Below are 229635 nucleotides of genomic sequence, written 5' to 3'. Positions count from 1 at the left end.
ATTATCCGGACCTTTCCAAACCGAGAAGCCAGTACCTGCCCCTGCTGGAACTCTCCGCCAAAGAAAATCCAGAGGACGACCGGGTCATTTTCTGGCTCGGGCGCGAGTATCTGTATTACAAAAGATATGATGAAAGCATTGCGACTCTGCGGCGCTACTTAGACATGCCAAGCGCTGTCTGGACGGAGGAACGCTGCGCTGCCATGCGCTTTATTTCGCAGTGCCTCGCCGAACAGAAAAAGCCGGATGAAGCGAAAGAGTGGCTCTACCGCGCAATCGGCGAGTGCCCTTCCGTAAGGGAGCCTTATTATTACATGGCGAATCTTGCTTATCTGCAAGGCGACTGGTTCCTTCTGTTTGACATGTGCGAGCAGGCGCTCACCATCAAGAACCGTTCGGGCAGCTATTTGCTGGAACCCCGCTGCTGGGGATCGTTTTTTTATGATTACGGCTCCATTGCGTGCTATCGCCTCGGCCTTTACCAGAAATCACTGGAATACGCTCGGAGCGCCGCAGAGCTTTCGCCGGACGATCCGAGGATTCGGCGGAATCTTGAACTGATCCGTGCAATGGCTGATTCGGATGCCGGGAAGGAGCGTGCAGACCATGAGTCGCTATAAAATCTGCGTCTACGCCATCTGTAAAAACGAGGAGCAGTTTGTCGACCGCTGGATGGACTCCATGAGTGAGGCGGACCTGGTGGTTGTCACCGATACCGGCTCCACGGACAAAACCGCGGAAAAGCTGATTTCGCGAGGGGCGGCCGTCTATTCCGAAGAGATTGATCCCTGGAGGTTCGACGAGGCAAGGAACCGCTCGCTTGACCACGTTCCGGAGGACGTCGATATCTGCGTCTGCACCGATCTTGACGAAATTTTTGAAAAAGGCTGGCGCCGCTGTATTGAAAAGGCGTGGCAAAAAGGTACAACCATGGGCAAATACCTGTATAACTGGAGCCTGAAGCCGGACGGAACCCCCGCGGTGCAGTTCCGTTACTTTAAATGCCATGCAAGGCACGGCTACCGCTGGCTCCACCCCGTCCACGAATGCCTTGGCTACGTCGGGACTGAGCCGCAGCGAGTGGTCTTTATTCCCGGAATGGTTCTGAATCATCACCCCGACCCGAACAAATCGAGAAGCTCCTATCTGCCGCTTTTGGAAATGGCCGTAAAGGAAGAGCCGAGCGACGACCGAATGACGTATTACCTCGGCCGGGAATATATGTACCGGGGCCGCTGGCAGGACTGTATCAATACCATGCTGCGTTATCTCTCCCTGCCCACCGCCGTCTGGCGGGAGGAGCGCTGTGCTTCCATGCGCTGGACCGCCGCTTCCTTTTTCAGCCTGTCGCAGGTTTCAGAAGCATACCGCTGGTATTACCGCGCAATCGGCGAAGCCCCCTGGATGCGCGACGCTTATGTGGAATTTGCCAGGATGGCTTACCGGCTCGGCGACTGGCCGACCGTATTCTGCATGACGGAAGAAGCGCTCAAAATCCGCGAGCGCTCCCCCGTTTATGTCAACGCGGCTTACTCATGGGATTATACGCCCGACGATCTCTGCTCCATTGCCTGCTTTCAGCTGGGGATGTATGAGCGTTCCCTGGAGCACGCAAAGGCCGCGCTGGCATTCAGCCCGGAGGACCAGAGACTGAAAAACAATCTCAGTCTGATCGAGAAAAAGCTGAAAGATACTTCGCCAGAACATGAGAAATCCCCCGGATGATAACAAAATTCATCCGGGAGAACCGCATAGGACTGTTCGGTTGATTTTACTTGACGGCTTTGAGGTAATCGCAGGCAAACCGGGCATAAAGCGCGGAGCCGCGCTGCAGGGCCGCCTCATCCACCTTGAATTTGTCGCTGTGGTTGGAATAAACCGCGCCGATGTTCGGGTTGCCCGCTCCGAGAAATGCGAAATAGCCGGGCGCTTTTTCCATGTAATAGCAGAAATCCTCTGAACCCGTCAGTTTCTCGACCGGAATGATTCCATCCTCTCCGTACAGACCGACGGCGGCGTCATGCGCAACACGGTTCAGAAGAGCATCGTCGTTACTGACCGGATCCGTGAATTTTGCGTATTCCAATTCCGCGGTCGCGCCGAATACCGAGGCGGTCTGCTGTGCGATTTTCCTCAGCACGTCTTGTGCATCGTCGGCCGTTTTCCTCGAAAACGTGCGCAGGGTTCCTTCCATCTCCACACGCTGTGGAATAATGTTGAACCGGTCGCCGCCGTGAATGGTGCCGACCGTTACCACCAGCGGGCTCAGCGGGTCGTTCATCCGGCTGACATAGCTTTGCAAATTCATGACGATGGAGGAGGCCGCTGCAATCGCGTCCGTTCCGAGGTGAGGGGTGGAACCGTGAGCGGCCGCGCCCTTCACAATGATTTTAAAGGACGCCGCGGCAGCCATGCGGCTGCCCTCCTGAACATTGATTTTCGGGCCGCGCATCACCGCGAAAATATGCATTCCCATCACGGCGTCGACGCCGTCCATCACGCCTTCTTTCACCATGTATTCCGCGCCGTTGCCGGCTTCTTCGGCAGGCTGAAAAATCAGCTTCACGTCGCCTTCCAGCTCGTCCCTGATCTCCGTCAGGATTTTTGCCGCGCCGAGCAGCATGGAAATATGGCAGTCATGCCCGCAGGCGTGCATTTTACCGGGATTCAGCGAGCGGAACGGAACCTCCGCGTTTTCCTGGATCGGAAGGGCGTCGATATCCGCCCGAAGCGCAACTGTTTTTCCGGGTTTTCCGCCATGGATCATACCTGTTACCCCTGTTTTGGAATAGCGCTTTGTTTCAATGCCCATGTCCTTGAGTTCGGCTTCAATGGTATTGGTGGTATTCTCCTCTTCCCAGCTCAGTTCCGGGTGCTGGTGAAAGTATCTTCTTTTTTCAATGACGTAGCTTTCATATTTTTCCGCAAGTTCTTTGATCGGCATCCTGTATCCCTTCCTTTTCTTATTACAGATTTTTCACAAAATCGGAGATCCGCTTTACGCCTTCCAAAAGATTTTTCTGAGAAGTGACATACGAAATCCGAACATACTCCGTTCCGCCCGGCCCAAACGCGGTTCCGGGTACCACAGCCACCCTTGCTTCGCGCAGAAGCCGCATTGCGAAATCCTCTGAAGTGAGTCCCGTTCCCGAAATATTTACATAAAGGTAAAACGCCCCGTTCGGCTTTACGCATTTTAAACCTTCAATTTTTTCAATTCCCTCGACCAGCAAGTCTCTTCGAACGCGAAATTCGTCGATCATTTGCCCAACGGAATCCTGCGGGCCGCTCAGCGCTTCCACTGCGGCGTACTGCGCCATCGTGTTGACGCAGGAAATCACGTCGTCCTGCATGCTGATCATCAGGCGGATCATTTCCGGAGAAGACACCGCATAGCCGACGCGCCACCCCGTCATCGCATAAGTCTTGGAAAAGCTGTCGATGATAACCGTCCGCTCCTGCATGCCGGGAAAAGACGCGATGCTCACTACGGGTACTCCCCCGTAATTGTAATCCTGATATACCTCGTCGGAGATGACATAAAGATCATGTTTCACGGCAATTTCCGCTATTTTCCCAAGCGTCTCCGGGCTGATGATACTCCCGATCGGATTGGAAGGAGAGTTCAGCAAAATTGCTTTCGTTTTCGGTGTAACCGCTTTTTCCAGATCTTCACAGTCCATGATGAAGCCGTTTTCCTCACGCAGGGTGACAAATTTCGGCACGGCGCCGATGGAAATCGCCTGGCCGAGATAATTGGAAAACAACGGAACCCCAATGATGATTTCGTCCCCCGGATTCAGCAGCGCTTTCATGGAAAGGTACAGTGCTCCGGTCGCCCCGTTTGTTACAATCACCTGCTGTTCCGGGTCTGCGTGAATTCCTTTCCTTTTCCCTACGCTTTCGGCGATCAAGGCTCTCAGCTGAGGAATGCCCGCGCTGACGGTGTATCCGGTTTTTCCCTCGTGAAGCGCCCTGCAGGCTGCTTCCACAATATGCTCCGGCGTCGGGAAATCCGGCTCGCCGACCATCAGCTTGACGCAGTCGTCCATTTTTACGGCAAGATTGAAAATCTTGCGGATTCCGGAAGTCGGCGCGGCCAGCGCGTTGACGGATAAACTTTTCATCGTATCTCTCCTAACTTGATTTCAGACAATGCCGATTACCGGAGCGCCGCTGGTTTTACCTCCGGCGGAATCGGGCAAAGATAGCTCTCTCCATGCAGGGTTTCCTTCCACTCTTCCCGCGCCCGGCTCACGATTTCAGGGTGCTCAAAAAGCTCCGCCGCGGTCAGCGCGATGGTTTTCGCCGCCAGCAGCATTCCCTTGTGGCAAATTCCGGACTTTCCCTGCGAAACCACCTGCCAGGAGTGCCCGGGGGTACCGAAGGCCTGCGTCACGGCGGAGCACTGTGCGGTGGGCACAATCCAGCTGACGTCGCCGACGTCCGTTGACCCGGGCATCGGCGTATCCGATTTTTGATACGGACTGACAAAACCGGCAATTCCGGTTTCCCGGATGACGCCGAGCTCTTCCCGGTCGCGAACCCGGGCGTTCGCGGTGGCTTTCTGGGTCGCAGTCAGCGTTTCTCCGATTTCTTTCGCGAACCCGATCTCCTCGCCGTCAGCCTGCCACGGGCCCAGCTCTTTCATCTTTTCGCTCATCAGGCGACTCAGAGTATCGTTCGGAATATAATCGGTGTAGCCGCTGTCAATGACGGTTTCAAAGGCGGTGCCGGTCATCAGTGCCGCACCGTTTGCGATTTTAACCACGCGGTCAAAAATTTCTTTCGCCTGCCGGAATTTCGGGGCACGAACCACGTACAGGACTTCCGCGTTTGCCTGCACCACATTCGGGGAAAGCCCGCCCGCGTTCGTGATCGCGTAATGGATTCTTGCCTCCGGAATCACGTGCTCGCGCAGATAGTTGGCGCCGACGTTCATCAGTTCCACGGCATCCAGCGCGCTGCGGCCAAGCTGCGGAGCCGCGGCCGCGTGAGAGCTGATTCCGCTGAATTTGAAATACGCCTGTGTCACGGCAAGGCTGCTGCATCCCCAGACTTCGTTCATATCGCCCGGATGCCAGGAGAGAGCCGCGTCCAAATCGTCAAAGACTCCCTCGCGCGCCATAAACGCCTTTCCGCTCCCTACTTCTTCCGCGGGGCACCCGTAGTACCGGACCGTCCCCGAAAGTTGATGCTCCTTTCTATAATCCTTGACCGCAACGGCGGCCGCCAGGGCACCGACGCCAAGGGCGTTATGGCCGCAGCCGTGCCCGCTGCCGCCCGGAACCAGCGGCTTTTTTTCCGTAATTCCGGCTACCTGGCTCAAGTCAAACAGAGCGTCGAATTCACCCAGGATCCCAATCACGGGTTCCCCGCTGCCGAAACTGCCGACGAAAGCCGTCTGCATTCCGGCAAGCCCTGTTGTAACCTCAAACCCCTCTTCCCTAAGAATTTTACAGAGCAATTCCGCAGACCGATATTCTTCAAACCGTGTTTCCGCATAATCCCAGATGGAATCGCTTGCCCGCTCGTAAAGCTCCTTTTTCCCGTCAATCAGCATGGATATTTTTTCTTTGCACGCCATATTTCAGTCCTCCTTTCATCCGTCAGCGCGAGGCATGCGGCTGAAAGCCTTCCGGTATCAGGCAGTCGTATGGTTCTCCGTTCAGCCTTTCTTTCAGTTCCTCTTTCGCCTGTTCGCAGAGTTCCGGCTTTTGAAACAGCCTGAGCCCCGTCAGGGCCATTACTTTGCCGGCATACAGCATCCCCGTGTGGCTGATCCCGGATTTTCCCTGTGAAACGATCTGCCAGGAATGCCCCGGCGTGCCGAGCGCCTGCGTGGCGGCGGTCAGCTGAACCGTCGGTACCTTCCAGCTCACGTCGCCCACGTCGGTGGAAAACGGCGTCGCCTTTTCCGTCGGATGGTAGGGCATCACAAATTCGGCCAGGGCGCAGCTTTTCAGCCGCTCCGCAGTTTTTTGGTCAAACCGTCCCAAACAGGCCGCTTTCTGCTCCGGAGTCAGGGTCTTTTCAATTTCCCTCGCAAACGCCTGGTCTTCCTCACTGAAAACCGGTCCTCCCAGTTCTTCCATCACTTCCTGCATCACCTTGCCAAGCGTGTCGTTTGGAACCAGGTCGGCGGTCCCCCCGTCCGGAATCATTTCCACCTGCGTTTCCGTCATCAGCGCCGCGCCCTTTGCGATGTCGCAGACACGGTCATAAATTTCCCGGACCTGAGGAATCGTCGGCGCGCGCAAAAGAGAAAGGACTTCCGCTTTCGCCTGAACCACATTCGGGGAAACTCCGCCCGAATCGGTGACGGCATAGTGCATTCTGGCGTCCTGCATCACATGCTCCCGCAGAAAATTCACCCCCACGTCCATCAGCTCCGCCGCGTCGAGGGCGCTGCGGCCCAGGTGCGGGTCGCTGGCCGCGTGGGAGCTGGTCCCGCTGAAAACAAAATAGGTTTCAATATTGGCGAGCGTTCCGGAAGCCATGACGCGGTTCAGGTCGCCCGGGTGCCAGGTGATTGCCGTATCCAGTCCGTCAAAGAGATGGTCGCGGGCCATAAAAACCTTGCCGCCCCCGCCCTCTTCCGCCGGGCAGCCGTAATATTTTACGGTGCCGAGCCTCCGGTCTCCTTCAGATAATCTTTCAGCGCAATCGCTGCCGCAAGCGACGCCACGCCCAGCGCGTTATGTCCGCATCCGTGCCCGTTCGCGCCTTGGACCAGCGGCTTTTTCTCCGCGACGCAGGGCTCCTGGCTCAGGCTGGAAAGCGCGTCGTACTCGCCGAGCAGGGCGATTACCGGCTTGCCGCCGCCATAAGCCGCGATGAATGCGGTGTCCATACCCGCAACTCCGGTTTCGACCTGAAAGCCCTCCCGTTTCAGGATTTCACAAAGCAGCGCGGCCGATTTGGTTTCCTGAAAGCGGGTTTCCGCGAATTCCCAGATCCGGTCCGCCGCATCAAGATACCGTACGGATTTCTCGTCGATGGAAGCCAGTATCGATTCCGTTTCCGTCATAAGGCAATCCTTCTTTCAAAACGCAGCCCGCCGTCGCGGCGGGCCACAGTCGTAATTTCATGATCAGGACATGCTTTTGGGGTCGATCGCATCCCGAAGACCGTCGCCGACAAAATTGACCGCCAGAACGCTGAGCATGATCATCACTCCGGGCGGGACCCACAGCCATGGCTGAGAGGTCAAAATCGTCAGGGACTGCGCGTCGGTCAGCATGTTGCCCCAGCTTGCGGTCGGCGGCTGTACGCCGAGCCCTAGGAAGCTCAGCCCGGCTTCCATCAGGATGTTGCCGGCGATGCCGAACGTCGCGTTGACCAGAATCGGCGCAAGAGTATTGGGCAGAATGTGCTTGAACAGCTTGCGCGGAACGTGATATCCCAGCGCGGTGCAGGCTTTCATATAATCGGACTGCTTTACGCTCAGCACATTGCCGCGCACCAGCCGCGTCACCTGCGGCCAGCCCAAAAGCCCGAGGACCAGGGTAATGTTCCTTGTGTTCGGCCCGACAATGCTGACAACCACGAGGATCAGCATCAGTTGGGGGAACGACATGAAAATATCGCAGATTCTCATGATCAGCATGTCGATCGCCTTGCCGAAATAGCCGCTGATCAGGCCCAGGACCGTGCCGATGACAACGGAGATGGCGACCGTCAGGAACCCGACGGTCAGGGAGACGCGCGTACCGAAGATCAGACGGCTCAGCACGTCTCTGCCGACACGGTCCGTGCCGAGCGGATATTCTGCGGACGGCGCCGCGTTAAAGGTATTCGTAATCGCGTTCGGGTCATGCGGGGCAATCGCCGGGGCAAACAGCGCGCATACAATTAAAAGAAGAACGACCAAGACCCCTGCCACCGCAAGCTTATGTTTCAGAAAGCGGCGTATCACCATGTGCAAATAGGTTTCCTGCACGGCTCCGAATTCCAGCGTATCCGGCGTATCGGGTTCAGGCGCGCCGGGATTTACTGCGTTCGGTACTTTCAGTTCTGCAACTGCCATGTCTTCCGCTCCTTTTAATTGTATTTGACGCGCGGGTCCACCACGGAATACATAATATCCGTCAGCAGATTCGCGGCCAGCACCATGACCGCGGCGATCAGGTTGATCGCCATTAAGGTCGGGTAATCGCGGCCTGAAATCGAGTCGATGGTCAGCTGGCCGATTCCGGGCCAGGCAAAGATCTGTTCCGTAATTACCGCGCCGCCAAACAGAAGCGGAATCTGCATGCCGATGACCGTGATGATTGTAATCAGCGCGTTGCGCAGGGCGTGCCGGTTTATAACGACGGATTCCTTCAATCCTTTCGCGCGCGCGGTTCTCAGGTAATCCTGTCCCAGGATTTCCAGCATGCCGGAACGGACGTAACGAATATCCTGCCCGGCGATCTGCACCGCGAGCACAATCACAGGAAGAACCAGATGCGCGGCCGTGTCGGCAATGCCGTTGTTGCCGCCCAGTGTGAACATGCCCGAGGACGGGAGAACTTTCAGCCTGACCGCGAAGATATAAATCAGGCCGAGGCCAAGGAAAAAATTCGGGATGGAGACGCCGAAAAACGCTCCGCCGGTCGCGACGTAATCCAGCGTGGAATTCTGATGCGTCGCGCTGACAATGCCGAGCGGCACCGCGATCAGCAGCCCGACAATCAGCGAAAGACCCATCAGCAGCATGGTCGGACCGATCCGCTGCGCCAGCATATCACCGACCGGCTGATACGTCGTCATGGAATAGCCGAAATTCAGCTGCAGAATGTTCACCAGCCAGTGCCAGTACTGCACATACAGCGGCTGATTCAGGCCGAGAGCCGCCTTCTTTAATTCCAGCGCGGCGCCCGTCACATTCGGGCTGACCATCATGTCGACCGGATTTCCGGGGGCCATATTGACAATCAGAAAATCTATAATTGTAATCCCGAGCAGAATCGGAATTGCAATCAGAATCCGTCGGATAATATAGTTAAACAATCCAGTTCACCGGCCTTTCCTCACAAATCGACTTTCAGGCAGGCGACTTTGTGAGCCCTGCCCTTTAATACGGGGGTCTGCCTGCTGCACTCTTCGGTCGCCATCGGGCAACGGGTATGGAATCGGCAGCCGGAAGGTGGATTCGCGGGGCTGGGAACATCCCCTTCCAAAACGATTCGTTCCTTGCCCCGCAGGTGCGGATTCGGAATCGGATACGCTTCCATCAGCACCTTGGTGTAGGGGTGCAGCGGGCGGGAAAAAATCTCATCCCTTGACGCGATTTCAACGATTTTGCCCAGATACATCACCGCGACGCGGCTGCTGACGTAGCGGACGGAGCCGAGGCCGTGCGCGATAAACAGATAGGTCAGATTCATTTCCTGCTGCAGGTCGCGAAGCAGATTCAAAATCTGTGCCTGAATCGAAACATCCAGAGCGGACACGGGCTCGTCGCAGACAATCAGCTTCGGGTGCACCGTCAGGGCCCGCGCGATTCCGACTCTCTGCCGCTGTCCGCCGGAAAACTCATGCGGATACCTCTGTTTGCATCCTTTGGGGAGCCCGACCAGATCCAGCAAACGGTCGACCTCCGCGCTGATTTTATCTTTGGGAACAATGTGATGAACGATCAGCGGTTCCTCCAGAATATCCACAATGCGTTTGCGCGGATTCAAAGAAGAGTAAGGATCCTGGAAAATCATCTGCAGCTTGGTTCGAATGCCGTAGAGGCTCTTCTGGTCCATCGCTTCAATATTCTTGCCTTCGAACACAATCTCTCCGTCCGTCGGCGTTTCCAGCCGGCAAAGAGTTCTGCCAAGAGTCGATTTGCCGCAGCCGGATTCCCCCACCAGACCGAGCGTTTCCCCGGGGAGAATGCTGAGGTCCACGCCGTCGACCGCCTTTACATAGCCTACCGTTTTTGAAATAATGCCCCGGCGGATGGGGTAGTAGAGCTTGACCTGTTTGGTTGTGAGTATGGGAGCCTGCGCTTGATTCATCTCAGCCATCCGTCAGGCCTCCTTCTTCTGTGGCAGATTTCCGGCGAAAAAGCACCGCGCAAGGTGGCCCTCGCCCTGCTGTGTCAGCGGAGGCGCCTCGTTCCGGCAGCGTTCCGTCACGTATTTGCAGCGGTTGCAGAAACGGCACCCCCTGATTTTCTGGTACATGGAAGGCACGGTGCCGGTTATGGATTCCAGCCGTTTGGAATCGTCCAGGTCTACGGTCGGAATCGAATTCATCAGGCCGATGGTATACGGATGCGCCGGATGATCAAACAGAGTGTAGACATCCGCGGATTCAATCACCTGGCCGGCATACATCACGATGATGCGGTCCGCCATCTCCGCAACGACGCCGAGGTCATGCGTAATCAGCATAATGGAGGTTCCGGATTCCTTGCGCAGCTTCTTCATCAGCTCCAGAATCTGCGCCTGAATGGTTACATCAAGAGCTGTTGTCGGTTCGTCCGCAATCAACAGCTTCGGTTTGCAGGAAAGTGCCATTGCGATCATCACACGCTGACGCATCCCGCCGGACAGCTCATGAGGGTAGTTGTCTATCACGGATTCCGCACGCGGGATTCCGACCTTTTTCAGCATTTCAATCGCATAGGCGCGCGATTCCTTCTTTCCCATCTGAAGATGAAGGCAAATTGTTTCCTGCATCTGATAGCCGATGGTGAAAACCGGGTTCAGGGACGTCATCGGTTCCTGAAAGATCATGGAAATCCGGCCGCCGCGAATTTTTCTCATTTCTTTTTCGTTCATCTTGGCAAGGTCCTGATTCTCAAATTGAATCTCGCCCTTGCTGATGCGTCCGCTTTTTCCCAGAAGCCGGATGATCGACAGGGATGTTACGCTTTTGCCGCATCCCGATTCCCCTACGATTCCCAGGGTTTCTCCGGGGTTCAGGTCAAAGCTGACATCCTCAACGGAAACGATTTCTCCCGCGTCGGTATGGAACGCCGTTTGCAAATTCCTCACGGACAGCATGTATCCCATTCCTTACAACCTCATTTCTTCCTATCATGGCTTTGCCGCGGCTGCGGCCGTGATCAATAAGAATGATGCCAAACGGAAGCGCCGCGCTTCCGTTTGGCAGGCAGGCTACGCTGATTTGTGCTTACTTGATATCCCAGTCCTGAACATTGACGGTCATACCGTAGATTTTCGGCTTCCCGGTAACGATTCTCTTGTTGACCGCCATCAGCTCATAAGAAGCGTACAATGCGGGAGTCGGCATTTCGTCGGCAAGTATTTCCTGCAGCTTCATGTAATCTTCCTTGATTTGGTTTTCATCCGTCTCAACATAGGCGGATTCGATCAGGCTGTCGACATCCGGGTTGCTGTACTCGTTATGATCCATGCCTGTTTCATACAGGAACTGCAGCCAGCTGGTGGGGTTGGTCGGGGTCGTGGAGTTGCCGACAATCGTCAGGTCGTAATCCAGGCTGCGCAGCTTGCTCATGATGGTCGGGAAATCGTATTTCTGAATCTGGACGTTCAGGCCGAGCGCAGTCAGGTTGCTCTGCACAACGTTTGCGACGGATTCACGGGTCGTATTGCCGGTCGGGACGTTAAAACGAATAGTCTTGCCGGTATCGAATCCGGATTCGGCAAGCAGCTGTTTCGCCTTCGCGAGATCGAACACCGGAGTTGAAACATCCTGATTCAGGAATTTGTAATCGCTGGCAAACGGAAGCTGAATCAGCTCGCCTTCGCCTTTGCACAGATTGTCGTTGATGGACTTGCGGTCGATTGCCATGGAAATCGCCTGACGGACTTTTTTGTCGGTGAAAGTTTTGTTGTTGATAAACAGATACTGAATGGTCCACGGAACGCCGGGGATAATGGTGAGGTTGTCCATTGCCTTGACCTTGTCGTAATCCTCCACCGGAACGTTGCCGATGCCGGGCCAGTTCATATCGATTTCGCCGCTCTGAAGTTCCGCGGTGATATTGCTGCCCTGCATGATTTTGAAATTGAGCTCGTCAACTTTCGGCGTTCCCCGGAAATAGTCCTTGTTGGCGGCAAGCTGTACATACTGGCTCTTCTGGAAGGATACCAGCTGAAACGCGCCGTCCGTCACGGCCGCATCCTGAACCTGTTTGCTCGTGAGGACAGTGGCGGGGTCAACGTCCTTAAAAACGTGCTGCGGAACCGTTTTGATGTTTTTACAGACAGAATCTTTAAAAACATCCATCCCGGCCTTGCTCTTCAGTGTGAACTGAACGGTATGGTCATCGATCCTTTTCACGCCGGAGACTGTGTCGCCGGTGGATTTACCGGTTTTATCCGTCCCGTCAATCAGGTTAATATAAGAGCTCAGATTGGAGTTCGTTTTCGGGTTGCAGACCAGATTGGTTGTAAAAACGACGTCGTCCGCGGTAACCGGCTGACCGTCGGTCCATTTGGCGTCTTCATTCAGGTGAACCGTATAAACCTTGTTGTCCGTCGTATCCACCGAATCGGCAAGCTGGGGCTTATAGGTTCCGTCTTCGTCAAGGTCCATCAGCGGCAGATAAAGAATCTGTGTAATCCATGTGGTCGCGTTGTCGACAAAGTCCAGAGGATCCAGATTCGCGGGCGTATTGGTCAGTCCTACATTAATGGTCTTTTTAGAAGCCGCCGATGAGGTCCCCCCCGCCGATGGGCTTGCAGTTGCTGTACTTCCGCCGCATGCCGCCAGCGAGGACAGGATGGTCGCGGCAGCCAGCAGAAGCGCAATTTTTTTCATAAACTTCATTACTTTCACTCCATTCTCAAAATTCGCAATTCATAAAGCAAACGGCTTATTATAATCATTCCGGTGATCCCGGAAGCATTACCCGCGTAATTTCCTTCGGTAAAAAACGAGGGGCCCTAATCCGATTCTTTTCGGATCAGGGCCCCTTTGCCGCATGTGTATAATAATTCCGTTGAAAACAAATAAAAATGAAGCCCCATATCGTTCGATACAAGGCTCCATTGCCGGTAGACTAAGAGAAATTCAGCTTTACAGGTAATTATCTGTCAATTAAATTATTAATAGCATAGCGTGTCTGCGGTCATCTGTCAAGAGAAAGCGGTATATTTCATTGCAAAAATATACACAATATTTATTTCCAATAGCGAGTAATGTATGTCATCCTTTGTTTCATAAGCTTATTTTTTATAAGATACCTACAACCATTTTTCCTGATTTTAAAAAAACATGATCAACTTAAATATTGACCATTTCCTTTGGCGGACGTATAATTAGGAATCCAAATAAATAGGTACTCTAACTAATTTTCGAAAGGTTGTTGTCAAATGCCCGATGAAGACCGTACAGAAGAAGCAGGAAAAATGCTGCTGACTGCCCTGGTCCAGTTCGAACGCCTTCGGGGAAAAAATTATGCGGAAAAGAAGCGGGAAAACAAACCGTGCAGGCACAGCGATATATTGATTCTGTTCGCATTGAAACAAATGGAATCCAGCTGCCCGGACGGAGTCAGCATCTCGGAGCTCAGCCGGGAGCTCCATGTGAAATCGCCCACGGTAACACCCACCGTTTATCATTTGGAAACCCTGAAGCTCGTGGCAAGGGACACGGACCGAAAGGACCGGCGGATTATCCGCGTACGGTTGACCGAAGAGGGAAACCGCCTTCTTTCAGACCATCAGAAGCACTTTGCCGCTCACGTTGAGGGAATGGTTCACTATCTCGGTGTGGAGAAAAGCATTGAATTTGCAAATTTGCTCAACGAAGTATACGTCTACGAAAGTTCCAAAAGCCATGAAAACAGTAAACATCACAACCCATAAGCTCAGGAGGTTTCTGAATGCTGAAAATTTATCGGAACCTGAAGCCATATACCGTCTCTATCATTATGATTCTGGTATTTTTGTTTCTTCAGGTGATGTCCGACCTCTATCTGCCGACTCTGATGTCGGACATTGTCAACAACGGGATCATGACCAAAAATATCGGTTATATCTGGAAAACAGGGGAATACATGCTTCTGATCGCGGCGGGAGGCGTAATCTGCGCCGTCGTGGCGGGCTTTCTCGGCGCCAGGGTGTCCGTCGGCCTGGGCAGGATTCTGAGAAACCGGATTTTCCGCCGTGTGGAAAATTTTTCGCTGCATGAGTTCGACCGATTCGGTTCTTCCACTCTGATTACCAGAACAACCAACGACATTATCCAAATTCAGACCGTTACAATCATGATCATCAATATGATGATCCGCGCTCCTCTGACCTGCGTCGGAGGTATTTTTCAAGCGTATCATCAGGACAGGACCCTGACACTGATTCTTGCCATCGCGCTGCCCGTCCTGATTTTAATCATCTATCTGGTCACATCCAAAGTAGTTCCGATTTTCCGTCAGGTTCAGCGAAAACTGGACCGCATCAATCTGATTCTGCGCGAAAACCTGACCGGTATCCGTGTCATCCGGGCATTTAATAAAATCGACCACGAAAAAGCGCGGTTTGAAACCGCCAACAAGGATCTGACGGATACTTATATTCATGTAAACCGCATCATGGCGGTCCTGATGCCGATGATGATGTTGATCATGAACCTGGTCACCGTGTGCGTGCTCTGGTTCGGAAGCAAAAGAATCGACACCGGGGAGATGAACCTCGGCGCACTGATGGCTTTTGTCCAGTACGCGATGCAGATCATGTTTTCGCTTCTGATGTTTGTCATGATGTTCGTCATGATTCCGCGCGCCCAGGCAGCCGCAGACCGTATTAACGAGGTTTTGAGCACCGAGCCTGAAATTATCGATCCCCAGCTGCCGGAACCCGCCGCAGCAGAAAAGGGCTATGTGGAATTCCGGAACGTAACCTTCCGGTATCACGGCGCGGAGCAGTCCGCGATTCAAAATGTTTCATTTTCCGTAAAACCGGGCGAAACCACGGCGATTATCGGCGGCACCGGCAGCGGCAAAAGCACGCTGATCAATCTGATTCCGCGTTTTTACGACGCGGATGAGGGTCAGGTTCTTGTCGACGGCATCGACGTAAAGGCGATGCCGCAGGAAGAGCTTCGAAACAAAATCGGTTTCGTCCCGCAGAAAGCAAGGCTTTTTACAGGCACGGTCGACGAAAACCTGCGGTACGGAAAAGAAGACGCGTCGGAAGATGAAATCCGCCATGCGGCGGACGTCGCGCAGGCGTCTGAATTTATCTCCCAGATGTCGGACGGATACGATTCCATGCTGTCTGAGGGCGGTCAGAACCTCTCCGGCGGACAAAAGCAGCGACTTTCCATCGCGCGGGCCCTGGTCCGCCGTCCGGAAATTTATGTGTTTGACGACAGCTTTTCCGCGCTCGACTTTAAAACGGACGCGAAGCTTCGCGCCGCATTGAAAAAAGACACCCAGAAAGCCACCGTCATAATTGTCGCGCAGCGCGTCGGAACCGTTATGGACGCCGACCGGATCATAGTTCTTGACGAAGGTTCGGTCGCGGGAATCGGCACTCACAGCGAGCTGCTGAAAAGCTGCGGCGTTTATCGAGAAATCGTGGCTTCGCAGCTTTCCGAGGAGGAATTGGCATGAGCGAAAATCGGAATAACACCAGCCCGGCGGAAAGGCCGGGCGCCATGGGGCACAGAGGCGGGCCCGGCGGCTCCATCGGAAGGCCCGTGGAAAAAGCCAAAGACTTTATGGGAACGCTCAAGCGCCTGGTCAAATACCTGAAGCCGCACACCTTTAGACTCGCCGCCGTCGTTCTGTTTGCGCTTTTATCAACCGCTTTCACCGTTCTGGCCCCGAGAATCAGCGGAGACGCGATCAATCAGCTGACCGATGGCTTCATCGCAAAGCACATGATTTCGGAAGTCACCAAAGCACAGGAGTCCATGAGTAAGCCTCTGAAAGCCCGGCTGGATCAAATCGACTCCGCGCGCAGCCAGGCTGAAAATCAGGCTAAAGCGGCGGCGCGCGCGGCGCTGGAGCAGGAGGGAGCTTCTCAGGACCAGATTGCGGCGGCCGAACAGCGGGCCGCCGCAGCCGCGGACAAAGCGTTCGACGATAGAATTTCACAGTCCGTTACGCCGCAGGCGCTGAGCGCCATGCGTGAAATGGTAAGCCTTCCCCGCATCAGCGACATTGCCGGCGCGGATGAAAAGGCGGACACCGTCAGCCGGTTCGCCTCACTTGCTAAAAAGCTTCCCCAGTCGGACAGCTCCGTCCAATCGTTCCAGCTCAGCGACGAAGACCTGCAGAAATATCTGGGTGATATCCGCGAGACCAACGGCGTCATTCCGTTTGACGCCATCGCCAAAACCCTTCTGTTCCTTTTATTTGTCTATCTTCTCAGCTCGCTTTTCACCTTCCTGATGCGGTATATCATGGCAAGCGTTTCGCAGGTAACGGTGTACAGCCTTCGAAAGGATCTAAACGACAAGCTCGCACGCCTGCCGCTGAAATACTATGACGGACACACCAGCGGCGATATCCTCAGCCGCATGACCAACGATATCGACACGGTTTCAAGCACTCTTCAGCAAAGCATGACCCAGCTGATTCAGTCCGTCTGCCAGATTCTGGGCTATATCATCATGATGCTTCTTTACAGTCCGATTCTGACGCTGATCGTACTGTGTACCCTGCCGCTCTATATCGGCGTGACCATGTTTATCGCCTCCCATTCGCAAAAGTATTACAAGGCGCAGCAAAAACATCTCGGCACGCTCAGCGGACACACCGAGGAAATGTTTACGGGACATATCATTGTAAAAGCGTTCGGGCGTGAAAGGGAGTCCATCGAAACCTTTGAAAAAGTCAACGACGACCTTTACAACGTAGGCTGGAAAGCCCAGTTCATGAGCGGCATTATGTATCCGCTGATGAATTTCGTGAGCAATATCGGCTATGTTCTCGTCTCGGTGGTCGGCGGCATTTTCGTCACGAAAAGCTTTCTGAACATCGGCGACATCACCGCTTTTATCCAGTATTCAAGATCCTTTTCCATGCCGATCATCCAGACGGCGAACATTGCGAATATTATTCAGTCCACCATCGCCTGCGCGGAACGCGTCTTTGAGATTCTTGACGAAGAAGAAGAAATTCCGGACACCGAAGACGCGGTCAAGATCGAACATCCGAAAGGCGATATCCGTTTTGACCATGTAAAATTCCGCTATACCGAATCCGTCCCTCTGATGGAAGACATGAACCTTGATTTCAAACAGGGAGAAACAGTTGCGATCGTCGGCCCGACCGGCGCAGGGAAAACAACGCTCGTGAATCTGCTGATGCGCTTTTACGAAGTCAACGGAGGCGCAATCACGTTTGACGGCGTCGACATCCGGGACATCGCGCGCGGAAGCCTGCGGACCATGTTCGGGATGGTTCTCCAGGATACCTGGCTCTTCAACGGTACCATTGAGGAAAACATCGCCTATGGCCGCGAAAACGCGACCCACGAACAGGTTGTCTCGGCGGCGAAGGCCGCTCACGCGGACCACTTTATCCGTTCTCTTCCGGAGGGCTACCGGACGGTTCTGAACGAGGAAGCCTCCAATATCTCCCAAGGACAGAAACAGCTTCTCACCATCGCGCGGGCGATTCTCGCGGACCCGTCCGTACTGATTCTGGACGAAGCCACCAGCAGTGTCGATACCCGCACGGAGGTTTTGATTCAGAAAGCCATGGGAGTGCTGATGCGCGGCAGGACCAACTTCGTCATCGCGCACCGGCTTTCCACCATTCGCGACGCCCATCTGATTCTCGTCATGAATCACGGAACCATCATCGAAACCGGCAGCCATGACGAGCTCATGAAGAAAAACGGATTTTACGCCGACCTTTACAACAGCCAGTTCGTCGGGGCAAATCTGGAATAAGAACAGACGGGTGGGCTGCTGTATCATAGCCACCTAAAAAATATGTGCAAGAAATGCGTCTTAATCGGGCTTAACAGCCTTTTTAAGGCGCATTTCTTGCTTTTCCGCCGCAGGTTTAACCCATGCACCGTCAAAATCAGCAATTTTCTACGGGCGGAACAACCGGCATGACGGAGTCTGCCGTGAATTGCGGCAATCTGCAAATTGCTTTTTCAGCGTTATTCCACTTAATAGCAGCAAAGCAGAAAAAGACAATTCATAAGAGAATTTGTCGAGGGAGGCCCCGCATGCTGATCTTTTTCCTGTCTATGCTGGAAACAGACGAGGACAAAAACAAATTCACCCTTTTATATGAGAAATATCGAAAACTTCTGTTTTATGTAGCCAATCAAATTTTAAAGGACGATTATCTCTCTGAAGACGCCGTCCACCAGACATTTCTTAAAATAATTGACAATCTTGAAAAAATCTCTGAGGTTGATTGTCACAAAACCAAGAGCTATCTTCATCATATATTACTTTCATCAGCCACAAATATCTATTACAATTTGTAATCATACAAATTGCGACATCAGCAACCTAAAAATAGCTTATCACCATAATGAAAAAGGCCTAGAAATTCCGACAATACAAAAAGGATCTAAGTATCGAGTGGGAATTACCCCAAATGAAGAATTTATTGAAAATTCCATGTGGATTTATTGTTTTGATAAAGAGGGTAATAAGCACGAGAAAACAGTTGTTGAATATTTTGAGAAAGGATACCGCGTTAACGCCAATGTCATTATAGAATCGATTAATAATGATGGAATTATCACTTTTAAAAGTCAATAAGTAATTCATCCTCCGGCAAGGGGTGCTGCAAAGAAAGAACCGCCCTCCACAGCGAAGGGCGGTTCCACTATTGATGAAAGTGCACGGAAAAGTTGCATTTGTCCCCCCGCGTGTAAGAACGCGAGTATTCGATCACGCGATCGTTCTCATCATAGCTGACACAGGTAAACAGCAGCACGGCGAGCCCCGGGTCGATGTTCAGCATCCGCGCGTCGCTCGCCTCCGGCTCCGCGATATCCAGCGTCTGCCAGGCGCGCTTCAAATGAATCCCGTAAAAATCGTACACCTCGTACAGGCTGAAAACCGAGAGATCAATCCCCTCGAGCTTCGGCACCACATCGTGAGGCACCAAAATTTCCTCCAGGGAGATCGGCTCCCCTTCGGCAAGCCCAAGGCGTCTGATGTAGTACAGCATATCCTCGGGCTCGATCCCGAAGATATGGGCGTATTTGATCCCCGCGCGTCTTTGGGTCTTCACCAGTATCTTTGTTCCCGGCCTCGCATGCTTTTCGCGCATCGTCTGACGGAATCCGCCGAGGGTTTCCAGGTCACGCTCGATCTTGCTGCCGACCACATAAACGCCCTTCCCCTGAACGCGCTTCAGCATTCCTTCGCCGACCAGCGCGTCGATGGCATTGCGAACCGTCAGGCGGTTGATCCCGTAGAAATCCGCCAGCTCGTTTTCAGAGGGGATCGCCATTCCGGGCAGATATTCGCCCTCTTCAATTTTAGAGCGCACCACTTCTCTCAGCTGTAAATAGATCGGCGCGTGGTAATCAATCACATGATCATTGGACAAAGCGAATCAACTCCCGATTTTCCTCCCGGAGAAAATCACCATGCGCCATGATATTCCAGCGTGACGCTGCTGTTCGCGGCGCCCATGCGCATGCATTCCCCGATCGGTTTTTTTTGTAAAATACCGCGCAGGAACCCGGCGATATAGCTGTCGCCGGCGCCCATGGTGTCGACCACTCTGCATGGAACGATTCCGCCAACGGTAAAGTCCCTGCCGTCAAAAGCGACGCTGCCGTCTTCCCCAAGGGTGACCACAACGACTTTCGGGCCCCTCGCGTGCATTTTTTTCATCTGTTCGCGCAACTCGGACGTATCCCCGTCGTCGGAAGCATAGAATAGATAATCGACACTGGCGATGGCGGCGTCCACAGCCGGATCCTCCGGTCTTGTGGCACAGTCAAACGCAACGGGAACCCCGCGCGTCTTGATCTTCCAGAGGTCATGTTCCACCATGCCCCAAAGACCGGTCACAACCAGGTCGTGTCCGCACAAAAAGTCGATGTCCTCCTCCGTCAGCCGAAACTGAGAAAGGACGCCTTCCTCATACTCCCCAAACACGCGCTCTCCATCGACCAGCTCAACATGCGTAATCGCCGTGCCGCCTTCCAGCACCATAACGTGGGAGGTATCCACTCCTTTGCCGCGGATGGAATCCACCATCAGTTTTCCATAAGAATCCGTCCCGACCGCCCCGGTGTAAGAGGCCTGACCGCCCAGACGGACAAAATAAACGGCGACGTTGACCGGGTTCCCCCCGGGGTACGCTTTGCCGAGATTTTCATAAACATCCATACAATTGTCGCCGACTGCAGCTAATCTCATTAAAAACTCAATCTCCTTCCGTAAGAAGACAGAGCGATCGTATCATCTCAACAGAACGCTTGCAAAGCGAATATACTCGGAACGGGCAATCGATTTAAAATACTCCACCGGCACATTGTTCTCATCCGAAACCACGCCTGTCTGGTACAGGACGGGCACGCCCTCCGGGATTCCCAGAAAAGCGGCTTCTTCCTCGTCCGTATAGGTCACGTTCAGCTTCTCTTCCCCGTGGATGATCTTAATATTGAAATGCTCCTGCAGCACGCTGTACAGCGACAGCTTTGAAAAATCGTAATTCTCAATGCCCTGCAGCCGCCGGGCGTCCAAATACGCCGTCTCCATCAAAACCGGTTCATCCTCCAGAAGCCGCACACGGATCAGTTCGAACATCCTGTGTCCCAGAGGCAGCTTCATCTTCTGCGAAATTTGTTTGCTTGCTTCGCGGAATCCGGCGCGAATAAGCCGCGTTCCGGGCGTCCGCCCGGCCGCCCGCGCGGCGCTGCCAAAGCCCTCGGCATCCTGAAGGTTGCGCACCAGCTTCTGCGGTGCCACAAACGTCCCGGAACCCACGCGGTTGTAAAGCACGCCCTCCGCCACAAGGCGGCGGATCGCACTGCGAAGCGTCGTGCGGTTAAACCCCCACATGGCGCACATGTCCCGCTCCGACGGCAGCTTTTGGTTCGCTTCAAATCTGTTTTCAATTATATAACACTCTATCTTTTCCGCCGCCTCATCACGCGGGCGGCTGCGGTATTCGCTCGTCATCGCAGATCCCCCATGGCAGATTTTCAGCCTTTTCTTAATAAGACAGTATAGCATATCATTCCATTTTACACAAGTACGGCAGGAACGACAGCAATCCGCCAGGGGGGCGCTGCACGACGGTGCGTCCTGGTAAAAATCCTTTCGCCCGCAGGACGGTCTACTTAACGTCAGTATCCGTGCCCGCCACGTTTTTCCGGTTCCGCTTGTCCCAAAAATGGTAAACCGGAAGCCCGGTGCCTACGGCGATCGCCGCGCAGACAAGACCTGCGACCGGCGCCCAGACAAAGGTGGAAACAATCAGCGTTCCCGTCATGAACATGGCGATTCCGGCCATCAGGTACCCCGCAGGCATCCTCCACAGAGGTTTATAGTGCTCTTTTCTGCGAAGCACAAAAATGGTGCCGAAGGTCAGGAAGTTTTTCAGCAAAGCCACCAGCGTAAAGTAACCGAGCAGGTCGGAGAGCGAGGACGCGAAAATCAGGACGATGGCGACCGCGCACTGCACCAGAATGGAAAAATAGGGCGTTTCGTATTTCGGGTGTACTTTCGCAAAGGATTTAAAAAACAGGCCGTCCTTCGCCATCGCATATTCAATGCGGGGCTGGAACATAATACAGCTGGACAGCGACCCTATAATGACAACGATTGCCATCACGGCTGTGACCGTGCCGGCTGCGCTGCCGATTTCAGGCAGCTTGGAGGCCAGAAGGGCGATCGGCGCGTCGGAAGACGCCAGCTCCTGTACCGACAGCATTCCGGAGGAGACAAACGTCAGCCCTACGTAAATGACCACAACGACAACAGCCGTAAGAATCAGGCCCATGGGTATGTTTTTCTTCGGGTTTTTGATCTCTCCGGACATGTAACAGGGAGCCGCCATTCCGTCAAAGGACCATGTGGTCGCCGAAACGCCGGCCAGAAGGGCCGCAATCCCGACGGGCGCGCCTGCCATCGGCGCGGCGGACATCAGCATGTCGCCCCGCAGGAAGAACAGGCCGATCCCGATGATCAGGGCGAACGGAAGAATCTTCAGCGCGGTGATAAAGGTCTGGAACGCGCCGCCGCCTTCCACGCTGCGCAGGTGAATCAACATGAAAACAAGGACGAGAGCCACGGCGATGAACTTGAGGGCCAGACCTCCGACCGGAACAAAATACGCGAGATAATTCGCGATCGCAATCGCCATGATCGAGATGGACGGCGGATCCGTGGCCCAGAAGCTGATCCATCCGCACAGAAACGCCAGCGGGCGCGAACCCGCCTCCCGAAAATAAACATACTGGCCGCCGTCTTCCGGGAACGCCGTGGCAAGCTCCGCATAGCAGAGGTTTGCCGGGATCTGGACCAGGCCGCCGATGAGAAACGCCAGCACCAGGAACAGGGAGCTGCCCGCTGCGCCCGCCACTTCATTCAGGGATGAAAAAATGCCGGAGCCGACCGTTGTGCCCACGCCGAGCGCGATGACCGCGCTGAGTCCGAGTTTTCGCTTCAGATCTCCGCCCGCAGTGGTGGTTCCCGCCTTTTCGGAATCAGACATAATAGATTCTCCTTTCCAATTTAAAAAACATGGTATTGCCGTCAGACAGGCTTTCCGACCGCTCGAAAAGCCCTTGCATCTTTAGTACATAACATATTGTTTATTCCATACCACTTCGTCTATAATAGTATCACAGTTAACAAATCAAATCAATAATAATTAAAAAAATAAAACATTTATACTAAAATATGTATGTTTACACGAAATATTCTCTAAAATATCGTCGATTTACCGAATCAATCCTTTTATATACATATATTTTACTAGTTTTATAAGTCCAATATGACCAATTTTTTGTTTTTTGATACAAAAATAACAGGATATCCGGCAAATTGGTAGTATTAACCGGATATCCTGTTGTCAAAATCGCCTTATCCGACAATCTGGACCCGTATGGTCCGCTGAGAAGGCCCGTCAAACTCGCAAAAATAAATATCTTGTGCGCCTCCGCGTACCATTTTCCCGTTTTCAATGAAAAAATGGCAGTGATTTCCCGTTATATGGGATTTCAGGTGTCCCGTCGGATTCCCGGCCGTGGAGCCATAGTCCTTCAGCATGCGCGCATGGGCGTACGGCCGGTCCTCCGGGACAAGCCTCGCCAGAAACTGTTCAAGGTCGCTTTCAAGGCATTCCAGCGATTCGTTCACGGCAATTCCCGTCGTTGTGTGCATGGAAAGCACCGTGACCATGCCGTCTTTCACGCCGCTCTCGGCAACCGCCCGTTCCACACGGTCCGTAATCAGGACAAATTGGTTGTAGCGCTCAGTGAGCACCTGGAACGACATCGTCTTGACCGTCATTCTTTGATCCCCTTTCCTTCATACGCTTCCGCCGAGAAATTCAACCGCGTTGCCGCCCCGGATCAGGTCCAGCGTGCTGTCGCGCAGGCCAAGGCGCCCGATCGCCTCCGCCATGCGAATCTGCTCGAATCTGGGATTGTTGCTTCCGAACATCACCTGATGCCTCAGGCTGCGGTCCAGCCAGGTCAGGGGAATTTCTTCGGTAAACAGCCTCTTGTAAAACTCCCGAGCGCTGTCAAAGTACAGTGCGCCCGTGTCTGCGTAAAGATTCGGGTACTTGACCAGCAGCATCGCGGTCTCCCGCACCCAAGGCCAGCCGAAATGCGCCAGACAGAGGCGCAGCTTCGGCCTTTTGTAAGCCAGCTCTTCAAATTCGATCGGGCGGGAATATTTCGAGAGCGTGTCCGGCTCCCAGGAAAGGCCGCTGTGAAAAACGATGGGCCGTCCGTATCTTTCGCAGATATCGTAAACCGGCGCCAGGCGGGGGTCGGAGGGATAAAAATGCTGACGGGACGGATGCAGCTTCAGGCCGCGCAGCCCAAGGTCGGCAAACGCATGCTCCAGCCGCTGCGCCGCCCCGTCGAGGAACGGATCCACGCTCGCAAACCCGATAAACCTTCCGCTCGCGAGATCAACCAGCTTTTTGATCTCCTCATTGGTCACGACGGCGGTCCCCGTTTGGGTTGTGTAATCCTGCGGAAGCAGGCAGAGCCTGTCCAGCCCGGCACAATCCATCTGATGAAAGACGTGTTCCAGCGGAGCCGTTCCGTTCCGGTGGATGTTCAGTACGTTATGGCGCATTTCCTCACGCACCGGGTCTTCGTTGATCGGCTCAAAAAAAGCCGGATGCACGTGCATGTCGATAAACAAAGCGCACACTTCCTTTCGCATTGATCCCGTTAAAGCCGCCCGGCCTGTCACCAGCCGGCCTGCTCCATCATCGCGCGGACATTCCGGACGGCCCGGCGCGCGTACAGGCGGGGCTCGTTGATATAACCGAGGACCAGCTCCAGCGTCGCGGTTCCCTCATAACCGAAATCCTTCAGCTCCTGAAACAGCTCCGGCATGGGGATGGAACCTTCGCCCGGCATGATGTGGCTGTCCGTCCCCTGCTCGCCGTCGATGATGTGCATATGGTACATTTTTCCCCCGAGCTTTTCCAGATACGCCATGATGCTTTCATGCTGAACAAACGGCGGCACGACGTCGCACATTCCGACAAGAAAAGGGGAATCGATGCGCCGGAACAGCTCCAGCAGGTCATTTGCGCTTTTAAACGCATTGGATTCATACGGGGTCAGCGGCTCCACCACGAGGCGGACTCCGACTTTTTCCGCATATTCGGTCAGTTCCCTCAAGGTGCGGGTCATACGGTCCCAGATCTCCTCGTAGGTGGCGAGGTACCCCGCGTGCGCGGGAGAAACCAGCATGTAGTCCGCCCCCATTTTCTTCGCCATATCAAGGCTCAGCTTCAGGTAATTCACCGCGTCCTCGCGCTGCGCTTCGCTTCCGATCATAAAATTGTAAGGGTACGCGTTATGTTCCGGCGTATAACCGAGCACGGGCATCTCATATTTTTCAATCAGCCGGTTCAGCCCGCGGATGTCCCCGGACGCAAGGTCTGGGGCGAAGGCGTGCGGGCGGCCGCCCCAAAGCTCGATATAATCATAGCCGAATCGCTTGGCGTCAAGAAAACAGTCCTCCAAAGGGTTGCGCTGATAGCCGGAGGTAAACAGTCCCAGCTTCATAAGTTATCTCTCCTCGTATAATTGTTTTTGCGGGAAAAATCAAAGGCGTTCCTGCTTGGTCGCCGGTCTGAAATGACAGTGGGCAGGTTTTCCGATACCCGTGATATAATTGTCGTGAATCGGCAGGGTCAAGTTCTTTCGCTCCTTTTTTATCTCTTTTCAAAATTTACGCAGAGGTCCGTCCAGGGTTCAAAGACTCCTACAACTTCCGAGGCGACGCGCGCGCCGGTTTCCAGACATTCCGGGACAAAGCGCCCGCGCAGAGCACCGGACAAAAAGCCCGCGATAAAGCTGTCGCCCGCGCCCACCGTGTTGACGACTTTCGCGGGAAAAACGGGACCGTCGTAAAAATTCCTTCCATCCCACGCAAGGCTTCCCTTTTCGCCGAACGTAGCCACCGCGATCCTCATCCCGCGGTTCACCTTGTCCTTCAAGAAAGCCTCGATGAACGGATCCCGCGCCTTGTGGTACGAATAAAATCCGTAGTCCACGTAAGGCAGCGTCGTTTCCACCAGCGGATGGTCCAGCCGGTCCGCGTAGTCGAAACTGACCGGAACGCCGCGCGAATGAATCGCGGGAAGCGCTGCTTCGGCCTTTCCCCAGAGCGCCGTATGCACCAAGTCGTGCTCCGACGCGAACGCGATGTCGTCCTCGTCAAATGTGATCGTCTCCAAAACACCCTCCGCATACTCCCCGTGCACGCGGTCCGTTCCGTCCATCTCCATGTAAGTGACAGCCGTCGGTCCGTCGGCGGTCTTTAAATGGCTGGTATCAATCCCTTCCTTCCTCAGCGTCTCAAGCATCCATCGTCCGTTGTCGTCGTTTCCCGTCGTACTGATGATGGAAACCGGGATGCCGAGCTTTCGCAGGTTCACCCCTGTATCCACCGCGTTCCCCGTCGGGTATTTTTTTCCCAGGCGTTCGTACAGGTCAATACAGTTATCACCCATTGCAGCTACTTTCATCTTAAAAACCTCCCATCGTTTGAAGCAGTATGGAAACGGTTTCCGATGAAACAAATGCTTCGTTAGTTTTTATATATGTGTTCTATATAAACATACCATTTATGCCATGATCATAGCACTATTTTTACAAGATTGTCAATATTACGGTTATAATAATATAATTTTTATCGATTACAACAAAATACCTTGCTTATATTTAGGAAAAATCTCCTATATCCATTCTTATATGTTTTAAATATAAATACAGTTAAACCAATTTTTGACGATCTTTCTCTAAAAATTTAATATGTTGTCTAAATATTCTCGTTTCAGTTGTAAAACTTGCTGAAATTCACCCTCATAGCGTATTTTACATTGCGCCGTCAGATGATCTGTGCTATATTTGATTGGTATGTAATATATCACATCTTATACATAACACCCATCCGCTTCTTTGCGCCGGGGAAAAACCGCGCCTCCCGCAGATGCCACCGTTTCCAGTTTTTTGTGAGGAGTGTTATACTATGTTGAAAGCTTCTGATCTTCTGCTCCGTTCCAACGCCGTCTTTACCGGCAGCGGCGAAAGACCCCGTCCGGGCTTCGTCGCCGTTGCCGGCAACCGGATTGCCGCCGTCGGCGGGGGGGACGGCTCCGATTTTGCCGGCCCGTCCACATGGATCTACGAACTGGGGGACAGGCTGATCTGTCCCGGCTTCTGCGATACGCACTGCTTTTTCACCGGCTATCTGCTGACGCAGTCGGGGGCTCTGCTCTCCGACGCGCGGACGGCGGACGAAGTGATCCGCATGGCGAAATCGAGCCCGGACGCGCTTGCCTGCGGGGGAGCCCTGATCCTCGGCCGCGGCGTGCGCCCGGAAATCGGCCCGCCGAAAAAAGAGGTGATGGACGAGACGTTCGGCGAAACTCCCGCCGTCCTGTTTGTAAGCGGCGGCGACTCCTGCTGGATGAACTCCGCGGCGGAAACTACCTACGGCTTCCCGCCGGACGCCTGCTGGTCCGAAAACTGCTGGCGGCTGCTGCGCGCGCTGTTAAAGGACCGGGAACGCTCCGTCCCCGCTTTCCGGAATTATCTTACCATGCTCAACGCCAGGGGCGTGACCTCCGTCAAGGAAATGGGATTCGACGATTTTTACGGCTTTCCGGACGCGCTCGGACAGTTGGAGCAGGAGGACGCGCTTTCCATGCGCGTGCATTTTATGAGCCAGCCCGTCGGCGCGCCGATGAACCTGGAATACGGCAAGGCCATGCGCAGCCGTTTTTCGGGCGGCTTCGTCCGCTTTTCCGGCTACAATCAAATGACGGACGGCTCCATCAGCCAGCTGGAAGCGGAAATGAAGGAGCCTTATCTCTGCGCGGACACATGCTGCGCGAAGAAAATCGACTGGGCGGGGCTTGAGGCAGACACGCTGGCGGCCGACGCCGAAGGCTTTCGGTATTCGCTCCACGCTCAGGGCGACGCGGCCATCTGCAAAACGCTGGATATCTTTGAAAAATGCCGTCGCGGACCGGACGGCAAAGTCCTGAACCGCCACGCGATGACGGATCTGGAATGCAGCGATCCGGCCGATCTGGAGCGCATGGGGCGTCTGGGCGTCACGGCGGAGGTTTACCCGCAGATCATGTCGATCGCGGACCGCGCGGGCAAGCTTGCCATGATCCGGGAAAAGATCGGCACGGAACGCGGGCGCAACTACTGGAACCGCCGGAAAATGCAGGACAGCGGCGTCGTCCTCTCGTGCGCCACGGACCTGCCCCTCCTGGTCGACAACATACCCGAGTCGGTCTACCACTCGGTGTACGGGCTGTTCCCGGAGGGCGGCGAGCCGTTCAATCGGCAAAACACGCTGACGGTGGGCGAGCTGCTGACCGCGTGGACGCGCGGCGGGCAATACAACCTCGGCCGCGAAACGGAGCTTGGCACGCTGGAGGCCGGAAAGCTGGCCGATATTGCCGTTCTGGATACCAATCTGTTCCAAGCCCCGCCCGATGAGGCGCGCGCCGCGCAGGTATGCCTCACCCTTGTGGACGGACAGGTCGTATGGGATTCTCTGCGCTGAGCCCCTTGGGCGGAAAAGCAATACAGGGAGGAAAACAAATTTGCAACCGTACTACGCGGGGTGGCTTTCCCTGCTGCCGCCGATCCTCGCAATCACTCTGGCTCTCTTCACAAAAGAAGTGATCACTTCTCTGATGGTGGGCATTTTATCCGGCACGTTTCTCTATGCTCTGGGGACGGGCCTCAATCCGCTGGCCGGAACCGTTGAAACCGCATTTGCGGTCATGGTGGACAAGGCCGATTTGTACATTATCATATTCTGCTGCCTGCTGGGGTCGCTGGTCTCCGTTGCGTCGCTCGCCGGCGGAAGCGGCGCTTACGGACGGTGGGCAACTTCCAAAATCCGTTCGAAGCGGGCCGCGCTTCTGTCGACAAGCCTGCTGGGCATTCTGATTTTCATCGACGATTACTTTAACTGCCTGACGGTCGGCACAGTGATGAAGCCCGTCACGGACAAATACCGTGTGTCACGGGCGAAACTGGCGTACATCATCGACTCGACGGCGGCGCCGGTCTGCATCATCGCACCCGTTTCGTCCTGGGCCGCCGCAGTTGGGAGCAACCTTCGTTCCACCGGGCGCTTCGACAGCGATTTTTCCGCATTTCTGGCCGCGATTCCATTTAACCTGTACGCGATCCTGTCGCTTGTGATGGTGGGGACGATGTGCCTGAAAGACCTGGACTTCGGGCCGATGGCCGAGCGGGAAGCCATGGCGCGCGCTGGCGAGCTGGGCGCGGTGGAATCCCCGGAAGAAGCCGGGGCCAGCGCATCCGGCCGGGGAACCGTCGCCGACATGCTGCTGCCGGTCGGCGCCTTGATTATTTTTTCCGTCGCCGGTATGCTCTACAACGGCGGCTACTGGGGCGCCGACCCGGCCTATCGCCACAGCATTGGCGCCGCATTCGGCAATTGCACGGCCGCATCCGCGCTGACATGGGGATGCTTTGGCGCGCTGGCCGTTTCAGCCGCCCTGTTTCTTCCGCGCCGTTTGATGACGTTTCAGGATTTCATGCGGGGCGTCACGGACGGCATTAAAACGATGGTGCCCGCCTGCACCATCCTTCTGCTGGCCTGGACGATCAGCGGCGTGTGCCGCGACCTGCTGCAAACCGCGGAATTTGTCAAAAACGCGTTCGGCGGCTCTATTCCGGGCGAACTGCTTCCGGCGCTGATCTTCGTGACCGCCGCATTCCTCAGCTTTTCCACGGGCACGGCCTGGGGAACCTTCGGGATTCTGATCCCCATCGTCGTCCCAATCGCGGAAGCCGTCGCGCCGGCCCTTCTGGTCGTATCGCTCTCCGCGACTCTGGCGGGAAGCGTATTCGGGGACCACTGCTCCCCGATTTCGGACACGACGATTCTCTCTTCCACAGGGGCGGGCTGCCCGCACATGGATCACGTCTCCACTCAGATGCCCTACGCCGTTCTGGTGGCGTCCTGCTGCATTGCCGGCTACCTTGTGGCCGGGTTTACAAACGCCAACGTATGGCTGACCCTCGGCACAGGCCTTTTTCTGCTTTTGGCAGCCATCGCGTTCCTTCACCGCAGGGCGTCGGGGTTAAAGACCGGACGCGGGCGGACGGGCTGAACCTGTCTGATGAAGAGCCGGGCAACGAAAGTTTTTACCATTCCGGATTAAAAATGCGCCCAGAATCGAAACGACCGATTCGAGGCGCATTTTGTTTGACTCAGGCTTTCTCCTTCCCCGTTCGAGCTTCGTTTCTAAGAGGAGCGGAGAGCTGGGATCAGTAATCCAGTCTGCGGTAATAGCGGCGAATCTCCATCGGGTGCCGGTTGATCAGCTCAAGATACGCGTCGATTCGCTGCGTGACTGCGTGCATAACAAGGTGGGAGATATACCCGCGGAACTCCGGGCTGATCCCTGTCAACTGAAATTTTTTGGTATCAATCACAGTGTAATTGCCGCAGATGCGAGGCAAAAAGTTTGCAACGCGCTCCGCAAGCGGGCGCTCCGCGTCCTCGCCCACGAACACGGTTACCGGAGTGTCGCGGTCTACAATTTCCAGCATCCCGTGGAAAAATTCCGCCGCGTGGATCGACTTGGTGCGGATCCAGTGCTGCTCCTCCCAATAACACATGGCATAGGAATAGGTTGCGCCGTACTGTGCGCCCGCGCCTACAAAATAATGAATGGCGTCGTCCTTATGCGCTTCGGCGAAATTCCGGCCAAATTCATCGGACTCCTTCTCCACATCCGCCAGGGCCTGCGGCAGATACCGCTCCATCTCGGCATAATACCTGTCGTAGTCGGAAAAGTCTCCGTTATTTTTCATAAAACGGTCCGCGACCATGAAAAACTTCAGCTGTTCGTTGGCGGGATACGCAACTTCATAGTCAACCATCTTCGCAAGCTCGGCTGTTTTCACATCGACAAAACCGATGACGCACGCGCCGTGCTCTTTGGCTTTTTTCACAGCCTCTACCATTTCCTCCGTGCAGCCCGTCACCGAGGAAATTACCACAACGGACTTTTCTCCGATGCGGCGGTTCCCCGTGGTTGTGTACACGGCGGCGTTTTCCACAAAAGCCGGTACGGAGCTCATGCTTTTGATATGATTCACGGCCTGCAGGGCGGAAGCGTAGGTTCCGCCGATGCCGATATAATAAACATCGTCGTACCCTTTTTCGCAAATGGAATCCACGATTTTTTCAATTTTGCCGCGCAGGGCCAGCGCCCCCGCCACACTTTCAATCTGTTTCTGCTCGTCAAATTTTAGCACAAAATCAATCCTTTCTAAAAGTGAAAGCTAAAATGGTATAAATAAGTCGACAGGTTGTTGCTTGCACCTTTATTATAAAGAAGAACGCCGACAAAATCAATGTACAAGTTATACTAAAAACTAGTCCAAAATTTATCTACGGCTATTCCCGAGCGGTTTTTCGGGAATCCTCGGCTGATTTGGCCCCTATTACACAGACTTGTTTTTGACATGATTGGAGATATAAACAGAAAACGTATGCTGAAAACAGTGCTGTTGGTTGTTTCCTCCGTTCCGGCGTCTTTCACCACTTGTTCCTATCTTACCGCTTTACAGCAAAAAAGCCCAGCTTTCGCTGGACTTTTTCAACAGTCTGGAGCGATGCGAAATGAAACCTCGCACTGCTTTTCGCCGGTTTAGGGAATTATCACCACGCGGCGACCTGACCGTCCGCGCGTGATTCGCTTCCGCCCGTCAAGACTCCGTCCTGATCTCTCCAGATAATCTGCCCCCTGCCGAATTCGGTCGGTTCCGCCGCAATGCTGACCTCATGTCCGCGCTCCGAAAGTTCCCGGACCAGATGATCGGGAAAGTCGCGCTCCACCTCAACTTTTTTTCCGCCGAGCCACCGCCAGCGCGGAGCGTCCAGGCTCTGCTGTGCGTTCAGCCCGAAATCCACCGTGTTCGTCACAACCTGCAGATGCCCCTGCGGCTGCATAAACCCGCCCATCACCCCGAACGGCCCGACCGGAACTCCGTTCTTTGCAAGAAACGCGGGAATAATCGTATGGTAGGAGCGCTTCTCCGGGCCGATGAAGTTTCCCGATTCCGGATTCATGGAGAAATTCATGCCGCGGTTTTGAAGCGAGATCCCCGTTCCCGGCACCACCAGGCCGGAGCCGAAGGCGCAGTAACTGCTTTGAATGTAGGAAACCATATTCCCTTCGCCGTCCGCCGTGCAAAGGTACACCGTGCCTCCCTTTTCAGGCTGTCCCGCCTTGGGAAGAATCGCCCGGTCGCCGATCAGCCCGCGCCGCTCTTCCGCATACAATTCACTCAGTAAAGCCTCGGGGGATACTTTCATTGTCGCCGGGTCGCTCACAAATTCTCTGCCGTCTTCGTAGGCCAGCTTCAACGATTCGATCATGCGATGAATGCAAAGCGCACTGTCCCTGCTCTCCATCGGAAATCCTTTCAAAAGATTGAGCGCCATCAGCGCGACAATCCCGTGCCCGTTCGGTGGAATCTCCGAGACCTCATACCCGCGGTAACGAACGCTGATGGGGTCCACCCAGTCCGACGAATGCTGCTCCAGATCGCTTTTTCGCAGCAGTCCGCCTGTTTCCTGTGAAAAGCGGTCGATTTTCTCCGCCAGCCGACCGTGGTAAAAGCTGCCGCATCCGGTTTCGGCCAGTTCCCGCAAAGTCGCCGCCAGTTCGGGCAAACGGAACCGTTCCCCCGCCCGCGGCGCCCTTCCTTCCGGGAAAAAAGCCAGATGAAGCGGGGCATATTCCGTCCTTTTTAATGCTTCGAGGGATCCCCGCTCGAACCGTTTCCAGTTGAACGCGGTCACAGGCGCGACCGGAAAACCTTCTTCGGCATAACAGGCTGCGGGTTCCAGCGTCTGCGCCAGAGGAAGCTTCCCAAAGGTGCCGGAAAGCTTTGCCCAGGCGGCCGGAACGCCCGGAACGGTCACAGGCAGCCACCCAAAGCGCGGAACCTCTTCACAGCCTCTCTCCCGGACGGCCTCGGCATTCAGCAAAGCCGGCGACCGGCCGCTGGAGTTCAGGCCGTGCAGCCGGCCTTTCGTCCAGACCAGCGCAAACGCGTCGCCGCCGATCCCGTTGGACATCGGTTCCGTAACGGTAAGAACCGCGGCGGCCGCGACTGCCGCGTCAACGGCGTTCCCCCCTTTTTTAAGGATATCCAGCCCGGCCTGCGCGGCTAGAGGCTGAGAAGTCGCGACCATCCCTTTCGTCCCGAAGACCACTTTGCGGGTCGAAGAATACCGGTATAATTCGTTTCGATCCAACCTTATTTCCCCCCGATTTTTAAGTTATTCCTGCGAAAGTCCCGTGCGGTACAGCGGAATCACATTGATCACCGGCACCTCGTAGGGATGCGCCGCTTTCACGGCGCGGATGGTTTCGTCCACTTTTTCCTGTTTGCAGATGACTTCCACCTTGTACTCTTTGCCGGTGCAAAGCCGGCCAACTTCTCCGCTGTAAGGGCGGCTTCCTTCCAGAGGTCGCCAGCAACCGGTTACTTCGCCGTAGGAAAGGCAGCTGTCATAATTTCCGATATGACCCGCGTCTGCTCTTTGCAGCGCCTGCCGGATTTCTTCCAGATGAGTGACCGGAACAAAAATTTCCATTTTGCAGAATTCAAATTCCAACGCCGTCCCTCCTTTCTTTGTTTTATTATAATCTTCAAACTTCAACCTGTAAATCAATATAATAACGATATTTATTATTATTTTATAAAAATCAGTCGTTTTTTCCTTAAAATTTCAGTGTTTCACCGGTGGATTTTACCATAAATTCAGGGTATGATGATAGCAGAGAAAAGATCAAAAGAAATGAGGTGCTCCCTATGACCGATACCTTTTTAAAAGTTCTGGAAAACCGCCGATCCGTTTATTCCATCGGCAGAGGACCCAGTGTTTCGGAGGAAGAGATTCTCTCCATCGTTCGCCGCGCGGTCACCGCGTCTCCAAGCGCATTCAACTCGCAAAGTTCCCGGGCAATCGTTCTGTTCGGAAAGGAGCATGACAAGCTGTGGGATGACACCAAAGCCATTCTGAAAGGGATCGTCCCCGCAGAAAACTTTTCTAAGACGGAAGAAAAGATCGACTCCTTCCGCGGCGGAACCGGAACCGTCCTCTATTTTGAAGATCAGGACGTTGTCACCGGCCTGCAGGAACACTTTCCTTTATATAAGGATAATTTCCCGGTCTGGTCCCTTCAGTCCTCCGGGATGCTGCAACTGGCCGTCTGGAGCGCGCTGGAAGAAGCCGGGCTCGGCGCGAGCCTGCAGCACTACAACCCGCTGATTGATGAAAAAGTGAGGCAGCACTGGAGCGCTCCGAAGAACTGGAAGCTGCTGGGTCAAATGCCGTTCGGCAGTGTGACGGGAAACCCTGGTCCAAAGGAAAATCTGCCCGTAGACGAACGAGTCAAAGTATTTCGGTAGAAACGGAGGCCCGCAGATGAAACTGGTCTTGGTTCGGCACGGAGAAAGCGAATGGAACAAAAAGAATCTGTTCACCGGCTGGACGGATGTTGACCTGACCGACACCGGCAGGCAGGAAGCCGCAAATGCGGGCGAACTGCTCCGCCGGGAGGGTTTTGACTTCGACCTCTGCTATACTTCGTATTTAAAAAGAGCCATCCACACCCTGAACCTCGCTTTAGAGCAGCTCGACCGGGAATGGCTGACGGTCATGAAAAGCTGGAAGCTGAACGAGCGGCATTACGGTGCGCTTCAGGGGCTGAACAAAGCGGAAACCTCGCAGAAATACGGCGAAGAGCAGGTGCGGGTGTGGCGGCGCTCCTTCGACGTCCGGCCGCCCCTCCTCAACGAGGACGACGACCGGAATCCCCGCCGTCTGGAGCAATACCGTGCCGCCCCGCCGCAGGAGCTGCCGCTCGGAGAAAGTCTGGAAGACACCATTGCCCGCGTCGTTCCGTATTTTGAAAAAACGATTCGCAAAGAAATGCAGAACGGAAAGCGCGTCCTGATTGCTGCCCACGGGAACTCCCTTCGCGCTCTGGTCTATCATTTCGAAAAGCTGTCAAAAGAGGAAATTACCAAAGTGAACATCCCAACCGGCGTTCCCTTAATCTATACCTTTGACGAAAACTGGAATGTAACGGAGAAGAAATACCTTGGCGACCCGAATTTGATCCGGGCAAAAATCGAGAGCGTTGCAAACCAGGGAAAGAAACAGTAAACTCTGATAGAAACCTCCCCGCAGCACATACTAAGCGGGGAGGTGATTTTTATCTCAAAAGCAAGCGTTTATTTCAGCTTGAAGCATCCGGAAGATCAGAGAAATTGTGAAGAAATCAAGCGCAATCTCGATTCGATTCCCGGAGTGATCTCCGTAAGCATCAGCAGAGACCGCGACAGGGTCGCCGTCGATTACGATACGACCGGCACCGGACCGGACCGCCTTCGCAACAAGCTGGGCGAATGCGGATGCTCCATTGAAGCAGAGCACTGGCAGGAACACAAAATGTAAAAAAGCCGCGCGGATAAATTGCAGCCGCGCGGCTTTTCTTGATTTTTACAGCTCTATTTTTTTCCTGCGGTTCTGCGGCCCCGGTAGGGCGCTCCCCCTTTGCCTTGCCCTCGCCAGCTCTTTTTTGGGGTTCCCTGCCGGCGCTCCTGCTGCCCGGTCTTTCCGGAAACGGTAAAATGAACCGTGCGCTGGCGGAACTTCCACGCGGACATTTTTCGGGCAACCAAAGCGGCGTCTTTCTCGGAAAGCTCAATCGTGGCATATTCCCGGTAAATATTGATTTTTCCGATCGCGCCGACCGGGAGCCCCGTGGCGGCGGCGATTTCCGCAATCAGAATTTCGGGCCTGATTTTGTCGTTGGTTCCGATGTCCGCATGAACCCGCATCGTCCCGGTTTTCTCCGGTTCCGGCTGCACCCGGCGGATATTGCGGACAGAATCAAGCCTGCGGTTTTTTCCGGCGGTCAGCGTGCACAGCGCGGCAGCCACCCGCAGCGGAGAATATCCCTGCTCTTCCAGCGATTTCAAGTAGGGAATCCACGTTTCGCCGCTGTTTTCATCCGCAAGCTCCTTTAAATTCCCCAGGAATTTCTTCAGACGCCGCTCATGGATCTCTTCAAGATCCGGAACCGCGGCCTCGCTGATTTTTGCATTCATAAACCGTTCCAGCGACCGCATCCGCTCCATCTGGCTCCTGTTCGCCGCGAGCGTGTGGGATGAACCCGTCCGGCCCGCACGCCCGGTCCGACCGATCCGGTGGATATAATACTCGTTTTCCTGCGGAATATCAAAATTGAAAACCGCGTCGATATCCTCAACGTCGATGCCGCGCGCTGCAACGTCGGTCGCAATCAGCAGGCTGCTGCGGCCGTGTTTAAAATCGTTCATAACCTGCGTGCGCTGGCTTTGCTTCATGTCGCCGTGCAGGGCTGCCGCCTGAAATCCGCTGTCGTTCAGGTCGGTGCAAAGCTCCTCTACCATTTTTTTCGTGTTGCAGAAAATCAGCGCGCGCTTCGGGCGGTGATATTCCAGAAGAAGCTTGAGCGCATTCACTTTGTCTTTCTGCGGCACGCGGTAATAAAACTGCGAAATGCCGTCAACGGTCTTCTGGCCTCCGTCCACCGCTACCATGGCGGGGTCGGTCTGGAAATCCTTTGTGATCGCCATAATCGCCGGCGGAATCGTCGCGCTGAACAGCACGGTCTGCCTTTTTTCCGGCGCCTGCTTCAGGATGGTCTGAATATCCTCCAAAAAGCCCATGTTCAGCATTTCGTCCGCTTCGTCGAGGACTACCGTCCGCAAATTATCGAGCGTCAGCGTTCTGCGGCGCAAATGATCCATGACGCGCCCCGGCGTGCCGATGACGATCTGCGCGGTTTTAAGCTGGTGGATCTGCCCCGGCATCGACTGCCCGCCGCATACCGTGGAGATTCCAATCCGGCTGAGATATTTTGAATATTTGTGTATTTCGTCGCTGATCTGCATGGCAAGTTCCCGCGTCGGGCTCAGAATCAGCGCCTGCCCTCTGGAGCCGTCGCCGAGCGCCGTCATCTGGACGACCGGAATGCCGAACGCGGCGGTTTTTCCCGTTCCCGTGCTGGAACGCCCGATAAGGTCCCTGCCCTCCAGAATCAGGGGAATCGATCCCGACTGAATGTCTGTTGCGGAGGTATATCCCATTTCTTCCACCGCGCGTAAAATTTCTGGTAATAAATTCAATTCTTTAAACTGCATGTTGCTTCCTTAATCTCAATATTATTTTTTATTTCCCTTTATTATAGCATAGATCGGAAAGGAATCCTATATGCACAGAGTCGGTCCGTTTTCGGTTTTCTTCACAGATTTTGTCACAAAAGCCTTCGTATCCTCAAAATTCCAACTTGAAAACAGGGCCGGAAAACGGTAAAATAATTTTACACAAGCTGGAAGGAAGCAGAAAACAAATGAACCGAAAACGACTGAAAAAAGTCATTGATCAGATGCAAAAAGAAGGATTGAGCCAGATTCTGGTAACGGCCGCCCCGTCCGTTTATTACCTGACCGGAATCTGGGTGGAGCCGTTTGAGCGCATGTTCGCGCTGTACCTGCGCGACGACGGCACCGCAAAGCTGTTCGGAAACGAATTGTTCTGCCTGCGGCCCCAGGAAGGGCTGGAACTGATTCTGCACAAGGACGGCGAAAATCCGGTGGCCGGCCTGTCCGCCGCATTGCGGCCCGGTAAAATCGGAATCGACAAAACATGGAAAGCCGGATTTCTGATCGGCCTTCTGCAAAGCAGAAGCGATCTGACGCCCGTCGAAGGCTCCGCGCCGGTCGACCTTGCCCGCATGCGAAAGGACGAGGAAGAAATCGAGGCGATGCGTCACGCATCCCGGATCAACGACCGTGTCATGGCCGCGGCGGTCGGCATGGTGCGCGAAGGCGCCCGGGAAAACGAAATTGCGCTCGCCGTTCAGAATCTGTACGCCCAAAACGGCGGCGACCACTCCCCCGAAATTGAAATCGCCTCGTTCGGCGCAAACGCGGCCGATCCGCATCACGAACCGTCCGACACCGTCTTAAAAGACGGCGACTGCGTTGTTCTCGACCTGTTCAACCCGATTCGCCGCTACTGGTGCGACATGACGCGAACCGTCTTTTTCCGCAGCGCGGGAGCGCGGCAGCGGGAAGTTTACGACGCGGTGAAACGCGCAAACCTGGCGGCGGAAACTTTCATCCGCCCCGGCGTGCCGATGAGCGAAATCGACCGCGCGGCGCGGAGTGTGCTGGAACAGGCGGGTTACGGGAAATACTTCACGCACCGACTTGGCCACGGCTGCGGGCTCGACTGCCACGAGTCGCCGGACAACGGCCCCTCCTGCGGGGTGATCGCCCGGCCTGGCATGGTGTTTTCCGTCGAACCGGGCGCTTATCTGCCGGGCGAATTCGGCGTGCGAATCGAAGACCTTGTGCTTGTGACGGACTCCGGCTGCGAGGTTTTGAACCGTTACACGAAGGATCTGACCGTGATTTCATAAACAATCAGTAATAACCAAGTATCAATATACAGGAAGTTTGAGCAGAAAGCAAACTTCCTGTTTTTTTTGCTAGAAATCGCGCGTGAAAATATCGCTGTGCTCCAAAAGGCTCTCCACCGTGTCGAATCCAAGCCGGTGCAGCAGTTCGATGACAAAGGGATTGTCGATCGGCGTCGGGTACGACGCCTCGTCCCCATAGCGGTAGACGTTCCTGCGTCCCTCCTCCGCCGGAATCAGTGCCTTCGGCCCGCCGACGCATCCGCCGACGCACCCCATGCCCTCGATGAAATTCGCCGTGATTTTTCCTTCCAGAACGTCGCCGAGCATTTTTTTGCAGCCCGGCACTCCGTCCGCCTGCGCGGCGCGCACCGTGATTTTCCGGTCGGGGTTCAGCCGCTTCACGGTCTTCTGAACCGCCTCGCTCACGCCGCCCGTGCTCGCGTAAATCCTACCCGCCCGGGAAGAGTGGTCGCGCTCGTCCTCCGGCATTTCCGCGGGGTCGATTCCGGCAAAATCGAAGATGTCCCGCATCTCCTGAAAAGTGAGAACATGGTCGGTCGAATCCGCCACATCCTTTTCGCGCGCCTCGGCCTTTTTGGCGAGGCACGGGCCGATAAAGACGGTCAGCGCCTGCGGATACAGCGCTTTGATCGACCGGCCGCAGGCGACCATGGGGGAAACGGACCCCGGAACATGCGGAATCAGCTCGTGATAGACCCGGCGGATCATCGCGATCCACATGGGGCAGCAGCAGCTGGTCAGCTGATAATCCTCTTCTTTCAGAATATTGCGGTCGAATTCGAGCGCCTCCTTGAGCGTCAGGATATCCGCAAACAGCGCGACCTCCACCATCCCGGCGAAACCGATGCGCTTAAAGGCCGTGCGAAGCTTGCCCGGCGTGACCCTGCCGCTGAACTGGTTGATAAACGCCGGGGCAATCATCGCGTAGACCGGCGCGCCGGAGTGATGAATTGCTTCCAGAGCGGGCAGAATATCGCGGCTTTCCGTCAGCTTATGCGCCTTGCAGGCTTCCACGCAATCCTCGCATCCAACGCAAAGCTCTTTGTTTACCGTCAGGTTCCCCTTCTCGTCCCGGTACAGCGCATCGAACAGGCATTTTCCCGCACAGGCCGCGCGGTCGTTTTCCGAGCAGGCGCAGTCCCCGATGCGGATCACCGGCGGATGACGCTCCGGGTTCAACAGGCAGTCCAGCTGGTGCGGATCGTATTTTTCCCGCCGAACCTGCTCCAGCTCCTCCGGCAGCCTGTCCTGAACGGAGGCCCTGACCAGCCTTTTGTACAACTCGTCAAATGTCATCGGAATCGCCCTCTTTCCTTGCTTCCCTGATATAATTCCCTTTTTGTTCGCTTTTAGCAGATATGCCGAAAATTCCTGCTTTGGTTCAGACCGATCCGGCCGGAAAAAGATTGTTACAACTTTGTTTATTGAAAAATATAAAGAATTAGAATACAATGAGAATTGTTATATTTTGGGAGAAATGCGGACTCGGTCCGAAGGGGGAATTCTATGGACATGATCAGCATCCGCGACATCCGGAAGGTGTATCATATCGGCACGGAAAAAGTCGTCGCGCTGGGCCGAATCAGTTTAAGCGTCGCGCAGGGGGAAATCTGCTGTATTCTGGGGACCTCCGGTTCCGGAAAATCCACGCTGCTGAACGTCATGGCCGGTCTGGAACGGCCGTCGCGCGGCAGCGTGATCATCGGCGGCACGGACGTTACCAAGTACTCTGAAAAGCAGTGGGCTCTGTTCCGCCAGAAAAACATCGGCTTTATTTTTCAGTCCTACAATCTGCTGCCGACCATGACCGCCGTTGAAAACGTCGCGCTGCCCCTCGCGTTCCGAGGGGTCGCAAAAGAGCTCAGAACCGGGAAGGCGGTCAAAATGCTTCGCGCGGTGCGGCTCGGGGACCGGCTGCTTCACCGGCCGACCCAGATGAGCGGCGGCCAACAGCAGCGCGTGGGCATCGCGCGCGCCTTTGTCGCAAGACCGAAGCTGATTTTCGCCGACGAGCCGACCGGGAATCTGGACAGCAAAACCGGGCAGGAGGTCATGGACCTGATGGTCGCGATGGCACGGAAATACGGCGAAACCCTGATCATCGTGACGCACGACCCGGAAATTGCAAAATACGCCGAGCGCATCATCACCATCCACGACGGATGCAAGGTCTCGGACGAAAGCAATCCCGCAGCAGCGGGGAAAAAGGAGGAACCTGAATCATGAGAAAGAAAAAAGGAAGGGCGGCGGCGCTGCTGCTGTCTGCGGCGCTGTCGCTTTCGGCTGTGCTAGTGACACCGGCGCCGACAGCCGCAGTCACAACGGCGGATAAAGTACCGGACCCGCGTGTTTCTTCCGCGACGGTGACGCCGGCTGCGCCGGGAGTCGGCAGCCCGTTTGGGGTTGACTTAACATTCTCGCAAAACGTAGAAAATTTTGATTATGATACTAATTCCGACGAATTTGACTGTATAAAAATAGATGTGTCGGAAGCAAGTAATTCTATTTCGGTCAGTCATAAAACATATTTTGCGGAAAATCTCTCAACAGACCCTGGAGAAAGCAATAATATTGTACTATCATATGATTTACATATGCAACAAAAAGATTTAAAGCGAATCGGAAGCGGTTATGGCGTTTTGAAATTTACCATTACGTATTATAGTAAATACGAAGAAGATAACAAAGTGATTGCCCAGTCAAAAGACTACCACGACTTAAAATTCACCGCCGAATACCTGGTATTCAGTAAGCTGGACTCCAGTTCGGAAACGGAAAACGACGGGCGCCTGACGGTCAGCTCCTACAAGCTGGACCACACGCCGGTGAAGGAGGGCGAAAAATTCAGCCTCACCCTGACCGTGAAAAACTCGAGCAGCCTGGCCTGCACCCATGCGGTTTCCGTTCTGGACCTCTCCGGCGCGGAGGGCGTCAGCATCAGCGGCGAAACCGACACCAAAACGCTCGGGAACCTGAACGCCGGTGCGACGACGACCGTCACCTATCCGCTCAAGTGCCTTTCCAAAATGACGACCGGGAGCTACCCCGTGGCCGTCTCGCTTTCCGCAGACGACGTGACCGCGGCCTCCTCCAAAATCTATCTCCCGATCACGGGCACCAAGGCCGGGAAGGACGACACCGGCGAGGTCGGCGACAGCAAGCCGCAGCTGATCATCGAAAGCTACGATTTCGGCGGGCAAGCCGTGACCGGCGGGCAGGAATTCAGCCTGGTCATGAACGTGCGGAACACCGGCTCCGTCCCCATCGACAACTGCAAGATGACCGTCGGCTCCGACACGGGGGATTCGGATTCCGATAAAGCGACGACCGTCGGGAGCGTCTTTACGCCGTCGCAGTCGTCAAATACGTTCTTTATTCCCTCCCTCGGCTCGAACGCCAGCGTAAAAAAAGAAATCGCGCTGCTGCCGAAAGCCGACGCCGCCCCGAATTCCTACGGGGTGATCGTCAATTTCAGCTACGACGCGGTGGTCGACGGGAAACGGCAAACCCTGACCTCCGAGGAGACCATTACCATTCCGCTCGCGCAGCCCATCCGCTTTGAAGTCGGCGACCCCGTTCTGAGCAATCCGTTTTATATGGGCGAAGCCGGGCAGATCAGCATCGATTACGTCAACAAGGGGAAAAGCAAGGTCTACAACGTATCCGTCGAATTGAAAGGGAATTTCGACACGGAAGAAAGCAGCCAGTACATCGGCAATCTGGATTCCGGCGCAAGCGATTCCTTTCAGGCGAACCTGACGCCGCAGAAGGAAGGCTCTTTATCCGGAACGGCCACGTTCAGTTATGAGGACGCCTCCGGAAAGGTTCTGACGGTTGCCAAGGATTTTTCCTGCGACGTTCAGGCCGCGGAGGCGCCGACGATGGGCGGGGCGGACGGCCTCAACCCGGACGGCACGCCGGGGGCGAATCCGGAAAAAACCGGACCGGGCTGGAAACTGTGGGCCGGCATTGCGGCCGGCGCGGCGGTCGTCGCCGCGGGCATCGTATTTTTCCTGAAAAAGCGGAAAGCCAAAAAAATGCGTCTGCTGGAAGAAGCGGAAGATTACGACGACACGCCCGGCGGGGGAATATGACATGAAGTTCCGCGACATGATTGCAATGTCCCTTTCCAACCTGTTTCACCGCCGCGTCCGCACGGTGCTGACCGTCATGGGCGTCGTCATCGGCACCTGCGCCATCATCGTCATGCTTTCGCTCGGATTCGGGATGCGGCAGAGCATGGAGGACATGATGAAAAGCATGGGCGACCTGACCGTCGTCACCGTTTACGGCGGCGGAGGTTCCAGGGGGTCCGGCAATCTGGACGACAAAGCGCTGAAAAACATGCAGAAGCTTCCGAATGTGACCGCGATCACGCCGGTCTATTATCTGGACCCGTCCTGCGTAACCGTCAGCTGCCGGAAATATCAGTTCAGCGCGATGGTCTACGGCGTTGCGATGGACACGCTGAAAACGTTCGGTTTTCAGGCGGAAAGCGGAAATCTGCCCGGCTCCGACTTTAAAAAGACGGACATTCTGTTCGGCAGCGAATCCGGATACGATTTTATGGACCCCAAACGGCAAAATGACGGCATGATGGACCGCACGCCGGACAAAAACGGAAACATGCCGAAACCGTTCGTGGATTTGGAAAAGGATAAATTCACGCTCAGCGTCAATCTTCCGGAGGATTCCACGGCGAGAAAAAAAGACGTCAAACTCAATGTGCTCGGCGTTCTGGCACAGGATTACAGCAAAAACCCGAACCCGAGCGACTGCATCTTTATGGATATTGACTACGCCAAGGAGCTCAAGGCAAAATACAACAAACTGAACAACGTGAAAAGCAGCGAGTCCCAGGATTCCTACAGCCAGATCGTCATCAAAATGGACTCCATCGAAGCCGTGCCGGACGCCGTGCAGCAGATTACGGACCTGGGGTACCAGTCCTACAGCATGGAAAGCCAGCGCGACGCAATGGAAAAACAGCTGCGCACCATTCAGATGATACTGGGCGGACTGGGAGCCATTTCCCTCTTGGTCGCGGCGCTCGGCATCACCAATACCATGGTCATGTCGATTTACGAACGCACGCGTGAAATCGGAATTATGAAAGTTCTGGGCTGCATCGTGTGGAATATCCGCGCCATGTTTCTGGTGGAAGCGGGAACCATCGGTTTTCTCGGCGGCGCGGCGGGAATCGGAATCAGCTATGGTATTTCGGCGCTTTTAAACTCTTTGGCGGCAAAAGCGGCAACGTCCGGGCAGGAGGGAGGTATTTTCGGCATGGGCGGCAATATTTCGATCATACCGCTCTGGCTGGTGTTCGCTTCCCTTGTTTTTTCCACAATGGTCGGCCTCATTTCGGGCATTCTGCCCGCGAACCGCGCAATGAAAATCAGCGCGCTGACCGCGATCAAGCAGGAATAAACGCAAAATAACCGAAAAAGCAGGAGCCCGCGCAAACTGCGCGGACTCCTGCCTTTTTCACGCGTGAGGCAAGTTCAGGTGACGGACGCCCGATAGATCGCGCGGACGGATTCGGAGAGCGTCTGGTCGAATTCTTTGTCCGACTGCCCCGCCGAAAGCCCCTGCGCGAGCGCGCGCGAAAAGCTTGCGATCAGGCCGTGGTTGCGCGCCAGTTTTTCATCCGCTTCTTCCTGCGAATAACCGCCGGACAGCGCGACCACGCGAACCACATGCGGATCTTCCATCAAATCAAGGTAAAAGTCGTCCTTCGTCGGGATGGACAGCTTCAGCATCACGCGGGTATCCGGCGAAAGCCGGAAAAGCTGTTTCTTAATTTCATCCTTCAAAAGCTTCTCCGCTTCTTCTTTTTCCCCGCTGTGAATATCGACCTCCGGTTCGACAATCGGAACCAGGCCCGCCGCCGCGATCCGCCGCGCAAGGGTAAACTGCTGCTCCACCACGGCGCGGATTCCTTCTTTGTCCGCAAGCCAGATCACCGAGCGCATTTTTGTGCCGAATATGTTCTTTTGAACGGCTTTTTGCAGCAGCTGGTCCAGGCCGGGCATCGGCTTCATCAGTTGAACGCCGTTTTCCTTCTGCGCAAGTCCCTTGTCCACCTTCAAAAACGGTACGATCCCCTTGCTGTTCCAGAGGTAGTCAGCGGTATAGGAACCGTCGATTTTACGTTCCATCGTATTTTCAAACAGAATGGCTCCCAGAATATAGTCCGAACAAAACGCGGGGCTTTTAACGATTCGGGTCCTCATTTCATGCACCAGACGAAACATTTCCTCATCGTTCGAATACGCGTCCGCCCCGATGCCGTAAGCCAGAAGCGCCTTCGGCGTGCTTCCGCCGCTCTGGTCCAGCGCGGCGATAAAACCCTTTCCGTGTTCCATGCGTTCCATTTGTTCCTGATTCATAAAAATGCCTCCATTCCTTGGTTCGGTCAGGGGCTCAATATCAAATTGGCCCGCCGGTAAAAAACGGTAGTCGGATGATTGAAACATTTTCCAGCATCATTATATTCTTTTTCCATTCCAATTTCAATAACTTTTCCTGTTTTTGCCGCAAAGGAGCCGCATTTTACGCGCCTTTTTCCTTTTTGGAGTTTTTCCTGCCTTTTGGCGCCGCCTTATCCTTGTTCTGGTCCAGGCTGGCTTTCAGCGCCTCCATCAGATCGATGACATTGCCGCCCTCCTTTTCCTCTTTGGCGGCGACGATCTCCTGCCCGCCGATCTTTTTTTCGATCAGCTCCTTCAGCTTGACCTGATATTCGTCGTGATACTCCGACGGCTGAAAGGGCGTGTCCATGGTATCGATCAGGGCCTGCGCCATTTTCAGCTCCTGCTCCGCCACCTGAGGGCGATTGTAGCTTTTCGACAGCGCTTTGACCTCATCCTCATAAAACATGGTTGAAATCAGCATCCCGTCCTCCCGCGGGATCATTGCCATCAGCGTGTCCCGCGTGCCGAAAACGGCTTTTCCAATCGCGATTTTCTGCTCGTCCATCAGCGCCCGGCGAAGCAGCTCGAACGCCTTTTCGCCGCCCGGCTGCGGGATAATCTGATAGGTTTTATCGTAATAAACGGGAGAAATCTGGTTCAGCTGTGCAAAGTGAAGAATCTGAATCGACTTTTCCTTTTCCGTCTTGATTTTTTCGATCTCCTCGTCCGTCACGACCACATAGTGGTCCTTGTCGTACTCGTAGCCCTTGACAATGTCCCCCGGCCCGATCTCCTTTCCGCAGTGCGCACAGGTTTTTTTGTATCGGATGCGGGAATTGTCCTCCTTATGCAGCTGGTTAAAATGAATATCGTTGTCCTGCGTCGCCGTATACATGGCAATCGGGATGGCAACAAGGCCGAAGGAAATCACGGATTTATGAGCAACCGCCATAAAAATATCGCCTCTGTTCGAGTTTTTCTTTAGTATGGCTCAAACAGAGGCTGATTATTTCATTTTTTGCTTGCCGTCGGGTCCCCCCGATTACTGTGCCATCGCGGAGCATTCGTTCGCGCAGCTTTTGCACTCGTCGGCGCATTTGACGCAGTGGTCGTCTTTAAACATGGCGCAATCCGCCGAGCATTTGTTGCAGACCGTCGCGCAAAGATTGCAGAAAGCCTTCGCGTACTGCGCGTCGAAAGACATAAAGCAGGCGGCGTCCCTGCAGTACCTGGCACATTCAATCAGCGTCGCGATGCAGTTTTTCCTCGCCTGCACGTCCGGTTCGTTCAGGCACAGCTTGAGACACTCTTCGCAGGCCTGCGCGCACCGGTTGCACTGGTCGATACATTTCTGATACTTGTCGGTCGCAGTCGATACGATTCCCATAAAAACACCTCTTTTCCGTTATGATATATTTGATCAATGCCCCGGCGGAAACCCTAATCTTTTTCCATCAGCTGGAGCATTTCATCCATGTTGGCGGGCTGAGCGGAAAAATCCCCGCGCAGCATTTTAACCGCGAATTTTTCATTGCTGATTTCTTCCGGCGTTCTGATTCCAAACCGCCTGATGACGGGCAGCGGAGGGCACCATCCCATAAGCGCGTGCATGAGAAGGAAAAAGCCCGCGCAACCTGTCAATGCGAAACAGGCGCAGTTCTTCTTCTGATAACCGCCGATCGACGCCATCAGCACAATGGAGGCCGCATGAGCCTCCAGAAACCGCTCGGTGTTCCACTCTTCCTCCAGTTTGCGGATTCTGGCGGTAAAGGCGGGCTCGCCGCACCCCTGAATCGCGTTCAGACCGTCGACGGTCTGCGCCCGGATCTCCTGATTGACCTGACTTGCAGTATGGTAAGCCACTCTTTTCGCGGTCGGCGGGAAAATACATTTTTTCATATTCCCAAATTCCTTTCTAAACGATTTTCGGGGAATCGTCGCTCTCATTCTCTCTGAAGACGGATAAATTCCCCTGGCTGTCCAGCTCTGCCAGCAATACATCCTTTTCCTCCGGGAAACCCGCGGAGGCAAGCTGGTCCATGAGCCAGCCGCGGTCCAGCTTTGCATAGACGAGATTTTCCTGAATCACCTTTCCATCGACGAGCAGGGGCAGCGAAAGTCCTTCATAGGGAGTTGAAATCCGGATGTCCTTCGGTTTGACGGGCCTTTCCTGCGATTTTGGAATGACAGACAGATTTCCGTTCGGCTCAATGATGGCAAACTCCACATCGGACAGTTTGGAGTATCCCTTCAGCCTCAACAGCGAAAGCAGAAACGGAACATTCATCTGATTCTTCTTCAGCTCGCTTTTGATCAGGGAGCCATTTGCGACCACAATGCTCGGTTTGGAATCCACATTGTAGAATTTATCTTTGAGGGATAATTTTCCGATCAGCAGTGTCGCGACGGCCAGCGTCACGACCCCGATTGCGGCATTTGAGGCGATTTTATAAACCAAAGGCTCCGCCGCCACCGTCGACAGCAAAAGAATGCCAGAAAGCTCGTACCCGGTCATCTGCGCGATGGACTTTTTCCCGATGATCCGAATGCCGAGCCAGGTAACCAAAAGCTGAAGGACGCAGCGAATCACATAAACCAAAGTACTCATGGGCGCTCCTTATGGCAGGGGGACAGGTTTCGTACAGTTGTCAAGCAGGGACTTAATGTTTCTTGAATAGAGGTCTGTCTCATAGGCTTTTCTGCTGAGAACGGCGGCCTTCAAATTTTCAACATCGCGATTCAGGGTTGAAAAACTCTGATCCGCGTTGTTAAACTGAACATAGTATTCCGCCCCGTTCCAGAAGTTCTCAAAACGGTTCAAGGCGTCGGCGGCGGACTGCCAGTCCTCCCCCTGCGCGGATTTGGAAACGGTGTCTAAAACTTCGGCGTACCGGCTGCCTGTGAAGCGCAGATTTAAAATCGTGAAATACAAGAGGAAGATGGTAAGGACTCCCCAAAAGAGAATCCGGGTAATGGCTTTGTTGCTCATGAAAATCCCCCCTACTCAATTCCATGCTGCCCCGGCTGTTCTTTCCCTTTCATACCTTTCGAAACATACAGACTTCCGGAAGAATCCAGAGCGGCGAAAAATACTTCTCCCAAATTGCTGATTCCCTGTTTTTTCAATTCCTCGTACAGCCATTCCTTCGTAAGATTGGTTGCTTCGAGATTTTCACTCAGCAGGACTCCGTCGATCACGATGTCTCTGGTCAGCCCCTTTTCGGGCGGATGCAGCTGCAGTTGTGACGGGGTCACCGGCTTTTTTCCGCTCTTTAACTGAACCGACAGCTTCCCGTCATTCTCCAGCACGGCGTTATTTACGTCCGCGATATTGAACGCATTCTTTTCCCTGAGCAGAGAGGTAAGATCATTCAGCGTGATTCTTGACTTTTTCAGATTCGGCTCAACAATTTGGCCGTTCTCAATCAGCACCAGCGGTTCGGAATTAACCGCTTTCCTGAATTTCATGCTTTTTAAATGCAGATAGCCTGTCAGAATCGTCAGCCCTGCGAGGGTAAACAGCATAACAATTGCCGTGCCCATGGAATCGTTTCCGGTCAGGCCGATTTCAGTTGTTACGGAGCCCAGCGTAATTCCAACGCAGAAATCAAAAAAGGTCATCTGTGAAATAGCTTTTTTCCCCATCAGCCTTGTGACCAACATCAAAAGCAAAAAAGCCGCGACTGAGCGGAGAAACGCTTCAAGAATTCCGATCACGTTGAAACATCCTTTAAATGATTTGGCGGTCCACTTTTCTATTTTCCTGCTTTGAACGGAATTTATACATCGTCATGCCGGCTTCGAATGATTTTCAGACATTGAAAAAGGGGCGTCTTCCCCGAAAAGAAGACGCCCCTTTTGTTCTTTAGATTTCTTTTATCTCCGTTTCGAAATACTCCTGTAAAAGAGATCGAACCTCTGTCGCGTTCCGGCAACGGTCCGATTTTTCGGCGAGCTCACGGCAGCTTCCGGTATCCAGCCTGCTCAGAATATATTTTGTCTGCGCCAGCGAACCGGCGGCCATGCTGAGTTCGGAAAGCCCAAGCCCGACGAGGAGAGGAACGGCAAGCGGATCCCCCGCCATTGCCCCGCACATTCCCATTGGAATTCCTGCAGAGGACGCTGCGTCGGCAGTCAAGCGGATCAGCCGTATGACGGCCGGGTCGAAATAATCGTAGAGATATGAAACCTTTTCGTTGCCGCGGTCGACGGCGAGGGTATACTGAACCAGGTCGTTCGTCCCGACGCTGAAAAAATCAGCCTCTTTGGCAAGCGCTGAGGCCATCAGAGCGGCGGACGGTATTTCCACCATCATTCCGATCCGGATGGATTCATCGAACGGCTCGCCCTTCCCCCGAAGCTGCTCCTTTGCTTCTTCCACCATGGTTTTGGCTGCGGCCAGCTCCTGCATGCCGGAAATCATCGGGAACATGACTGCCAGTCTGCCGAAGGCGGAAGCCCGTAAAATCGCCCTGAGCTGAGTCAGAAAGATTTCTTTCCGATCCAGACAATAGCGGATCGCACGATACCCCAGAAACGGATTGGTTTCTTTTTCGATCCCCAGATATTTGATCTCCTTATCTCCGCCGACATCCAGGGTTCGGACGATCACTTCCTTGGAGCCGAAGCATTCCGCCACTTTTCTGTATACTTCAAACTGTGCGTTTTCATCCGGAAGCGATTTTGTGGAAAGGTACACCTGCTCCGTGCGAAAGAGCCCGACGGCTTCCGCTCCCTTTTTCAGCGAATCCTCCGCGTCGGCCGCAGAGCCTATATTGGCGGCGGCGATGATTCTCGCTCCGTCTTTCGTCTGCGCGTTCCGAGACGCGAATCTGCCAAACAGCTCCGCTTTCCGGTGTTCTTCTTCCATTTTCGCAAGATACACTTTCCTGGTCTCAGGCTCAGGGGAAGCAACGCATACGCCCCGATTTCCGTCGAGAATAAGAGTTTCGCCGTCCGCCACTTCCTCCATGATTTCCGGCACGCCCACAACCGCCGGAATACCCAATGATCTTGCGAACACCGATGTATGAGAGGTTTTCCCTCCTTGCCGCGTGGCAAAAGCGAGGATCATTTCCCGGTTGAGCTGAACCGTATCGGATGGAGACAAGTCGTCCGCAATCAGAATCACGGGATGATCGATTTTAGACAGGCCGGAAGATTGCACTCCTGAAAGATAATTCAGAAGCCGTGTGCCGGCGTCTCGGACATCCGTGGCGCGCTCCTGCATATAGCGGTTGTTCATTCCCTCAAAAACGGCGGCATACCGGTCCGTGACCTCGCGAACCGCCTTTTCCGCCGAATACTGCCTGCCGAGGATCAGCTTTTTCATTTCCGGGCAATACGCGGGGTCCGCCAGAAACGTTTTCTGGCCCTTGATGACCGCGGCGTCTCCGCTGTCAAGCGTCTCGGAAGCGCGCGCGATCAGGCGATCGATTTCCTGTCCGGCCTGTTCGACGGCATGATCCAGGCGTTTGGCTTCCGCCTCCGTTTGCTCCTTTGATACGGTCCTGTTCGTGTCGGGTTCCGGTTCGCGCCGGTAAATAAAAGCGATTCCGCTGCGGATTCCGTCGGAGACACCGATTCCCTGATAAATTTTCTCAGCCATTTCATCACTCTCCGGTTAGCTTTATTCCCCGAAATTCGTGCGGAACAGTTCTTCCACAACCTCCATCGCTTCAAGCTCGTCGTTTCCGTTTATATCAATCCGGACAGTCTGACCGTCGTTCAGGCCAAGGCTCATCAGCCCCAAAAGGCTTTTGGCGTCCGCTTCCGTCCCGTCCTCTTTCTTCATCTTGACCTCGCTCTCAAACGGGGTCATCTTTTCCACCATCACCTGCGCGGGTCTGAGGTGAAATCCATACTGACTGTTAATCGTGAACTCTTTGCTCAGCATTGTATCCTCAATCCTTCCATATGGCGTTTTTCGGGTTTCATTGATACGGAAATCGGGAACATGAATCTTTCCCTGTGATCTGTCTGTATCTTTCCGCTATTCCCAGTACAAGTTTACCGCTTTTCTCCAGTCCCGTAAACCGTTGAACGGTATTTTCTATTCCGTTTTCCCTGATGCTTTTCTGAATTTCAACCGCCTTGGGGTCGTCTGCAAAATCGTAGGCAAAGCCGGACGCGATGGCGTAAAGAATCCCGCCGCATTCGACTCCGTGCTTTTCACACATCAGCAGCGGAGAAACCAGCCTGTCGTTGTTTGAAAGCTTCCGGACCGGGTCCCGGCCGACCCGGGTCAGTTCGTCCTTCAGATACGGGTTTTGGAACCTCGCGATCAGCTTTTCCGAATACTGCTTCAGATCGCTTTCTCCCATGCTGTATTCCAGGTGAAGAGCCCGCGCGGCCTCCGAGTGAAATTCCCGCGCGGCCGTCAGGATCTCGGGGTCCCGGATCGCCTCGTGTACAAACCGATACTGTTTTCGGTAGCCCGCGTAGGAAATCAGCGCATGGGCCCCGTTGAGCAGGAATATCTTGCGCTTTAAATACGGAGCAAGGTTTTCCACATAATTGACGCCCCGGATCTGGCTGTTGACCTTTACTTTTGCGCTTTCAACATCCCATTCGTAAAAATCTTCGACGGAGACGTCGATTGGAGATTCCTTTTGAACCGACGCGTTTGGAACGATCCTGTCGACCGCACAGTTCGGAAAGCCGACCTTTTTCCTCAGATAGTTCTGAAAGTCCTCCGCCGCGCCCTCCTCAACGGATTCCCTGAGAAGATCCGTGGCAAACAAGGCGTTTTCGCAGGCGATCACGTCCAGGGGCTGCTCCGGGTTCCGGCTCCGGCGTTCCTGGAGAGCGTCCCGAAGGACCTTGCCGGTGTCTTTCAAATGGTTCGCGCCGATCGACAGCGTAATCAGGTCGGCGTCTTCCACGGCTTTTTTCAGTCCGGAGTCATCCTGCAGGACAACCGCCCGGATTCCGCCGACGGTTTCCTCCCTTTTTTCGCCTCCGAGCGAAACGACCTTGTATGTGCCCAGACGGTTGAGATTGCCGACCAGTTCCGCAGAAATATCGACAAAGGTGAGGTCATACCCCGATTTGGAAAGAAGATAACCGATAAAACCCCTGCCGATATTGCCCGCGCCGAAGTGGACCGCTTTCATCACATGACACCTTCTTCTATGATGGAAAGAATCTCCCGCGCCGTTTCGGCAAACCGAAGCCGCTCCACGTTCCCCTTATCCTGAACGGTCAGCGCAATTTTGGTCAGGATCTCAAGATGTTCGTCGCCTTTGCCCGCGATTCCAATGACGATATAGGCCGTGTTTCCTTTGCCGAAATCCACGCCGTCCGGATACTGTACGATCACAAGACCCGTTTCCATAATCTCGTTTTTATATTCGTTGACTCCGTGTGGAATCGCAATTCCGTTGCCGATGTAGGTGGTAAACTTTTCTTCCCGTTCTTTCATTCCGTCAAGATACTTCGGGGTGACATAGCCGCTGTTAACCAGCATGCCGCCCACCCGTTCGATGGCTTCCCATTTAGTCTCCGGTTTTTGTTTTAAGATAATGTTCTGCGTGGTCAGAATCTCTTTTGCCATGCGTTTATCCCCTTTCTTCCTTTGTTTCCAGAAGCAAATTTTCAAATATCTTACGCAATTCTCCCAGACTGCTTTTTCGCAGCCTTTCGGGAAAATCCTTATTTTCAATCAGAGAAATGCTGATGTCGCCCATCTTTTCCAGCACGACGGAGCTTTCGCTGCTCCGTGCCAGCATCAGCAGATAAGTATCAACCGGTTCCTGAACAAACCCGACCCCATCCATCATGATTTCACCCTGCAGTCTGTAAACGCCGACAAACGGGGAAAAGACCGAGTCGGACCGAATATGCAGAAGGGAAACGCGGGTGCCGGGAATCACGACGCTGCCGATCTTTTCCCGCTTCAAAATCAAAGCGCTGATTTCATGCCAATCCGCGACGGTTCCCCGTTCGGCCAGTTCGGCGGTAATCCTTCCGACGACCGCTTCAAACGGTTCCGCCGGAACGGTTTGAACGCATAAGCCCTCAATCATGCGGTGAATCATCGCAAGATCATCCGCTTTGGCCGGGATCGTCCGGACAGCAGGCGCCCGTTTTCTGATCCCGCCGGAAGCACGCTTGCGTATCATCGCCACGCGGCTGTTTATCCTTGCGATATCGTCGTCGCTCAGGAACGGCGAGACAACAAGCATGTTTTCGCGTCCGGTTTTCGCGTCCAGCTCCACCGTGGAAAGAATCAGATCATATTGCTCGCAGTTGCTTTCCGACCAGTCTTTTAATGAGGCGAGATCGATGCGTTCGATATTCCTGACGACGCTTTGCACCTTGTTGAGCAGAATACGGGAAGCAAACAGGCCGTTCGGGCAAATGATCAGCACGGAAACACTTTTGTTCCGGTCTTCCTTGGCTTCCAGCGCAGCGCCGATATTCATCGTAATAAATCCGATCTCATCCTGTGACAGGCGGATATTGTATTTGGAAAAAACCAGCTTACAGGCAATTTCAACCGTCTGAAACAGAGTGCCGTAATGTTCCCGCACCTGGTCGAGCAGGGAATTTTTCACCTGAATCCCCATATTGATCCGGTAAATCGCCAGATTAAAATAGTGCGACAGGCCGGCGATCACCTGGCTGTCTTCGGCGAGGTCGATTCCCAGTCCTTTCCGGACCTCATACAGGACTTCCTCCGCAAGTTTACTGACGGTCACGTCCAGGTCCCTGAATTTCTGATCCGTGTCATACAGACAGCCTGACGGAAGATGGATGGAAATATACGCAATCTCGCTTTCCACCGCCGGAATCTCCCGCTCTAGCAAAAGCTGTTTCAGCTTTTCGTCGAAATGGAAGCTGTTCGCGGAAACCGCTTCCCGGATGAATTCATCCGGCAGGGAAATCGGGTGCCCGGCAACGATCTTCTGAATGGAAATCATCGTGTGAAACAGAAGGGTCAGATAGGGCACGTCGTCGTTTGATTCTTCCGGAATCAGGGCCATGACTTCCTTTGATATTTTCAGAATCCGGTCCCCGAACAAAAGCCTGAAAAACGAATGGAGAACCGGGTCTTTCTTTGTTTCGTAAATATAAGGCAAAAGCTCTTCGACCGGCTTGTATTCATAAATTAGTGTTACCAGCGCATTGCGTCTGTTCCATTCGGAACCTTCTATCCGGATTCCATATCTTCTTTTCCTGCTCAAGGTAAGATTTTTCCCCTTAAGCCACTGTTCAATACTGTCCATATAAAGGCTGACGGTCGCCTCGGCAACATTCAGCTGAAAGCTGAAAAACGTGGATTTATACGGTTCATCCGCCAGCAGCAGCTGCGCCGTGATAAACAGGATTCTCTGTTTCGGCGTCAGCAAAAGGCGCTTGGGAACATTCCCGAGCATTTGCCTGAGCGTCTCTTTCTGTTCTTCCCCGCCGGCAGCGAGAACCAGCGCGGCGTTTTTTACAGAAATTTTGATTTGCTTATCTTTCAGCGCACGGTTTATGGAAGAAATTTCCCGAAACACCGTCCGCTGGCTAACCTCCATCTGTTTCGCAAGCGCTTCAACCTCCAGCCTGTCTGACTCCAGCAGCAGGCCGAGAATAAACTTTTGTCTGGTTGAAAGTTCTTCCGTATTTCATCACTTCCCTGTTTTATCGTAACGGCCGGATCTGCGGCCCGAAAGAAAAGAAAGGGGGCTCCGACACGGGTGCTTTGTGCCGGGCCCCGATTGTTTGCAGTTAAGATTTCGACTGGCTCCGTCCCTTCAAAGCGGAAATGTACTGGTCATAAGCCGCGCTGTCCAGGAAATTGTTCACCGTGATAATCTGCGCGTTCGGAACGACTCCTCTTGCCCGTTCGGCAAGGCTTTCCTGCGTAAACACGACTTTGGCATCCGCCGGAATTTCGCTCACGGGCGCGTGATGCACCGCAATATCCAGGCCTGCGTCTTTCAGTTTCTTTTTCAGGATTGTTTCTCCCATGGCGGAAGAGCCCATCCCCGCGTCGCAGGCAAAAATGATCAGGCTCGGAATTTCACCGGAAACGATCTGCCCCGCGGGCCGGGCGGCGGCGCTTTGCTTGCTTTCCGCTTTCATGTTCCCGACTGCCGCCTGCGCCTGCGCAAAGGAACCGTCGTCCTTTTCGCCGGCGCCGGAGCGTTTGACAATCGCCGCTGACACCAGGAACGACACCACCGCCCCGGTTGTAATACCCGCAAGAACCGGCAGAAGGCCGCCTTTCGGGCACATGGCGATTTCCGCGATGATGCTGCCGGGGGAAGGAGAAGCGACTAGGCCCGCCCCGGTAATCACGAACACAAAGTCCGCGGACATACCGCCCAGAATAACGGAAATCAAAAGAAGAGGATTCATCAGAATATAGGGAAAATAAATCTCATGAATTCCGCCGAAGAAGTGAATGATCATGGCGCCCGGCGCGGAGCTTTTCGCATTGCCCTTGCCGAACATCCAGTAGGCGAGAAGCACGCCGAGTCCCGGTCCGGGATCGGTCTCAAGCAGGAAGAAGATGGATTTTCCGAACTCCTTCACCTGAGAAATACCAACCGGGTCAAAAATGCCATGGTTAATCGCGTTGTTCAGGAACAGAATCTTACCGGGTTCAACCAGTACCGCAATCAGCGGCAAAAGCTTTACCGATGTAATCCACTGGGCGGCGTTTCCGAGTGCCGTTGTCATGCCGCCGACGGCCGGACCGATTGCGAGGAAACCAAGAACGGAAATCAAAGCGCCAAGGATGCCGGCTGAAAAAGTACTGACCAGCATCTCAAATCCCGCCTTTACCTTGCCTTCTACCACCCCGTCAAATTTTTTGATTAAGTATGCGCCAAGCGGGCCCATAATCATGGCGCCCAGGAACATGGTCACCGAAGAACCGATAATCACGCCCATGGTGGCGATTGCGCCGACGACCGCGCCGCGCTTGCCGTAAACCATGTTGCCGCCCGTATAACCGATCAAAAGCGGCAGCAGATACGTAATCATCGGGCTGACCAGCTTGTTCAGCGATTCGTTCGGAATCCAGCCCGTAGGAATAAACAGAGCCGTTAAAAGCCCCCATGCGATGAATGCGCCGATATTCGGCATAACCATGCCGGCAAGGAATCCGCCGAACTTCTGAATTCCCGCCTTTGTCCCCATTTTCTTATCGGAGACCTCTGCGTTTTTTGCATCAACCACTAAAACTCCTCCTTCACTCCATCATATTTTGTAAATAATAACAGTCTGTAGTTTTAATATAACATCGCATATATTTTTATACAAGAACATTTACTTTAAACCTGTCGGCACAATTCTATGACAAAATTGACAATAACCAACTTAGTATGGCTGCAAATTAAATCATTATGCCGAAGGAACCGGCAATCAAAGGACTTTATGCAAAAGTTTCCGCGGCAGCGAGGATTTTTTCAGGAACAATTTCACTTGAAAATGTTAATCTGGTATTGTATGATATGTTTTGGCTTTCAAAAGAAAACACAGCGCCAGAACTCGTATTGCGCGAGTTGACGAGGACAAGGAGAATCGAAAATTCGGCGGATGCCTTGCGGTACGGTACTACCGGAAATGTTGAAAAAAACAAAAAGCGATTTTTGAACAAATTCAACAGGGTACCTTGAAAGCCTGAATTCATTTATGAAAGGCAGGCAAAAAACATGTGCGGAATTGTTGGTTACATCGGCGATCAGGAAGCGCAGCCCGTTTTACTGAACGGTCTGTGCAGACTGGAATACCGCGGGTATGACTCCGCAGGAATCGCGGTGCTGAATCACAAAGGGGAAATGGGGCTTGCGAAAAGCAAGGGGCGGCTTGCAAACCTTGAGGAAAAGCTGAAGGCCGCCGCTCTGTCCGGCACCACCGGCATCGGCCACACACGCTGGGCGACACACGGGGAGCCTTCGGAGACGAACTGCCACCCCCACACAAACGCAAAAAAGACCATCAGCGTGATTCACAACGGAATCATTGAAAATTATCTGCACCTGAGAGAATTTCTGATTTCAAAGGGGTATCGCTTTTATTCCGAAACGGATACGGAAGTGATCCCGAACCTGATCGACTACTATTACAAAAACGATCTGCTGGAGGCTGTTACAAAAGCGGTTTCCAAGCTGGAGGGCAGTTACGCGCTGGGCATCATGTCCGTTTACGAGCCGGATAAGCTGATCGCGGTCCGCAAGGACAGCCCGCTTGTCATCGGCATCGGCAAGAATGAAAACTTTATCGCTTCGGACGTTCCCGCCGTTCTGAATTACACCAGGGACTTTATTTATCTGGAGGATAAGGAGTTCGCCGTGATCCGGAAGGATGCGGTCGAGGTTTACACGCTGGAAGGCGAAAGAACGGAAAAGCCGGTCAAACACGTTACCTGGAACGCCGACGCGGCGGAAAAAGGCGGCTACGAACATTTCATGCTGAAAGAAATCTGCGAACAGCCGGGTGCCATCAAGGCAACCATGACCTCCCGGATTCTGCCCGGCCAGCCCGTCAAGCTGGACGATATCGCGTTCACGGAAAAGGAAATCAAAGAGATTGAGAAGATTTATATCGTAGCCTGCGGCACCGCCTATCACGCGGGGGTCGTCGGGAAATACGTCATTGAAAAAATGGCGAGGATTCCGGTGGAAGTCGACATCGCATCCGAATTCCGCTACCGTGACCCGCTTTTGAACGACAAGACTCTTTTGATCGCAGTCAGCCAGTCCGGCGAAACGGCGGATACCCTTGCGGCCATGCGCGAAGCGAAAAGCAAGGGGGTCAAGGTTATGGCCATCACCAACGTGGTCGGCAGTTCCATCGCACGAGAGGCCGACAACGTTCTTTACACCTGGGCGGGACCTGAAATCGCCGTCGCCTCAACCAAGGCCTACACGACCCAGCTGATTACCATGTATATTCTGGGGCTGTATTTTGCTCAGCACAGAGGAACCATGACGAACGAAGAGATCGAGGCTGTGAAAAACGACATGCTGACTCTGCCCGAGAAAGCGGAGAAAACACTGGGTCACAGGGAGACGCTTCAGAAGTTCGCGTCCAATAATTACATGCATAAAAACATGTTCTTCCTCGGCAGGGGCATCGATTACGCCGTCGCCATGGAAGGGGCTCTGAAGGTCAAGGAAATTTCCTATATCCACTCGGAAGCCTATGCCGGAGGAGAATTGAAGCACGGCACCATCGCGCTGATCGAAGAAGGAACGGTCGTTATTGCGCTCGCCACACAGAGCAGGCTGTATGACAAAATGATCAGCAATATCCGCGAGGTTACCACCAGAGGCGCAAAGGTTCTCGGTCTGGCGGTTGAGGGAAACAACAGCATCGAAAAGGTGGCGGAAGCCGCTTTGTATGTCCCCCCTGTTCAGGACATCCTGATTCCTGTGCTCGCGGTGATTCCCCTGCAGCTTTTGGCCTATTACACCGCCGTTCAAAAGGGCTGCGACGTGGATAAACCGCGGAATCTGGCAAAATCCGTTACCGTCGAGTAATTTTAAGCTTTTTCATATGTGCTATCAGCGTACAAAAAGGCGCTTTCAATCATTTGAAAGCGCCTTTCCTTTTGGGGGGAATTGGTCCTGAAAAAAATTCCGGACCCCCAAAAAATATTCTTGCAGCCGAATTAATTGATATATAGAGCATTTTTGGGGGATAATTTCATGATGTACAGCGTTGTCCTAAGAATAAAAATTCAGGAAGACCGTTGGATCCGGATCGGAAGCAGCCACGATATCCTATGGGACGTGCGCGATCTGATTGAAGCCTCCAGCGGATGGACTGTTTTAAATCAGGATGACATCGGGCCCGCAAATTCCTTTCTATCATTGCTGGAAAGAGGAATTTGGGAACTGTCGAAATCGACGGATGCCTATCGGGATTATGAGGTCATGTACGGACTTGGAACCATCAAAGACACTTTAGCCTTTTACCGCGGTCTGCTCGAGGACTGCAAAGAACATCCCTACGCCGAACTGTACGGAAAAATCATCGCCTGAGCAAAACGGCAAATGCATCGTCACGGCCCGGAGCCGGCATTGCGATTAAAACGCTTTGCCGCCGCCCGGGCTCTTTTTTTCGTAAAATATCTTTCGTAATCAAGGGGCGCATAAATTAAATCGGAAAGCAGAAATTATACAGACAGGTTCTCCGAAAATAAACAACATCAGGTAATATGAAAAACATAAAATTGATTTTCAACCCAAGCTCAGGAAAGAATAAAAAATCCCCCGTGCAGTTAACGGATATTCTGACCCAGCTTCAGTCATCCGGCTTCACGGCGGAACCTTTTTTGATTGAACCCGACAGCGATCTTTCCCATATCGTCAGGGAATCTCTCTTGAAGGGAATCGACCTGTTTCTGGTGTGCGGCGGCGACGGAACCGTGTCCTCCGCGGTCAGAGCGCTGTATGGCACCAATTCCACCATCGGTATCATCCCGGCCGGAACCCAGAATAACATCGCATTCAGTCTTGGAATCCCCCTGGACATTCCGTCTGCCGTTTCCGTGCTTTCCGCCGGCCTGCGAACCAGGGCGGATGTGGGAATGGTCACCTGCGGCGGAATCCGCACTCCGTTTTTGGAGGTCTGCTCAATCGGTCTGCTGTCAAGCCTCTTCTCATCGGCGGATCAAATTCAGCACGGCAATCTGGTCCCGGTCACTGATTTTCTGCTTCAGTTTGTCAAAAACAAACCGTGCGAATTTGAGATTCGGCTGGATGACAGATTCCAGATTACCGGCGACGGTTACGCCCTTGTCGCGGCAAACATGCCCTATATTTTCCACCGCTACAGGGTTGGGGAGGAGCGCTCCTATCAGGATGGATTTTTAAATCTTTATCTTGTCGCGGAGATGTCCAAGCTGGACCTTGTGGGATGCGCGGTCAAAAGCAATCCCACGGAGGACCCCAGAATCCACAGGTTCCGCGCCAAAAGAATTGAAATCAAAACCCGCCCTGAGATGCCGGTCATGGCGGACGGTATCGACCTGGGAAAAGGCCCCGCCCTCGTTGAAATGAAAAATGCGTCCGTTCATATTTTAACAGCCCTGCCCGACGACCCGAAACGAAGGCCCGTCCTATGAAGCATACGCTTTCTTCCAAGCCGGACGGCGCCGCGGTCAATCGGCGCAAGCGGACCGACCCGGCCGTATGGCTTTTTCTGATTCTGATCACTTTTACCGCCGCCGCGGCCATCTGCCCGGTTTCCGTATGGTCTCTGCTCTGGCAGGCGGTCAAAGCAAGGCTTTTCCTTTCGGGGATGCTGCTCCTGTTTTGCCTGACCGCGCTCTCTCTGATCTGGAAAAAATTTCAGCGCATCGATGAAAGGATTTTCGAACTATTTAATTTTCAAGGGCAGCGGCCGCGGTGGCTTGACCGTCTCATGCTTGCGTTTACCCAGCTTGGCAACGGACTCTTTGCGGCCGCAGCGGCCCTTTTGTTTTATCTTCTGGGGCGCAGGCTGCTGGGTTATGAACTGATTCTTGGAAATTTGGCCCTGTGGCTTGTGGTGGAACTGATCAAAATGGCCGTCGACAGATCGAGGCCCTATCAAACAATCCAAAAGATCCGGATCGTCGGGGTCAGAGAAAAAGGGGCGTCTTTTCCCAGCGGGCACACCAGTCAGGCATTCTTTATGGCGGCCCTCCTTTCCCACTATTTTAATCTGGGGACCGGACAGGTACGCCTGCTGTATCTGGTCGCGCTGTGCGTCGGCATGACCCGAATGTATGTCGGCATGCATTATCCGCGTGATGTTATCGGCGGAGCGATTCTCGGCACCTGCTGGGGATTGCTGGGAATCACCGTCAACCAATATATTCTCAGTCAGCCGTTCTCGGCTTTATGGAAAATTTTTGGTCAAGGCTTATAAATGAGGCCGGACTCAAAATAATAAAATCAGCAGCGAAGCAGAGAAAGGAGAAAAACATGAAGGCAAAGCCGGACGACCGCAGCGACAACGTGGAACGCATCCAGGAAAATATCAATCATACGATCGAGAACATGCGCAAGGCGGACGAGATGATGGAAGAAACCCCGGACAAGGGAACGAGAGAAACTCTTCGTGAGAAAAACGACCGCCGTGCAAAAGCCCTGGAGGGGCTGCGCAGCGAAATCCGCGACGAAGCAAAAGCGCGCGGAAAAGGATAACGCATACGGAAAGGGTTTGCTTCCCGCGCAGAGCGCGGGAAGCAAACCCTCCGTTTTTTCCGGGCGGGCAACCTTTTTGAGGTCAGCGAACAGGGCGCCATATTGCTTCCCTGACGGTAACATGATATAGTTAGTCATGTTCGTTATCATTTCAGGCTTTGGTGAAGTATCATGAAAAAATTGGTCATTGGAATACTAGCCCATGTTGACGCCGGAAAAACCACTTTGACGGAAGCAATGCTCTATCGCGGCGGGGCCCTGAAAAAACTGGGCCGCGTGGATCATCAGGATTCGTTTCTGGATTCGGACGTTTTGGAGCGGGAACGGGGAATCACCATTTTTTCCAAACAGGCGGTTCTGCCGCTGGAACATGCGGAGATCACGCTGCTGGACACCCCCGGCCATGTGGATTTTTCCAGTGAAACGGAGCGAACGCTGCAAGTGCTTGATTACGCGGTTCTGGTCGTCAGCGGGACCGACGGCGTCCAGGGCCACACCCTGACGCTTTGGAAGCTCCTGAAGCGGCATCGGATTCCGGTTTTTTTGTTTATCAACAAGATGGATCTGCCCGGAACCGACCGAAACACCCTGACCGAGGACCTGAAGCGAAAACTGGACGACCGCTGTGTGGACTTCTGCGAAACGGCGGAGTCTGTTTATGAAAATGCGGCTCTGTGCGACGAAAGCCTTCTGACCCGTTACCTGGAACAGGGAACCGTGCCGGACGAAGAGATTGCCGCTCTGGCGGCGCGGCGGAAAATCTTCCCCTGTTTTTTCGGATCCGCGCTGAAGCTGGGCGGTGTAGACGGCTTTTTAGACGGCCTGGAACGATATACCGCAGCTCACGAGTACCCTGCCGAATTCGGCGCGAAGGTCTATAAGATTTCACGCGATGCGCAGGGCGCAAGGCTGACCTTTCTCAAGGTCACCGGCGGAAGCCTGAAAGTAAAAACATTGCTGACAAACCGGCGCGGCGGCGTTCCGGACGAGAAAGCATGGGAAGAAAAGGTCGACCAGATCCGCATCTATTCCGGCGAAAAGTATCGTACGCCGGGCGAGATTCCGGCCGGCACCGTATGTGCCGTGACCGGGCTGAGCCGCACCCGCCCCGGGCAGGGGCTGGGGTTTGAGTCAGCCTCCGAAGCGCCTGTGCTGGGGCCTGTGCTCACCTATCAGGTCCTTCTGCCGGAGGGAACCGACCCGCACGGCGCACTGCTGAAGCTGAGTCAGCTTGCGGAGGAAGACCCCCAGCTGCACATTGTCTGGAACGAGCATCTTCGCGAAATTCATCTTCAGCTGATGGGCGAAGTGCAGTTGGAAATTTTAAAGCGGCTGATTCTGAAGCGATTCGGCATGAAAGTGGAGTTCGGGCAGGGCAGCATTGTTTACCGGGAGACCATCGCGGCGCCTGTAGAGGGCGTGGGCCACTTCGAACCGCTGCGTCATTACGCGGAGGTTCATCTGCTGATGGAGCCCGGGGAAAGAGGCAGCGGACTTCAATTCGGCGCCGCCTGCAGCGAAGAGGTTCTAAGCCGAAACTGGCAGCGGCTGATTCTGACTCATCTGGAGGAACGGACGCATCCCGGCGTGCTGACCGGCTCCCCCATCACAGATATGAAAATCACTTTGGTAGCGGGACGGGCGCACCTCAAGCATACCGAAGGCGGCGATTTCAGGCAGGCGACCTACCGGGCGGTCCGTCAGGGACTGATGACCGCCGAATCCATCCTGCTGGAACCATGGTACGAGTTCCGCCTGGAAATTCCGGCGGAATTCGTCGGGCGGGCCATGTCGGATCTTCAGCGCAGATCCGGCGCTGTGTCCCAGCCGGAGCATTTTGGGGAAAATGCCGTTTTGACCGGCACCGCGCCGGTTCAGACAATGAGGGACTACGCCCTGGAGATTACCTCCTACACCAGGGGCCGGGGCAGGCTCGTTTGCTCGCTGAAAGGCTATGAACCCTGCCATAACCAGGACGAAGCGGTTGCCGCCATCGGTTACGACAGCGAACGGGACACGGAAAATCCGGCGGATTCGGTTTTCTGTTCCCACGGAGCGGGCTACGTGGTCAAATGGGATCAGGTTCGCAGGCATATGGATGTAAACAGCGGAATCATCCCGGCGGCGCGGGACGGGGATACGGTAACCGAGCCGCACGCCGCCCGCCCGTCCGCTGCCGCCGTCTCTCTGGAACAGGACGAAGCGCTGAAATCCATTTTTGAGCGGACCTACGGCCCGGTGGGACGCAGAAAATTCACACGCCCGAAGAAGCCGGACCCGCCGGCGAAGGAGTCCCCGGTCCAGCCCCGTTACCCCGGGCCGGAGTACCTGCTGGTGGACGGCTATAACATCATCTTCGCCTGGGACGAGCTGAAAAAGGCGGCGCGGGAAGATCTGGACACGGCGCGAAAACTCCTGTCGGACATTCTCAGCAACTATCAGGGGTTTAAAAAATGCGCCGTCATTCTGGTTTTCGACGCATACAAGGTTCCCCACGGCGCCGGAGAAATATTCCGCTACCATAATATCAGCGTGGTTTTTACCAAAGAGGCCGAAACAGCGGACGCATACATTGAAAAAGTAACCAATGAAATCGGGAAAACCCACCGGGTCACGGTCGCCACTTCCGACGCGGCCGAGCAGCTGATCATTTTGGGTCACGGGGCCCTGCGCCTTTCCGCCGACAGCTTCCGGGCGGAAGTGGAACGGGCCGAAGGCGAGATCGCGTCTATTCTTTCGAAAAGCCGCATGAAAAACAGATGTTCACCCTTTCACCGCGCCGTTGTGAAAGAACCGGAAAGTTCTTTTGATGCGGTGGAAAAGGATTCGGCTGTCCCCGGTTCCGAAGGCATGACCAGCCGATAAACACATCGCAAAAGCCCCCGAAATTGTTCCGAATCAACGGAACCAATTTCGGGGGCTTTTCTGTTTTATATGATCATTCCGTATTGATTCCTCCAACAAGTCGGACATATCAGTCCCGCAGGTCCACTAAGAATTATACGGGTCCTGGGGCTCCGGGATTTTTCCCTTTCCCCCGCTGATAAACGAACGGGTCCACGAGGGCTGAGCCGGCGCCTTGCTTTCTTTCAGCATCTTCTGCCATTGCTCGTCGGTCAACCTGCTGCCCGACTCAAATTCGTAATAGCTGAACACCGCGCCTCTGGTTAAATAGAGCTTGCCGCCGATCGGAACCACCGCATAGATTTCATGCGCGGGCCCCACGCCCGCTTCCAAATAACCGCCCTGATCGAATTGATTCGGCGCGATCGTGTGAAAATCGGCGACAAGGGCCATGTTTTTATCGGTCTCGGATTCAATTTCAAACCACCTCAGCCCGTCGGTCGCGAAAGAAGCCGTCATTTCCTCCATGTTTTCCCCGTAGTCGTAAAGCCGGGCATACTCGTCGTTGGTCAGTTGTTCCCCTTTCAGCTCCTTAACGGAACAGTCCCGCAAAAATTGCAAAAGATCCTCCAGATATTTTACCGGGCCTTCCATATTGTTTTTGCCCTCTTCGTTTTCCCCGGTAAGCAAACCTCTCGCGGAGAGATTCGCTTCGGAATACTCCGTCAGCCACAGCAGCTTGTCGTACACCTCGACGGCGGGCTCCACATATCCGAGGACCTTCGGCTCCTCTCCGCCGCCTTTTTCAGCCCCGCTCTGCTTTCCGTACAGAATGGTGTCGTGGCGCAATTCGGACCAGCTGCCAAGCGCGGTGTTCAGCGATTTGTCCGTCCACGCCCGATTCGTCATGAAGGAGGGGTATCCGTTCCCGTAAGGCTGCGTCAGCCCTTTCAGAACCCACAGCCAGCCGTAATACAGATTCGACCGCCACGTCTCTTCGGGAAGCTTTGAAAACTGCGCCCTTACACTTGTGAACTTCGCGGGGTAGTCTTTCCATTTATTTTCCTGTTTGGCAAGCTGGATCTGATACGCCCGGTCCGAGCCCAGAACCCCCATGACGTCAAGCCCGCTGGGGATCGGCCGCTCAATCGGTTCCACAAGCTCCTGAATCATTTCGGAATCGGCCAGATATCTCTGACCCATCAGCCGCAGCTGCTTGCCCACGGGGGTGTTTACCTGCGTATATTGAGCCGCAATTCTCGGTTCCGGGAGCGTCTTTGCCTCCTGATAGAGCGCGTCCAGCCGTTCGCCGTCGCTCAAAGTCTCAAGGTTCGGCTGATCCCCGTAAACTTTCCGCAGCAAATTCCTGTAATCATAAATCGTGAGATCGTCGGACGCCCCCACGTAAAACGATGTGGGTTCATAGATTTTCTCCCAGTTCGTGATGTCCTGCGTGCCGTCCTTTTCCATAAAAAGCGCGTAGGTGACAAGAAGCGCCTGAAGCGTCTGTTCCACATCCCTCACCTTCTGGTCTTTATCCTTGTAGAGCGGGAAAGGCGCCTGACCGTACCACATCATGGCGGTAAAATACCGTTTGAAATCGTCGCTTCTGGTATAATGCCCTCTCGGCTCAAACTGGCTGTAATCCAGTTCAAACGGAAAAATTGCGGACTGAGAGTAGCCGGATTTTGCCTGAATCAGGGAATATTCCTTTTCCGCCAGATTCTTCGCTTCATCCGGCGTATTCTGCGGCAGAGCATTCCCCATGCTCAGCTCCGCCGCGGCAAAATAAGCGATATTCTTGAGCGCGGCGGCTTTTACTTCCGGGTTCTGAACACCCTTGCAAATTTGAATGGATTTTTTTAGCATGCTGCCCGTTAAGTCGTCAACCGCTTTGAACAGACTGTTCTTCTCCAGGTTTCGCAGGGAAAAATCGTAAAAGATGTGATAAAGCTGCAATACCGAATCCGCCGTGACAAAGCTCGGTATTTCAAGGTAACTGTTTTTTTCGTAAAGATAGAAGAGCTGCTCCTCGGCTGTCGGAGACACGACAAAAGCGTTCTGAGACAACAGCTTTTTCTCCCCGTCCGAAAAGCTTCCGAACTGCTTCAGGTTTTCTATGTTGGACAAATCGGAATTTACTTTATAAGGCTTCACTTTAGCCTTAAATCCGGATGGACTGTACGGCACGGCGACGTTTTTGTTCACCGCAGATTCCAGTGACACCAGTCGGTAAGCGGTGCTCTTTGCCGTTTTACTTTCCGTTCCGTCGACGGAATCCGCGGGTTCTGAGGTACCCGTGCCCTTCGCGCCGCATCCCGTCGCCGCCAGCAGAAAAGCGCAGCACAGTACCGACGCTATGGTTCGCCTGAATAACATAGGATCATCCCTCCGTTTCAATTTTACCCATGCTGTAACGAAATGCCGCCGGTGTTCCCGTATTTCTGTTCCCGCAGACGGCGGAAACCGCTTTCCCGTCCGATTTGAGTGCGGTCATTTGATCGAACGCGTCCGAAACACCGATAGATTCAAAGCCAAACCCCGTCCATTTGTATGCGTTCAATTCCTTTTTTCCGTCCCTTGTGGATTCCACGGAAATCAGCTCATCCAAGCCGTCTCCATCCAAATCGCAGAATACATAATCGTCAAAAGGCCTCGAAAGTCTTGAACCGAGCCATTTCGGGTAGAGCTTGTTATTGTGAAAATAATAAAGGAACGGCCTTTTTGCGTAGACAGGATGATATTTTGCCACGGTATACACCCCAAGCGAAACCTCGTTCTTTCCGTCGCCGTCCACATCGCAGACCTGGACCTTCCACGGGTTGAGCTTTTGAAACGACGCGTCATAAGTCTTTTCCGTTTTTACACCATTAAAATTTAAGATCATCAGCCGGTCCCCATACACGGCCCCCCTCTTTTTCAGCAGAAGGAAAACGTCATCGTTTCCGTCCCCGTCATAATCCGTGACAAAGCTGCTGATCGGCGCCGTTGAACCGTCAATTTTATATTCGGTTACTTCCATGCCGCCGTCGAATATTTTAATTCCTGTTCCAAAGACCAGAACCGCATAACTTTTTTCGTCCGCCGTCAGTTTCCCCATTTTAAAATAATCGTCATTTCCGGAATCAGCCCAATGAAATATGGGAGTTCCCCACACGTTCCCGTGAAAAAGCAGATGGAATCCCGAAAGGCCGACCAGTTGATACTCATCGCCGGAGGTAACCCCTAACCTTTCCGTTTTAACCATGGTATGCGCAAGAAAGGCCGCGCACAGTAAAAACGCAGCCAGCAAAGCCGCCGCAATCAGGAGTCTCTGCTTTCCAGAAATGAGCATGGTTCCGTCCGGTTCGGTCAAAATTCGCTTTTCGACGGTTTTTCTGAACCGGGTTTCCTCGTGCCCGCCTCTGCTCTCCATATGATTCTCTTCTTCCATTTTTCCGGAATAGTGGGAAAAAATGTATTTTGATTATTATAGCATAGAACCCATAAAAATCAAAGTCAGGAGGAATTTCAGATGTTTGTAAAAGGCATAAAATCAAGGCTGTATTCCGGGATCGGGTTTGCAGCCTTGACATGAATTGAGCGCTTGACTCTATTCGGTTGCGTGTATATACTGAAAAAAAACTAAGTAAAACAAATTACGCTTGCTCACAGATCCGGATAACAGGGATGACGAGGATTTTTTTAACACAAAAACCAAAACCCTAAGTTCGCTCTGGTCATGTGCGGGCAAATCCTAAAGATGTAAAGAAGACCGTAAATCAATAAAGAGTAAGGAAATGAGCATGAAAAATAAAATTTTGCTTGTAGAGGACGATTCAAGTCTGATAGATGGTTTGCAGTATTCATTGACGAAAAATGGATTTGCGCTTGAAATCGCACGCACGGTCAGTGAAGCCATGACATTACTCGAAAAGAAACAGTATGACTTATTGCTGCTTGACGTCACTCTGCCTGATGGAACAGGTTTTTCAGTATGCGAACAGGTCAGGAAGAACGGAAATCAAGTCCCGATCATTTTTTTGACGGCGCTTGATGAGGAAGTCAATGTAATCCGCGGCTTAGATAGCGGCGGGGACGACTATATTACCAAACCTTTTCAGTTGGGAGAACTCTGTTCCCGCATCAGGGCATTGCTGCGGAGGGCGGGGATTTCTAAACCAGCTTCTTCATCCGCCATTGAGTGCGGAGATATATTCATTGACACGCTTCATGGTCGTGTCCTGCTAAATGGAAAGACTATGGAATTAACGAATACTGAATATCGGCTTCTTTGCTTATTAATTCGCAATGCCGGCCAGATCGTCACACGAAATGTAGTTCTGGATGAAATGTGGGACGGGAGCGGAACTTTCGTAGACGATAACACACTTTCCGTTTATGTCCGCCGTCTGCGCGAAAAAGTTGAAATAGATCCATCGCATCCTGAACATCTTATTACAGTGCGCGGCTTCGGCTACCAATGGAACGAGGTGTCGAAATGAATTTTTTGAAAGAAAAGTTGTCACGCCACTTTTTTGTTGAAATCATCATTTTTTCGGCCCTCTTGCTTGGATTCGGTGTCCTGCTTTGTTTTCGGCAAACAGAAGCCGTAAAAGAGATGATGCTCGCCCATGATGGTGTTATGGTAAGTTCTCTTTTGAAGCAAAAGATATCCCCTGATGTAATTGCTTCCGCTGTTTCAAATACTCAGGATGGTGGACAAGGGAAAGAACTGCTGGCGCAGCTTGGCTATACAGAAAAAACTGCTGTCCGCTTTCTGCCCGCTGTCTCCGGTTTCGAGGCAACCGCTTTTCAGTCTGTTCTCTCTTGCACACTGGCATTTATTATTATTCTGCTCGTCTTATGCTGCATTTTTCTTACCAAAAGGGAACGGCTATATGGTCAGGCTTCAAAAAGGATTTCTGCATTTTCAGAAGGTGATTTTTCGGAACATTTGCCGCGTTCCGAAGAAGGAACTTTATATCAGTTATTTGCTTCCGTCGATAATCTGGCATCTGCATTACAGGCAAAGGGAGAGGCGGAATATAAGGCGAAAGAATTTTTGAAAAATACAATCTCCGACATTTCCCATCAGTTGAAAACGCCTCTGGCCGCGCTCAGCATGTATAACGAGATTATTTTGGAAGAACCGGATAACCCCGAAACAATTACTGAATTTTCAAAAAAAACGACGGCAGCTCTTGAACGAATGGAACAGTTGATTCAATCGCTTCTGAAAATCACGCGCCTCGATGCTGGAAGTATTATGTTTGAAAAAGTGCCTCATCAAGTATCAGAAGTCGTAGAGAAGGCGATTGAAAATCTGACTACTCGGGCCGTTCGTGAAGAAAAACAGATAATCGTTAACGGACAGCCAAGCGAACAGCTCACTTGCGATCTACAGTGGACCAGTGAAGCGGTAGGAAACATTGTCAAAAATGCTTTAGATCACACAAATTCCGGTGGCCATATCCGCATTTCGTGGGAAAGGTCCCCGATCATGATTCGGCTCAAAATTACAGATAACGGCACGGGAATCGCGCCGGAAGATATTCATCATATTTTCAAGCGGTTCTACCGCAGTAAAAATTCAAAGGATACACAAGGCGTCGGCTTGGGTCTATCCTTAGCGAAGTCCATTGTCGAAGGACAAGGAGGGACTTTATCCGTCCAAAGCGTTTTGAACCGAGGGACTACCTTTACTCTGTGTTTCCTTACGGAACTGTAAGCTGAAACTCATCTGAAAGTAAGCCTCGTCTGTTAGCCTTTGAGGAAAGGAGGCTTAGAGCCATGGAAATCTTAAAATTTGAAAATCTTTGCAAGACATATGGGAAAGGGGAAACACAGGTTAATGCCTTGAAAAGCGTTTCCTTTTCGATGGAAAAAGGAGAATTTGCGGCGGTAGTTGGCGAATCCGGTTCCGGTAAAACCACTTTGCTCAATTGTATCGGCGGTTTGGATGATCCGACGTCCGGCAAAGTACTTCTGGAAGGAAAAGACCTTTTCTGTACGCAGGAAGAAGAACGGACTGTTTTTCGGCGCAGGAATATCGGGTTCGTATTTCAGTTCTTTCAACTGATTCCGGAATTAACGGTGGAACAGAATATTATTTTTCCTATTCTTCTGGACTATCAAAAGCCTGATCCGGATTCGGTCAATGAAATTTTGCAAGTGTTGGGGCTTACGGAACGCCGCCATCATTTGCCCAGCCAGCTTTCCGGCGGGCAACAGCAGAGGGTGGCAATCGGCCGTGCATTGATAACCAGACCCATGCTGATTCTGGCTGATGAACCCACGGGCAATCTGGACAGCAAAAACAGTCAGGATGTAATAGACTTGCTAGTCAAAGCATCCCGGCATTATCAACAGACCATCTTAATGATAACTCATAATGTGGGCCTGACTTCTTCGGTAGACCGTGTCCTGCGGGTATCAGACGGCGTTCTTACCGACATGGGAGGAATCCGGGAATGAAAAGCTATTTGGAACTGATCCCTATTTCCGCTAAGATTCATAAAAAGCAGAGCAGAATGACGCGAATCTGTATCATCCTCGCCGTGTTTCTGGTCACGGCCATCTTCGGTATGGCCGATATGGAAGTGCGCAGTCAACAACTGCAGGAAATCAAAAGCGATGGAAACTGGCATGTATTATTTTCCGATATTGACCAGAAAACCGCATCCATGATTGCCGCCCGTCCGGAAGTAACGGCTTCCGGATGGTATGCTTATTTGGGAACGGGGGCCCAATATACTGTTTCGGGAAAATCTGTCATTGCAGCAGGAATGGATAAAAAAGTATCGGATGATATTTTCCCAATAAAAGTGACTGAGGGCGATTCCCCAACGAAAAAGAATGAGGTTGCTTTAACCCAAAATGCAAAACTCGGCTTGGGGGTTCACGTGGGCGATACAATCACTTTGAAGCATCCAATTTCTGAACCGGTAGAGCTTTCCGTCGTTGGTTTTGTCGAGGGTACTTCAAAGTTACTGAAGCAGGATTCTTATGCTTTGCTTTTTACAAAAGAAGGCTTCCAGTCTTCGATTCCTGAAGGACAATATACAGATCAGTACGTTGTTCAGCTTTGCCGATACTGCAATATGCAAAAAGTGATTGCCGATATTACGGAACAATATAAACTTACTGATAAGCAGGTATTGCAAAACGGCAATCTGCTTGCAGTGCTCGGCCAAAGCGATAACAGTTATGTGCTTGGACTCTACGGGACCGCCGCTGTTTTATTCGCCATCGTAATGCTGTCGGGAGTACTGATGCTTGCAAGCAGCCTGAACAGCAATGTAATGCAAAGAACGGAATTTTTCGGTATGATGCGCTGCTTGGGAGCAACGAAAAAACAGATCATGCGCTTTGTACGGAAAGAAGGGCTGCAGTGGTGTAAAACGGCGATTCCCGTGGGGGGTTGGCATTGGAACCGTGGTTATATGGGTGCTATGCGCGATTTTGAAGGCTTTAGCTCCCGGTTATTTCTCCGAAATGCCGACTTTTGCAATCAGTTGGATCGGTATCCTGTCCGGCATCGCTGTGGGAATATTCACGGTACTTTTGGCCACCAGATCCCCCGCCAAAAGAGCTGCGTGTGTTTCGCCACTGGCTGCGGTTTCGGGGAATGCAAACTCTATTCAACCAAGCCGCACAGCGGCAAACACCACTTTTTTCAAGATAGATACTGCTGTTGGTATTCATCATGCTACGTCAAGTAAAAAAAATTTTTTGCTGATGGTAGGTTCATTTTCTCTCAGTATTATTTTGTTTCTCTGCTTTTCAGCGACGGTCGATTTTATGCACCATGCTGTTGTGCCGTTGCGGCCATGGACGCCGGATATTTCCCTTGCAAGCGCAGATCAGACTTGTTCTCTGTCAAACAGTCTCTTAAAGCAGCTGAAGAACGATCCGAAAGTCGCACGCGCCTATGGACGGATGTTTGCTTATAACATCCCGGTCAAATCAGGCGGACAGAATCAGAAAATCGACCTTGTTTCTTATGAGAATTATCAATTTTCGTGGGCGAAGGACAGCCTGTTGAACGGTTCTATCGATGCTGTAAGGCAGAAAGAGAATCAGGTACTGATCGTTCACAATTCCGACAGTTCCCTATACGTTGGGGACAAGATTCAACTGAACTTCGGAAAAAAGCAGCAAGAAATCACTGTGGCAGGACTGCTTTCCTCCAGCCCCTTTGACAGCGTAAGGGGGGTAACGACAGTTATCTGCTCGGAGAAAACATTCCGGGAATTGACTGGTGAGACGAATTATACGATTATCGACGTTCAACTCACGGAAAAGGCAGTCGATCGTGATGCGGATTCCATACGCTCTCTGGCAGGTTCAAATATTCAGTTTTCCGATCGACGTGCAAGTAACCGAGAAGGAAAGGGAGCTTTTTATTCAATGGCGCTGTTCATTTATGGCTTCTTGGTGGTGATCGTACTAATCACCATATTTAATATAGCAAACAGCATCGCCATGAGTGTTTCGGCGCGTATCAAACAATACGGTGCTATGCGCGCCATCGGCATGAGCGGTCATCAGCTCATAAAGATGATTACTGCCGAAGCCGTCACATATTCCGTCGCCGGGAGCATTGTGGGATGCTTCATAGGCTTGCCGCTGCATAAAATCCTGTTTGAAAAAATGGTAACTGCGCACTGGGGAGATCCGTGGCAGCTTCCATTGGGAATGCTCGCACTTATAGTAGCAGCAGTCATGATCTCGTCTATTCTTGCGGTCCATGGTCCGGCCAAGCGAATCCATAAGATGTCCATCGTTGATACAATCAGTGCACAATAAACGAATTGTTTCAAAAACAGATTTATCCTGGCGAAGCATCTTTTCCTTCCTGGCGCGGGAACCATACGGTTTCTGCGCTATTTTTTTTCGGACGCTTTAGGTGATCCGCTCACGGATTTTATTCGACATAAATAAATTCACGGGGCAGTTTCGAGGCCAGCTCCGGTATCCCGTGTACCACTGACATTATGATCCAAAAGACGTAACGATCCATCCAAAGGAAAACATGGGAACTGCGCTATCATTCAGCACGAAAACGGCATCCAAACTTTGTACGGTCACAACAGCGGTCGCAGAAAATGAACCGTAATGCGGATCTTTGTATCTCATGGGACAGGCGGCAAAGACCGCTATATTTTGATTTCCCAACGAAATCTCAAGATTCTCCGGGAGTACAGAAAACAATACCGGCCTCACCATCCGGAAGGGTACCTGTCTCGGTTCTCTGTATTACTTTACGCGGTTAGCCCTTTTTAATCGAATCGTCCTTGTCTTCTCTTCCGTATCATCACTCTCGTCATACCCATCATATGGTGCATCCGGATCATGCGGCTTCTGTTTTTTCATACTGTTGCATACCTCATCACGATGGGCAAAAGAAAAATTGATATCATCCGAATATCCGGTATGTCCTGTGATGATGATCGGGTTCAAATGCCTTTCCCTCAACTTTTTCTCAAGTATCGCCAGTGATCTCTTTTCCAATGCGATATCCTCAGCAAGAGCATTAATAAAGCTATATCCTCCGTCTGCACCGAACCAGATGGTATCGCCGGTAAAAAGATATGTATCATCGATGAGATAGACCATGTGCCCCCATGTATGTCCCGGGACCAGAAAAGCTTCTACCTTAATGTTTCCGATGGTGAATCCCTGCCCGTCCTTAAGAAGAATTTTCTTGTTATTTATTGTTACCTGCGGAAGCTTAAACAAGTGGAAAATCACTTTGCGGCGCACTTCACCGGTCAAATATTTATTTTCGATTTCTCCGATATAAATTGTTGCATTCTTAAACAACTGATTACTGTCAGCTTCGATCGCGCCAACATGATCGGTGTCCTGGTGGGTCACCAGAATATCTTTAATATTCTCCGGATCCAGATCAAGCCATTCCATCTTCTCTTTCAGGCGTTCATAATTATATCCGGCATCAATCATGATCGTCTGTCCGTTCTTTGTATAGAAGAAGATGTTGGCGACAAACTCTCTGACACACTTCACGTGTTCATCAATCACACCGGTATTAAGGGGTTTGAAAATTTCCTTACCTCGATAAATCATAGCCATATATTTTTCCTGAAATTTTGAAGCCTTCTTAGACATTTCTTGATTCTCCCTTTCTTGGTTTTCAAGCAAAGCCAATGGCGGTTTTTGCGTCGCCGCTGTTTGAATATCCGTAAATCCCGCGCTTTTCAAAAGCTGCTCTGCGTTAAAAATGGTCATTCCTTCCATCTTACTCGTCCACTTCTCGCCGGCAGTGTTCTAGCCGTACTGATCGCCGCCGTATTGTTTTTACGCGACGCTTTCCACGCTGACGGGCGAATCACCCACTCCAGTCACATGTCCTTCCGGGCAAAGCGCCAGCAGCCGCGTAATATTCATTCCGCCGCTTAAAATCACAGAATAAACATCATTATGTGAAGCTCAAATTCTTTGCCGGACCGTTCAGTATGCTCATTAAGCAAAGTCAATTAAAACAAAGCTTTCTTACTGTTTTTTTAAGCAGTGAGATTTAATAAGGGAAGCAATTCCGGCTCCTCCGCCTATAAAAAGCACCTCAATTGCTCCCATCCAATGCAGGGTGGTATTGCCGCTAGTTGTCGCCAGTGCATAAATAAGGTGGTGTCCTCCCAATAAAATGCAAAGTACAACCGAAACAAGCGTGAGTATTTCTGCATATTCAAAGTTACGCTTAACCAGTGTAATTATAATGCCCGCGTCAATCCCAACATTCCATAAAGCAATTTCGGCTTGCCATCCCCGGCTCATCCTCCATACCGAAAATGTTTCTGCAACATTGGGAAAAAACATTTGCCATATAAATGCGCCTACTGTCATCAATAAAAAAAGGAGCAAATAGAAATACAAATATTTTTCTTTTCTCACCATTATCACAACCTCCATGATACTCGTAGAATATAAATAATCAGATTGTGCTCTCAAGAAAGGGTCAATTAAAGGGTCAAACCTAAACAATAGGCAAAGAGAAATCCCCTGAAATCCGCATTCCTGCTGGATTTTCCGGGGATTTCTTTATGGTGGACGTTATAGGACTCGAACCTATGACCTTTCGCACGTCAAGCGAACGCTCTAGCCAGCTGAGCTAAACATCCATATTAAATCGTTCTTAAAGCGCTTGATTATTATAACGTATATGCTGTCGAAAATCAAGTAAAAAATCAAAAATTTCTAAATTATTTGAAACTCTTGTTTTCGACTCTCATTTATCTTATAATGATGAAAACAGGAGGATGATCCATCATGTCGATTGGTCTTGTGCTGGAAGGCGGCGGCATGCGGGGCTGGTACACCGCCGGCGTTTTAACTGTTCTGACGGAAACCGGAATTGAATTTCCAAGCGTTTACGGAATTTCCGCCGGGGCTTCCAATGCGCTCAATTATATCAGCAAGCAAAACACCAGGGATTTCGCGCGAGAGATGATTCGGTACTCCACAGATGAACGCTATATCAGCGTCAGCAATCTGCAAAGAACCGGTTCCCTGTTCGGCTTTGATTTTATGTTCGGAGAACTGTTCCATTCTCTTCTGCCCTTTGACTATGAAACATTTTTCAATTCTCCGACCGACCTGAAAGTCGGTGCAACAGACCTGAAAACGGGTCAGACTGTCTTCTTTGACAAATCTCAGCTGGACGAAACTATGACGGCGGTCCGGGCGTCCTGCTCGCTGCCTTTTATCTCCAACATTGTGTCTTATCTCGGTCATGAGCTTTTGGATGGCGGCTGCAGTATGCCGATCCCGATTGAGCGCTCCATTTTTGACGGAAACGATCGCAATGTTATCGTACTGACACGCGACAGAACCTATCGAAAAGGCCCTCACCCCGAATTTCCGCGCTCGGTGCTTCGGGTTAAATACGGCGACTATCCCCTTTTTGTCGAAGCGATGATGAAGCGGCCTGAAACCTATAACAACGAACTCGACGTTTGCCGCAGACAGGAAAAAACCGAAAAGGCGTTTGTTATTCGCCCAAGCGTTCCGATTATCACAAGCAGGTATGAAAAGGACCCTGAAAAATTAATTCAGATTTATGAAATGGGAATTCACGACTGTGAAAGCTCTTTGAACAGCCTTCGTGAGTTTATGAAGAAAGATTAGTATCTGTAAAAAATTAACTTGAAAGAATCCGGTTAAGCAGCGAATAATAAGTTCGGGGTGAAAATATATGGCGGATCAACTCGGGCGCTTGCTGGATTCGGACCCAAAAGCAAAAGAATACTTTGAAACGCTTCCTCAATACGCAAGGGAAGCGGTCAGAAAGCACGCCGAACAGATTGACGGAGTGAAGTCTATGAGGCTGCTCGCTGAAAGCTATATGAAGGACGATTCCTATCGAGGCGCCTGAATCCGCATCAATACGGAGGCGCAAATGGGAACTTATTATGAAAACAATCCGGACCTCAGGGAATATTTCGAGTCCCTGCCGATTGAGATTAAGGACAGAATCATTGAATCCGGCGTCGAGATTTCGACGCTCGGAGAACTGGAAAAAGCTGCCGAGCATTTTGAATTAATGAATAAAATATAAAAGACGACTGCCCCGGGCTTTGTCCGGGGCAGTCGTCTTTTATCGGTATTGGTTATTCTGCCGCCCAGCGTTTCAGCTTTGGAAACGACTGCCGCATTTCTTTCTTCGCCTGTTCCTTATCCTGAAACAATCCCGGAACAGACGCGCAGAAATCGATCATTTCCTCCATCGTGCAGTCCGCGGTAAACGCTCCGTTTTTAAAACAGTAGCAGCAGAACTCTTCATTTTTACTGCCGCCTGCATTCGTGCCAAACTCCTCGTCCTTCGTCATCGGCATCCCGCAGCTTTGGCAGATTTTTTGATTTTCCATTGTAAAAACATCCTCTCTTCTTTGATGTTTCAAGAATACCAGATATAATCTGACAGCAGTATGTCATGTTTTTTCCTTGAAATAATTTCTTTGGATCCCCTCAGCTTCTTTTTGTACCTGCTCACGGATTGCGTCCGGCGCAAGCACCGTGACGCCGCTCCCGAAGGACAGCAGATAACCGATAATCCAGTCGCCGGCGGGATAACTCGTCGTCACGGCAAAGGAACCGTCCGGCCGGGCGCTGATGCAGGATGGATGAAATTCATCACGGACGCGGTAAGCAAGCCGAGGAGAAAACAGCAGGCTGAGCTCCCCCATCGCAATGCCTTTCTCGTCGAGGTCAGGGAGCGGCGCCTCGCGTTTTTCGAAACTTTGCTCCGTAAGCCGGACCTGTTCCATTCTGCTGATTTTAAACGTACGGTAATCCTGCCGGCTCAGGCAGAACGCCTGAAGATACCAGCTGTTTTTAAAAATAAGCTTGACGGGTTCGGCCAGACGTTCCCTGCTTTCGCCTTTTGCGTTATAATAAGTAAAGCCGATTACCCGGCGCTGCAAAACAGCGCTTTTCAGCAGGGCGAACCTGTCTTTCTCCTCTTTCCCACTTCCCCAGTCTGTAAAATCCGCTTCAATCCAGTCCGGGCTTTCCCTCTTAAAGACGCTGCTGAGCCGTGAAAGAAGCTCCCCATCGCGGCCGGTTCTCGCGGCCCGAACACTCTGCAGGGCGAAAAGAATCTCGTCCTGCTCCTGCTCCGAAAGAAGCGACCGGTCCAAAACGAAGCGGTCGATTAAAGAAATTCCGCCGTTTCTGCCCCTGCTGGCATAAACCGGTATGCCGGCCTCGCTGAGGGCCTCAATATCGCGATAGACGGTTCGCGTTGAAACCTCAAACCGCTCCGCAAGGTCGGCGGCGGTCACGCTGCCGTGCAGAAGCAGCTGATAGACAATATCAAACAGACGGCCCACCTGCATCGTTTCACCCTCTTTCAAAGCAAATTGATATCCCGGAGGTGCAAAATGATTCTTTCCGCAAGCAGAAGAACGGACCTTCCCGCGTTCTATTCCGAATGGTTCCTTCATCGCCTGAAACAGGGTTATGTTCTGGTTCGCAACCCGATGAGCCCGTCTCAGGTCTCCCGTGTCGTCCTTTCCCCGGAAACAATCGACTGCATCGTATTCTGGACCAAAAACCCGGCCCCCATGCTGGACATACTGGAAGAAATCCGGCAAATGGGGTATGAATTTTACTTTCAGTTCACGCTGAATCCCTACGGCAATGCGATCGAGCGGTATCTGCCCGGCAGAGACGCCCGTATCGAAGCCTTTCGCCGCCTCAGCCGGGCAGTCGGGCGCAGCCGCGTCGTCTGGCGCTACGACCCCGTGATTTTGAACGACAAGCTGACTCCCGACTGGCACATGCGGTCCTTTCGCGAGCTTTGCGAACGGATCGGCGGCCTGACGGAGGAATGTGTGTTCAGTTTTGTGGACCGTTACAGTAAAATGTCCCGCCGAACCGCGGGCCTCGTCCGTGAAATCCGGCCGGAGGAAATGCGCCGGATTGCGTCGGGTTTCGCCGAAACCGCGCAAAAGAACGGGATTGCGCTGAAAACCTGTTCAGAAGCGATCGACCTTTCAAGCTTTGGGATAGAACACGCGAGCTGCATCGACCGAAGCAGAATTGAGCGGCTGGCCGGCTGCCCGATCGACGGTGCAAAAGACCCGAACCAACGACCCGAGTGCGGCTGTTTGCAGAGCGTTGACATCGGCGCTTACGACACCTGCCGGCACGGCTGCGTCTACTGCTACGCCTGCGGCGGCGAGGAAACCCTCCGCAGAAAAACCCGGAGCCACGACCCGCATTCTCCGCTGCTCGCAGGGCATTTATCGGAATCCGATCGGGTGACCGAACGAAAAGCGGCTTCGCTGAAAAAGTCTCAGCTCACTCTCCTATGATTTTCACAAGCGCATGCTTGTCCCGTTTTCCGTCGAATTCGAAATAAAAAATCTGCTCCCAGGTGCCGAAATCCAGTTTCCCCTCCGTGACCGCCACAACGACCTCCCGCCCCATAACCGTGCGCTTCAAATGCGCGTCGGCGTTGTCCTCGTAGCCGTTGTGCCGGTAGCGGCTGTACGGCTTTTCCGGCGCGAGCTTTTCCAGCCAGTCCTCAAAATCCTGATGGAGCCCGCTTTCCTCGTCGTTGATGAACACGCTCGCCGTGATATTCATGGCGTTAACCAATACAAGCCCTTCTTTTACGCCGCTTTCCTTCAGGGCGGCCTCCACCTGCCGAGTAATGTTGACAATTCCACGCCGGGTCGGCAGATGGAAGAAGAGTTCCTTTCGGTACGATTTCATTTGACTTACTCCTTTCAGACCGTTTACCATGGATTCTATTTCTCAGCTAAGTTTATCCCGATTCTATTTTAGCAGCCGTACGGTCGGACTGCATTCGTTTTAAATGAGCATCGGCCGCAGCCCTAACGGCCTCCGGGCGATGTAATTGAGCCATCGCAAAGTATCTCCTTGAAAAAACGGAATGTCGGTGTTATGATATTGCCATGGCGCCCCGGCCGCATGATTGTTCGGCGGCAATGCGGAGGATGGATCCGCCTGCGGGGAAGGCTTTTAAACGGGGGGAGAAACGATTATGCCGGACTTTTCGATTGCCGTGCCCGCGCTGATTGTCGCGGTCCTGTCCTATCTTCTGGGAAGTATCAGCTTTTCCATTATTTTTACGAAAAGGCTCTGTCACAACACGGATATCCGCACGCTCGGCAGCGGAAACGCGGGATTAACCAATGTGCTTCGTTCCGTCGGGGTAAAGGCAGGAATCCTGACATTGGTCTTTGACTTTTCAAAGGGCGCCGTTTCCGTCTACGCCGGAAGGGCCGTTTTTCAATATTTCGGCTCGCTTTCCGGAATCCCGCCTTACTTTGCCCAGTACGGTGCTTATTTAGCCGGGCTTTTCTGCATGATCGGCCATATTTACCCGGTCTATTTCGGTTTCCGCGGCGGCAAGGGCGTCCTTTCATCCGCGGCAATGCTATTACTGCTGGATTGGCGCCTTTTCAGCGTTGCTATTGTCATCTTCGCTCTTGTTTTTGCTTTTTCCAGAATCGTATCCCTCGGGTCGGTTCTGGCGGCCATTTCCTTTCCCATCTCGAATTTCCTGTTTTTATATTTTCAGGACTACCACGCGGGCGCAAATGGCGCCATACCGCTTTCATTCGTCTGGATTACCACGCTGTTCGCGCTCGTAATCTCTTCTCTGCTGATTTGGAAGCACCGGGAAAATATCCGAAGGCTGAAAAACGGCACGGAAAAAAAGCTCACGATCCACAAATAAAGGGCAGCTGATTCTGATCCCCGCTCCGGTTGGTTCGGGGCGGATTTTTTTGCCCTTCTTTTCGTTCGCAGAATTCCGTCATGCAGTTCCAGTACCGCATCGGCATGTGGCTTCTGCGGCAGGCCGGGTTATGCCTTCCCTCCACCTCCACAGTCTTATAATAAAGCCGCCACAGGGCACGCGCCTCCCGTTCCCGTTCGTCCGGTTCCGGCAGCTCCACGCGGTCAGCCGGAATAATCGCCGTTTGATAGGGGCGGTAAACCAGCGCGGCGCCATGGTTTCTGTCATAGATCAGGAATCGTTCCTCCGGGTAGCGCGCGCAAAAGTGAGGCGCCAGCAGCGGAAGCACAAAATTTTTTGGCTCGATTTCCGCCGCGAGGGCCCCGTCAAATTCTGAAAATCTGAGGAACCCCTTCAAAAGATGCGTTTCACGATCCAGAAAATTGACCGCCTGAAACAGCACGTGGACCGTGTCATTCGCAAGCATCCCCATGACCTGCGGGCCTTGCCGGTACCCAAGGCGCAAAAACAGGAGAATATGACGTTCTTTCCCCGGCAGGCAGGTCAGAAACGCACGCTTGACAAAACCGGCTGCCTCCGGCCCGATTTTTTTCGGGATGGACGCGGCGACCCGCGCCGCTTTTTCCGGGTCGGCGGCGATTTCCCGTTCCGGCGCCAGCATGGTCTGGCCGTCGTCCGGCGGGAGCACGGCAAAGGGAATTTCCTTTCGCTCGTAACTTTCGAACACGCAGCACAAAAGCCCTTCAAAGCTGCCGTCATACCGGTAAATTATATTGCCAGCCATCTTTGCACCTCCTCCCGTTCCGGCCCGGCGCCCCCGAAAAACGAAAGCTGCTGCGGAGCCTCTCCCCAGTCAAGGTCGCGGCTGTACAAATTCAGCTCTTTTGAAGACAAAAGAGCCCTGAGAATCGAATCCCGCGTCAGTTTCAGCCCGGGAACGGATTTCCCCCGGCAGGTAACAAAATACTGCGCCCGTTTGAGCACGACGCCCAGCTTTTTCAAATCTTCAAAATCAAGAGAGGCGGTCCGGCGCGCCGTCAGAATCCGCTTCACCCCGGTCACGCCGATTCCCGGAACGCGCAGCAGCAATTCTTTCGGCGCGCGGTTGACTTCCATCGGAAAAACTTCCATATGATTCAACGCCCAGTTGCATTTCGGGTCCACATACGGATTAAAGTTCTGATGCTCGGGGTCGAGCAGTTCCTCCGCGGAAAAGCCGTAAAACCGAAGGAGCCAGTCCGCCTGATACAGCCGGTGCTCCCGCAGAAGCGGCGGGCGGGTACCCAAGGCCGGCAGCAGACTGTTTTCCACAACCGGGAGGTACGCGGAGTAAAAGACGCGCTTCAGGCCGTAATTCCGGTAAAGCCCCTGCGCCAGATTCAGAATGCGGTAATCGGTGTCTGGCGTCGCTCCGATCATCATCTGCGTGCTCTGCCCCGCCGGAACAAACCTCGGCGTATGCCGGTACCGCACCAGATCCGTTTTATTCTGCCGGATTCCGTCCCGAATCTCACCCATCGGCTTCAAAATGGAGGCTTTGCTTTTATCCGGCGCAAGCAGGGAAAGACTTTGGCGGGAGGGAAGCTCAATGTTGACGCTCATCCGGTCGGCAAGCACGCCAAGCCGCTCAATCAGCGAGCGGTCCGCCCCCGGTATCGCCTTTGCATGGATATATCCTCCGAAACGGTACTCCTCCCGTAAAATTCTCAGCGTCTCAATCATGCGATCACAGGTATAATCCGGGTTTTTCAGAACGCCGGAGCTTAAGAACAGCCCTTCGATATAATTCCGCCGATAGAAGCCGATGGTCAGGTCCGCCAGCTCCCGGGGGGTGAATTCGGCGCGCGGCGTCTGGTGGGAACGCCGGTTGACACAATACCGGCAGTCGTAGGCGCATCGATTGGTCATCAGAACCTTTAAAAGTGACACGCAGCGCCCATCGGGGGCAAAGGTATGGCAGATTCCGCATGCCTCCGCGCTGCCGATCCCGCCGCGGGCGGCGCTCCGATCAACTCCGCTGGACGTGCAGGCGACGTCATATTTTGCCGCGTCGGTCAGGATTTTCAGTTTGTCAAACAAGTCCATTTCATTTTCCCTCCGCTGTTCTCTTTCCTAATGATACCACAGAACATACGTTCCTGTAAAGAGCAAAAATAAAAGAACCGTCAAAATACCGGTTTAAATAAATCCTCACCGCCTGCCCCTCCCCGCTCGCAAGAAGAGCAAAAATCGAAAGCAATCCAATACTTTCGGTAAAAAAATAAAGGCGATTTCAGAATAAATTTCTGAAACGCCTTTGTTTTATGTGGGTAAATTCCACTTCCATAGCGCTATGCATCAACCAAACTATAGTAAGGATTATAACATAATCTTCCAGATCAGTCAAGACCTTTTTGACCGTCGGATAAAATATCGGAAATATTCTCCATAATCTTCCGCGCCACATCCGGTTTGTTCATGGCGTAAACGTGAATCGCCTTTACGCCGTTCGCCACCAGATCGATGATCTGTTCCGTGGCATAGGCAATGCCGGCCTGCTTCATCGCTTTGGAGTTATCGGAAAATTTATCCACAATGGCAAGAAAACGCGGCGGAAGCGCCGTCCCCGACAAGGCGCAGATCCTGCGGATCTGTTTGCTGCTGGTCACAGGCATGATACCCGCCGCAACCGGAACCCGAATCCCCTTTGCAAGAACGCGGTAAAGAAAATTATAAAAAATGTTGTTGTCGAAAAACATCTGCGTCGTCAAAAAATCACACCCGCAGTCGACCTTTTCCTTCAGGTGATCGATGTCGTCCTCCTTATGCTCGCATTCCACATGCCCTTCCGGATAGCAGGCGGCGCCGATGCAGAAATCTCCCGACGACTTAATCTGGCGAACCAGCTCCTTCGCGTACCGGTACTGACGCGGGGAGGGAAATTCCATTCCGGGAGGAATATCCCCGCGCAGCGCGAGAACGTTTTGTATGCCGCGGGATTTCAGGTCCTCCAAAACGCCGGAAACCTCATCCCTGGTGGAAGAAACGCAGGTTAAGTGCGCAAGGGCCGGTACGCCGCACCGCTGAATCAATTCGGCAATCTGAGCGGTGGATTTGGAGGTGCCCCCTCCCGCGCCGAACGTCACGCTCAAAAACGAGGGCGACAGCGATGCGATTTCCGTCACGACCTGCCGCGCCTGCGAAAAATCCGAGTCCTTTTTGGGCGGGAAAACCTCAAAGGAAACGGAAACGCCCTGACGATTGAGAATATCGACAATTTTCATATAGCTCCTCCCTGCTCTGACCCTGAAAAAGAAAAACCGTCTTCCCCACCGGGAGGACGGAATTCGCGATGCCTCTTCCTCGTCCCGGTGCCTCACGGCGCCGGGCCTTACCGGAAACGGGAAAAGGTTATTTTTTGATTAGTTTATTATACAATGCCGACGTTCCCCCGTCAAGAGTGAAACGCAGGCAACCGTTTCAGGACAGATCGATTTTATCCCCGACCGCGCCCAGAACGCACCGGCTTCCCAGAGCCTCTTTCAGCTGTGCGGAGGCGGTGATACCGGTACAGTGAAGCGGAATCACCTTTTGGAGGTCGGACTGCGAAAAATACTCCAAAGCTTTTTGAATCCGTTCCGGCGCTTCTCCGTTCAGATGCATTCCCGCGACCAGCGAACGAATTTTCCTGCCCGGAAAACACGCCCGCACATGTTCCACGCAGTTGACGACACCCCGATGGCTGCATCCGGAAAAGACGGCAAGGCCGTCCCCGTCTTTCACCACGAGAATCTGCTCGTCCTCCATATGGTCCGGAACCCTTTTCGTGCCTTCTTCCGTGAAAAAGCAGTCCTGTACGGATTCGAAAGAATTATAGCTTCCGATATTCCCAAGCGTCCAGACTCCCGGCAGAATTTCCGTCTTGCCCTCCGTGCTTGCGACCCGGCCTTCGGACTCCGGCGAGTCGCCCAGCCTCCACGGCATTCCGATATCCCGATACGCGCCGTTCGCGTCCAGGGTCAGCTTTTTCTGAAAAGCCTGGGGGGTGACATAGACCATCGCGCTGCTCTCCCGAAACGGGAAATACTCAAGCCCCCCGCAGTGGTCGTAATGCCCGTGGCTTAAAACGACCGCGTTGGCGGATTCCGGTTTCAGTCCGAGCGTATGGGCGTTTCGCAGCCATACGTTCGTCTGCCCGGCGTCAAATAAAATGCTCGTCCCGTTCCGCTCAATCCAGAGAGAGAGACCGTGTTCCGCAAGCAGGCGGCCGCGGGAGACATAATTGTTGCAGAGGATTCGGAATTGCAGCATGCCGTATCTCCTTTCCCTTGTTTCGATAAATTTCCTACGTTTCTATTATACCGCGGAATTTTCACGGTTACCATAGAAATCGGCGTGGGCCGCCCGCTTTTCCGCGGCCGGCAGCAAAGCCGCGTACTGCTCCTCCGGCACGGGGGGAGAAAAATAATAGCCCTGCGCCGCCGCACACCGGATTTTTTTTAAAAATTCAAGCTGCTCCTCCGTCTCCACGCCTTCGGCGACCACCGTCATATGCAGCTTTTTCGCAAGCCCCGCCACCGCGGAAACAACCGCTCTGCCGCGCTCGCCGGAATTCAGTCCGTTTAAAAATTCCCGGTCCAGTTTCAAGGTCTGTGCCGGAACGTCATAAAGCATTTTCAACGAAGAGTAGTCCGAACCGAAATCGTCGATCGACAGGGAAAAACCCGCGTCGGTCAGCTTTTTCATTGCCGCTTCCAAAGCAGGGCCGTCCTGCGCAAACGCGCTTTCCGTCACCTCGAGCTCCAGCAGACCGGCCGGCACGCCGAATTTTGCCGCCTGAGCGCGGTATTCCTCCGCAATAGAGAAATCAAGCAGATTCACGCGCGACAAGTTGACGGAAACCGGAGCAGGCTCCCTCCCCTCGTCCATCCACTTCCGGATGTCGCTGCAAACCTGCCGGAATACATAGCGGTCCAGCTCCGCGATTTTCCCGGTTCGTTCAAATTCAGGGATAAACTCACCCGGCGGAACAAGGGTCTGCGGGTTCGTCCGCCACCGCACCAAGGCCTCCGCGCCGAAGAGCGTTTCCTCCGCGACGGAATACTTCGGCTGATAATAAACAACAAATTCCCGGTTCTGCATCGCGGGCGACAGACGGTCCGCCATATTTTTCAGCGTAATCTGCCTTGTTCGTATCTGTTCGTCATAAAAGGCGCAGGGAAGTTTCTCGTAAGTCCGACCTGTTTTTAATGCAATTACGGCGCGGTTGACAAGCTCCCTGACATCCGCCGTGCCCGCCTCAGGGCACTCGCAGACTCCGAAAGCCGGAGAAAGCTCGTAATGGATTCCATAAAACTCAATGGTATTTTTGAGGTCGGCGCAAATATTTTTAATTCGCAAGCACAGTTCTTCTCTGTCTTGAAAAGACAACAGAAGCAGGAAACGGTCGGCGTAAACGTGAGCGCTCAGCTCGCCTTTTTCCGTATGTCTCATAAAAACCCAATGAATTCCGTGGAGCACCCTCGTGCCGTTGCGATAGCCGAACACTTCGTTGATTCCCCGGAATCCCCGCACATGAAAAGCGATTACCGCGTAATTTTTACTTCCGGCGGACCTGAGGAGACGGCCCGCCTCCGCCAGAAATTTCCGTTCGTTCGCGCCGCCTGTGACGGGGTCTTCATTTGACGCTGCTTCCAACCTGCGGGTCAGGACTTTTCTGCTCTTTTGCGCCGTAAGCAAAGCAAAAAGCCCCGCCGCCGTAAGCAGCGGGCTCAAAACGTTCAGGCTTCGATTGAATTTCACCGCCCTGCACCATCCTTTCCCTGTTAATTTTTACCGGAGAAAGGATTTTATTCATTTTGAATTCGTGAAAAGCCCGCCCCGCGGGGTTCCTCCGTCATCGATTCAGCACAATTTTTTCCATGCAAATACTGTCGGGCTGGCCGATATAACGTCCGAACCCCGGAAAATCAAGACACCACCGTCTCCAGACCGTTCGATCGATGAAACGGTGCCTTTTTGCTCTGAATCTCCTCCGAATACCGTTCCAAGGGTTCTCTCCTGCCCCGGGCGAAGAGGCCGCGGGAGCCTCTTTTGGGGTAAGTCAGATTTGTTTTTCCCGCCATTCGTCCGAAAAGGTCTTATAAAGGCGAAACAGCTTCACGCGGTTCAGAACGAGGAAGAGCGCCAGATTCATCCCCCAAAGCTGAAAGTATAAAAGTGGAAACTCTTTCAGGTACAGGTATCCCCCCGTCAATAAAAGCCCGAACACCACCATAAAGCCGTCCGCTTCCGAAGACGGTGGACGGCCATGGGCAATCAGCCTCGCGAGAATCGCCAAAATGGCCAGAATGACCGCGTAGACAAAAGAAACCTCAAACCCGGTCGCCGCGCTCCAGACACCGAACGTCACCGCGATGGACTTTCCGCCCCTGAATTTTAAAAACGGGGAAAACGCGTGACCCAGTATCGGAGCAAACAGAAGCAGCACAAAATACGGGTTTTCCCGGGCAGTCGAATGAATGAGAAAAAGGACAGGCAAATATCCCTTCATAAAATCCAGCAGAATCCCCAGCAACCCAAGCCGGTACCCGGCGGCGTTCCACAGATTAAACGCTCCCGGGTTCCCGTCGCCGGTTTTCTGAATGTTTTTTCCCGCCAGAAGCCCCAGCCAATAGGAAAACATCAGGGAACCGCAGCCGAAAGCGGCGGCGAAACAGAAAAACGTCATCCGTCCCGCCCCCTCCCGACCGGGATATCCCGTCCCTTCCAGGTAAAGCTGCCCTTTGCTTTCAGCCTGTATAGGGAATACAAAACCGAGACCAGGAAGAAAAGTGTGGAAATAAAATGCAGAAGCGGCATCAGCAAGCCATATCGGCCCGTATCTTTTCGAAAGTACAGAAACTGAACCGCGTAAAGCAGATAACCCGCGGCGAACGGAACCGCCAGCGGGTTTTTCAGAAGAATCAGAACGGGCGCCGCTCCGGAACAGATCAATCCGACCAGCCAGCACACAATCAGCGCAATCGTCTCAGGTTTCAGCGTCGCAGCCCCCGGCATCGCGCCCTTCGCAAAACCCTGCAGCTCACTGAAAATTCCGTTCGGATACATGCGAAACGAAACCAAACGGTTGGAGAGATAGGTGCACACTGGAACACCGGCTTCGCAGAATCGCTTTCCAAGATTGATATCCTCCAGCAGCTCGGCCTTTACGCCGCTGTGACCATGGATTTTTTGGTAATCCTTTCTTGCAGCCACAATGCAGGAGCCGTACAGTCCTTTTGTCCGGTTTTTTCGTTCAAACGGGGAAGTGAACGCAAAGATCCCAAGCAGACACAGAACAAGCGATAATTTTTCATAGAATTTTTCCGCAGTATGATAAGGAACGACGGAAATCACCCCGCCCGACCTTTCCCGCTGTGCCAGAAGAGACTTTAGTGCGTCCGGCGCAAGGCGAACGTCGGCGTCCAGAAAGACAAGGATCTCGCCGGTGGATTTCAGGTACCCGTTCCAAACAGCCCAGTTTTTTCCCGTCCAATGCTCGGGCAGCGGGGCGCTGTGGACCACGGTCGCACCGAACCGCTCGGCGACATCAGCGGTCCGGTCGGAGGAAAAATCGTCAATGACAAGGACTTCGTCCGCCCGCCGGGTCTGCCGCTGTAGAGATTCCAGCAAAAGCGGTAGATTCCGTTCTTCGTTACGTGCCGGAATGATCACCGAGACCGTACGGTCAAAGGGACTGCTGCTGATCGGCAGCCGCATTCGCGCGTATAAAACAAATCCCGTAAAGCATTCCAGGAAAAGAAGCAAAAAAACCGGCATGTACCTCTTCCTTTCCAACCAAGTATCTTTCTATGTATAACCTTATTTCCATTATATGATTCTTTACCAAATATTACAACAGACAAAATCACAGATTTGTCCCTAAAAAAGTAAAATCCCCGGCATCTCCCGCCGGGGGTTCAAGCAGACTCCTATTCAAAATTCCTTTCGAACCGCTCGTTCAGCGGCACGTCTCCTTCAACAGCGCTGAGAAAATTTTCGATCTGCTCCAATGCCGTCGCCGGAGCGTCAGAAAAAACAAAAAGCAGATGGTCCACCGCCTGCGAGCATTCCGGGTCCGGAGCACTCCCCGCGACCAGCCCCTTTCCCTTTTTGGAAAATCCCGTGATAAAAATCAGAATTTTCAATGCCTTCTTCAGTGTTTTTCTGGGTGAATACAGAACGGAAAGGCAGCACCTCATAAAAAACAGGCTGCGGTCAAGCTGTTTATGTACCGCATCCGGATAAAACGGTACGGCGCAGGCTGTCGCGCCGCTGCCCTTTGGAATCAGCGGTTTCGGGGAAAACAGGTTGGGGTCCACGCGCTGCCGGCGCATCAGCAGGCGGTCGAATTCCGTCTCGATCGCCGCATGCGACAGTCCGTCCTGCTTCATAAATTCCCGGATCACCGGATGACAGCCGCTGTCCAGTGTAAAATGACAGATAAAGCCGATGATATATGCCAGCCGGCCGGCATCACCGCTGTTTTCCCGCAGCACGCTGGCCGCATTTTCCATGAAACCGGAGGCCGGCTCCCAATGAATTTTCACACCCGTGACCGGCTTTCTGCGCAGCGGATGATAATAGAACAAAAGGTCGGGGCCCTGAAGTCCCAAAAGATATTCTTCCCGATGGTCCTCGACCACACGCAGTAAATCTTCCGGCAGCAAGTCCTTCACTTTCAATCCGAATAAAAAATGCGCGTAAAGTCCCGGCAAACAATTCCTCTCCTTTTCAAGGCGTTAATACAAATTATACATGAGCTTTATTAACAACTTGTTAATTTTTTGAAAAGGAATGGATTTACAGCCAGCAAATACTGTCTCCTTTTTGCTGTTTACTTTTCTTTTTCAGTCTTGCCAGCTCTTCCGTCAGCTCAAGCCGGTCGTGAGACCGGGCGTTCCGGTCCAGAATTCCCGCGGCGGAAATGGAAATCAGAGGAAATTTTTCCCTTCTGCCCTTTCTGTTCTCCGCTATGATGTACCCGTTCCGAACATCCTGCGGATTATAAAATTTCAGGATTCTTTGCCGAAAATCCCCGATAACCCGCTCACAGTATTCCCGGCCCGCTTCGCACTGCATTACGGCGACAAAATCATCACCGCCCACATGGCCGACAAACTGGTCGTTCGGAAGGTGTTCCTGAAGAACATCCGCAAGCAGTTTGATCACGGAATCTCCGTTTTCAAACCCATACACATCGTTATATGCCTTGAAATTATCTATATCAAAATAAATCACACAGTAAGGCTTTTCACACGCCAGGCATTGGCTGATCTTATGCTCGATCAGCACGTTCCCCGGCAGCCCCGTCAAAGGATTCTGATATTTTGCGTTGACCACTTCGATTTCCGTAGTTTTCTGCAAAAGGTCTTTGATGGTGACGGTCCCCAGATATTTCCCGTCGCGCGTGACCACGATAAAGTCGTAGAGCTTTTCCGGCGGGCGCGACATGGCCGCGTTGGAAACCGCGTTGATCGGCGTGGTGGATTCCACAGATAAAAAGTCGGTATCCATTAAGAAGGAAACTGGCTTATTCTGGTGCAGACTGAATCCGTACCGCCCGCTGAGCTGCAGGACAAGATGGGACTTTGTCACGACTCCCAGAACCGCCCCGTCCTTCACCACACAACAGCCGAAGGCGTCCGGATCGTTTTTCAGCTTGTCGAATACCGTCTCCACTTTCATTTCCGGACGAATCGTTTGGGTCGGCGTGCAGATATTCGAGATATAAATATTGCTGGCCTGGGTCCCGAGCACATGCTTTTTTCTGCGGTTCAGCTCAAGAATCAGGTCTTTCACAGCCGGGTCTGCGTCCCGTATCTCCTCATCCGGCCTGCAAAGAAAATATCCCTGCGCGTACTGAACGCCAAGGTCCACCAGCGTAACCAGCTCCCGCCGGGTCTCGACCCCCTCCGCGATCAGGCAGATACCGGCCGTCTGGGAAAGTTCCACCATGCTTTTCACCAGAGCGTAGCGGATGTTGTCGCGGTCGATTCCGCGGATCAGGTTCATATCGAGTTTGATATAATGCGGACGGATGTCGCCGATCAGATTCAGCCCGGAATAACCCGCGCCGGCATCGTCCACCGCGATATGGTAATTCTGACCCTTGTAATGCTCCACCGTACCGACGAATCCCTGCATGTCGGCAACCGCGTTGCGTTCCGTAATCTCAAAAATAATATTTTCAGGCCGGATGCCGTATTGCTTTAAGTACTGGCACGTAAAGCCCTGGCGGAACTTATCGTCGTGCATAATGTTCGGATTCACGTTCAGGAACAGCTTTTTCTCATAAGCCGCGTGTTCCGAGTTCAAAAAAGCGGTTTTCAGGGCGGTCGTGCGGCAGAGCAGTTCCAGGTCCCACAGCCGGTCGCTTTCGCCCGCCGCCTGAAACAGCTGCTCTGGATTGCGAATGCTCGTGTCACAGGTCATTCGGCTGAGGGCCTCGTGCCCCAAAGAGGAACCGTCCCGCAGCGAAACGATCGGCTGAAAAACGGTTTTGATGCATTCCCCGTCAATAATCCTGTTAAGGTCTTCGGTGAGCTTTTCGTCCACTTTGATCCCTTTCTTTCCGCTTCTTTTCGATCCGATTCGTGCCTATTATAATTCATCGGGATATTTTTCCTGTTAACAGCACGTAAAAAGAAGGTTAAAACTTTTCTCATTTTCTAACAATTCCTGAACGCAATCTTAACTGACTCTTCCATTTATCACGGTATACTGATTGCAGAAAAGGGATAAGGAGAAATTGTAAATATGATAAAAAAAACAGTGCGAAAAAGACAAGAAAAGCGCCGCGGCATCACCTTAAAGCTGGTGTTCGCGTTCTGCGCGGTCTCGGCTGCCTCCGCGGTTGTGGCCGCCATGGGAATTTACGGAACGAGCGCGGCAAATTCGGCGGTCTCCGACTCCAACCGGATGGCGCAGCGCCTGCCGGTCGCCGCCCGCGCAATGACAAGCCTTTCAAGAATCGAGTCGGCGGCGCGGGACGCCGTAATCAATTTTCACAATTCCGAGCTGTTCGAAGCGGATCAAAAGTCCATTGAGAAGAATCTGGCCGCGTACCGCTCTTACGAAGCGAAGCTGCTGCAAGCGGAACAGGAGAAAAGCGCCGCAGCGGAACTGACGGCGGCTTCAAAGCTGTTTCAGCAGGAATTCGAGCCGGACATCACCGGTTCCCTGAAAGCGGCCGACAGCAACCAGTTGGCCCAGGCGGACAGCCTTTTGCAGAACTCCGTCGCTCCGGAAGATACCATTTTGCAGCATTACCAGAATTTCATGGAGATTCAAAACCGTGCCGCCGCCGGCGCGGAGGACGGCGCCCGGCGAAAGACCCGGGCTCTGTTTCTGATTCAGGGTGTCTTCTCACTGTGCGTGGTGGCCGCCTCCCTGTGCTTCGGCATTCGGTTTTCCCGTTCCATCGGCCAGCCTCTCGCGGCTATTTCAAAAACCGCACGGCAGTTTTCAAACGGCGACCTGGGCCAGGTGATTTCCTACGCGGAACGGGACGAAATCGGCGATCTTGCCGATTCTCTGAACGCATCTTTCCGCCGGCTTCAGCTTTCTGTTTCGCAGATTGCCGCCGCCCTCAAAAGCCTTTCGGAAGGGGATTTTACCGCAGAGGATCTGCCGGACTTTCCGGGCGATTTCGCCCCGCTGACCCGTTCCGTCAACCTTCTGCGCAATACGATCGGCGGCTCCTTCTCACAGATCAGTTGCTCGGCAGGCCAAATTGAAATCGGCGCGGCGCAGGTTTCGGAAAGCGCGCAGGCGGTCGCCCGGGGCGCCGACGATCAAAGCAACGGCGTTGCGCGCCTGACGGACGCCGTCAGCGCGATTCACCAAGAGGCAAGAGAAAACGCGGATGATATTGCCAGAATTTCAAAAGACACAGGCGCCGCCCTGATGAGCGTTACGGAGAGCGACCGTCAAATGAAGCAGCTTCTTGAGATCATGGAGGGAATCCGAAGCTCCGCCGAACAGATGCGGCTGGTTCTGTCGCAGATCGATTCCATCGCGTTCCAAACCAATCTTCTCGCGCTGAATGCATCCGTAGAAGCGGCAAGGGTCGGCAGCGCGGGCCGCGGTTTCACGGTTGTCGCCGCGGAGGTGCGTTCGCTCGCGGAGCGAACGGCAGCCGCCGCAAAACAGACAAACCTTCTGATCGGAGACTCCGTGCAGAGAATCGGAGAGGGCTGCGAAAAAGCGAAAGCAACGGCCTTTGAACTGGAAAAAGCCACAGACAGATTCGTAAGAATCAACGGAAGCATCGGGAAAATAACCGCCGCTTTCAAAGATCAGGCGGAAGAATCCAAGCAGGCGGCGCTGGCCGCAAGACAGGTCGGCGCGGTGGTCAGGGCAAACGCGGATTTGTCGTCTCAAAGCGCCGCGGCCGGAGAAGAGCTTTCCGGGCAGTCGGAACTGCTCCGGCAGCTGCTGAGTCAGCTTCGCCTGAAAGCGGACGAGGTCTGAGGGAAAAAAGGCAAAATGTTTTCATTCGGCTAAATCATGTGTTCTGAATCCAAACGTGTTTGGAATATATTGTATTGACTACACGGAAGGATCTGATTTGATGAACCATGAACAGAAAGCCGAATTTCGCACCTTCCGGGGATACCAGTTGATCAGCCAGAAGGAGGGGCAGCTGACGCCCGCGATGGAGGATTATTTGGAAATGATTTTCCGTCTGTGCAGCAAAGACGGCTATACGCGGGTCGGCAGGCTGTCGGAGCTGCTGCATGTGAAGCCGTCTTCCGCCTCAAAAATGATGATGAAGCTCGCAGAAATGGGTTATTTAAAATACGACCGGTATGAAATTATACTTTTGACGGAAGCGGGGCTCAATGCGGGTGAATACCTGCTGGAACGCCATAATACCGTCGAACAGTTTCTGCTGCTGGCGGGGAGCAGCGATTCTCTGGAAGAAACCGAATTGATTGAGCATTCGCTCAGTGAAAAAACAGTTGCGTGCCTTAAAACCATGCTGGAGTTCTTTCAGTCCGACCCGGAATCGCGGAAAAGATTTACCGAATTTAAAAGCCGCCTTTAACGGCGCCCGAAAAGGGCGTCTTTTTTTAAAAGCTCTTGCACATGACGTTACGTAATGTAGTAAACTTGAATTTGTCAGGAGACGATGCAATATGAATGAACCAAAAAAGCAGTATTTTACAATTGGAGAACTTTCCGAACTTGTGGGAGTAACTGTGAGAACGCTCCAGTACTACGACAGAACGGGGCTGCTGAAAGCGATGTTAAGCAAGGGCGGGCGCAGAATGTATACCCGCGACGACGTCATCAAACTACAACAGATTCTGTTTCTGAAGTCGTTCGGTTTTTCTCTGGAAGAGATCGAAAGGAAGCTCCTGCGGAACAAGGACGCCGAAAATTTGAAGGCCATGTTTACCGAACAGCGCGAGATTCTCACCCGGCAGGTGGAGAATCTGCGGAAAATGATCGCCGCACTTGACGCCGTAATCAGTGAAATCGGGGAACAGCAGGACGTCGGAATCGATCGGCTGATGATTTTAATGAAACTGATGAAACAGGGGAATCCCTACGCCTTTGTTCTGCGATATTTCAACGGAGAAGAGGTGAAAAAGATCCAGGACCGGTTCGGACAGTCGGAACAGAGTCAGGAATTTGTAGAAAAGGCTGAGGAACGTTTCAATGAGTTGAAAACGCTGCATCAAAAAGGGGCTGATCCAAGAGGCAGGGAAGGGCAGGCCCTTGCCGCGCGCTGGTGGGAAATGGTAACGGAGTTTACACAGGGAGACGCGGACCTGCTGAAATCGCTGATGTCCGCCGGCAGCGACACGAAAAACTGGCCTGCCGATACGGAAGATTTCCGTGACGCAATCCATCATTTCCTCGCGGACGCGCTCACCTTTTATTTTCAAAGCAATCATATTCATTTGCCTGAACAGGAGGAAAACCATCATGAGTGAATCCATAGTCAGTATTCAAAACCTTGTGAAAAGGTACAGCGCGTTCACCGCGGTAAACGGCGCCGACCTTGAAGTCCGCCGGGGCGAAGTATTCGGCCTTCTGGGACCAAACGGGGCCGGCAAGACGACCACTCTGGAATGTCTGGAGGGAATGCGCCGCGCGGACGCGGGACACATCCGGATTGCCGGCTGCGACCCGTTCCGGGAAGCCTCGGTTCTGCGAAAAAAACTGGGCGTGCAGCTTCAGTCCTCTTCCCTGCCGGAGTACATTCTGGTCGGCGAAGCACTGGAGCTGACCGAAGCCTGGTCGTCCGGTTCCGCGCCGGAGGGCCTGATTGAGGAGTTCGGCCTGCAGGATCTGATGAAAAAGCAATACCGGCAGCTTTCCACCGGACAGAAACGCCGGCTGAACCTAGCGCTTGCGCTGGTAAAAAATCCGGAAGTGGTGGTTCTGGATGAGCCGACCGCCGGATTGGATGTACAAAGCCGGGCATTGCTCCATGATAAAATCAGAAAGATTCGGGCACAGGGTGTTACAGTCCTGCTGGCCACGCACGATATGGCGGAAGCGGAAGACCTGTGTGACAGAATCGCGATTTTATTAAACGGGAAAATTGCCGTCTGCGGCACGCCCGAAGAAGTGACGGCAGCCGGTAATCAAGAAACCAGGATCCGGCTGAGAACGGCAAGGGGCTCCCTGCTGCCCGGTTCCGACCTGAGCGGCGCCGCGTTTGTCCGCGAAAAAGACGGTTACCTGGAATGGAAATGCCGCGACCTTGTTCTCACCATCACCGAGCTGTTCCGGCAAATCTCCGATCGGGAGGATTCCGTGGATGACCTTCGTGTGGAACGCCCCAGCCTTGAAGAACGATTTCTGGAGCTTGTGAAAGGAGCCTGACGGATATGAACGCTTTTTTTCGTTACCTGATGATTCAGTTTAAAATGGATCTGCGTGACAGAGGATTTCTTCTCAGTTTTTATATGATGCCCCTGATCTTTTTTGCCGTGATGGGTGCGGTGTTTTCCTCCATCAATCCGCAGATGAAAACAACCCTCGCCGCCACCATGACCATCTTTGCCGCGACAATGGGCGCAGTGATGGGTTCCCCGACGCCGCTTGTCCACCTGAGAGAATCCGGGACGCTGCGTGCCTTCCGAGTCAATGGAATTCCGACATCGGCAGTGCTGTCCGTTCACTCCGTCAGCACATTTTTGCACCTGTTTCTTGTCTCATGCGTTATTTATGTTCTTTCTCCGGTCCTGTTTCACTCACAGGTTCCTCAGTCCCCGCCGCTGTACTTTGCCGCGGCCGCGGTTTTCCTGGCTGCCAGCGTCGGGGCCGGCATGCTGATCGGGTCCTGTTCACGCGGACAGTCGCAGGCCACCGTAATTTCCATGCTGGTTTTTATGCCCTCCATTCTGTTCAGCGGGATCATGTTTCCTTCCTCCATGCTTCCCGAACCGTTTTTATGGCTGGGGCGCATCTTCCCTGCAACCTATGCGCTGCAATCGTTTTACGGGCTGGCCTATCGGATGCAAACCGATTTGGACGGACTCCTGTCCCTGGCGGCGGTTCTGGGATTTGGCATTCTGACGTTCTTGCTCGCGGCCTGGCGGTTCCGGCAAATAGGAGAAACCGAGCAAATTTAAATCATGGTACGGAAAAAGGCCCCCGGTTGGCATCGGAGGCCTTTCAAAGTTATGTTTTGTGTTGCGCATCCGGCGAATGCTCCGGAAGAGACGGGCAGCAATGCCTGCGCCGGGCGCAAAGCTCGCCGCCGGAACACAGGCGGTAGCTTCCTCCGCCGATTTTCAGCGGCCTTCCGTTTACCAGGCAGTCCGCCAGCTTTTTGCGGGCTTCCCCGTAAATTCTCTGCACCGTGGAACGCGCGACTCCCATTTCTCCGGCAGCCTGTTCCTGGCTGAGGCCCTCCCAGTCGATCAGGCGGATAATTTCGTATTCCTCCACCGTCATCAGAAGCGGTTCCCCCGCTTGGGTTTCTGTTCCATCCGGACGAAACTCGCTGACCGGCGGCATACAGCAGACTCGTCTGCACTTTCTGGGTCTCGGCATCGTCTCACCTCCAAACCGGACAGCAAAATCATATTATGTATCATTATATCAGGTATTCGCCGTTTGTCAAAAAATCCGGCCGCCGCCGTGATCATCGGCGGTAAAAATGAAACTCCGCATACAGGCGGGCCATCTGAGCAAGGTACGTGCGAACGAGCCTGCCCACATGGACCGTCGTATCGTAATCATCCTGCCAAGTCACGGGAATCTCGCGGATGACGATTCCCGCGCGTTCCGCACGCAGCAAAAGCTCGGCGCAGTAGAACCACCCCGGGGTATCGCTGCAGTGCGGCATCAGGCTCTCAATCGTTTCTCTTCGAAAGAATTTAAAACCGCAGAGGGCATCGTCTATCTTCATGCCGAAAAGCAGCTTCATCATCAGCCGGAATCCATGAGAAGTCAGGTTTCTCAGTGGTTTGCGCCCCGTCACGACGGAGTCCCGGCTCAGACGCGAGCCGTTGACTATCTGAACCGCCGGATCGTGAAACGCGCGGTCCACCTCTTTCAGGTGGTCAAGGCTTGTGGAAAGGTCGATATCCATGTACCCTACAACGTCGCAGGTATTCTCCCGAACGCCCGCCCTGAGGGCCAGACCGACACCCTTTTCCGCCAGTCTCAGATAAGAAACACGGTCGTAAATTTGCGTCAGTTCCCCGGCGATTTCCGCGGTGCCATCCTCGGAACCGTTGTCGACAATCATCAACCGGTACCTTCCCGCAAAATTCTGTTCCATGTATTCGACCGTCTTCATAATTCCCTTTTTCAACCGCCGTTCTTCGTTCAGCACGGGAAACACAATCTGGATTGTCCTCATCGCAGTTCCCTCATTTCAGTTTCTCAATCGATGAAATCAGGTATTTCTGCTTTTTAAACACAAGGGAAAGGATCAGCTCCAGATACTTGATAATGATAGTCTGAATGCCGAATACGCCGAAAAACCCGGCGGAAATCATACCCATCAGGGGCGCCCACCCCTCGACGGGACGTTTTTGCCCGAAATAAACGGCGACCGTATAAGCCCCGGTTCCCAACATGAACAGGGCCATTAAAATACAGAAAACAAAAGAAATTTTGTAGGCGAGATCCGTAAAAAGGACCAGAGAATCCATCGCCATGTTTCGCCTGTTTTTTCGCTGTTTGGAATTAGATTTACGAGATGGGAGCATTCGATTTTCATAGAAAATATTTGCCATTTTCAAACCGCAGGAGGAATAAACAGCTTTCCGGTAGAATACGGTCTGACCTATGGCGTCAACGCGGTTAATCGTTCTTCTTGATAAAAGCCGAAAATATTCGGTTCCCAGTTTTTGGCCGCTGATGGAAAACAGGTTGAAAATCCGATAAAAAAGCATCGATTTTCTTCCTCGCATGTTGCGGGGCCGCGCATTGACAATATCGTAGCCGGACAGTGCCTTTTCAAAAATATCCGTCATCAAGGACAGGTCAAAGTCCACCGGGATCCTGTCGAATTCAAAGACAAAATCTCCGATGGAAAGGTCGACTCCCGCTTTCATCGCGGCCTCCATTCCGTGGTAATATCCCATATTGATCAAACTGACCGGGCAATCATTTACTTTTGCCGCGAAATCTCTGATCTGTTTCAGGCTTTCATCCGTCGAATCGTCGTTCACGCAGATCAATTCATATTTCACGAACTTTTCGCTCAGCAGTTCATGGATTCCTTCAAGCTCGCCCTGTATGATGTCCGCGTCATTATAGATATAGATGACCACAGATACAAAATTATTCTCCCTCGCCGCCATGAAATAACACCTCGTCCAAATCGTATATTGTATTGACTTTACCGGAAAGAACGCTGATAAAAGTGGGATTGACGGAAAAAGTGCGGATTACAGTGGGTCGTGAATCGTCAATTTCGGAATCCATTAACACCGGCTTCATGGAGTAAAGGCTTTTCCGGTACTGAAAGCCGTATTCGCTTCGCAGATATTTATGTGCAAGGCCCGACATATAGCTCCAGGCGCTTGGCGGACTGGCCGGGCAGGTATTGCAGTTTCCAAGCTGCTGTGGGGAACATGTGCCGCGGCTGGCCTGCTGACAGGGAAACGTCGGCACGGAATCATAATTTGTCATATGTGGGGTAAACGTGACCGACGTCAGAGAATGATACCCGGTTCTGCCAAACGGCATAATGGAAAAGAACGGGCCGTCCATAACCGTTATTCCCACGTTTTTCAGTTTTTCATCCGCTCTGCACAAAATGATTTCGCACAATTCATATTTTGCCTTAAACGGCTCATAATTCAGCTTTGCCAGAATTTGATTGACCGAAGCATAGGTCGTATTCAGCACAAACGCGCTTTCCAGGTTGCTTCCATCGGCAAGAGTCATCCGGTAACAGTCGTTTTCCTTTCTGAGTTCCTGAATCCGGGCGTGATAAATCACGCTCACACTATCTGTTTGCCCGATTTCATGAAGAAAATAATCTCTCAGCATCGCGGCATCAAACGTATACTCTTTTGTCAGAAAGGCTCCCTCACAAAGGTTTGGTTTAAAAAATTTTTCAGGTTCCACCCGCTCGCAACGAATACCGGCACTGTGACAGAATTTTTGAAACTGCTCGGCGCTTGTCCACGAAAACGAGGCGGATATCGCATAAATTTGGTCAAAGGTTTTCAACAGACAAAACGAATAGTCGCGGCAGAACCGCTCAAAATAGGCTGCCGATTTGGCGGCTGTGGAAAACGAACGCGGATAATGATACCCCATATGCACCCGCGCCTGATTGATGAAAGTGGCTCTTTGAAATGCCGCATCCTCATATTCCAGCACAACCACCCGTTCGCCCCTGCTTCCGCATTGCAGGGCCGCGTAGAGTCCGTAGATTCCCCCTCCGATAATGATGCGGTCATAAACCATGCTCCCTCTCCCTCCCTATTTACCCGAAAACATTTTGCAGCAGATTCATCGATTGAAACACGGTCTGCAGATTTCCGGGATTTTTCATTTCCAGTGAAACATAACCGGCATATCCGCTCCGCCGAAGCAGGCGCATCAGTTCCGCGTGTTCCGGGCGTGAATGAACCGGCCCCAGCCCAGGCTCGCTGATGTGAACATGATGGACCAGCGGCAGAACGTACGCAACCGCTTCCGGTTCTTCGTGATTTTCCAGCATTGTTCCGAAATCCAGGTTAAGACGGAATCCCGGCGAGTTCACGCGTTCCACCAGCTCCGCCGCCTCAAGGGTCGTATTGATAAAATTGGTTCCGTAAACGGCGGGATTTGCTTCCAGCGAGATCACCGTACCGTTTTTCAGGGCATAGTCTGCCGTCTCTTGAAAAAAAGCCACTGCGAGCGGGTATTGACCGGCGCTTTGCATCACACGGTTGCGGGGGCAGCCGAATACCAGATTCATGCAGCCGCATGCCGAAGCAAAATCGATTGCGCCGCGCGTATAATCCATCAGGGTTTCCCGTTCCTGCCGCGGCCCAAACAGATTCTCCGTTCTGCCGAACCAGATGGACTGCATGGAAACAATCCGGAGTCCCCGGCGTGTTTGCAAATTTTGAGCAAACAGCGCCGCTTCGCCGGCTTTTTCATAAACAGGCATTGTCAGAATCCGTGTTGGAGCAATTTCCAAACCGGTAAATCCAAGCCGGCTCATTTCCGAATAAACCTCTTCATCCTGCTCCGCCTTCCAGGCGATGTTGGAAACAGACAATTTCATTGCGGCCGATACCTTTCAACAAAATTTTTAATATCGCGCATGACGTACTCGCGGTCAAAAAGATAGCCGTTTTTACCGCCCCATTGATTTGCGTAAATTGTTTTGAACCCATAATCCGGAACTGCCTTTGCAAGCTCGTTATGAAACTCCCTTCCCGTCACAAACCGATACAGGTCGGAAATGCGCACCGGTTCCGTTGCAAGATGAATCAGCGGCAGCCGCTCCTCAAGCGCGCGCATGAGATGTCCCCACAGACAGGAAAGCGGATAAAACTGAAAAATTGCCCGGCTGTCCGTAAAATTGACCGCACTGAATTCCAGCCGCTCAAACATGGCTTTCAACATTTTCCGATCCTCCGCGTTCATTGCTCCGCACCGGTAAAAGCCGTTTCCCTGATCCTGATAAAAATCACGCAGCCGGGGTTCGCGGGCGGACAGCTCCGTGAATTTGCGGTCCGTCAGCAAAGACGGGATCACATGAATCAGGTCAAAAATAAAGTTCTTCTTCAAATTAACACCGTACAAGCCGGGCAGGCGTACAATCAGGCAATCCCTTCCGCTTCCCCTGACCAGCTGCTCCAGGTGGAATCGGTTTGATCCGTAAGGGGACAGCCCGGACAGGCTCACCGCGCTTTTTTCATCCACTCCCCTGGGTTCCGAAAAAACGTCGATTGTGGAAATCAGGACCAACCGTTTCGGGTCAATCCGTTCAATGTTGGAAAACGCTTCTTCAACGTCGGCGAGGTCGCGGTCCGGGAACCGGTCCGCAAGAAACTTTTCCGCACGTACGCCCGCGTAAACCAGCAGGTCCGGTTTCGTTCCGTATGCCTCCCCAATATTACCGGAGTGATAAAGCCCGCCGAAAAAGCCCCGTGACTCCGCAAGCAGGTTGGAGCCGACAAACCCCGTATCGCCCACCAGACTGTTCATTTCGGCGTTTCCCCCTTTCCCCTGCGATCTTCATTCGGCATGCCGGAACCTCTCTGAACTTCAAGAATCACCAATTCCTCCGCCGCGCTGACGGAATGCGTGGTACCCCGCGGCACCTGAACGCAGTCGCCGGTCTTCAGCGCCCGCTCCCGGTCCCCGATTGCGGCCCGGCCGCTGCCGGAAAGAACGGTCCACAGCTTGTCCTGGTTCTGCCTGCAGACCGGGCCGAACGCGCCCCCCGCCCGAACCCGTACTTTGCGGATCATGGTATAATCCCGGCTATCTCTTGAAAAATCAAGGACGGATGCCGTGCCCCAGCTTCTTTCCTCAAAAACGGGCCTCGGCTCCAGCCGGGTGACAAATTCTTTCAGGTGCTGACTTCTGTTTTTATCCGTCACCAGAATCCCGTCGCTGCTTGCGACAACCATCAGGTCTCTGATTCCCATGGCGACAACCGGGATATTGGTTTCGTTCAGGATATTGGACCCGATACACTCCGGATCCATCATACAGTTTCCCCAGCTTGTGCGATCCATAATCTCCGAAACCGCGCCCCAGGTTCCAAGATCCTTCCACATGCCGTCAAAAGGGACGACAACCAATGAACTTGATTTTTCCAGCACCGCGTAATCAAAACTGACGGCGGGCAGTTTTCCGTACCGGGCGCACAGGGCGTCATACTCCTTCGGCAGGCGCAGCTCGGACAACTTTTCCAGAACACTGCCCACCCTGAGGCAAAACACGCCGCAGTTCCACAGGGCTCCCTGCCCAAGCAGTCTTTTTGCCTCTTTTTCATCCGGTTTTTCTTGAAACGAATCAATCGGCAGGAAATCTCCGGCCTTGCCCTTTGGAAGAATATAACCGTATTTTACGGACGGGCCGGTCGGTTTAACACCCATCAGAGCAATTTCGGCTCCGCTCTCGGAAAGCGCCGCGGGCAAACGGCGCACCGTATCAAAAAAGGACTGCTCGGTATACGGGTCCACCGGCATAACGCAGACAATGTCGTCGTTTTTTGCATGCAGTCTGCTTTTTAAATACGCGCACGAAAGGGCCACCGCCGCGAACGTGTCGCGGCCCTCCGGCTCCAGGGCAATCCGTACCTTTCCCAACTGGCCGGAAAGAAGCTCGGCCTGCGTTTCGTCGGTGCAAATAACACAGCAGCCGTCCAACTCCGCCCTGCGGATCTGCTTCCACACGCGCTGCGCCATGGAGCAGGGCAATCCGGTTTCTTCATCCGTCAGGATTTTCAGGTACTGTTTTGAACGCATCGGTCCGGAAAGCGGCCAAAGGCGTTTTCCGGAACCGCCGGAAAGAAGAACGGTATACACTTGTTTTTCATCCTTCCCCAGGAAAATTTCAGTAAAAGGAGTCAGCGGTGATCGTCTTTGAAATGAGCGGGTCCATTTTTCTTTATTGGGCTTTCCGGAGTTTCGGCAGCGGAGGGCAGTTCCGCGGCAGCGCCATCTTCGCGGCTGTCCTGGTCTGGTCCGCCGTATGACGCGCCAAAGTCGGATTCATCCGGTTCTTCGGCGGCACGGGAATTTCCTTCCATGCTGAGTCTGATTTTCTCGGCGTTCTGCTCGAACCGTTTTTTGTTCCGTTTTGCCTGAATCAGCAGATACAGGCAAAGAAGGATCAGAACGAGAATCAACCCCGCCGCCCACACCGGTATGCCCGTGTACTTTTCGATCAGATATTTGATCCGTTCCCAGGACAGAGGCACCTTTTTCTGGGATTCCCCGGCGCCTGCCCCTATCGTATACCCCGTGACATGATTCTGCGCGTCAACGACGCTGAGCTCATCAGACAATTTGTTAATTCTGGAGCTGTCGCTCAGAAAATCCTGCAGATTCTTTTCCATTCCCTTATCATAGGTAATCACATAGATTTTTTTATAAAAGTTCCATGGTGACCGGATGACCTGAAACACGATTTTATTCTGAAGCGTCTCGGCGGTCAGCGTCAGCCCATTCGCAATGTGAAACGCGCCGTCCTGTGCCGGCACGACGCCCAGCGCGGCGGAAACCTCCTCCGGCAGGCTGACTTTATCGTTGGAACCGATAAAAATCATGTTCTTTTTTTTGTCCTCCTCCGTAATCTTCGCCGCGGAGGAACAGAGAGAATAGTCAAACGTCTGTCCGGTTTTCTGGCCGACCCTGACGGACAAAAGGCTCATCACGGTGAGGTTATCCGGGCTGGAGTCGTCCGGCATGGAGACCATCACGTCTGCGGTATTGTCCGCGGAAAACGTGGGGAACGACGGAAAATTCAAAAGCGTCGGAGTCACGCCGGCGCTTCCGGGCTCAAAATAAAGTTCGGAATCCTTGTTGATCACGGTCCATGCGGTATCATACCAGTCCTTGGAGCAGTCGATTTTTCCAAGATAGTTGTATACGTCGATTTTTACGCTGATTGTTTCCTGTTTCAGCGCTTCGGCGGGAATTCTGACCTTGATGTTGCCCGAGTCTGCGTTGGAGGAATTCAGTTTCACGCTGCCGCAGGCCGTGTCGTTGATATAAACGGAGAGGAGAGAGCTGTCGGGCATTAACGCTTTGGAATGCCGGAATTTTATATTGACGTATGAAGCGGCGCCGCTGCTGACGTCGCTCGGCTGCGTGAAATTCATGGTTGTGGTCTGATGAAACGCCCCGGCCAGATTGACGTCGTCATAGCCAAAATCCTGAAACGTATAATAACCGGAGTTGTTCGGCTTTATCCCGGCGGAGATGTCCGAAACGGCGGATTTGACCGTCAGGCTTTTTCCCCCAATTTGATTCAGGTACGCGGGAGCCGAAAAAAAGTCCACTGCCTTTTTAAGCCCTGCTTCGTCCCTCCCGGTAATCAGGGCGTTTTCGCCCTTAACCGACAGAAAACCTTCGTTTTCCGCAAGGGCTCCCGGCAGGGTCAGATTCGCGTTCCCAGACCAGTTCTGCAAAATTCCCAGATAAATTTTATTTTTGATGTTCGGGTCGGCGGGTTCGGATTTTGAAACTTTAAAATCAAGAAGATTTTTCCATCGGCTGCTGCTTCCGATGGCGGACGCCGCTTTCAGCATATATGTAATGTCAGTTGTTTTCGGATTCGACGGCAGGACAAATTCGTTTTTTAAGCTGAATCCGTCATCCAGGTTATCATAATAATAGGAATAAAGATTTCCAAGATTCGGTTCGGCATACCGAGCGATTGCAAGGTGCAAAAAAGAATCCGGGTCAAACCGCACCCAGTTGGAAGGGTTATCAATATCCGCGCAGTCGCCTTCAATAGACCGCTGCGCGGTGGTAATCGTCAAGGTGTTGTAGCTGCCGTCTGTTTTTAAAAGGGAAACAGGAACGGGAATTTTCCACCACGATGCCTGATTTTTGACAACGCTGAGGATCCACTTCGTATCGAGGTTTGTTCCGTTGACCGCAATCGTGATGCTGGAACGGTTTTCAAGCAGGGTGCTGGAAATATGCAGATCAAGGTTCAGATAGCATCCATCCTGCAGCACGGTCCCGTTCGGTATCCGGAATGTGTAGGAAGCGGTATTCCGCGGCATGCTCAGGTGGACCGTCTGAGAAAACAGCTGAATATCCGCCGAATCGCTGTTCAGGCGGTTCAGTTTCCCCTCCAGGACAAGTTCGTCCGCTTTCTGTTTTGCCGCGTCGGCCTCGGCGGTAAGGCGGTCGCCCTCTTCCTTCTGCTGCCTTTGCGTTTCATTGAGCGCCGCGGAGGAAGTTGTTTGTCCCGCCCCGGCCGCAAAGCAGGTCACCGGCAGCTCCGTATACAATAAAGACACCAGCAGGGATAAAATGACAAGCAGTTGAGCAGGATATGGTTTTTTGACCTTGTGCATTTTTCATTCCTCCAGACATTTTTGACTTTCGAACAAATAAGCTCCGCCTTTGCCTCATTACTACAGAGATCAGCCTGTGTTTTCCCCCTCGTTTTCCGCTGCCGGTTCATCCAGACCATGAATCGTCTTTTCCCAGTAAAACGGCTTTCGAAGCAGTTGGAACAGGGCTTTATAGGCGGCCACACTCATTAAGGCCCAATAAGCCGGAGTCAGCAAGGCGTATTTGATTAAGGAATAAGAAAAGGACTGCTGCTTTTTTAAATTACAGTCTCGAATGACGGAATACATGCCGACCATATTGATGTAGGTAAACATAAAATTCCCGAAAATCAACTGGATCATGGAAATATAGTAAAGGAAACCCGGGAACAAATACTGGATCCACCAGGCCTTAGTTGCAAACCAGAGAATCATCATCAGCCAGAGGAACGGATTGATCAGCGGAAGCACGGGCGTGCCGAAAACCATCGCCTGATAGCCGATAAAGCCGCGCAGCCCCAGTTCACGAAACAGCTGCACCGGATGCCTCATGTGAACAAACCAGGTCTGCATGTAGCCCTTGATCCAGCGCGAACGTTGCCGCGTCCAGTTTTTCAGATTCGAATTTGCCTCTTCCCAGGTTCTGGAGTCCAGCACCGCGGTTTTATACCGGAACTTGAACAGCCTTACGCCCAGATCGGCGTCCTCCGTCACGTTAAAGGGGTCCCAGCCGCCGACTTCCCGCAGAAAGCTCATTTTAAAGTGGTTGGAGGTACCCCCCAGCGGAACCGGGATATCCATCTGCATCACGCCGACCAGAAGATTTTCAAACCACATGCTGTATTCCTGCGTAAAGAGCTTCGTCAGAAAATTCTGATCGCTGTTGTAATAATTCAGCTTTGCCTGAATGCAAACAAATTCCTCCGGCAGCATCTGAAAAGAAAGATATGCTTTTTTCAGCTGGTCCGGTTCCGGCCGGTCCTCCGCGTCATAAATCACCACATATTCTCCGCGCGCCTGCAAAAGCCCGTAATTGCAGGCTTTCGGCTTTGTCTGCGGCTGTGATTTTGGAACGATGATCGGAGAAAACTCAAACGGAATGTCTCCCGATTTCTGAATCGCCCTTACCGCCTCAATCGTCTGCAGGTCGTCCTCTTCCAGCAAAACGCGCACGTCCAGCTTATAACTGGGGTAGTCCATTGAGGCGATGTGCCGCAGCAGCGTTCTGATCACCTCGGTTTCATGATAAACCGGGATCAGAACCGTATACACCGGAAGGTCTTTTTCGTCGATCTGTTCCAATTCTTCCCGTGTAAATCGCAGCTGGCTGTTTTCGTCCTCTCCCCGCAGAACCAAATAGAGTTTCAGAATCGTCATAAGCGCATAAACGATCTGTATCGCCATGTTAACCACAAAAAGAGTCGCGAACCAGTCCACAAGAATCCCGACCAATATTGCAATCCCCAGCACGATCAGCGTAATCAGCTGCGGAGTGCTGAATGTAACAATCGCGGAATTCTGCGGCTGGTTGTCGTACAGGTCGAAAACGCTTTTGTGCCGCTCAATCTTCTTATAACACCGATCCCATAAATCGCTCATTTCCTCCGGTGTGGCCAGAACCTGCTCGACCGGTTTTCTGAGAAAGGAGGCGATTTCGCCGACCGCCGCATCGTCTAAGCGATTCGGCACAGCCAGCAAAAAAGCGTCCTTCCATTCGGATACAACGATCGCTTTGTGCTTATCCGCCAACCGATACGGCAGCTTACGCACTTTCGCAAGATCGACCTCGTCCCCGAGGCGCCCCAGCTCAAATTGGTTTGCAAGCTCCCGACAAAGGGTTTCCTGATCCACATACCGCAGGAAAAGCAAAATATCGCCCAGCCGGCCGCCGCTCCTCCGCTGCATATTAAGCGCGTTATTAAGCTGCTCCTGCGTCAGAATTCCGTCGCGAAGAAGAATGTCGCCCAATCTGCCCTTATCGCGGCTGTGCTTCTGAAGCGTCTGTTCCAGGGAATCCTGAGACAAAAGGCCGAGATGGACGCAGATGCTGCCGATTCGTCCGCCGTTCTGCTTTTGGTAGTCCAGCGCTTTTTCCAGCTGATCCCGTGTAATTTTCCGGTCCTGGATCAGCAGTTCGCCTAACCTGGAAAACTGATTCTGATAGATAAAATCGGAAAGCTGGTATGCTGTAAGGTACCCGTACCGGATCAGGCAGTCTCCCAGCAGGCCGCCGTCCCGCTTTTGGAGCTCAACGGCGGTATCCAGCTGCTCATCCGTAATATATCCGGCCTGTACCAGTCTATCTCCCAATCTGATTTCCGGTTTGTTCATCCTTTAGCACCGCCTTTAACCGGTTACTTGAAACAGTTTATAATCCCCGAAATCGTATACTTCTCTGCACCAGTCGGCGCCTTGGGCATACAGATTCGGGTAGGCAACGTTAATCGCATCGTAGTTGCTGACTCCCTTCGGGTCCGGCACCAGTAAATACTCAATGCCGCTGCCCACCGGGTCCGCCACACATTTTTCAAAATCCGGGCTGCTGCTTACCACCAGATTCTGAAAATTGTTCACATTGAGAGCAACGTTATAGGTGGTGAATACATCCGTCAGGACTCTTTTGTCCGGCAGCTTGTCATTGATGTAATCGGCGATTTCCAGATTTTCCTGATAAACGTGCGTCCCTATTTCCTGATCGACGATACTGCTGTCTTTCAGCACGTTATTCAGCAGCAGAACGGACAGAACAAGGGAACAAGGGAGCAGTATTTTGAAAAGCAGTCTGCCCTTTTTCTTAACCTGTTCGGCCTGCCGTCCCCGCCGCGCGGGCAGTCCATAAGGCTCAGGCACGGTTTCATTTTGGAAAGTCGACATCTCGTAAGGCATCCAGGCGACGCAGGTCGGAAGGCTGTAGCAGAAATAGCGAAGCCATCCGTAAGAAGTTCCTTTCCAGTACATTAAAATATGAAAAGAAAGAAGAGACATGACAAGGAAAAAAAGGCACAAAAAATCGTAGCGAAAAAGAGTTCCCCGAAACACGCGGACAAAAACGATCGTAAGAAAGAAGACCAAAAACGGCATGGCTCTGAACAGCACATACTGCGTCAGGGCCGAAAATGTCGTAACCCCCGAAGCGAAGGCGCTCTGCCCCGCGTTGGAATAGCCGGAATTTAAAAAGTAGAGAGGATTTCCGGTAATAACAAGACATAACAGAATCCACACGATGCCGGCGTAAGCCGCAGGAGTATAAAGGGTTACCAGCGTACCTTCAATATAATGAAAACGCTCTCTTTTGGCGTTACCGACCAACCAGTACGGTTTTTCGCGGGGGTTATACAGAATGTTCAGAATGATGCAAACGCCGATTCCGACCGCAAACGGAATCGCTTCATACCGGATTAGAAAGCCGCCCACCAAGCCAAACGCCATTTTAATAATATAGCTGCCGGTCCCGTAGGTAAACCATAAAGTCAGATTACAGATACAGTAAACCAGAAAAAAAATAAACATACCCTCGCTCATTCCGTTTGACCCATAATAAAAAATATAGGGGTGCAACGCGTAACAAAGTGTGATGAGCAGGGAATATCCAAATGAAATGCGGAATTTTTGAAATGTCTGAAGGAGGATCATGGCGGTAAGGGCCGCAAATGCCGCGGATACAATGTCCCCCGCCACCGCGCGGGAAGCCATCGGCTTCCAGACGGTTGAAAGGGCAACCAGCGGAATTTCCAAGAGACTGGGCAACGGATTCCAAATCAACCCCATAGAACTCAGGCGCGGGGGGGTTACAAACAGAACATAGTAAGCGTTCGCCACCCGGCTCATGGCATCGCCGGGCAGAATCTGCTCATAGATCCCGCGGTATGCCCCGTAAGCGGCCTCCGTAACAAAAATCATTACAGTGACCGCCGCGATCCACAGCCGTTCAGAAAGGAATTTTCTTTTTTTATTATCCGTCATCAACATTTTAAATCTCCCAGGGCGTTGGTAAAAATTGTTATCTTTTTTTATTTTACTCTATAATTACAAATATTTCCATATAAACAATCGCTTATTTTCCAGCATTTGAATTATAGCAAAAGAATCAATTTTTGTCACGAATTTTTTCTATCATCATCCATCAATCTTATCATGACAAAGGATTCCCTTTGTTTTGCTTCCCCGGTGACAAGCCATCTTGAACCACCAAAAGGCCCGCGCCAGATATTTTACTGTTTCCCGTCAAGAGGACAATAAAAAACTATTTTCTTTTATATTCTCTCTGGTAACTTTAACCTTTTCCTCAATCGTTGCTTTCGACTTGTTCGGCATAGAAATACTCCCTTCATGATGTACAGTGTTTTTCCTTTTCACTGTCTCTCATAAAGGGAGCATATCAATATCACGGGCGCGGGGCCTCGCAATTTTCCATTTTATTTTTATATGACCTTGAGCCGCTTCCATTTCCCGTTTGCAAAGCGAATGAGAAAGACGATCGAGCGGACGATCCAGTCGATAAACATGGCCAGCCACGTTCCTAAAAGCCCGAGGCCGAGATACAGGCTGAGCACATAGCTGAAGCCGATCCGGAAAACCCACATGGAAATCATCGAGGTCGCCATCGTAAACCTGGCGTCTCCCGCCGCGCGGAGCGCGTTGGGAAGCGTAAAGGAAACCGGCCAGATTACCGCGTTGAAAACCGCAAAATAGACAAGGATCTGAGCCGCGCTGCCCGTTGCATCGGCGCTTAGATTGAACACTCCGACAATCGGTCCCGCGAAGAAGAATAGGAGTACATTCAAAACGCCCATGGACAGGTACGCGGCCTTCATCAGCCGCTTGGTGTACGAAACGGCGTGGTCATAATCCTTCGCCCCGACGCACTGCCCGACCACCGTGATCAGCCCAAGCCCGATTGCCGCGCCCGGAATGTTGGAAAAACTCGAAACGCTGTTCGCGATCGCGTTGGCGGCGATCGCGGAGGTTCCGAATGAAGTGATCAGATTCTGAACAAACAGCTTGCCGACCTGAAACATCCCGTTTTCCAGCCCGTTCGGAACTCCGATCCCAAGAATCCGGCGGATCATATCCGGATGAAATTCAAATTGAAAGATTTTTTCAATGAAAATTAAATTGTCCCTGCCGCGAATCAGCACAAGCATGAGCACCGCCGCGGCAATTCTGGAAAGCAGGGTCGCCGTGCCGGCCCCCGCGACGCTCCAGTTGAATCCGTAAATCAGAATGGCGTTCCCAACAATATTGATCAGGTTCATTAAGATGGAAACCATCATGGAGATGCGGCTGTTGCCCATCGAACGGTATAACGCCGCCCCGGCGTTATAAATCGCCAGAAAGGGATAGGATAACGCGGTAAGGTAATAGTATACCTGCGCGTTTGACATGACATCCGCTTCAATTCCGCCGAACACAAACCGTAAAATCTGCTGGCAGAAGATGACGGAAACCACCGTGATGCCGATTGCCAGAACCGTGATGGTATATAAAAGCTGTTTTGCGGACCGGCAGGCGTCTTCCCGTTTCTGACTTCCAAGATACTGCGACGCCACCACGGCCCCCCCGGTTGCCAGAGCCGCGAAAATCTGAATCAGCAGCGTGTTGATCGCGTCGACAAGCGAAATTCCCGAAACCGCGGCCTCCCCCGCGGTCGCAACCATGACGGTGTCGGCCATGCCGATGGTTACCGCCAGAAACTGTTCAATGACCAGCGGCCAGATCAGCCGCACGAGTTCCTTCTTCGAAAAGGGTTCCCTTTCTATGTAATCGCTTTGCGTAATACCGTTCCCTTCGCTTCTTCATAATTATTTAACCTGTTCTTAACATTTGAATTATACCATAGATATCCGCGATTTCAAACAGGCAAAGGCCCGAATCGGCCATGACGCGAAAGTTTTTCAGCAACGGCTCAATCAAATGTGTCAAGAATCAGGTCGAGCGCAAGGTTCAAACCGCTGTGCAAACTGGAAATCTCAACCCATTCCGAACGGGTATGCGCCCCGTCCCCCGCATAACAGCCGACGCACACGCTCGGAATTCCCATCGACAGCGGAATATTGCAGTCGGTGGAACCGGAATGGAACAGCGGTTCGCTGAGATAATGAGTTCTGACCGCCTGGGCGGCTTTTTCGGACAGCGCCCTCTGTTTTTCCGCATCGACATCCCCCATGCAGGGCCGTTCGCCGATCCGTTCGACATTGACGGCAACCCCCTTTGCACGATAGGCCTCGATCACCGCGCGGAAGTGCCGTTCCATTGCCTCCAGCCCCTCCTGCCGGTCGGAGCGGAATTCATAGAGCATCTCCGCCTGCTGGGCGATCGTGTTGACGGAGGTCCCGCCCTGGATTGTCCCCACATTGTAGGTGGTTTTTCCTCCCTTCGGAGGAACCATGGTGTACAGCGTTGAGATCATGGAAGAGAGGTATGCAATGGCATTGCGGTTCCCGAATTTCGCATAGGAATGCCCTCCTTCGGTCAGGACCTCCACACGGTAACGCCTCGACCCGACCGAACGGTTGACAACGGTGCTGTTTGAACCGTCAAAGGAATAAAACTCCTTAATTCTGCTTCCGTAGGTTTCCATGATTTTGCGCGAGCCCTTCAGGTTGCCAAGGCCCTCCTCCCCGGAATTCATCACCAGCAAAACCCCATGCTCTTTCGGCGAAAGGCCGTGCTGCGCAACATATTTCGCCGCCATCAGCAGAGCCGTCAGGTTCGCCGTGTCGTCCCCGATGCCCGGCGCCTTGATTTTACCATCCTCCACCACAACCGGCAGTTCATCCGTATCCGGAAAAACGACGTCGGTATGGGCCATAAAAACAACCAGCGGATTGTTTTCCTTGCAGCCGATGGGATAAACGACATTGAGGGCGTCGTCGATAAAAACTCCCTTCGCGCCCTGCTGTTCCAGCCAGCTTCTGCAAAACTCCGCGCGCTTTTCCTCGTGATTGGACGGGGCGGGGATTTTTGCGATGGTTTTCAGAAGTTCCAGCGCCTCTTCCCGGTTCCGCGACACTTCGTCCAGAATTTCCCGATTCAGTTTCAAACTCATCTCTCCTGACTTTTCTCTTATTCCAAAGGCCCGCGGGCAGTCTCGCCTGCGGGCCTTTGCCTTGTCAATGATTCGCCATCCTGTAAATCCGGTACACGTCCTCGCGGTCCAGTTCACGGAAATGTCCTATTTTCCTCTCGCCGCGGAACACACAGCGGTCGGCAAGCTCGCGCAGCGTCTCTTTGCTCTGCACCCCGATGCCGAGGCTGGAAAAATCGACGGGCATATCCAGGGATTTAAAATAGGCGACCGTTTTTTCAATTCCTTTCAGCGCCGCCTCTTCGGTCCCCTCTCCGCCGCTCACGCCCCAGACATTGCGGGCATACCGGGCAAAGCGCTCCGGCTTGGTTTCATAGCAGTATTTCGCCCACGACCCCCAGACGGTGGAAAGGCTTGCGCCGTGCGCCGCGTCAAACATCGCGCTGAGCTCGTGCCCCAGCTGGTGCGTCGCGAAATCCGTCAGGGCACCAAGGCCGGTCAGGCCGTTGTGGGAAACGCTGCCCGCCCACATCAGTTCGCTCATCGCCTGATACCCGTCGGGCTTTTCCAAAGCCTTCGGGCCGTTGCGGATCACCACGCGCAGCAGCGCCTCCGCAAGCTCATCCGTCAGCTCGTTCCCCTCCGTCGGGGTAAAATAGCGGTCCAGCGTGTGCATCATAATATCGACAACGCCGCAGGCAATCTGATATTTCGGAAGCGTAAACGTCAGCTCCGGATCAAGAAACGCAAAGCGGGGGCGGTTGTAAGCCGTACTCAGTCCGCGCTTCTCGCCGGTTTCCTGATTGGTCAGCACGGCGGAATCGCTTGTCTCGCTCCCCGCCGCGGAAATCGTCAGAATCACGCCGACGGGCAGGCTCCCTTTCGGTTCCGCCTTTCTCAGCCAGAAATCCCAGAGCCGGGTTTCGGGGTGAGTGGCGCCGAGGGCAATCGCCTTCGCCGTGTCAATCACGCTCCCTCCGCCAACTGCAAGAAGAAAATCCGCCCCGTATTCCAGCGCCAGCTTCACGCCCTGCTCCGCCAGATCCAGACGCGGATTCGGCTTCACGCCGCCAATGCTACGGTACTGCAGTCCGCCTTCTTCCAGCGTGCGGCAAACTCTGGAAAGCAGTCCGCTCTTTTCCGCACTGTGTCCCCCGTAAACCAGAAGCACCTTACTGCCGCCGAACGCGCGGATTTCAGCCGCCGCATCCCGCTCGCTGCCGCCCCCGAACACTACTTTGGTCGGTGAATAATAAGTAAAACCGTTCATGTCTGTCTCCTTTCCGTGATCCGGATTCCGGTTCATCTTAAGTTAGTATAACACCTTTTCCGCCGCCTGATAAGCCGGACAAAAAGAAAAGGCCCTCCGTCCGCAGACAGAGGGCCGCATGCCTTTATTCTGATTCGAGCCCGCACAGCTCGCAGGCAACCTTCGCGCCCAGCGCCGCGTTGTTGTAAACCAGTTTGATGTTGGCTTCCAGGCTTTTTCCGCCCGTGATTTTCTGGATTTTGTCCAGCAGGTACGGGGTGATCTCCTTCCCCTTGATTCCCAGCCGTTTGGCTTCTTCGCAGGCTTCGTCAATCGAACGGTTAATGTAGTCCGGATCCATGGCGTATTCCTCCGGAATCGGGTTAGTCACCAGCAGGCCGCCGCCCAGATTCAAATCCTGTTTTGCGCGGTAAATACGGGCCAGTTCGTTCGGCGTATCCACACGGTAATCCACATGAAAGCCGCTCGTGCGGGTGAAGAATGCCGGAAGCTCCTCCGTCTGATACCCTAAAACGGAAACGCCCTTGGTTTCCAGATACTCCAGCGTCAAGCCAAGGTCGAGAATCGATTTTGCTCCCGCGCAGACAACCATTACCGGGGTTTCGGCCAATTCTTCCAGATCGGCGGAAATATCCATCGTGACTTCCGCTCCGCGGTGAACCCCGCCGATTCCGCCGGTCGCGAAGACCGGGATACCGGCCAGAGCCGCAATAATCATGGTAGCGGCGACGGTCGTCGCCCCGTCCTCCCCGCGGGCCGCCAGGACCGGCAGGTCCCTGCGGCTCGCCTTGGTAACCGCAAGGCCCTTTTTGCCGAGGTAGGTGATCTCTTCCTCTGTCAGACCCGCGCGAAGCCTGCCGCCGATTACCGCAATCGTCGCGGGAACCGCGCCGTTGTCGCAGATGATTTTTTCCACGTTCATCGCCGTTTCCACGTTCTTCGGGTACGGCATTCCGTGGGAAATGATGGTGGATTCCAGCGCCACAACCGGTTTTCCGTTTGCAAGCGCCTCTTTGACTTCCGGCGATACAGTCAGATATTTTTCAAGTGATTTCATGTTACTAATCTCCTTTTCTTTCAGTCATACAGTCATAGTTCGGAATGGTACTCACAGCCGGTATTCTTCGACGCGTTCAGCCGGTTCAGGAGGGATTCCCGATTCAGCTCCGGACTGACGGTCTGCGGGCTTTCAATGCAGACGGAGGCGGCGGCCAGACCGGCTTCAGCGCATTCGCGCAGTGAAAGCCCCTGAATCCAGCCCCATGCCACGGCGGCAAGGAAGCTGTCGCCGACGCCCGTCGCGTTGACCACAGACGACGGAAAGCACGGCAGCCGAAAGCTCTCGCTGTGGTCCGCACAGTAAACGCCCCGGGTTCCCAGCGAGAGGAACACCCGCTCGAGGCCCGTCTCCAGCAGGATCTCCGCGGCCTGTTCTAGGGATCGGTCGTCCGTGATTTTCACGCCGCTGAGCAGCTCTGCCTCCAGCAGGTTCGGCTTGAGCGTGTGCAGATGCCCGAGCAGCCCGGAAAGCTTGCCGGCCTTCGCGGCGGACACCGGGTCGCAGAACAGCGGGCAGTGAATATTTTCCGCCAGGTAGCGCACCGTTTCCGCCGTCAGGTTGGTGTCCAGAATACATAGTGCCGCGTTTTCAATCAGATCCGCCTTTGTCTTTAAATATTCAGGCGTGAGCTTCTCATAAATTTCCATGTCGTTAACGGCCAGCTCCATATCCCCCGCATCATCCGTGAGATAAAGGTAAGTGGAGGTCGCTCCGCCCGGAACAGTCAGGGATTCCGAAAGGTCAAGCCCTGACTTACGGCATCCGTCCGCAAGCTGCGCCGCGTACGCGTCGTCCCCCAGCGCAGTGATAAACTTTACTCCAACGCCCAGCTGCGACAGATTGACGGCGATATTCCTGCCCACCCCGCCGGACGAAAGGGTCACGCGCCCCGGATTGGAGTCTTTGGGGATCAGCGCCCGGAACGGCTTGCCGCCGATGTCGATATTTGCCCCGCCGACAACAACGGCGTAGGGGTCCCGCTGCAAAATGTAGCCCTTGCCGCGGATCAATCCCTTTTTCATCAGGTTGGAGATGTGAACCGCGACGGAGGAACGGGTAATTCCCGCTTTTTCCGCCAGCTCCTGCTGCGAAATCAGCGGATTGTTTTCAATCCAGTGCAGAATCTGCCGTTCCCGCTGTGTAATCATTCTTCTGCCCCCAACAAATGTTTATATATGTAATCTTATGCTTACACGTTCATCTTAACAGGAGGCAGAAGAAAAGTCAAGATCCCGATTGAATTTTCTAAAACAGGACAAATGTCCTTTTATTATGTTCCCGGTTTGATATAATAAAACCAGAAGGAAATTATATTTAAAGGAAAAGGGGCACCGGTATGAATCTTTCCGAAACCCTCGGATCGGAGGGCAAAGCGCTGCGGGAAAAACTGGAACCGATGATAAAATCCTTTCCTTGCGGGGCTTCCGTTCTTCCTGTTTCGCTGGCCTCCGGAGAAGCGTTGATCCGCGAGGGGGATGCCTGCGAGCGGGTTTATCTGCTGCTGAGCGGCCGTGTCTCCGTCATCATCAGCCGGCCCCGTCTTTCCAGCTATACGGTTACGGAATTCAGGCCTTTTGAGTTTTTCGGGGAATACGAGCTTCTGGCGGGAAAAAACCAGTATCTGGCCGAAGTCAGGGCCGTCTCTCCCTGCCGCCTTCTCTCCTTTTCGGCGGGAACCTATTTGCAGTGGATGAAAAGCGACCCCGAATTTTTTTCCGAACGGGTCCGCAGCATTGTGGGCGCACTGCTGGATCAGGCGGTTAACGAAAGAACCCGCCATTTTCTGGACGCGCCCGGGAGGGTCATGCAGGTGCTTCTGCGCGCTTATGAAGCGTGCCGGGACCCGCAGGAAAGCGTCAGGCTGACTGTGACCCGTGCGGAAATCGCGGAGCGGACCGGGTGCAGCGTCCGCACCGTCAACCGGGTGATCCGCAGCCTTGCGCAGGCAAAGCTGCTGGACGTGACGCACGGCAAGATCAGACTGGACGCCGCACAGCGGCAGGCGCTTCTGCGTGAATTCGATCTTCGCCTTCAATAGGTTTGTGAAAAGTTTTATCAATAAAAATGTGACAGAATGGAGGAAACACAATGTTTGACCGGGAAGGCACCTACCAAACACTGACATCCCGCGAACTGACTCATGAGCAGAAGCTGATGGGTCTGGCAAAGTGCGCGGAAAACGCGCTGGAGGTTCTGAAGATTCCCCCGCGCACAAAGCACTATTTTGAATCCGGGGCAATCAACGACCTGTTTGAGGGAGGCGCACCGTACCGCCCGCGTTATATTCTGCCCGACTACGACCGGTTTGTGCGGCAGGGAAGCAAATTTTTAAAGCTTGACCCGCCGAAGACGCTGGACGAGCTGCTGTTTTCGCTGATGATTCTTTACCGCCATGTTCCGTCCATTACCAATTTTCCGGTCTACCTCGGCAGCGTCGACAAGCTGATCGACCCGTTCCTGGACGGTCACACCGACGCTGAAATCTGTGAAAAGCTGCGCCTGTTCCTGACCTATCTGGACCGGACGATTACCGATTCCTTCTGCCACGCGAATCTTGGGCCGGGCGAAACGCGCGCCGGCCGCCTGATTTTAAAGGTGGAGCGGGAAATTCAGAACACGGTCCCCAACCTGACGATAAAATACGACCCTGCCGTAACGCCGGATTCCTTTATGGAAGAGGCCATCAACTGCTCTCTGGCCTGTTCCAATCCGGCCGTCTGCAACGACCCTGCGAACCGCGCGCCGTTCGGCGAACGCTACGGCGTGGCAAGCTGCTACAACATTCTGCCGGTCTGCGGCGGAGCGTACACGCTCACCCGCGTCACGCTGACCGAGCTGGTCAAGGAAGCGGAAAGCGAGGGACATTTCCTGAACACACTGCTCCCGGAATGCCTCGGTCTGATCGCGGACTACATGAACGAGCGCATCCGGTTCATTGTGGAGCAGTCCGGGTTCTTTGAGTCGAATTTCCTTGTGAAAGAAGGACTGATTTCCAAAGACCGCTTTCTGCCGATGTTCGGCGTAACCGGGATGGCGGAATGTGTCAACACGCTGATGAAGGAAAAAGGCAAGATTTACGGACGCGACAAAGAAGCCGACGACCTCGGTCAAAGAATTATGGACCGAATTCAGGAGCTTGTAAACGGTTACGAAGCGGCTTACTCCCCGCTGACCGGCGGAAAATTTCTGCTTCACGCGCAGGTCGGGCTGGACAGCGACCTCGGTATCACCTCCGGCGTGCGCATCGCCATCGGCGACGAGCCGGACTCCTTCTCCGACCACCTGCGCCATTGCGCGCGGTTCCACCGCTATTTTCCGGCCGGCGTCGGCGACATCTTCCCGATCGCCGGCAATGTCGAGCAGAATCCCGCCGCGCTTCTCGACGTCGTGAAAGGCGCGTTCTCCCTCGGCGTGCAGTATATGAGCTTCTATTCCGCCGACACCGATCTGGTGCGCATCACCGGGTACCTGGTCAAGCGCAGCGAAATGGAAAAATACCGCAAACATCAGCCCGTGCTGCAAAACACCACCCAGCTTGGTTCGACGAGCTACGCGACGAACCATCTGGAAAAGCGAAAGGTGCGCATGGGATGACGAAGGCCCCCGTTAACAAAATCATCCCGTTCAGCACGGTGGACGGCCCCGGCAGCCGAACCTCCGTTTTTCTGCAGGGCTGCAATCTTGCGTGCGGCTACTGCCACAACCCCGAAACACAGCGGCTCTGCAATTCCTGCGGAGCCTGTGTTTCCAAGTGCCCGGCGGGAGCGCTTTCCCTGCGGGACAATTGTGTTTTCTGGGACGATGCAAAATGTGTTTCCTGCGACACCTGCATCGCCGTCTGCCCAAACCGCGCTTCGCCGAAGGTCCGTGAAATGGACGCGCGGCAGGTCATGGCGGAAGTGGAAAAAAACATTCCGTTCATCCGCGGCGTCACGGTTTCCGGCGGGGAATGCTCCCTGTACCCGCAGTTCCTGACCGAGTTTTTCACACTGGCAAAGCCGCGCGGCCTTTCCTGCCTTCTGGACAGCAACGGAACCGTTTCGTTCTCCGCTTTTCCCGAACTGATGAAACTCTGCGACGGCGTGATGCTGGACGTGAAAGCCTGGTCGACTCAGACTTTTCAAAGCCTGACGGGCGGTGACAACGCGGTCGTAAAGGAAAACCTTCGCCATCTTTCGGCGATTGGAAAACTGGAGGAGGTCCGCATTGTCTGCCTGGACGAAAAGGTTGACGCCGAAGCGGCGATTCGCGGAATCGCGCAAACATTGGGTTCCGAAACGCCGGGCGCCCGCCTTGTTTTGATCTCTTTCCGGCCGTTTGGCGTAAAAGGGGATTTTTCCTCTCTCCTCTCCCCCTCCTCACAGCGAATGCGGGAATTGCGCGAACTGGCCGCCGCTGCGGGTTTTCGCCGGATCATTGTCAAATAAGGAACAAAAATTATTTTACAAAATTCATAAAAATATTGACAAGGCCTTTTCAATGCTGTACAATATGTTCATGAAACCGATTTCAAACAGCAAACAAGAAAGTCCTGGTGGTTTTTTTGGCCCATATCAGTGACGTCGCCAGATTAGCTGGAGTTTCCTCGGCCACCGTATCGCGCGTGATCAACGGGACGGCGAAGGTTTCCGAAGAAAAAGCGCGGCGAGTGCGGAAAGCTATTGCTGAAACGGGTTTCAATCCAAATGAGATTGCCCGTTCCCTCTATAAAAAGTCCTCCCGCATGATCGGGTATATCGTCCCGAGCATTCTCAACATCTTCCTCAGTGAAATCGGCCGCGCGATTGAAGATGAGGCCTTCCGCAACGGTTACAAGGTCATCCTCTGCAACACCGACCAGAATCCGGAAAAGGAAGCCGCTTATATTAAAATGCTGTCCTCCATGAACGCCGACGGAATCATCATCACGGCAAACAACGAGCATCTTGACGAGGAACTGGAATCCTGCCGTCTGCCGATCGTGGTTCTGGATAAGAGCGCCGGGGCGCGCTACAGCGCCTCCGTTCAATCGGACAGCTACGAAGGCGGAAAAATCGCCACCGAACACCTGATTCGCTGCGGATGCCGAAAAATCGTCCTGATGCGCGGCCCTCAGCAGTATTCCAGCAGCCAGCAGCGGTTTCTCGGGTATGTGGACGCCTGCAACGAACACGGCATCCAGCCGCTTTTCGTTGAAAGCGGATTCGACTACCGGGAGGGTCGGGACGGCGCGCGGGAGCTGTTCCGGCGTTTTCCGGACGCGGAGGGAATCCTCGCCGTCAGCGATATGGCCGCGCTGTCTCTTTACCGGCTTTTGCACGAACAGGGCCGCAGCGTGCCGGACGACGTCATGATCGTCGGCTACGACGGGGTGGAGCTCAGCGAACTGATGACGCCCGCGCTGACCACCGTGGCGCAGCCGATCGAGGCAATCGGGCGCCGGGCGGTCGGACTGATCCTGGAACAGGTGGAAAAGGGGAAAATCGAACAGCGGGAAATCATTTTCCCCGTTACGCTGAAACTACGTGAGACAACCAAACAAATCTGATAAAAGGAAGCGGATTATGGGAAAACGAATCTTTTTAATCGTACTGGACAGCGTCGGCATCGGGGCCGAGCCGGACGCGGCGGAATACGGCGACGAGGGCAGCAACACGCTTGCCGCCTGCGCCACCAGTGAAAACTTCTCCATGCCGAATATGCAAAAGCTGGGGCTTTTCAATCTCGACGGCGTAACCTGCCGCCCCGGCGAGCCGGAGCCTCAGGCCGCGTTCGCCCGCCTGCGGGAAGTATCGAAGGGAAAGGATACGACCATCGGGCATTGGGAAATCGCGGGAATCAACTCCCCGAAGCCGCTGCCGACTTACCCGAATGGTTTCCCGCCGGAGGTGATTCGGGAATTTGAGGAAAAAACCGGCCGCCGCGTTCTTTGCAACAAACCATATTCCGGAACCGACGTTATCCGCGACTACGGAAAAGAGCATGTGGAAACCGGCGCACTGATCGTTTACACCTCGGCGGACAGCGTGTTCCAGATTGCGGCGCACGAATCGGTCGTTCCGCTTGAGGAGCTGTACCGCGACTGCCGCATCGCCCGTGAAATCCTCACGGGAAAGCACGGGGTCGGCCGCGTGATTGCCCGGCCGTTTGTAGGAGAATCCCCCGATTTCACGCGAACCTCGAACCGGCACGATTTTTCGATTCAGCCGCCGAAGGTCACCATGCTCGACCAGCTCTCGGAAAACGGGCTCAGCGTCATCGCGGTCGGCAAAATCAACGATATTTTTGCCGGGAAGGGTATCGGCGAGGCGATTCATACAAAAGATAACCCGGACGGCATTGAGCGGACCATCGAGCTGACCGGTCGTGATTTTGAGGGTCTGTGCTTTGTCAATCTGGTGGATTTCGACATGCTGTACGGTCACCGCAACGACGTGGAAGGCTATGCGAAGGCTCTGTCGTATTTCGACCGGAAGCTGCCTGAAATCATCCAAGGGCTTCGCCCGGACGATCTTCTGATGATTACCGCGGACCACGGCTGCGACCCGATTACCCCTAGCACCGACCACTCGCGGGAATACATTCCCTGGGTTGTTTACGGGAATGCGGTTGACCGGGGGGCGAATCTGGGGACGCTGCCGACTTTTGCGGACATCGGCGCGACCATTCTCGACTATTTCGGAATTGCTCCTAAGATCACGGGCCGTTCCAGACTGGATCAAATCATAAAATAACCTGCTCTTCACCGCATTTACTTTTGGGGCATATGCTCCGCGAAAACAGGAGGTAAACAATGCCAAACGTACCGACGCCGCACAACGGCGCAAAAGACGGGGAAATCGCAAAAACGGTTTTGATGCCCGGGGACCCTCTCCGCGCGAAGTACATCGCGGAAAAATACCTGAAAAACGCAGTCTGCTTTAACACCGTGCGCAACATGCTCGGGTTCACCGGAACTTATCAGGGCAGGCCGGTTTCCGTCATGGGCGGCGGAATGGGGATGCCGTCCGTCGGAATCTACACCTATGAGCTTTTCAACTTCTACGGGGTCGACAACATTATCCGCGTCGGTTCCGCCGGAGGAATCGCGGACGGGGTCCACGTTAAGGACGTCGTTGCTGCGGTCGGGGCCTGCACCGATTCCAATTATGCCGCCCAGTACCGTCTGCCGGGCACGTTCGCGCCCACCGCGGATTATGGTCTTTTGTCCCGCGCGGTTGAAAACGCGAAGAAACTCGGCATTTCCGCAAAGGTGGGGAACGTGCTTTCCAGCGACGCTTTTTACAGCGATCAGGAAGACGCTCTGAAATTATGGAGAAAAATGGGCGTTCTCGCGGTCGAAATGGAAGCCGCCGCCCTTTATATGAACGCGGCGAGAGCGGGAAAGCACGCGCTTTGCCTTCTTACCATCTCCGACTGCCCGTTTACCGGCGAATCCCTGTCCGCAGCGGAGCGCGAAACAGGGTTTACCAAGATGATGGAGCTGGCTCTTTCTCTGGCTTAATTTCTAATGTTTTTTACAGTTTTTTTTCTAAATAATTAAGGATTTTCCGATGGAATCAGTCAAAGTCTTGTTTTATGCAGATAAAAAGTGTAATATCACTAATTGTGGTATTTCATATCAAAACTTTAGGAGGAAATCAAATGAAAAAGTTGGCAGCGTTCCTGCTCGCAGCTCTCATGGCTGTCTCCGCTACGGCCTGCAGCTCGGGGGCGGCATCGTCCAGTGAAGCGTCCAGCGAAGCATCCGGTCAGGCGGCGTCCGCAGCGGGTAGCTCATCCGCGGCCGCGACAAACTACAAGGTTCTGATGGTAACGGACACCGGCGGGGTCAACGACCAGTCCTTCAACCAGCTTTCGTGGAAAGGCCTGCAGCAGCTTGAGAAGGATGTGCCCGGCGCAAAGGCCAATTATTCCGAATCCAAACAGGAATCCGACTACGCCACCAACCTTGACAAAGCGGCCGACGACGGCAACCAGCTGATCTGGGGCGTCGGTTATGCGATGGCGGGAGCGCTGCAGAACGCGGCGCAGCAGAATCCCGACATCGGCTACGCCATTATCGACAACGCCTATGAAACCGTGCCGAGCAATGTCACCTGCGTGGTATTCCGTGCTCAGGAGCCTTCCTTCCTGGTTGGCTACATCGCGGGCAAAACCACAAAGACCAACAAGGTCGGCTTTGTCGGCGGACAGAAAAGCGACGTCATCGATCAGTTTGAGTACGGTTACAAAGCCGGTGTTGCTTATGCAGCAAAGGAACTGAATAAAAATATCGATGTGGTTTCTCAGTACGCCGAAAGCTTCGTTGATTCCGCAAAGGGCAAGGCGATCGCGAAATCCATGTACTCCGGCGGGTGCGACATTGTCTTCCACGCGGCGGGCGGCGTAGGCGTAGGTGTCATCGAGGCGGCGAAGGAAGCAAACAAATACGCGATCGGCGTCGATATGGACCAAGCTTTTCTGGCGCCCGACAACGTTCTGACTTCCGCCCTGAAGCGTGTTGACAAGGCGGTCGAGCAGGTTTCCAAGGATGCGATCGACGGCAAGGAAATCGGCGGTAAAACCTACAGCCTGGGCCTGACGGAAGACGGCGTCGGCATTCCGGAAGAGCATAAACTGATGGGCGACGACACTTATAACGCGGCAATGGCTCTGGAGCAGAAGATCAAGGATAAAGAGATCGTTCCTCCGGCCAGCAAAGACGACTACGACGCGTTTGTTAAAACACTGAAATAATTTCACAAACCCGGTTATCCTTTCCTTTTGGGCGGGGCGTTCCTTTGGGCGCCCCGTTCCTTGTGGGAGGAAGAATGGAAGGCAAGGGGGATCTGCCATGGAAGTCAGCACGGAATACGCGGTGCAGATGCACGGTATCACCAAACTGTTCGGCTCCTTTTGTGCCCTTGATCATGTGGATTTGGACGTAAAAAAAGGTTCCATCCACGCTGTTTTGGGGGAAAACGGCGCCGGAAAAAGCACGCTGATGAACATCCTGTACGGCCTGTACCAGGCCGACTCGGGCGAAATCTATATCAATGGCAAAAAAGCAGAGATTAAAAATCCAAATACTGCAATCGGGCATGGAATCGGCATGGTACACCAGCACTTTATGCTGGTCGACAATTTCACCGTAACACAGAATATTATCCTCGGTAACGAGGTTACCGGCAAATTCGGAATCATAGATACGAAAAAGGCGCGCGAAGAGATCATCGGAATCGTAAAAAAATACGGTCTGGAGGTTGACCCGGACGCCAAAATCGAAGATATTTCCGTCGGAATGCAGCAGCGCGTCGAAATTCTGAAGGCACTCTACCGCGGGGCGGACCTTCTCATCCTGGACGAACCGACCGCGGTGCTGACGCCGCAGGAGATCGAGGAACTGATCGAAATTATGCGCAGTCTGATCAGCGGCGGGAAAACCATCATCATCATTACGCACAAGCTCAAGGAAATCAAGGCTTCCTCGGACGTATGCACCATCATCCGGCGCGGGCATTCTATCGACACGGTACCGGTCGCGGATGTGGATGAGGAACAGCTGGCTACCATGATGGTCGGGCACGCGGTGAAGCTGGTCGTCGAGAAAGCGCCGGCAAAACCGGGCGACGTGATCTTTGAAATCGAAAACCTGACCGTCAAAAACGAACGCGGGCTGGAAGCTGTTCGGAATCTTTCCCTGAAAATCCGGCGCGGCGAAATTCTGGGGATCGCAGGCATCGACGGCAACGGCCAGAAAGAACTGGTGGAGGCGATCACATGCCTGACGCGCGCGCAGAGCGGCACGATCAAGATCAACGGCGTTGAAATCCAGAACACCACGCCGCGCAACGTGATCGACCACAAGGTCTCCACCATCCACGAGGACCGGCAGAGACGCGGGCTGGTGCTCCCCTTTACGGTCGCGGAAAACGCGGTGATCGAAAAATACCGAACCCCCGAATTCACCCGCCGCGGAATGATCGACCGCTCCAGAATGACCGGTTTTGCCCGGAGGCTGATCGAGGATTACGACATTCGGCCCGCCGGCTGTGAAAGCCAGCCGGTGCGCGGGCTTTCCGGAGGCAACCAGCAAAAGGTCATCATCGCGCGCGAAATTTCGAACGAACCGGAGCTTCTCATCGCGGTGCAGCCGACGCGCGGACTTGACGTCGGCGCGGTCGAATACGTGCATAAGATGCTGGTTCGCGAACGCGACGCAGGCAGGGCCGTTCTGCTGATTTCGCTGGAACTGGACGAAATCATGAACGTCGCCGACACGATCGGCGTGATTTACGCGGGAAGCATCGTCGCTTCGTTCCCGCAGGGAAAAGTTGACGAAAATACCATCGGACTTTTAATGGCGGGAGGCAGGCTGAATGAAACTGGCAGCGAAAGTACTTAAAAAACCGATCGCCTCGACTCTGATTGCCGTTTTATTCGGGTTTATCGTTGCCGCGGTCGTGCTTGTCGCCGCAGGCTATAATCCCGGGCAATCCTTCGGCGCTCTGTTTCACGGAATCTTTGCAAAGCCCAAATACATTTCCAATGTCATCATCAAGGCGACGCCGATCATTCTGACCGGTCTGAGCGTTGCCTTCGCGTTCCAGACCGGCCTGTTCAACATCGGGGCGGAAGGTCAGTACATCGCGGGAGCCGTGGCGGCTGTTTTGGTCGGGGTCAAGCTGGACCTCCCCCCCGTTCTTCAGATCCCGGTGGTTGTCATGGCGGGCGTGCTGGGCGGCACGCTGTTCGGCTGGATCGTGGGGTACCTGAAGGCGAGATTCGGCATTCATGAGGTTATCACCAGCATCATGCTGAACTGGATCGGGCTGTATCTGTCCAATTTTGTCGTTGCTTCCGGCACTTACCACATGCCGAATTCCACCAGCACCTATCCGGTCAATCCCTCCAGCTACACCATGCTTCTGCCCAACTGGAAAACCTCCAAGGCGGGGATGGCGGCGTTAAAGCCGCACCAGTGGCTGTACGAGGTCATGCTGAAAACCGACGTGAATTTCGGGTTTCTCGTTGCGGTGCTGATGGCCGCGATTATCTGGTACCTGCTGTACCGCTCGGCAAAGGGCTATGAGCTGCGCGCCGTCGGATTTAACCGTGACGCCGCGGAATTCGCGGGCATCAATGTGAACAAAAACATCACCGACGCGATGGTCATCGCGGGCGCCCTGGCCGGCCTGGCGGGAGCCCTTGCCATCACCGGAACCGCGCCGCATAAAATCTCCACTCTGGCGGCATTTGAAAACAACGGCTTCAACGGCCTGTCCGTAGCGCTGATCGCGGGCTCATCCCCCATCGGCTGTATTTTCGCCGGGCTGCTGTTCGGCGGACTGCTCTACGGCGGGCAAAGCGTCCAGCAGGATGTCGGCGCCCCAACCGAAATCATCAATATCATGATCGGCACGATCGTATTTTTCGTCGCGCTGACAAAGATCGTTCCCGTGCTTGCGGAAAAGCTGGAAAAGAGAGGTGCCGGCCATGTTCAGTAAGCTTCTTTTACTCATCGGTATCACCATGATGTACTCCACCCCGCTGGTTTTCGGCGCGCTGGGCGGCGTTGTATCGGAACGCTCGGGCGTCGTCAACATCGGGATTGAGGGCATGATGACCATGGGCGCGTTTACCGGCGCCTCCGTCAGCTACTTTACCGGCAACCCGTGGCTGGGCTTCCTTGCGGCGGGCGTCGCCGGGGGGCTTGTCGCCCTGCTGCACGCGATCGCCTCGGTGACCTTCAACGCGGACCAGACAATCTCCGGCATCGCGATCAATCTGATTGGCCCGGGCTTCGCGCTGTTCTTCTGCCGTCTTCTGTTCAAGGACGCCACCATGACCCCGCCGGTTGCCACGCTGCCCAGACTGTTCGGGGAAGACGCCTTCGCCGGAACCCCGGCGGCAAACCTGAACGTCGACGTGACGGTGGTGCTCGGCCTGATTGCCACGGTGTTTATCTGGTTTATCCTGTATAAAACCAAATGGGGCCTGCGCATCCGCTCCGTCGGCGAGCACCCCGCGGCCTCCGACACGCTCGGCATCAACGTCGGCCGCACGCGTTATTCCTGCGTTCTGGCCTCCGGCGTGCTTTCCGGATTCGGCGGCGCTTCGATGACGCTCGCGATCATCTCCCAGTTCAACCCGACCGCGATCAGCGGCCAGGGATTCATCGCACTGGCCGCCGTTATTTTCGGCAAATGGACTCCTTACGGGGCCTACGGGGCCTGCCTGCTGTTCGGTCTGGCGCAGGCTTTGACCGTGGTTCTCGGCGGCAGCGACAGCGGGGTGTCGATTCCGAGTCAGATTCTTGCCATGCTGCCCTATTTTCTCACCATCGTGGTGCTGATTCTGTTCGTCGGCCGCTCCGTCGCGCCGAAAGCGGACGGCCTGCCCTATGAAAAGGGAGAGAGATAAAAACGGGAGGATAACAATGGATCTTCAGAAAATACTGAGCGCCGTGGACCACACCCTGCTGACCCAGACCGCGACGTGGGACGAAATCCGGGTCATCTGTGACGACGCCGTCAAATATCGGACCGCCTCCGTCTGCATCCCCGCGTCTTATGTCAAACGCGCAAAAGAATACCTTGGGGACAAAATGGCCGTCTGCACGGTCATCGGATTCCCGAACGGGTACTCGACCTCCGCCGTCAAAGCATTCGAGGCAAAGAACGCCATCCAAAACGGCGCGGATGAAATCGATATGGTCATCAACATCGGCTGGATCAAAGACGGATTGTATGAGCAAGAGCTCGATGAAATCCGGAAGCTCAAGGAGGTCTGCGGCGAGCGGATTCTCAAGGTGATCGTCGAGACCTGCCTGCTGACCCGGGAGGAAAAAATCCGCATGTGTGAAATCGTGACCGAGTCCGGCGCGGATTTCATCAAGACTTCCACTGGATTTTCCACGGCCGGCGCGACGTTTGAGGACGTCGCCCTGTTCCGCGGGCACGTCGGCCCGAACGTCAGGATCAAGGCGGCCGGCGGCATCAAAACGCTGGACGACGCGGAGCGTTTTCTTTCCCTGGGCGCTTCCCGCCTGGGAACCAGCCGCATCATCAAGCTTTTGAAAAACGAGGAAGCTCACGGTTATTGACCGTATAAAAAACCGCAAACCGCTCACAGGACATGTCTGCGGTTTCAACCGGGCGGGCGGGTCTTCCCGCCGCCCGGATTTTTTTGGCACGGGGCGCTTTCGCTCCGTGGGGAAGGAGTTTTTATGGACGAAAAAGAACTGGTCGCGGCAGCAATCGAAGCGCGTAAAATGGCTTATACGCCGTATTCCGGCTTTCAGGTCGGCGCGGCGCTTCTGACGAAAAGCGGAAGAGTCTATCAGGGGTGCAATATCGAAAACGCCGCGTACACCCCCTCCAACTGCGCGGAACGGACCGCGTTTTTCAAAGCGGTGAGCGAGGGCGAGCGCGAGTTCGCAGCCATTGCGATTGTCGGCGGAAAAGCGGGACAGGGCCTTACCGATTTCTGTCCCCCCTGCGGCGTCTGCCGTCAGGTCATGATGGAATTCTGCGACCCGGACGAATTTAAAGTCGTCCTCGCAAAATCGCCGGAAGAAAGAAAAACACTTTCCCTGCGCGAGCTGCTTCCGCTTGGATTCAGCGGCAGGAATCTGGAAGAAGGGGGAAAATCCCAGTGAGAATGTACGATATTATCTCGAAAAAACGCGGCGGCGGAGAACTGTCGCAGGAGGAAATTCAGTTTTTCATCGACGGGTACGTCGGGGGTGATATTCCGGACTATCAGGCCTCCGCGCTGATGATGGCGATTTATTTTCAGGGCATGACGGAGCGGGAAACGGCGAACCTGACCATGAGCATGGCGCGTTCCGGCGAAATGGTAGACCTCTCCTCCATCGACGGGGTCAAGGTGGACAAGCACAGCACGGGCGGGGTCGGAGACAAAACGACCCTGATCATCGCTCCGATGGTGGCTTCGCTCGGGGTCCGCGTCGCAAAAATGAGCGGACGCGGCCTGGGGCACACCGGCGGCACGGTGGACAAAATGGAGTCCATCCCCGGCATGAAAACCGCCCTGGACCGCGAGACCTTCTTCGATATCGTGCGAAAAGTCGGCGTCAGCGTCATCGGGCAGTCGGGGAATCTGGTCCCGGCGGACAAAAAGCTGTACGCGCTGCGGGATGTGACCGCGACCATCGAGAGCATTCCGCTGATTGCATCGAGCATCATGAGCAAAAAAATCGCGGCGGGCTCCGACTGCATCCTGTTGGACGTAAAAACCGGCAGCGGCGCGTTCATGAAAACGGTTGACGACTCCGTGCGCCTCGCGGAAGCGATGGTTTCCATCGGCGAGCACGTCGGCCGCCGAACCGTCGCGCTGATTACGGATATGGACCGCCCGCTCGGCAACGCGATCGGCAACAGCCTGGAAATCTGCGAGGTTTGCGAGACGCTGAGGGGACGCGGCCCGAAGGACCTGACCGCCATCTGCGTCGAACTCGCGGCGAACATGCTGTATCTGGCCGGGCACGGCAGCGTCGAGGAGTGCCGCGGCCTTGCGAAGGGGCAAATCGAAAACGGCGGGGCGTTCCAAAAGCTGCGCGAAATGGTCGCGGCTCAGGGCGGGGACGTTTCCGTACTGGACGACAATTCAAAGTTTACACAGGCGGCTGTCCGGCGCGAAATTCCCGCGCGGAAGGACGGGTTTCTCCACGCGATGAACACGGAGGAATGCGGCATCGCTTCCGTCGAGCTCGGCGCGGGGCGGGAAAAGAAAGAGGACCCCATCGATTTCAGCGCCGGAATCGTGCTGCATAAAAAGGTCGGCGACCGGGTAGCCGCCGGCGAATCGCTCGCGACTTTTTTCACGTCTTCGCAGGAAAAATGCAACGAGGCCGAAAAACTGTTCCGGACCGCCGTGCAGATCAGCGCGGAGCCGCCCGCGGAAATTCCGCTGGTGCACGCCCGCGTGACAAAAGACGGAGTGGAGTATTCCGTACCCAAGGGTTAATCCGCTTTCAAAAATCAAAAAGCCGCCGCAAGTCAGACTTTGCGGCGGCTTTTCTTTGGAACAGCGGAAAAGTTCATTTCTGCTGTTCTTCCTGAAAGCTCTGGCAAACCGACAGCAGCCGGTAAAGAACGTCACAGCCATGCCAGACGAGGAAAAAGCCGATGATGGCCCAAACGACTACCCGTATTCTGTAATAAAGAGCGCGCGCGTACGCGATCAGCCGTGCAAAATCCTGGTTCCCCTGAACCATGCCGCTCCAATTCGCATTGACTGCGGCACCAAGCAAAAAGAATATCAGTCCCGCGCACAGCCAAACCATGATTCTGGTTGAAAGCGTTTTATTGGAAAGTTTTCCAAGCAACTTTGCATCCCCCTTTCTTTAAGCCTGATTGGACGGGCTTAGATCGTTCCAGCTCCAGCGAAAGCGCTCGTTTCTCACCAGATACCGATACTTCGTCCCCGCATCGGTACCGGCGGAAATCTGACTGTAATTTTCGCCGAACACAGGCACTGTATTATCCGCTTCAAAGCTCACAACACCGTTAAAATCCATTTCCGGCCCGTCCTTCCCGTTGGTCAGCTCTCCGGCACCGGTAAAACGGCTGCCGGCTGCGTTTCCACCCATGGAAAGATAGGGCGCCGCAATTTCCACAATCTTTTGTACCCTGCCGTCTTTGTCCGCAAGCGCATGGACATAAGCCTGAAAATCAAGCGCGAACTTGTAGTCCAGCAGAATTTTTTCCTCAACAAAATAGTATTTGCTGTTCCATGAATCATTTGACTCTGCATCCGATTCGGACATGTCCTGTGTCTGCGGGAGATTTTTCCCGTCAATCCATAAATGGATCCGCTGTGTATTCGCTCCGTAGCTTCCGCCGCGATACGCGTCTTTCATCGCGGCATAATCTTCCCGCGTACATTCCTGAACCTTGTACGGGCGATTGCTCCCATATTCCGCTTCACCGGCCGAATAATCAATTTTACCCCAGCTTTTCATATTCGCGCAGGTAACGGAAAGATAGACGGCAAACCCAACCATCACAAGGAGAAAGACGCTCATGGATAAATCATGTGAAAAGTATTTTTTCATCTTCTCCCTCCTTCCCGATTATTTTTACTTATTATAAAATTAGCAGCCATTCTTGTCAAATAATTCCTATCAACAGACTTAGGAAAAAGTAAAGTCGAATCAATTATGTATTTTTATATTGCAATATAACTATTTGTATCAAAATTCTCCCTTGAAACTTGAATGCTAAGAATAATAAGGACCGCGGGAACGGAGAGGATGGTGGTGCATCCGGCCCGCTCGCGGCCCGCAGGGCACAAAAAAACGCCGTACACGGATTTTTCATCCATATACAACGTTGCCGAATGCACGCGCAATCCCCCGATTCCCCCCCTGTACAAAAGGACAAAACAGAGTTATAATAGTGGACGCAGTGTGCTGATGATTCAGTTGCGTATGGAGGTCTGTTCTCCGTATGCAGGGGGTCGGTGCTGGTTACACCTTCCCCTGCACTGCACTTTTTGTGCCTTACAGGTAAATTATACCCCTTTTTGCCGTGAAGTCAAGAAAAAATCCCTGATTTTTCCTTTTTGCTGTAAAATCAACGGGCTTTGAGGACAGGGCCGGACGTATTTGCGTTCGGCTTTTTTCTTTCGGATAAAAATTCAAAAAGATTGTGCTGATTGAAGTGTTTTCTGCCGAAGACTCGTTTATAATGATGGCAGACAAAAAAGGATGGTGATGCGTATTAATGTGCGACAATTTGAATGCGCCATAGTACAGTATCAGTCTCTTATTTTTACCATCTGCCTGACCATGACCAAAAATTATTTCGATGCCGAAGATCTGGCGCAGGAAACCTTTTTATCCGCGTACCGGAACTGGAACCGATTCGACGGAGAGAATCCCAAAGCATGGCTGACCGCCATCGCCGTGAACAAATGCAGGGACTTTCTGAAAAGCCCGGCCAGAAAAAGCCTGCCGCTTCCCGAAGAGGACGCCGCCCTGCTCCGCGATCCGGGCGGCCTGCCGGAGGAACAGGCGGAAGACCGGATGTCGAAGGAACATATCCGCGGACTGTGCGGCCGCCTGAAGGAACCGTACCGCAGTGTGGCGGAAAGTTATTTTTGCGACGAGAAGAAGCTTTCAGAGCTGGCACGGGAAAGCGGTCAAAACATAAGGACTTTGGAAACGCGGCTGTACCGCGCGAAAAAACTGCTGAAAGCCCTGTGGGAGGAGGAACAACAATGAACGGACTTTTTTTGCCCGACGGTCACGTGGAAAACCAGGTTCTTCTGGATTTTTCCGAAGGAAAGCTGGGGCCGGAAGAAATGCTTGGGGTCGCGGAGCACCTTGGCTCCTGCGAAATCTGCGCCGAACGCCTTGCGGAAGCGTTCGATTCCGGTAAGCCCTCGGCCCCGCCTGCCGGGTTTGCGGAAGAGGTCCGCCGCCGCCTTCCCCAAAGGGAAACGGGCGCGGAGCTGTTCCTGTACTCCGCCCGGGTAGTCCTCGCGGCCTGCGCGGCGCTGTTCCTCGTTTTTTCCGGCACGCTCAGAACGCTTGCCGGAACGCAGAATTCCTATCTGGATATTACGGCGCCGGGATTCAGCGCTGTGGAACAAATCAGCTCACGTCTGAACGGTTTTTCACAACAAATTCTTCACTGGGAGGTCTTTCAACATGCCGAAAAAAAGAAGTAAGGGACTGACCGTACTATTCGCGATTCTGCCCGGCGCGGGGCATATGTTTCTGGGTTTCATGAAACGGGGGCTTTCCCTGATGTCCATGTTTTTTCTCATTATTTTCCTGTCCTCCTGGCTCGGCATCGGGCCGCTGCTCTATCTTCTTCCCGTGCTGTGGTTCTACTCCTTTTTTGACTGCATCAACCTTGCCTGGGCGGATGATCAGGAATTCGGCGCGGCGCAAGACCGGTACCTTTTCCATTTGGACGGACTTTCGGAGCTGAACAAAAAGTTCTCCGGCAAAGGGGGACTTTACGCCGGGATCGCGCTCATCTTTTTCGGGATTTACCTGATCGGTTTAAAGCTGCTTTCGCAGTTCCGGTTCGGGCTTCTGCCGCTGGCGGCAAGATATTTTCAGGCGCTGCTTTCCGTATTCCCGCAGGTATTTCTGGGCGTTGTGATTATCCTGATCGGCATCCGGCTGATCAAGGGAAAAAAGGAGGAGCTGGATCACCGTGATTAAAAACAGAAGAGTCGGCACCCTGACCGCCGGCGTCTCAATGGTCGTTTTCGGGGTTCTGTTCCTGCTCAGGCTGGCGGTCCCCGCGGTGACAATCCGCCTGATCACTTCGCTCTGGCCCCTGATCCTCGTGTTTCTCGGCATCGAAACCCTGCTGGCCTACGCCACGAACCGGGAAGAAAAAATGCGGTATGACGCGGGCTCCGTCTTCATTATCATGGTTCTGGCTTTCTTTACCGTTTTTATGGCGGCGGCACAGCTCGCGGCGGAAAATTGCAATTACCTGCGCTGGCCGTAACTTCCATCGGGCCATGCGCCTTCGTCGGAACTCAACTGAAAAAGCCCCGCCTGCAAAATCTGCAAACAGGACTTTTACGAAGATTGCCGCTTTTTTCTCCCTGCCGCGGCGTGATATGCTAAACATGAGACTGATCATCGTAAGCCACTGCTTACCTGCAGCCGATATCAAGCTTCTTGACACCGCTGCCTTTAGACCTGATAGGATGAATGCGTTGACGGAGGACGAGAATGGACACAAAAGTAATTGAATACGTTCAGCTCCACTGCCACAACCGGATCACTGATTTCATTTTCCCCCTGATTTCCAGAATCGGCAACGCCGGGGCGGTCTGGCTGATTTACGCCGCAGTTTGGATGTTAGAGGGAAAAAGCAGAAGATTTGTCTACATTCTGATTTTTTCGCTCGCGCTCTCTCACCTGACCGGCCAGCTTCTGAAATTGCTGGTCGGGCGGCCCAGACCTTTCGCCGCCGATCATGATTCCTCCCTGCTGATCAAAGCCCCGGGCGGCTACTCGTTCCCCTCCGGGCACTCCTCCTCTTCTTTTGCGGCAGCCACCGTCTTTTTCCTGCTGAACAGCCCGCTCTGCGCGGCCGCGATCATTCTTGCCTTTTTGATTGCTTTTTCGCGCATTTTCCTAAACGTTCATTATCCGTCCGACACGCTGGCCGGCTCCCTGCTCGGCGTGCTCTGCGCAATCCTGGTCTCATCCGCATACGGTCTGTAAAAATGATCAACAGGAGGAATCCGAATTGTTGAAATACGATTCTACGATCAGCAAAGCCGGCGCCCTCACTCGGCGCCGGCTTTGTCTTTGTCTCCGCATTGGTTACGGCTGCATGATGCGGGAGAGATCTCCGCAGCCGTAACCCGCAAACGAGTATTATTTCGGCAAGCAAAATATGCCACAAGCCGCCCCATAATTTTTTCTCTATTCGTTGTAATTCCAACGGAAATTTATCGGAATCCGTTTTATAATACAGGTATAGAACTCGTACTAAATATTCCGATATTGAATAAAAGTTGGAAGGAGATAGAAAAAATGGGAAATATGTTTTGTTTTCAATGCGAGCAGACGGCGGGATGCAGCGGCTGCACCGGCGCGCAGGGCGTCTGCGGCAAAAAAGAGGACACCGCGCTTTTGCAGGATGAGCTGACCGGCGCCCTGATCGGGCTCGCCAGGGACTTTTACGGACGCGATCACGGTGCGTCGGCAGACCGCGTGATCATTGAGGGACTCTTCACCACCATTACAAACGTCAATTTCGACAGCGAAGATATCCGGCGCCGGATCGACGCGGTCCGCGCGGAGCGGAGCAGGCTTACTGCGGCGGTCGCCGGAGAATATGACATGAACCGCCTGTGGCGGGACGATGAAGACATCCGTTCGCTCAAATCCCTGATTCTGTTCGGTCTGCGCGGCATGGCCGCTTACGCGTACCACGCTCTGGTGCTCGGCTATACGGACGGGGAAGTAAACAACTTTTTCTACAAGGGCCTTGCCGTGGTCGGCGGAACGTTCGGCATGGATGAGCTTCTGCCGGTCGTCATGGAAACCGGCAAAGTAAATTTGAAGTGCATGGAGCTGCTTGACCGGGCCAACACGGAAACCTACGGCTCCCCCGTGCCCGTCACCGTGCCGCTGACGATTGAAAAAGGCCCGTTCATCGTCATTTCGGGTCATGATCTGCGCGACCTTCAGCTGTTGCTGGAACAAACCAGGGGCAAGGGAATCAACGTGTACACACACGGAGAAATGCTGCCCGCCCATGCCTACCCCAAGCTGAAGGAGTACCCGCAGCTCAAGGGCAATTTCGGCACCGCCTGGCAGAATCAGCAGAAGGAATTCAAAGACATTCCCGCGCCGGTCCTGTTTACCACGAACTGCCTGATGCCCGTAAAGGACAGTTACCGCGACCGCGTTTTCACGACCGAAGTCGTGGCCTACCCCGATATGGTTCACATCGACGAGGAAAAGGATTTTACCCCGGTGATTGAAAAGGCTCTGGAGCTTGGCGGTTACGCGGAAGACCGCGTCATGACCGGCATCAACGGAGGCACTCAGGTGACAACCGGCTTTGCCCACGGCGCCGTGCTCGGCGCGGCGGATAAAGTTGTGGAAGCGGTAAAGTCCGGCGCAATCAGTCATTTCTTTCTGGTCGGCGGCTGCGACGGAGCAAAGCCGGGGCGCAACTACTACACGGAATTTGTCAAGCAGGCGCCGAAGGACAGCATGATTCTGACCCTGGCCTGCGGAAAATACCGCTTCAACGACCTGGACCTCGGCTCTATCGGCGGTCTGCCGCGCATCATGGATATGGGGCAGTGCAACGACGCTTACAGCGCGGTTCGCGTCGCTTCCGCCCTGGCGGAAGCGTTCGGGTGCGGCGTAAACGACCTGCCGCTTTCCATCGTTCTGTCGTGGTACGAGCAAAAGGCGGTCTGCGTCCTGCTTTCGCTTTTGTCCCTCGGAATCAAGAACATCTACATCGGGCCGACGCTGCCCGCGTTCCTCTCCCAAAATGTCCTGAATGTTCTGGTGGAACAGTTCGGCATTTCCCCGATCAGCACGCCGGAAGAAGACCTGAAAAAAATCCTGAACCGATGATCCCTTTCATTCCCCCGCATCCGCGGGGGAATTTCTATCTTCTGCCAATTTTAATGACTAAAACCCGCTCCCGTGAGGAAAGCTAAAACAAAAACACGGAGGCGCATCCATGGGGAAACAGATAACGGAGAAAGTCACATGGGTTGGCAAAATTGACTGGGAGCTGACAAAATTCCACGGCAATGAATACTCGACACACCGGGGGTCTTCCTACAACTCCTATCTTATCCGGGACCAGAAGACGGCGCTGATCGACACGGTATGGCAGCCGTTCGGCAAAGAATTTGTCGCCGGGCTGAAAAGGGAAACCGATCTGAACCGGATCGATTACATCATTGCGAACCACAGCGAAATCGACCACAGCGGCGCTCTGCCGGAGCTGATGCGCGAAATTCCGGAAACGCCGATCTACTGCACGGCCAACGGAGCGAAAATCCTGAAAGCACATTACCACCGCGACTGGAATTTTAAAGTGGTCAAAACCGGCGATAGGCTGCAGCTTGGGGAAAACACGCTTATCTTTGTGGAAGCCCCCATGCTTCACTGGCCGGACTCCATGTTTACCTATCTGACGGGTGAGAACATCCTGTTCAGCAACGACGCGTTCGGCGAACACTTCGCGACGGAATCGCTTTACAATGATACGGTGGATCAGGCGGAGCTGTGGGCGGAAGCGCTGAAATACTACGCGAACATCCTCACGCCGTTCAGCCGGTTTGTAACCAGGAAGATCAACGAAGTTCTTACGCTGAAACTCCCCGTTTCAATGATCTGTCCCAGCCACGGCGTCATCTGGAAGGACAACCCCGTTCAGATTGTCGGCAAATATCTGGAATGGGCCGACCGGTACCGGGAGAACCAGATCACCCTGGTTTACGACACCATGTGGAATTCGACCCGGAGAATGGCCGAAGCGATCGCCCAAGGCATCCGGAAAGAGGACCCGACGGTCACCGTCAAGCTGATGAATTCCTCCAAAAAAGATAAAAACGACGTGATAACCGAGGTTTTCCGCTCCAAGGCAGTTCTTCTCGGTTCCCCTACCATCAACAACGGATACCTGTATTCCGTCGGCGGGATTCTGGAAATGATGAAAGGCCTGAAATTTCAGGCAAAAAGCGCCGCGGCTTTCGGCAGTTACGGCTGGAGCGGAGAAGCGGTGAAGCAGATGACGGGAGAGCTTGCCGCCTGCGGTTTTCAGATTCTGAACGACGGCTGCCGCAGCCTTTGGGTGCCGGACCGTGCCGAGCGTTCGGCGTGCGAGGAATACGGCAGGCAGTTTGCCGCCCTGCTGCAAAAACAGGCGCGGGAGTCGGAAGACAGACCGCAATAGACTAGGAGGAAATCGAATGAGCGAAGAAATCAACAACCGGGAATACCGTCAGAAAGTGATCAAAGACCTGATCGCACAGCTGCAGTCGGGTAAAAGCGTGGAAGAGGTCAAAGGACAGTTTGCAAAAACCTTTGAGGGAGTCTCCGCGGAGGAGATCGCTCAGGCGGAGCAGGCTCTGGTCGCGGACGGCCTGCCGATCTCCGAAGTCCAACGCCTCTGCGACGTTCACGCAGCCGTTTTCAAGGGATCGATCGAAGAGATCCACCGGCCGGCGGATCCCTCGAAAATACCGGGCCATCCTGCAAATGTTCTGAAAGCTGAAAACAGAGCGGTGGATCAGCTGCTCGGTGAAATCCGAAGTTATCTGCCCCGGCTTCCGGAGGAAGACGCGGAAAAGGCCATCAAGACCCGATTTACAAAGCTGGCGGAAATCGACCGGCATTATCTGAAAAAGGAAAATCTCCTGTTTCCCTATTTGGAGCATTACGGCATTACGGCCCCGCCGAAAGTCATGTGGGGCGTCGACGACGAGATCAGAGCACAGATTAAGGAAATCAGCCGAAATCTAAATCTGCGGGAATCCGGGCAGCTGAAAGAAGCGATCGAAGCCCTTTTGAATCAAATAGCCGAAATGATTTTCAAAGAAGAAAACATCATGCTGCCCATGCTTCTGGAAAACCTGACGGAGGACGAGTGGGAAAAAGTCGCCGAGGAAAGCGGAGATTTCGGATTCTGCCTGATAGAAAAAGCGCCTGTCTGGAAGCCCAACCAGCAAAAAGGCGCAGCGGACCGGATCCAGGAAGAAAGCAGCCTGCCGGGAACCGTGGCGCTTCCCACGGGCACCCTGAAAATCGAGGAGCTGATCCGGATTCTTGACACCCTTCCGGTAGACCTGACCTTTGTGGATCGGGATGACACGGTCAAATACTTTTCACAGGGAGCGGAGCGGGTATTCCCCAGAACCAAGGCAATCATCGGCCGCAAGGTGGCAAACTGCCATCCACCGGCGAGCGTGCATATCGTGGAAAAAATCGTGGAGGATCTGAAAGCCGGCAGAAAAGAGCACGAGGATTTCTGGATCAAGATGGGCGGCAGATACATTTACATCCGGTATTTCGCCGTCAGAAACGAAAAAAAGGAATACCTCGGAGTTCTGGAGGTAACGCAGGATATTCAGCCGATTCAGCAAATTACGGGGGAAAAGCGACTGATGTCCGATTAAAAAAGCAGGCGCATCCTGTAGAATTTTCCGGAAAAATGTTCTATAATAAAGATATAAAAAACGGAAGGTTTGTGACTCACGATGCGTCTGAAAAAACTGAAAATAACGCTCTGCCTTGCCCTGACGGCGGCCGCGGCACTGGGCTCCGCCGGCGAGCGGGCCTCGGCCGCCGGACGGAACGGAATCTTTACAACGCGCCCGACTTATTCCGTTCCTACATACCGTGTCTATTTAAGCCCCTCCTGCCAGACCTGGAATCCCTACTGCGACGGTTCCGGCAGCGAGGAGCTCCATATGCGGGAGGTCGCCTTTGCCATGATCCCTTATCTCCGGCAGTATGGAATCGGTTACGCCCTTGCAAGCGCCCAGACCGGCAGCCGTGAAAATCAGCGAAACACGATTGTCGGCCGGGTCAGGCAGGCGGAGGAAAACCGCTGCGACCTTTATCTGGCGATTCACTCCAACGCGCGGGACGACGGTCCCAAAACGAACGGCACCACGATTTTTTATCCGTCGGACAGCGCTCAAAGCCTGCGTTTTGCCAACCTGCTGAAGGAGAATTTTATTTATCCGGATAAAAGCGCCGTCAGCCTTGACACCAACGACGCGCTGTGGGAAATGTACATGCCGAAAATGACGCACTGTCTGATCGAAACGGCGTATCACGACAATCCGCAGGATGTCGCCTGGATCGAGAGCAACACCGACGCCATCGCAAAAAGTCTCGCCCGGTGCGTCGCTCTGAACGAATACATCCCTGTTTCCGTCAAAATGGACAAGACCGCCGTCAGTATCAAGGCGGGCAAAACCTGTGAACTGAATTCCGCGGTTACGCTGATCAACGGCAATGTGTATGACAACCGCACGTCCTGGAGCTCGTGCAATTCCAGGGTCGCGGTCGTTCAGAACGGGACGGTCCTGGGCGTTTCAAAGGGCTGCACGACGATTCAGGCAAGAACCGGCAACGGCCTGACGGCCCAATGCCTGGTTACGGTCACCTGAAAAGACGGTTCTCACCGCTGCCCGCACTGCTTATAAAACAGTCTCAGATTCTTCTTTTCCTTTTCACTGTCGGCATTCAGCCGGCCCAGCCGGTCGCAAAAGCCAAGCAATCCAACCTCATGAAAATCGGCCTCTCTCTTCATTCCCTCCAGATCCGCGAACGGAAGGCTCTTGACAACAAACAGAATCTGCATATGCCTGCGGACCAGTGCCGCCACCGCGCGGATAAAGTCTTCGTCATCCGTAAAACAACTGAGGAATTCAACGGCAAGCCTTTCTCCGATTATTTCATGGTTGTAAGAGGTTATTTTCCCTTTCCGGATTGTTGTAGCATCGGGTTTTCCAATATCATGCAAAAGCGCCGCCCACAGAAACACCGCGGGGCGGGCGCTTTTTTCTTTTTGTCCTGCCGCCTCGTCCACCACCAGCATGGTATGGTTCCAGACGCTGCCTTCGGGATGATAAATCGGGGACTGCGCGGTTTGCCTGAGCCGGTCGAGCATATCAAACGGAACCTGCCGGAAAAGCGGGTCGCCGCAAATCCGGTTCAGATACCGGGACGGCTCCGCGTCCCGCAGCAAATGCCGGTTCAACTCAAGATACAGCTCCCTGCCGTTCATTTTTTATTTTTATCTTCCGCCGGAAATACCGCTTTCGCGCTTTCCGTACGCGGGTCGTGATTCACATGTTTGGACGGAAATTTTCCGTCATGCTTCTTCTCGTTTTTCGTGCGATTCCCCATTCCGTCTCCTCCTTCAGCGTTTTGTGTTGGGTCCCAGGGCGACCTTGCGCGTATTGTGGTTTGGATTAAATTCAGTTTGATTGCCGGCGTCGTTCAAAACGGCGTCCTTTATTTTTTTCTGGGGGTTTTGCGTTTTCTTTTTCTTTTGATCCGCCATAAGATTCACCTCGAAGGGTAGTGTGTCTCTCCCCGCCGCGTTTATTCCGGAGCCGGGCCTCGTGCAGGCATGAAAAAGGACCGCCGCTCAACTTGAACGGCAGCCCTTTCCAGAATGATTTTATCGCTTTGGACTCTGCGCCGCCTGGGAGCAGTGACTGCACATGCCGCCGCCGCAGCCCGCGCAGCCCCCGCTTTTCCGGGCTTTGCGCATATTCCTGACAGCCAGAACGAACAAAGACGCCAATGCGATACTAATTAAAATTGTAGCCGCGTTTGCGGCAAGCCACTGTAACATACTGTCAAACCTCTTTTCGCTTTGCCTTATAAAGCCGCGCTCGCCGCGGAACCTTGCCTGACCTTATCCTGTGGGTTCGGCCGGAACAAAAAGTAAAGCAGGACGGCCAAAACAGTCAGCGCGGCGACGGTTCCTCCGCCAAAGGAAACGCCCCCGAAGATCAGGCCGCCGAACTGGTGGATCATCAGTGCGATAGAGTATGCAAACACCGTCTGATACCCAAGCGCGAACCAAGTCCACTTTGAGCTGGCCATTTCCCGCTTCATGGCGCCGATGGCAGCGAAGCACGGGGCGCACAGCAAGTTGAAAACCAGGAAGGCGAGCGCCGCCGAACCGTAGGGGAACATGACCGCAATCTGGCTCAGCAGACCTGGGTCGTCTTCCGCCACATCTCCGCCGATCCCGAACAGCACGCCGAAGGTTCCCACAACGTTCTCCTTTGCCACCAACCCGGAAACCGTCGCGACCGCGGCCTGCCAGTTGCCAAAACCCAGAGGGGCAAAAACAGGGGCGATCACGCGCCCGAGGGCGGCGAGGATACTCGCGTTTTCATCCACCATGCCGAAGCCGCCGTTAGCGAATCCAAAGCTGGAAAGGAACCAGATCGCCCCGCACGCGACAAAGATTACCGTACCGGCCTTCACGATAAACGCCTTGCCGCGCTCCCACATATGAATCAGAACGCCTTTCGGGGCCGGAATATGATACTGCGGCAGCTCCATGACAAACGGAGCTGGATCTCCCGCGAACAGCTTTGTCTTTTTCAGCATAATTCCCGAAATAACGATGGCAAGAACCCCCATAAAGTACATTGCCGGAGCCATCCATACAATATTCGGGAACATTGCTCCCCCGATTAACGCAATGATCGGAAGCTTCGCACCGCACGGAATGGAAGTCGTCGTCATAATGGTCATCCTGCGGTCTTTTTCGTTTTCAATCGTCTTTGTTGCCATAATCCCGGGCACGCCGCATCCGGAAGAGATCAGCATCGGGATAAAGCTTTTGCCCGAGAGGCCGAATTTTCGAAAAATGCGGTCCATAATGAAGGCAACGCGCGCCATATAGCCGCAGTCCTCCAGAATAGAAAGAAAAAAGAACAGAATGAACATCTGCGGAACAAATCCCAGCACGGCGCCGACCCCGCCGATGACACCGTCGACCACCAGCCCGCTGATCCAGTCGGCGGCGCCGACGCCGGTCATCCAGTCGGCAACCGCCGGTTGAATCCACCCGCCGAACAAAGTGTCGTTCGTCCAATCCGTTACGATGGTACCCAGAGAAGAAATGGAAACATAATAAACGACAAACATGACGACCGCGAAGATCGGAAGCGCAAGCCAACGGTTCGTCACCACCCGGTCTATTTGATCGGAAGTGCTCATACCGACGCGTTTTTTATGGACGCAGGTTTTCATCAGCTTTGCAATCGATTCATACCGTTCGTTTGTAATAACGCTTTCACTGTCATCGTCCATTTTTTCTTCGACTTCCGCAATGACGGAATCCAGTTTGCCTTCGATTCCCTGCGGCAAAGTCAGCGCTTCCATTACTTTGGAATCGCGCTCAAAAATTTTTATTTCATACCATCGCGCAAGCTCCGGCTTGATTGCTCCCGCGGCCAGCTCTCGGATGGCTTCCAAAGCGTGCTCCACTTCTTCGCCGAATTTACGCTGCGGAATCGAATCCTTTTTCTCCTTTGCGAGTTTAATTGCTTTTTCCGCGGCCTGCAGGGAACCTGTTCCTTTCAAGGCGGAGGTTTCGACCACTTCGCAGCCCAGGGCTTCCCCCAGCTTATCGGTATCGATCCTGTCCCCGCTCTTTCGCACCAGGTCAATCATATTCAGTGCCAGAACAACCGGAATCCCCAGTTCCACAATCTGTGTGGTCAGGTAGAGATTGCGCTCCAGATTGGTTCCGTCCACCAGATTAATGATCGCATTCGGCCGCTCGTTGATCAAATAGTTGCGGCTGACCACTTCTTCCAGCGTATAGGGCGACAAAGAATAAATTCCCGGCAAATCAGTAATTGTGACGTCCCGATGCCCTCTCAGCCTTCCCTCTTTCTTTTCCACCGTCACGCCGGGCCAGTTGCCCACATATTGGCTGGAACCCGTCAAGTCGTTAAACATCGTCGTTTTGCCGCAGTTTGGATTGCCTACAAGCGCGATCTTTATCTCCATCAATTTACCTCCTTAATTGGTTAGCATACACTAACTAGCGCATAGAAAAAAACACCTTTTCCTCATTCCGCCACAAGAATGTTTTCCGCTTCCGACTTGCGGATGGAAAGCTCGTAGCCCCGAACATTCACCTCAATCGGGTCGCCCAGCGGTGCCACCTTGCGAATCAGAATTTCCGCGCCTTTTGTAATTCCCATATCCATAATTCTGCGCTTTAGCGCTCCGGTCCCCGTCAATTTAGCAACCGTCACCGTTTGACCGCGCTTTGCGTCCTTCAAGGTTTTCATTCGATTTTCCCCCTTACCACTGATTCATCAGCCGACATAAACGCGGCCCGCCATCGCCCTGCTGATTGCAACGCGGGTTCCTTTGACATTCACAATAATGTTTCCTCCAAGCTCCGTAACGACGGTGACCGCCGCATCCGACACAAAGCCCAGGCTTGCAAGAAAGCGCCGGGTTTCATCCCTGCCGCGTATGGAATGAACCGATACCACTTGCCCCGGGCGAACCATGTTTAAAGGCATAACCCCCGAAAAACCCGCAGCCTTGTTTCCAATTCGTTCTCTTAAAACCGTCTGCTCCATATTCATGCCGTTACCTCCGTTAAATCCAACTGCCCGTTGTGCTTCTGTATTTGGTAAGCATATGCTAACCTATGCATATAGTTTACCTCTGCTAACTCAAAAAGTCAAGTGCATTCGGTTAAAAAGTTAGCTTTTCTTAGGCCGGCCTGATCTTCCTCCCGGAAAAACGGGCGAAAACACCGCTGCCGGGGTGCCGAGCCGTAATCAAATGCAGGCGCGAATATCCCGCGGGTTCTCGGAATATGAATGGATAGACAATCCCCATCAGATCAGGGTACTGCTCAGCGATCTTTGCCAAAATCCTGAACGGAGCAGAAAAGAGGATAATATGCTGTATATCAGAACCGACGCGGATCATGGAACCGCCCCGGAGCGCCTGACCGGATGTCTTGCAATTGCGGAAGAGCTCCGCCGGCGCGGGGAATGCTCTGTATTCCTGCTAACGGGTCCGGACATGGCGGAGCCGATCGGACGGAGCGGATTCCAAGCCATCGTTTTAGATCACCTCAGCAGCCCGGAATCCGAGGCGGAACGCCTGGTTCCTCTTTTGAAAAAGGAAAAAGCCGCGAAACTTCTGGTCGATCTTCCCCGTATCTCCGCCGGTTATTTTGAATCGCTGAACCATGCCGCCAAGCTGATTTATCTTGGAACGCAGGAGCAGGTTTTTCCGGGAATTCATTTGCTGATCAATTACAGCAACGCCTGCCGCATCGATTTTTATTCGGAAGCATATTGCGCATGCAGCACGAAACTGCTTTTAGGCGTCCGGTATCTGCCGCTGCGAAAAGAATTTCGCGAATTGCGCCCCATTGTCCGTGACCGGGTGAAAAATATATTGATGCCCGTAGGGGGAGCGGCCGAAACGAGTCCTGTCGGAAGGCTTGCCGAAGACCTTTCCTCCGCTTTTCCGAATTTAAACTTTATTCTCGCAGCGGAATTCCTAAACCGTGGAATTTCTTCTCTCGAAAAGCAGGCGTCACGGCTGCGGAATGTGGAGCTTGTTGCAAATCCCGAAAATATGGCGGCCGTGATGAGAAACTGTGACGCCGCCGTATCGGCCTGCGGCATGCACTTGTATGAGCTGTGCGCCTGCGGGACGCCCACCGTGTGCTTTGCCCTGACGGCGGAACAGTCCGAATGCGGAAAGCAGTTCCATTTTGACCGCATCACCGCTTACGCCGGCGACCTCATCAGCAATTATGGCGCCTGTCTGTTTCGCATCACGGCTCGCCTGAAAAGCCTGACGGAAAACAATTCCCTGCGAAGGGAAACGGCCGTGCGGATGAATTCGTATCTCGACGGATTCGGCAGCCAAAGGATCGCGGAAGAAATTCTGAAGCTGAATTAACGGGTTTCTTCCGTCCTGCCTAAACTTTTAAGTGAGAAGAAATTCCATTTGGCAGTCGCAGGGTTCGGCATCCGCGAGCTTTTGATTGTATTCTTCCGCCTCCGTACAGCCCATCCGGCGATAAAACGCCTGTGATTCTTCGGATGAGTGCGCGGAGAGATAGAGCTTTTTTGCGCCAAGGCTCTTTGCGCTCTCACAGGCTTTCCGGAAGAGGCTTCTGCCGACTCCGCAGCCGCGTGACTCGCAGGATACATGCAGACTGGATAACTGCAAATATTGCAGCGATGACCCGAACGGTTCTCTTTCGACGGAGGAAAATCCAATCAGACGGCACCCGTCGAACGCGCCCGCTACTTTGCCGCCCATATGTACTGTGTTTCGCAGGCAGGACACCAAAAAAGCATAATCCTCATCGCTCCATTGCTCCGTAAAAGATATGTTTTTCAGAACCCATACGCCGTCTTCCTTCCTCCAGCAGCGTTTCACTTCCTGGTAACGGTTGAATTTCCGGAACAGCGAAGCGGTAATCTCCCTTTGGGAAAGCTGCTTGTAAGCAATCTGATTCAATGACTTCCTCCTGTAAAAAACCGGCGGTTTCCGGCAAATTCGGCGGACAAGCATCCGCCGGGTATTGACCAAACGGACATTCTATTTTATTATTATACTACTAACAATAAAAAAACAGGAATGGGTTTTAGCATGAATATTATTTTTGATATTGACGGAACTCTATGGGATTCCACAAAAGTAGTCGCAGCCGCATGGGCCAGGGCAGTCCGGGAAATCGGAGGAACCTTCGCGGAAATCACGCCGGCTGTTTTGAAAAAAGAATTCGGCAAATCCATGGACGTCATCGCGGACGATCTGTTCCGGGAAGCGGATTCGCACACAAAAAACCTGCTGATTCGTCAGTGCTGCAAAAACGAGCAGGAGGCCCTGGAGAAAAACACGGAAAACCTGCTTTATCCCGGCACCAAAGAAACGATTGAACAGCTTTCCAAAGACCACCGCCTCTTCATCGTAAGCAACTGCCAGAGCGGATACATCGAACTGTTCCTTAAAAAGAGCGAAACGCAGCGTTATATTTCCGATTTTGAATCGTTTGGGAACACGGGCAAAAGCAAGGGTGAAAACATCCGGCTGCTGATGGAGCGAAACGGTCTGAAAGACGCGGTCTACATCGGCGATACGCAGGGCGACCGCGACGCGGCTGCGGCGGCCGGAATCCCATTTGTCTACGCAGCGTACGGCTTTGGAAACGTTCCGGTGGATACGAAGAAAATCGACAGCATCAAAGAGGTTTTGGAACTCATGCGGTAAAGGATCAAAGAACGAAAATCAGGATACTCGGTTCTTTTCCCGATTACAAATAACAGAGCGGCCCGAGGCGATGCGCGGGCCGCTCTGTTTCTTTTGGAAATCTGCGGCGATCTGTTGATGACTGCGGATATACCCTCTTTTCAGCGGACCGTCGACTCGCCGCGTTCGCCGGTACGAATCCGGATCGCGTCCGATATTTCCGAGATGAATATTTTACCATCGCCGATCTTTCCGGTTTTCGCCGTCTCGATGATTTTGCCCAGAATCTCTTCCAAGCGGGAATCCGGCACGACCAGCTCGATTTTAATCTTCTTAAGAAAATTATAATCGACTTCCGTTCCCCGAATAAACTCGCGGTAACCGCGCTGACAGCCGGAGCCCATGATTTGAGTCACGCTGATTCCGTTGACATTCATCGATTTTAAAGCTACCTTCACATCCTCGAGCTGTTCCGGGCGAATATATGCTTCAATCTTCTTCATTCCAATCCTTCTCCGATCAATCCATTCCGTTGAAAGCCGGATAAGCCGGTTCCCCGTGTTCCGTAATGTCCAGGCCAATCGCCTCTTCCTTTTCCGAGACGCGGAGACCCTTTGTCACCAGCTTTGCAATCGCGGTAGCGAGGAGCGTTCCGACAACGGCAAATCCGATCGCCACACCGATCGCGGCGATCTGCCGAAGAAACAGTTCCGTGCTGCCGAAAAACAAGCCGTTCCACTTTGCGGAAGAATTGATGGAACTTTGCGCGAACAGGCCCGTCGCAATGCCGCCCCAAATTCCGCCGATCCCGTGGCATCCAAACACATCGAGCGCGTCGTCATACCCGAACCGTTTCTTAACGACGGAAATAAAGAAATAGGAAATCGGGCTTGCCAGCGCGCCGATGACAAGGGAAGCCCAAACCGGCACAAAGCCGGAACCCGGTGTGATCGCGACCAGCCCGACCACCAGACCCGTGGAGGCGCCCACCAGAGTAGGGGCTCCGTCTTTGTACTTCTCAATAAAAATCCAGGACAGCATCGCGGCGGCCGCGGAGGTATTCGTTGTCATAAATGCGTGAGCCGCCAGCGCGTTTGCCGCCCCGGCGCTTCCGGCGTTAAACCCGAACCATCCGAACCAGAGAAGCGCCGCGCCCAGAAAAACAAAAGGAACATTGTGCGGGTGGTAGGATATTTTTCCGTAATTTTTCCGCTTGCCTAAAACAATGGAAAGAATCAGCGCGCTCACGCCTGAGGTAATGTGAACCACGTTGCCTCCCGCAAAATCGACCGAGCCGATTTTCATCAGGAATCCCCCGCCCCAAACCATATGCGCCATTGGGAAATAGACCAGAAACGACCAGACCGCGACAAATAAAAACAGCGAGGAAAAGCGCATCCGCTCAACAATAGCCCCTACAATCAGCGAAGGGGTAATCACCGCGAACATCATTTGAAAGATCGCGAAAATCAGCGTGTTGGGGGGATAGGACGAATCGGAAAGCGTGTTGAAATCCATGCCGGCCCACCGAAGATTGCCGGTCACACCGCCGAGATCCCCGCTGAAAGACAAGGAAAATCCAACTAAAATCCAAAGCACCGCAGAAAGCCCCATCGTGAAAACGCAGCTCATAATGGTGTTTACCGTGTTCTTTCGTTTGGTCATCCCGGAATAAAACAAAGCAAGAGCCGGCGTCATCAATAAAACCAGCGCCGAGCTTGTCAGCATCCATGCCGCGTCCCCGTGATTCATTCAAAACATCCTCCATCTTCCGTTTCCCGCAGCCGGAGATAAGCGCTATCCGACCGGCCAGCATTAAAAAAGAAAGCCGGCAATCCCCGAAAAGGAATTGCCGGCCTCATTGCCAAACAAATACAATAGAGGCATAATAGCATATTTAATTAAGAAAATCAAGGCTTAAAACTAATAAATGCTCGTGCAAACCGAAAAATGTAACTTTTCTTCCCGGTTTTTCCTTATTTAGATTTTTTACTGAAAACATGGATTTTGACGGTCGTTCGTCGTTTGCCGCCTTGAAACGCCCCATCCGTTTGGCGGCAATTACCTTCGCATTTTCAAAGGGGAGCCCGTCACCGTAAAGACAGCCGAGGGCACGGCCGCCCCCAAAAGTTCGGCACTCCGTTCGTCCGGCTGGCTTCCGCCCACGAAAACGCGGAATTCCCCCGGCTCCAGGATACAGTTTCCGCTGTTGTCGATCAGCGCCATCTGGCGCGCGGAAATGATAAACTTCACCTGTGCCTTCTCTCCCGGCTTTAAATGGATTCTTTGGAATCCGACCAGTTGATGCCTCGGGACCCGTACGCTTGCCTTCAGATCCCGCAGATACGCCTGGACGACCTCGTCCGATTCCCGTGTTCCGGTATTTCGAACCCACGAGGTAACTTCGGCGTCGGAACCGACTGAAATTTCTTTTTCCACGACCGGCCGCTCATAAGAAAATGTGGTATAGCTCAGGCCGTATCCGAACGGATACAGGGGGGTTCCATGAAAAAAGCGGTAAGTCCTGTTCTCCATGGAATAATCTTTGAAATCCGGCAGGTCGTCATCGGAGCGATAAAAGGTCACGGGCAGCCTTCCCGCGGGAGAAAAGTCGCCGAACAGCAGGGATGCGACTGCCCTTCCGCCCTGAGAACCGGGGTACCAGGCCTGCAAAATCGCGTCGGCGTGTTCGTCCGCCCAGCCGACCGCGAGCGCGCTGCCGGACAGCAGCACGACCACGACGGGCGTGCCCGTGGCCCGCACGGCTTTCAGGAGCGTCTCCTGATTGCCCGGCAGTTTCAGGTTTGGCCGGTCGCCGGAGGAAAACTCATTCGAGGTGTCGCCTTCCTCCCCTTCAAGGCTGGCGTCCAATCCCAGGCAGACGATGGCCACGTCCGCCCGCTCCGCGGCGGAGACCGCCTCCGCCAGACGATCGTTCTTCCACGAGAGACGGCTCATGCTGTTTTGATAAAGATGGCAGCCCTCCGCGTAATAGATCCTCGTTCCCGGGCCGGCAGACCGACGGATCCCTTCCAGCACCGTTACGGATTCGGACGGAGTCCCGAAATAGTTCCCGAGCAGAGCGGTCCGGCTGTCGGCATTGGGGCCGATTACGGCGATGGAACGGAGCCGCTCTCTGTCCAAAGGAAGGATTCCGTTCCGGTTGCGCAGCAGCACCAGCGACTTTTCCGCCGTTTGTTCGGAAAACTCCCGATGCTCTTCACAATCGTTTTTTTCGTATGGAATCGAGGCGTAAGGCACGTGCTCCGCTTTGTCGAACATCCCCAGACGCATTCTGGTCAGCATGAGGCGATAAACCGCCCCGTCGATCTGCTGTTCCGTCACCAATCCGGCGCGGTGCGCTTTGACCAGGCTGGCAAACGCGCAGCCGCAGTTGAGGTCGCAGCCGTTTTTCAGCGCAAGGGCGGAAGACTCCTCAATATTTTGCGTCACCCGATGCGCCTCGTGAAAATCCTTGATCGCCCAGCAGTCCGACGTGGTGTAGCCTTTAAAGCCCCATTCGTCCCGAAGGATTTCAGTCAGAAGGGTCCTGCTGCCGCAGCAGGGCTCGCCGTTCAGCCTGTTGTAAGCTCCCATCACGCCTTCCGTTCCCGCTTCGCAGACCGCCGCCTCAAAAGCGGGCAGGTAGGTTTCCCACAAATCCTTTTGGGAAACCTCCGCGTTAAAGCTGTGGCGTTCGTCCTCCGGGCCGCTGTAAGCGGCAAAATGCTTGGCGCAGGCGGCCGCTTTCAGATATTTGGAATGATTGCCCTGAATGCCCCGGATAAAAGAGACGCAAAGCCGGGAGGTGAGGCAGGGATCTTCGCCGTAGGTCTCCTGCCCGCGCCCCCAGCGCGGATCGCGAAAAATATTAATGGTGGGCGACCAGAACGTCAGTCCCTTAAAAATATCATGGTCGCCCTTACGCTGGTATTCATGGTATTTCGCCCTGCCCTCGGTGGAAATCAAGTCCGCCATTTTTTGAACCAGACGCTCATCGAAGGTTGCGGCGATTCCGATCGCCTGCGGAAACACCGTGGCCACCCCCGCCCTCGCGACCCCGTGCAGCGCCTCCGACCACCAGTTGTAACTCGGTATCCCGAGACGTTCAATCGCCGGAGACTCATACTGCATCTGGGAGATCTTTTCTTCCAGTGTCAGGCGCGAGACAAGGTCCCCGGCCCTTTCTTCAAAACTCAGCTTCTCGTTCAGGTAGCGCGGTAAATTCGTCGTCATGGAATGCCTCCAAATTTGTAATTGCAGCGTTTGATATTATCTTATCGTTTTGAGAGGTGCTAGTCTTATCAGCCCTTGCCGATTTTTGCTCATTTTTTGCTCTATTTGGCAAAGCGTATTGAACAAAAGAAAGAACCTTTTTATAATGTTCACGAAAGGCATTAGAGCAATTAAATAATATTTGCGTTGTTTGCGTCTTCTTTTAATTAAAAACTGATAAATCATTTTTAATGCCTTTGCTATATTTCGTTCAGGCCAAATAATTCGGCCGGAACAAATCTATAAATGTGACCACTTTTGCAACACGCCGCTTAATCAGAAAAAGGCCGAGAATCTTTCGTGTCCCGCCTTTTTTGATTCGGACTTATTTTAAGGAGGAGAAATTATGAAGGCAAAGCATCTTTTCGCTGGCATACTGAGTTTGTCCGTCTTATTGACAACGGTTACCGCATGTGCCGGTTCCCCAAACGCCAGCAGCGCGCAAAGCACGGAAAATTCGTCGCAGGCAGGGACGGCTTCTCAGTCGGCCCCCGCTGAAAAAATCACGCTGACATTTTGGAACAACTACACGAACGACACCCAGCACACCATGGAGAATACCATTAAGCAGTGGAATTCGGATCACCCGAATATCCAGATTGAAGCAAGTTCCACCGAAAACAACGCCTACAAAACAAAAATCAAAACCGCGATTGCGGCGGACAGCGCCCCGGACATCATCTACACCTGGGCCGGCGGCTTCACCGAGCCCTTTGTCAAAGCGGGAAAGATTCTTCCCCTCGACGATTATCTGAACGACGGCACAAAGGACAAGTTGCTGTCCGGCGCGCTGACCAACATCACTTTTGACGGAAAAGTATACGGGCTTACTTACAATCAGCAGGCCGGCGCTCTCTATGTAAACAACGATTTGTTCGAGCAGAACGGTGTCAAGGTACCGACCACCTTTGACGAATTGCTGACCGCGGTCAAAACATTCAAATCAAAAGGGATTACGCCGATGACGGTCGGAGAAAAAGACGAATGGCCCGGCATGTGGTATTACGACATGATTGCGCTCCGCGAGGGCGGCGCTCAGCTCTGCCTGGACGCCCTGAACAAGAAGGAGTCCTACGATCAGACGGCGTTTGCCGAGGCGGCGCAGAAGCTGCAGGACCTGGTGGACGCGGGGGCGTTCCCTAAGGATGTCCTGGGCGTCACGCGCGACGAATCCGTCGCAATGTTTACCCAAGGCAAAATCCCGATGTATTTCGGCGGCAACTTTGACGCGCAGGTCATCGACGATTCCCTGAAGGGAAAGGTCAGCGCGGTGAAATTCCCGACGATCGCGGGCGCGAAAGGGACAGATACCGAATACCTCGGCGGCGGCGCCGACGCCCTGTGCGTCAGTGCGAACAGCAAACATAAGGACGAAGCCGTTCAGGCTATCAAATACCTCGCCTCCGAATTTTCAAGCGGCATGTATCTGACGGGCGGCGGTCTGCCTGAATGGAAGTACGACAGTCTCGACCAGTCAAAAATCGATCCGCTGTCCAAAGAAATCATGGAAAATATCGTCAAGGGCTCGACCGGCAGCGTCCCCGCCTGGGACCTGTATCTGACCGGGGACGACGCGCAGACCCATCTGGATCTTGTGCAGAGCCTGTTCGGAAAACAAATTTCCCCGCAGGATTTTGCCAAACAAATGCAGCAAAAAGTCAACAAGTCCTGAATCTGCCCGACGGAAAAGTCCGATTTTCCCTGTTATGCAAACTTAACAGGGAAAATCCCTTTCTTTACTAAAAAATGCCCGCTGTGAAAGATTCAGGAAAGAAGGCTGATCATCATGGAAAAAATGCTGCGCGATAAAAAAGCAATTTTTCTTTTCACTTTTCCAACATTCCTCCTTTTTACGATCATTGTCGTTTTACCCATTTTTTTCTCGATCCATTACAGCACCCTGGACTGGGACGGCTTTTCTAAAGGGGTATTCGTCGGATTTACAAATTATAAAAATCTGTTTGTTAACAATACCGACGGCTTTTTGCAGTCGGTTGCCAACTCTCTGGTTTTGGCCCTGATCTCGGTCGGCATCCAGCTCCCGATTTCGCTGCTGTTGGCGCTGATCCTCGCAAGAGGAATCAAAGGGGAACGTTTTTTCAGAACGGTGTACTTCATCCCGGTCATAATCTCCACGGTCGTAATCGGGCAATTATGGATGAAAATCTACAATTCCGATTACGGAATGCTCAACGGGGTTCTAAGGGCCGTCGGCCTCGATTCCCTTACAAACGCCTGGCTGGCCGACTCAAAAACCGCCCTGGCCTGTGTTTTCGCCGCCATGCTGTGGCAGTACGTCGGATACCATATGCTGCTGCTGTACGCCGGCGCAAAATCGATTTCGCCGGACATTTACGAAGCGGCGCGCATCGACGGGGCCAGCGAGTTGAAAATCGCTTTTCATATTACAATTCCTCTGATGAAATCAATCCTTTGCGTTTGTATCATCTTTGCCGTCACCGGGTCGTTTAAGGCGTTTGACCTGATCTACGTCATGACGGGCGGCGGTCCGCTGCATTCTACGGAAGTTCCCACTACTTTAATGTACACGACCATTTTTTCCCGCTATCAATACGGATACGGCAGCGCAATGGCCATTTTTATCATTGCGGAATGCCTTGTGTTCACACTGGTAATCAAAAGGCTCTTCAGCAACGACCAAGACGAAGCTTAAGTGGTGATACATATGAAAATACATTCCGACCATCCTGCACTAAAAAAACAGAAGAAAGTCAAAGCCTCTTCGATTGTCCTGTTCGCTTTTCTGGGGCTGTATACGCTGATACAGGTTTATCCGCTGATTTGGCTTTTCCTTTTCTCTTTTAAGAACAACAATGAAATTTACAGCGGAAACGCCATGGGGATCCCGAAAGTCTGGAGATTTTCCAATTACTTTACGGTGCTGACAAGCGGAAACGTCGCCGTTTACCTTCTGAACAGCGTCATCGTAACGGGGGCTACCATTATCATTTCTACCATCTTGCTGACGACCTCCGCGTATGCCATCGTGCGGATGCACTGGAGATGGAACCATCTTTTTCTGACTTATATCCTTCTCGGTATGATGGTCCCCCTTCACGCCACACTCCTGCCGCTGTTCATTGTTTTAAAGAACATGAATCTGCTCAACAGTTATTTTTCCATTATCCTGCCCTATGTTGCGTTCGCTTTGCCGATGGGAATCTTTATTCTGGTCGGCTTTTTGCAGAATATCCCGAAGGAACTGGAAGAGTCCGCCTGTCTGGACGGCTGCGGCATCTACCGCATATTTTATTACATTTCTCTGCCCCTGGTCCGCCCTGCAATCGCGACCGTCGCCATTTTTACTTTTCTTTCCTCCTGGAACGAACTGATGTTTGCGAATACTTTTATCAGCGCCGACAAAATAAAGACCCTCACGGTCGGCATTATGTCGCTTTCCGGCCAGCAGGGCACCCAGTGGGGGCCGATCGGGGCCGGCCTTGTCATCGCCACGGTCCCCACGCTGATCATCTACCTGATGTTCAGCAACCAGATCCAAAAGAGCGTGATTGCAGGCGCGATAAAAGGTTAATCTTCCTTTTCACTTTCTTCCTATACAAACTTCCCCCGCCGCAGAGAACCTGCGGCGGGGGAAGTTCATTATATCCCGGTATGCAGCTTTCGAAAATCCCTTGGGGAACAGCCCTTCATCCCGCGGAACACCCGGTCGAATGTGGAAATGCTGCTGAAGCCCACGGCGTAGGCGGCCTCGGACACCGTGTAATTCGGGTCCATCATCAGCACCTCCGCCTTCTTGATCCTGTATTCGTTCAGATACTGATGAAAATTTTTCTCCGTGATTTCCTTGAACAGCCGCGAAAAATAATATTCGCTGAACCCGGCGGCATGGGCAATGTCTTTCAGTCTGATGTCCTCCGTGTAGTTTTTTTCAATATATGCCAATGATTTTCCGATTTTATCAAGACCGACATTTCTGTTGCCGTTTTTCATATTTCCGAGATTGACCGAAGCGGGGACGCACCGGCACAGAAGAACCAGAATATCCAGCATACGCGCCGTGTAATACAATTCGTCCGCGATTCCTCCAATCTGCTGCTCCTTCAAAATTTTCTGAATCTCCGTTTCTATTTGCGAATAGAGATCCCCGTCTTCCGGTGTGATCAGCCGCACGTCAAGCAGCTGCGTGTAAAGTCTTTCCAGATTGACGTAGGAATTCAAGTTGGAAAATTCAAAATTAATAAAGATCCTCGCCCCGGTCTCCGTTTCGCTGCAGAATTCATGAATATCGCCGCCAGGAATATAAAGAATATCTTTCTCTTTTAATTTATATTTTTTTGAATTCACCATAACGAAAAAGTCATTTTTCAGCACATAAATTAATTCCAGCGCATTATGCCAGTGCGGCGGATAGGAAAAATTGACATTCTGATTGACAAGCATTCGGAACGGATAACTATTATCAAAAATTTTCTTCTCATGGAACCCGTCAATAATCATAAAAGCCCTCCTCTGTCAAAGAGCCGCTTCGTTTGCTTTCCGCAGGAAACTTTCTCCTAGTTTATTCTACCACAATATCCGTTGCAGTTCGAATGATTTTTCCGAATAGCGGAACAGCCGTCTTTCAGTGCGAACCAGAAAATGTTTCAGGCATATTGTTCTATCAAATAACATAAGCAGAGAGCCATCAGAAAAATCTGACGGCTCTCTGCTTTTTATTGCTTAATTATAACAGCAACCAATACCTGCCCGATAGCAGACCCATGTGTCTAAAAAGGTTGTGTCCTTTCGGGGGAATGGATTTCTCCCGTATTACGTGCGGTAAGCCACAACGCTCTCCCGTTCCACAAGGTGTGTCGAAATCGTGATGCGATAAACGCCGACCCTCCGGTCGGCCAACGTGTATTCTCCGTTCGTGATTCTTTGATGAAGAATTTCCATCGCGGTCATTCCAAGTTGTTCTTTCATCACGCGGATCGTGGTAAGCGTTGGGTCAATCATGGTGCAGACCGGCATGTCGTCAAAGCCGATGACCGAAACATCCTGCGGAATGCGGTACCCTCTGGATTTCAGCGCTCGGATGCAAGCGGCTGCGATAATATCGTTGTCCGCAAAAAAAGCCGAGAGCGGTTTCCCTCCCGCATCCAGCCAGGCGCACATGTCGTAATAGGCCTGCTCGGAGGAAATGCCGACATCGATTGACTGAAGGGGGGCCAGACTGTCGATTTCCCGTTCTTTTCGCGCTTTCAAAACGCCGGCCTGCCGCTCGTTGAAATTGTCAATGCGGCTTTTTGACCGCAGATAGCCGACGTCGGGATGTCCTTTCTCAAACAGATACGTGACTGCCTGATAGGCACCGCGAAGATTATCGGAAACCACGCAGTCCACGTCCACCATGCTGGTTGCGTTATCCACCAGGACGATGGGGATCACCTGCTTTTCCAGACCGTGCGTGTACGCTTTGTTGATGTGCCTGTCCTCCACTTCGGTCGCCAGAATAATAATCCCCGCGGCGTCCTTGCAGATTGTTGAGATTTGGTCTTCCCAGTTGCCGCTCGAATAAAAATAGCTGATCAGGACATTGTATCCGTACTCTTTTGCCCTTGCCTCAATCCCCTGCAGAACTATGGAGTAAAATGATGTTTCCTTCACGGTGTCTCCACCTTCCAGAAAAATCACATAACGAATATTCTGCGATGCGGCCGGAAGAATCTTTTTGGGAACCGAATAGCCCATACGAACGGCTTCCGCCAGAATTTTCTCTCTGGTTGCAACGCTCACGCCGGGCTTGCCGTTCATGGCAAGGGAAACGGCGGAAGCGGAAACGCCGAGTCTTTCGGCGATATTTTTTGCGGTGACCTCCAATTTCTCTACCCCCATTAGAGTGTAATGAAAAGATTAAAGCTTGCAGAATTTGAAAAAAGTAGAGGAATCAATCACGGCGGACCTTGCGACAGTGCGCGAAGAAGCATGCCTGTAGACTGATTTTATTCTATTATAGGGGAAAACGCACCGAAAATCAAGCAATCCAACTAAATTAATTTATTAATTTATAAAAAAATTGATATAATAAATTAAGTTAAATTTAAATAATGCATAAGTTATAAAAGCGCTATATATACATATTAAATAAAATTATCCCTATCGCCCATTTTAATTATTGACAATTAGTTCATAAGTGCTTAAAATAAACTAAAGTAAAGAAAATATTCTTTCTAAATATTATATAAAATTTATATCCGTGCTTTCGTTCTCCCAAGTCTGCGTGCCTGCGTGCAAATGCGCGTCAACATAAAGGAAAGACAATTATTACGAAAAAGGGGAGATCATGATGAAGAAGTTTTTGGCGTTCGCAATGTCCCTAGCGATGGTATTTTCTCTGGCAGCTTGCAACTCCGGCGGCTCTTCCGCAAGCAACGCATCCGAAGACAGTACTTCGGCGGCTGGTTCCTCCGAAGCCGGCGCGCCGGCCGGCAGTTCCGGCGGCGACCTGATTACCGTGGGCTTTGCGCAGGTCGGGCACGAATCGGACTGGCGCACAGCCTCCACCAATTCCGTTCAGGCCGCATTTTCCAAGGATAAAGGATTTGATCTGCAGTTCGTGGACTGCGATAACAACTCCGCCAAGCAGTTGGAAGCGGTCCGCAACTTCATCCAGCAGGGCGTGGATTACATCGTGATTGACCCAATCGTCTCCACAGGCTGGGACACCGTTCTGACCGAAGCGCAGAGCGCCGGGATTCCCGTAATCGTCATTGACCGCACGATCGACGATTCCGACAAGTACGTCTCCTGGGTAGGCTCCGAATTCACAAACGAAGGACTGGCCGCCGGAGCATGGCTGAAAGCCTATGCCGAAAAGAAGGGCATTAAGGAAATCAACGCCCTGGTAATCGAGGGCACCACCGGTTCTTCGGCTCAGATCGGCCGTACAAACGGCTTCAAGAAATACGCCGACGCGAACGGCTGGAAAATCCTTGATTCCCAAAGCGGCAACTTCACTCAGGACGGCGGGCAGTCCGTCATGGAATCCTACTGCAAATCTTATCAGGGCAAGTTCAATGTGGTCGTCTGCCAGAACGATAACGAAGCGTTCGGCGCCGAGGACGCCATGAACGCAGCCGGCGTGAAATACGGAATTGACGGAGACGTGGTCCTGATTTCCTTCGACGCCTGCAAGGCCGGGCTGAAAGAAGTGCTCTCCGGCAAGATCAACGCGGACTTCCAGTGCAATCCGCTGCAGGGACCTTTCTGCGCCGACATCATCTCGAAGCTGGCCGCCGGGCAGACGGTTGAAAAGAAAACTTACATGAAAGAACCGTGGTATGTGTCGGAAGATGTCCTGACTGATATTTCCTACACAAACAACGCGGGCAATGACGTCACCGAACCGCTGATTCACGTAACGCAGGACGTTGTTGACAAAGCCTATTAACCGCTGACCGGGAAAAGGGTGGCCCCTCACGTCGGAGCCACCCTTTTAAACTACAGAAAGAGGAGCATGGCCATGGAGGAACAAATTCTGATTACAATGCGGGACATTACAAAAACGTTTCCAGGCGTCGTGGCCCTCGACCATGCGCAGCTGACTTTGCGGAAGGGCGAGATTCATGCGCTGATGGGAGAAAACGGTGCGGGAAAGTCAACGATCATCAAATGCCTGACCGGCGTTTACGAGCGCGATGCGGGAGAAATCCACATGGCGGGCATCGAGGGCAACATTTTCAACCATTCCACACAGGAGGCACAAAAAATCGGAATCGCCACTGTGTACCAAGAGGTTAACCTGTGTCCAAACCTCAGCGTTGCGGAAAATCTGTTCATCGGCCGGGAACCCCGCACAAAGCTGGGAATGGTCGATTGGAAGGTCATGAACCGGAAGGCGCGGAAAATTATGGACGACTTAAAAATCCGCCTGGACGTGACCAATATCCTGGAAAATTATTCCCTTGCAATTCAACAGATGGTTGCCATCGCGCGCGCGGTGGATATGGACTGCAAGGTTCTGATTTTAGATGAGCCCACCTCTTCTCTGGACGACACGGAGGTTGCAAAACTGTTTCATCTGATGCGCGGTCTGAAGAAAAAGGGTGTCGGCATTCTTTTTGTGACGCACTTTCTGGAGCAGGTGTACGAGGTCTGCGACCGGATCACCGTCATGAGAAACGGGAAATTCGTGAACGAGTATGACGTTGCGGAGCTGCCGCGCATGCAGCTTGTCGCAGCCATGCTGGGCAAGGATTTCGACGATCTGGCAACCATCAAGCCGGAGGGAGCCTCGGCTGCCGGAGGAGAACTGGTGGTGGAAGCGCGGAATCTGAGCCACAAAGGAACCATCAAGCCTTTTGACTTCGAAATCCGCAAGGGCGAGGTCGTCGGCGTCACGGGGCTTCTTGGCAGCGGGCGCAGCGAAATGGTCCGCTGCATCTACGGAGTGGACCGGGCGCAGACCGGGACGGAAAAGATGCACGGAAAGGACCTGAAAATCAACGCGCCGATTGATTCCATCAAGGCCGGCATGGGCTTTTTGCCGGACGACCGAAAAGCGGACGGCTGCTTCGCGGAACTGTCCGTGAGAGAAAATATCATTTTGGCTCTGCAGGCCAGGCAGGGTTTGTTCCATACGCTGCCCATGGCAAAGCAAAACGAGCTGGCGGACCAATTTATCGATCTGCTGCAGATCAAGACGCCCTCCCGGGAAACGCCGCTCAGCCAGCTCTCCGGCGGAAACCAGCAAAAGGTGATTCTGGCGCGCTGGCTGTGCACTCATCCGGACTTTCTGATTCTGGATGAACCGACGCGCGGAATCGATATCGGCACCAAGACGGAATTCCAGAGGCTTGTGCTGAAATTTGCTTCCGAAGGCATGAGCATCGTCTTCATTTCCTCTGAAATCGACGAGATGCTGCGAACCTGTTCCCGCATGTGCGTCATGCGGGACGGGGCCAAAGTGGGAGAAATCGATGGTGAGATGACGCAGGAAAGCGTCATGGCCGCCATCGCCGGAGGTGAACAGCAATGAGCGTTTTGAGAAACAGTCTGCAGAGGGCGACGAGGCAAAAACTGTTTCTGCCCATTTTCTGCATGGTTCTGGTCCTGCTCATTAACCTGATGAAAAGCGCAAGCTTCTTTTCCATCGCCATCAACAACGGGGTGCTGTACGGGCGCCTGATCGACATTCTGAACCGGGGAAGCGAAATCGCCATTCTGGCTGTCGGCCAAACGCTGGTTGTGGCCGTTTCCGCGGGCACCGATATCTCGGTCGGCTCCGTCATGAGTCTTTCCGCCTGCGGATGCTGCACGCTTCTGGCCGGCTACGGCGTGAACAGCACCAGCACCCTGGTAATGCCGATGGCCCTCGGAATGCTGGGCGGAGTTCTGTTGGGCGGTCTGTGCGGCGCGTTCAACGGCGTCCTGGTCGCCAACCTGAAAATCCAGCCCATGGTGGCTACTCTGATCCTTTTCACAGCGGCCCGGGCGATTGGTCTGCTGCTGTGCGACAACCAGATCACTTACATCCGATACGACCCTTACAAGTATCTCGGCAACTTTATCCCGGGCATTCCGATTCCGACGGCGATTTTCGTCACCATCGCCGTGATCTCGGTGGCGGCGCTTTTTCTGAGAAAGACCTCGCTCGGCCTGTACATTCAATCCGTCGGCGTCAACAGCCGGGCGGCACATATTTCCGGCATTAACTCCGGCTGGATCTGCTTTCTCTGCTACCTGATCTGCGGCCTGTGCTCGGGAATCGCCGGTATCGTGGCATCTTCCCGCATCTATTCGGCGGATTCCAACAACATCGGCCTGAATTTTGAACTGGACGCGATTCTCGCCGTGGCGCTGGGAGGAAACAGCCTGGCCGGAGGCAAGTTTACCCTGGCCGGTTCCATCATCGGCGCCTACACGATCCAGGCAATCACCACGACGCTGTTGGCCATGGGCGTTTCCACCGACCAGGCCCCCGTCGTGAAGGCTATCATCGTTGTGATTATCGTTGTTGTGCAGGCTCCCGTTTTCAGAGACTGGATCGGAAACCGCTCCGCGCGAAAGCTGACAATCGCCAAAGTCGCCGCCGAGTCGGGATCCGGAGAGGGGGTTGCGTAACATGAGCGGGAAAGATCAACTCGACCGGGCGAAACGCGGCATAGACAGCAACACGCTGCTGCTCTTTATTACGATTGCGCTGTTTGTCGTGATGTATGCCGTCGGCTGCATTGTCTACTCCGGAAAAGGCTTTGCCCATGTGCAGACCTTTCTGAATCTGTTTATCACAAACGCCGGCCTGATCTGCGTGGCCTGCGGCATGACCTGCGTGATGCTGACCGGCGGGATCGATATTTCGGTCGGCTCCCTGATCGCGATGGACTGCATGATTCTTGCCTACGGGATGGGGGTAAAAGGATATCCCAGCATTCCGCTGCTCGTTTTCGTACTGACGGTCGGCATTGTGTTCGGCTTCGTTCAGGGCTTTCTGGTCGGCTATCTGCAGATCCAGCCATTCATTGTTACGATGGCCGGTCTTTTCTTCGCCCGAGGGATGACGGCGGTGATTTGTACGGACCAGATAAGCATCACGGAAAAGGCCAACCCCACTTTTTATGCGTGGGCAAACGCAAAGATTTACCTGCCGGCTTTCCTGGGCTATACCAACAACAGAGGGAAGGTCCAGATCCCGTTCATCCGCCCCACGGTCATAATTGCCCTTGTGACGGTGGTTGTTATCTTTCTTTTGTTAAAGTACACGAAATTCGGCCGCGCGCTGTATGCGGTGGGGGGAAATGAAACATCGGCGGCCATGATGGGCCTGAACGTGAAACGCACCAAGCTGATGGCTTATGTCCTGTCCTCCTTCCTGTGTTCCATCGGCGGCATCTGCTACTGCCTGAACACCATGTCCGGCTCGGTGCAGCAAGCGAAGGGCTTTGAAATGGATGCCATCGCGTCCGCCGTCATCGGCGGTACGCTGCTGACCGGCGGAGTCGGCAATGTGATCGGTTCGCTGTTCGGCGTCCAGATCACAGGTACCATTCACACGCTTGTAACCACGAACGGCAAGCTGCTGTCCAGCTGGGCTAATATCGCCACGGCCGCTCTGCTGTGCTTCTTCATCGTCCTGCAAAGCGTGTTCGCCTATGTGAAAAATCGCAGCAAATAGCGAAAGGGGCCTTTCGATGAAACAAAATGAAATCAAAATGGCAATCATTGCCGGAAACACTTCGCTCGGCATCGAGCTGGGTTCGACCAAAATCAAAGCGGCACTTCTGACGGAGGATTTTATCCCGGCCGCTTCCGGCAGCCACGATTGGGAAAGTTCCTATGAAAACGGAGTCTGGACTTATTCTCTGGAAGATGTATGGGACGGGCTGCGGCACTGTTACCGGAATCTGGCCTGCGACGTGCTGGACCGGTACGGAGTGGAGCTGACAACGGTCGGCTGCATTGGGTTTTCCGGTATGATGCACGGTTATCTTCCCTTTGACCGGAACGGCCTGCTCCTGACGCCGTTTCGCACCTGGCAGAATACTGCGACCGGCCCGGCGGCGAAAGAGCTGTCGGAGCTGTTTCAATTCAATGTCCCTCAGCGATGGAGCGTCGCCCATCTGTATCAAGCTGTCCTGAACGAAGAGCCCCATGTGAAAAATCTTGCATTTCTAACAACGCTGGCGGGCTATGTCCACTGGCAGATGACCGGACGGAAAGTTCTGGGGATCGGCGACGCCTCCGGAATGTTTCCGATTGACAGCGGTACCTGTGATTATGACGCCGGCATGCTGACGAAGTTCCAGGAAAAGGTCTCCTCCCGATATTCCTGGAAGCTAAAGGACCTCCTTCCCCGGGTTCTCCTTGCCGGCGAGGACGCGGGGACATTGACGGAAGAGGGAGCGAAAAAGCTGGATCCGTCCGGCAGGCTGCGGGCGGGCATTCCCGTCTGTCCTCCGGAGGGAGACGCGGGTACCGGCATGGCGGCCACAAATTCGGTAACCGCGCGCACGGGAAACGTTTCCGCCGGAACCTCCATCTTTTCCATGGTGGTTTTGGAGCGCCCCCTTACGGACCATTATCCGGAAATCGACTTGGTCGCGACTCCCGCCGGAGTGCCGGTTGCCATGGTCCATTGCAACAACTGTACCGGCGACATGAACCTGTGGGCGGAGCTGCTGGGAGAGTTTGCGGAAATGATGGGGATTCCTGCGGGCCTGGACGAGATCTATCCCGCGTTTTACCGCAAAGCCCTGGAGGGCGATCCTGACTGCGGCGGTCTGCTGCTCTACAATTACCTGGCGGGAGAGCCGGTTGCCGGAGTCGCCGAGGGGCGGCCCATGCTGATCCGTTCTCCCAAAAGCCGCTTTTCGCTTGCAAATTTCTGCCGCGCAAATATTTACGCGGCGCTGGCGGCGCTCAAACTGGGAATGGACCTTCTGGCAAAGGAAAACGTTCAAATAGATCGTCTTACCGGACACGGCGGGCTGTTCCGCCACGCCGGTGCCGGCGCCCGATTCCTCGCGGCCGCGGTGAACGCTCCTGTTTCAACCATGGAGACCGCGGCGGCGGGCGGTCCGTACGGAATGGCTTTGCTTGCAGCCTATTCCATTCGGCGCAAGAAAGGAGAATCCCTGGAGGAGTTCCTTTCCACCCGGGTTTACGCCGGGATAAAAACAGTTACCACTTGGCCGGATCCTGCGGACGCAAAGGGCTTTGAACAGTTCCTGAAAAACTTCAAAGCCGGCCTTGCCGCTGAGAAAGCGGCGGCAGAGTGCATGAAATAAGAGAATCGAGGATGAACATGCTGAAAGATTATGAATTCTGGTTTGTGGTAGGCTCGCAGTCCCTGTATGGCCCGGAGGTACTTGAAACGGTGGCGCAGCGCGCCCGGGAAATGGCGGAAAAGCTCAGCGAATCCAAAGAAATTCCCTGCAGAATCGTTTACAAGGCTACGGTGGAAACAGAGGCGGAGGGCACACGGATCATGCTGGACGCCAATTACGACGAGCGGTGTGCCGGCGTCATCACCTGGTGCCATACGTTTTCTCCCTCCAAGATGTGGATTCACGGCCTGCAGCTTCTGCAAAAGCCCTGGTGCCATTTCGCGACTCAATACAACCGGCATATTCCGGATAAAGAAATCGACATGGATTACATGAACCTGAACCAGTCGGCCCACGGCGACCGGGAGCACGGCTTTATCGGGGCCAGAATGCGCCTTTCCAGAAAAGTCGTTGTCGGTTACTGGGAAGACGCCTCCGTTCGAAAGGAGCTGGGGAGCTGGATGCGCGGCGCGGTTGGCGCGGCTTTTTCCAGAAAGCTGCGGCTGATCCGCTTCGGCGACAACATGCGCGATGTGGCGGTCACGGAGGGCGACAAGGTCGAGGCCGAAATCAAGCTGGGGTGGCAGGTGGATTACTGGCCCGTGGGGCATCTGGCCGAGGTGATGAACGAGGTCTCCGAACAGGCAGTCGACTCCAAGATGGAAGAATACCGGTCCCGCTACCTCTTTGCGACCGACGACTTGGACTCCGTCCGCTGCCAGGCCAGGGAGGAAATCGCGATCAGAAGGATTCTGAAACGGGAGGGTGCGCTGGGCTTTGTCGATACCTTTCAGGACCTTTACGGCATGGAGCAGCTTCCCGGACTCGCTTCGCAGAACATTATGGCGGACGGAATGGGCTTCGGCGCGGAAGGAGACTGGAAAATTTCCGGCATGACCGCGATTGTAAAGGCGATGGGAGAAGGGCTTGAGGGCGGTTCCACGTTCATGGAGGACTATAATTACGACCTGGAACCGGGCGGAGAGCTTTCTTTGGGAGCCCACATGCTGGAGGTTTGTCCTTCCGTGGCGGCTGAAAAGCCCCGCATTGAGATTCACCCGCTGAGCATCGGCGACCGTAAGCCGCCGGCCCGTCTGGTGTTTGAAGGCGCGGCCGGAACCGGCGCCGTCATTTCTCTGATTGACATGGGCGGCCGGTTAAGACTGATTGTGCAGGACATCGAATGCATTCGGCCGACGATGAAAATGGAGAACCTGCCGGTGGCACGCGTCATGTGGAAATCCGCTCCCGACCTTTTGACCGGCCTGAAATGCTGGATTCTGGCCGGCGGCGCACACCACAGTGTTCTGACAACACAGATCAATGCCGGAATCATGGAGGACTGGGCTGAAATTATGGGGATTGAGTTTGTACATATTTCCAGTGAAAGCACCGCCGAAGGATTAAAACAGCAGCTGTTCCTGAATGATCTTGCTTGGAAGTTGAAATGAGAGGAAAAAAATGCTGGAGAAACTGAAAGAAATCGTGTGTGAGGCAAATCGGCAGCTGCCGAAATACGGATTGGTGACGTTTACCTGGGGCAATGTGTCCGGCATCGACCGGGAAAAGGGCCTGATGGTCATCAAGCCCTCCGGCGTGGAATACGATGAAATGAAGCCGGAAAACATGGCAGTTGTGGATTTGCTGGGCAACCGGGTGGAAGGAATTTACAAACCGTCCAGCGATATGGCTACTCATCTGGCGCTGTATCAAGCATGGCCGGAACTTGGTGGAATCGTTCATACGCATTCCCGCTGGGCGACCAGCTTTGCTCAGGCAGGGCGCGGGATTCCGGCGCTGGGGACCACACAGGCAGACTATTTTCACGGCGAAATCCCCTGCACCCGCCCTATGCGCCCGAAGGAGATCGGCAGTCCGGACGACGCTGCCGCGGAAAGCCCTTATGAAAGGGAAACAGGCAATGTCATCGTAGAGACGTTTCGCCGGCTGGGAACCCTCCCCGAGGAGGTTCCAGGCGTGCTTGTTTACAGTCATGGTCCCTTTGCGTGGGGGACGGATCCTTGGAGCGCCGTACACAACGCGGTAGTCATGGAGGAGGCGGCGTTCATGGATTTCCATTCCCTTATGCTGGAGCCACAGCTGCCCCCTATGCAGCGGGAGCTTCTGGATAAGCATTTTCTGCGCAAGCACGGTGCCCACGCCTATTACGGACAAAAATGAAAGCAAACGGATTCAGCCGGCAGACAGAACCCCGTGAGCTGTCCGGGGGAACCAGCTCTGCCGACATTTCAAACAAGGCGATGGCTCATAAAGGACCTGAAAGCGCGGGTGCCGCCCACCCGGCACAACCGATGTTCCTCCCGGCCGGGCTGCCGGAACCGCGACGCGATGGAATAAAAGTCCGCCCCTACTTTAATTTAGAAAGCTTCCCTTGCAGCTTCGACAGCTCGTCCAGAAAAGCGCTTCTGCGGGGATAAGTCTGAGCCAGCGAGGCAATCAAATGCGCTGCCGTTTCTTTTCCCCCGCTCTGATATAGTCCTCTGATTTGACTGCACACCCTTTTGTACTGGGGACGCGAGTTTGCCATTTCAGCGGATTTGCGGATTGCCCTATCATAAATGGGAAAAACCTCCGTGGGAAACAACGGCGCCAACAGGGAACCGTATTGAAACACGCTTTCCGGATATTTCCTGACGGTATCCATGAGCAGCCGATGCTCCCCCGTATGCTCCAAAAGCTGTTGATATTGCCAGAATGAGAGCTTTGTTTCGCAGTCGTTCATCAGATTCGGATATTCTTTTTCCCAAGTTCCATCAGCATTCAGCAGTTCTTTCAGTCGGTCAAAATAGTCCAGACTGCCTGTGAAAAGAAGAGCCTTTGCGGTATCAGCCTGCTTTCCAGATTCATGAAGAAATCCGTATATCCCATACAAATATTCCAGCCAGTCCGTCCGATTAAACCGCTCCTTTGACGACAGCTTTTCCAGACACAGCCGTTCCGCTTCCAGGTAATTCTTTTTCTCGATGGCCCGTTCCAACGCCATTTTGCGAAACCTGTCCCATTTTAGATTCGCATACAGATATTCTTCCGCCGCACCCGCACCGTTTAATTTTTCGATTGATTCCATCCGGAGCAGAGCGTTTTCTTCCAGTGCATAGTCGCTGTAATTTCTGCTTTCCTCCTTTTCCTTCATTGCATTGAGAACGGCATACCATTTCATGGAGTTTTTCTCTTTTAAAAAGCATACCGCGGTATGCAGCAAAGAATAGGCGTCATCGTCCCAGCCGTCGAAGCGTTTTTCCTGTGATACTTTCATCAGACGGTCCAGACACTGCTCTTTCTCTTTATCCGTCCCAACATTGGAGATCTCTTTGCAACAGGTTTGAAGCAATTCCTGCGACCGACAGAGAACATCCGTCAGGCTTCCGGAACTGCTGTCCGCGATGGAAGCAAGCCGGACTCCGGTTCTTATGATCTCCAGTATGATGCGGAACGCAAGCGTGAGCTTTTTCTCTTCCAGTCGATCCTGTGCCGTATTCAGGATTCGGTCCAGTTCCGCACAAATTTCGTCGCAGCCGCGCCAGTCGATAAAACCTCCGTGAGTGCCGAAGCGCACCGCTTCTTTCATCTGCTCTTTGATCTTGGAAAATACCTGATCGTCATTCAGGCACCCGGAAGTCAGTAAAACTTCATTTTCGAAGTCACGGTCCCTTTCTGCCTGGGCAACCACAAGCTTCCGGAGCTGCTCCAGCGACAGGGCTTCCACGCACTGTGAAAAGTCTACCGGGCGGATTTCCCCTGTCTTCTTGTAATTCCCGTCCCGGATTGCCAAAAACACGGCAACGAGATGCTTGCAGATATCTCCGAATTCATACGGACAACTGCATCCATACGACAGCACCTCTCCGCTCTTTGGGTCAATGGAGACCCGCACCTTGTAAGGCGTCAACTCACTGCCTTCCACTGAGGCAGTGAAATTTCCGTTGGAATCGCCGGAAAGATCCTGCACCATCCCGGATTCATAATACGCGCGGCCTCGCTCTAAAATCTTATCCTCCACGGCTTCCAAAAGAGTCTCAACGTCATTCAAAGATGTCACTTCCTTTGCGGCCGAAGCTTCCGCGAACTTCTCGGCTGCGGAGTTGTCCGGTCATAAAAATCGTGTCGGCGCCCGTTCCCTCCGCTCATTCCCGCGTGCTTTTGCAGAGGACGTATCGGATCGCCCCATAGCTGATTGTTTCGGGCAGCGCCTCTTTGATCGGTTTCAATCTGTCACGTCCGCAGCGCTTTACGGCTTCCGCGATCAGCCGTTCTTCCTCCTCGGTTACAAAAAGGCCTGCGTCGACCGGCATCCCGTTCCGAAGGCAGCCCAGCAAATGATTTTCCACCGTGTTCGGAGCAAGTCCGCGCTTCTTTGCGATCTCGTCAATTCCAAGACCGCTTTGATAAAGCCGGTAGCTTTCCTTCTTTGTGTCGCCGACGGCTTCCGGCGCTTTTCGATCCTTTTTCCCGGGTATGCCCACGGAAATATCCTGTGGGATTGGAATCTTGTTTTCTTCGGCATAATTTCTGATTGCCTCCGTAAAAAGGTCCCCGAATTTTTCCAGTTTCACTCTGCCCACACCGGGAATGCGGAGCAGGCTTTCCCGATCGATGGGATAAGCCGCGCACATTTCGCGCAAGGTTGCGTCCGAGAAAATGACAAAGGGAGGAACGCCTTCCTCCTGTGCCAGCCGGGAACGGATCCGGCGAAGAATTTCAAAAAGCTTCTCGTCCGCATGAACCGCGCCGCTTTGGTTCGCTCCCTGCTTCCGGATCGCTCGTTTGATGGAAACAGTTTTCCCGCCGCGCAGCACATCCCGGGCGCAGGGAGTTAATTTCAGTACCGGGTACTGATCCCCGCGAAGCTCAAGATACCGGTCCGCGACCAGAAACGAAATGATTTCCCTGATGGTTTCCGCGGAATATTCCTTCATGATGCCGAAGGTGCTGAGCCGGTCAAAGGCCATCTCCCTTATTTTGCGCGTATTGCCGCCTCGCAGCACGCCGGCGACCATTCCGGTCCCGAACCGCTCGCCCATGCGGGCAATGCACGACATGATTTTCTGCGATTCCACCGTGATGTCCGTACTCTCCACCCGGCTGTTGCAATTTCCGCAGTTTTCGCACCGCTCTTTTGCATTCTGCTCTCCAAAATACTTCAGTATGTAAGAACGCAGGCATTTGTCCGTGTTGCAGTAATCGACCATATCGTTCAGCTTTTGAAAATTAACCGCCTTATCGCTGTCATTCGCGCCGTTTTCAATCAGGAATTTATTCGTCACGATATCCGACGCGGAATAATAAAGAATGCATTCGGCTTTTCCTCCGTCGCGCCCCACCCTGCCCGCTTCCTGATAATAGCTTTCAATGCTTTGCGGCATATTGTAGTGAACGACAAAGGAAATGTTCGACTTGTCGATTCCCATGCCGAACGCATTGGTCGCAACCATCACATTGACGCGGTCGTAAATGAAATCGTCCTGATTTTTGGCCCGTTCCGCTTCCGGAATTCCTGCGTGATACCTTGCGGCCGGATGCCCGCTGCCGTTAAGCCTCTGGCACAGGGAATCCACCGTTTTCCTTGTGGAGGCGTAGACAATTCCGGACTTGCCTTGGTTTTTTTCCAGATATTCGAGAAGGGCATCGGTTTTATTCCGGGGCTTTTCCACTTCAAAATAAAGATTCTCCCTGTTGAACCCGGTGGTCAGCGCAAACGGCCGCCGCAGCTTTAAAAGCCGGGTGATGTCTTCCCGGACGTGCGGGGTAGCCGTCGCGGTAAAGGCCGCGACAACCGGGCGGGACGGCAATAAAGCCGTCATTTCCGCTATTTTCGTGTAGCTCGGCCTGAAATCATGTCCCCACTGCGAGACGCAGTGCGCTTCGTCGACGGCGACCATGGAAACGTCCAGCTTCCCGATCAGCGCGCGAAAAGCATCGGTCTCCAGTCTTTCAGGAGCGACATAGACGATTTTGTATTTTCCGTTTTCAGCGTTTTCAAGCACCGCGTCCTGCCGGTCGGGCGAAAGCGAGCTGTTAACATAGGCCGCGTGAATCCCAGCCTGAGATAAAGCGTCGACCTGATCTTTCATGAGAGAAATCAGCGGCGATATTACGATCGTAACGCCTTGGAAAAGGAGCGACGGAATCTGGTAGCACACCGACTTTCCTGCCCCTGTCGGCATGACAGCCAGCACGTCCTCTCCGTTTAGTATGTGATCAATCACTTCCCGCTGCCCGGGCCTGAACGCATCATAGCCGAAATAGCGCTTCAGCAGCGACTGAGGAGTATCCATTTTTAAAATCGCCCTCTTCAAAAACCAAAATGATATGCGCTAACGCCGCACGTACCGCTTTGTTTTATTGTAATCCGAATTTGGGACATGATCAAGTGCGGAAAAACAGTCTGGCAAAAGTGACATGGCTGGAAATTTTAGCTCTTTCAAGTACCGACGACCCCCATGTTGTGCAGAATAAAAAATCAGTCGGGATTTCGCCGATGTCAACGCTCTTGCAGGACAAGCCCTTATTCGGTACAATACGGGATCGAGAATCCTGACTCATTTTGTGCAATCATGATTTGCATTTACGGATAGAACCCGCATCTTTCTTGTGAATCCGTGTCTCAGTTCCAGAGCACGGCGCTTTAACTGATTTAGAAGCAGCCGGTCTGCTAAATGCTTTGTGTTCCTACTGCCTGGTTTTATCAAAGGATCCTGTCTGCCTGCCGCTGAATATAAGCCGCTGTAATCTTGTTTATTAATAGTTGGGAACGCTGTTAGGAATAAAATCGTTTAGCTGTCATTTTATCAAATCATTATCATACAGACGATAAAAAAAGAAACCCCCACGAATCTAGCATTCATGGGGGTTTCTTTGATTTTGGCGGAGAAAGAGGGATTTGAACCCTCGCGCCGGTTACCCGACCTACTCCCTTAGCAGGGGAGCCCCTTCACCACTTGGGTATTTCTCCTTTTATGGTGAAAAAAATTATCATTAAATTTGGCGGAGAGGAAGAGATTCGAACTCTTGGTCCCTTGCGGGATCACTAGTTTTCAAGACTAGCTCCATAAACCACTCGGACACCTCTCCATGTAAGGAATTCATGCCCGCAGGTGCGAAAATAATAATACCATATCAATATGTACTCTGTCAAGAGCGAAATCTTGTTTTCAAATTGAAAGCCGCGTCTCCCGGAAACGGATTCCCGGACGCGGCTTTTTTACCCTTTGATTCCCTCGATTATTTTTTTACTGAACCGGTCATAGAGTCCGCATAACTGCATGGCCGGTATGGTAAGGGCACACCACAGAAGCGAAAACGGCAGACAGATCTGGCCCATAAAATTCATTGGGAGCTGTGAATAATCCCAGACATTCATTTTTAACACAAGATTGACCAACACCCCTGTCGCAAATTCCACCGTTGTTATGATCGCGGACCCAGCCGCACATCTTATCGCCAACGGCCTGAATTTCAGGCGGTAATTACATACCCTGTCAATCAGGCACAGACAGATGCCTCCCGCAACAGCCATGGAAAAATCGCTGTGGCCTCTGCAGATGATTTCAAGAGAAGGATACACGACCCCACCGGTCAAAAATAAAGAAAGTTTCTTTTTCATATCCACGCCTCCTGCAAAAATTGTTTACAGCAAGGTGTTTTTTATTCCAAAATAGTTTCAGAATTTATTTTCCAGATCAAGACAGAAATTTTTACAAAATATTATGTCAGATTTTGTTATGAACCTGAAATATTTTGATGAAATGTGCTGCGAAATAAGGTATAATTAGAAATAACACAGAAGCGAGAGGAAGATGCAAATGATACGCAAAAATAAAGCTCTCATTTCCGTGACAGTTTTGGGGATGCTTCTTTTAGGCTTAGGTGTTTTCATAATCGTCAGTTTGAATCAGTTGATGATCCCGGATCAAAAAAACTCCTTTCGCAATGCTTTTGAGCAGACGGATAAAGTCCTTTTTATGAGCACGATTCTTTTTCTGATCCTGCTCGCGGCATTTCTTATCGCTTTTTTCTGCTTTTTTAAATTGAAGCGGTTTCGCTATGAGGCAAAAATCCGAAGCGATGAGCAAAAAAAATATTTTACCGCCTTTGACGCGCTGACTGGCTTGCCGAATCGAAAGGGGATCATCGAGCAATTTGACGGCTGGGTGAAAAAATGTGTCAGGGACTCAAAAAGCGGCGGGGCTCTGTTTCTTGATTTGGACAACCTGAAAACCGTTAACAATACCTTCGGCCACGATGCGGGAGATCAGCTGATTGCCGAATCGGCGGCGCGGCTGAAAAAATTTATCGGCTGCGAAGATATTGCCGGACGCACGGGCAGCGATGAATTCGCCGTTCTGATTCACGGGGCAAATACGGAGGATGAGCTTGAGTTTCTTGTTCGGAAACTTATTCGAATATTCCGGGAACCCTATCTGATCAACGGGATCGTGATTCAGCTTTCCTGCAGCATGGGCGCGCTTCTGGTCCGCTGCCGGGAAACGGAACGCAGCATTCAGTTTGAAGATATCCTTGGACGCGGAGAATTTGTTCTGAATGAAGCGAAACAGACGCACAGGGGCAGCTACGTTCTATTTAACGAAGACCACGGCAATCAGATCGACCGTCAGTTTCGTTTGGAGCGCGCACTGAAGCTTTCCATCGAAAGCGATGAGCTGCTGTGCTATTTTCAGCCTCAGTACGACTGTAACAGCGAAAGGATCGTCGGATTCGAAACTCTGGCACGGTGGAAAAATGCCGAGTTCGGAATGATCCCGCCCAGCCAGTTCATTCCGATGGCTGAAAAGTCGGGCTTCATCAAAGAGCTCGGCCGCCATGTGATGGAGTGCACGTTTGCTTTTGCCAAAAGCATGGAGGGCCGCGGGCTAACCGTGTCTTTCAACGCCTCTCCCATGGAGCTTTTAGAGGTAAATTACATCGATTACCTGATCAGCAGGTACCGTTTTTACGGCCTGTCCCCCAACAGCATCGCGATTGAAATCACGGAGTCAAGCCTGATGGAATCTTTGGAGAAAATCACGAGCAAGCTGCAGATTCTAAAAAAACAGGGAATTCAAATTTATCTGGACGATTTCGGAACGGGCTTTTCCTCTCTCACCTACCTGAAAACCCTGCCGATCGACGCGATAAAAATCGATAAAAGCTTTATTGACGAAATTGTTACGAAAGATGTGGAAAAAGATATTGTTCTCATGATTGTCGGACTTGCGCGCCGGCTGAACATGGAGGTTATTGCCGAAGGTGTGGAAACCGAGGAGCAGCTGAACTGTGTGACGCGGGCCGGATGTCATCTGATTCAGGGATACTTCATCAGCCGGCCCATCTGTCAGAGCGAGGTTCTGCCTCTTCTCGGCCAGCCGAAAAAACAAACCGGAGGCGTCTTTGCCTCCGAAACGGATTAGAATAAACCGCGCCCGGCCGGGGGAATCCCCAGTCCGGGCTGCTTTTTCAATGACTGTTTTTTCACCCTTAACCAAAACAAGCTTTTTTATCCGTGCCCTGTGATATAATAAACTGGATAATGATGTTAGGAGGATGATTCCAGTGTTATTTGGAACAGAGATCTTAAAATATCGGGACGAGATTCTGAAAGACCTTGCCGACTTGATTGCGGTGCCCTCCGTTCGCGGAGAAGCGCTGCCGGGCAAACCGTTCGGCGAAGAACCGGCAAGGGCGCTTGCCATGGTTCTCTACAAAGCGCAGAAAATGGGCCTAGCCGTAAAAAATGTGGACAACTACGCGGGTCACGCGGAGTACGGCTCCGGAAACGAAGCCGCCGCGGTGGCCGCCCATGTCGACGTTGTTCCCGCCGGAGAGGGATGGGACAGCGACCCGTTCACCCTGACCAGAAAAGGAAACCTGTACTTCGGGCGGGGCACCGCCGACGACAAAGGCGCGGCCGTGGTCGCTCTTTACTGCCTGAAGGCGCTGAAGGACGCCGGAGTCAAAGGGAACCGCCGTCTTCGCGTCATATTCGGTTCCGGGGAAGAGACCGGCATGGAGGACCTGCACTATTATTTTCAGAAGGAAGAAATGCCCGTCATGGGTTTTACGCCGGATTCGGACTACGGAATCTGCAACCGTGAAAAGGGCATTCTCCGGTTGAATCTTCTTTCCAAAGAGAAGCAGCCGTCGGTCATCAAAGAATTGGAAGCCGGCGTCGTTTACAATGCCGTTCCCGATCATGCCCGGACCGTCCTTTCCTGCTCCGGTCAGTCTGCGGACGCTCTGAAAGAAGCCGCGAAAACAGCGCAGGGGGAATTTACATTCAAATCCGTTCCCGACGGACTTCAAATTGTGTCGAAGGGAAAAGCCGCGCACGCCATGCAGCCGCAGTCTGGTTTTAACGCCGCGGCGGCTCTGATCCGTCTGCTCTCGTCCGTGTTTTCACCCGAGGAGCTCGGCGCTTTCTGCTCCTTCCTCGATCAGAGTATCGGGTTTTGTTACGACGGCTCCGGCATCGGCGTGCAGCAAAGCGACGAGCAGTCCGGTCCGCTCACGCTGAATCTGGGGATCCTTCGGCTGGAGAACGGACAGGCAAAAGCCGGAATCGACATCCGCTATCCCGTCACATCCGACGGCGGCCCGATTTTCAGTGAAATCAGCCGCCGTGCGGAAGAAGCAGGCCTTTCCGCCGAACTGCTGGAAGACGGCAAGCCGCTGTACCTGCCGGGGGACAGCAAGCTGATTTCCATCCTTCAGGATTCGTACGCCTGCGTCACGGGAAAACCGGCGGAGCTTTACGCTACGGGCGGCGGCACCTACGCGCGCGCCATGAAAGGCAACGCGGTCGCGTTCGGCCCGTTCTTCCCGGATGAGCCGGACCGCCGGCTGCATAACACCAACGAGAGCATCGACATCGACCGGTTTATGATTCACGCCCAGATCTGTCTGGAAGCGATGTACCGGATGCTGACGGCCTGACGGAGGAAATGATGCCGAAATATACTCATATCACCTTTGAGCAAATTTTAAAAAACGATGAAATCAAGGCCTATATTGAAACCGGAAACAGAAACCTTGGGGAAATCGGATTTACGGAGCATGGGTTTCCCCACGCGAAGAGGTCCGCAAATTATGCCGGGAACATTCTGGAGCAGCTCGGCTTTGACGGCCGCACCTGCGAGCTGGCGCGCATCGCCGGATACATGCACGACATCGGGAACGTGGTAAACCGGTACAACCACGCCCACAGCGGCGCGCTGATGGCCTTTAACATCCTGAACCGGATGAATATGCCGCCGGAAGAAGTCGCCCTGATTTCGGCCGCGATCGGCAACCACGACGAGGGAACGGCCGCGGCGGTCAGCCCGATCGCGGCGGCGCTGATCCTGTCCGACAAGGGGGATGTCCGCCGGACCCGTGTGCGCGACCGCGAGACCGTCACGGCGGATATCCACGACCGCGTCAATTACGCCGTCGAACACGCCGCGACGGAAATCGACGCCGAGCGAAAGACCGTGACTCTGAACATTACCATCGATACCAGCATCTGCCCCGTCATGGAGTATTTTGAAATTTTCATGACCCGCATGGTGCTTTGCCGCCAGGCGGCGCAGTATCTGGGGCTGCAGTTTGAATTGATCATCAACGAAACGCGGCTGCTGTAAACTTTCTTTTACTCCAAAACCACCGCCTGGCAGAAAAGCTGCCGGTAACGCGCTTCAAACAGGGAAAAATCGTAGCGCACCGTGCCCCGGGGATCAAGCGGGTCGCTGAACACCGCGTCGTTCCCCGAATGCCCGATCAGGACAAGACAGTGTTCGCGCGCGGGCCAGCGAAAGTACTCCTTCGTCCCCTCCAGATACCATCCGTCGCCCTCATACGGCTCTTTCATGGAAATGGTCGCCCAGACGATGACGGGGATTCCCCTATCGATGTAATCGAACAGGTCTCCGGCCTTTGTCCCGCTCAGATTCACCGCCCGGCGGCTGAGCCCTTCGGAGGAAAAATAGCGGTTCGCCGCCTGTGTGACGACCGGAGCGAAACATCCGTATCCGTTTTCAGCCGGACTGCCCGCGAATTTTTTCCATGGGTCCGGTCCGACCACGACGCCGCCCGAACGGCGGGGCAGGCCGCCGATCTGAAAATAATCCGCAAGCTCCGTCTTGGTGATTTCGCAGCCGATGTAATTCAGGACGATTGTCGTCGAAGTGATCTCACACCCGGACGGCTGTTCCGGCATCTGCTGAATGTTTTCCACCGGCAGAATCATCTCCTCTTCCCATTCGGCACTCGTTTCCACGGCGTCCGCGGTGACATGCAGTGCGTTTTGACCGCACCCGGCTGCCGGAACCAGCGCAACGGCCGGAATCAGCAGACAGGCGGAAAAAAGCCCGATGCGGCGTCTGCTCATTTTGATCCCCCCTCACCCGATCAATCAGACCGCCCTGTTCAACCATATTGAGCAGCCGCGCGGTTCATGATTTATTTTCGGGCTGACCGGCCAAATCTTTAACAAAAAACCTTCCGCTGAAACCGGCGGAAGGTTTTTTGTTGTCCCTGTTTATTGGGCGGGATCGGCGCCCGGCATTGTAACGACCAGCTCGTTTTCATTCTCCAGCTGGCCGAACGGCACCAGACTGTCGGGAAGCGTTTCACCGTTCAACACGATCCGAACCGGCCCCCCCTGCGCGCCGTTCGGATTTTTCACCGTGATATGCAGCCGTTTTCCTCGATAAAATTTATCAATGGTGAATTCTTTCCAGTCCGACGGAACGGCCGGCTGGATTTGAATGCCTTCCGCCGTGGGACGAAGCCCCAGAATTCCGCGGACGCAGGCGACCATGACGGTGGAAGCCGTGCCGGTCAGCCAATGCACATGCGCCCTGCCCTCGTGAGGGCTTTGGGGCCCCTCGACAAACTGGCCGTGAACATACGGCTCCAGGCGGCGGATTTCCGCCCGGTCGTTTTGTTCGGCGGGGCTGCATTCCCGATAGTACTCATATGCCCGGTTTCCGTGACCCATCAGGGACTCGGCAAGAATCAGCCAGCCCTGGGCCTGCGAAAACACCGAGCCGTTTTCCTTGACGGAGGGCAGAAACAGCCGCATCCGCGCACCGTCAAACGCGTGCTCGCGGTATGGCGGGTCCATGATCACGGCCCCATATTCCGTGTTCAGCCTTTGATGCACCGTTTCAAGAGCAGCCCGCGCCCGTTCTTCGTCCGCACAGCCGCTGATGACCGACCAGGACTGCGGGTTCAGCCACAGGTTGGCCTCGGGGTCATCCCGGGAACCGACCTTCTCCCCGCTTTCTCGGATCCCGCGCAGATAGCGGTCCCCCTGCCAGCACACATCGTTCAGGGTCTTCCGCAGCTTTCGGGACTGTTCCTCAAGCTCCGACACGGTATCGCCGTCTTTCCTGATTCGCGCAAAATCAAGAAGAATCCGCATCGCCTGGTAAAGCTGAAACGCGACAAACACAGACTCTCCCTGTTCGCCCATCCGCAGGCAGTCGTTCCAATCCGCGTACAGGCCGACCGGCAAACCGTGCGCCCCGCCGTGCTCCAGACTGAACCGCACCGCCCGCCGAAGGTGCTCGTAAACATCCGCTTCGCCGTGGTCCGCAAACGGAATCACTTCGTCAAGAAACCGGATGTTTCCGCTCTCGCCGATATACTGGGCAACCGTGGGAAACAGCCATAAAGCGTCGTCTGCGCGGTACGGGTCGTAATCATAGCCCGGTTCGCCCGGAAGCTTCACATGGCCGGGCTCATGATGAAACCCAATGAGAGGCAGACCCGCCCCGCAGGACGTCTGCCCTGAAAACATGAGACGGATACGCTCGAACGCCATCTCCGGCACCAGATGGAGAATTCCCTGAATGTCCTGGACGGTATCGCGGAAGCCAAGGCCGTTGCGAAGACCGCAGTAAGTAAAAGACGCGGCCCGCGACCAGATAAAGGTGATAAAACACTGATAGGCGTTCCAGGTGTTGACCATATGATTGAAATTCTCATCCGGAGTATGTACCGAAAAGCGGCAAAGCTTTTCCTCCCAAAAATCCTTCAGCTCTTCCCACTGTGTCTCGATGCAACGGGGATCCTCATACTCCGAGAGAATCTTATCGGCTTCGGCATCCGGGTGAGCCCCCAGAACAAAGCAGAGCTGCCTTTCCTCCCCGGGTTCCAAATCCAGATCGGCCTGCAGCACGCCGGCGGAATTTCCTCCGTAATTCGGAACGTTTCCGCAGTCGCCGCGCTCCACCGCGATCGGATTGGCATAGCTTCTGTAAGGCCCGACAAACTCTTCCCGGTCGCCGCACCAGGAGGAAACCGGCGCGCCCGCGAGGCCGAAAAAGCGTTCCTCCCCATTTGACCCGTCCGCATTTCTGCGGCAGCATTCGTTGTGCAGCTGGAGAATGCGGTTCCGGTGAAAGCATGTGCGGGTAATAAACTGCGTGTACTGCAAATTGACGGCGTCCTGCTCATAATTGCCGTCGTTTGTGAATTCCGCGCAGCCGAACACGGAAACAGCTCTCTTCCGGCCGCCTTCATTCCGGATTTTCAGCCGCCATACCTCGTAAGTTTTGCCGAGCGGAACCAGATAAAGCGTTTCGGTCGAAATACCGGAGTAAGACGACGAAATCACGGTATAGGAAAGTCCGTGGCGGCACTCACTCCGGTATAAATCCAGAGGCTTGCCGACGGGCTGCCAGGAACCGGACCAGTAGTCCCCGCTCTCACGGTCGCGGACATAAATGTACCGCCCCGCCTGATCGGCCGGGACGGAGTTGAAACGGTACCGCAGCAGCCTGCCGTTCGCGCCTGAGCGAACAAAGCTGTAGCCGCCGGCCTGATTGGAAATGATCGCTCCGTATTCAGGCGATCCAAGATAGTTGGCCCACGGCTCCGGCGTATCCGGTTTGGTGATGACATACTCCCTGCAGGTATCGTCGAAGTAACCATATTTCACGGGAAGTCCCCCCTTTTCAATTCGACGGCCGCCTTGCTTTTACAGCCGCCTCATCCATTATAAGGGAAGATCTTCCTTCCTACAATATGCCGAATACGAAAATTTACGAAACCTGACGGTTCAGCGGACGTGTTTTCCGTTTCAGCCATTCGAGCGTTTCTCCGGTCAGCAAAGGCGACAGAAGTTGACAGACGCGGCTGTGGTACTCGTCAAGCCACAATATTTCATCCTTGGTCAGCAGCTCCGGCAGAATGGGGGCCGTGTCGATCGGGAAACAGGTCAGAATTTCAAACCGCAGAAAGCGGCCGTACTCGTTTTGCATTGCGTCGGTGACCAGCATCAGGTTTTCCGTCCGGATCCCATGCTTTCCCTCTTCGTAAATGCCCGGCTCATTGGTAATATTCATGCCGCTTTTCAGAACGACGTCGTTCTTCGGCCGGATGCTCTGCGGTCCCTCGTGAACCCCGCCGAACATTCCGACTCCGTGCCCGGTGCCGCAGCGGTAGTCAATGCCGTGTTTTTGAATCTGGCCGCGGCAGACCATGTCGACGCCCCCGCCCGTCGTCCCTTCCAGGAATACGGCCGAAGCCAGAGCGATGTGGGCTTTCAGCACCCAGGTGTAGTGCCTCTTTTCTTCCTCTGTCACAGGTCCCAGGGCGAACGTGCGGGTAATATCGGTCGTCCCCTCCGGGTACTGCCCGCCGCTGTCGATCAGCAGCAATCCTCTTTTTTGCAGCGTTTTACAGGTTTCCGGCTTCGGTGAATAGTGCATCATGGCGGCGTTCTCTTCGTAAGCCGCGATGGTTGCAAAGCTTTCCCCTTTGTTATGCGTCTGGCGAGCTCTCGCTTCCCGCAGGAGGTCGCAAACCGTGCATTCGGTGACCGTCTCGCCCTGCTCCAGCCTTTTTTCCAGGTCGGCGCAGAACTCCGCCATGGCGCAGCCGTCGCGGACATGCGCGATTCTGAAATTCTCAATTTCCGTCCGGTTTTTTACCGCTTTCAAGCGTATGACAAGGTCGGAGCCCTTCTGAATCCGGCAGCTTGGATTTTCCTTCAGGATATGGAACAGTTCATAATTGATGCAGTCCGGATCGACCCGCACGGTTTTCTGTCCGCCGATCTTCTTTAAGTACGGCTCGATTTCGTCATAAGGCCGAACGGTTACCCCGTTCTGTTCCAAATATGCCGCAACCCCCGGCTGAAAGCGGGACGAGTCGATGAAAAGGACCGCGCTGTCCTGAAAGACGGCGGCGTACGACACCGCCATCGGATTATATTCGATATCGGACGCACGGAGATTGCAGAGCCACGCGACGCACTCCAGCTTTGAATAAATCTGGCCGTCCGCACCTTCCTGTTTCAACCCCGCGCGGACCTGCTCCAGCTTCTGCGCGCAGGAAAGGCCCGCGTACTTCTCTCCGTGCAGGTAAACTTCCGTTGCCGGAGGGAGCGGTCGGTTCTTCCAAAGCGGAGTAATCAGGTCCGCGGAACGGACCTGAATCCCCTTTGCGGCAAACTTCTCTTCCATGGATTCCACGTCCGAAGCAGGGAGCATCCGCCCGTCAAAGCCGACCGTGTCGCCCTTTTGAAGAATTCCCAAAAGAAATTCCGGATAGGTCTGCACGCCGCCGACGCCCATGCGGAACAATTCGATTCCGCTGCCGGTAAGCTGGCGCTCCGCCTGAATAAAATATCTGCCGTCCGTCCAAAGCCCGCAGCGTCCGCGCAGAACCGCCAGCGTTCCAGCAGAACCCGTGAAACCCGAAAAATATTTGCGCGCCTGCCAGAAATCCGGCACATATTCCCCCATATGCGGATCAGAGGATGGAATAATATATGCCGAAAGACCGTTTTGAGTCATCTGCTCCCGCAGCGCCGCTATTCTGTCCTGAATTTTCTGCATGTCACAATCGCTTCCCATTTATCAATAATAAAAAAAGTATAGGCTCCGCGGCGCGGTCTGTCAAGAATCCGTTTCCTGCCGCACTTGTTATTTAGTCTGTGGAATGATATAATGAGCCATATGATTCCATGAACGGGAGGGTCTGGATTGAGAATACAGGAATCGGGAGAAAATTACCTTGAAACCATTCTGATTTTAAAAAATCGAAACGGATTTGTCCGTTCCATCGACGTTGCCAACGAACTGGGCTTTACCAAAGCCAGTGTCAGCCGTGCCATGAGCATTTTAAAAGAAGCCGGTCTTCTTGTCATGGAGCAGAACGGAAACCTTGTATTGACCGATTCCGGCGCGAAAAGGGCTGCCGCGGTCTATGAGCGGCATACTCTGATCGCCAAATTTCTGGAGCTGACGCTGGGCGTCGACCATGAGACGGCGGTTCAGGATTCCTGTCGGATTGAACACATCATCAGTGAAAAAAGCTTTCAGCTGATTAAAAAACATGTGGAAGATCACCCGGAAACCGTATGAACCGCCACAGACAGGAGGATTCCCCATGAGCTATCGCTCTTTGCGCTGCCCGCACTGCGGCAGGGAGCTGCAGGTTCCGGAAGACGCCGAAAAAATCGTCTGCATGTTCTGCGCGCAGCCGATCGAGCTGAACTTAGCGCCCGGCCCGTCCGTCCGTCTGGGCGAGGCGGTCCGGCTGCTTCCGCCTGAGACCTTTTCCACCGTCATCCGCTTTGACGGGCTGAACGCGAAAAACTATCCCGGCAAGTTTGAGTCTTATCGGGATGCGCTTGGTCCCGCCCTTCAGGCTTATCTGAAGGAAGAAGCGGCCTACGGCGAAGAAGCCGCCGAGTTTTTTTCCGACGCCCTGATCGACGGCTTCGAACAAAAAGGGAAAACCATCCGGCAAACCGCCGCAAACGCGTTCGATCTTCGCATCTCTATCACTTCGCTCACGATTCCCGCCATACTTGATTTAAACACGCCCGCCGCGGACCGGCTGGCGGATCTTTTCCTGAAAAAGTGGAACTCCGCCCATAAAAAGCCGCTCGGCAAAGCCACCTTCTCCACCATTCAGAGCGGATTCCGCAGCAAGCTCTGTTTTATCACGACGGCTGTCTGCACCGAACTCGGCAAAGGCGACGACTGCGAAGAATTGCAGATTTTGCGCCGTTTTCGAGACGAATACCTGTTAAAATCCCCCGGGGGAACGGCAAAGATCAGCGAATATTACCTGCTCGCTCCCTTCATCGTCGGCGCGGTGGAAGCCTCCGGCAGATCGAAGCCGGAGTGGAACCGGGTTTACCGGAAGCATCTCCTGCCCTGCCTCTCCGCGCTGAAAAAGGACCGGCCCCGGCAATGCGAACAGCTTTATGAAAATATGATGTCCGAGCTTGAGACAAAATGGCTTAAATGAACCTCCGCCGGCTAAGCCGGCGGAGGTTCATTTTTAATGTTCATTTTGCTGTGTCAAGTGGTTTCTTCCCAGTCGACAACTTCCTTAACAGCCGGATGCCGCGCTTCATCCATGAGTTTCAGCATCTCAAGCGCACTGCGGAAATTCTTCGTTTTTTCTTTTTCGACCCAGGTAATGCTGCCCTGCCAGGATGCGTTCTGCCGGAATTTAATGTGCACCAGAAAAGTAGCCCTGTCCTGCTGTAATGCCGTATCGATCTCCGATTCCATGAAGTTCTCCACCTTTCTGACAAACGTTTTCGAGTACTTGGATTCAAAACTCCGGCTTTTAAACGACGCCTGCGGAAACTGCATACTGTCGCACAGACGATCCATCGCAAGGAGGAGTTCGGTTTCGCTGTTAAAGTTATAGACCTTTCGGTAAAAGCCGCTGTAAAGGCGTCCGGTCAGTTTGCTGTCCTGAGCACTGTCCAGAGAAACTAAAATCTGCGCAGGTGAAAGTTTTTCTTTTCTGTTTGTCATTAACATTTCTTTCACTTTCCATATTTTCCGTTTTTTTCATTATATCTGATTTTGGTTCGCTCATGGGCGCTGATTTTCGCTTAAAATCTCTTCCTGGATGAAATCCGGAAAGAAGAGCCAGATTTTCCTACAGACTTCCACCATTCTTTCGAACGCGATTATGAATCCAACGCACGAAGAGTCGTCCGTTTTAAAAGGTAAAAGAGCAGTATGCTCGCCATCAGAGAAATCCCCTCCGCAATGGGAAAAGCATACCATACCGCTTCCAGCCCGATCTTAGACAAAAGGTACGCGCAGGGCAACAGCACGCCAATCTGTCTCAGAAGCGAAATGGTCAGGCTTTTGATTCCGTCTCCAACCGCCTGAAAAGTCGTGGAAAAGACAATACCGAACGCAGCGGGCAAAAAGCAAAGCGATATGGTGCGCAGCGCAGGTACTCCGATTTCAAGCATTCTGTCGGACGCGTTGAAAATCAGCAGGAGCTTGTCTGTAAACAGCCAGAATCCGGCCACCCCGACCGCCATGATGGCCGCCGCAATGATGCAGCCGATTTTGACGGCGCTGAGCAGTCGGCCCTTGTTTTTTGCTCCGTAGTTATACCCCATCACGGGCATCAGCCCCTGATTCAAACCGAAAACCGGCATAAAAACAAACGACTGCAGCTTAAAATATGCACCAAAAACCGCAACCGCAGTCTCGGTAAATCCGATCAGGATTGCATTCATACCGACCACCATCGCAGAGCCGGTGGACTGCATCACAATAGCAGGCAGCCCGACCGCGTAAATATTCCGGATGACGTTCCAGCTGACATGAAACCCCCTGAATTCAATTCTGACTTCATGCTCCCGGAAAAAAAGCACCAGCAGTCCGACGCACATCGAAAGAATCTGCGCAATCACGGTCGCAATCGCCGCCCCCTTCACGCCGTATGCGGGCACGCCGAACAGTCCGAAAATAAAAACCGGATCCAGCAGCATATTGCCGACGGCGCCAACCAGCTGAAAAAGCATTGGAAACACCATATTGCCGGTCGCCTGCAGAATTTTTTCAATATTGATTTCAATACAGGCCCCAAAAGAATATACGCAGACAATATTCATGTATACGGACCCCATGCTGACAATTTCGGGGTCTGAAGTAAAAGCGCGGAGAAACGGTTCGGATAAAAACAGGCCGACAAACAGAAAAAGCAGACCGTTCGCGAATCCAAGCAGCAGGCCGTGCGTTGCAGCCCGGTCCGCCTCTTCTCTGCGGTTTTCCCCCAGCCGGCGCGCAATCAGCGAATTCAGTCCGACTCCGGTGCCCACCGCAAGCGCGATCAGGAGCGTCTGAACCGGAAAAACCAGCGATACGGCAGTCAGCGCATTTTCGCTGATCTGCGCGACAAAATAACTGTCGACTATGTTGTATAATGCTTGAACCATCATGGACAGGATTGCCGGAACGGACATTGAAATGATCAAGGGGAAAACGGGCATGGCGCCCATTTTATTCTGTCTAGTTTCTTCCAAGTGAATTGCCCTCCTTTAAGTATCTTTTATTGTATCTGATTCCGGCAAAACTTACAACTAGATAAAAAAATAAGGTTTCGGAAAATCGGCTCCGCCGTTAGTCCGGCAAATAAAGAACGGGCGGCAGCTGTTTCCTGAAAGATCAAAACGGACTTGCAACAATCCGGGGCCGTCCCGCATATACTGTCTGTACACGATTCCAAGGGGGCGAATACCATGTTTGGCGCATTTTTGGGGCTTGCACTATCCGGCTTCCTTTTTCTGGTGCTTCACGTTACCGGCTCCGGTTCTTTTCCCCGTCCGTTAACAGCGCAGGAAGAAAAGGATTGCCTGGAAAAAATGAAGAAAGGGGATCAAAAAGCAAAAGCGAAGCTGATCGAACACAACCTACGGCTGGTTGCCCACATCATCAAAAAGTATTACTCCAGTTCCAGCGAACAGGACGATCTGATTTCCATCGGCACGATCGGGCTGATCAAGGCAGTCAACACATTCGACAGTTCCAAGGGCATTCGTCTTTCCAGCTATGCCGCAAGATGTATTGAAAATGAAGTGCTGATGTATTTTCGTTCCTCCAAAAAAAGCGCGCAGGATATTTCCATCAACGAGCCGATCGACACGGACAAAGACGGCAACACCTTGACGCTGATCGATATTATGGCAACGGAGGACAATATCATTGACAACCTGGACTATAAGATGAAATCCGAACAGCTGAAAAAATACATAGACAATGTTCTCACTCCCCGTGAAAGAACCATTATCAGATTGCGGTACGGCCTGGACGGCATCGATCCGCTGACTCAGAGGGAGGTCGCGCAAAGGCTTGGCATTTCCCGTTCCTATGTATCGCAGCGCGCCTAATGTAAGCGCTCGATATTTTGGTCTGTTCTAGTCTCTTGCTTTAGATTAGCGCAAGACCCGCATTGGAAAGATAATGTAATAAGGCCCGATTGACTGGTGCGTAGTTGGAATGTGATATACAAAAGCAGTCCGTTTCCAAGAGAGACGGACTGCTTAAAATGGCATTGAATTTCAATTGGTCACCTTAATTTTGAAAAAATCATGAAAGTCAGGTCCGTTGTGAACAGTTGAACCATGAGAAGGACTTTATTATGGAATACTTGCAATACTCTTGCCAAATTGAAAGTTGAACGCTATCGAAAGCGTGGGGCCATATTTATTATTTTCAATGGCGTTGATCGTTTGTCTTGAAACATTGCGCATCTTCGCCAGCTCTTCTTGTAATATGTCCTTTTCTTTTCTGTAATGCCTTATGTTGTTTTTCATTTACGAATCGGTTTATCTATATAGATTAATGTTTAGCGGAATTGACATGGCAGCCAATAAGTGATAGGATAAAGAAAACAAAATATGTTGCGGGGGAACTCTTATGAGTTGAGAAGGTTAAAACCTGACCCTTTGAACCTGTCAGTTAACACTGGCGTAGGGAAGCAATTCATTATACGGAACAATGAATAAGTGCTTTTCTTACAGAAGGAGGGCACTTTTTTATTCTATAAAACCGAATACGTTGCGGGGGGACTCAAACGGATGCTGTCCGCACGAGTTGAGAAGGTAAAATCTGACCCTTTGAACCTGTTAGTCAATACTGACGTAGGGAAGCAAATCGACGTGATATAAGGATGCTTGCTGAACTCAGCAGGCATCCTTGTTTATTCAGAAAGGTAAGTGAGAAGCATGCCGTTGAGAAGATCACGAAAATGGGTGCGATCGCGGCGTACGCCGGCCGACATCGCCAAAGGCTTGAAAGGTGCCCGCGAAGCCGGCTACCGCTTGAGTGAAGCCCGCCGAAAGCTTGGTTGGGAGGAAACATTCCGGCTTTTCCTCGATGGGGAAAAAACAAAGGCATATTACAAAAGCGTTCCGCCGGAGGATCAGCACAGCTGTTCCATAGCGGAAAAATGTGCGCACTGCTCACTATGAACCGGATGCTGGACGGGCTGGATGCGGAACTGAACTCCGCAGGGAAAAAGTAAAAGAAAAAAAGAATAAATGGGTGCCTGTCTGTGGGTAACAGACTGAATTGCGGGTTGACCGCAGGGCTGAGATTATACCATAAAACTTGATCTGGGTAATACCAGCGGAAGGAAGAATAGGAAATGATCAGTAAGGAGAACATTCAAAACCGGATGATTCAGGCGGTGGAAACCGTAAAGCGGACGAATCCTATGGCAGGATCAATCACCAATTCTGTGACGATCAATTTTGTAGCCAATGCTCAGCTTGCAGTCGGCGGCTCAGCCGCTATGGTCTACCTGCCCGATGAGGGTGAATTTCTGGCGAAAGCCGGCGCAGCTACCTACATAAACGTCGGTACCCTTTTGCCGGTTTATGAGCAGACTTTACCCCGCACAGCCAAAGTCCTGCACGATCTGAGTAAGCCATGGGTTCTGGACCCGGTCGCGGCCGGTTTCGGCTTGCTTAGGACGGAACTGCTCAGACAATATAAAGAGTATAAGCCCAGCGTGATCAGAGGGAACGCTTCGGAAATTATCGCATTGGCCGGTTTGTGGGGATTGGACGGCAGTTCGGAGGAATCCCATGTCCGCGGTGTCGATTCTACGGATTCGGTAATTGCCGCAAGGGCGGCGGCTGTCGCGCTGGCCAGGTGGACAGGCGGAGCTGTGGCCGTATCGGGCAAGACGGATTTGATCACCGACGGTTCCGTCATAGCCTTCTCTCAGGGAGGGTCGCACTTTATGGAAAAAATCACCGGGTCGGGCTGTTCCCTGGGTGGAGTCGTCGCGGTCTATGCAACGGCCGCCTCACCGTTTATTGCAGCGCTTACTGCTTCCTCCGTGTACAATTTAGCGGGGAGCCGTGCTGAAAATGAAGTGGACGGTCCCGGAAGTTTTCAGACTCGGTTCCTCGACGAACTGTATAAAGCAACCGCAGTGGAAATTGCCAACAACCCGTTTGAAATTGAGGAGGTTTAATCTATGAATGCACTGATTGCAGTCGCAATCGCGCCCTGCGGCATAGGTGACGAGCTCGCGCCCGAAGTAGCCGAAGTCGTGAAAGTAATTCGTGAGTCAGGCTTACCGAATCATACGACGTCCATGTTTACAGAGATCGAAGGCGAGTGGGATGAAGTGATGAAGGTTGTAAAAGACGCAACCTTCGTGCTTGCCGGCAAAGGTATCCGCACGGAAGTTGTTCTGAAAGCCGATATACGTCCCGGTTTTACAGACATGATGAATACCAAGGTCGATAAAGTCAACGGTATTTTGGGAGGACAAAATGAGCGTCAGAAATAAATTGGACATTTCAGCATACTTTGTCGTGGGGCCTGAGAATACGAAAGGCCGGCCCGTTGTGCCGATCATTCAGGATGCGGTTGAGGGCGGCTTCACATGCCTGCAGATCCGTTCAAAAACCGTCTCGGCACGCGAGCTGATTCAGCTAACCCATCGGGCTTCCGAGGTGATCGCGCAAGCCGGTAAGTCGGATACGGTAGCACTGCTGGTGGACGACCGTCTTGACGTTGTCCTGGCGGCGAGAAAACAAGGGATAAAAGTGGATGGAATCCACGTTGGGCAGTCCGATATCCCGGTGGAAGTCTGCCGGGAATACCTGGGCGACGATTCCATCGTTGGTTTATCAGCCCGAACGCATGAATTATTTGAGTACATCAAAACGGCGGATGTCAGTCAAATTGATTATTTTGGCGCCGGACCGCTGCATGAAACAAAGACAAAACCGGACTGCGGGCTCAATTTGGATGGGAAAGTGATCACCAGAAGTTTCGACGATATTGCAAAGCTTGCCAAACTCAGCCCGATTCCCGTCGTAGTCGGCGGAGGTGTTAAGCTTGCTGATATACCTCAGCTTGCTGAAACCGGAGTCGATGGTTTTTTCGTGGTATCCGCAGTGTCTGAAGCCGATAATCCAAAGTTAGAAGCCGCCAAGCTGGTTGATACCTGGAAGTCCCATACACCCCTAAAGAGGTGATACGCAGCAAAAGCCGCTGATCCATCCTATCACAAACTACGTTGCGGTCAGCTTCAACATCACGCCGGCCATCGGAGCATTCCCGGTCATGGCCGACGATATCGGAAACGTGGAGGCCATCGCTTCGATTTCCCAGGCTATATTTTTTAGAAACGAGATAACATTAATTTTTTCATTGCAAATGCGGAAGGCGTCGGACGCTGAATTTTAAAGCCGCGATTTTTGACCTGGACGGGACGCTGATCGATTCCATGGGCGCATGGAGAAATTGATATTGATTTTTTGGAGAAACGTAATCTGCCTATGCCTGGAACTCCTTTTTTGAATGTCTCGACACCATTCCTTTTAAAGGAGTCCCAATGACTTTCTATACTTTCGCGAATTTGCGAACTTTATTGTACTCTATCGGTACTGTTTCTAACAATACTGCAAAATAACCTATAGAAGATTGATTTTTGAAAAGTCGATATCACCGTTTTCTTTCAGCAGGGACTTTTCGCAGTGTACCGCTTCGACTTTCCCGATAAACATTTCGTGGGACCCGGTCATGATGGAATCGACAACCGAGCACTCGATGTTGACTGGGCAGTCCTCCAAAATCGGGGCGTTAACTTTTTCGCCTTCCGCGACGGCCGCGCCGCATTTCGCCAGTTTATCCTCGTCCCGCCCGCTGTGACTGCCGAGGTAATCAAACATTTCCTTCTGCTCCACGCCGACGAGATTGACAACAAAGCACTTCGTTTCCTTGACCATATGGTAGGAATACCTAGATGGGACGATCCCGACCATCACCATTGGTGGGGCATAACTGCAGTTTCCGCAGTAAGCCACGGCAAGCGCATTGTTTTTTCCGTCCGCTCCCCGGCATGACACAAGGATTTTCGGCGCGGGCTGAAGGCAGGATTTCATGTTTGCATTTGCTTTTTTCATTGTAAAAGACTCCTTTTTAATATTTTAAACAGCTGAGGTAAATATGCTTTCGCGCAGCTTGCTCATCGGGTTCTGCGTTGCTAAAGTAAGATATTATTGGCACGGCTAAATCCCCCCTATCGGCTTTCCAAGCATATATCATCAACGCACATTCGATCCTTTTTTCTGCAAGGTACAACTGAGGTCGTTTGGCTGATCAATACTTCCGTTTTTTAATCGCGCAAATTTCAATTAAACCTATGCCGTGCAAAGGTTTTTTCTTTTGAATATTCAGGTTTTTAAAATAATGAATCGTACTTTGCAGACACTGAGGTTTCTCATTTTTTAAATGCTTGGACTTTTTCCGGACCCACGGAAGTTTGTGCTTATATAGCGCCCTGATACCCGTCCCTGCCAATATAATCATCGATTTTAAACGGATCAATTAAGCCCCTGTTACGCATAAATGACGCTCTTTCCAGTCGGACAGGAAGGCATAAACATTGATGGGATGGAAGCTGAATTTACTTTTCGGAGCCATGACGCCAGCAATTTCTTCTGCAAAATTTATTTTTGCAGTTTTGTCTGCATACGACCCTATTAGAACCGCATTCCGGGCAGGAGTATTTTCCGTTTTTGATGGATTCCAGATTCTCATAACTTTCCATCCATTCTTTACCGCAATCCAGACACTGAACCGGACAAATGTTTCTGGTGAAATTCCCGCCTTCTATATGAATCGTTTTTCCGTTTATCAGACTGTCAGCGATTTTTTCTCTCGCTGACAAAAGAATGCGCTGAAAGGTTGGACGGGAAACTTGCATTTTTTCAGCACACTCTGTCTGCTCAAGTCCTTCAAGATCTTTCAGGCGGATAGCCTCCAGTTCTTCAAGTTTTAATATGTTATCCGGGATATCATCCAGATTTTTATCCGAAGGAATAAAATAGGGTATGGTAGGTATATTTTCAATTTTTCTCCATTTTGTGGGCCTTGCCAAAATATCAGCTCCGTTTCATCTTTCTCACCTTAGATACTTTCAGTATGCTTAAAAACATATTCGTTTAAACAAACGCCAAGCTTTTGGGAAATCATCTCGCATTTTGCTTTTAAGAGAAAGAAAATCGGTTTACCACAACCCGAAAGGGCTTCAAAATTCCCCTGTCCCTTGCTTATTATAATATCTGCGCATTCAAAAGTATGTAAAAACTCCTCGCTGCAGTCTTCCAGGACAGCCCCTGGCGCGCTGCATCCGGTCGAAATAATCTTTGTATAATCAGCCAGACCGGAAGCATAAGCATCTTCGACTGTCGCATCGTTAATGACCGGCTCGCTTCTAACTGCATAGGTAGTGTCAAGAGGAAAAAGACGCTCGGCCAACACACGGTCAAAAACAGTCTCCCCCGCGTTATCGCCAATAATCAGCAGGCTTTTAGCGGTTTTCAGCTTGTCTTGAAAATGTCCGAGATCACATATTGAAAAATCTTTTCGCAGTTCTTCTTCGATACATTCCATCATTCTCCCATTATTGTTGATTGCCGAATCTATAATATTCCCGGTGGCTGCAATTTTAAGTGCCCAATAAAGACTATTCTGTTTGCTCTTTAAAAAGCCAAGAAGATCAGGCAATATTTTTTTTGCTGCATTGATGTCTCTTTTTTTAATTTCCGCATAAGGGTCTTTTACACAAGTGTGTTTTTTTACCGCCCGGTGGATTGCTTTACACAAGTCAGGCGAGGATTTATATTCTTTATAATGTGATAGAATCCGAATGGAATCTTCCATTATCTTTTCCTGTAAATCAGTCTGATCCGTTGCCAAGCGGGATGCTTCCAGCGCTTGCCGCAACATGCAGGGAAGGCAGTCAAGTAATATTTCCATTGAATCCCTCTTATTTATAATTTATTTTTATAGTAACTATCCGATAAATAAACCGCGCCTAAGGGATTATGCGCTAAAATCCTGTCCTTTACAGCAAATACGGTAATTGGAGCATCGGAGTATTTGATAAACAAGGAATCATGCCCGACACACAGGCCCAACATAATGTTTAATTCTGTTTTAGATTTATTTAGAAAAACCGCTTGCCCAATCGGATTGCACATTGGTTCATAAGTCCCCGGGCGATTCTTTTGGGAATCCTGAATGCCCAAAAACTCTTTTGGAACGCTTCCGTTTTTACAGATTACGGAGAATACTTCAAAGCCATGATTTTTTAGGATGGAGCAGAAAATCTGCGCTTCTTTGCTGAGCCCAATGCAAAAAGCGATTCCTAATCTGTGAAATTGACATCTTTGCGCAAAATCAATAATTTCTTCCAATCTTGTTTTTTTACAGTATCCTTCTGATTCTACCAAAGCGGAGTTATACGCAAGCTTCGCGATTTCCGGATCTTGATACTTTTTCTTGATGTTCTCAATCTCATTTGTTTCCCGACAAGGGCAATTTTGAGGGGCGTTCTCTAAATCTCCGGTTCTGCAAGAATGTTTTTGACAAAATGCGCACGTATCCATATTTGTTCTTCCTTTTTATACAGTAAAAACGGGATAAACCATATTTACATTATGTTAGCCCAATGGTAAACATATGTCTATGAAGACTATCGTTTATCACTTATTTCGGATATTCTTTCTGTAAAACTTTTTCCCTCATAAGAAAATTCAAGCAGTTTGCCTTGTTTCACCATACCCAATCCGCTTTCATTAAATCGTTCTTTCCATCATCCATCCACAGAAGCGACGCATTTGTGATGACGGCTATTTTGACATGAATTTGTTTCAGCAGGTTAATCTCAGTTCCCAGATTAATGTCGAGAGTGGGCTCCCCATCGGGAACAAAAGAAAAATAATCGGCGTGCCTATTTTGGCTGTTAAGTTGTTTCATCTTTAGTTCTGCTTCGTGAAAATACACTTCGGTCTGTAAAATATCTGTCTAACAGCCCGCATTTTATCTGTTCTTCCGAGCTGACAGTAAATACAGGAATAGAGCAGATCTTCGGCGGGATATTATTGATGCCAATGCTCTGGCCCAGACGTCTTGACGGTACAGGTCCATATACGATCATTTACGATTAAACCCCCGGTAAATCACTTTGTTTTATAATTGTACCAGGTATCATCTTATCTATAAATAATATTCCGTCAAGATGATCAATCTCATGGCAAAGAGCACGCGCCAGCAGCCCTGAGCCCTCCAAATCATACGGCCTTCCGTTTTCGTCAAGCGCTTTAACAATAACTTTTTCAGGACGTTTTACCTTGCCGTAAATGCCTGGAACACTCAGACAGCCTTCTATTTCCTGTTGTTCACCTAGCGCTTTAACTATTACGGGATTAATGAGTTTAATAAGTCCATTTCCATCGTCTATGACTATAACTCTGCGCAAAACACCTACCTGGGGAGCCGCTAATCCGGCACCATTAGAATGATACATGGTTTCAGCCATATCTTCAAGCAAGGTTCGTGTTCTGAAATCGACTTTTTCAACAATTCTTGCTTTTTTTCGTAAAATATCATCTTTCTGATCATTCATAATGTTTCGCAGAGCCATAGATATCTACCCTTTTCATAAAATCGACTTATGCGAAAAAGGCAGGGAAAACCTGCCTTTTCTGATAAATAAAAAACTATTTGGTATCTTCAGTTCCAAGAAGGCGCTTTTTATGGACACATTTAAATACCCATATACGAAAATCAACTTGAACAGGTACATACGATACTTATTAGTCTATACACATGATTATATTAGTACTATTATAAGCATATGTCAATAACTATATGCAAGAAATGAGTTTGTATGTGGTCAAAATAAATTTTGGTAACGCGACAGCGTCATCCGAAAAACCGGACATCACAGTCAGCTCCTCATCTAAAGTTTCGACTGAAAAGCCAATCATCGCCGTGACAATCGTTCCGGAGCAGACTTTTGTTAAAGCGGTTTGCGGAGATTTGGCTGAAGTGATTACTATGGTTCCTCCCGGAAACAGTCCTGAAAACTATGAACCCACCCCGGAAGAAATGAAAAAGTTGGAGAGCCTTGAAAATCGTCGGATTTCCGAGCTGTCCGGCGGTGAATTTCAACGGATGCTGATTGCGCGTGCGCTGGCTGTAAATCCAAAGCTTCTGCTTTTAGACGAACCAACCGCCAGTGTGGACGCTGCTTCACGAGATCAAATATATACTCTGCTGGCGGAATTAAATAAAAGTATGACCATTATACTTGTCACGCACGATCTGTTTGCCATTTCCTCTCATGTTCACAGGCTGGCCTGTCTTATGAGTTTAAACGTCTAAGTCACAAGCATTATTTATTTTGTCTCGGGTGCAATAAAGTTCTGGCAATAAACCGTTGCCCTTTGGGTAATTATGAAGAATCCCTTGCAAAAGAAACAAACTATATTATTTCAGGGCATAAACTGGACATCTACGGCTACTGTCCAAAATGCCGGGAAAAGTATGCGCATAAGGAGGAAACGTGCGTAAAAAAGCGACAACGGCATGGCTGGGATCAAAGCTGAAATCCGACGGCCTGATAACAGCGTGAAAGAACCCTTTTTATTCTAATTGCTATATTAGCCGGGCTTGGCCCCTACTAATTGAGTTTATTACCCAAACCATATTTAGTACTTTGCGTGTCTTATCATGTGCTGTACGGGAGAAGGCGTATAGAACGCTTTCTTTTTTTATAGAATAGTTGTTGACATATGCCCATAATAGAGTTATTATAATTATGGGCATAGGCTTATAACTAATTATGACAGGTGAAAATTAAAGGAGATGGTTTTATGGCGGCAAAGGTAAATGAAAAATGCGTTGGTTGCGGAAGCTGTGAAAGCGCTTGTCCAGTGGAAGCGATAAAAGTTGAGAACGGCATGGCGAAAGTAAGCGACGACTGCATTGAATGCGGAGCGTGCGTCAGCGAATGCCCGGTAGAAGCAATCAGCATATAATTGAGGTACCAAGCGGCGCTTATCTGGCTTATCGCTGGTTTAATCGCAACAAAATAAGATAGGTTAAAATGTTGGAAATCAGGAAGGAGAATTTACTATGCCAAGAGGAGACGGAACGGGCCCGATGGGAATGGGGCCTATGACGGGACGTGGAACAGGCTATTGCAGAGGATTTGCAACGCCGGATTACGCAAATCCGGTTCGATTCACGGGAGGATTTGGATGCGGTTTCGGACGCGGATTTCGCAGGATGTTCTATGCGACCGGAATGCCCGGATGGGCACGCTACGGATATTCCGCATACAAGGGAACAAACGCAGCCGCATTTGATGAGAAAACAAATCTAACCAATCAGGCTGAATTTTTGGAAAATCAACTTCAGCAGGTAAAGAAACGGCTTTCCAGCCTGAACGGAGAAGCCGAATAACTTTCGGTTAACATTGACGCAACGGTCTGGTATTATTACTATTGGAACTGTTGATGTTGATATGTCTTTGACATGTTCACCATCCGGTCAGATTTCTTAATGTAGAAAGAAACGCCTTTTATATCATTACAACAAACACCCCTTGCATCTTTGAATTACAGATTGCAAGGGGTGTTCTTAGATAATAAACCTTACCCGGATTGCGAGAAAAAACAGTCAATTCAAAACGGCAGGCAAAACAAACGAGCATGTTTCCACATACCAGATGCCTCAGATTTTGATTCATATTTGCGTAAGCCCGGCCCATGCGCAACAGCACATTTTAAAAAGCGTTTACACGGTACCAGATTAAATAAGTGATATCAGCTGTTAAAAAGCACTGGATTCCGGTGCTTTTTCTTTTATGGACACGCAGAAAAATTTCCGCCTGCGCATATCTATAAAACATAGTTCTGAAGGAGGTGTTTGACATGAGCGCCCATAACATATCTGTGGATTGCCGTTATACGCAGGGTGGGGAGGACTTTCGGATTTTGCTGTTCCAATCGTTCCGCTTTTTTCTCGAAAGAGAGCTTAAAAATAACAATTTCAGACTTGCTTTCTCAAAAGCGGCCCGCCTATAATGTCCATGATGAATGGTTGCTTATTTGCGGAGGTATGACATGTACCTGGAAATAAGCAACCCGGTGGATTATCATGCGGGACTGTACATCAGACTTTCAAAGGAGGATGAAAGAGAAGGACAATCCGAAAGCGTAACCAATCAGCTGTCCCTGCTTACCGCTTTCGCGAAAGAGCACAAACTGTGCGTGTTTGATACCTATATCGATGACGGATGGAGCGGAACAAACTTCGACCGACCGGCTTTCCAGCGCATGATTGCGGATATCGAAGCAAAAAAGGTCAATATGGTAATTACAAAGGACTTGTCCCGTCTCGGCCGCGATTATATCATGACCGGCCATTACATGGAGCGGTATTTTCCGGAAAACCGGGTCCGCTACATCTCCCTGCTTGATGGAATCGACACCGGAATTGAGAGTACGGCAAACGACATCACTCCTTTTCGCGCCATCATGAACGACATGTACGCCAAGGACATCTCCAAAAAAATCAAGAGCGTCAAGCATGACAAACAGCGTAAGGGGCTCTTTATCGGAGGGAAACCGCTTTACGGTTACAAAATGGCGGAGGAAAAGAATAAAATTGTTATTGATGAAGAGGCGGCCCCCATGGTGCGGCGCATCTTCGACATGGCGCTGGAGGGGCTGTCCTGCCGCCAAATTGCAGCCCGGCTCAATGAGGAAAAAGTGCCGACGCCGGCAATTTATGCCGGACTGAATCAAGGACGTACCGGACCATACGCCGGAATGTGGTACAGCGAGCGAATTTCCGACATGCTCCAAAATGAGACGTATATTGGTAACATGGTGCAGGGGCGATCCAAGAAGATCAACTACAAGTCGAAGAAATGCGTCCGTCAGCCTCGGGAGAACTGGATTGTGGTAGAAGGCACTCACGAGCCTTTGATCGGCCGGGATGCCTTTGATAAGGTGCAGCAGCTGTTGGGAAGCCGTAAGACCACCCGTTCACGGACCTACGATTTTTTGCTCAAGGGACTTATCTACTGCCACGAATGCGGTTATCCGCTGGCCGTCATCAACCGTCCAAACGCAAGAGGCGAAGACTGCCTTTACTTTGTTTGCCGCACCTACCAGCGCTTCACAAAGGCAGGTGTTTGCACCTGCCATTCCATCAAGGAACAGACCGTCACACAAGCCGTTATCGAAAAGGCACGGGAGGTCTGCGAGAACTATGTGCGGACTGAAGAGCTCCTTCCTGCGGCGGAAAAGGCAGTAGAAGAAGCCAATCAGGCGAGCAGTCAAGAGAAGGAGGCCGCGACGCTTAAGGCGAAAATCGAGAGCCTGACGGCGCACCTTGAACGTATGTATATGGATCGCCTGTCCGGAATTCTGGAGGAGCGGGACTTTGAACGAATTTATCAGAGAGGCAAACAGGAGCGGTCAGCGTTGGAACAGAAACTGTCCGGTCTGGAGGCGCCCACGTATGAGTCGGAAAAGCAGAAGAAACTGGCCCGTGAACTGGTGAACCGTTTTGTCGACGGCGCGTGGTCAAACCGGGAGGTGCTCGTCAGCCTGATCGAGCGGGTCGAACTGACCGAGGACAAACAAATTATCATTCATTTTCGCTTCCGTCAGCTGGAAGCCTTTTCCTAGATCCAATCGCTTACAATAGGCGATACGAACAGTGTCTCGCATTGAAAAAAAGTCGCTTGCGGCACTTTATAAAGGATTCAGCAAAAACTAGGCTGTTTTCCCGGCGCAGCGGGGCTCCGCCGGGGTGCTCCGGCTGACTGTGCAATCCATTGCAATCCGGCCAAAAAAAGGGTATAGTAGAGCTTGAAGAAAGCAGAGAGGCTTCCCGAAAAGGACGCCTCGTTTTTTATTCCAAGGAAATGAGGGAAATCTCAAAATGAAGTACGATTTTACTTCTATTATGGACCGCCGCGGAAAAGACGCGGTCGCGGTGGACGGTTTGGGCACGGAGCCCGGATTTGTTCCCGAACTCCCGAAAGAGGGTTTCGACGTCATCCCGATGTGGGTTGCGGATATGAACTTTCCTACTGTCCCCACCGTTGGACAGGCGATGATCGAACGAGTAAAGCACCCCGCCTTCGGGTACTTCAATCCCACCGGCGAGTACTACGATTCTATCATCAAGTGGCACGAAAGCCGCAACCGGGTAACCGGCCTGACCCGCGAGTGCATCGGGTACGAAAACGGCGTCCTCGGCGGAGTGATCTCCACTCTCTGCGCTTTTACCGCGCCAGGAGACGCCGTTCTTCTGCACTCCCCCACCTATATCGGTTTTACCAAAAGCGTGACGAACAGCGGCCGCAGGATCGTGCACAGTCCTCTTCGGAAGGATGAAAACGGAGTCTGGCGCATGGATTACGAAGACATGGACGCGAAAATCAAGGCCAGCAAAATCCACGCGGCGATTTTTTGCAGCCCCCACAATCCCTGCGGACGCGTGTGGGAGCAGTGGGAAATTGAAAAAGCTATGAAGGTCTATGCGGCGAACGACTGTATTGTAATCTCCGACGAAATCTGGTCCGACATTATTTTAAACGGAAACCGGCATATTCCCACCCAGTCGGTCAGTGAAGACGCCCGAAACCGCACCGTCGCGCTCTACGCGCCCAGCAAGACCTTCAATCTTGCCGGGCTGGTCGGGTCATACCATATCATTTATAATTCCTATCTGCGCGACCGCGTTCGGGCGCAAAGCAGCAAATCCCATTATAACGAAATGAATGTGCTGAGCATGCACGCGCTGATCGGCGCTTACCGGCCCGAAGGCTATGAATGGCTGGACGAGCTTCGCGAAGTGTTAAGCGGCAACGTGAACTATGCCTGCGATTATATTGCGCGCCGTTTCAGCGGCGTGAACGTGTCCAAGCCCCAGGGGACCTACATGCTTTTCCCGGACTGCGGGCAGTGGTGCGAAAACCGCGGCAAAACCCTTGACGAGCTGTTGAAAAGCGGCTGGGACGTCGGCGTCGCCTGGCAGGACGGCCGCATGTTTCATGGCGCCTCCTCCATCCGCATGAACCTGGCGCTTCCTCTGAGCAGAGTCGAAGAGGCAATGAACCGCTTGGACAAATACGTCTTCAACGCATAGCCAAGTATAAAACACCCTCGTCTTCTCCCCGTTTTTTTATGCGGGTTCTGTTTTTCGGCCAAAGAATATGGTATGATGTCGGAGGGGTATGCCGCATGGAACGCACGATTTTACACTGTGACTGCAACGGATTTTTCGCATCCGTCGAATGTATGCTGCGCCCCGAGCTCAAAAACGTGCCGATGGCGGTCTGCGGCGACCCGGAGAGCCGGCACGGTATCATCCTTGCGAAAAACGAGCAGGCGAAAGCATACGGCATCCGCACCGCAGAAACCGTCTGGCAGGCAAAGCGCAAATGCCCCCGGCTGGTTCTTGCCGCGCCCCGGTTTCGGGAATACCGGCGGATTTCCCAACAGATTAATGAAATTTACCGCAGATACACCGATCTGGTGGAGCCGTTCAGCATCGACGAAAGCTGGCTGGACGTTACGGGGAGCCGGGTACTGTTCGGCGACGGCAGGCAGATTGCGGACCGGCTGCGCGAAACGGTCCGCCGCGAAATCGGCATCACCATATCCGTCGGCGTTTCGTTTAACAAAATTTTCGCTAAACTTGGCAGCGACTATAAAAAGCCGGACGCGACGACGGTCATCAGCCCCGAGAATTATCAAAGAATCGTCTGGCCCCTTCCCGTCGACGCGTTGATGTTCTGCGGCGAAAAGGCCGCGCAGACGCTGGCCGGCCTTGGAATTCACACCATCGGCGACCTTGCTGCGTGCAGCCCGGAACTGTTGTCTTCCCGCCTTGGGAAAGCCGGAGCACAGCTGTATGAGTTTGCAAACGGCAGAGACTCGAGCCCCGTCGCGGACGGACGGAGCAGGCAGGAAATAAAAAGTGTCGGCAACAGCGTCACATTCCGCCGCGACCTGAGCGGCCCGGAGGACATCCGGAAAGCCGTTCAGGCCCTTGCGGACAGCGTCGCCTCCCGTCTGCGAAGGCAAAAGCTGAAGTGCTGGGTGGTACAGGTCGGAATCAAGGACCCGTCGTTTCGGTATATCACCCGGCAGAAAACACTTGCCGCCCCCACTCACCTCGCCCGTCTTCTGGCGGCGGCCGGAGAGGAGCTGATGGCGGCCTGCTGGAATGCGAGCGCGCCGATCCGAATGCTTTCGCTCTCCGGAACCGGACTGGTGCCCGAAGACGCGCCGGGGGAACAGCTCTGCTTTTTCGGCGGGGATGTTTTGCGGGGCAGCGAAAAGGAAGAGCGGCTTGAAACCGCGATGGACCGCATCCGCGGCCGTTTCGGCAGCGGCGCGGTGAAATTCGGCGGACTTTTGAAAGAAGATCTTGGGCTTGACGGCCTGCATCGGGAATAAGGAGGATTCATTATGAAATGCAAAAAATTCGGCGGCACGCTGGTTTTGCGGGTGGACCGCGGCGAAGAGCTGATTCAGTCGATTCAGAACGCGTGTGAACGGGAAAACGTCAAATTCGGGTCCATTACGGGCCTCGGCGCCGTCGACCACGCCGTGGTCGGCCTTTACCGTGTCGCGGAGCATCGGTACTATTCCAACACCTTTGACGGCGAAATGGAACTGACCTCGCTCGTCGGCAGCGTTACTGAAATGAGCGGACGGACTTATCTGCATCTGCACGCCAATTTTGCAACGGCCGACGGGCAGGTGGTCGGCGGCCACCTGAACGAGGCTGTCGTCAGCGGAACCGGCGAAATTTTCATCCAAATCATAGGCGGCGGTCTGGGGCGGCGCGCCGACGCGGTGACAGGCTTAAATCTATTCGATCTGTAAAGGGGGAAAACCATGATCAGACATCTTGTATTCTGGACCTTAAAGCCGGAGGAAAAGGACCGTGTCAACGAAATTGCAGCGGACCTCAGACATAAATTTCAGGCTCTGCTCGGTACCGTGGACGGCCTGGAAGCCATCGAGCTGGGGCAAAACTACAACGGCGGCGACTTCGACCTTGTTTTAAACTGCACTTTTTCCACCAAGGAGGCGGAACGGGCCTACCAGACGCATCCGGCCCATCTCGCCATCAAAAGCGTGGTTCATACGCTCGTCTGCGCCAGAGCAAGCGCGGATTACGAAATTTGATTCCCGGCGCGGACGGCGCGAGGCCGAAAAAAGCCTCGCGCCGTTTTTGGGTCCGCCGCAGCGGCCCGGACTTTTCGCAAATGGTTTGCGGAAAAGTCCGGAAAAATCATTTTGCCCCTTTACTTTACTCTGCTAATTCGTTAATATAGTAAGGTACAAATGAATCAATTACATAAGGATGGTTTTTATGAAAAAACTGATCGTTTTCTTAATGACGGCAGCCCTGACGATTTCCTTTGCAGGCTGTTCTTCCGCCCCCGCCGCGACACAGCAGACCCCTTCCGCCGCGGTCTCTTCAGGGGCGGCGTCCGGGTCCTCCGCGCCGGACGGTTCATGGGACAAAGTCAAATCAGCCGGAAAACTGGTTTTGGGGCTGGACAAGGCTTTTCCGCCGATGGGATATGTCGACACACAGACCGGCGAACTGGTCGGCTTTGACATTGACCTTGCCAAAGAGGCCTGCAAACGCCTTGGCATTGAACTGTCGCTGCAGCCGATCGACTGGGACAACAAGACGGCGGAGCTGAACAACGGCAACGTGGACTGTCTTTGGAACGGTTTTTCCAAAACTTCCGAACGGGGCCAGGAATTCGCTTTAAGTATCCCCTATATGAAAAACAATCAGATCATTCTTGTAAAAGCCGGCTCAAATTACAAAGGTCTTGGCGGCCTCGCAGGCAAAACCGTCGGCGTACAGGCGGATTCCAGCGCCGAAACCGCGTTAAACGACAATCCTGATTTCAAAAGCTCTTTGAAAAGCGTCGTGAAAATTGACGATTACAGCAAAGCGGTTCTCGAAATCCAGAACGGCACCATCGACGCAATCGCCATTGACGAAATCGTCGCCCGCTATTATCTGACGAAAAATCCCGGCGCCTACTCTGTTTTGCAGGATCAGGACGGCAAGGACGCATCGCTTGCAACGGAGGACTACGTTGTGGCGTTCCGGAAATCCGATATCGCCCTCAAGGAAAAAATCGAGGGCGCTCTGAAGGATATGGCCAAAGACGGAACCATGGCCGATCTTTCGAAAAAATGGTTCGGGAAGGACGTCACCACCGTCGGCAAATAAGCGGGCTGCTCCGCCCCGGCGAGTCTATCAATCGATGGAGGGCTTGATCCCCTATGAATTACACCGTGCTGCTTTCACAAATGCTGCAGGCCACGCTGATGTCTCTGCGTATCTTCTTTTCGACCCTGTTGTTTTCCGTTCCGCTGGGGCTTCTTGTCGCCGCGGGGCGCAGGTCAAAGGTAAAGGCGGTCAATCTGCCCGTGCGGTTTTACATCCTGCTGATGCGCGGCACCCCGCTGATGCTTCAGCTCCTGTTCATATTTTACGGTCTGAAGCCGCTGACCGGAATCCAGCTTGACCGGGTGGCTGCCGCGCAGGTCGCCTTTCTTTTGAATTACGCAGCCTATTTCGCTGAAATTTTCCGCGGAGGGATCGACGCGGTCCCAGCGGGGCAGTACGAAGCGGCCCGGGTTCTGGGCTTTACAAAGCGGCAGACGTTTTTCCGCATCGTCCTGCCGCAGGTCTGCAAAATGATTCTGCCGCCCATGAGCAATGAATTTATCAATCTGGTCAAGGACACCTCTCTGGCACAGGTCATCGGCGTAACAGAGCTTCTGCGCGTCACATCCGACTGGGTTTCCTCCGCCGTCAGCATGGCGCCGTTCGCGATCGCCGCCGTATTCTACCTATTGATGAACGCCGTTGTGACCCGCTGTTTCACCGTCGCGGAAGCCCGTATGAATTATTACCGTTAGGAGGAAGCCTTATGCCGTTACTGACCGCGCGCAACCTGTACAAAAGCTTTGACGGAACCGGTGTTCTGAAAGGGATTTCCCTCGACGTGGATAAAGGAGAGGTTCTGACTGTCATCGGCCCGTCCGGCTCGGGCAAAAGCACGCTTCTGCGCTGCATGACGCAGCTGGAAGCCGTCGACCGGGGCGAGATTTCCGTCTGCGGGGAGACGCTGGTGAAAACCGGTGAAAATCAGTCCGCCGTCTATTCCGACCGGGCGGCCTGCCGCCGGATTGCCCTTCACATCGGGCTGGTATTTCAGAATTTCAACCTTTTTCCTCACTTTTCCGTACTGCGGAACATTGCGGAAGCCCCGATGCACGTTCTTGGCAAAAAAAAGGCGGAGGCCGAGGCCTCCGCGATGGAGCTGCTGAAAAAAATGGAGCTGTCCGACAAGGCGGATTTTTACCCGTGCCAGCTTTCCGGCGGGCAGCAGCAGCGCGTTTCCATTGCGAGAGCGCTGGCCATGAACCCGGACCTTCTGTTTTTTGACGAGCCGACCAGCGCGCTGGACCCGGAACTGACCGGGGAAATCTTAAAGGTCATCCGGGATCTGGCCGCCGAGCATATGACCATGGTGGTCGTCACCCATGAAATGGCTTTTGCGCGGGACGTGGCCGATCAGGTTGTCTTTATGGCCGACGGCGTCATTGTCGAACAGGGCACCCCGGAGCAGGTGTTCGCAAACACGCAGAGCGAACGCACAAAGGCCTTTTTGTCCCGTTTTAACGAATCCTGACCCCGGGGGCTAGACCCGCACGCCCGCCTCCCGCAGCGCGGCGCAAAGCGCGGGAATATCCTGCTGAAAGCAGAACCCGCGCATGCCCAGCTTTTCCCCGGCCTCCACATTTTCCGGCCGGTCGTCGATAAAAAAGCATTCCGCCGGCAAAAGGCCGTATTTGCGAAAAAGAGCCTGATAAATTTCCGGTTCCGGCTTAACGCACCGCTCGTCAGCGGATACGATCATTCCGTCAAAGTGCTTCATGGCGGGGATATTCCGGTAAAAGCGGTAGAATCTGCCGCTCATGTTGGAGAGCAGGTAGATGGAATATCCGTTTGCCTTCAGCTGCCCGGCCACCGCTTCCATTTCATCGATCGGCACCAGAGCGTCGTGCCAGTGCTCATAAAGATAACGCGCCGTTTGGTGCAGGCGCGTGGGGATCCGTCCGGAGACCAGCGCGAAATATTCCTCGTCGCTCAGAGTACCGCGGTCGGTTTCCAGCCATTCCGGCGCGCAGAACAGTTCCCGGTGGATCAGCTCCGCGTCCGCGTCATCCGGGACATGTTCCCTGGTAAAGCTCATCGGTTCGTAGCGGAACAGCACCCATGCCATATCAAACACGATGTTTCGAATCATTTTTTCACCCCGCAGAAGTTAATGCTTTCCATCGTAACATAAAAATCCCGTTTGTCAACCCCGCGGGATACGAAACGTCCCCGCAGCAACAGATTGCTCCGGGGACGTTTTTTATTTTTTCTCTTTCTTATCGCAGTTCTGATGATAGGGACACGCCGAGCAGTCCCCGCCGCAGGAGTGATTTCTGTGCCGCCAGGAATAGCGCGCTGCAAAAAAGAACAGCAGCGCCACAATCAGCAGAACAATCAAATCGACCGGACTCATCGCAGCGCCCCCTTTCTTTCAGCCTGCAACCAGGCGTCCCGCCTGATAAACCAGAAAAGCCGCAATCCATGCGACGCCGCACTGGTAAAAGACAACGCCGACCGCGCTGCGGACACTGCCCATCTCCTGGCGTACCGCGTTGACCGCCGCGATGCAGGGCGTGTACAGCAGTGTGAAGGTCAGGAATGTGAAAGCCGTTAGCGGGGTAAACAGAGTGGAAAGCGCCTGCGGCAGATTTGACACGTCCGTACCCGTAAGGACCGCCAACGTGCTTATGACCGCTTCCTTAGCGGTGAACCCGGTGATCAGCGCGGTGGAGGACATCCAGTCGCCGAACCCCAGCGGAGCGAAAATCGGCGCAATCCACCGGCCGATCATCGCCAGCATGCTGTCAGAGCCGGAGGAGACCGGATTAAACCTTGTGTCAAACGTCTGCAAGAACCAGATGATGATGGTCGCCACGAAAATTACGGTGAACGCCCGGACCAGAAAATCGCGAGCCTTGTCCCAGATGAGCAGCAGAACGCTCTTCGCGCTGGGCATCCGGTAATTCGGCAGCTCCATGACAAACGGGACCGGATTGCCGTGGAAAACGGTTCCCCGCATCAGCAGACCGCTTCCGACTCCCATCAGAATCCCCATCACATACAGCAGAATCATCACAAGGGCGGCATGTTTCGGGAAGAACGCCGCGGTAAAGACCGCGTAGATCGGCAGCTTGGCGCTGCAGCTCATGAACGGAGTCAGCAGAATCGTCATCTTGCGGTCGCGCTCGCTCGACAGAGTCCGCGTTGACATGATGGCGGGCACGGAGCAGCCGAAGCCGATCAGCATCGGGACGAAGCTCCGGCCCGACAGGCCGATCCGGCGAAGCAGTTTGTCCATGACAAACGCGACCCTCGCCATATAACCGCTGTCCTCCAGAATCGACAAAAAGAAAAACAAAACCACAATGATCGGCAGGAACTGAAGCACGCTGCCCACCCCGGCGAACACGCCGTCAATGACCAGCGATTTCACGATCGGGTTGATTCCGTACGCCGTCAGCCCTGCATCCGCAGCATCCGTCACGGCGGTGATTCCAAGGGAAAGCAAATCGCTTAAAGCGGTGCCGATCACGCCGAACGTCAGCCAGAAGATCAGCATCATAATCAGAAGAAAAATCGGAATCGCCAGATATTTACCGGTGAGCACCCTGTCAATGGCAACGCTCCTGCGGTGCTCTCTGGACTCCCCCATTTTCACAACGGTGGAAGCGCAGAGGCTTTCGATAAAGGAATACCGCATATCGGCAAGCGCGGCTTCCCGGTCTGTGCCCAGCTCCCGCTCCATCTCCGTCACGTCGTGCATCACCATATCGATTTCGTTTTCAGAAAGGCGGAGCGCCTTCCTCATCGGCTCGTCCCCCTCCACCAGCTTTGTTGCGGCGAACCGGGGCGGAACCTTGATGCGCTGCGCGTGGTCTTCCACCATATGCGCAATGGAATGAATCGTCCGATGTACGGCGCCGGAGCAGAAATCCTGCCGTCTGGGGGCGCGCTTGGCCTCGGCGACCTCAAGGACGGTATCGATCAGCTCCTCCACGCCCTCGTTCTTACTCGCGGAAATCGGAATCACCGGAACGCCGAGCTGTTTTTGAAACTCCTTGATTTTTATAGTCCCGCCGTTTGCTCGAACCTCATCCATCATATTGAGAGCAATCACCATTGGAATATCCAGTTCGATGAGCTGCATACTCAAATAGAGATTTCGCTCAATATTGGTCGCGTCCACGATGTTAATGATGGCGTCCGGATTGTTGTTGAGCAGAAAATCGCGCGTTACGATCTCTTCGTTTGAATACGGGGACAAGGAATAAATCCCCGGCAAATCGACCACCGTAACGTCTTTATGCCCTCGGATCTGCCCGTCCTTTCTTGCAACGGTGACCCCCGGGAAGTTTCCCACATGTTGATTGGATCCGGTCAGCTGATTAAAAAGGGTTGTTTTACCGCAGTTCTGGTTTCCCGCAAGCCCCAGGATCATGTATTTATGCCTCCTCAATTACGATCTTTTTTGCGTCGTCCATCCGGAGAGTCAATTCGTAACCCCGCAGATGAATCTCAATCGGGTCGCCCATCGGCGCCATTTTTCTTACCATCACCTCCGTGTTCGGCGTCAGTCCCATATCCAGCAGACGGCGGCGCAGCGCGCCCTCTCCCCGCACTTCGACAATTTTGGAACTTTTTCCGATCTTCAGCCGATCAAGTGTCATTTTCCCTTTGCTCCTTTCGTAGTCAGGATCCTGTTCTTCAGTTAGTCACTGCTAACATTAATAGTTTATGCTTCCGTCCCCCTTTTGTCAATAGCCATTTGAATGTATTTGCCCGGGGGCCGTCATCCCATTTCCGGCAATTCGCCGGATTCGTTTCCGGAGCAAAAAAAGGAGGGCTTTTCAGCCCTCCGAAAGAATTCAACGCACCTTATGACAAATCAAGCGTATCCAGAACTTTTTTAAGAGACTCGGCGGATTTGAGAAGCTTCAGCTGTTCGTCGCCGCTCAGTCCGACGTCCACTACCTTTTCCACGCCCTCGCTGCCGACGATTGTCGGAATCCCCATACAGATTCCGTTCAGGCCGTAATAGCCTTCGATCAGGCTGGAAACCGGCAGAATCGAGCGTTCGTCCCTCATGATGCACTCCGCGATGCGGCGAACCGCCATGGCGATGCCGTAATAGGTCGCGCCCTTTTTCTGAATGATCTCATAGGCGCTGTCGCGCACATCCTCATACAGCTTCTGCATATTCTGCTCGTGTTCAAAGTGCCCGCACAGCTCGCAGAACCGGTACAGTTCCACACCGGATACATTGGCGCTGCTCCAGACCGCCAGCTCGCTGTCTCCGTGTTCGCCGATGATGTAAGCGTGCACGCTGCGGCTGTCGACGCCCAGGCGCTGCCCGAGCAGATATTTCAGCCTCGCCGTGTCCAGCACCGTGCCGGAGCCGATGACGCGGCTCGGCGGGAACCCGGACAGCTTGAGGGCCGTATAGGTAAGGATGTCGACCGGATTTGACACAACCAGAAGGATCCCCTCACATTGTCTCTTTTTGATTTCCGGGATAATCTGCTTAAAAATCCCGACGTTCTTATTGACCAGATCCAGCCTCGTCTCGCCCGGCTTCTGATTGGCGCCGGCGGTTACCACAATCAGCCCGCAGTCGGCAATATCATCGTAGGCGCCCGCCGAAATCTCAATCGGGCGCGCAAACGGAGCGCCGTGGCTCAGGTCCATCGCTTCTCCTTCCGCCTTGTCACGGTTCGCGTCGATCAGGACCAGCTCGGAAAACAGGCCGCTCTGCATCAGGCTGAAAGCCGACGCCGCCCCCACGAATCCGCATCCGATGATCGCGCATTTTCTTACATTTACCATTCTTCTTTCACCGTCCCTTTTCTTTATATTTTAACTTCTGATTTATTTTACCCCATATGGCTTCAGATAAAAGTTGACTGATTTAATCCACTTATATTATAACGCCCTTTCTCCATTTTTCAATCGAGTTATTAGAATATTTTTCCATTTAAAAATATTTACAGGCAGTATCTTTTTTACTTTTTCTGCATACGCTATTGACATATTTATAATTACACGATATAGTTTTAATAAGTAGATCACAGAATGTTAAACAGTAGAAAGAAGAGGAATGCGATATGGATTTATCTGTTTGCGTTTTTGGTGATTCCGTATCGAAAGGCGTGATTTTCGACAGTGTGCTGAAAAAATACACCCTTCTGCGCGACAGTTTCGCCAACCGGATTTCAGGCAGCTTTCCGGTCATGATTCGGAATTATTCGATATTCGGATGCACGGTTACCAAGGGGATGGATCTACTGCGGCGGCACTGGAACGAGCTTTCCAACTTCGATTATACGGTTCTGGAATTCGGTGGGAACGACTGTGACTTTGATTGGGCAGATATTTCAGAAAACCCCGAGCGGGAACATCTTCCGAAAACGCCGGTCGGCATTTTTGAGCAAAAGTACACGGAGCTGATCGAACAGGTGAAAAGAAGCGGAAGCCGGCCGGTTCTGCTGACCCTGCCGCCGATCGACGCCAAGCGATATTTCGCGTGGATTTCAAAGGGACTGAACGCCGGCGCAATTTTAAAATTTCTGGGCGATATTGAGCATATTTATCGTTGGCATGAACGATACAACCTGGCCGTATGCCGGGTTGCCAAAGAATGCAGCGTTCCGCTCATCGATATCAGCAGCGCGTTTCTGGAAAAGCACAATTATCAAACCCTCCTCTGCGAGGACGGAATCCACCCGAATGAAAACGGCCACCGTCTGATCTCCGGGGTCATCGGCGACACGATCAGAAATCTGCGGACCGCGACGGCATAGTGGTAAAAAGCAAGGGGCTGCCCAGAAAACCACTGACACAGCAGCCCCTTAAAGAAGAGGATCACCTGATTCCTATTGCGAATCAAGACGGCCGCAGTTTCGTTTGCGGATATTTTCTTCTGAAACCCGAAAGTCGATACGCTTCGGGAAAGCCCTGTCGAAACTGCGAAACGGGCGCGTCGCGTCTCTAAGATCGGATCACTCCGGAGCGGAAATCCAGAAGCAAATTGCGGACTTCCCGCGCGGATTTGCAGTTGACGGCTGTTTCGGCCAGGTTCCGGCAGGATTCGAACGCAAGCCTGCCGATTTCATATTTGACCTGGGCGATGGAATCCAAAGCCATGCTGAGCTCATCCAAGCCCAGGCCGATGAGCAGCGGAACGGCAAGCGGGTCCCCCGCCATGGAGCCGCACATGCCGATCGGGATATGATTCGCATGCGCCGCCTCCGACGTTTGCCGGATCAGCCTTGCAACGGCGGGATGGCAGTAGTCGTACAGATAGGACACCTGCTTGTTTCCCCGGTCGACCGCCAGAGAATACTGAACAAGGTCATTGGTTCCGACGCTGAAAAAATCGACTTCTTTTGCCAGAACATCCGCCATCAAGGCGGCGGAGGGAACCTCGATCATCATTCCGGTTTTGATCCGATCGTCAAAGGGAATTCCCTCTTTTGCAAGCTGTTCCTCCGCTTCTTCCAACATCGCTTTTGCGGCAGCCAGTTCCTCATAATCCGCAATCATCGGGAACATGATTGCCAGCTTCCCATAGCGGCTCGCCCTTAAAATCGCCCGAAGCTGGGTTTGGAAAAGTTCTTTCCGGTCAAGGCAGAGACGGATTGCCCGGTACCCCAAAAACGGGTTTGCCTCGCTGGCAATGCCAAGATATTTCACGTTCTTATCGCCGCCGATATCAAGCGTACGGACGATCACTTCACGCGGGGAGTAGCACTCCGCGATTTTTTTATACTCCTGAAACTGAATTTCTTCCCCGGGGGAGGACTGCCGGGAAAGATAAACCTGTTCCGTCCGAAACAGCCCGACCGCCTCCGCGCCCTCCCGGCTGGATCCCGCCGCGTCGGCATACGAGCCGATATTGGCGGCAACAACGATCCGTTTTCCGTCCGAAGTCCTCGCATCCTGTTGAGCGGACCGGAGATAAAGCTCCTCTTTCTTTCGCTCTTCCTCCCCTTTTCTTTCATACTCCGCAACCGTATCCGGCTCCGGGGCGGCAATACAGATTCCTTCGCTTCCGTCAAGAATCAGCTCTTCGCCGTCCGAAACAGCTTCAAGGATGCCGGTGAGCCCAACGACAGCCGGAATCCGCAGCGACTTGGCGAAAATGGAGGTATGGGAAGTTTTGCCTCCCTTCTCCGTGGCAAAGGCCAGGATAAAGTCCCGGTTCAGCTGAACGGTATCGGAGGGAGAAAGGTCGTCGGCGACCAGAATCACGGGATGATCGATAGCTGCAAGGCCCGACCGGTCCGCGCCGGTCAGGATCCCCAGCAGCCGGTTCCCCGCGTCGCGCACATCCGCTGCGCGCTCGCGCATATAGCTGTTTTGCATGTTTTCAAAGATAGCCGCGTATTTTTCCGTAACCTGACTGACCGCTTTTTCCGGTTTCAAAAGCTCTTCACGGATCAGCTTCCGGATTTCGGGACAGTATGCCGGATCGGAAAGGATGGTCTTTTGCCCCCTGATAACGGAAAGTTCTTCTTCCTTCAGTTTTCCGGCGGTTTTCGCGATCAGTTCCTCCACTTCGCGGACCGCCCTTTCGGCTGCCCGGTTAAAACGGTCTGTCTCTGCATCCGCTTCCCTCGGCTGAATTTTCCGTTCAGCGTCCGGCTTCGTCCCGTGTTGAAACAGACAGACTTTTCCCCGGCGGATTCCTCTGGATACGCCGATCCCCTGGAAGCTTCTTTCAGACATTCCATCACTCTCCGAAATATATGTTTGGATCAATTCCCGCGGCCGTCCGTGGGCCGCTGTCTTCATTCATCAAAATTTGTTGCAAACAGTTTTTCTACCATAGCCATCGCGGTATTTTCGTCCGGCCCGTCGACGAAAACCTCCACTTCTTCGCCCGTCTCCACCCCAAGGCTCATCATTCCCAGAATGCTTTTTGCGTCGGCCTTTTCACCGCCCGCTTTTTGAATCTCGATCCGCGACTGAAACGGCGTCGCCTGTTCCACCAGCACCTGAGCGGGCCTGAGATGAAACCCTTCTTTGCAGTTCATCACAAATTTTTTATTCAGCATAGTAAAATCCTTTCAAAAAGAATCGGCAGGTCTTTCCTGGTTATTCATCGATCGATTTAATGACTTCCAGGATCTCTTCCGGCGTTGCCGCCTGTGCCAGCTTTTGGCGAAAATCCTCGTGCATCAGCCGTTTGGAAATCGCGATCAGGATTTTCAGGTGGTCGTTGCCCGCATTTTTCTCCGGGACTCCGATTAAAAAAACGCTCGTAACCGGCTTACCGTCAAAGGAATTCCAATCGACCGGAGCGGCAAGGCGGGCATAGGCAAGGCAGGGCGACTTTACGCCGTCCGATTTTCCGTGGGGGATCGCCACCCCGAAACCGATCCCCGTGGTCCCCTCGTTTTCCCGTTCCCGGACTGCGGCGAGATATTTTTCCTTGTCAGAAACATATCCGTATTGAACCATGCCGTCCGCCATGGTCCGGACCGCCTCTTCGCGGCTGGAAGCCGAAAGCCCCAGAAAAATAATATTCTTACTCATAATGCTTGAAATGTTCATAACGATCCCCCAAAGGCCAGAACGGCCGAATCCAAGTTTTTCTGCGGCTCCGGTGCGGAGCCGCAGAAAGTGTTTACTTTATTTTTTCTTCGCTCACTTTATCTCTCTTCAACGCAAGAACCATCAGCGCCGTTACAGCGGAGCCGATCAAAATGGCAATTAGATACAGAAAAACATTGCTGACCGCGTTTGGAATCAGCATGACGAACAGCCCTCCGTGAGGCGCTCTCAGCAGGCACCCGAAGGCCTCCGAAAGTCCGCCGGCAATCGCCGAGCCCACCACGCAGGACGGAATTACGCGGAACGGGTCGGCTGCCGCGAACGGAATCGCGCCCTCCGTGATGAAGGAGAGCCCCAGAACCAGAGCGGCTTTTCCCGCTTCTTTTTCCTCGCGGTTAAATTTCTTTTTGGAAGCAAATGTCGCGATTGCCAGCCCGATGGGCGGAGTCATGCCGGCCGCCATTACAGCTGCCATCGGCGCGTAGACGCTGCTGGCGATCAGTGCGGTTCCCACCGTGTAAGCGGCTTTGTTGATCGGGCCGCCCATATCGGTCGCCATCATCGCGCCCATAATGACCCCAAGCAAAATCGCGTTGACGGTTCCCATATTCTTCAGCCATGCGACCAGTGCGTTCATCAGCATGGAGAACGGCGTGCCGATCACGAAAACCATCATAAGCCCCACCACGAGCGTGGACAGAAACGGAATAATCAAAATCGGTTTCAGACTTTCCAGACTCTTGGGCAAACGCATTTTGTCTTTCAGAAATTTCGCGAGATACCCCGCGAGAAAGCCTGAGAAGATTCCTCCCAGAAATCCGGCCCCCAGCGTGGACGAAAGCGCGCCGCCGATCAGACCGGGCGCTAGGCCGGGACGGTCTGCAATGGAAAACGCAATGTAGCCGGAAAGCACCGTCACCATCAGCCCCATCGCCGAATCGCCGATTGTTTTCAATCCCCAGGCGAGCGTTCCCGTCTGCTTGAACGCATAAATTCCAAACAGGAAGGAGCAGGCGATTGTCAGGCCTCCCGCAACAACAACCGGAATCATAAAGGACACGCCGGACATCAGGTGTTTGTAAGGACCCGTTCTGTCGGCGCTGCGCTCCGACTTGATTTTCTGTACGTTTTCCACATAGTCCGTCTTTGGCCGCTCCAGCGAGGCGTTTTCGGACGGCTTCATGGCAAGCGCCCGGTCGATCAGCCCGCCGGGGTCCTTGATCGCCGCGCCGGCCCCCACGCGAACAACCGGTTTTCCTTTGAAACGCCCCTCGTCCGCATCCATGTCGGCCGCAACGATAATTGCGTGCGCTTCGGCGATCTCTTCTTCGCTCAGCCGATTTTCCACTCCAACGGAGCCTCGCGTTTCCACCTTAATGGAAACGTTCTTTTCCTTGGCCGCTTTTTGCAATGCCTCAGCAGCCATATAGGTATGTGCGATTCCCGTGGGACATGCCGTTACCGCTAAAAGCTTTTTCATAGAAATCCTCCCTATCCTATATGTTTAATTAAAAAAGCCCTAAATTTTTCTCACCGTTACGTAATCCAGGGACCGGGCGACTTCCTCCTGAGAACAGATCAGGGTTCCCTCCTTGGACGCCGTAACGGTTCCCGCCGCAGTGGTGATTTTTGCGATTTCATATAGCGAGCTGTTGTTCAGAATCGAACCGGCGAGGGCCGCGACCATTGAATCCCCGGCCCCGGTGGCGCTTTTAACCGGAATGTTCCAGGAATCGACCGCATAGGCTTCCTCCCGGTTCGCCACCACCGCGCCGTCCGCGCCCATGGAGACGATGACGATTTCGATTCCCGTCCCGGTCAGACGCCGGGCCGCCTCGGCAATATCCTTTTTCCCCGAAAATTTGCATCCGCTCAGCGCCTCCAATTCCTGAAGGTTCGGCTTGACCGCATAAGGGATTGCCCGAATCCCCTCCTCCAGCGCGCCGCCATCCGCATCCAGCAGTACTTTTGCCCCCGCCGTCTTTGCGGCGGCAACACAGTCTGAGTAGAAATTCTGCGGGATGCCCGGCGGAAGGCTTCCGCTGAGGACGACAATTTCCGCCTTTTGGATCAAGTTTTGAAATTTTTTCCGAAAGCGGACGAGATCTTCGGGTGAGACACGGAATCCGGTCTCATTGACCTCCGTTGTCTTGTTGACGCTTTCATCGAATATTTTCAAGTTCGTACGGGTTTCTCCCTCGATTTCCAAGAAATCAGCGGGAATTCCGGCATTTTGCAAAGCCTCCAGCAGCAGCTTTCCCTGCTGACCCGCAATCAGTCCGGTCACCGTCACGTCGACTGCAAAATTTTTTAATACTCTGGCTACATTGATTCCTTTTCCACCGGGGTCGGTCCGCGAGCGAACCACCCTGTTCAGACCGTACGGAAGCAGTTTTTCAATCACGATCGTCTTGTCGATGGAAGGATTCAGCGTAACCGTTACCACACTGTTTTTCATGTCTGAGCAAAGTCTCCCTCCTCTTGGAGCCGCGGACCTTCCGCGCTAGCCGTTCTCGTCAGCCAAATACAGTTTGACATTGTTTTTTTGAAATTCCTTCCTCTGTTCATCGGTGATAGCATTCCCCGTAATGCAGCCGTCTATATCCGCCGCTCCGCCAAACCGTGCAAAAGACACCCGGCCAATTTTTGTATGGTCCGCCATAAGGAAAACCTGATCGGCAATGCTCATCATTTTTTGCTTGGTCGACGCTTCCACAAGGTTCGGAGTCGTCAGGCCGACTTTAAAGTCGAACCCGTTCGTAGCAATAAACGCTTTGTCAACACGGATGCGGTCGAGCGATTCTTCCGCCGCCGGGCCGGCCAGAGCCATGGTGTTCGCGCGCAGTGTTCCGCCGGTCGACATCAAGGTGATCCCAGGTATGGATGAGAGTTTTTGAAGCAGAAGAATCGAATTCGTCACAACAGTAAGCTCCTTGAACCGGGTAAGTTCGCAGGACAAGTAAAGCGTCGTGGTTCCGGAGTCTATCAGGAGTGAATCCCCCTCGCAGATCAGCTCCGCCGCTTTTTTGGCAATCAGGGATTTTTCATCCCGATACTGGTCTTCTTTTTCACTGTAGGTCGGCTCAAATCCTACAGACTTCAAATAAACCGCGCCGCCGTGCGTTCGTTTCAAAAGATTGCGGTTTTCCAATTCCGTCAGGTCGCGCCGTACCGTCGACTCCGACACCTGAAGCAGAACACACAGTTCCTGAACCGACGCCCTCGACTTATTTTGCACATACTCGGCCATTTTCTGCAGCCTTTCTTCTTCAAACATGGAAAGCCCCCAAACCCGTTTATGATTGTTTGTGATTGCTTTTGACGTGTTTATAATAGCACAGAAGCATTTAATTGTCAATAATATACTCAATATTATTTTATGTCCGTATTTTTTAAGTTATAACTAATAAATTAGAACTAAATTGCTTTTCTTGTTCCTCAATAGCCTTTCAATTCAGTCATAGCTGTTTCAATTCGGTCATTTTCAGTCATAAAGCAATCTCTAATCCCCGGCTGAAGATCGGGCGGATCCATGAGAAGTTGAAAAGGGCATAAAAAGCGACAAGGTTCGCCGGTCTCCGGCAGAATAAAATCGCGGGACGCCATTCTAAAAGGAGACAGCAAACCATGTCTGAGATTGTACAGTCGGTCGAGGGGTACCGGAAAGCGGAAGAAACTTTTTGGAACTTTGTCACATGAGATGGAACCTAAATCCTTTCTGATGAAAAACGAACAAAAAGTGAACAAAATATTGAACTTAATCATGAAAAATTTATAATAAGATTAACACATGTGTTGAACCGATCGGTTGCAGGAGGAGGAAACTTCATTTGCCATTTCAAACAGGAATCCGGATAATTCTGTATTGCAATACGAACATAAAATTCTAATGGAGTGTTTATGATGAAGGACAAGGTTATGGAATTGTCACAGAAATTTTCACGATCAATCGTGAAGCCCGTAATGTTTATGGCCGTTATGGGAACTGTTTTGGCAATCGCCGTTCTTTTACAGCTCAGCTTTATGCCTGCGTTTGTGAAAGATCTGGGCGATTTGCTGAAAGCGATGATGAATGCGATGCTCAACAATCTTTCGGTTATCTTTTGCGTTGGGCTCGCGGGAACGCTGGCAAAGAAGAAGAAGGTTGACGCGGCAATTCTCGGTTTAATTGTATTTATTGTTTTTCTGGCGGCCAACAACGAGTGGCTTACCATGCACAAGATGCTGGCCAAGGCCGGCGCCGCCGGCTTATACGGAACCGGGCAGAATCTGGTGCTCGGATTTCAGGTTGTGGATATGAACGTTTTCCTCGGCCTGATACTTGGGTGCCTGACCGGGTATGTCTACAACAAATTTTCCGAAAAAGAATTTATCGACGTCTTCCGCGTATACGGCGGACCGCGGCTTGCGTTTATCATTATGATTCCGACGGCGCTGGTGTTCGCCGTTGCGGCCTGCTACGTCTGGCCCGTGGTGAACGGCTGGATCAGCGCTCTTTCGGGCCTGATTAAAAGTTCGGGACTGTTCGGCCTGTTTATCTATTCGTTCGGCAACAAGGTTCTGATTCCGCTTGGCCTTCATCACCTGTTGTGGATGCCGTTCTGCTTTACTCCGATCGGGGGAACCGCAACCATCGGCGGACAGGCTGTCTCCGGCGCGGCCAATATCTTCTATGCGGAGATGGGTCAGGCCGGCAGCATCGCCGCCTTGGATTCTTCCATTCGCTTCTGTACTTTCGGGTTTGTAAAGGTGTTCGGATCGCTCGGCGTTGTTCTCGCGATGATCAAAACGGCAAAGCCAAAAAACAAAGCGGCTGTAAAAGGCATGCTTCTGCCGGCTCTGTTTGTTTCGATGATTGCCGGTATTACGGAGCCGATTGATTTTACCTTCCTGTTTGTATCTCCGCTGCTCTGGGTCGTCCACAGCGTTTACGCGGGAATTTCGGAAGTGATTCTCTACGCGCTGGGGGCGAGAACCTATATGCTGTACGGTCTGCTCGACGACGTCATCAGCAATTCCGTATTCAGCCCCTCCGTCACCAAATTCTACCTTGTTATTATTGTCGGGCTTATCATGACGGGCGTGTGGTATGTTACCTTTGTATTCCTGATTCAAAAGCTGAAGATCATGACCCCGGGCCGCAGAGATGATTTCGGGAACGACGCGGAAGAAAACGCCGTTCTGGCGGTGCCCGACGGCGCAGAGGAAGCGGATACGCCTCAGGCGAAGGGCGGCGAGATCAGCTCTCCGAAAAACGCGGAGCTCATGATTCAGGGCCTTGGCGGCCAGGAAAACATCGTCAGCGTTACAAACTGCTTCACGCGTCTGCGATGCGAAGTCCGGGACGAATCGAAAATCGACGGCCAAGTCCTGAAAAGCGCCAACCAAAAAGGCGTTGTCGTCAAAGCGAAGACCGTCCAGATTATTATCGGCATGCAGGTCGAGGACCTGAAAGAAGAAATCTGTTCCAGACTGAATTTTGAATAGCACACAATAGAGTTGGGAAGTGGAAACATGAAAATCGGGATTGTGGGCGCCGGACTGATCGTGGAAGTCTTTCTGGAAGCCGTAAAAAGAATCGGCGCCCTCCGTCCGGAGGCGATTTGTGTGAGAGAAGGGCGGATGGACCGCGCGCTGGAATTATCTGAAAAATACGGGATCCGCACGCAATACACGGATTACGCGCAAATGCTGAACGACCCGGAGATTGATTTTGTCTACATCGCGCTTCCCAACCGGCTGCATTACGGGTACGCCGCGCAGGCCTTGAAAAGCCATGTTAACGTCCTTGTGGAAAAGCCGGCGGTCCTGACCGCGGCGGAATTCAAGGAGCTTGCCCGCCTCGCGGAAGAAAACCGGCTGTTCCTTTTTGAGTGCATCACAACCGTCCATCTGCCGAATTTCCAGGACATAAAAAAAAGGATCGGTGAAATCGGACCGATCCGCACTGTTGAAGCGAATTATACGCAGTATTCAAGCCGTTACGACCAGTTCAGGCAGGGCGTGGTCACCAACATATTCAACCCCGCGATGGGCGGCGGCGCCCTGATGGATCTCAACCAGTATAACGTCCATTTCGCGGTTGGAATGTGGGGAGAACCGGAGGAGGTCTGTTATTACCCCAATCTCCGCAATGGAATCGATACCTCCGGGGTTCTGGTTTTACGGTACCGGAACTTTCTCTGCTCCTGCATCGGGGCGAAGGATTCTCACGGGGACAGCCATGTTGCGATTCACGGGGAAAACGGCTGTATCCGCGTGGGTTCCGCTCCGAACGAATGCAGGTTCTACGAGATAAAAACCGACGGCGGCGCCGAGACGGTGAACCGGCAGCAGCAGGATAACCGTCTTTATTACGAGCTTTGCAATTTTTCAGATATTTATGACCGGCGGGATTATGAAAAGAGGAACCTTCTTCTGGAGCATTCCGGGCGGGTTGCAGGCGTGCTGGAAAAAGCCAGGCAATTTGCCCGCATGAGCTTTTAGCCGGGGCCGTCCTGGCCCGGTAGACGGGAGGGCATCTCTTTTCCGCACGGCTCCGCGCCGTGTTTGTCTTTGTAAAGCTGGTACTGCAGGAAAATGATTTCGGCCACAGTATAAAAAACCGTCATGGAAACATAGGGATAGTCCTTTTTGTTCGCATAGGCGTGATAATGAGGCGCCGCGATGAAAATGTTTTCCGTTGAATAACGCGCGAGCGTGTTGTCTTCAAATTGAGTGATGGAAATGATGGGAATATCCCGCATCTTAATCTCTTCCAAGTGTTCCGCAACGTAGGAAGTTTCACCGCTCAGGGAGACAATGAACATTAAGTCCCCTTGTTTCAGGTTGTGCACCAGATATTCAAATTCCGCTTTGCCGTCGAGAGTATAGATAAACTCCCCGCTGCCGATAAAAAGCCTTTTTAATTCGCGGATCACATTGTTCTGGATGACGCCGGTCCCAAAGCCGATGATTCGGCTGGAGGCCGAGATGAGACGGCAGATCGGTTCAAAATCCCTTTTCTGCAAATCGTTGATCACGCTCTGGTATTGCTGGGAAATCCGGTTCATGACATCGGCTCCGTCGAAAGAAGGGCGCTGTTTTTCCTCCAGTCTGAGCAGGGCTTTCAGCTCGCTGAATCCGTCCAAAGTAATTTTCTGTGTGAACCGCATTACGGTCGTTCTGGAAACGTGGCACGCGTTGGCCAGCTCCTGAATCGTCATGTTCGCCACTTCTTTTTTATGGAGGAAGATGTATTTCCAGATAATCTGGTCGGTTTCACTCAGCTGTGCGGATTTTTTGTACACCATTTCGTCCAGCATGATAACAGCGCCTCTTTCCTCGGTTTCTCGGGCGGCGGTCAACAACTTCAGTATAGGATCTATTATATCCCAATCCAATCGGGTTGGACAAGCGTCTAATTGACTTGATTCAATTTTTGTTGAGCATGCGTATCCTCATTTTTGTTTTCGATACGTAAATTAAGTTCTCAGTAAGGAGATTAAAGAATGAAAAAGAATTCTGTTCTGATTGCCGGCGGCGGAAGCACTTACACAGCCGGAATAGTGATGATGCTGATTGAAAACAGGGACCAGTTCCCGCTTCGAAAGCTAAAATTTTACGATATCGACGAACAGAGACAGAAAATCGTGGCGGACGCCTGCGCGATTATCGTAAGGGAACGCGCGCCGGAGATAGAGTTTGCGGCGACCTGCGACCCGGAGGAAGCCTTTACGGACGTCGATTTCGTTATGGCGCATATTCGCGCGGGCGGGCTGCCCATGCGTGAAAAGGATGAAAAAATCCCGATGCGTTACGGCGTTCTCGGTCAGGAGACCTGCGGCCCCGGCGGAATGGCTTACGGAATGCGTTCCATTCCCGCGGTAATACAGCTGATCGACTACATGGAGCAATATTCCCCAAAAGCCTGGCTCCTGAACTATTCCAACCCCGCTTCCATTGTCGCCGAAGCGACCAGAGCGCTTCGCCCTGATTCAAAAATCATTAATATCTGCGACATGCCGGTTGCAATCAAAAAATCCTTCGCCGATATTCTGGGGATGAAAGACACCGACATTGTGGAGCGCTACTATGGGCTGAACCATTTCGGCTGGTGGACGGAGCTGTATGACAAAGACGGAAACGACCTGATGCCCCGCCTGAAAAATCATGTAAAAAAATGGGGCTACGGGCCCGCGGGCGATGCGTGCGGCAATCCGCTGCTTGCGGACCGGAGCTGGCTGGACACCTTCCGCAAGGTTAAGGATGTTTACGCGGTGGATCCCGACACGCTCCCCAACACCTACCTCAAGTATTACCTTTATTCCGATTATGTTGCGGCACATACAAATCCGGAGTATACACGCGCCAATGAGGTTATGGACGGCCGGGAAAAAACGGTCTTTTCGGAGTGCAGACGCATTGCCCGCAACGGCACGGCGAAAGACACCAGCCTGGAGTCGGGGGAACACGCGGAATTTATCGTTCGTCTGGCACGCGCGCTGGCGTACAACACCTATGAGAGGATGCTTCTGATTGTGCCGAACAACGGCGCGATTTCAAATGTGGACCCAACCGCGATGGTTGAAATCCCCTGCATTGTCAGCAAGCGGGGGTATGAGCCGCTGTGCATCGGCACGATCCCGAATTTTCAGAAGGGCATGATCGAACAGCAGGTGGCATGTGAAAAGCTGGTTGTGGAAGCCTATCGCGAAAAATCCTACCAGAAACTCTGGCAGGCCCTGACGCTTTCCAAAACGGTGCCGAGCGCCGGTGTCGCGAAGCAAATTCTGGATGATTTAATCGAAGAAAACCGGGAATATTGGCCCGAGCTGAAGTAAGCGGAACCGGCGGATTCTTCCGCCGGACCGAGGAAAAAGAGGGAATGGAATGTTTTTTAAGAAGCGGGAGAAAGAACGGGCGACAACGGGCAAAGTTTGGTCTGTGCAGGATGGGAAAGTGATTCCGGTGACGGAAGTCCATGACGAAGCGTTTTCCTCAAAAGTTTTAGGGGACGGCGTAGCGGTTCAGCCGGAGGGCGGCACGGTTTTATCGCCTGTGAACGGAAAAATCATCAGTGTTGCGAGCACCTTTCACGCTTACGGCATACAGGCCGACGACGGAACGGAAATTCTGGTTCACATCGGCATCGATACGGTTAAGCTCGGCGGAAAAGGGTTTGAAAATCTGGTTGCGGCTGGCGAAGAAGTCAGAGCGGGCACGCCGCTGTGCAATGTTGATTTGCCGTATCTCAGACAAAACGGGTGCGACACGGATATCATCGTTTTGCTGACGGATCCCGCCGGATGCGGCAATCCGGTGTATTATACGGGGATTACGGCGGCCGCCGGCAAGACCTGTGTGATTGAATATTCCAAGTAAAATCACGAGAGATGTTAAAACGAAACCGCGCGGACAAACTTCGTGCGGTTTCGCACTTTTGCCGTAAACCGGGTTGGCGGCACAGGCGCAGCGCTTTTCGCCGCAATTCGGTTTTACCAAATAACGGAAAAACCGGTTGCCACAACAGACAATCCGCTGGGTGTTTGCCAAATAACGCGCGCAGTTCTTTGTGAATGTTGCATAAATTAACTCTTTGGTATTGATTAATTAAAGATATTGTGATATTATGTAACCGTAATTTAAGATGGCTGTGACTGGTTAGACCAGGCAGGACCTTCATTGTAGTGAATCCGTTTCTGGAAATGGGTTTGCAATGTTGGTCTTTTTTTTTAGCAGAATCGTCCCGGTTGAGTCCCTTAGCGATCCGCTCAATCCGGAGACCGAGTGCCTGCGAGAAAGAAAGGAACCGCGATGTACAGAATCGCCCGTGTGATAAGCAATAATTTTGTAATTTCCAAAGACGAGGATAATCAGGAAATCATTATCAGAGGGCTCGGGATAGGCTTTCACAAATCCAAAGGCGACCTGATTCCGGAAGAAAAGACGGAAAAAATTTATCGCATGGATACGCCGAAACAAGTCGATCATCTGATCGAGCTGGTAAAAAGCATGCCCATGGATTATATCTCCGTCTGCACCGAAATCATTGAAAACGTACAGCTGCATCTTGGGAAAAAGCTGAGTCAGAATATTTATGTCACTTTAACGGATCACGTTTGTTTTGCGCTGGAGAGAAAAAAAGAAGGATTAGAATACAAAAACGAAATGCTGTGGGAAATTCGGAACTTTTACCACGCCGAATTTGTCGAAGGAAAATATGCGGTCGCCATGATCAAAGAAAGACTCGGTGTGGAGCTTTCTGAAGACGAGGCCGCGTTTATCGCACTGCATCTCGTCAATGCCGAGCTGGAAACCGGGATCTCCGACGCGTTGAGCATTACGAAAATGATCGAGGGAATTCTAAAAATTGTTGAAAACAATTACGGCATCACTCTCAATCAGGATTCCTTGGACTACGGACGCTTTATTACCCATTTAAAGTTTTTGGGGCAGCGCATTTTCAAAGGGCAGACCATGAGCAAAGACGAGAGCGATTTTTCGCTGATGATTCATAAATTTACACAGGATAAATATCAAAAGGAATTTTTGTGCGCAAAGCGGATTCAAAGCTATATAAAAAGCAACTTCGGGCATTTGCTGTCCAACGAAGAAATATTTTTCCTGATGGTACATCTGAGGAAATTGGTAAACGACAAAGACTAGCACCGGCAAAGAAAACCTGATATTGGCTTGTGACCTTTTGTTAGGGCAAGACCGCAAACGGATTTGCGTTTCGCGCGCAAGTTCTTTTGGCGGCCTTTTTTTATCACTGTCTGCAACAAATGGTTTCGATACACTTAAAACACTTTTTTGGGGAGGAAGTATTGATGAAAGACAAAGCGTTCGGCGTATTACAAAGAATCGGCCACTCCTTTATGCTGCCGATTTCAATTCTGCCGGTTGCCGGCTTGCTTCTCGGCATCGGCAGCTCATTTACCAATCAAACGACGCTGGAAACTTACCACTTGCTGGGATTTATGGGACCCGGTACGGTTATTTACAGCATTCTGACCGTTATGGCGCAGTGCGGCGACGTGATTTTCACGAACCTGCCGCTGATTTTCGCCGTCGGCGTTGGGATCGGGATGGCAAAAAAAGAAAAATCGGTTGCCGCTCTCGCCTCGATGGTCGCGTATTTTATCATGAATTCCGCGATCAGCGGCATGATTTCGATTCACGGGGGCGCCAAAGCCTTTCTGAACGGCGCCACCTGCTCGCTGCTGGGGATGACGACATTTCAAATGGGTGCCCTCGGCGGAATCATCGTCGGGCTTGGCGTCGCCGCCTTACATAACCGCTTTTACAAAATCGAATTTCCCGCAGCGTTCTCGTTTTTTCAGGGAACCCGGTTCGTGCCCATTATCAGCACCGTGGTTTTTGCCTTTGTCGGCATTTTAATGTTTTATATCTGGCAGCCGATCCAGGTAGGCATCAATGATCTGGGCGGACTGGTGTCGAAGTCCGGAGTCATCGGGACATTCTTCTTCGGTTTAATCAAGCGGCTGCTAATCCCGTTCGGCCTGCACCATGTGTTCTACCTGCCGTTCTGGCAAACAGCGATCGGCGGAACTATGCAGGTCGCAGGGAAGGAAATCGTCGGCGCGCAGAATATTTTCTTCGCACAGCTGGCGGATCCGTCGACGATGCATTTCTCTACCCTGGCGACAAGGTTTTTTACAGGCGAATTTATCCTTTACATCTTCGGGTTTCCGGGCGCGGCTCTGGCAATGTATCGCTGCGCGCGCCCCGAAAAGAAAAAAGAAGTCTACGGGCTGCTGCTTTCCGCGTCGCTCACTGCGATTTTAACCGGCATCACGGAGCCGATCGAATTCTCTTTCATTTTCGTCGCGCCCGCTTTGTATGCCATCAACACGGTTCTGGCGGGCCTGGCTTATGCCGTCGCACAGCTGCTCAACATCGCGGTCGGCCTGACTTTCTCCGGAGGATTTATCGATCTGTTCCTGTTCGGCATTCTGCAGGGAAACAGCAAAACCTCCTGGCTTTTAATTCTCCCTGTTGGAATCGTTTATTTTGCGGTATACTATTTTACATTCAGCTTTTTTATTAAAAAATGGAACCTGAAAACTCCGGGCAGAGAAACGGACGACGAAGAAACCAAACTGTATACCCGCGCCGACTATGAAAAGAAGAGAAGCGCCTCCAAAACAGGAAAGAAGGAAGAAAGCGAACGTCTGTCGGCCAGCATTGTGAAAGGGCTGGGAGGAAAAGCCAACATCAGCGATGTGGACTGCTGTGCGACCAGGCTGAGAATCACCGTGGCAGACTCAGATCTTGTAAACGACAGTATTCTGAAGTCGACCGGGGCGGCCGGCGTGGTTCACAGGGGAACCGGCGTTCAGGTCGTTTACGGGCCGAAGGTCACGGTTATTAAATCGAATTTGGACGACTATCTGGCAAAGCCGGCCGAGGAAGCGGAAGTTCCAGAGGCCCCGGAGCCGGCGGCTTCGGAGGCTGAAACCGCTGAAAAACAAAACAAAGACGAGCCGAAAGCTTCTTCTCCCCAAAAGAGCGTCGTCTATGCTCCGCTGAACGGCAGAGTGATGGAATTATCGGAAATTGGCGACGGTGTTTTTTCGGAGGAAATGCTGGGCAAAGGATTCGCAGTCGATCCGTCGGAAGGAAAAGTAGTGGCGCCGTTCGACTGTACCGTTGAAACGGTTTTTGACACGAAACATGCGATCAATTTAAAAAGCGGAAATGTGGAGCTGATGATCCATATCGGGCTCGACACCGTCCGATTGGACGGAAACGGGTTTGACATCAGGGTTCAGGAGGGCGACAAACTGAAAAAGGGCGACCTGATCGGCTACTTTGATATGGAAGCAATTCAGAAGGAGGGATACCGTCTTGTGACTCCGGTAATTATTGCCAACACGGACGAATGGAAGAAGATTGAGCTGTTGAAAAAAGGCTCCGTAACAGCGGGCGAAAAAATATTACGTCTGGAATAACCCTTCCGCCGCGAAGTACGTACGGATCCAAAAGAATATGGTATAATATTATTTAGAAGCAGAGATCATTGAGCTGTTAAGAGAAAGAAAGGGGATCTTATTGATGCAGGAATTTCAATACACAATCCAGGATGAAAACGGGATTCATGCCCGTCCGGCGGGACTGTTGGTCCGAAAGGCGCAATCGTATCAGTCCTCCGCCACTATGATTCACGAGGGAAAAAGCGCGGACATGAAGCGTCTGTTTGCGTTATTGGGCCTGAATATCAAGCAGGGAAACACGGTCACCGTGCAGCTCAGCGGAGAGGACGAAGAGGCGGCCGCTCAGGGGCTGAAAGAGTTTTTCGGAGAGAATTTATAAACGAATGAAGGGATCGGCGCCATGACAACGACAAAGGGAATTGGGGTAAGCCGCGGCGTTGCGGTGGGGGAACTGTGGTTTCGCGCCGCTAAAATAACCGCGATTGATCCGCGAGCCGTGGCGGACCCGGAGGCGGAGGTCAAACGCTTTCAAGACGCAAAGGCAAAAGCAATCGCCCAGCTCGCAATTTTATACACTCAAACGGAAGAAAAACTCGGAAAAGAAAATTCCATTTTATTTCAAATCCACCAGATGATGCTGGAGGATCTGGATTATAACGATTCCATTGTCGGCATAATCCGGGAAGATCGGGTTTGCGCGGAATACGCCGTGCAGGAAACGGCCAAAAAGTTCGCGGACCTGTTCGAAACAATGGATGACGAGTATATGCGCGGACGCGCCGCGGACGTAAAGGACGTTTCCGAACGGGTCGTCGGTATTCTGACCGGGAACGGATCGGGGTTTAACACCGGAGAAAAGCCGTGTGTTCTGGCTTCGGACGATCTTACCCCGAGCGAAACGGCGCAGATTGACCCCAAAACCGTTTTGGCAATCGTGACCTCAGGCGGCTCCCCCACATCCCACACGGCAATTTTCGCCCGCACGATGGGCATTCCCGCCGTAGTGGCCGTAGATGGGGTTTCACTTCAGGAGTATGTCGGAAAAACGGTTGCCGTAGACGGTTCAACCGGCGAAATCTTCATCGAGCCGGACGCCGCCGTTACAAAAGAGCTGGCGCGGAAAGAAAGGGAGCAGCGGGAGCTTGCGGAACGTTTGGAGCGGTTCCGCGGCAAAAAAACCGTTACCGCCGACGGGCGCGCCGTAGATCTGTACGCCAACATCGGCGGCCCGCAGGACATGGAAGCCGTTCTGAAGAGCGACGCCGAGGGAATCGGTCTGTTCCGCAGCGAATTTCTGTTTCTGAAGCGCAGTACGCTGCCGACGGAGGAAGAGCAGTTCCAGGCATACAGCTCCGTCGTTTCAAAAATGAATGGAAAAAGAGTCGTGATACGCACGCTGGACATCGGCGCCGACAAACAGGCGGAATCATTCAACCTGCCGAAAGAGGAAAACCCCGCAATGGGCATGCGTGCCATCCGCATCTGTTTGACCCGTCCCGAAATTTTTAAAACACAGCTTCGCGCGCTGTACCGCGCTTCCAGCTTTGGAAATGTCGCGATTTTACTGCCAATGATTACCTCCGCGGAGGAAATCGTGCAGGTGAAGAAGATCTGCGCTGAAGTCAAAGAGGAATTAAAGCGTCAGGAGATATCCTTTCATCCCGATGTTGAGATCGGGATTATGATTGAGACGCCCGCCGCCGCGGTTATCAGCGATGATCTCGCGCCCCTGGTGGATTTCTTCAGTGTCGGCACCAACGACCTGACGCAGTATACGCTGGCGGTGGACCGTCAGAACAAAACGATTGCCCGGTTTAACAACACGCATCACAAAGCGGTGCTTCGGCTGCTCCAAACGGCCGCGGACAACGCGCACCGGGCAGGCATCTGGATTGGCATCTGCGGAGAACTGGCCGCGGATGAAAGTCTGACTGAAACGTTTGTCAAAATGGGAATTGACGAGCTGTCGGTCGCGCCGTCCTCCGTGCTTTCGCTGCGTGCAAAGATCAGTGAGGTCTGTTCAGTTTAAAAAAGTCACTGAAAGCATCATTCAGGGACTATGAAAGAATAAAAACAGTCGTCTGCTTTTTGCAGGCGACTTTTTTTATGGGGCTGCAGCGGAAACGGCTCTATGATCTATCAAAATTCTATGCAGTAGTCTTACTTGGACTGCATTTTTTTGCCGAAGCGGGCGACGGCCCGCATCTGTATTGATTGGGGGTCATTTTGTAAAAGAGCCTAAAATATTTGATGTAGGAACTTGTGGAATGAAAGCCCACTTTGAAAGCAATATCCGTTACCGACATTTCCGTCGTTGCCAGTAATGAGGTGCTCATATGCAGGCGGTATTTCATCAGATATTGATAAGGACTATCCTGTATATATTTTTGAAAACAGCGTAAGCATTCTGTTTTGCTGATATGGGCGGTATCGGCAATATCTTGTATGGAAATTGACTGATTATAATTGGTGTGTATTGTAGAAATTAAGGTTCGTATTCGTTCGTAGCTTTTTGAGGGTACACTTTCTTTCATCTCGGGAAGAAGAGATAGAAACTCCAGCCACACCTTGGATAACTGAATGGAAATCCGATATTCATGATGCTCGTATTTATCATCCTGGAAATATAACTGATCGAGTATGCTGATCTGATGAAGCACCTGATGGTTGGCCGGCACATTGGCGTACAGGTAATAATGCGTAAAGACTGGATGATTGGTAATAGGTTCCACATCATTTTGTTCCATGATGCTGCCCGAAAAGAAAGCCAGCATTTTTGCCGGAATAATATAGCTGTGGTAATGACAGCCTTCTCTCCCTGTTATTTGATGAAGTGCGGTGCGGTTGATAAAGATACAATCCTGTTCTTGTAAATCAAATTCTTCATCATATATTTTAACATGGACGCTTCCTTTTAGAACAGAAACAAATTGCACCTCATCATGCCAGTGAAAGACTTGAAATCCCTCATTTTCAGGAATACAGTGCTGATTTCGCACATCTAAAACCAGGAGCGGGAATTTCGTCGTATGATAAGGGTTATGAGAATAGACAGGTGCTTTTTCAGACATTCCACGATTCTCCTTAGAATGGTTCTATTTTTATATATTGTAGGTCAAATAATTGTATTTATCAACCCGATTGGGAGCTATAATGATATCAGAAATCGACAAAGGAGATCGTTAAAATGATAATTGACGGAAATGAAACTGAAAAAAGAGCAATGGAAGAGTTTCACAAAGGAAACAGAAAAGAAGGTTTGCGTATTCAGGAAAAATTTGCTTCTGCGTTTCGCGAAGAGTATGAAAACAAAGATCATTGTCCGTGCAGGAAAGCATGCCGCTATCACGGAAACTGTAAAGAATGTGTGGCGATTCACAGAGCTCACCAGGAGCATGTCCCGAATTGCATGAGACCGATGATCAATCGTAAAATCAAGCTGCTGTCGGAACTGACCGAGCATACGATTTCCTATGAGATTGAGCCGCCTGAAGAAAGAATGGGGAATGCGGATGCTTGAAAAGCAGGCGGAACTTCCGTTCTTGTAAAAGACTTTCGCAGACCTCTCACTTAAATTACTTTTTCATGGCCTTGTTAACTTCCCTGTCAACAGATTCCTGACCGATGTCAGCATAAGTTCTGGAATCTTTGATTAAACCGTCGCAGAAAGCAGCTACGTCACTGCCCGTCACTTCGAGCACACCTTTTCCCAACGCCGCGCCCTCTTCAAAAAGATCGACAATTCCTGAGAGGAGACCCGTACCTTCGGTCAGCTCAACCGGGCCGACTTTAAATAGATATTCCTGGATTTCTTTATAAACAATCTGATAATCCTGTGGGAGCGATTTGACACGCGCCATGTGTGCCCGCCATTCTTTTTTGCCTTCGATGATATCCTGTATGCTCATGGTGTCCTCCTATTTCCCTAATTTCTTAGCAATATTTTTATTGAGCTGCTCGCGCCACTTGTCGCGAAAAGACTTTGCCCCTTCTTCACCGGCCAGAGCCGAACAGAAACCTTTGATATCGTCGCCTAAAGCCTCCCCGACACTCTGGCCGTCCGCCGCCGCTTCTTCGAGCAGGCCGAGCACTCCGTCAAGAACGGGCATAAGGTTGCGGCCGCTGAAATCCGAGCGCGGCCAAAAATAGCTCTTCATTTTTTCCCATGCCGCCTGATAATCTGCGGGCAATTTTTGGGCCCGTGCTTCAAAAGCTTTCAATTCTTTTGTCATATCGCTGCCTGTGATCGTTTCCCAAAGATTCATTGTTTCCTCTCCTCTAACTCATTGATTCTTGACGCAATGAATTCCCATTTTTCCCAGAATTTTCGCAGTTCTTCACGCCCCGCGTCGTTGAGCGCGAAGAATTTTCGCGGCGGCCCCATGTCGGAGGGCTTTTTTTCTATGTCTACGAGTTTATTTTTCTCAAGTCTCACCAGAATGGTATACACCGTTCCATCCACAACATCCGCGAAACCGAGGTCGTTCAGCCGCCGCGTGATTTCGTAGCCATAGGTTTCCCCCCTGCTTATCATTTCAAGTACGCAGCCCTCAAGCACGCCTTTAAGCATCTCCGTTAGGTTTTCCAGCACAATCACTCCTTGCTATTTTGTATGACTGATATTCTTCATAACTTATTACCGATATATAGTAACACATAATAGTAGATCCGTCAACAGAATCGGTTATGAATGCGGGCAAGCATTTGACTGGTTGCGGAATTCGGAAACCGATGGGATGTATGGCTTTCACAACCCACACAACAGCCTGACCACACATTGCGCCAAAGATGATCCAAGCTTCATCTTTGCAATAGATTAGTTTGCGCTAATCGTTCATGGCCGGTAAGCCGCATAACGCCGACGGGCCGAAATAAGGCAGAAAATAAAAATCCGAATCACCGCTTTGGAGTACAACTGCTGCATCTGCGAAAGCGGAGGACTCACACCAAAGCATCGGCAAAAAACCCACCCGGCAAACCTTACGAGAAGGGAAAGGCCGGGTAGCTTTTCATTGAGCATAGAATATGCGTGCGGTCAGGTGCTTTCACGCTCCACAAGGGTGACCGGGTAAGTTACTCTAATCGGGATGCCCTTTTTATCCTGCTCCAGAACAATGCTTTCCACCGCGCGCTGGCAGATGTCCCGCACAGGCTGGTGAATTGTGGTAATGGACGGGGTGCAGAATTTGCACAGGTCAATGTCGTCGTAGCCGACGACCTTCATCTGCTGCGGGATGCGGATGCCGCGCCTGCTGCAAATTTTAATGACCTGCGCCGCGATGATGTCGTTGGAAGTAAAGATGCCGTCGATGTCCGGGTTGCTGTCGATGAGCGAATGGATGATGTTTTCATATTGCATGGAAAGGAACTGCTCTTCTGTTGCATCGATTGCAACGTAGGGAACTCCCTCTTTTTCGCAGACTTCCTTAAAACCGAAGAAGCGCTTGTTTGCCTCCATGTTGAGGTAGGAGCTGCCGCTGATATGCGCAAGCTTTCTGCAGCCTTTCGCAATAAGGTGCTCCGCCGCGAGAATGCCGCCCTGGTAATTGTCGGAGCAGACTGACGGGATGCGCGGCGAGATGATGCGGTCAATAGAAATAATTGGCGCGTCAATGGCAACGCTAAGGTCAATGTTCTGCGTATGGCTGGCAAGGATGACGCCGGCAACCTTGCTCGCGCTAAGCATGTTGAAATACTCCAGCTCTTTTTTTGTCTCATCGTTGGAGGTGCACAGCAGCAGCTTGTACCCGCTGCCCGTCACGAGGCGCTCCACGCAATCGATAACTTTGCAGAAATACATGTTGCTGGCCGACGGGACGATAAGCCCGATGAAATTGCTCCGCTTTTTCGAGAGTGCCCTTGCGAGCTCATTTGGTTTGTAATTCAGTTCACGCATGGCCGCGTTAATTTTTTCCCGGGTCTTTTCACTGATGTATCCCCGGCCGTTCAGCATCCTTGACACTGTGGTGACGGTAACACCGCTTTTTTCGGCAACATCCTTTAGCGTACTCATATTAAAAGCTCCTGTTTCTGAATTTTATAGCAGAACCCCGACGGCCGGGGCATGAATCATCAAAAATCGATTCCCGTAAATTTAAGTTTGCATAAAATCCTATACTAATTATAGATGAAGCAGAATAATATGTCAACCGTATATCATTGTTTTTTTCGTATAAACATTAATTTCATTAAAATATAATGTGCATAATGCTTAATTTTTACGGTTATTCCGCGATAAAATGTAAAAATTATATGTCAAGCACTTGACATCTATATGTCAAACGGTTAATATATAAGCACCAACCAATAACAGAGGAGGAGTTTGTGTGAAAAAGTTGAGAATTTTAGCACTGGCAACATGCGTGGCAGTTATTCTTTCATCTCTGGCAGGGTGCGGAAAGGGCAGCAATTCGCAGAACGCTTCTGCGGCAAGCGGAAGCGACGGCGGCAATGTCGCCCTTACGTTCTTTAATACCTCCGCAGAGGTGAACACACAGTTTACTGATTTATTTAACGCTTACCATCAGTCTCACCCCAACGTGACCATTACACTGATCCCGACACCGATCGGCGGTCAGCAGATCCAGCAGTTTCAGTCACTGCTCGCTTCGAAGAAGCCGGCAACCATGGCAAACCTGGATATCGGAACAGTCTACACCTACAAAGACAAGTTCCTCGACCTCACGAGTGAGAAGAACTACTATGAGGGCATTGCACAAGCCGGCGCCATCGACTCCGCGATGCTTGACAACAAGCTCATCGGCATTCCCTACACGGTTCAGGGCTACGGACTGCTTTACAACACCCGCGTGGTGAACAAAGCTCTCGGCACGACGTTTGACCCTTCCACCATTAAGACCCGCGACGACCTTGCATCATTGTTTAAGAAGATTCAGGCCGCCGGCGTACCGCCGGTGATGATCCACGGCGCAAACTGGTCGGTTGGCGCCCACTATCTGGCTCTCTCTTATGCACTGCAGTCCAAGAATGTGGACGACACCCGCAAATTCGTTGGAGACCTTGAAAAAGGCACGGCGGATCTGAGCAAAAACCAGATTTACAACAACGTAATGGACACCTTCGACATCATGAAGCAGTACAACTACCGCAAAAACGACCCGCTCGTGGGAGACTATGCAAAAGACGCTTCCGATTTTGCAACCGGCAAGTGCGCGTTCTTCTTCATGGGCGACTGGATCTGGTCTCAGGTCGGCACACTGAAGGGCATCGACAAAGACTTCGGTGTTATGCCGATTCCGTTCAGCAACAACGCGAGCGATTACGGCAACTCCCAGATCCCGGTCAGCGAACCGAAGCTGTGGGCCATCGACAACTCCGGCTCTACTCCTGCACAGCAGGCTGCGGCCAAGGATTTCATCAAGTGGTGCCTCACGAGCAAGGAAGGCCAGACAGCCCTTGTTGAGAAAATGGGCTTCAATCTGCCCTACAAGAATGTTACCGCCAAAAACACAAATCCTGTCGCAGCCAGTACATCTAAGTATATTGATGCCGGCAAGACCATCAACATCGGCATCATCACCTACCTGCCGTCCGACTATTACACGAAGACCGGCGACTCCATGCTCAAGTACCTTGCGGGCAAAATTGACCGTGCAGGGCTCAATGATGAACTCACGTCCTACTGGAAATCACAGACTGCTCACTGAGTATTACAAAAACTATTGCAAGCAACGGGGAGGGCCTTCGCCCTCCTTTGCTTTCAATATTACCATTAAGAGGATTTGATTAAGATGAGGCAGAAAAAGTTAAAAAACGTCGGTACTTTCCTAATCTTCGGCGGACCGTCTCTGTTTGCTTTCACTGCCGTTGTTCTGATTCCCCTGGCGTTCGGTCTTTACCTGACCTTTACGAACTGGAACATGGCGACGGGCACTCATGCATTCATCGG

General features: G+C 52.7%; 217 protein-coding genes, 3 tRNA genes, 2 pseudogenes and 1 riboswitch (2 of these 223 running past the window's edge). Of the genes and pseudogenes, 106 read left to right on the top strand and 116 right to left on the bottom strand.

Translation table 11 applies throughout. The annotated features are described in order from the left end of the window. Together CAFE_RS03510 and CAFE_RS03505 are read left to right on the top strand one after the other, a co-directional pair. Window positions 1-620 carry the 3' portion of a glycosyltransferase gene (locus CAFE_RS03510; protein ID WP_066644008.1) on the top strand. 490 nt of this gene lie to the left of the window's left edge, so 620 of the gene's 1110 nt are visible here — the last part of the coding sequence; its start codon lies off the left edge, out of view; the stop codon is at window positions 618-620. Further along, the gene (locus tag CAFE_RS03505; protein WP_156989785.1) at window positions 607-1725 is read left to right on the top strand and encodes a tetratricopeptide repeat-containing glycosyltransferase; all 1119 of its coding nucleotides are present in this window, start codon (window positions 607-609) and stop codon (window positions 1723-1725) included. The genes CAFE_RS03510 and CAFE_RS03505 overlap by 14 nt, the downstream gene beginning before the upstream one ends. Before the next feature lie 46 nt (window positions 1726-1771). On the opposite strand, the gene CAFE_RS03500 is transcribed toward CAFE_RS03505, so the two are convergent. From CAFE_RS03500 to CAFE_RS03460, 10 genes and pseudogenes are all read right to left on the bottom strand, one after another. Beyond that, window positions 1772-2944 (bottom strand): amidohydrolase, encoded by a 1173-nt coding sequence (locus CAFE_RS03500; protein WP_156989784.1) that lies wholly within the window; start codon window positions 2942-2944, stop codon window positions 1772-1774. 22 nt (window positions 2945-2966) lie between these two features. After that, complete coding sequence (locus CAFE_RS03495; RefSeq protein WP_066644011.1) at window positions 2967-4127, bottom strand: pyridoxal phosphate-dependent aminotransferase; 1161 nt, start codon at window positions 4125-4127, stop codon at window positions 2967-2969. 35 nt (window positions 4128-4162) lie between these two features. After that, window positions 4163-5587 (bottom strand): M20 family metallopeptidase, encoded by a 1425-nt coding sequence (locus CAFE_RS03490; protein WP_156989783.1) that lies wholly within the window; start codon window positions 5585-5587, stop codon window positions 4163-4165. 22 nt (window positions 5588-5609) lie between these two features. Further along, window positions 5610-6590, bottom strand: a pseudogene (locus CAFE_RS03485) (zinc-binding metallopeptidase family protein); the annotation flags it as partial. Between the two features lie 29 nt (window positions 6591-6619). Then, a complete protein-coding gene (locus tag CAFE_RS19910) occupies window positions 6620-7030 on the bottom strand; it encodes a zinc-binding metallopeptidase family protein (RefSeq protein ID WP_233452676.1) in 411 nt (136 codons plus the stop codon). A 63-nt stretch (window positions 7031-7093) separates the two neighbouring features. Next, on the bottom strand, window positions 7094-8029 hold the full coding sequence (opp4C, locus tag CAFE_RS03480) for an oligopeptide ABC transporter permease (RefSeq protein ID WP_066644013.1): 936 nt from the start codon (window positions 8027-8029) through the stop codon (window positions 7094-7096). A gap of 14 nt (window positions 8030-8043) precedes the next feature. Then, window positions 8044-8994 (bottom strand): ABC transporter permease, encoded by a 951-nt coding sequence (locus tag CAFE_RS03475; protein WP_066644014.1) that lies wholly within the window; start codon window positions 8992-8994, stop codon window positions 8044-8046. A 20-nt stretch (window positions 8995-9014) separates the two neighbouring features. Then, the gene (locus CAFE_RS03470) at window positions 9015-10001 is read right to left on the bottom strand and encodes an ABC transporter ATP-binding protein (RefSeq protein WP_083209983.1); all 987 of its coding nucleotides are present in this window, start codon (window positions 9999-10001) and stop codon (window positions 9015-9017) included. A gap of 3 nt (window positions 10002-10004) precedes the next feature. Beyond that, complete coding sequence (locus tag CAFE_RS03465; protein ID WP_156989782.1) at window positions 10005-10994, bottom strand: ABC transporter ATP-binding protein; 990 nt, start codon at window positions 10992-10994, stop codon at window positions 10005-10007. A gap of 121 nt (window positions 10995-11115) precedes the next feature. Next, window positions 11116-12738 carry an ABC transporter substrate-binding protein gene (locus tag CAFE_RS03460; protein WP_083209984.1) on the bottom strand — a complete coding sequence of 541 codons (1623 nt, stop codon included), beginning with the start codon at window positions 12736-12738 and terminating at the stop codon, window positions 11116-11118. 545 nt (window positions 12739-13283) lie between these two features. On the opposite strand from CAFE_RS03460, the gene CAFE_RS03455 reads away from it, so the two are divergent. The 4 genes from CAFE_RS03455 to CAFE_RS19905 all read left to right on the top strand — a co-directional run bounded on the left by CAFE_RS03455 (window position 13284) and on the right by CAFE_RS19905 (window position 18368). After that, on the top strand, window positions 13284-13778 hold the full coding sequence (locus CAFE_RS03455; protein WP_066644016.1) for a MarR family winged helix-turn-helix transcriptional regulator: 495 nt from the start codon (window positions 13284-13286) through the stop codon (window positions 13776-13778). A gap of 17 nt (window positions 13779-13795) precedes the next feature. Next, entirely contained in the window at window positions 13796-15523 is a 1728-nt protein-coding gene (locus tag CAFE_RS03450; protein ID WP_156989781.1) for an ABC transporter ATP-binding protein, read from the top strand. After that, entirely contained in the window at window positions 15520-17814 is a 2295-nt protein-coding gene (locus tag CAFE_RS03445) for an ABC transporter ATP-binding protein (protein ID WP_156989780.1), read from the top strand. Before CAFE_RS03450 ends, CAFE_RS03445 begins: the two co-directional genes overlap by 4 nt. Before the next feature lie 122 nt (window positions 17815-17936). After that, entirely contained in the window at window positions 17937-18368 is a 432-nt protein-coding gene (locus CAFE_RS19905) for an RNA polymerase sigma factor (protein WP_233452675.1), read from the top strand. 347 nt (window positions 18369-18715) lie between these two features. On the opposite strand, the gene CAFE_RS03435 is transcribed toward CAFE_RS19905, so the two are convergent. From CAFE_RS03435 to frlD (CAFE_RS03400), 8 genes are all read right to left on the bottom strand, one after another. After that, window positions 18716-19447 carry a GntR family transcriptional regulator gene (locus CAFE_RS03435; protein ID WP_066644020.1) on the bottom strand — a complete coding sequence of 244 codons (732 nt, stop codon included), beginning with the start codon at window positions 19445-19447 and terminating at the stop codon, window positions 18716-18718. Window positions 19448-19482: 35 nt separating this feature from the next. Beyond that, complete coding sequence (frlD, locus tag CAFE_RS03430; protein WP_156989779.1) at window positions 19483-20268, bottom strand: fructoselysine 6-kinase; 786 nt, start codon at window positions 20266-20268, stop codon at window positions 19483-19485. A gap of 42 nt (window positions 20269-20310) precedes the next feature. Then, the gene (locus CAFE_RS03425; protein ID WP_066644022.1) at window positions 20311-21033 is read right to left on the bottom strand and encodes a GntR family transcriptional regulator; all 723 of its coding nucleotides are present in this window, start codon (window positions 21031-21033) and stop codon (window positions 20311-20313) included. Between the two features lie 157 nt (window positions 21034-21190). Further along, the gene (locus CAFE_RS03420; protein WP_066644023.1) at window positions 21191-22570 is read right to left on the bottom strand and encodes an amino acid permease; all 1380 of its coding nucleotides are present in this window, start codon (window positions 22568-22570) and stop codon (window positions 21191-21193) included. Window positions 22571-22941: 371 nt separating this feature from the next. Beyond that, window positions 22942-23370, bottom strand: coding sequence for a secondary thiamine-phosphate synthase enzyme YjbQ (locus CAFE_RS03415; protein WP_066644024.1), 429 nt, complete (start codon window positions 23368-23370; stop codon window positions 22942-22944). 18 nt (window positions 23371-23388) lie between these two features. Further along, on the bottom strand, window positions 23389-24261 hold the full coding sequence (locus CAFE_RS03410; RefSeq protein WP_407926842.1) for an amidohydrolase family protein: 873 nt from the start codon (window positions 24259-24261) through the stop codon (window positions 23389-23391). A 26-nt stretch (window positions 24262-24287) separates the two neighbouring features. After that, window positions 24288-25118 (bottom strand): fructoselysine 3-epimerase, encoded by an 831-nt coding sequence (gene frlC / locus CAFE_RS03405; RefSeq protein WP_156989778.1) that lies wholly within the window; start codon window positions 25116-25118, stop codon window positions 24288-24290. 149 nt (window positions 25119-25267) lie between these two features. Next, on the bottom strand, window positions 25268-26083 hold the full coding sequence (gene frlD / locus CAFE_RS03400; RefSeq protein WP_066644027.1) for a fructoselysine 6-kinase: 816 nt from the start codon (window positions 26081-26083) through the stop codon (window positions 25268-25270). 503 nt (window positions 26084-26586) lie between these two features. On the opposite strand from frlD (CAFE_RS03400), the gene CAFE_RS03395 reads away from it, so the two are divergent. Both CAFE_RS03395 and CAFE_RS03390 read left to right on the top strand, forming a co-directional pair. Further along, complete coding sequence (locus CAFE_RS03395; protein WP_233452674.1) at window positions 26587-28140, top strand: amidohydrolase; 1554 nt, start codon at window positions 26587-26589, stop codon at window positions 28138-28140. Window positions 28141-28180: 40 nt separating this feature from the next. Further along, complete coding sequence (locus CAFE_RS03390) at window positions 28181-29728, top strand: Na+/H+ antiporter NhaC family protein (RefSeq protein WP_066644029.1); 1548 nt, start codon at window positions 28181-28183, stop codon at window positions 29726-29728. Between the two features lie 157 nt (window positions 29729-29885). Here the strand turns inward: CAFE_RS03390 and CAFE_RS03385 are convergent, their stop codons facing one another. From CAFE_RS03385 to cutA, 3 genes are all read right to left on the bottom strand, one after another. Beyond that, window positions 29886-30881, bottom strand: a complete 996-nt coding sequence (locus tag CAFE_RS03385) for an SIS domain-containing protein (RefSeq protein ID WP_330593842.1) — start codon at window positions 30879-30881, stop codon at window positions 29886-29888. Window positions 30882-31287: 406 nt separating this feature from the next. Continuing rightward, complete coding sequence (locus CAFE_RS03380; protein ID WP_156989811.1) at window positions 31288-32829, bottom strand: gamma-glutamyltransferase family protein; 1542 nt, start codon at window positions 32827-32829, stop codon at window positions 31288-31290. 87 nt (window positions 32830-32916) lie between these two features. Beyond that, window positions 32917-33255: a divalent cation tolerance protein CutA gene (gene cutA / locus CAFE_RS03375; protein WP_156989777.1), complete on the bottom strand. Its 339-nt coding sequence runs from the start codon at window positions 33253-33255 to the stop codon at window positions 32917-32919. A 197-nt stretch (window positions 33256-33452) separates the two neighbouring features. Between cutA and CAFE_RS03370 the strand changes: the two genes are divergently transcribed. Genes CAFE_RS03370 through CAFE_RS03360 form a run of 3 tightly spaced genes read left to right on the top strand, consistent with a single transcriptional unit; the run spans window position 33453 to window position 35103 of the window. Further along, window positions 33453-34052: a nitroreductase family protein gene (locus CAFE_RS03370; protein WP_156989776.1), complete on the top strand. Its 600-nt coding sequence runs from the start codon at window positions 33453-33455 to the stop codon at window positions 34050-34052. Window positions 34053-34068: 16 nt separating this feature from the next. Beyond that, complete coding sequence (gene gpmA / locus CAFE_RS03365) at window positions 34069-34812, top strand: 2,3-diphosphoglycerate-dependent phosphoglycerate mutase (RefSeq protein ID WP_156989775.1); 744 nt, start codon at window positions 34069-34071, stop codon at window positions 34810-34812. Window positions 34813-34854: 42 nt separating this feature from the next. Next, window positions 34855-35103 (top strand): heavy-metal-associated domain-containing protein, encoded by a 249-nt coding sequence (locus CAFE_RS03360; protein ID WP_166525051.1) that lies wholly within the window; start codon window positions 34855-34857, stop codon window positions 35101-35103. A 53-nt stretch (window positions 35104-35156) separates the two neighbouring features. Here CAFE_RS03360 and CAFE_RS03355 read toward each other — a convergent pair whose 3' ends face one another. Beyond that, window positions 35157-36836: a DEAD/DEAH box helicase gene (locus tag CAFE_RS03355; protein ID WP_156989773.1), complete on the bottom strand. Its 1680-nt coding sequence runs from the start codon at window positions 36834-36836 to the stop codon at window positions 35157-35159. Window positions 36837-37045: 209 nt separating this feature from the next. Here CAFE_RS03355 and CAFE_RS03350 point away from each other — a divergent pair, with 209 nt between their 5' ends. Continuing rightward, window positions 37046-38119, top strand: a complete 1074-nt coding sequence (locus tag CAFE_RS03350; RefSeq protein WP_156989772.1) for a M24 family metallopeptidase — start codon at window positions 37046-37048, stop codon at window positions 38117-38119. A gap of 69 nt (window positions 38120-38188) precedes the next feature. On the opposite strand, the gene CAFE_RS03345 is transcribed toward CAFE_RS03350, so the two are convergent. Then, the gene (locus CAFE_RS03345) at window positions 38189-39436 is read right to left on the bottom strand and encodes a [Fe-Fe] hydrogenase large subunit C-terminal domain-containing protein (RefSeq protein WP_066649293.1); all 1248 of its coding nucleotides are present in this window, start codon (window positions 39434-39436) and stop codon (window positions 38189-38191) included. A 210-nt stretch (window positions 39437-39646) separates the two neighbouring features. Between CAFE_RS03345 and CAFE_RS03340 the strand changes: the two genes are divergently transcribed. Genes CAFE_RS03340 through CAFE_RS03330 form a run of 3 tightly spaced genes read left to right on the top strand, consistent with a single transcriptional unit; the run spans window position 39647 to window position 43570 of the window. Further along, the gene (locus CAFE_RS03340; protein ID WP_066649296.1) at window positions 39647-40366 is read left to right on the top strand and encodes an ABC transporter ATP-binding protein; all 720 of its coding nucleotides are present in this window, start codon (window positions 39647-39649) and stop codon (window positions 40364-40366) included. Continuing rightward, window positions 40363-42234, top strand: a complete 1872-nt coding sequence (locus CAFE_RS03335) for a COG1361 S-layer family protein (RefSeq protein WP_066649299.1) — start codon at window positions 40363-40365, stop codon at window positions 42232-42234. Before CAFE_RS03340 ends, CAFE_RS03335 begins: the two co-directional genes overlap by 4 nt. A 1-nt stretch (window position 42235) precedes the next feature. Next, window positions 42236-43570 carry an ABC transporter permease gene (locus tag CAFE_RS03330; protein WP_066649302.1) on the top strand — a complete coding sequence of 445 codons (1335 nt, stop codon included), beginning with the start codon at window positions 42236-42238 and terminating at the stop codon, window positions 43568-43570. 74 nt (window positions 43571-43644) lie between these two features. Here CAFE_RS03330 and CAFE_RS03325 read toward each other — a convergent pair whose 3' ends face one another. The 13 genes from CAFE_RS03325 to CAFE_RS03265 all read right to left on the bottom strand — a co-directional run bounded on the left by CAFE_RS03325 (window position 43645) and on the right by CAFE_RS03265 (window position 55692). Further along, a complete protein-coding gene (locus CAFE_RS03325) occupies window positions 43645-44532 on the bottom strand; it encodes a fructose bisphosphate aldolase (RefSeq protein ID WP_066649305.1) in 888 nt (295 codons plus the stop codon). Between the two features lie 163 nt (window positions 44533-44695). After that, a complete protein-coding gene (gene ku, locus CAFE_RS03320; protein WP_156989771.1) occupies window positions 44696-45508 on the bottom strand; it encodes a non-homologous end joining protein Ku in 813 nt (270 codons plus the stop codon). A gap of 90 nt (window positions 45509-45598) precedes the next feature. After that, window positions 45599-45943, bottom strand: a complete 345-nt coding sequence (locus CAFE_RS03315) for a four-helix bundle copper-binding protein (RefSeq protein ID WP_066649311.1) — start codon at window positions 45941-45943, stop codon at window positions 45599-45601. Between the two features lie 53 nt (window positions 45944-45996). Continuing rightward, window positions 45997-46455 (bottom strand): YgaP family membrane protein, encoded by a 459-nt coding sequence (locus CAFE_RS03310; protein WP_066649315.1) that lies wholly within the window; start codon window positions 46453-46455, stop codon window positions 45997-45999. Window positions 46456-46471: 16 nt separating this feature from the next. Then, complete coding sequence (locus CAFE_RS03305) at window positions 46472-47164, bottom strand: DUF421 domain-containing protein (protein ID WP_066649317.1); 693 nt, start codon at window positions 47162-47164, stop codon at window positions 46472-46474. 9 nt (window positions 47165-47173) lie between these two features. Next, window positions 47174-47545, bottom strand: coding sequence for a DUF4363 family protein (locus tag CAFE_RS03300; protein ID WP_156989770.1), 372 nt, complete (start codon window positions 47543-47545; stop codon window positions 47174-47176). 11 nt (window positions 47546-47556) lie between these two features. After that, window positions 47557-48273 (bottom strand): DUF421 domain-containing protein, encoded by a 717-nt coding sequence (locus CAFE_RS03295; RefSeq protein WP_156989769.1) that lies wholly within the window; start codon window positions 48271-48273, stop codon window positions 47557-47559. A gap of 148 nt (window positions 48274-48421) precedes the next feature. Further along, window positions 48422-50164 (bottom strand): phosphoenolpyruvate--protein phosphotransferase, encoded by a 1743-nt coding sequence (ptsP, locus tag CAFE_RS03290; protein ID WP_156989768.1) that lies wholly within the window; start codon window positions 50162-50164, stop codon window positions 48422-48424. A 21-nt stretch (window positions 50165-50185) separates the two neighbouring features. Further along, window positions 50186-50452 carry an HPr family phosphocarrier protein gene (locus tag CAFE_RS03285; RefSeq protein WP_156989767.1) on the bottom strand — a complete coding sequence of 89 codons (267 nt, stop codon included), beginning with the start codon at window positions 50450-50452 and terminating at the stop codon, window positions 50186-50188. Between the two features lie 37 nt (window positions 50453-50489). Next, window positions 50490-51671 carry a mannitol-1-phosphate 5-dehydrogenase gene (locus tag CAFE_RS03280; RefSeq protein ID WP_156989766.1) on the bottom strand — a complete coding sequence of 394 codons (1182 nt, stop codon included), beginning with the start codon at window positions 51669-51671 and terminating at the stop codon, window positions 50490-50492. Next, window positions 51671-52111 (bottom strand): PTS sugar transporter subunit IIA, encoded by a 441-nt coding sequence (locus tag CAFE_RS03275; RefSeq protein ID WP_066649329.1) that lies wholly within the window; start codon window positions 52109-52111, stop codon window positions 51671-51673. Before CAFE_RS03275 ends, CAFE_RS03280 begins: the two co-directional genes overlap by 1 nt. A 4-nt stretch (window positions 52112-52115) precedes the next feature. After that, a complete protein-coding gene (locus tag CAFE_RS20445) occupies window positions 52116-54125 on the bottom strand; it encodes a BglG family transcription antiterminator (RefSeq protein ID WP_413814418.1) in 2010 nt (669 codons plus the stop codon). 148 nt (window positions 54126-54273) lie between these two features. After that, window positions 54274-55692 (bottom strand): PTS mannitol transporter subunit IICB, encoded by a 1419-nt coding sequence (locus CAFE_RS03265; protein WP_156989810.1) that lies wholly within the window; start codon window positions 55690-55692, stop codon window positions 54274-54276. Window positions 55693-55898: 206 nt separating this feature from the next. Here CAFE_RS03265 and CAFE_RS03260 point away from each other — a divergent pair, with 206 nt between their 5' ends. From CAFE_RS03260 to CAFE_RS03230, 7 genes are all read left to right on the top strand, one after another. Next, window positions 55899-56171 carry a hypothetical protein gene (locus CAFE_RS03260; RefSeq protein WP_156989765.1) on the top strand — a complete coding sequence of 91 codons (273 nt, stop codon included), beginning with the start codon at window positions 55899-55901 and terminating at the stop codon, window positions 56169-56171. Between the two features lie 36 nt (window positions 56172-56207). After that, window positions 56208-58037 carry a glutamine--fructose-6-phosphate transaminase (isomerizing) gene (gene glmS, locus CAFE_RS03255; RefSeq protein ID WP_066649344.1) on the top strand — a complete coding sequence of 610 codons (1830 nt, stop codon included), beginning with the start codon at window positions 56208-56210 and terminating at the stop codon, window positions 58035-58037. Window positions 58038-58205: 168 nt separating this feature from the next. After that, on the top strand, window positions 58206-58541 hold the full coding sequence (locus CAFE_RS03250; protein WP_156989764.1) for a hypothetical protein: 336 nt from the start codon (window positions 58206-58208) through the stop codon (window positions 58539-58541). Between the two features lie 176 nt (window positions 58542-58717). Further along, window positions 58718-59626 (top strand): diacylglycerol/lipid kinase family protein, encoded by a 909-nt coding sequence (locus CAFE_RS03245; protein WP_156989763.1) that lies wholly within the window; start codon window positions 58718-58720, stop codon window positions 59624-59626. Further along, window positions 59623-60414 carry a phosphatase PAP2 family protein gene (locus tag CAFE_RS03240; protein WP_156989762.1) on the top strand — a complete coding sequence of 264 codons (792 nt, stop codon included), beginning with the start codon at window positions 59623-59625 and terminating at the stop codon, window positions 60412-60414. The genes CAFE_RS03245 and CAFE_RS03240 overlap by 4 nt, the downstream gene beginning before the upstream one ends. Before the next feature lie 56 nt (window positions 60415-60470). Then, a complete protein-coding gene (gene tlp / locus CAFE_RS03235; protein WP_066649360.1) occupies window positions 60471-60692 on the top strand; it encodes a small acid-soluble spore protein Tlp in 222 nt (73 codons plus the stop codon). A gap of 171 nt (window positions 60693-60863) precedes the next feature. Next, on the top strand, window positions 60864-63557 hold the full coding sequence (locus tag CAFE_RS03230) for a translation factor GTPase family protein (protein WP_156989761.1): 2694 nt from the start codon (window positions 60864-60866) through the stop codon (window positions 63555-63557). A 126-nt stretch (window positions 63558-63683) separates the two neighbouring features. Here CAFE_RS03230 and CAFE_RS03225 read toward each other — a convergent pair whose 3' ends face one another. After that, entirely contained in the window at window positions 63684-65915 is a 2232-nt protein-coding gene (locus CAFE_RS03225) for a DUF3160 domain-containing protein (RefSeq protein WP_156989760.1), read from the bottom strand. Between the two features lie 4 nt (window positions 65916-65919). Next, window positions 65920-66951: an FG-GAP repeat domain-containing protein gene (locus CAFE_RS03220; protein ID WP_066649366.1), complete on the bottom strand. Its 1032-nt coding sequence runs from the start codon at window positions 66949-66951 to the stop codon at window positions 65920-65922. 370 nt (window positions 66952-67321) lie between these two features. On the opposite strand from CAFE_RS03220, the gene CAFE_RS03215 reads away from it, so the two are divergent. The 5 genes from CAFE_RS03215 (at window position 67322) to CAFE_RS20435 (ending at window position 72326) form a co-directional block, all read left to right on the top strand. Then, window positions 67322-68020, top strand: coding sequence for a response regulator transcription factor (locus CAFE_RS03215; protein ID WP_066649368.1), 699 nt, complete (start codon window positions 67322-67324; stop codon window positions 68018-68020). Continuing rightward, complete coding sequence (locus CAFE_RS03210; protein ID WP_066649369.1) at window positions 68017-69246, top strand: sensor histidine kinase; 1230 nt, start codon at window positions 68017-68019, stop codon at window positions 69244-69246. The genes CAFE_RS03215 and CAFE_RS03210 overlap by 4 nt, the downstream gene beginning before the upstream one ends. A 62-nt stretch (window positions 69247-69308) precedes the next feature. After that, window positions 69309-69992, top strand: coding sequence for an ABC transporter ATP-binding protein (locus tag CAFE_RS03205; RefSeq protein WP_156989759.1), 684 nt, complete (start codon window positions 69309-69311; stop codon window positions 69990-69992). Continuing rightward, on the top strand, window positions 69989-71239 hold the full coding sequence (locus CAFE_RS20440) for an ABC transporter permease (protein ID WP_330593841.1): 1251 nt from the start codon (window positions 69989-69991) through the stop codon (window positions 71237-71239). The genes CAFE_RS03205 and CAFE_RS20440 overlap by 4 nt, the downstream gene beginning before the upstream one ends. Before the next feature lie 16 nt (window positions 71240-71255). Next, window positions 71256-72326: an ABC transporter permease gene (locus CAFE_RS20435; RefSeq protein WP_330593847.1), complete on the top strand. Its 1071-nt coding sequence runs from the start codon at window positions 71256-71258 to the stop codon at window positions 72324-72326. A gap of 450 nt (window positions 72327-72776) precedes the next feature. On the opposite strand, the gene CAFE_RS03195 is transcribed toward CAFE_RS20435, so the two are convergent. From CAFE_RS03195 to CAFE_RS03185, 3 genes are all read right to left on the bottom strand, one after another. Beyond that, window positions 72777-73778: an MBL fold metallo-hydrolase gene (locus CAFE_RS03195; protein WP_413814415.1), complete on the bottom strand. Its 1002-nt coding sequence runs from the start codon at window positions 73776-73778 to the stop codon at window positions 72777-72779. 255 nt (window positions 73779-74033) lie between these two features. Then, the gene (locus tag CAFE_RS03190) at window positions 74034-74435 is read right to left on the bottom strand and encodes a hypothetical protein (RefSeq protein ID WP_066649376.1); all 402 of its coding nucleotides are present in this window, start codon (window positions 74433-74435) and stop codon (window positions 74034-74036) included. Between the two features lie 147 nt (window positions 74436-74582). Beyond that, window positions 74583-74659 (bottom strand) — tRNA-Val (locus tag CAFE_RS03185). A gap of 148 nt (window positions 74660-74807) precedes the next feature. Here CAFE_RS03185 and CAFE_RS03180 point away from each other — a divergent pair. The 3 genes from CAFE_RS03180 (at window position 74808) to CAFE_RS03170 (ending at window position 76095) form a co-directional block, all read left to right on the top strand. Further along, window positions 74808-75665 (top strand): patatin-like phospholipase family protein, encoded by an 858-nt coding sequence (locus CAFE_RS03180; protein WP_066649378.1) that lies wholly within the window; start codon window positions 74808-74810, stop codon window positions 75663-75665. A 67-nt stretch (window positions 75666-75732) separates the two neighbouring features. Beyond that, window positions 75733-75912 (top strand): hypothetical protein, encoded by a 180-nt coding sequence (locus CAFE_RS03175; protein ID WP_066649381.1) that lies wholly within the window; start codon window positions 75733-75735, stop codon window positions 75910-75912. Between the two features lie 24 nt (window positions 75913-75936). Continuing rightward, window positions 75937-76095, top strand: coding sequence for a hypothetical protein (locus tag CAFE_RS03170; RefSeq protein ID WP_156989758.1), 159 nt, complete (start codon window positions 75937-75939; stop codon window positions 76093-76095). A gap of 52 nt (window positions 76096-76147) precedes the next feature. Here the strand turns inward: CAFE_RS03170 and CAFE_RS03165 are convergent, their stop codons facing one another. Together CAFE_RS03165 and CAFE_RS03160 are read right to left on the bottom strand one after the other, a co-directional pair. Beyond that, window positions 76148-76405, bottom strand: coding sequence for a zinc ribbon domain-containing protein (locus CAFE_RS03165; protein ID WP_156989757.1), 258 nt, complete (start codon window positions 76403-76405; stop codon window positions 76148-76150). A gap of 63 nt (window positions 76406-76468) precedes the next feature. Then, window positions 76469-77392 carry a helix-turn-helix transcriptional regulator gene (locus tag CAFE_RS03160; protein ID WP_233452673.1) on the bottom strand — a complete coding sequence of 308 codons (924 nt, stop codon included), beginning with the start codon at window positions 77390-77392 and terminating at the stop codon, window positions 76469-76471. 27 nt (window positions 77393-77419) lie between these two features. On the opposite strand from CAFE_RS03160, the gene CAFE_RS03155 reads away from it, so the two are divergent. After that, complete coding sequence (locus tag CAFE_RS03155; RefSeq protein ID WP_066649392.1) at window positions 77420-78355, top strand: DUF1848 domain-containing protein; 936 nt, start codon at window positions 77420-77422, stop codon at window positions 78353-78355. Here the strand turns inward: CAFE_RS03155 and CAFE_RS03150 are convergent. Further along, the gene (locus CAFE_RS03150; RefSeq protein WP_156989756.1) at window positions 78342-78758 is read right to left on the bottom strand and encodes a secondary thiamine-phosphate synthase enzyme YjbQ; all 417 of its coding nucleotides are present in this window, start codon (window positions 78756-78758) and stop codon (window positions 78342-78344) included. The genes CAFE_RS03155 and CAFE_RS03150 overlap by 14 nt on opposite strands. 292 nt (window positions 78759-79050) lie before the next feature. Here CAFE_RS03150 and plsY point away from each other — a divergent pair, with 292 nt between their 5' ends. After that, window positions 79051-79749: a glycerol-3-phosphate 1-O-acyltransferase PlsY gene (gene plsY / locus CAFE_RS03145; protein ID WP_066649396.1), complete on the top strand. Its 699-nt coding sequence runs from the start codon at window positions 79051-79053 to the stop codon at window positions 79747-79749. Here plsY and CAFE_RS03140 read toward each other — a convergent pair. From CAFE_RS03140 to CAFE_RS20430, 9 genes are all read right to left on the bottom strand, one after another. Further along, window positions 79733-80554 carry a TIGR03915 family putative DNA repair protein gene (locus tag CAFE_RS03140; RefSeq protein ID WP_156989755.1) on the bottom strand — a complete coding sequence of 274 codons (822 nt, stop codon included), beginning with the start codon at window positions 80552-80554 and terminating at the stop codon, window positions 79733-79735. The two genes, plsY and CAFE_RS03140, sit on opposite strands and share 17 nt — an antisense overlap. After that, window positions 80539-81855: a putative DNA modification/repair radical SAM protein gene (locus CAFE_RS03135; RefSeq protein ID WP_156989754.1), complete on the bottom strand. Its 1317-nt coding sequence runs from the start codon at window positions 81853-81855 to the stop codon at window positions 80539-80541. The genes CAFE_RS03140 and CAFE_RS03135 overlap by 16 nt, the downstream gene beginning before the upstream one ends. Before the next feature lie 293 nt (window positions 81856-82148). Further along, the gene (gene metF / locus CAFE_RS03130) at window positions 82149-83033 is read right to left on the bottom strand and encodes a methylenetetrahydrofolate reductase [NAD(P)H] (protein ID WP_066649405.1); all 885 of its coding nucleotides are present in this window, start codon (window positions 83031-83033) and stop codon (window positions 82149-82151) included. A 196-nt stretch (window positions 83034-83229) separates the two neighbouring features. After that, window positions 83230-84060 (bottom strand): MBL fold metallo-hydrolase, encoded by an 831-nt coding sequence (locus tag CAFE_RS03125; protein WP_156989753.1) that lies wholly within the window; start codon window positions 84058-84060, stop codon window positions 83230-83232. Between the two features lie 45 nt (window positions 84061-84105). Continuing rightward, complete coding sequence (locus tag CAFE_RS03120) at window positions 84106-85551, bottom strand: putative bifunctional diguanylate cyclase/phosphodiesterase (RefSeq protein ID WP_156989752.1); 1446 nt, start codon at window positions 85549-85551, stop codon at window positions 84106-84108. A 301-nt stretch (window positions 85552-85852) separates the two neighbouring features. Next, window positions 85853-86479, bottom strand: a complete 627-nt coding sequence (locus CAFE_RS03115) for a glycerol-3-phosphate acyltransferase (protein WP_156989751.1) — start codon at window positions 86477-86479, stop codon at window positions 85853-85855. Continuing rightward, entirely contained in the window at window positions 86476-87570 is a 1095-nt protein-coding gene (locus CAFE_RS03110) for a glycosyltransferase family 2 protein (protein WP_156989750.1), read from the bottom strand. Before CAFE_RS03110 ends, CAFE_RS03115 begins: the two co-directional genes overlap by 4 nt. 152 nt (window positions 87571-87722) lie before the next feature. Next, window positions 87723-88508, bottom strand: a complete 786-nt coding sequence (locus tag CAFE_RS03105) for a zinc dependent phospholipase C family protein (protein WP_066649420.1) — start codon at window positions 88506-88508, stop codon at window positions 87723-87725. An 85-nt stretch (window positions 88509-88593) separates the two neighbouring features. Then, a complete protein-coding gene (locus CAFE_RS20430; RefSeq protein ID WP_330593840.1) occupies window positions 88594-90348 on the bottom strand; it encodes a GGDEF domain-containing protein in 1755 nt (584 codons plus the stop codon). Window positions 90349-90549: 201 nt separating this feature from the next. Between CAFE_RS20430 and CAFE_RS03095 the strand changes: the two genes are divergently transcribed. The 5 genes from CAFE_RS03095 to CAFE_RS03075 all read left to right on the top strand — a co-directional run bounded on the left by CAFE_RS03095 (window position 90550) and on the right by CAFE_RS03075 (window position 95387). After that, window positions 90550-92265 (top strand): methyl-accepting chemotaxis protein, encoded by a 1716-nt coding sequence (locus CAFE_RS03095; RefSeq protein ID WP_156989749.1) that lies wholly within the window; start codon window positions 90550-90552, stop codon window positions 92263-92265. Between the two features lie 100 nt (window positions 92266-92365). Next, the gene (locus CAFE_RS03090) at window positions 92366-92842 is read left to right on the top strand and encodes a metal-dependent transcriptional regulator (protein ID WP_066649653.1); all 477 of its coding nucleotides are present in this window, start codon (window positions 92366-92368) and stop codon (window positions 92840-92842) included. A 91-nt stretch (window positions 92843-92933) separates the two neighbouring features. Continuing rightward, on the top strand, window positions 92934-93737 hold the full coding sequence (locus tag CAFE_RS03085) for a MerR family transcriptional regulator (RefSeq protein WP_156989748.1): 804 nt from the start codon (window positions 92934-92936) through the stop codon (window positions 93735-93737). After that, complete coding sequence (locus CAFE_RS03080; RefSeq protein WP_156989747.1) at window positions 93730-94635, top strand: ABC transporter ATP-binding protein; 906 nt, start codon at window positions 93730-93732, stop codon at window positions 94633-94635. The genes CAFE_RS03085 and CAFE_RS03080 overlap by 8 nt, the downstream gene beginning before the upstream one ends. Window positions 94636-94640: 5 nt before the next feature. Further along, the gene (locus tag CAFE_RS03075) at window positions 94641-95387 is read left to right on the top strand and encodes an ABC transporter permease (protein ID WP_156989746.1); all 747 of its coding nucleotides are present in this window, start codon (window positions 94641-94643) and stop codon (window positions 95385-95387) included. A 49-nt stretch (window positions 95388-95436) separates the two neighbouring features. Here CAFE_RS03075 and CAFE_RS03070 read toward each other — a convergent pair whose 3' ends face one another. The 15 genes from CAFE_RS03070 to CAFE_RS03000 all read right to left on the bottom strand — a co-directional run bounded on the left by CAFE_RS03070 (window position 95437) and on the right by CAFE_RS03000 (window position 114750). Next, window positions 95437-95811, bottom strand: a complete 375-nt coding sequence (locus CAFE_RS03070; protein WP_066649438.1) for a DUF134 domain-containing protein — start codon at window positions 95809-95811, stop codon at window positions 95437-95439. A gap of 91 nt (window positions 95812-95902) precedes the next feature. Continuing rightward, window positions 95903-96625, bottom strand: a complete 723-nt coding sequence (locus CAFE_RS03065) for a glycosyltransferase (RefSeq protein ID WP_156989745.1) — start codon at window positions 96623-96625, stop codon at window positions 95903-95905. A 10-nt stretch (window positions 96626-96635) separates the two neighbouring features. Continuing rightward, window positions 96636-97574, bottom strand: coding sequence for a glycosyltransferase (locus tag CAFE_RS03060; RefSeq protein ID WP_156989744.1), 939 nt, complete (start codon window positions 97572-97574; stop codon window positions 96636-96638). Next, window positions 97555-98691, bottom strand: a complete 1137-nt coding sequence (locus tag CAFE_RS03055) for an FAD-dependent oxidoreductase (protein WP_156989743.1) — start codon at window positions 98689-98691, stop codon at window positions 97555-97557. The genes CAFE_RS03060 and CAFE_RS03055 overlap by 20 nt, the downstream gene beginning before the upstream one ends. A 19-nt stretch (window positions 98692-98710) precedes the next feature. Further along, window positions 98711-99499 (bottom strand): sugar phosphate isomerase/epimerase family protein, encoded by a 789-nt coding sequence (locus CAFE_RS03050; protein WP_156989742.1) that lies wholly within the window; start codon window positions 99497-99499, stop codon window positions 98711-98713. Beyond that, window positions 99496-100428 (bottom strand): Rossmann-fold NAD(P)-binding domain-containing protein, encoded by a 933-nt coding sequence (locus tag CAFE_RS03045; protein WP_156989741.1) that lies wholly within the window; start codon window positions 100426-100428, stop codon window positions 99496-99498. The genes CAFE_RS03050 and CAFE_RS03045 overlap by 4 nt, the downstream gene beginning before the upstream one ends. After that, complete coding sequence (locus tag CAFE_RS03040) at window positions 100425-101759, bottom strand: sugar phosphate nucleotidyltransferase (protein WP_156989740.1); 1335 nt, start codon at window positions 101757-101759, stop codon at window positions 100425-100427. Before CAFE_RS03040 ends, CAFE_RS03045 begins: the two co-directional genes overlap by 4 nt. Window positions 101760-101800: 41 nt before the next feature. Beyond that, the gene (locus CAFE_RS03035; RefSeq protein ID WP_156989739.1) at window positions 101801-104266 is read right to left on the bottom strand and encodes a cellulose biosynthesis cyclic di-GMP-binding regulatory protein BcsB; all 2466 of its coding nucleotides are present in this window, start codon (window positions 104264-104266) and stop codon (window positions 101801-101803) included. Window positions 104267-104335: 69 nt separating this feature from the next. Then, window positions 104336-106576 carry a glycosyltransferase family 2 protein gene (locus CAFE_RS03030; protein ID WP_156989738.1) on the bottom strand — a complete coding sequence of 747 codons (2241 nt, stop codon included), beginning with the start codon at window positions 106574-106576 and terminating at the stop codon, window positions 104336-104338. Window positions 106577-106591: 15 nt separating this feature from the next. Next, the gene (locus tag CAFE_RS03025; RefSeq protein WP_156989737.1) at window positions 106592-108208 is read right to left on the bottom strand and encodes a hypothetical protein; all 1617 of its coding nucleotides are present in this window, start codon (window positions 108206-108208) and stop codon (window positions 106592-106594) included. A gap of 458 nt (window positions 108209-108666) precedes the next feature. Further along, window positions 108667-109971 carry an MATE family efflux transporter gene (locus CAFE_RS03020; RefSeq protein ID WP_330593839.1) on the bottom strand — a complete coding sequence of 435 codons (1305 nt, stop codon included), beginning with the start codon at window positions 109969-109971 and terminating at the stop codon, window positions 108667-108669. A gap of 179 nt (window positions 109972-110150) precedes the next feature. Beyond that, entirely contained in the window at window positions 110151-111287 is a 1137-nt protein-coding gene (locus tag CAFE_RS03015) for a M20/M25/M40 family metallo-hydrolase (RefSeq protein WP_413814414.1), read from the bottom strand. Window positions 111288-111357: 70 nt separating this feature from the next. Next, window positions 111358-112542, bottom strand: a complete 1185-nt coding sequence (locus tag CAFE_RS03010) for an iron-containing alcohol dehydrogenase (RefSeq protein WP_066649667.1) — start codon at window positions 112540-112542, stop codon at window positions 111358-111360. Window positions 112543-112666: 124 nt separating this feature from the next. Then, on the bottom strand, window positions 112667-113599 hold the full coding sequence (locus tag CAFE_RS03005) for a pseudouridine-5'-phosphate glycosidase (protein WP_156989735.1): 933 nt from the start codon (window positions 113597-113599) through the stop codon (window positions 112667-112669). A 32-nt stretch (window positions 113600-113631) separates the two neighbouring features. Then, entirely contained in the window at window positions 113632-114750 is a 1119-nt protein-coding gene (locus CAFE_RS03000) for a PfkB family carbohydrate kinase (protein ID WP_066649486.1), read from the bottom strand. 188 nt (window positions 114751-114938) lie between these two features. Here CAFE_RS03000 and CAFE_RS02995 point away from each other — a divergent pair, with 188 nt between their 5' ends. The 13 genes from CAFE_RS02995 (at window position 114939) to CAFE_RS02935 (ending at window position 128554) form a co-directional block, all read left to right on the top strand. Further along, entirely contained in the window at window positions 114939-115640 is a 702-nt protein-coding gene (locus CAFE_RS02995) for a Crp/Fnr family transcriptional regulator (protein WP_066649487.1), read from the top strand. 50 nt (window positions 115641-115690) lie between these two features. After that, on the top strand, window positions 115691-117196 hold the full coding sequence (locus CAFE_RS02990) for a YjjI family glycine radical enzyme (RefSeq protein WP_066649490.1): 1506 nt from the start codon (window positions 115691-115693) through the stop codon (window positions 117194-117196). After that, entirely contained in the window at window positions 117193-118029 is an 837-nt protein-coding gene (locus CAFE_RS02985; RefSeq protein ID WP_066649493.1) for a YjjW family glycine radical enzyme activase, read from the top strand. The genes CAFE_RS02990 and CAFE_RS02985 overlap by 4 nt, the downstream gene beginning before the upstream one ends. Window positions 118030-118136: 107 nt before the next feature. Next, window positions 118137-119129, top strand: coding sequence for a LacI family DNA-binding transcriptional regulator (locus CAFE_RS02980; RefSeq protein ID WP_187037516.1), 993 nt, complete (start codon window positions 118137-118139; stop codon window positions 119127-119129). A 16-nt stretch (window positions 119130-119145) separates the two neighbouring features. Continuing rightward, window positions 119146-120315: a phosphopentomutase gene (locus tag CAFE_RS02975; protein ID WP_156989733.1), complete on the top strand. Its 1170-nt coding sequence runs from the start codon at window positions 119146-119148 to the stop codon at window positions 120313-120315. A gap of 59 nt (window positions 120316-120374) precedes the next feature. Beyond that, the gene (gene deoD / locus CAFE_RS02970) at window positions 120375-121085 is read left to right on the top strand and encodes a purine-nucleoside phosphorylase (RefSeq protein ID WP_156989732.1); all 711 of its coding nucleotides are present in this window, start codon (window positions 120375-120377) and stop codon (window positions 121083-121085) included. A gap of 140 nt (window positions 121086-121225) precedes the next feature. Further along, window positions 121226-122320 (top strand): BMP family ABC transporter substrate-binding protein, encoded by a 1095-nt coding sequence (locus tag CAFE_RS02965; RefSeq protein WP_066649502.1) that lies wholly within the window; start codon window positions 121226-121228, stop codon window positions 122318-122320. Between the two features lie 97 nt (window positions 122321-122417). Further along, window positions 122418-123968: an ABC transporter ATP-binding protein gene (locus CAFE_RS02960; protein ID WP_156989731.1), complete on the top strand. Its 1551-nt coding sequence runs from the start codon at window positions 122418-122420 to the stop codon at window positions 123966-123968. Then, window positions 123943-125070, top strand: coding sequence for an ABC transporter permease (locus CAFE_RS02955; protein ID WP_156989730.1), 1128 nt, complete (start codon window positions 123943-123945; stop codon window positions 125068-125070). The genes CAFE_RS02960 and CAFE_RS02955 overlap by 26 nt, the downstream gene beginning before the upstream one ends. Next, window positions 125060-125986 carry an ABC transporter permease gene (locus CAFE_RS02950; RefSeq protein WP_066649511.1) on the top strand — a complete coding sequence of 309 codons (927 nt, stop codon included), beginning with the start codon at window positions 125060-125062 and terminating at the stop codon, window positions 125984-125986. Before CAFE_RS02955 ends, CAFE_RS02950 begins: the two co-directional genes overlap by 11 nt. A 16-nt stretch (window positions 125987-126002) precedes the next feature. Beyond that, window positions 126003-126668: a deoxyribose-phosphate aldolase gene (gene deoC, locus CAFE_RS02945; protein ID WP_066649514.1), complete on the top strand. Its 666-nt coding sequence runs from the start codon at window positions 126003-126005 to the stop codon at window positions 126666-126668. Window positions 126669-126791: 123 nt separating this feature from the next. Beyond that, window positions 126792-127223 (top strand): cytidine deaminase, encoded by a 432-nt coding sequence (locus CAFE_RS02940; RefSeq protein WP_066649517.1) that lies wholly within the window; start codon window positions 126792-126794, stop codon window positions 127221-127223. A 2-nt stretch (window positions 127224-127225) separates the two neighbouring features. Continuing rightward, window positions 127226-128554: a pyrimidine-nucleoside phosphorylase gene (locus CAFE_RS02935; RefSeq protein ID WP_156989807.1), complete on the top strand. Its 1329-nt coding sequence runs from the start codon at window positions 127226-127228 to the stop codon at window positions 128552-128554. 73 nt (window positions 128555-128627) lie between these two features. Here CAFE_RS02935 and CAFE_RS02930 read toward each other — a convergent pair whose 3' ends face one another. Then, complete coding sequence (locus tag CAFE_RS02930; RefSeq protein ID WP_066649523.1) at window positions 128628-128915, bottom strand: hypothetical protein; 288 nt, start codon at window positions 128913-128915, stop codon at window positions 128628-128630. Window positions 128916-128933: 18 nt separating this feature from the next. Continuing rightward, the gene (locus CAFE_RS02925; RefSeq protein ID WP_156989729.1) at window positions 128934-129644 is read right to left on the bottom strand and encodes a hypothetical protein; all 711 of its coding nucleotides are present in this window, start codon (window positions 129642-129644) and stop codon (window positions 128934-128936) included. Window positions 129645-130298: 654 nt separating this feature from the next. Here CAFE_RS02925 and CAFE_RS02920 point away from each other — a divergent pair. The 9 genes from CAFE_RS02920 (at window position 130299) to CAFE_RS02880 (ending at window position 138229) form a co-directional block, all read left to right on the top strand. After that, a complete protein-coding gene (locus CAFE_RS02920; RefSeq protein WP_156989728.1) occupies window positions 130299-130814 on the top strand; it encodes an RNA polymerase sigma factor in 516 nt (171 codons plus the stop codon). Beyond that, a complete protein-coding gene (locus CAFE_RS02915; RefSeq protein ID WP_066649533.1) occupies window positions 130811-131263 on the top strand; it encodes an anti-sigma factor family protein in 453 nt (150 codons plus the stop codon). The genes CAFE_RS02920 and CAFE_RS02915 overlap by 4 nt, the downstream gene beginning before the upstream one ends. Continuing rightward, window positions 131244-131768 carry a hypothetical protein gene (locus tag CAFE_RS02910; protein WP_066649534.1) on the top strand — a complete coding sequence of 175 codons (525 nt, stop codon included), beginning with the start codon at window positions 131244-131246 and terminating at the stop codon, window positions 131766-131768. Before CAFE_RS02915 ends, CAFE_RS02910 begins: the two co-directional genes overlap by 20 nt. Then, window positions 131761-132063 (top strand): LiaF transmembrane domain-containing protein, encoded by a 303-nt coding sequence (locus CAFE_RS02905; RefSeq protein ID WP_066649536.1) that lies wholly within the window; start codon window positions 131761-131763, stop codon window positions 132061-132063. Before CAFE_RS02910 ends, CAFE_RS02905 begins: the two co-directional genes overlap by 8 nt. A 230-nt stretch (window positions 132064-132293) precedes the next feature. Beyond that, window positions 132294-132791, top strand: coding sequence for a phosphatase PAP2 family protein (locus CAFE_RS02900; protein WP_066649538.1), 498 nt, complete (start codon window positions 132294-132296; stop codon window positions 132789-132791). A gap of 315 nt (window positions 132792-133106) precedes the next feature. Then, window positions 133107-134672 (top strand): hydroxylamine reductase, encoded by a 1566-nt coding sequence (gene hcp, locus CAFE_RS02895; protein ID WP_156989727.1) that lies wholly within the window; start codon window positions 133107-133109, stop codon window positions 134670-134672. Window positions 134673-134781: 109 nt separating this feature from the next. Then, a complete protein-coding gene (locus tag CAFE_RS02890; protein ID WP_066649542.1) occupies window positions 134782-136005 on the top strand; it encodes an anaerobic nitric oxide reductase flavorubredoxin in 1224 nt (407 codons plus the stop codon). Window positions 136006-136021: 16 nt separating this feature from the next. After that, a complete protein-coding gene (locus CAFE_RS02885; RefSeq protein WP_156989726.1) occupies window positions 136022-137227 on the top strand; it encodes a DUF438 domain-containing protein in 1206 nt (401 codons plus the stop codon). A gap of 81 nt (window positions 137228-137308) precedes the next feature. After that, the gene (locus CAFE_RS02880; protein ID WP_066649554.1) at window positions 137309-138229 is read left to right on the top strand and encodes an N-acetylmuramoyl-L-alanine amidase; all 921 of its coding nucleotides are present in this window, start codon (window positions 137309-137311) and stop codon (window positions 138227-138229) included. Window positions 138230-138240: 11 nt separating this feature from the next. Here the strand turns inward: CAFE_RS02880 and CAFE_RS02875 are convergent, their stop codons facing one another. The 6 genes from CAFE_RS02875 to CAFE_RS02855 all read right to left on the bottom strand — a co-directional run bounded on the left by CAFE_RS02875 (window position 138241) and on the right by CAFE_RS02855 (window position 142201). Beyond that, window positions 138241-138849: an HD domain-containing protein gene (locus CAFE_RS02875; protein ID WP_156989725.1), complete on the bottom strand. Its 609-nt coding sequence runs from the start codon at window positions 138847-138849 to the stop codon at window positions 138241-138243. Further along, window positions 138846-138971: a CPC_1213 family protein gene (locus tag CAFE_RS20290; protein ID WP_267459224.1), complete on the bottom strand. Its 126-nt coding sequence runs from the start codon at window positions 138969-138971 to the stop codon at window positions 138846-138848. Before CAFE_RS20290 ends, CAFE_RS02875 begins: the two co-directional genes overlap by 4 nt. Window positions 138972-139248: 277 nt before the next feature. After that, a complete protein-coding gene (locus CAFE_RS02870) occupies window positions 139249-139425 on the bottom strand; it encodes a FeoB-associated Cys-rich membrane protein (protein WP_083210255.1) in 177 nt (58 codons plus the stop codon). Window positions 139426-139451: 26 nt separating this feature from the next. After that, window positions 139452-141608: a ferrous iron transport protein B gene (feoB, locus tag CAFE_RS02865; RefSeq protein ID WP_066649556.1), complete on the bottom strand. Its 2157-nt coding sequence runs from the start codon at window positions 141606-141608 to the stop codon at window positions 139452-139454. Window positions 141609-141670: 62 nt separating this feature from the next. Beyond that, entirely contained in the window at window positions 141671-141895 is a 225-nt protein-coding gene (locus CAFE_RS02860; protein WP_066649558.1) for a FeoA family protein, read from the bottom strand. A gap of 27 nt (window positions 141896-141922) precedes the next feature. Continuing rightward, window positions 141923-142201 carry a FeoA family protein gene (locus tag CAFE_RS02855; RefSeq protein WP_228725153.1) on the bottom strand — a complete coding sequence of 93 codons (279 nt, stop codon included), beginning with the start codon at window positions 142199-142201 and terminating at the stop codon, window positions 141923-141925. A gap of 322 nt (window positions 142202-142523) precedes the next feature. On the opposite strand from CAFE_RS02855, the gene CAFE_RS02850 reads away from it, so the two are divergent. Then, on the top strand, window positions 142524-143543 hold the full coding sequence (locus CAFE_RS02850) for a hypothetical protein (RefSeq protein WP_066649562.1): 1020 nt from the start codon (window positions 142524-142526) through the stop codon (window positions 143541-143543). 27 nt (window positions 143544-143570) lie between these two features. On the opposite strand, the gene CAFE_RS02845 is transcribed toward CAFE_RS02850, so the two are convergent. After that, the gene (locus tag CAFE_RS02845) at window positions 143571-144110 is read right to left on the bottom strand and encodes a GNAT family N-acetyltransferase (RefSeq protein ID WP_228725154.1); all 540 of its coding nucleotides are present in this window, start codon (window positions 144108-144110) and stop codon (window positions 143571-143573) included. Window positions 144111-144242: 132 nt separating this feature from the next. On the opposite strand from CAFE_RS02845, the gene CAFE_RS02840 reads away from it, so the two are divergent. Beyond that, on the top strand, window positions 144243-144863 hold the full coding sequence (locus tag CAFE_RS02840) for an HAD family hydrolase (protein ID WP_066649571.1): 621 nt from the start codon (window positions 144243-144245) through the stop codon (window positions 144861-144863). A 140-nt stretch (window positions 144864-145003) separates the two neighbouring features. Here CAFE_RS02840 and CAFE_RS02835 read toward each other — a convergent pair whose 3' ends face one another. The 3 genes from CAFE_RS02835 to CAFE_RS02825 all read right to left on the bottom strand — a co-directional run bounded on the left by CAFE_RS02835 (window position 145004) and on the right by CAFE_RS02825 (window position 149078). After that, complete coding sequence (locus CAFE_RS02835; protein WP_156989724.1) at window positions 145004-145345, bottom strand: P-II family nitrogen regulator; 342 nt, start codon at window positions 145343-145345, stop codon at window positions 145004-145006. Window positions 145346-145361: 16 nt separating this feature from the next. Next, window positions 145362-146594 (bottom strand): ammonium transporter, encoded by a 1233-nt coding sequence (locus CAFE_RS02830; protein ID WP_156989723.1) that lies wholly within the window; start codon window positions 146592-146594, stop codon window positions 145362-145364. A 309-nt stretch (window positions 146595-146903) separates the two neighbouring features. Next, window positions 146904-149078, bottom strand: a complete 2175-nt coding sequence (locus CAFE_RS02825; protein WP_156989722.1) for a glycoside hydrolase family 3 C-terminal domain-containing protein — start codon at window positions 149076-149078, stop codon at window positions 146904-146906. 385 nt (window positions 149079-149463) lie between these two features. On the opposite strand from CAFE_RS02825, the gene CAFE_RS02820 reads away from it, so the two are divergent. The 3 genes from CAFE_RS02820 to CAFE_RS02810 all read left to right on the top strand — a co-directional run bounded on the left by CAFE_RS02820 (window position 149464) and on the right by CAFE_RS02810 (window position 152670). Further along, the gene (locus CAFE_RS02820) at window positions 149464-150789 is read left to right on the top strand and encodes an extracellular solute-binding protein (protein ID WP_156989721.1); all 1326 of its coding nucleotides are present in this window, start codon (window positions 149464-149466) and stop codon (window positions 150787-150789) included. Between the two features lie 114 nt (window positions 150790-150903). After that, window positions 150904-151791 (top strand): carbohydrate ABC transporter permease, encoded by an 888-nt coding sequence (locus tag CAFE_RS02815; RefSeq protein WP_066649580.1) that lies wholly within the window; start codon window positions 150904-150906, stop codon window positions 151789-151791. A gap of 12 nt (window positions 151792-151803) precedes the next feature. Next, complete coding sequence (locus tag CAFE_RS02810) at window positions 151804-152670, top strand: carbohydrate ABC transporter permease (protein WP_066649582.1); 867 nt, start codon at window positions 151804-151806, stop codon at window positions 152668-152670. A 68-nt stretch (window positions 152671-152738) separates the two neighbouring features. On the opposite strand, the gene CAFE_RS02805 is transcribed toward CAFE_RS02810, so the two are convergent. Beyond that, window positions 152739-153596, bottom strand: coding sequence for a helix-turn-helix domain-containing protein (locus CAFE_RS02805; protein ID WP_066649584.1), 858 nt, complete (start codon window positions 153594-153596; stop codon window positions 152739-152741). 312 nt (window positions 153597-153908) lie between these two features. Beyond that, the gene (locus tag CAFE_RS02800; RefSeq protein ID WP_066649587.1) at window positions 153909-154961 is read right to left on the bottom strand and encodes a substrate-binding domain-containing protein; all 1053 of its coding nucleotides are present in this window, start codon (window positions 154959-154961) and stop codon (window positions 153909-153911) included. 463 nt (window positions 154962-155424) lie between these two features. Between CAFE_RS02800 and CAFE_RS02795 the strand changes: the two genes are divergently transcribed. The 7 genes from CAFE_RS02795 (at window position 155425) to CAFE_RS02765 (ending at window position 164086) form a co-directional block, all read left to right on the top strand. Continuing rightward, window positions 155425-156531, top strand: a complete 1107-nt coding sequence (locus CAFE_RS02795; protein WP_166525050.1) for an ABC transporter substrate-binding protein — start codon at window positions 155425-155427, stop codon at window positions 156529-156531. Between the two features lie 72 nt (window positions 156532-156603). Then, window positions 156604-158118 carry a sugar ABC transporter ATP-binding protein gene (locus tag CAFE_RS02790; RefSeq protein ID WP_066649592.1) on the top strand — a complete coding sequence of 505 codons (1515 nt, stop codon included), beginning with the start codon at window positions 156604-156606 and terminating at the stop codon, window positions 158116-158118. Beyond that, entirely contained in the window at window positions 158115-159203 is a 1089-nt protein-coding gene (locus CAFE_RS02785; protein ID WP_066649595.1) for an ABC transporter permease, read from the top strand. Before CAFE_RS02790 ends, CAFE_RS02785 begins: the two co-directional genes overlap by 4 nt. A 1-nt stretch (window position 159204) precedes the next feature. Continuing rightward, entirely contained in the window at window positions 159205-160254 is a 1050-nt protein-coding gene (locus tag CAFE_RS02780; RefSeq protein ID WP_156989720.1) for an ABC transporter permease subunit, read from the top strand. 16 nt (window positions 160255-160270) lie between these two features. Next, window positions 160271-161866: a xylulokinase gene (locus CAFE_RS02775; RefSeq protein ID WP_066649599.1), complete on the top strand. Its 1596-nt coding sequence runs from the start codon at window positions 160271-160273 to the stop codon at window positions 161864-161866. A 17-nt stretch (window positions 161867-161883) separates the two neighbouring features. Continuing rightward, entirely contained in the window at window positions 161884-163356 is a 1473-nt protein-coding gene (araA, locus tag CAFE_RS02770) for an L-arabinose isomerase (protein ID WP_413814417.1), read from the top strand. Window positions 163357-163366: 10 nt separating this feature from the next. Beyond that, window positions 163367-164086, top strand: coding sequence for an L-ribulose-5-phosphate 4-epimerase (locus CAFE_RS02765; RefSeq protein ID WP_156989718.1), 720 nt, complete (start codon window positions 163367-163369; stop codon window positions 164084-164086). A gap of 187 nt (window positions 164087-164273) precedes the next feature. Here the strand turns inward: CAFE_RS02765 and CAFE_RS02760 are convergent, their stop codons facing one another. The 5 genes from CAFE_RS02760 to CAFE_RS02740 all read right to left on the bottom strand — a co-directional run bounded on the left by CAFE_RS02760 (window position 164274) and on the right by CAFE_RS02740 (window position 169529). Next, complete coding sequence (locus tag CAFE_RS02760; protein ID WP_156989717.1) at window positions 164274-165956, bottom strand: SWIM zinc finger family protein; 1683 nt, start codon at window positions 165954-165956, stop codon at window positions 164274-164276. Window positions 165957-166050: 94 nt separating this feature from the next. Further along, window positions 166051-168201, bottom strand: a complete 2151-nt coding sequence (gene recQ, locus CAFE_RS02755) for a DNA helicase RecQ (RefSeq protein ID WP_156989716.1) — start codon at window positions 168199-168201, stop codon at window positions 166051-166053. Between the two features lie 587 nt (window positions 168202-168788). Then, a tRNA-Ser gene (locus CAFE_RS02750) sits at window positions 168789-168878 on the bottom strand. Window positions 168879-168908: 30 nt separating this feature from the next. Further along, window positions 168909-168997: transfer RNA gene (locus CAFE_RS02745), tRNA-Ser, on the bottom strand. 130 nt (window positions 168998-169127) lie between these two features. Beyond that, window positions 169128-169529 (bottom strand): putative ABC transporter permease, encoded by a 402-nt coding sequence (locus CAFE_RS02740; RefSeq protein WP_156989715.1) that lies wholly within the window; start codon window positions 169527-169529, stop codon window positions 169128-169130. Between the two features lie 199 nt (window positions 169530-169728). Here CAFE_RS02740 and CAFE_RS02735 point away from each other — a divergent pair, with 199 nt between their 5' ends. From CAFE_RS02735 to CAFE_RS02725, 3 genes are all read left to right on the top strand, one after another. Beyond that, window positions 169729-171333, top strand: coding sequence for a putative bifunctional diguanylate cyclase/phosphodiesterase (locus CAFE_RS02735; RefSeq protein WP_066649620.1), 1605 nt, complete (start codon window positions 169729-169731; stop codon window positions 171331-171333). Between the two features lie 142 nt (window positions 171334-171475). Beyond that, window positions 171476-172855, top strand: coding sequence for a Sapep family Mn(2+)-dependent dipeptidase (locus CAFE_RS02730; RefSeq protein ID WP_166525049.1), 1380 nt, complete (start codon window positions 171476-171478; stop codon window positions 172853-172855). Between the two features lie 8 nt (window positions 172856-172863). Beyond that, a complete protein-coding gene (locus tag CAFE_RS02725) occupies window positions 172864-173541 on the top strand; it encodes an HD domain-containing protein (protein ID WP_407926846.1) in 678 nt (225 codons plus the stop codon). An 8-nt stretch (window positions 173542-173549) separates the two neighbouring features. Here CAFE_RS02725 and CAFE_RS02720 read toward each other — a convergent pair whose 3' ends face one another. The 3 genes from CAFE_RS02720 to CAFE_RS02710 form a co-directional block, all read right to left on the bottom strand. Continuing rightward, complete coding sequence (locus CAFE_RS02720; protein ID WP_066649624.1) at window positions 173550-174287, bottom strand: C39 family peptidase; 738 nt, start codon at window positions 174285-174287, stop codon at window positions 173550-173552. A 150-nt stretch (window positions 174288-174437) separates the two neighbouring features. Beyond that, window positions 174438-176846: a GH36-type glycosyl hydrolase domain-containing protein gene (locus tag CAFE_RS02715; RefSeq protein ID WP_187037558.1), complete on the bottom strand. Its 2409-nt coding sequence runs from the start codon at window positions 176844-176846 to the stop codon at window positions 174438-174440. A 103-nt stretch (window positions 176847-176949) separates the two neighbouring features. Then, window positions 176950-178749 (bottom strand): aminopeptidase P family protein, encoded by a 1800-nt coding sequence (locus CAFE_RS02710; protein ID WP_066649628.1) that lies wholly within the window; start codon window positions 178747-178749, stop codon window positions 176950-176952. A gap of 147 nt (window positions 178750-178896) precedes the next feature. Between CAFE_RS02710 and CAFE_RS02705 the strand changes: the two genes are divergently transcribed. Both CAFE_RS02705 and CAFE_RS02700 read left to right on the top strand, forming a co-directional pair. Continuing rightward, complete coding sequence (locus CAFE_RS02705) at window positions 178897-179277, top strand: metal-dependent transcriptional regulator (protein ID WP_066649631.1); 381 nt, start codon at window positions 178897-178899, stop codon at window positions 179275-179277. Window positions 179278-179302: 25 nt separating this feature from the next. Continuing rightward, complete coding sequence (locus CAFE_RS02700; protein ID WP_066649633.1) at window positions 179303-180172, top strand: CFI-box-CTERM domain-containing protein; 870 nt, start codon at window positions 179303-179305, stop codon at window positions 180170-180172. A gap of 53 nt (window positions 180173-180225) precedes the next feature. Here the strand turns inward: CAFE_RS02700 and CAFE_RS02695 are convergent, their stop codons facing one another. Next, on the bottom strand, window positions 180226-180693 hold the full coding sequence (locus CAFE_RS02695) for a hypothetical protein (protein ID WP_156989714.1): 468 nt from the start codon (window positions 180691-180693) through the stop codon (window positions 180226-180228). A 158-nt stretch (window positions 180694-180851) separates the two neighbouring features. After that, the gene (locus CAFE_RS02690; RefSeq protein ID WP_156989713.1) at window positions 180852-182207 is read right to left on the bottom strand and encodes an MATE family efflux transporter; all 1356 of its coding nucleotides are present in this window, start codon (window positions 182205-182207) and stop codon (window positions 180852-180854) included. Window positions 182208-182423: 216 nt separating this feature from the next. Here CAFE_RS02690 and sigK point away from each other — a divergent pair, with 216 nt between their 5' ends. Further along, a complete protein-coding gene (sigK, locus tag CAFE_RS02685; RefSeq protein ID WP_156989712.1) occupies window positions 182424-183071 on the top strand; it encodes an RNA polymerase sporulation sigma factor SigK in 648 nt (215 codons plus the stop codon). 249 nt (window positions 183072-183320) lie between these two features. On the opposite strand, the gene CAFE_RS02680 is transcribed toward sigK, so the two are convergent. Beyond that, on the bottom strand, window positions 183321-183497 hold the full coding sequence (locus tag CAFE_RS02680; protein ID WP_175391693.1) for a helix-turn-helix transcriptional regulator: 177 nt from the start codon (window positions 183495-183497) through the stop codon (window positions 183321-183323). Window positions 183498-183578: 81 nt separating this feature from the next. Next, window positions 183579-183678: riboswitch (TPP riboswitch) on the top strand. A 230-nt stretch (window positions 183679-183908) separates the two neighbouring features. Between CAFE_RS02680 and CAFE_RS02675 the strand changes: the two genes are divergently transcribed. The 5 genes and pseudogenes from CAFE_RS02675 to CAFE_RS19900 all read left to right on the top strand — a co-directional run. After that, window positions 183909-184154: a phosphomethylpyrimidine synthase ThiC gene (locus tag CAFE_RS02675; RefSeq protein WP_228725155.1), complete on the top strand. Its 246-nt coding sequence runs from the start codon at window positions 183909-183911 to the stop codon at window positions 184152-184154. Between the two features lie 176 nt (window positions 184155-184330). Further along, a complete protein-coding gene (thiM, locus tag CAFE_RS02670; RefSeq protein WP_066644903.1) occupies window positions 184331-185167 on the top strand; it encodes a hydroxyethylthiazole kinase in 837 nt (278 codons plus the stop codon). Window positions 185168-185170: 3 nt separating this feature from the next. After that, complete coding sequence (locus CAFE_RS02665; protein WP_066644908.1) at window positions 185171-185488, top strand: thiamine-binding protein; 318 nt, start codon at window positions 185171-185173, stop codon at window positions 185486-185488. Continuing rightward, window positions 185472-186182: a thiamine phosphate synthase gene (locus tag CAFE_RS02660; RefSeq protein WP_066644910.1), complete on the top strand. Its 711-nt coding sequence runs from the start codon at window positions 185472-185474 to the stop codon at window positions 186180-186182. The genes CAFE_RS02665 and CAFE_RS02660 overlap by 17 nt, the downstream gene beginning before the upstream one ends. Before the next feature lie 16 nt (window positions 186183-186198). Continuing rightward, window positions 186199-186324, top strand: a pseudogene (locus tag CAFE_RS19900) (hydroxyethylthiazole kinase); the annotation flags it as partial. Window positions 186325-186620: 296 nt separating this feature from the next. Here the strand turns inward: CAFE_RS19900 and CAFE_RS02650 are convergent. The 6 genes from CAFE_RS02650 to def all read right to left on the bottom strand — a co-directional run bounded on the left by CAFE_RS02650 (window position 186621) and on the right by def (window position 190639). Next, a complete protein-coding gene (locus CAFE_RS02650; RefSeq protein ID WP_066644912.1) occupies window positions 186621-187112 on the bottom strand; it encodes a flavin reductase family protein in 492 nt (163 codons plus the stop codon). A 503-nt stretch (window positions 187113-187615) separates the two neighbouring features. Continuing rightward, window positions 187616-188089, bottom strand: coding sequence for a DUF134 domain-containing protein (locus CAFE_RS02645; RefSeq protein ID WP_066644913.1), 474 nt, complete (start codon window positions 188087-188089; stop codon window positions 187616-187618). A 29-nt stretch (window positions 188090-188118) separates the two neighbouring features. Further along, the gene (locus CAFE_RS02640) at window positions 188119-188970 is read right to left on the bottom strand and encodes a damage-control phosphatase ARMT1 family protein (protein WP_156989711.1); all 852 of its coding nucleotides are present in this window, start codon (window positions 188968-188970) and stop codon (window positions 188119-188121) included. A gap of 14 nt (window positions 188971-188984) precedes the next feature. After that, window positions 188985-189602, bottom strand: a complete 618-nt coding sequence (locus CAFE_RS02635) for a DUF1847 domain-containing protein (RefSeq protein ID WP_156989710.1) — start codon at window positions 189600-189602, stop codon at window positions 188985-188987. Window positions 189603-189768: 166 nt separating this feature from the next. Next, on the bottom strand, window positions 189769-189972 hold the full coding sequence (locus CAFE_RS19745; protein WP_066644921.1) for a hypothetical protein: 204 nt from the start codon (window positions 189970-189972) through the stop codon (window positions 189769-189771). A 187-nt stretch (window positions 189973-190159) separates the two neighbouring features. Beyond that, on the bottom strand, window positions 190160-190639 hold the full coding sequence (def, locus tag CAFE_RS02625; RefSeq protein WP_066644922.1) for a peptide deformylase: 480 nt from the start codon (window positions 190637-190639) through the stop codon (window positions 190160-190162). Window positions 190640-190887: 248 nt separating this feature from the next. On the opposite strand from def, the gene CAFE_RS02620 reads away from it, so the two are divergent. The 12 genes from CAFE_RS02620 to CAFE_RS02565 all read left to right on the top strand — a co-directional run bounded on the left by CAFE_RS02620 (window position 190888) and on the right by CAFE_RS02565 (window position 200767). Beyond that, a complete protein-coding gene (locus tag CAFE_RS02620; protein WP_330593834.1) occupies window positions 190888-191382 on the top strand; it encodes a metal ABC transporter solute-binding protein, Zn/Mn family in 495 nt (164 codons plus the stop codon). Beyond that, window positions 191358-191606, top strand: a complete 249-nt coding sequence (locus CAFE_RS20590; protein WP_139104053.1) for a transcriptional repressor — start codon at window positions 191358-191360, stop codon at window positions 191604-191606. Before CAFE_RS02620 ends, CAFE_RS20590 begins: the two co-directional genes overlap by 25 nt. 267 nt (window positions 191607-191873) lie before the next feature. Continuing rightward, on the top strand, window positions 191874-192038 hold the full coding sequence (locus CAFE_RS02610; protein ID WP_156989708.1) for a 4Fe-4S binding protein: 165 nt from the start codon (window positions 191874-191876) through the stop codon (window positions 192036-192038). Between the two features lie 97 nt (window positions 192039-192135). After that, window positions 192136-192465: a DUF5320 domain-containing protein gene (locus CAFE_RS02605; RefSeq protein WP_156989707.1), complete on the top strand. Its 330-nt coding sequence runs from the start codon at window positions 192136-192138 to the stop codon at window positions 192463-192465. A gap of 662 nt (window positions 192466-193127) precedes the next feature. Further along, window positions 193128-194702, top strand: a complete 1575-nt coding sequence (locus CAFE_RS02600; RefSeq protein ID WP_066644930.1) for a recombinase family protein — start codon at window positions 193128-193130, stop codon at window positions 194700-194702. A gap of 256 nt (window positions 194703-194958) precedes the next feature. Further along, window positions 194959-196170 (top strand): MalY/PatB family protein, encoded by a 1212-nt coding sequence (locus CAFE_RS02595; RefSeq protein WP_156989706.1) that lies wholly within the window; start codon window positions 194959-194961, stop codon window positions 196168-196170. A 95-nt stretch (window positions 196171-196265) separates the two neighbouring features. Next, entirely contained in the window at window positions 196266-197486 is a 1221-nt protein-coding gene (gene dinB, locus CAFE_RS02590) for a DNA polymerase IV (protein WP_156989705.1), read from the top strand. Window positions 197487-197498: 12 nt separating this feature from the next. Further along, on the top strand, window positions 197499-197918 hold the full coding sequence (locus CAFE_RS02585; RefSeq protein WP_156989704.1) for a PPC domain-containing DNA-binding protein: 420 nt from the start codon (window positions 197499-197501) through the stop codon (window positions 197916-197918). A 12-nt stretch (window positions 197919-197930) separates the two neighbouring features. Next, window positions 197931-198224 carry a Dabb family protein gene (locus CAFE_RS02580; RefSeq protein WP_156989703.1) on the top strand — a complete coding sequence of 98 codons (294 nt, stop codon included), beginning with the start codon at window positions 197931-197933 and terminating at the stop codon, window positions 198222-198224. Between the two features lie 187 nt (window positions 198225-198411). Then, on the top strand, window positions 198412-199296 hold the full coding sequence (locus tag CAFE_RS02575; RefSeq protein ID WP_156989702.1) for an amino acid ABC transporter substrate-binding protein: 885 nt from the start codon (window positions 198412-198414) through the stop codon (window positions 199294-199296). Window positions 199297-199349: 53 nt separating this feature from the next. Continuing rightward, window positions 199350-199991: an amino acid ABC transporter permease gene (locus tag CAFE_RS02570; RefSeq protein WP_156989701.1), complete on the top strand. Its 642-nt coding sequence runs from the start codon at window positions 199350-199352 to the stop codon at window positions 199989-199991. 11 nt (window positions 199992-200002) lie between these two features. Beyond that, entirely contained in the window at window positions 200003-200767 is a 765-nt protein-coding gene (locus tag CAFE_RS02565; protein ID WP_066644944.1) for an amino acid ABC transporter ATP-binding protein, read from the top strand. Between the two features lie 9 nt (window positions 200768-200776). Here CAFE_RS02565 and CAFE_RS02560 read toward each other — a convergent pair whose 3' ends face one another. The 5 genes from CAFE_RS02560 to CAFE_RS02540 form a co-directional block, all read right to left on the bottom strand. Next, window positions 200777-201385, bottom strand: coding sequence for an HAD family hydrolase (locus tag CAFE_RS02560; RefSeq protein ID WP_066644946.1), 609 nt, complete (start codon window positions 201383-201385; stop codon window positions 200777-200779). A gap of 111 nt (window positions 201386-201496) precedes the next feature. Continuing rightward, window positions 201497-201649, bottom strand: a complete 153-nt coding sequence (locus CAFE_RS02555; protein WP_083210045.1) for a FeoB-associated Cys-rich membrane protein — start codon at window positions 201647-201649, stop codon at window positions 201497-201499. An 18-nt stretch (window positions 201650-201667) separates the two neighbouring features. Next, window positions 201668-203674 carry a ferrous iron transport protein B gene (gene feoB, locus CAFE_RS02550; protein ID WP_156989700.1) on the bottom strand — a complete coding sequence of 669 codons (2007 nt, stop codon included), beginning with the start codon at window positions 203672-203674 and terminating at the stop codon, window positions 201668-201670. 4 nt (window positions 203675-203678) lie between these two features. After that, window positions 203679-203903: a FeoA family protein gene (locus CAFE_RS02545; protein WP_066644948.1), complete on the bottom strand. Its 225-nt coding sequence runs from the start codon at window positions 203901-203903 to the stop codon at window positions 203679-203681. Between the two features lie 208 nt (window positions 203904-204111). Beyond that, window positions 204112-205059, bottom strand: coding sequence for an L-lactate dehydrogenase (locus CAFE_RS02540; RefSeq protein ID WP_066644949.1), 948 nt, complete (start codon window positions 205057-205059; stop codon window positions 204112-204114). Between the two features lie 278 nt (window positions 205060-205337). Between CAFE_RS02540 and CAFE_RS02535 the strand changes: the two genes are divergently transcribed. After that, the gene (locus CAFE_RS02535) at window positions 205338-206033 is read left to right on the top strand and encodes an SGNH/GDSL hydrolase family protein (RefSeq protein WP_066644952.1); all 696 of its coding nucleotides are present in this window, start codon (window positions 205338-205340) and stop codon (window positions 206031-206033) included. A 187-nt stretch (window positions 206034-206220) separates the two neighbouring features. On the opposite strand, the gene ptsP (CAFE_RS02530) is transcribed toward CAFE_RS02535, so the two are convergent. The 6 genes from ptsP (CAFE_RS02530) to CAFE_RS02505 form a co-directional block, all read right to left on the bottom strand. Continuing rightward, window positions 206221-207960, bottom strand: coding sequence for a phosphoenolpyruvate--protein phosphotransferase (ptsP, locus tag CAFE_RS02530; protein ID WP_156989699.1), 1740 nt, complete (start codon window positions 207958-207960; stop codon window positions 206221-206223). Between the two features lie 62 nt (window positions 207961-208022). Beyond that, the gene (locus tag CAFE_RS02525; protein ID WP_066644955.1) at window positions 208023-208289 is read right to left on the bottom strand and encodes an HPr family phosphocarrier protein; all 267 of its coding nucleotides are present in this window, start codon (window positions 208287-208289) and stop codon (window positions 208023-208025) included. A 40-nt stretch (window positions 208290-208329) separates the two neighbouring features. Further along, window positions 208330-208788 carry a PTS sugar transporter subunit IIA gene (locus CAFE_RS02520; protein WP_066644957.1) on the bottom strand — a complete coding sequence of 153 codons (459 nt, stop codon included), beginning with the start codon at window positions 208786-208788 and terminating at the stop codon, window positions 208330-208332. 73 nt (window positions 208789-208861) lie between these two features. Continuing rightward, a complete protein-coding gene (locus CAFE_RS02515; protein ID WP_156989698.1) occupies window positions 208862-210268 on the bottom strand; it encodes a PTS fructose transporter subunit IIC in 1407 nt (468 codons plus the stop codon). Between the two features lie 39 nt (window positions 210269-210307). Continuing rightward, window positions 210308-211246 (bottom strand): 1-phosphofructokinase, encoded by a 939-nt coding sequence (gene pfkB / locus CAFE_RS02510; protein ID WP_156989697.1) that lies wholly within the window; start codon window positions 211244-211246, stop codon window positions 210308-210310. A 45-nt stretch (window positions 211247-211291) separates the two neighbouring features. After that, window positions 211292-212065, bottom strand: coding sequence for a DeoR/GlpR family DNA-binding transcription regulator (locus CAFE_RS02505; RefSeq protein WP_066644966.1), 774 nt, complete (start codon window positions 212063-212065; stop codon window positions 211292-211294). A gap of 623 nt (window positions 212066-212688) precedes the next feature. On the opposite strand from CAFE_RS02505, the gene CAFE_RS02500 reads away from it, so the two are divergent. Both CAFE_RS02500 and CAFE_RS02495 read left to right on the top strand, forming a co-directional pair. After that, a complete protein-coding gene (locus tag CAFE_RS02500; protein ID WP_228725164.1) occupies window positions 212689-214275 on the top strand; it encodes a PTS transporter subunit EIIC in 1587 nt (528 codons plus the stop codon). A gap of 27 nt (window positions 214276-214302) precedes the next feature. Continuing rightward, entirely contained in the window at window positions 214303-215274 is a 972-nt protein-coding gene (locus tag CAFE_RS02495; protein ID WP_066644973.1) for a Gfo/Idh/MocA family protein, read from the top strand. Here CAFE_RS02495 and CAFE_RS02490 read toward each other — a convergent pair. Further along, window positions 215271-216092, bottom strand: coding sequence for a MurR/RpiR family transcriptional regulator (locus CAFE_RS02490; protein ID WP_156989696.1), 822 nt, complete (start codon window positions 216090-216092; stop codon window positions 215271-215273). The genes CAFE_RS02495 and CAFE_RS02490 overlap by 4 nt on opposite strands. Before the next feature lie 186 nt (window positions 216093-216278). Between CAFE_RS02490 and CAFE_RS02485 the strand changes: the two genes are divergently transcribed. From CAFE_RS02485 to ptsP (CAFE_RS02460), 6 genes are all read left to right on the top strand, one after another. Continuing rightward, window positions 216279-217610, top strand: coding sequence for a 6-phospho-alpha-glucosidase (locus CAFE_RS02485; RefSeq protein WP_156989695.1), 1332 nt, complete (start codon window positions 216279-216281; stop codon window positions 217608-217610). Window positions 217611-217659: 49 nt separating this feature from the next. After that, on the top strand, window positions 217660-218151 hold the full coding sequence (locus CAFE_RS02480) for a PTS sugar transporter subunit IIA (RefSeq protein WP_066644979.1): 492 nt from the start codon (window positions 217660-217662) through the stop codon (window positions 218149-218151). A gap of 405 nt (window positions 218152-218556) precedes the next feature. Then, window positions 218557-219435 (top strand): BglG family transcription antiterminator LicT, encoded by an 879-nt coding sequence (licT, locus tag CAFE_RS02475; RefSeq protein WP_156989694.1) that lies wholly within the window; start codon window positions 218557-218559, stop codon window positions 219433-219435. A 164-nt stretch (window positions 219436-219599) separates the two neighbouring features. Next, window positions 219600-221744: a PTS transporter subunit IIABC gene (locus CAFE_RS02470; RefSeq protein ID WP_156989693.1), complete on the top strand. Its 2145-nt coding sequence runs from the start codon at window positions 219600-219602 to the stop codon at window positions 221742-221744. A 103-nt stretch (window positions 221745-221847) separates the two neighbouring features. Continuing rightward, window positions 221848-222105, top strand: a complete 258-nt coding sequence (locus CAFE_RS02465; RefSeq protein ID WP_066644984.1) for an HPr family phosphocarrier protein — start codon at window positions 221848-221850, stop codon at window positions 222103-222105. Between the two features lie 21 nt (window positions 222106-222126). Continuing rightward, window positions 222127-223755 carry a phosphoenolpyruvate--protein phosphotransferase gene (ptsP, locus tag CAFE_RS02460; protein WP_066644986.1) on the top strand — a complete coding sequence of 543 codons (1629 nt, stop codon included), beginning with the start codon at window positions 222127-222129 and terminating at the stop codon, window positions 223753-223755. Between the two features lie 118 nt (window positions 223756-223873). On the opposite strand, the gene CAFE_RS02455 is transcribed toward ptsP (CAFE_RS02460), so the two are convergent. Beyond that, window positions 223874-224797, bottom strand: a complete 924-nt coding sequence (locus CAFE_RS02455) for a helix-turn-helix transcriptional regulator (protein WP_066644988.1) — start codon at window positions 224795-224797, stop codon at window positions 223874-223876. Between the two features lie 116 nt (window positions 224798-224913). Between CAFE_RS02455 and CAFE_RS02450 the strand changes: the two genes are divergently transcribed. After that, window positions 224914-225246 carry an LPS biosynthesis protein gene (locus CAFE_RS02450; protein WP_066644990.1) on the top strand — a complete coding sequence of 111 codons (333 nt, stop codon included), beginning with the start codon at window positions 224914-224916 and terminating at the stop codon, window positions 225244-225246. A 55-nt stretch (window positions 225247-225301) separates the two neighbouring features. On the opposite strand, the gene CAFE_RS02445 is transcribed toward CAFE_RS02450, so the two are convergent. The 4 genes from CAFE_RS02445 to CAFE_RS02430 form a co-directional block, all read right to left on the bottom strand. Then, complete coding sequence (locus CAFE_RS02445) at window positions 225302-225634, bottom strand: DUF1048 domain-containing protein (RefSeq protein WP_156989692.1); 333 nt, start codon at window positions 225632-225634, stop codon at window positions 225302-225304. A gap of 9 nt (window positions 225635-225643) precedes the next feature. After that, the gene (locus tag CAFE_RS02440) at window positions 225644-225991 is read right to left on the bottom strand and encodes a DUF1048 domain-containing protein (RefSeq protein ID WP_066644994.1); all 348 of its coding nucleotides are present in this window, start codon (window positions 225989-225991) and stop codon (window positions 225644-225646) included. After that, a complete protein-coding gene (locus CAFE_RS02435; RefSeq protein WP_066645021.1) occupies window positions 225988-226296 on the bottom strand; it encodes a PadR family transcriptional regulator in 309 nt (102 codons plus the stop codon). The genes CAFE_RS02440 and CAFE_RS02435 overlap by 4 nt, the downstream gene beginning before the upstream one ends. Before the next feature lie 465 nt (window positions 226297-226761). Then, window positions 226762-227739, bottom strand: coding sequence for a LacI family DNA-binding transcriptional regulator (locus CAFE_RS02430; protein ID WP_156989691.1), 978 nt, complete (start codon window positions 227737-227739; stop codon window positions 226762-226764). 313 nt (window positions 227740-228052) lie between these two features. Between CAFE_RS02430 and CAFE_RS02425 the strand changes: the two genes are divergently transcribed. Together CAFE_RS02425 and CAFE_RS02420 are read left to right on the top strand one after the other, a co-directional pair. Continuing rightward, window positions 228053-229393 carry an ABC transporter substrate-binding protein gene (locus CAFE_RS02425; protein WP_066645000.1) on the top strand — a complete coding sequence of 447 codons (1341 nt, stop codon included), beginning with the start codon at window positions 228053-228055 and terminating at the stop codon, window positions 229391-229393. A gap of 84 nt (window positions 229394-229477) precedes the next feature. After that, window positions 229478-229635: the 5' portion of a carbohydrate ABC transporter permease gene (locus CAFE_RS02420; RefSeq protein ID WP_066645002.1), read on the top strand. The gene runs 721 nt beyond the window's last position; the window shows 158 of its 879 coding nt (coding positions 1-158); it begins with the start codon at window positions 229478-229480; its stop codon lies off the right edge, out of view.

Origin of the sequence: Caproicibacter fermentans (assembly GCF_009746625.1) — a bacterium.
GTDB classification, from domain to species: domain Bacteria; phylum Bacillota; class Clostridia; order Oscillospirales; family Acutalibacteraceae; genus Caproicibacter; species Caproicibacter fermentans.
The sequence above is the reverse complement of the archived record's forward strand: the minus strand, read 5'-3'. Positions and strand labels throughout refer to the sequence as shown.

Excerpts from the sequence above, each read along its gene's own strand:
- CAFE_RS02890 (WP_066649542.1), top strand. The coding sequence starts at position 134,782 with ATGGGGAAACAGATAACGGAGAAAGTCACATGGGTTGGCAAAATTGAC.
- CAFE_RS03315 (WP_066649311.1), bottom strand. The coding sequence starts at position 45,943 with ATGGGAATCGTATCGACTGCGACCGACAAGTATCAGAAATGTATCGAC.
- CAFE_RS02600 (WP_066644930.1), top strand. The coding sequence starts at position 193,128 with ATGTACCTGGAAATAAGCAACCCGGTGGATTATCATGCGGGACTGTAC.
- CAFE_RS02840 (WP_066649571.1), top strand. The coding sequence starts at position 144,243 with ATGAATATTATTTTTGATATTGACGGAACTCTATGGGATTCCACAAAA.
- CAFE_RS02540 (WP_066644949.1), bottom strand. The coding sequence starts at position 205,059 with ATGGTAAATGTAAGAAAATGCGCGATCATCGGATGCGGATTCGTGGGG.
- CAFE_RS03225 (WP_156989760.1), bottom strand. The coding sequence starts at position 65,915 with ATGTTATTCAGGCGAACCATAGCGTCGGTACTGTGCTGCGCTTTTCTG.
- feoB (WP_066649556.1), bottom strand. The coding sequence starts at position 141,608 with ATGGAGATAAAGATCGCGCTTGTAGGCAATCCAAACTGCGGCAAAACG.
- CAFE_RS02960 (WP_156989731.1), top strand. The coding sequence starts at position 122,418 with ATGGAAGTCAGCACGGAATACGCGGTGCAGATGCACGGTATCACCAAA.
- CAFE_RS03355 (WP_156989773.1), bottom strand. The coding sequence starts at position 36,836 with ATGCAGTTTAAAGAATTGAATTTATTACCAGAAATTTTACGCGCGGTG.
- CAFE_RS03215 (WP_066649368.1), top strand. The coding sequence starts at position 67,322 with ATGAAAAATAAAATTTTGCTTGTAGAGGACGATTCAAGTCTGATAGAT.
- CAFE_RS03175 (WP_066649381.1), top strand. The coding sequence starts at position 75,733 with ATGGCGGATCAACTCGGGCGCTTGCTGGATTCGGACCCAAAAGCAAAA.
- CAFE_RS02500 (WP_228725164.1), top strand. The coding sequence starts at position 212,689 with ATGATGAAGGACAAGGTTATGGAATTGTCACAGAAATTTTCACGATCA.
- glmS (WP_066649344.1), top strand. The coding sequence starts at position 56,208 with ATGTGCGGAATTGTTGGTTACATCGGCGATCAGGAAGCGCAGCCCGTT.
- CAFE_RS02765 (WP_156989718.1), top strand. The coding sequence starts at position 163,367 with ATGCTGGAGAAACTGAAAGAAATCGTGTGTGAGGCAAATCGGCAGCTG.
- araA (WP_413814417.1), top strand. The coding sequence starts at position 161,884 with ATGCTGAAAGATTATGAATTCTGGTTTGTGGTAGGCTCGCAGTCCCTG.
- CAFE_RS19745 (WP_066644921.1), bottom strand. The coding sequence starts at position 189,972 with ATGAAACAACTTAACAGCCAAAATAGGCACGCCGATTATTTTTCTTTT.
- CAFE_RS02455 (WP_066644988.1), bottom strand. The coding sequence starts at position 224,797 with ATGTCTGAAAAAGCACCTGTCTATTCTCATAACCCTTATCATACGACG.
- frlC (WP_156989778.1), bottom strand. The coding sequence starts at position 25,118 with ATGAAGCTGGGACTGTTTACCTCCGGCTATCAGCGCAACCCTTTGGAG.
- CAFE_RS02580 (WP_156989703.1), top strand. The coding sequence starts at position 197,931 with ATGATCAGACATCTTGTATTCTGGACCTTAAAGCCGGAGGAAAAGGAC.
- CAFE_RS03075 (WP_156989746.1), top strand. The coding sequence starts at position 94,641 with ATGAACGCTTTTTTTCGTTACCTGATGATTCAGTTTAAAATGGATCTG.
- CAFE_RS03065 (WP_156989745.1), bottom strand. The coding sequence starts at position 96,625 with ATGAGGACAATCCAGATTGTGTTTCCCGTGCTGAACGAAGAACGGCGG.
- CAFE_RS02485 (WP_156989695.1), top strand. The coding sequence starts at position 216,279 with ATGAAAAAGAATTCTGTTCTGATTGCCGGCGGCGGAAGCACTTACACA.
- CAFE_RS02430 (WP_156989691.1), bottom strand. The coding sequence starts at position 227,739 with ATGAGTACGCTAAAGGATGTTGCCGAAAAAAGCGGTGTTACCGTCACC.
- CAFE_RS02855 (WP_228725153.1), bottom strand. The coding sequence starts at position 142,201 with ATGAATATGGAGCAGACGGTTTTAAGAGAACGAATTGGAAACAAGGCT.
- thiM (WP_066644903.1), top strand. The coding sequence starts at position 184,331 with ATGATCAGTAAGGAGAACATTCAAAACCGGATGATTCAGGCGGTGGAA.
- CAFE_RS02810 (WP_066649582.1), top strand. The coding sequence starts at position 151,804 with ATGAAAATACATTCCGACCATCCTGCACTAAAAAAACAGAAGAAAGTC.
- CAFE_RS03280 (WP_156989766.1), bottom strand. The coding sequence starts at position 51,671 with ATGAAAGCGGTCCACTTCGGCGCGGGCAATATCGGCAGGGGTTTTATC.
- CAFE_RS02725 (WP_407926846.1), top strand. The coding sequence starts at position 172,864 with ATGATGCCGAAATATACTCATATCACCTTTGAGCAAATTTTAAAAAAC.
- CAFE_RS02595 (WP_156989706.1), top strand. The coding sequence starts at position 194,959 with ATGAAGTACGATTTTACTTCTATTATGGACCGCCGCGGAAAAGACGCG.
- CAFE_RS03275 (WP_066649329.1), bottom strand. The coding sequence starts at position 52,111 with ATGGCAAAAGAGATTCTGACCACGCAGAACATTATCTTAAAACAAAAA.
- CAFE_RS02535 (WP_066644952.1), top strand. The coding sequence starts at position 205,338 with ATGGATTTATCTGTTTGCGTTTTTGGTGATTCCGTATCGAAAGGCGTG.
- CAFE_RS19905 (WP_233452675.1), top strand. The coding sequence starts at position 17,937 with ATGCACCGTCAAAATCAGCAATTTTCTACGGGCGGAACAACCGGCATG.
- CAFE_RS03505 (WP_156989785.1), top strand. The coding sequence starts at position 607 with ATGAGTCGCTATAAAATCTGCGTCTACGCCATCTGTAAAAACGAGGAG.
- CAFE_RS02835 (WP_156989724.1), bottom strand. The coding sequence starts at position 145,345 with ATGAAGAAGATTGAAGCATATATTCGCCCGGAACAGCTCGAGGATGTG.
- CAFE_RS02940 (WP_066649517.1), top strand. The coding sequence starts at position 126,792 with ATGGACGAAAAAGAACTGGTCGCGGCAGCAATCGAAGCGCGTAAAATG.
- CAFE_RS02925 (WP_156989729.1), bottom strand. The coding sequence starts at position 129,644 with ATGAAAAAATACTTTTCACATGATTTATCCATGAGCGTCTTTCTCCTT.
- CAFE_RS02815 (WP_066649580.1), top strand. The coding sequence starts at position 150,904 with ATGGAAAAAATGCTGCGCGATAAAAAAGCAATTTTTCTTTTCACTTTT.
- CAFE_RS03080 (WP_156989747.1), top strand. The coding sequence starts at position 93,730 with ATGAGTGAATCCATAGTCAGTATTCAAAACCTTGTGAAAAGGTACAGC.
- dinB (WP_156989705.1), top strand. The coding sequence starts at position 196,266 with ATGGAACGCACGATTTTACACTGTGACTGCAACGGATTTTTCGCATCC.
- CAFE_RS03305 (WP_066649317.1), bottom strand. The coding sequence starts at position 47,164 with ATGAGTACTTTGGTTTATGTGATTCGCTGCGTCCTTCAGCTTTTGGTT.
- CAFE_RS02990 (WP_066649490.1), top strand. The coding sequence starts at position 115,691 with ATGTTTGACCGGGAAGGCACCTACCAAACACTGACATCCCGCGAACTG.
- CAFE_RS03150 (WP_156989756.1), bottom strand. The coding sequence starts at position 78,758 with ATGAAATCGTACCGAAAGGAACTCTTCTTCCATCTGCCGACCCGGCGT.
- CAFE_RS02920 (WP_156989728.1), top strand. The coding sequence starts at position 130,299 with ATGGTGATGCGTATTAATGTGCGACAATTTGAATGCGCCATAGTACAG.
- CAFE_RS02635 (WP_156989710.1), bottom strand. The coding sequence starts at position 189,602 with ATGGATACGTGCGCATTTTGTCAAAAACATTCTTGCAGAACCGGAGAT.
- CAFE_RS02700 (WP_066649633.1), top strand. The coding sequence starts at position 179,303 with ATGAGCTATCGCTCTTTGCGCTGCCCGCACTGCGGCAGGGAGCTGCAG.
- CAFE_RS03140 (WP_156989755.1), bottom strand. The coding sequence starts at position 80,554 with ATGGCTGGCAATATAATTTACCGGTATGACGGCAGCTTTGAAGGGCTT.
- CAFE_RS03195 (WP_413814415.1), bottom strand. The coding sequence starts at position 73,778 with ATGGAAGGAATGACCATTTTTAACGCAGAGCAGCTTTTGAAAAGCGCG.
- recQ (WP_156989716.1), bottom strand. The coding sequence starts at position 168,201 with ATGGATACTCCTCAGTCGCTGCTGAAGCGCTATTTCGGCTATGATGCG.
- CAFE_RS02850 (WP_066649562.1), top strand. The coding sequence starts at position 142,524 with ATGCTGTATATCAGAACCGACGCGGATCATGGAACCGCCCCGGAGCGC.
- CAFE_RS02610 (WP_156989708.1), top strand. The coding sequence starts at position 191,874 with ATGGCGGCAAAGGTAAATGAAAAATGCGTTGGTTGCGGAAGCTGTGAA.
- CAFE_RS03370 (WP_156989776.1), top strand. The coding sequence starts at position 33,453 with ATGACCGATACCTTTTTAAAAGTTCTGGAAAACCGCCGATCCGTTTAT.
- CAFE_RS20290 (WP_267459224.1), bottom strand. The coding sequence starts at position 138,971 with ATGGGGAATCGCACGAAAAACGAGAAGAAGCATGACGGAAAATTTCCG.
- CAFE_RS02440 (WP_066644994.1), bottom strand. The coding sequence starts at position 225,991 with ATGAATCTTTGGGAAACGATCACAGGCAGCGATATGACAAAAGAATTG.
- CAFE_RS02870 (WP_083210255.1), bottom strand. The coding sequence starts at position 139,425 with ATGTTACAGTGGCTTGCCGCAAACGCGGCTACAATTTTAATTAGTATC.
- CAFE_RS02880 (WP_066649554.1), top strand. The coding sequence starts at position 137,309 with ATGCGTCTGAAAAAACTGAAAATAACGCTCTGCCTTGCCCTGACGGCG.
- CAFE_RS03030 (WP_156989738.1), bottom strand. The coding sequence starts at position 106,576 with ATGAACAAACCGGAAATCAGATTGGGAGATAGACTGGTACAGGCCGGA.
- CAFE_RS02465 (WP_066644984.1), top strand. The coding sequence starts at position 221,848 with ATGCAGGAATTTCAATACACAATCCAGGATGAAAACGGGATTCATGCC.
- CAFE_RS02650 (WP_066644912.1), bottom strand. The coding sequence starts at position 187,112 with ATGAAAAAAGCAAATGCAAACATGAAATCCTGCCTTCAGCCCGCGCCG.
- CAFE_RS03095 (WP_156989749.1), top strand. The coding sequence starts at position 90,550 with ATGATAAAAAAAACAGTGCGAAAAAGACAAGAAAAGCGCCGCGGCATC.
- plsY (WP_066649396.1), top strand. The coding sequence starts at position 79,051 with ATGCCGGACTTTTCGATTGCCGTGCCCGCGCTGATTGTCGCGGTCCTG.
- CAFE_RS03180 (WP_066649378.1), top strand. The coding sequence starts at position 74,808 with ATGTCGATTGGTCTTGTGCTGGAAGGCGGCGGCATGCGGGGCTGGTAC.
- CAFE_RS02640 (WP_156989711.1), bottom strand. The coding sequence starts at position 188,970 with ATGGAAATATTACTTGACTGCCTTCCCTGCATGTTGCGGCAAGCGCTG.
- CAFE_RS03345 (WP_066649293.1), bottom strand. The coding sequence starts at position 39,436 with ATGACATTTGACGAGTTGTACAAAAGGCTGGTCAGGGCCTCCGTTCAG.
- CAFE_RS03260 (WP_156989765.1), top strand. The coding sequence starts at position 55,899 with ATGCCGAAGGAACCGGCAATCAAAGGACTTTATGCAAAAGTTTCCGCG.
- CAFE_RS20435 (WP_330593847.1), top strand. The coding sequence starts at position 71,256 with ATGGTAGGTTCATTTTCTCTCAGTATTATTTTGTTTCTCTGCTTTTCA.
- CAFE_RS02570 (WP_156989701.1), top strand. The coding sequence starts at position 199,350 with ATGAATTACACCGTGCTGCTTTCACAAATGCTGCAGGCCACGCTGATG.
- ptsP (WP_066644986.1), top strand. The coding sequence starts at position 222,127 with ATGACAACGACAAAGGGAATTGGGGTAAGCCGCGGCGTTGCGGTGGGG.
- CAFE_RS03325 (WP_066649305.1), bottom strand. The coding sequence starts at position 44,532 with ATGAATCAGGAACAAATGGAACGCATGGAACACGGAAAGGGTTTTATC.
- CAFE_RS03460 (WP_083209984.1), bottom strand. The coding sequence starts at position 12,738 with ATGAAGTTTATGAAAAAAATTGCGCTTCTGCTGGCTGCCGCGACCATC.
- pfkB (WP_156989697.1), bottom strand. The coding sequence starts at position 211,246 with ATGAAAAACAGTGTGGTAACGGTTACGCTGAATCCTTCCATCGACAAG.
- CAFE_RS02910 (WP_066649534.1), top strand. The coding sequence starts at position 131,244 with ATGCCGAAAAAAAGAAGTAAGGGACTGACCGTACTATTCGCGATTCTG.
- CAFE_RS03060 (WP_156989744.1), bottom strand. The coding sequence starts at position 97,574 with ATGGCGGCGAGGGAGAATAATTTTGTATCTGTGGTCATCTATATCTAT.
- CAFE_RS02480 (WP_066644979.1), top strand. The coding sequence starts at position 217,660 with ATGTTTTTTAAGAAGCGGGAGAAAGAACGGGCGACAACGGGCAAAGTT.
- CAFE_RS03170 (WP_156989758.1), top strand. The coding sequence starts at position 75,937 with ATGGGAACTTATTATGAAAACAATCCGGACCTCAGGGAATATTTCGAG.
- CAFE_RS03420 (WP_066644023.1), bottom strand. The coding sequence starts at position 22,570 with ATGTCTGATTCCGAAAAGGCGGGAACCACCACTGCGGGCGGAGATCTG.
- CAFE_RS02975 (WP_156989733.1), top strand. The coding sequence starts at position 119,146 with ATGGGAAAACGAATCTTTTTAATCGTACTGGACAGCGTCGGCATCGGG.
- CAFE_RS03045 (WP_156989741.1), bottom strand. The coding sequence starts at position 100,428 with ATGAACAGTCTGGTGGGCGATACGGGGTTTGTCGGCTCCAACCTGCTT.
- CAFE_RS03335 (WP_066649299.1), top strand. The coding sequence starts at position 40,363 with ATGAGAAAGAAAAAAGGAAGGGCGGCGGCGCTGCTGCTGTCTGCGGCG.
- CAFE_RS02490 (WP_156989696.1), bottom strand. The coding sequence starts at position 216,092 with ATGCTGGACGAAATGGTGTACAAAAAATCCGCACAGCTGAGTGAAACC.
- CAFE_RS02985 (WP_066649493.1), top strand. The coding sequence starts at position 117,193 with ATGACGAAGGCCCCCGTTAACAAAATCATCCCGTTCAGCACGGTGGAC.
- CAFE_RS03010 (WP_066649667.1), bottom strand. The coding sequence starts at position 112,542 with ATGAACGGTTTTACTTATTATTCACCGACCAAAGTAGTGTTCGGGGGC.
- CAFE_RS03085 (WP_156989748.1), top strand. The coding sequence starts at position 92,934 with ATGAATGAACCAAAAAAGCAGTATTTTACAATTGGAGAACTTTCCGAA.
- CAFE_RS03380 (WP_156989811.1), bottom strand. The coding sequence starts at position 32,829 with ATGGTCGCGACTTCTCAGCCTCTAGCCGCGCAGGCCGGGCTGGATATC.
- CAFE_RS02720 (WP_066649624.1), bottom strand. The coding sequence starts at position 174,287 with ATGAGCAGACGCCGCATCGGGCTTTTTTCCGCCTGTCTGCTGATTCCG.
- CAFE_RS03055 (WP_156989743.1), bottom strand. The coding sequence starts at position 98,691 with ATGGTTTATGACCGCATCATTATCGGAGGGGGAATCTACGGACTCTAC.
- deoC (WP_066649514.1), top strand. The coding sequence starts at position 126,003 with ATGGATCTTCAGAAAATACTGAGCGCCGTGGACCACACCCTGCTGACC.
- CAFE_RS03115 (WP_156989751.1), bottom strand. The coding sequence starts at position 86,479 with ATGACGTTTTTCTGTTTCGCCGCCGCTTTCGGCTGCGGTTCCCTGATG.
- CAFE_RS03455 (WP_066644016.1), top strand. The coding sequence starts at position 13,284 with ATGCCCGATGAAGACCGTACAGAAGAAGCAGGAAAAATGCTGCTGACT.
- sigK (WP_156989712.1), top strand. The coding sequence starts at position 182,424 with ATGTTTGGCGCATTTTTGGGGCTTGCACTATCCGGCTTCCTTTTTCTG.
- CAFE_RS03000 (WP_066649486.1), bottom strand. The coding sequence starts at position 114,750 with ATGATTACACAGCGGGAACGGCAGATTCTGCACTGGATTGAAAACAAT.
- CAFE_RS02860 (WP_066649558.1), bottom strand. The coding sequence starts at position 141,895 with ATGAAAACCTTGAAGGACGCAAAGCGCGGTCAAACGGTGACGGTTGCT.
- CAFE_RS03025 (WP_156989737.1), bottom strand. The coding sequence starts at position 108,208 with ATGACGGATAATAAAAAAAGAAAATTCCTTTCTGAACGGCTGTGGATC.
- CAFE_RS03310 (WP_066649315.1), bottom strand. The coding sequence starts at position 46,455 with ATGAAAAAATGTATTTTCCCGCCGACCGCGAAAAGAGTGGCTTACCAT.
- CAFE_RS03415 (WP_066644024.1), bottom strand. The coding sequence starts at position 23,370 with ATGACGGTCAAGACGATGTCGTTCCAGGTGCTCACTGAGCGCTACAAC.
- CAFE_RS02955 (WP_156989730.1), top strand. The coding sequence starts at position 123,943 with ATGAAACTGGCAGCGAAAGTACTTAAAAAACCGATCGCCTCGACTCTG.
- CAFE_RS02555 (WP_083210045.1), bottom strand. The coding sequence starts at position 201,649 with ATGAGTCCGGTCGATTTGATTGTTCTGCTGATTGTGGCGCTGCTGTTC.
- CAFE_RS03125 (WP_156989753.1), bottom strand. The coding sequence starts at position 84,060 with ATGCTGCAATTCCGAATCCTCTGCAACAATTATGTCTCCCGCGGCCGC.
- feoB (WP_156989700.1), bottom strand. The coding sequence starts at position 203,674 with ATGATCCTGGGGCTTGCGGGAAACCAGAACTGCGGTAAAACAACCCTT.
- CAFE_RS03450 (WP_156989781.1), top strand. The coding sequence starts at position 13,796 with ATGCTGAAAATTTATCGGAACCTGAAGCCATATACCGTCTCTATCATT.
- CAFE_RS02575 (WP_156989702.1), top strand. The coding sequence starts at position 198,412 with ATGAAAAAACTGATCGTTTTCTTAATGACGGCAGCCCTGACGATTTCC.
- CAFE_RS03035 (WP_156989739.1), bottom strand. The coding sequence starts at position 104,266 with ATGCACAAGGTCAAAAAACCATATCCTGCTCAACTGCTTGTCATTTTA.
- CAFE_RS02740 (WP_156989715.1), bottom strand. The coding sequence starts at position 169,529 with ATGAAAAAGAAACTTTCTTTATTTTTGACCGGTGGGGTCGTGTATCCT.
- CAFE_RS02790 (WP_066649592.1), top strand. The coding sequence starts at position 156,604 with ATGGAGGAACAAATTCTGATTACAATGCGGGACATTACAAAAACGTTT.
- CAFE_RS03300 (WP_156989770.1), bottom strand. The coding sequence starts at position 47,545 with ATGAGCAACAAAGCCATTACCCGGATTCTCTTTTGGGGAGTCCTTACC.
- hcp (WP_156989727.1), top strand. The coding sequence starts at position 133,107 with ATGGGAAATATGTTTTGTTTTCAATGCGAGCAGACGGCGGGATGCAGC.
- CAFE_RS03265 (WP_156989810.1), bottom strand. The coding sequence starts at position 55,692 with ATGGGGACAAAGGCGGGAATTCAGAAGTTCGGCGGATTCCTTGCCGGC.
- CAFE_RS03210 (WP_066649369.1), top strand. The coding sequence starts at position 68,017 with ATGAATTTTTTGAAAGAAAAGTTGTCACGCCACTTTTTTGTTGAAATC.
- CAFE_RS03155 (WP_066649392.1), top strand. The coding sequence starts at position 77,420 with ATGATTCTTTCCGCAAGCAGAAGAACGGACCTTCCCGCGTTCTATTCC.
- CAFE_RS02505 (WP_066644966.1), bottom strand. The coding sequence starts at position 212,065 with ATGTTTGAAGAAGAAAGGCTGCAGAAAATGGCCGAGTATGTGCAAAAT.
- CAFE_RS02695 (WP_156989714.1), bottom strand. The coding sequence starts at position 180,693 with ATGACAAACAGAAAAGAAAAACTTTCACCTGCGCAGATTTTAGTTTCT.
- CAFE_RS20440 (WP_330593841.1), top strand. The coding sequence starts at position 69,989 with ATGAAAAGCTATTTGGAACTGATCCCTATTTCCGCTAAGATTCATAAA.
- CAFE_RS02935 (WP_156989807.1), top strand. The coding sequence starts at position 127,226 with ATGTACGATATTATCTCGAAAAAACGCGGCGGCGGAGAACTGTCGCAG.
- CAFE_RS02950 (WP_066649511.1), top strand. The coding sequence starts at position 125,060 with ATGTTCAGTAAGCTTCTTTTACTCATCGGTATCACCATGATGTACTCC.
- CAFE_RS02795 (WP_166525050.1), top strand. The coding sequence starts at position 155,425 with ATGATGAAGAAGTTTTTGGCGTTCGCAATGTCCCTAGCGATGGTATTT.
- CAFE_RS02435 (WP_066645021.1), bottom strand. The coding sequence starts at position 226,296 with ATGCTTAAAGGCGTGCTTGAGGGCTGCGTACTTGAAATGATAAGCAGG.
- CAFE_RS03410 (WP_407926842.1), bottom strand. The coding sequence starts at position 24,261 with ATGCGAAAGGAAGTGTGCGCTTTGTTTATCGACATGCACGTGCATCCG.
- CAFE_RS02560 (WP_066644946.1), bottom strand. The coding sequence starts at position 201,385 with ATGATTCGAAACATCGTGTTTGATATGGCATGGGTGCTGTTCCGCTAC.
- CAFE_RS02675 (WP_228725155.1), top strand. The coding sequence starts at position 183,909 with ATGCCGTTGAGAAGATCACGAAAATGGGTGCGATCGCGGCGTACGCCG.
- CAFE_RS03445 (WP_156989780.1), top strand. The coding sequence starts at position 15,520 with ATGAGCGAAAATCGGAATAACACCAGCCCGGCGGAAAGGCCGGGCGCC.
- CAFE_RS03165 (WP_156989757.1), bottom strand. The coding sequence starts at position 76,405 with ATGGAAAATCAAAAAATCTGCCAAAGCTGCGGGATGCCGATGACGAAG.
- def (WP_066644922.1), bottom strand. The coding sequence starts at position 190,639 with ATGGCTCTGCGAAACATTATGAATGATCAGAAAGATGATATTTTACGA.
- CAFE_RS02875 (WP_156989725.1), bottom strand. The coding sequence starts at position 138,849 with ATGAACGGCAGGGAGCTGTATCTTGAGTTGAACCGGCATTTGCTGCGG.
- ku (WP_156989771.1), bottom strand. The coding sequence starts at position 45,508 with ATGGCGGTTGCTCATAAATCCGTGATTTCCTTCGGCCTTGTTGCCATC.
- CAFE_RS03240 (WP_156989762.1), top strand. The coding sequence starts at position 59,623 with ATGAAGCATACGCTTTCTTCCAAGCCGGACGGCGCCGCGGTCAATCGG.
- CAFE_RS03245 (WP_156989763.1), top strand. The coding sequence starts at position 58,718 with ATGAAAAACATAAAATTGATTTTCAACCCAAGCTCAGGAAAGAATAAA.
- CAFE_RS02680 (WP_175391693.1), bottom strand. The coding sequence starts at position 183,497 with ATGAAAAACAACATAAGGCATTACAGAAAAGAAAAGGACATATTACAA.
- CAFE_RS03250 (WP_156989764.1), top strand. The coding sequence starts at position 58,206 with ATGATGTACAGCGTTGTCCTAAGAATAAAAATTCAGGAAGACCGTTGG.
- CAFE_RS02525 (WP_066644955.1), bottom strand. The coding sequence starts at position 208,289 with ATGCTGAATAAAAAATTTGTGATGAACTGCAAAGAAGGGTTTCATCTC.
- CAFE_RS03470 (WP_083209983.1), bottom strand. The coding sequence starts at position 10,001 with ATGGCTGAGATGAATCAAGCGCAGGCTCCCATACTCACAACCAAACAG.
- CAFE_RS02665 (WP_066644908.1), top strand. The coding sequence starts at position 185,171 with ATGAATGCACTGATTGCAGTCGCAATCGCGCCCTGCGGCATAGGTGAC.
- CAFE_RS02445 (WP_156989692.1), bottom strand. The coding sequence starts at position 225,634 with ATGAGCATACAGGATATCATCGAAGGCAAAAAAGAATGGCGGGCACAC.
- CAFE_RS02820 (WP_156989721.1), top strand. The coding sequence starts at position 149,464 with ATGAAGGCAAAGCATCTTTTCGCTGGCATACTGAGTTTGTCCGTCTTA.
- CAFE_RS02965 (WP_066649502.1), top strand. The coding sequence starts at position 121,226 with ATGAAAAAGTTGGCAGCGTTCCTGCTCGCAGCTCTCATGGCTGTCTCC.
- CAFE_RS03050 (WP_156989742.1), bottom strand. The coding sequence starts at position 99,499 with ATGAAATTGTCTGTTTCCAACATCGCCTGGAAGGCGGAGCAGGATGAA.
- CAFE_RS03005 (WP_156989735.1), bottom strand. The coding sequence starts at position 113,599 with ATGAAATCACTTGAAAAATATCTGACTGTATCGCCGGAAGTCAAAGAG.
- CAFE_RS03350 (WP_156989772.1), top strand. The coding sequence starts at position 37,046 with ATGAACCGAAAACGACTGAAAAAAGTCATTGATCAGATGCAAAAAGAA.
- CAFE_RS19910 (WP_233452676.1), bottom strand. The coding sequence starts at position 7,030 with ATGACGGAAACGGAATCGATACTGGCTTCCATCGACGAGAAATCCGTA.
- frlD (WP_066644027.1), bottom strand. The coding sequence starts at position 26,083 with ATGAAAGTAGCTGCAATGGGTGATAACTGTATTGACCTGTACGAACGC.
- ptsP (WP_156989699.1), bottom strand. The coding sequence starts at position 207,960 with ATGTCTGAAAGAAGCTTCCAGGGGATCGGCGTATCCAGAGGAATCCGC.
- CAFE_RS02830 (WP_156989723.1), bottom strand. The coding sequence starts at position 146,594 with ATGAATCACGGGGACGCGGCATGGATGCTGACAAGCTCGGCGCTGGTT.
- ptsP (WP_156989768.1), bottom strand. The coding sequence starts at position 50,164 with ATGGCTGAGAAAATTTATCAGGGAATCGGTGTCTCCGACGGAATCCGC.
- CAFE_RS03070 (WP_066649438.1), bottom strand. The coding sequence starts at position 95,811 with ATGCCGAGACCCAGAAAGTGCAGACGAGTCTGCTGTATGCCGCCGGTC.
- CAFE_RS03490 (WP_156989783.1), bottom strand. The coding sequence starts at position 5,587 with ATGGCGTGCAAAGAAAAAATATCCATGCTGATTGACGGGAAAAAGGAG.
- CAFE_RS02470 (WP_156989693.1), top strand. The coding sequence starts at position 219,600 with ATGAAAGACAAAGCGTTCGGCGTATTACAAAGAATCGGCCACTCCTTT.
- CAFE_RS02660 (WP_066644910.1), top strand. The coding sequence starts at position 185,472 with ATGAGCGTCAGAAATAAATTGGACATTTCAGCATACTTTGTCGTGGGG.
- CAFE_RS03220 (WP_066649366.1), bottom strand. The coding sequence starts at position 66,951 with ATGGAGAGCAGAGGCGGGCACGAGGAAACCCGGTTCAGAAAAACCGTC.
- CAFE_RS03465 (WP_156989782.1), bottom strand. The coding sequence starts at position 10,994 with ATGGGATACATGCTGTCCGTGAGGAATTTGCAAACGGCGTTCCATACC.
- CAFE_RS02995 (WP_066649487.1), top strand. The coding sequence starts at position 114,939 with ATGAATCTTTCCGAAACCCTCGGATCGGAGGGCAAAGCGCTGCGGGAA.
- CAFE_RS02900 (WP_066649538.1), top strand. The coding sequence starts at position 132,294 with ATGGACACAAAAGTAATTGAATACGTTCAGCTCCACTGCCACAACCGG.
- CAFE_RS03110 (WP_156989750.1), bottom strand. The coding sequence starts at position 87,570 with ATGCCGGTTTTTTTGCTTCTTTTCCTGGAATGCTTTACGGGATTTGTT.
- opp4C (WP_066644013.1), bottom strand. The coding sequence starts at position 8,029 with ATGGCAGTTGCAGAACTGAAAGTACCGAACGCAGTAAATCCCGGCGCG.
- CAFE_RS03330 (WP_066649302.1), top strand. The coding sequence starts at position 42,236 with ATGAAGTTCCGCGACATGATTGCAATGTCCCTTTCCAACCTGTTTCAC.
- CAFE_RS02915 (WP_066649533.1), top strand. The coding sequence starts at position 130,811 with ATGAACGGACTTTTTTTGCCCGACGGTCACGTGGAAAACCAGGTTCTT.
- CAFE_RS02710 (WP_066649628.1), bottom strand. The coding sequence starts at position 178,749 with ATGCAGAAAATTCAGGACAGAATAGCGGCGCTGCGGGAGCAGATGACT.
- CAFE_RS03340 (WP_066649296.1), top strand. The coding sequence starts at position 39,647 with ATGGACATGATCAGCATCCGCGACATCCGGAAGGTGTATCATATCGGC.
- CAFE_RS03395 (WP_233452674.1), top strand. The coding sequence starts at position 26,587 with ATGTTGAAAGCTTCTGATCTTCTGCTCCGTTCCAACGCCGTCTTTACC.
- CAFE_RS02450 (WP_066644990.1), top strand. The coding sequence starts at position 224,914 with ATGATAATTGACGGAAATGAAACTGAAAAAAGAGCAATGGAAGAGTTT.
- CAFE_RS02605 (WP_156989707.1), top strand. The coding sequence starts at position 192,136 with ATGCCAAGAGGAGACGGAACGGGCCCGATGGGAATGGGGCCTATGACG.
- CAFE_RS03285 (WP_156989767.1), bottom strand. The coding sequence starts at position 50,452 with ATGCTGAGCAAAGAGTTCACGATTAACAGTCAGTATGGATTTCACCTC.
- frlD (WP_156989779.1), bottom strand. The coding sequence starts at position 20,268 with ATGAGATTAGCTGCAGTCGGCGACAATTGTATGGATGTTTATGAAAAT.
- CAFE_RS02780 (WP_156989720.1), top strand. The coding sequence starts at position 159,205 with ATGAGCGGGAAAGATCAACTCGACCGGGCGAAACGCGGCATAGACAGC.
- CAFE_RS02735 (WP_066649620.1), top strand. The coding sequence starts at position 169,729 with ATGATACGCAAAAATAAAGCTCTCATTTCCGTGACAGTTTTGGGGATG.
- CAFE_RS03425 (WP_066644022.1), bottom strand. The coding sequence starts at position 21,033 with ATGACGAGCGAATACCGCAGCCGCCCGCGTGATGAGGCGGCGGAAAAG.
- deoD (WP_156989732.1), top strand. The coding sequence starts at position 120,375 with ATGCCAAACGTACCGACGCCGCACAACGGCGCAAAAGACGGGGAAATC.
- CAFE_RS02545 (WP_066644948.1), bottom strand. The coding sequence starts at position 203,903 with ATGACACTTGATCGGCTGAAGATCGGAAAAAGTTCCAAAATTGTCGAA.
- CAFE_RS02495 (WP_066644973.1), top strand. The coding sequence starts at position 214,303 with ATGAAAATCGGGATTGTGGGCGCCGGACTGATCGTGGAAGTCTTTCTG.
- CAFE_RS03135 (WP_156989754.1), bottom strand. The coding sequence starts at position 81,855 with ATGGACTTGTTTGACAAACTGAAAATCCTGACCGACGCGGCAAAATAT.
- tlp (WP_066649360.1), top strand. The coding sequence starts at position 60,471 with ATGAAGGCAAAGCCGGACGACCGCAGCGACAACGTGGAACGCATCCAG.
- CAFE_RS02520 (WP_066644957.1), bottom strand. The coding sequence starts at position 208,788 with ATGAACATTTCAAGCATTATGAGTAAGAATATTATTTTTCTGGGGCTT.
- gpmA (WP_156989775.1), top strand. The coding sequence starts at position 34,069 with ATGAAACTGGTCTTGGTTCGGCACGGAGAAAGCGAATGGAACAAAAAG.
- CAFE_RS03190 (WP_066649376.1), bottom strand. The coding sequence starts at position 74,435 with ATGGTGAGAAAAGAAAAATATTTGTATTTCTATTTGCTCCTTTTTTTA.
- CAFE_RS02775 (WP_066649599.1), top strand. The coding sequence starts at position 160,271 with ATGAAACAAAATGAAATCAAAATGGCAATCATTGCCGGAAACACTTCG.
- CAFE_RS02585 (WP_156989704.1), top strand. The coding sequence starts at position 197,499 with ATGAAATGCAAAAAATTCGGCGGCACGCTGGTTTTGCGGGTGGACCGC.
- CAFE_RS02885 (WP_156989726.1), top strand. The coding sequence starts at position 136,022 with ATGAGCGAAGAAATCAACAACCGGGAATACCGTCAGAAAGTGATCAAA.
- CAFE_RS02825 (WP_156989722.1), bottom strand. The coding sequence starts at position 149,078 with ATGACGACGAATTTACCGCGCTACCTGAACGAGAAGCTGAGTTTTGAA.
- metF (WP_066649405.1), bottom strand. The coding sequence starts at position 83,033 with ATGAAAATTGTCGATATTCTCAATCGTCAGGGCGTTTCCGTTTCCTTT.
- CAFE_RS03230 (WP_156989761.1), top strand. The coding sequence starts at position 60,864 with ATGAAAAAATTGGTCATTGGAATACTAGCCCATGTTGACGCCGGAAAA.
- CAFE_RS02785 (WP_066649595.1), top strand. The coding sequence starts at position 158,115 with ATGAGCGTTTTGAGAAACAGTCTGCAGAGGGCGACGAGGCAAAAACTG.
- CAFE_RS02805 (WP_066649584.1), bottom strand. The coding sequence starts at position 153,596 with ATGATTATTGACGGGTTCCATGAGAAGAAAATTTTTGATAATAGTTAT.
- CAFE_RS03090 (WP_066649653.1), top strand. The coding sequence starts at position 92,366 with ATGAACCATGAACAGAAAGCCGAATTTCGCACCTTCCGGGGATACCAG.
- CAFE_RS03205 (WP_156989759.1), top strand. The coding sequence starts at position 69,309 with ATGGAAATCTTAAAATTTGAAAATCTTTGCAAGACATATGGGAAAGGG.
- CAFE_RS03500 (WP_156989784.1), bottom strand. The coding sequence starts at position 2,944 with ATGCCGATCAAAGAACTTGCGGAAAAATATGAAAGCTACGTCATTGAA.
- CAFE_RS02515 (WP_156989698.1), bottom strand. The coding sequence starts at position 210,268 with ATGAAAAAGCTTTTAGCGGTAACGGCATGTCCCACGGGAATCGCACAT.
- CAFE_RS03495 (WP_066644011.1), bottom strand. The coding sequence starts at position 4,127 with ATGAAAAGTTTATCCGTCAACGCGCTGGCCGCGCCGACTTCCGGAATC.
- CAFE_RS02565 (WP_066644944.1), top strand. The coding sequence starts at position 200,003 with ATGCCGTTACTGACCGCGCGCAACCTGTACAAAAGCTTTGACGGAACC.